The sequence below is a fragment of the Demequina sp. B12 genome (assembly GCF_028823635.1).
Taxonomy (GTDB): Bacteria; Actinomycetota; Actinomycetes; order Actinomycetales; family Demequinaceae; genus Demequina.
In genome coordinates this window covers 457,801-629,703 of sequence record NZ_JAPEHU010000002.1, presented here as the reverse complement: position 1 = coordinate 629,703, position 171,903 = coordinate 457,801, and the positions used below count along the sequence as shown (strand labels likewise).

Here is a 171,903-nt window from a genome sequence, read left to right as displayed (position 1 = left end):
GCGGGACACCATTTCACAGAAGGGCCGCCCCCACCAGGGCGGCCCTTCTGCATTTAGGGCACTATTGACTTTGACGAGCGCGAAACACGCTGCACGTCGATGAGGAGCACAGCACGATGGCTGACACATCTGAACAGGGACGTGACCGAGACGACAATCGCTCACGCGACGAGCGTGGCGAATCACCGCGTCGCTCCTACGGGAACCGTGACAGCCGCGACAGCCGCGGCACAGGCTCGCGGCAGTCCTCATCACGGGACGGACGCGCACGCTACGAGGACCGGCCCGGACGCAACTCTGGTAGCGGCAACGGTGCGCGCCGTGATGAGCGCAACTCAGAGCGTCCCCGGCGCGACGGCGGTCAACGCAGCGGTAGCTCCGCCGGGCGAGACGACCGTCCGAACAGCGGCTATCGTTCCGCCTCACGTGGCTCAACTTCTCGTCCCGGCAGTGGCTATGGTCGCGGCTCTGGCCAGGGCGGCTCCCGTGACGAGCGGGGCTCCGGCTTTGGGACCCGTGACAACCGCCGGTCCGAAGGCAACGGAGGGTACCGCTCGAACAGGAACAGCGACAGCGGTCAGGGGCGCTACGGGCGCCAAGACGATCGCGGCGACCGGGCTTTCCGGTCTGGCTCGTCCGGACAACGTCGTGAAGGTCAACGCGACTATGGTCGGGAGTCTGACCGGGGCCCACGCCAAGGTGGCGGACGTCGGGACGAATCACGCGCCTATGGCGACCGGCAGTTCAACGATCGTTCTCAAGGTGAGCGGCGCTCTGGAGCCCGCGGTCGGAGTGATGAACGCCGGCCAGGGCGTCCCGACGGTAGCGACCGTCGTTACTCCAAGGATGGTCCGGCCCGCGGAGACCGTCCTTATGGGGGCCCGCGCCGTGACAACAGCGACGGAGACCGCTCCTACGGTGGTCGCACCGGGGGGCCGCGTTCCTACGGCGGACGGTCCGGCGGTGAACGGTCGTCTGGCGGCAGGTCTCAGCGCGATTGGCGTGACAGTGATGACCGCCGTGGCGGCAGCCGTACCTACGGGGGACGCGACCAAGTCCGTCGTGATGACCGGCGCAGTGAGCGTGAGGATGGTTCTCGTCGCGGAGACCGGACGACTGTCCGGCCGGTCACGGACGTTCCCGACATTCCCGAAGAGATCTCTATCGGCCAGCTTGACCGTAGCGTACGGTCGCGACTACGCACCCTCAGTAAAGACAACGCAGAAGACGTGGGCCGTCACCTGGTGATGGCGGGTATGCTGCTCGATATCGACCCCGAACTGGCATACAAGCATGCGCAGGTTGCGGTCTCGCGGGCAGGACGCGTTGACGTCGTGCGCGAAGCAGGTGCCGTCGCGGCTTACGCGACAGGTCGCTATGCGGAAGCCCTCCGTGAGTTCAGGACGGTTCGGCGTCTCAACGGCTCGCATGAGCACCTGGCGTTGATGGCTGACTGCGAACGCGGCCTCGGTCGCCCGGAGCGAGCCATTGCACTCGCCCGTGAACCAGAGGCAGCAACGTTGCCTCCGCGACAGCGAGCTGAGCTGGACATCGTGGTAGCTGGCGCCCGTATGGACATGGGTAACGGCGATTCGGCGCTCGTGGGTCTTGGCCGCATCGTTGCGCCGGATTCGGAAGTTCAGCAGCAGGTCGACGCAGCGCGAGCTGCAGTGTTGCGGTCGCTTGGCCGTGACGAGGAAGCCGCAGCGATCGAGGCAACTCTGCCAGTGCCGGAGGCCCCTGAGGATCCTTGGGCAGATGACATTACTCTTTATGACACCGCCGAACTGCCCGATCCCGACGAGTTCGAGGAAGAGGACGACGCCGACTACGACGACGATCCTTCCGATGGTGCAACTGTTGCGTCCGCAGAAGACACGACCGTATCGGGTGAGGCAGAGCGCGAGGACCGCGCGTGACGTCTCTACTCGGGTCTGACAAGCCTTTGTTCACTGCGCACGACGCTGCCTTGGTCGATCTCGACGGCGTGGCGTATCGCGGTGCCCACGCGATTCCGTCGGCCCCGGCTGCGCTTCAGGCTGCTCGTGATGCAGGGATGGGCATTGTCTTCGTCACCAACAACGCCAGTCGCGAACCCAGCGCTGTCGCAGCACATCTCACTGAACTGGGGATGACCACAGCCGAGCATGAGGTACTCACCGCTGCGCAAGCGGTGTCGTTGATGGTGCGAGACGCTTTGCCTGCGGGCTCGCCTCTCTACGTTGTGGGGGGTCAAGGATTGCGGACCGCGCTGACGGACGTCGGCATGGTGCTCGTGGAATCGGCCCAGGACAACCCTGTGGCGGTCGTGCAGGGGTTCAATCCTGATGTGTCATGGAAGGAACTGGCAGAGGCTTCGTACGCGATCCGTCAAGGTGCCCAGTTCTTCGCTTCCAACATGGATCTCACGATTCCCAACGATCGAGGTGTCGCTCCGGGGAACGGCTCGCTGGTCAATGTCGTCATCACGGCGACTGGCGTGACACCCCCGAGCGCAGGGAAGCCTGCGCCAGCAATGTTCACCTTGGCTGCCCAGCAGGCAGGCGCGTCGAGTCCTATGGTGATCGGCGATCGTCTCGACACCGATCTCAAGGGCGCGCGTGCCGCGGGGTTCCCTGGGCTGCTTGTTCTCACCGGTGTGAACGACGGGCGTGACGCAGTGTTGGCCCCTCCGGACCAGCGTCCCGCATACATCGGCGCCACGATGGAGTGCCTCGCGCACCCGCATCCTCACCCCCGCAACATCGACGGCGTGTGGTGGGTCAACGAGGCTCAGGCCTCGGTGCAAGACGGTGACCTGACCGTCGACGGTGGCACGGAACTCGATCGAGTTCGTGCGGCTTGTGTCGCGGCATGGGCGAGTGCGGACGCTGGACAGCCGGTGCGGGTTGAGACGCTTCCCAACCTGGGCGTATCCTTCCAAGCATGAGCGAATTTCCTGAACAGCGCGAGCCCCTGGGGGAAGTCTCCTACCCGTCGGAGGTGCGTGAAGCACTGCGTGCGGTGACGGAACTTCCTTCCGATCTGGGTGAACAGGCAGACTTCTTCGACAAGATTCAGTCGTCGCTGTCGAATCGGCTGCGCGAGGAGCAGTAGGCCCTGAGCATCCGTCTCGATCGCGCACTTGCCATGCGTGGTTTGGCGCGGTCGCGCTCCCACGCACAACAACTCATCGACAGCGGCCTAGTGACGGTCGTCGGTGAGACGCGCCCAAAAGCATCGACACGTGTCGATGACGCCACGGTGATCGAGGTGGGAGAAGGCGCTGCGCACTACGTTTCCCGAGCGGCCCACAAACTTGTGGGCGCATTGGATGCGTGCTCACCCTTAGGGCTAGAAGTCGAGGGCCGCGACTGCCTTGATGCGGGGGCATCGACAGGAGGGTTCACCCAAGTTCTTCTCGACAGCGGCGCGCGCCACGTCACTGCGGTGGACGTGGGCCATAGCCAGCTCGCGTCGCAGATTGCGGATGACGCCCGCGTGACAGTGGTGGAGCGCACGAACGTCAAGGACCTGGACACGGGCTCACCCGGGGCGGGTGCGTCGCTTGTTGTCGCGGATCTGTCTTTCATTTCGCTAACGCATGTGGTCCCGGCGCTGGTGCGTACGGCGGCGCGCGATGCGGATTTTGTGTTGATGGTGAAGCCTCAGTTCGAGGTGGGGCGATCCAAGTTGTCCAGTCGGGGTGTGGTGACGTCTCATGCTGACCGCCAGGCTGCAGTTCTGGCAGTGGCGTCGTGCATGGAGGCGGCCGGTCTGACTCTTCACCAGGTGTCTCGTTCACCGCTGCCAGGGCCTGAGGGCAACGTGGAGTTCTTCGTGTGGGGCTCAGGAGCATGGCAGGCTAGTAACCGCACAGGACGGCCACAGTTGACCGGGGAAAGCCTGGTCTCGCGGATTTCGGAGGAGGTGACCCGTCCCTGATGAACCGGTCGGTTTTGGTGGTGACTAATCCCCACCGCCCAGAGATTGTCGAGGCCACGGCGGCGGTCGAGCGCGCCCTCGCTGAGGTAGGCATTCAGGTAGTGCACGACCCCGCGCAGGCTGGTTCGGCAGAAGCGGCGATCGTCTTGGGTGGAGACGGCACCATGCTTCATGCGGCGCACCTTACTTATGGGATGAACATTCCGCTGCTGGGGGTCAACCTTGGAAGGGTGGGGTTCCTCGCTGAACTGGATCGGGACGATGCCGCGGCTGCGGTTCGCCATCTCGCGACGGGGGAGTATGCCACCGAGGAGCGGGGGACTCTTGAGGTGAAGGTCACCCGAGCCGATGGCTCGGTGGAGTCCGGATGGGCTCTCAACGAGGTGACGGTTGAACGCGTGGAGCGGGTACGGACGCTTGAGGTGAGCCTCGCTGTCGATGACCGTCCGTTGTCGTCTTTTGGGTGCGACGGGATCGTGGTGTCGACGGCGACGGGCTCCACCGCACACGCATTCTCTGCTGGCGGGCCAGTGATGTGGCCCGACGTCGATGCCTTGTTGTTTGTGCCGTTGGCGGCTCATGCACTGTTCGCACGCCCCCTGGTGGTGGGACCGGACTCACGGTTCAGAGTTGAAGTGGTGCCCTCGTCTGACGCAGCCGCTCAGGTGGTTCTCGATGGTGCGCGCGCGATCGATGCGGGTCGTGGCTGCGTCATTGAGGTGGCGAAAGGCGAGCAGACCGTCACGCTCGCACGTCTGTCCGATGCGCCGTTCACTCAGCGCCTTGTCGACAAGTTCTCGTTGCCCACGGATGGTTGGCGAGGCGAGCGCGCCCGCCAAACACCCATCGGGAGGGAAATTGAGAGCCAGGAAACACGCAGTGCGTGGACGCCGTCAGAGTCGTCCCGGGACGAGTCATAGTGCTTCACGAACTGTCGATCGCTGACCTTGGTGTCATTGAGTCTGCCCGCATCGAGTTGGGCCCTGGCCTCACTTGTGTGACCGGTGAGACTGGCGCCGGTAAGACCATGGTGTTGACGGGTTTGGGGCTCATTCTGGGCGCGAAGAGCGTTCGGGCCACAGTGAGGGAAGGCGCTCGGGAGGCGTTGGCTGAAGCGGTGATGGATGTCCCGCAGGAGTCGGAGTCGGCTGCGCGCCTTGACGATGCCGGGGTTGTCGTGGACGACGACGGCACCGTGGTCGTGGCGCGTACGGTGGGTGCGGAGACTCGGTCACGGACCGTCGTTGGCGGCCGGACAGTTCCACAAGCATTGTTGGCGGAGGTTGCCGCAGAATTAGTGACTGTTCATGGGCAAAGTGACCAAGCCAGGTTGAGGTCTGGGGCGCGTCAGCGCGACACCCTCGATGAGTATGCGGGAGCTCCGCATTCGGGTGTGATGACGAAGTATGCGCACGCTTGGCAGGCGTGGAAGCAAGCGACTGCTGAGCTCGCCGTGATGGAAGAAGGCGCGCAGGCCGAGCGTGCTGAGGTCGCACGCTTGCGTGACGATGTGGCAGCGATCGATGAGATTAGTCCGCAGCCCGATGAAGACACTCGTATCGAGTCCCAGATTCGGGTGCTGGAGAATGCGGAGTCAGTGCGCCTCGGCGTTGCTGCGGCGCACGAGGCGCTCGCCGGCGATCAGGACTTCACCGCAGCTGTCGCATTGGAGAATGCACGGAAGTCGCTGAGCGAAGCTGCGATGCACGACGAGTCGCTGGCGGCTTTGGAGAAGCGCGTCGCGGACTTTGCGTATGGCGCGGCAGATGTGGCGACGGAGCTCTCGTCCTACTTGGATGGCATGGATGCGGAGAGCGCATCACTGAATGAGCTCCACGAGCGCCGCTCGGATCTTGCAAGCCTGATGCGCCGCATCGGAGTCATTGATGTTGCGGCGGTGGTGGAGTATGCCGAACGGGCACGTCCGCGAATCGCGCTGGATGACGACTGGGATGCGACCTTGGAATCCCGTCGGAAGGCTGTCGCCGAAACTCTTGAGGCGCTTGAGTCCGCGGCCGTGGAACTCCGTGAGTCACGCCTACGTGCGTCAGCAGAACTTGCGGCCGCCGTGCAGCGTGAGCTTGCTGAGCTCGCGATGCCCGACGCGCGTGTGGGCGTGGAAGTCGTGGCGGCTGAGCCTGCCGCGCACGGTGCCGACACCGTCACGTTCACGCTGGCCGCACATCCCGGGGCAGCGCATCGGCCGCTCGCAGAGGCTGCGTCCGGTGGTGAACTGTCACGCGTGATGCTCGCGCTCGAAGTCGCCCTCGCAGAGGCATCATCCGGGGACCGCTCCCGCACCTTCGTTTTCGACGAAGTTGATGCCGGCGTGGGCGGTCGTGCCGCGCTCGCTGTCGGCAACCGTCTGGCACAGCTCGCTCGGACCCATCAGGTGGTGGTGGTGACTCATCTGGCGCAAGTGGCGGCGTACGCCGACACGCATGTGGTCGTGGCGAAATCAACGGATGGCTCCGTCACCAAGGCACAGGTGCACGTCGTGGACGGCGAGGCTCGTGTGGAAGAGGTGGCGCGCCTGTTGTCGGGACAGGAGTCCTCGACTACTGCACTCGCCCACGCCCTTGAGCTGTTGGAGGGCTCCCGCGTGGCACGATGAGCCACATGAGTCGTTCCTCCACACATGCGGACGCGAACGACGGCTCTGTGACCGGGCCCGTGAGGATTGAACCGAGCCCCGTGGTCTTGGCGCGCCGCTTGCGCCGTGGCGACATTGCCGTCATCGATGTCCTGGATCTTGATCAGGGTGCCGCTGAAGCGCTTGCCGCGCGCAAGCCTGCCGCTGTGATCAACGTCAGTCCGTCGATCTCCGGTCGCTATCCCACCGGTGGGCCCCGGGTCCTCATCGAGGCGAACATTCCCTTGGTCGATGCTGTGGGTGCTGCGGTGCTCGACTTGAAGGAGGGTGGCACCGTCACAGTCGCCGGCGGCGATGTCTATTCGGGTGAGGACGTAGTCGCCTCTGGCAATGTGCTGGACGCGGACTCCATCACAGACGCCATGACGCAGTCTGCCGAGGGAATGCGTGTGCAGTTGCAGATGCTCACCGCGACGGCGATGGAGCAGATCGCCCGTGAAGGCGATGTCCTTCTTGAGGGTCAAGGACTGCCCCACACCGGCGTGGACCTGACCGGGCGCCATGTCGTGATCGTCGCGCCGGGTTTTCGGCATCGGTCTCAACTTCGTGACATCCACCGTTACATGAGAGATGTGCGTCCGGTGGTCATCGGTGTCGGTCATGGAGCTGACGCGGCTCGCGACCTTGGGCCTTCGGCAAGCATCATCGTGGGTGACATCGAAGGAGTTGACGAGGAGACTGTCCGGGCTGCGTCACACGTGGTGTTGCATGACCCTCACGGGTCCGATGCCGGCGTGATCCGGGCTGAGGCGCTGGGCGTCGATCACTCGTCGGTTGAGTCGACGTTGTCTGCTGCCGATGTTGCGATTCTGCTTGCCCATGCCGGGGGAGCGGAGGTTATCGTGACGGTGGGCGTCGAGTCCGAGCTGATGGATTTCTTGGAACGAAGCCCTGCGGAAGGTGCGGGGACTTTGCTGAGCCGGATGCGCGCCGGCGGAAGCCTCATCGATGCTTCCACGCTGGCTTTGGTGTACCGGCATCGGTATGGCGCCTGGACGTTGGTCACGCTTGTGGTCAGCGCCGCGCTGGCGCTGTGTGCCGCGATCTGGATCACCCCCGCGGGGCGCGCTTGGGCGGAAAGCGTGTGGAATGGTCTGACCGGCTGGATTGGCGGCGCGTGATGATCGATTTCAGGTATCACATCGTCTCTTTGGTTGCCGTGTTTTTCGCGTTGGCAGTCGGAATCGTGCTGGGGAACGGGCCGATGCGTGATGCACTCATCGGGGATCAAGCAGAGACCATCGCGTCGCTCGAGGACGAGACATCTCAGTTGCAGACGGAACTCGATGTGCAGGCCGACTCGGCGGCAGCTGGAGAGCAGTTTGCCGATGAAACCTCGACCCGTCTGTTGGCCGGCGCTTTGGGGGAGGTCTCGGTGGCGACGCTCGACGTGGGTACTCCTTCGACATCCGACTCTCAGGGAATCCGGGACCGTCTGGTGCAAGCAGGTGCGGCTCTGACCGCTCAGGTCGTGGTTGAACCGGCGTGGACCGACCCACAGCAAGTGGCGTTCCGAAACTCGTTGGCATCGACAGTTGCCTCACAGGTCGTGGGGTCAACTGACGACATGACGAGTACGACGGTGCTTGCTCACGCGCTTGCGCAGGCGCTGATGCCAGGTGTGGTGCCCGTGGGTGCTGAGGGGGATGACTACGCGGCCGATGCCGAGGAGCGTGCAGGGGCGCTGTTTGAGTTGCTGGTCGATGCAGAGCTGGTGTCGGGAACGGTGACGGCTCCTTCGAGTGCGGTGGCAATGATTGCGGGGCCCGCGGACGAGGAAGCCGGTGCGGACTCTGCCGTGTACGCCGAGATCGCTGGGGTGTTGGGTCTTTACGCAGACGGCATTGTTGCTTCTTCAGGTTTGGCCTCGAGCGGAGACCTGCCCACCGCGATTGCGAACTCGCCATCTGCCTCGCCCGTGGTGTCGACTGTCTCTACTGGTACTGGGTACTTTGGCCAGATCTCCTCGGCTCTTGCTTTGGCAGAGAACATTGGTGGATCCGTGGGACAGTACGCCGTCGGAGGCGAGTCGGCGTACGTGCCAACGCCTTAACGAATGTTGCGTGTTCGGCGTCACGGTGGCGCGGTCGGTGTTAGAGTTGAAGCCCGTGGAGCGATCTCGAATTTCAGCTAATACGGACCATGTCACCCGGCACATTTTTGTCACGGGAGGCGTTGTTTCTTCCCTTGGTAAGGGCCTCACCGCATCCTCATTGGGACGCCTGTTGCGTTCCCGTGGACTCCGCGTGACGATGCAGAAGCTCGACCCTTATCTCAACGTGGACCCGGGCACCATGAACCCGTTCCAGCACGGTGAAGTTTTCGTCACCGACGATGGCGCGGAAACAGACCTCGACATCGGCCACTATGAGCGTTTCCTGGACGTGAAGTTGTCGGCCAGTTCGAACGTGACGACCGGCCAGGTGTACTCGCAGGTGATCGCGAAGGAACGTCGTGGCGAGTACCTGGGCGACACCGTTCAGGTCATCCCGCACATCACTGATGAGATCAAGCGACGCATGCGCGAGCAGGCTGGCCCCGACTGTGATGTCATCATCACTGAGGTCGGCGGAACAGTAGGTGACATCGAGTCGCAGCCGTTCCTTGAGGCCGCACGCCAGGTGCGCCACGATGTGGGCCGCGACAACGTGTTCTTCCTTCACGTCTCGCTCGTGCCGTTCATCGGCCCGTCTGGTGAGCAGAAGACGAAGCCGACGCAGCACTCGGTGGCCGCGTTGCGATCGATCGGTATTCAGCCCGATGCCCTGGTGCTGCGCTCGGATCGTGACATTCCCGCTGGTGTGAAGGCCAAGGTGGCCTTGATGTGCGACGTCGAGAACGATGCCGTGGTTACCGCCAAGGACTCGCCCAGCATCTACGACATTCCCAAGGTGCTGCACTCCGAAGGCCTCGACGCCTACGTTGTGCGCCGTCTCGACCTTCCCTTCCACGATGTGAAGTGGGGGGCATGGAATGACGTTCTTGACCGCGTCCACCGCCCCGCACACCACGTTGAGGTGGCGCTCGTCGGCAAGTACATTGATCTGCCCGACGCCTACCTGTCCGTCTCGGAGGCCTTGCGTGCAGGCGGCTTCCACCACAGTGCCAAGGTGCACTTGCGCTGGGTTGCATCCGATCAGTGCCAAACGCCCGAGGGTGCCCAGGAAGCCCTGAGTGGTGTCGATGCCGTGTTGGTTCCTGGCGGTTTCGGGGTGCGTGGCGTGGACGGCAAGATTGGCGCGCTTCGCTGGGCCCGCGAGAACAAGGTGCCTACGCTTGGCATTTGCTTGGGTATGCAGACCATGGTGATGGAGTACGCCCGCAACGTCGTGGGCCTCGAGGGTGCTTCGAGTTCGGAGTTTGACCCGGAGACGCCCCACCCCGTGGTGGCAACGATGGAAGAACAGCAGGCGATTGTCTCGGGCGACGGTGACCTCGGTGGCACGATGCGCCTAGGCGAGTACCAGGCGGTTCTGAAGCCTGGTTCCGTTGCTGCTGAGACCTACGGCGCGTCCCAGGTGGGTGAGCGTCACCGCCACCGCTACGAAGTCAACAACAAGTACCGTGCACAGCTGGAAGAAGCCGGCTTGGTGGTATCAGGCGAGTCTCCTGACCGCGAGCTCGTGGAGTTTGTGGAGCTTCCTAAGGAGGTCCACCCGTACTACATCTCGACGCAGGCACACCCTGAGTTCCTGTCTCGTCCTACGAAGGCCCACCCCTTGTTCGCCGGTCTCATTGGCGCTGCGCTTGAGACGCAGCGAGCCACTGCTGAAGCAGGAGATGCTGGCGCGTCGTGAGTGAGTCGTTTGCGGTGGAGGACGTCCCTGCCAGCAGGGACGTGCTCCACCGCCACGAGCGTTTCCACGGCAAGGTGTGGGATGTCGTGTCCGACGAGATCGACCTGGGCGAAGCCGGTGTTGTCACACGTGATTACGTGCGTCACACCGGCGCTGTCGTCATCGTGGCATTGAACGATGCCGGTGAGGTCTACCTCGTGCGGCAGTACCGACACCCGGTTCAGGCCGAATGCTGGGAGCCGCCTGCGGGGCTCCTTGACGTCGCTGACGAAGACCCCGTCGATGCTGCGCGGCGCGAGCTTCACGAGGAGGCCGACCTCACTGCCCAGCGGTGGGACACGTTGGTGGACTACTACCCCTCCGGCGGCGGCGTCTCTGAAGCAGTTCGCGTGTACTTGGCTCGGGACCTCGGTGAGGTCCCCGAGCATGAGCGTCACGAACGTGAAGACGAAGAACGGGACATGATCGGCGCGTGGGTCCCACTCGACGACGCTGTAGCCGCAGTCATGGCAGGCAACGTCCATTCGTCGTCTGCCGTGGCAGGTCTCCTTGCAGCACAGATCGCGCGGCGCGATCACTTCGCCTCCGTGAGGCCGGCTGATGCGCCGTGGATGCGTCCAGAGGCAACACGCCTCGTACGTCGCGACTAGCCTTCTGCCACCTCAGGGGCGAAGCCCGCGGCACGTAGCGATGCCAGTACTTCTTCTTGATGGTTCGGACCGCGTGTTTCCACACTGATGTGCAGGATCACGCCGCTCACGGTCAGGCCCAGGTCATGGCGGGTGTGGAGCACCTCGATGACGTTAGCGCGCACGTTGGAGAGGATCGCTGACACCTGCGCAAGTTGGCCTGGACGGTCCGGGAGTGGAATGCGCATGGTCATGTAGCGTCCCGAGGCAACGAGTCCTAGCGCGATGATCCGCTGCATGAGCAGCGGGTCAATGTTGCCGCCAGACAGCACGATGCTTGTGGGACCGTGTGCTTCGACGAGTCCGCCCAAGACAGCCGCGATACCTGCGGCCCCCGCGGGTTCCACGACGAGCTTGGTCCGTTCCAAGACCGTCAACACCGCACGTGCAAGATCATCCTCGGAGACGGTCACAATGTCATCAACGAGGTCGCGCACCAGGGGATAGGTGACCTCGCCCGCTCGCGCGACGGCAATGCCATCGGCGATCGTGCTGTCCCGAGTAATCGACACCGGTTCTCCTGCCGCCAACGCAGCAGGGAATGCGGCCGACGCGGCGGCCTGCACCCCGATCACCCGAACCTGACGGCCATCGCGGGCGGCACGTTCTTTGACCGCAACCGCGATCCCGCTGATGAGTCCACCGCCGCCCAGCGGCACCACCACGGTGTCAAGATCCGGGACGTCGTCATAGATCTCCAGGCCGACAGTTCCTTGGCCAGAAATCACATCGGGGTGATCGAAGGGGTGGATCATGGTGGCGCCAGTGGCTGCGGCGTGCCGGTACGCGAGCGCGAGACACTCTTCCACTGTGGCGCCGTCGGTCACGACTGTGGCGCCGTAGCCTTTCGTCGCTAGCAACTTGGGCACCGGTGCACCGAGCGGCATGAAGATCGTGGCGTGAATGCCCAGCTCTTGGGCTGCGAACGCGACACCTTGAGCATGGTTTCCTGCCGATGCGGCGACCACACCATGCGCCCGCTCTTCCGCGGTGAGGCGGGATAGCCGGTAGGTTGCTCCGCGCAGTTTGAACGAGCCCGTGCGTTGAAGATTTTCCAACTTCATCGTGACAGGTGCGCCAAAAGTCGCGCTCACCATCGTGGCGTGGTCGAGCGGGGTCCGTTGCGCAATGCCGTCGAGAATCCGGGCAGCGTCTTCGATCGACGCCAGGGTAACGAGGGAGGGGGAAGAGTTCACCGGCGGTGTCACCTTCTTCACGGGAGTTGTGTGTGTTACCGATTGCGAATGAGGTAGTGGCTAGCAGCGTGTGCCGCAGCAAACACTCCAATCCCCACGAGGTGAAGCGCGACGACCGCCTCAGGCAAACCGGTGAAGTACTGGATGTACCCGATGAGCCCCTGAGCCGCAGTGACAACTGCGAGGACAAGCCACGCCTTGCGTACTTCATCGCGAGGCCCCACAGAGCGGTCACCACGGACCCGCCACACCAAGAGCGCGAACACGACGAGGAACGCCCACACAGCCACCGCGTGGGCACGTGCGATCAACGCAGGATCAAGCGCAAGCCGTTCCGTAGCCTCAATGTCGCCCGAGTGGGGGCCCGCCCCAGTGGTGAGAGCCCCGAGGACCAGAATCGCGGTCACGCAGAGGGCGAGGAGTCGTTGGTGCCAGATCACCGAGCGCCCCGCACGTCGAGGAGCGTTGCGGTACGTCAGGGCAAGCCACACGGAGAACCAGACCAGGATCGTTGACAACAGCAGGTGCGGAGCGACCACGAGCGGGTGAAGGTCGACGAGCACTGTGATGCCACCGACGACCGCTTGAACGATGACACCGATGCCCGGTACCAGTCCCCACCATTTGAGATCAGGGCGGTTGCGCCACACTGCGATTGCGACCCCCAGTGCCACGATGACGAGGACGAAGGTCAGCAGCCTGTTACCAAATTCGACCGCAGGGTGAAACCACTGTTCAGGGTGGAACTCCGGAGTGAAACGGCCTGGCTCGCATTGGGGCCACGTCGAGCAGCCCAACCCAGAGCCGGTCAGCCGGACAATGCCGCCAGTGACGATGATGCCTGCCTGCGCCACGATGTTGGCGAGGATGAAGCCACGGCCGTGTCTCGCGATCCATTCAAGGATGGCCAAGAACGCACGCTGAACGGTCGCGAAAAGTCTGCTGAACACGCCACCATCTTAGATTCGTCTGCGCAACACCTGGCACGGCGGCACGTCGGGTCATCAGCTGGCGCCTACACACGCTGCTGTCGGGAATTTTCGCAACCCACAACTTAGGCATACCTTGCTTGCCGGGAAGGAATTTGGCAACAACAATGTTGTCTACATAGCCACCCCAGCCCAGCATCTAAGGAGAGATCCATGACGACCGACACCACTCGTGACCGAGTGCTCGGCTTGATTGCCTCCGCGGGGCCGATCACCGCGTCGACCCTTGCTGACGAGCTGGGTGTGACGGCCGCGGGTGTGCGCCGACACTTGTCTGCGCTCATCGCTGACGGTCTGATCGAGGACCACGAACCCCCAGGCCAGCACGCGCGTGGACGCGGTCGGCCGGCCAAGTCCTACGTGGCGACGACCGAAGGCCAGCGATCGCTGACGTCGGCATACTCGACCGTTGCGGTCGATGCTGTCGCCTTCATGCGTGAGCACGGCAATCTCGACGCTTTCGTCGAAGCCAAGGCTGCAGAACTTGAAGGCCTTCTCGAAGGCGCTGTCCCCGCTGACGCGCCGATGGAGAAGCGTGTCGAGTTGATGGCGGCCGTGCTCGCAGAGCAGGGGTACGCTACTTCGGTTCGTCCGGGCCCAGGCGGATTCACCGTTCAGTTGTGTCAAGGCCATTGCCCGGTTCAGTCCATCGCTGAGGAAGCGCCCGAGTGGTGCGAGGCAGAAACTCGTGCGTTCTCACGCGTCCTCGATGTCCATGTCCAGCGCCTGTCAACTCTGGCAGGCGGAGCACACGTGTGCACCACGACCATCCCCGTCGCCCCGGCGGCACTGAAAGAAGGATGACCATGAGCACCCCCACCGACAATGCGCCCCAGGCGACCGATGAGGAGATCATCGCGTCAATTGGCGGCTACGAGTACGGCTGGCACGACTCTGATGAGGCCGGTGCCATCGCGCAGCGCGGCCTCAACGAAGACGTGGTTCGCAATATCTCGGCTCTCAAGAATGAGCCCGAGTGGATGCTGAACCTGCGTCTCAAGGGTTTGAAGATGTTCGACAAGAAGCCGTTGCCTCACTGGGGCTCGGACCTGTCCGGCATCGACTTCGACCGCATCAAGTACTTTGTGCGTTCAACTGAGAAGCAGGCGACTTCGTGGGAAGACCTGCCCGACGACATCAAGGCGACGTATGACCGACTCGGAATTCCCGAGGCGGAGAAGCAGCGCCTGGTTGCCGGTGTGGCCGCTCAGTACGAGTCTGAGGTCGTTTACCACCAGATCCGCGAGGACCTGGAGGAGCAGGGCGTGATCTTCGTCGACACTGACACCGGACTTCGGGAGTACCCCGAACTGTTCGAGCAGTACTTCGGCACAGTGATCCCGGTTGGCGACAACAAGTTCGCCGCCCTCAACACGTCCGTGTGGTCGGGCGGCTCCTTCGTTTACGTTCCCCCGGGCGTCCACGTTGAGATCCCGCTCCAGGCGTACTTCCGTATTAACACGGAGAACATGGGCCAGTTCGAGCGCACGCTGATCATCGCGGACGAAGGCTCCTACGTCCACTACGTCGAGGGATGTACCGCACCGATCTACTCCTCTGACTCGCTGCACTCCGCAGTCGTGGAGATCGTCGTCAAGAAGAACGCCCGCGTGCGATACACGACCATCCAGAACTGGTCCAACAACGTGTACAACCTCGTGACCAAGCGTGCCACCGCTGCTGAGGGCGCCACCATGGAGTGGGTCGACGGCAACATCGGCTCCAAGGTCACGATGAAGTACCCCGCGATCTACATGCTCGGTGAGCACGCTCGCGGAGAAACCCTGTCGATCGCCTTCGCAGGCGAGGGGCAGCACCAGGACGCCGGCGCCAAGATGGTGCACGCGGCCCCGAACACGTCGAGCTCGATCGTGTCGAAGTCCGTAGCCCGCGGCGGCGGTCGTACTTCCTACCGTGGCCTGGTTCAGGTCCTGGAAGGTGCCAAGAACTCGAAGTCGAACGTGCTGTGCGATGCGCTGCTCGTCGACCAGATTAGCCGGTCTGACACGTACCCCTATGTCGACGTCCGTGAGGACGACGTGCACATGGGGCACGAGGCTTCCGTCTCGAAGGTGTCCGAAGACCAGTTGTTCTACCTCATGTCCCGCGGTCTGGATGAGACCGAAGCCATGGCGATGATCGTCCGCGGCTTCGTCGAGCCGATCGCGCGCGAACTTCCTATGGAATACGCGCTCGAACTGAACCGCCTCATCGAACTGCAGATGGAAGGATCCGTCGGTTGACCGTCACTGACCACTCCCGAGCCACTGCCGACGCCGCGCACACGCACGGCCTTGGCACCCCCAGCCCCGACGCATCGCGTGCTGACCGTCCGACCTCTTTCGAGGTTGCCGACTTCACCGTCCCCACGGGACGCGAAGAAGAATGGCGATTCTCGGCACTGAAGGACATCAAGCCGATGCTCGCCGACGAAGCCGCCGATGGCCACCTTGAGTGGGATGTCCCGGCACTTCCCGCGGGTGTGACGTTGACTGATGTTGACGTGGCGACCGCGCGAGAGCGTTCTGTTCGTGCCCCTGGCGACCGCGCATCGGCCGTAGCCGTGGCGCACTCCGGCGGCGCGCGTGTCCTGTCCATCGCTCCGAACACCGTGGTCGATGAGCCCATCCAAATCACGGTGACCGGCACCGGTCAGGACGTGCGTGGACACCTCCTGGTCGAAGCAGGTGCGTCCTCCGAGGCGACTGTCATCATCGAGCGCAAGGGCTCCGCAACGTACTCGGAGTTTGTCTCCGTGGACCTCGCCGATAACGCAGGACTGAACCTGGTTCTCCTGCAGCTGTGGGACGAAGACGCCGTTCACGCTGGTGAAGTGGTCGCCCGTCTGGGCCGCGACTCACGCCTGCGCGGCTCGGTCGTCACCCTCGGCGGAAAGTCGGTGCGCCTCAACACCTCGGCAGCGTTCGCTGGCGAAGGCGCGCGCGTCGACCTGTTTGGCTTGTACTTCGCGGACTCAGGACAGCACCAGGAACACCAGTTGTTCGTCGACCACGCGGTGCCGCGCTGCACCTCGCGTGTGACGTACAAGGGTGCGCTTGCCGGCAAGACTGCTCGCACCGTGTGGATTGGTGATGTGCTGATCCGCAAGGAAGCAGAAGACACCGACACCTACGAGCTCAACCGCAACCTGGTGCTCACCGACGGCGCACGCGCCGACTCGGTGCCTAACCTCGAGATTGAGACGGGCGAGATCGCGGGTGCTGGTCACGCATCGGCCACCGGACGCTTCGATGAAGAGCAGATGTTCTACCTGCGTTCACGCGGCATCTCTGAAGACGAGGCGCGCAAGCTTGTGGTGCGTGGCTTCTTCGCGGACCTCGTCCAGGAGATCGGCGTGGCCAGCGTTGAGCAGTCGTTGATGAAGGCGATCGACCTCGAACTCGAGCACGTCAACGAGGAGCTCGCGGAGACGCAAGCGTGAGCGAGCAACTCGCCTGCATGGTGTCCGACCTCGAACCGGGGTCAGCGATGGATGTCGAGCTGACGCTCGCCTCCGGTTCTGACACGCCTGTCGCGGTCGTGCGCAGCGATGACGGCGACTTCTATGCGATCGGCGGTATGTGCACCCACGGTGAGGTACCGCTCGGCGAGGGAGACGTCGAAGGCTGCTTCGTTGAGTGCTGGGCCCACGGCTCACGCTTCGACGTACGCACCGGAGTGCCGGACGAGTTGCCTGCCGTGACGCCTGTCGCGACCTACCCCGTTCGTATCGACGGCGAGCGCGTGCTCGTAGACGTCGACAACCCCAAGTCTTAAGAAGAGTGAATCAAGGAGCATCATGAGCACCCTGGAAATCAAGAACCTCCACGCCTCCGTGGAGACCCCCGAGGGCACCAAGCAGATCCTCAAGGGCGTCAACCTGACCATCAACTCCGGCGAAACCCACGCCATCATGGGCCCCAATGGCTCCGGCAAGTCGACTCTCGCCTACGCAATCGCTGGTCACCCCAAGTACGACATCACCGAGGGCTCCGTGTTCCTCGACGGTGAAGACGTGCTCGAGATGAGCGTGGACGAGCGCGCCAAGGCTGGCCTGTTCCTGGCCATGCAGTACCCCGTCGAGGTACCGGGCGTGTCCGTGTCGAACTTCCTGCGTACCGCAAAGACCGCGATCGATGGCGAAGCACCCAAGCTCCGCACGTGGGTCAAGGACGTGAAGGGTTCCATGGACAACCTGCGCATGGACGCCTCGTTCGCAGAGCGCAACGTCAACGAAGGATTCTCGGGTGGTGAGAAGAAGCGCCACGAGATCCTCCAGATGGAACTGCTGTCGCCCAAGATCGCCGTTCTCGATGAGACGGACTCCGGCCTGGACGTCGACGCACTGCGCATCGTCTCCGAAGGAGTGAACCGCGTCAAGGAGAACACCGGCCTCGGCGTCATGCTCATCACCCACTACACGCGCATCCTGCGGTACATCAAGCCTGACTTCGTCCACGTGTTCGTGAACGGCCAGGTCGCGGAAGAGGGTGGCCCCGAGCTCGCAGAGCGACTCGAGGCAGAAGGCTACGACCGCTACCTGGTCGAGGCGTAAGGACCCCTTCCGAATGCTGCTTCCCGATCTTCGCGAGGACTTCCCGCTCCTGACCCGTACGGTCAGGAACGGGAAGCCCCTCGTGTACCTCGACTCCGGAGCGACAGCGCAAAAGCCGCGCGTCGTGTTGGACGCAGAACGCGAGTTTTACGAACAGCACAACGCGGCAGTTCAGCGCGGTGCGCACCTGTTAGCTGAGGAAGCGACTGAACTTTTTGAAGGGGCACGCGGTGACGTGGCGTCCCTCGTGGGGGCGCAGTCGCAGGAGATCGTGTGGGCCGAGAACGCGACAGCCGCTGTGAACTTGGTGGCAAGCGGCATCGGAAACGCTTCCGCGGGGATAGGCGGAGACGAGGCTGCCCGGTTCAAGATTGGCCCCGGAGACGAGATCTGCGTCACCGAGACCGAGCATCACGCGAACCTGGTGCCCTGGCAGGCCCTCGCGACACGAACTGGAGCCACCTTGCGGTGGATTCCGGTCGATGACCAGGGCCGGATGATTCTTGACGACCTCGATTCCCTCGTGAACGAGCGCACTCGAGTCTTGGCTTTCACCCATGTGTCGAATGTGACAGGCCTCATCAGTCCCGTTGGCGCACTCGTGGCCAGGGCCAAGGCTGTCGGGGCGTTGACCGTACTCGACGGTTGCCAGTCGGTTCCGCACCTGCCGGTCGACGTGAAGGCGCTCGACATCGACTTCATGGCGATGAGCGCCCACAAGATGCTCGGGCCTACCGGCATCGGTGCGTTGTACGGGCGCAAAGAACTGCTGGATGCTCTTCCTCCCAGCATCTTTGGGGGAGGTGCTGTCAAGGTGGTGACGATGGAAGAGACCAGCTGGCAAGAAGCGCCGATGCGCTTTGAAGCTGGCTCTCAGCCCGTTGCCCAGGCAGTAGGCATGGGCGCGGCTGCACGCTACCTGGCAGGTGTGGGCATGGATCGCGTTGAGGCGCATGAGCGGGAGATCGCGGCAGTCATGCGTGCCGGCGTTGCTGAGATCCCTGGGGTACGGCTCCTCGGGCCGGTCGGCAGCGCGGACGCCCGCGACGTGATCGGTGTTGCTTCTATTGCCGTCGACGGTGTTCACCCTCACGACGTAGGGCAGGTCCTCGACGACGCTGGCATCGCCGTGCGAGTGGGGCATCACTGTGCGCAACCGCTGCATCGAAAGTTCGGCGTCACAGGCTCGACGCGCGCAAGCGCCCACGTGTACACCACTAGGGAGGACGCGGAAGCGTTCGTCGCAGCTGTGGCCACTGTCCCCGCATTCTTTGGAGTGAACTGATGAGCAGTCTTGAACAGATGTACCAGCAGGTCATCATGGATCACGCCAAGCAGGCGCACGGCAAGGGTCTTGTTGACCTCAACCTCATTCAGGTGGGGGAGTCGCACCAGGTCAACACCACATGTGGTGACGAGATCAGGTTGCGGGTGGGGCTCGAGGACGACCGCGTGGAATCCGTGACCTGGGAAGGCCAGGGGTGTTCTATCTCGCAGGCCTCCGTGTCCGTTCTCCATGAACTAGTGGAGGGCACCACGTTGTCCGAGGCCGAGGCCACGATGGAAGCGTTCCGCGACCTGATGCAGGCCAAAGGCGAAGCGCTTGATGATGACCGAGAAGATCTCCTGGGCGACGCAACCGCGTTCGTCGGGGTGGGAAAGTACCCAGCGCGCATCAAGTGCGCCATGCTGGGGTGGATGGCGTTTAAGGACGCCATGATCCAGGCACGAAAGGACGAGGCATGACCGAGACAGCAACGCCGCCGAATGCGGCGGATGTTGAAGAGGCTCTGCGTGATGTGATTGACCCCGAGTTGGGCATCAACGTTGTGGACTTGGGGCTGGTGTACGGGGTCTCGCTGGACGAGAACCAGCACGCCGTCATTGACATGACGCTCACGTCTGCAGCGTGCCCGCTGACCGACGTGATTGAAGACCAGGCAGGCCAGGCTCTCGAAGGCCTGGTCAACGGCTACCGCATCAACTGGGTGTGGATGCCGCCGTGGGGTCCGGACAAGATCACCGACGACGGACGTGAACAACTGCGTGCTTTGGGCTTCAACGTCTAAGTTTCGCAAGCCAGCGCGTGAGCGCACCGATTGGTGACGCACTCAGAACCATGAGACAGGCCGTGCGGCCCCTTGCCAGACGGCGGGGGCGGCACGGCCTTTCCCATGCGCGTGGCCTGTCGTGTGCGCCTACAGAGCGATGGTTCCAGATGCCAGCGCCCACACGCCGGCGATCGCGCCGATGCTTGCGAGCACACACACGACCGCCTCGGCCGGTGTGAAGATCTTTCTCCCGCGCTGCTTGCGCGACCAGACATACACCAGGGACGCGGGGGCGTAGATGATGAGCGCCAGCAGTGCGTACTTGAGCCCCATGGCGTACACAAGATAGATCGCGTACACGGTCGCGACTGACGACGCTGCCACCGCCGTCGCCACCTTGCCTCCGTTGAGTGCGATCTTGAGGCCAAACCCTGCGGTCAGGAGGTACGGCAAGATGGCAAGTGCACTCGTGAGTTCAAGGGAGAAATCAAAGGCGCTTTCGGCGAAGAACGCCACCACGAGGAAGAGTTGCGTCACCAATGACGTCACCAGGAGTGCTCGGAAGGGCACCCGGTTCTTGTTGAGGTGAGACAACACCGCCGGCGCATCGCCGTGACGGGCTGTCATGTAGAGCGACTCGACGGCAAGCAAACACCAAGCGAGGTATGCGCCCAGCACCGAGATCAGCAGGCCGATGCCGATAACCCATGCGCCCCAGGCACCCACCGCTTCTTCTAAGACCCCGGCTACTGAAGGTTGGCGCATCGCTGCGAGGTCTTCGCGGGGGAGTACGCCGTAGCTCAGCATCGTCACTGCGACAAATATGGCGAGGACTGACAGGAAACCCCAGACTGTAGCTTTTCCGACGTCTTCACGCTTGCGTGCCCAGCGGGAGTACACGCTCGCGCCTTCGATTCCGATGAACACAAAGACAGTGACAAGCATCGTGCTGCGGACTTGGTCAGACAACGAACCCAGCGACCCGTCCTCTGCCCACAAGTTGTCCGTGAACGTCTCCCACGAGAACGCCCCCGACATGATGATCACGGCGAAGATCGCCAACGGCACCATCTTGGCGACGGTGGCGATTCCGTTGATGACAGTGGCGCGGGTGACGCCCTTCTGGATGATGAAGTGGAAGAGCCAGATGCCGGCTGTGCCGAGCAGGAGGGCAGCAAACGTGTCGCCATCCCCGAACACTGGAGCGACCGATCCCAGCGTGGACGACACCAGGACCCAGTAGGTGACGTTCGCTACGCACGCGCTCACCCAGTAGCCGAACGCAGAAAAGAATCCGATGTAGTCGCCGAACCCGGCCTGCGCGTAGGCGAAGATCCCGGAATCCAAGTCTGGTCGCGCGATGGCGAGCCGCTGAAACACGAATGCCAACGCCAACATACCGCCGCCCGCAATCGCCCAGGCAATGGCTGCCCCCGCCACTCCCGTCGACGAGGCGAAGGAGGCGGGAAGGGAGTAAACCCCGGCACCGACCATCGTTCCCACGACCATGGCCGTGAGAACAGGAACGCTCATGGTGGCGCGGCCACTGGAGGCAGGTACAGCAAACTCGTCAGCTGGGCCGTGATCGGGTGCGCTCATGCGTCCTCCCTCGAAGATGCGCCGTTCACGTCAGGCTAGTCCGCAGATGCGGACAAAGCGCGTTCAGAACGTGGTGCGGCGGCGGTTATTCGTTGTCGCGGGGACGCGGTGCAATGAGCAGCTCAAACGCGTCTTCCTTCGTCATGGAAGACGTTGACGTCGCGCTTGCAGCAGTGGCTTTCTCAGTGGCGTGTGTAGAGGAGCTGGCTGCGGAGGGCTTGGAGCGCTTTCTTTTGCTGAGGCGAGCGTCGCGTGCGCTCCTAGCCTCATGAGTGGCATCGAACTCTTCGCCGATTCCTCGTGCATGGATCGCTTGTCCGAGCTGGAGTGCGAAGCCCACGGTACGCGTGGTGGTGGGGAAGAGAACTGCACGCATGGATTTATCGAGTCCACGGGCCCGCGCGGCTTGGCGAGACTCCATGTAGATCTTCGCAACCTCAGGTAGCGCACGCAGCATGAGAGCGAACATGAGCCCCAGAGTCTCAGGCGGAAGAATGAAACGAATGGGGCGTGCGGCCGCGGCGACGAAGTCGAGCATGGCTGCCATCGATGTTGACGTCGTGACCGCAAGCGCAAGGGCCACAATCGTGATCAGGTCCGCACTGACCTCGGCTGCACGGAGATAGTCGCCGCGCCACAGGTACAAAGTTGAGGAGAGAAGACCCACGAGCGCGGTACCGATGAGGGTCCACAACGTGACACGTGCGGGAGGAACGGTGCTGGCGAGCAAGAGCAGTGCCGCGCACATGATTCCTATGGAGGTGACGACGTCGTTGCTGACGAGCACCACCACGGTAGTCACGACCAGGAGCAGTACCTTGAACCAGGCAGCAGCATGGTGGAGCGGGGTGTCCCGCCGTCGGTACAAACCCAGGGTGGAGATCACTGGGGTGCCTGCCTGGCGGTGCGTCCGAACATCAGGTCGCGGTAGCGCTGGATGGCCTCATGGGGGTGGCCGTCGAAGGCGATCTGACCGTCGTCGATGACGAGGGTGCGCTGTGCCCGTGATGCCGAGTCGAGATCGTGGGTTACTTCAATCAACTGCACTGGTAGGGAACGCAGCAGCGCGCCGACATGGGCGCGCCAGCGCAAGTCGAGCAACGTGGTGGGCTCGTCGGCGATCAGAACCGACGGTGTCACGGCGAGCACTCCGGCAAGTGCGAGCAACTGTCGTTGGCCACCGGAGAGCGCCGAGACTGACACGTCTGCGCGTTCGCCAAGTCCCATTTCTTCGAGGGCATCAAGTGCGGCGCGGGTGCGCTTGTTCTTGTCCTTGATCGAGCGGCGCAACGACAGCATGACGTCTTCGACGGCAGTGGGCATGATGAGCTGCGCTGAGGGGTCGGTGAAAAGGAATCCGACGCGCCGGCGCACTTCCGCACCGTGAGTCGCGACGTTCAGTCCTTCGACCTCAACGGAACCTTCCGTGGGCGGAATGAGGCCGTTGATGAGCCTCACCAATGTTGACTTGCCTCCGCCGTTTGCGCCCACGATGCTGATGTGACGTTCCGTCAGCGAAAGTGTTGTCGGCTGCAGGATCGTCACGCCCGTGTCGGGCGCGATGACAGAAGCCCCCTTGAACTCGATCATGCCTTAAGGCTATGCGGTCGCGGCCTCTTCCACGTCCACAGCGGTCTTCTGAACGGGGTTTGCAGGCATGAGTTGGGGATAAGCCCGGTGAATGATCGACGCCAAACTTGCGGCGATGACAACCTTGATGGCGTCTCCAATCATGAACGGCGACATTGCCACCGTCGCCTGCCCCAGGGTCAGTCCCGTGATCTGTGACAGCCAGGGGATGCCGACCGCGTAGACCACGGGAATCGACACGAGGCCGGCAATGATGAGCGCCGGCAACGAGAGTCTGATGCGTTTGCGCACCAGTACCGCCACGTAGCCGACCAGCCATGCGGCGGGGATGAAGCCGACGAGGAACCCGCCGGTGGGACCGGCCAGGATTGCCAGCCCAGCAGCATTGTTGGCATAGATCGGCAGACCTGCTGCGCCCACGACGACGTACAGCGTGACGGCGGCGGCGCCGCGCCAGGGGCCCAAGCACAGTCCCGCAAGGACGACTGCGAGCGTTTGCAGTGAGAATGGCACTCCGAACGCCAAGGTGACTTCCGGAACCAGAGTCGAGGCGGCGATGAACGCGGCGAACACCGCGATCAGCGCGATGTTGGGGCCGGAAAGGATGTGGCGCGAGCTCATGGGTTCTCCTTGCGATAATGGACCGGCGCTTACGCTACTGCGGTGTCCCTGGCAGTCGGGGGACAAGATGCGGTAGGCGCTCGTTCGTTGTAGAAATCCCACCAAGCGGCTGCCGCCAAGGAGAGCTTTTTAGTGATTAGCGCGCAAAATCTTGAGATGCGCATCGGCCCCCGTGTCTTGTTGCACCCCACGTCCTTCCACGTGAATGCAGGAGACCGCATCGGCCTGGTGGGACGCAACGGTGCTGGCAAGACCACGATGACGCGAATCCTCGCAGGCGAAGGACAGCCTTCAGGAGGGTCGGTGACCCATCGCGGTTCCGTGGGCTACCTGCCGCAGGATCCTCGCAGCGGCGACCTGAACAAGATGGCTCGGGACCGCATCCTTGGAGCGCGTGACTTGGCCGGTTTGGCGGCAAAGATGCGCGAGGCCGAGGAAGCCATGTCGAGTACCGACGAGAAGTTGTCGATCAAGGCGATGGAACGGTATCCCCGCCTCGAAGAACGATTCCGCGCTGCCGGGGGGTATGCGGCGGAGTCTGAGGCCTCCCAGATCGCGGCAAACCTTGGACTTGACTCCCGGATTCTGGGCCAGCCGTTGCACACGTTGTCCGGCGGTCAGCGGCGCCGCGTAGAACTGGCGCGGATTCTGTTCTCGAATGCGGAGACGTTGCTCCTTGACGAGCCGACCAACCACCTCGATGCGGATTCCATCATCTGGTTGCGGGACTTCCTCAAGGCATACTCTGGCGGATTGATCGTGATCAGTCACGACGTCGACCTGGTCCGTACTGTCGTGACGAAGGTGTTCTACCTGGACGCGAATCGCGGCGAGCTCGACCAGTACGCGATGGGCTGGGATCTTTATCTCCAGCAGCGTGAGGATGACGAGAAGCGTCGCCGCACCGAACGCCGCAATGCCGAGAAGAAGGCCTCTGCGCTCATGGCACAGGCAGAGAAGATGCGTGCCAAGGCATCGAAGGCGACAGCTGCGCAGCAGATGATCAAACGTGCGGAGAAACTCCTCAACGACACCGAAGGCGAACGGCAGATCGACAAGGTCGCAAGTCTGCGTTTCCCCACCCCAGCTCCGTGCGGCAAGACTCCGCTGCGCGGCTATGGGTTGTCCAAGAGTTACGGGTCGCTCGAAGTCTTCACAGACGTGGACTTGGCGATCGACCGTGGTTCACGTGTGGTGGTATTGGGCCTCAACGGCGCGGGAAAGACGACCCTTCTCAAGTTGCTGTCCGGCGTGGAGGACGCCGATACCGGTGAGGTGGAGCCTGGCCACGGACTGAAGCTGGGCTACTACGCCCAGGAGCACGACACTCTCGACATGGACGCCACCGTCGTCGAGAACTTGCGCCACGCGGCTCCTGACCTTGCCGATACGGAGGTCCGCAAGGTGTTGGGCTCTTTCCTATTCTCAGGGGACGACGCGGACAAGCCTGCGCGCGTGCTGTCCGGTGGAGAGAAGACACGTTTGGCGCTTGCAACACTGGTGGTGAGCCAAGCGAATGTGTTGCTCCTTGACGAGCCGACCAACAACCTCGACCCTGCCTCGCGTGCGGAGATCCTCAGCGCGCTCAGGACCTACGAGGGCGCAGTGGTGCTCGTGACCCACGATGAAGGTGCTGTCGACGCGCTTGAGCCCGAACGCGTGCTGTTGTTGCCCGACGCCGATGAGGACCTCTGGAACGACTCCTACCGAGACCTCATCACCTTGGCCTAGAGCGCGTCCTCAATCTCTTCGTCAGAGAGTGTGTGCCGGCGCTTCTTGCGCGGAACGGCTGTAGGAGTGGCGGTTGCGGTGCCCTCGCGGGCATCGCGGCGCAGCAGCAAGAACGCCCCAGCGGGCACTAGAACCGCGAAGATCCACCACTGCCAGGCATACGACAAGTGGGGGCCGAGCGACAGCTCGGGAAGAGGGACTGGCTCACCGGCTACGGTGTCGCGGCACCCTTCGGCATCGCACACCTCGCGAATCATGATGTAGCCGGGCATTGGTTGGCTGGAGGCGGGGGAGAGTTGTTCGGCACTGATGCGGGACACCGAGTCTTCCGCTGACTTGCCGTCGTCGTCTTCCCACGCCCGCACGATGCCCGTCACCGTGACGTGACCGGTGGGGTAGCTCGGTTGCGCGAAGGCCGACTGCGATTCAGGTTGAGGCACCCATCCTGTCGACACCAGCACGCTGTCGCCATCGGTCTTGTCGAGCCACGCCAAGTACTGCAGCGCGGGGGTGGAATCCACCGGACGGCCACGCAGCACGGTTGCTGAGTCCTGGGCAAAGATGCCCTCGACAATGACGGAACGCCACTCGGCGTCGGCAGGCAGTTCCGACGCCCCCGCCGGAACAACATCGGCCAGTGGCACGGGAGAGAGTTCTTGTGCCACGTCATAGGCGGCACGGGCATCGCGCTTCACCTCGTGGCGCTCGTACTGCCACATGCCGAGCATGACTGCGACAGCGCTCACGCTCAGCGCAATCACGACCGTCAACACGATCCGTGCGACCGGCAAACCTCGAAATGTCACGCCAGCGATGCTAGTACCGTGTCACCCATGACACGTCACGTCCTTGTTACTGGAGCCAACCGCGGCATCGGCCGCGCCATCGCCGAGTCCTTTGTGGCAGCCGGCTACACCGTCAGTTCGATTCACCGCAGTGGTGAGCTTCCGGAAGGTGTCGACGGTGCTATCGCAGACATCACGGATACCGATGCGGTGAATGCGGCCTTTGACGCGCTTGAAGAGCGTCACGGGCGCGTTGAAGTGCTCGTCGCCAACGCGGGCATCACCAAGGACGGACTACTGATGCGGATGTCGGACGAGGACTTCGAGACCGTCCTCAATGTCAACCTCACCGGCACGTTCCGCACCGTTCGCCGCGCCACCCAGTCCATGATGCGCCAGCGTTTCGGACGCATCATCCTGGTGGGTTCGGTGGTGGGTCTCCTGGGCAACCCCGGCCAGGTCAACTACTCATCGTCGAAGTCGGCCTTGGTGGGCATGGCGCGTTCCATTACTCGCGAGGTGGGGCAGCGTGGGATCACCGCCAACGTTATTGCCCCGGGATTCATTACGACCGACATGACCGAAGAGCTCGGAGAGGACCTCGTGAAGCAGTACGAGGCAAACATCCCTGCCAAGCGCTTTGGTTCTGCGGACGATGTTGCCGCAGCCGCGCTGTACCTTGCCTCCGACGCCGCCGGCTACGTGTCCGGCGCCGTGCTGCCTGTCGACGGCGGCCTCGGCATGGGTCACTAAAGCAGCGGCCACAGCACGCAAGAAGGGCCGATGGGTGACTCACCCATCGGCCCTTCTCACGTGAATGCGCGGACTACTTCTCTTCAGCGAGTTCTCTGTCCTCGTCGCCTTCAACGAAAGCGGGAGAAGCGACGGAGTTGTCTGCGCTACGCCAACGCGTAATGACCGCCATAAGGTGGTAGCAGATCAACGCCGCAGCCGTGCCCAGCACGATGCCTTCGAACTTCAGATCGCCCACTTCCCACGTGTAGTTGGCGGCGCCCACAATGAGCGCGATACCCACGGGCATGAGGTTGACAGGGTTACCGAAGTCCACGTTGCCCTGGCTCCAGATGCGCGCGCCCAGCACAGCGATCATGCCGAACAGCACCGTGGCGAGCCCACCGAGCACTCCAGCGGGCGTCGCGGCGATCAGTTCACCGAACTTGGGCGACAGGCTCAGCAGCAGTGCGAATCCCGCGGCGAACCAGTAGGCAGCGGTGGAGTAGACGCGCGTCGCGGCCATCACCCCAATGTTCTCGGCATACGTCGTCGTACCCGAACCGCCGCCGGCACCTGCCACAGCGGTAGCCAAGCCATCAGCAAGCAACGCGCGTCCAGTCAAGGGGTCCAGGTTGTCGCCCGTCATGGCTGCCACCGACTTCACGTGCCCGATGTTCTCGGCAATCAACACGAACAGCACCGGCAAGAACATGATGATCACCGAGGTGTCGAACTGTGGTGCAGTGAAGTCAGGGAGGCCCAGCCACGCTGCACTCTTCACCTTGTCAAGGTTGTACTCACCGTTGAACGCCGCGACAACGCAGCCGACAGCCGTACCCAGCAGAATCGATAGGCGTCCCAGAACGCCCTTGAACAGCACCGTGACGACAATCACTGCGAGTCCCGACACGAGCGCAGACGTCAGCGAGACTGACACCATGCCCCACGCCGCAGGGGCGAGGTTGAGGCCGATCAGCATCACAATCGCCCCCGTGACCACCGGCGGCATCGTGACTTCAATCCACCGCGTACCAGCGAAGTGGACCACGAGACCCACGATCGCCAGCATCAGCCCCACCATGACGAGGCCACCAAGCGCCACACCCATGGAGTGAGAGCCAGTAGCCGCCATGATGGGCGCCAAGAACGCAAAGCTCGAACCCAGGTAGGACGGCAAGCGGTTGCCCGTGATGATGAGGAACAGCACCGTACCGACCGCCGAGAAGAACAGCGTGGTCGACGGAGGGAAACCGGTGATGGTCGGCACCACAAAGGTGGAACCAAACATCGCCAGGACGTGTTGTGCACCAATACCGATAGTGCGCGGCCACGTGAGCCGCTCGCGAGGTGCCACCGCAGCATCGGGCGCAATGGTGCGACCGTCGCCATGAAGGCTCCAACTCATGAATGCCATCGTTTCTCCTTGGATGGTCCAGCAGTGTCTGCGTGGGGATTGCGCACAATCTATCTGCATCGCGCCATACACGCGTCCCGGCGTGCCGCAAGCGGTAGCGAGGACCGCTAGGCTTCCCGTCAGGAGGAAACGAATACATGGGAATCCTTGAAGGTAAGAACATCCTCGTCACCGGCGTCCTCACGGAAGGCTCGATCGCTTTTGACGTGGCACGCCTGTGCCAAGAACAGGGTGCAACCGTGGTGCTCACCGGTGTGGGCCGCACGCTGAAGATCACTCAGGCCATGGGTCGCCGCCTGCCGGTAGAAGCGCAGGTCGTGCCGCTCGACGTGACCGACCCCGAACAGTTGACGGGCCTGGCAGATGCCGTCCGTGAACACGTGCCCCACCTTGACGGCGTTGTGCACTCGATCGGCTTTGCTCCGCAGACCGTCATGGGCGGCAACTTCATGAGCGGGCAGTGGGACGACGTCTCCACAGCCATGCACATCTCTGCCTACTCGCTGAAAGCCCTTGCGGAAGCCGCACAGCCCTTGATGCCGAACGGCGGCTCGATCGTCGGACTCACGTTCGACGCCACCGTGGCGTGGCCCGTCTACGACTGGATGGGTGTGGCGAAGGCCGCCCTCGAGTCCACCAGCCGCTACCTGGCTCGTGACCTGGGCGCTCAGGGCATCCGTTGCAACATGGTGTCCGCAGGCCCCATCAAGACCACTGCAGCAAAGAACATTCCCGGGTTCGAGCAGATGGAAGGAACCTGGTCCGAGCGTGCGCCGCTGGGCTGGGACTCGTCAGCAACCGAACCAACCGCCAAGGCCGTGACCGCGCTCCTCAGCGACTGGTTCCCGGCCACCACCGGAGAAATGGTGCACGTCGATGGTGGCGTGCACGCGATGGGACAGTGACATGCCAACGTTGATTCTTGCTCGACACGCCAAAGCAGAACGCCCTGCCGGGCTACCGGACATGGACCGCCCATTGGCGATCATTGGCCGGAAGGCATCGCAGAAGCTCGGCACAGAGATTGCGGCAGCCGGTCTGAAGCCCTCGCTTGCTCTGGTGTCGCCCTCGAACCGCACGCAGCAGACATGGAACCTGATGGCAGGTTCGCTTGGTGACTGCGAAGTGCGTACCGTCGACGACCTCTACGAGACTCACGTCGAAGGGCTGCTCGAGGTACTGAACGAGATCGGCGACGAGGACACCGTCATCGCCGTCGGGCACGAACCCACCTGGTCGGCAGCGGCGGCCTACCTCGCCGCCGGCGGGTCTGACACGGATTCGCTGAAGTTTGTCGCTCACGGATTGCGGACAGCCACCGCTGCGGTCCTGACCTTCGAGGGCACGTGGGCAGAACTCGGTTCACGCACGGCGGTCTTGTCGCAGATCATCTCCGGTCGCGACGTCGAGTAAGACTTCACCGCACCCAGCGTGAACGTATGAAGGGGCCCACAGTCACACGACTGTGGGCCCCTTCATACGTCGTTGACGCGCTACTTCAGGTTTGCCGTTATGTGCGCAGGTGCCGCATCGATGATGGCAAGTGCCGCGTCAAGACGGGGCTCATTGAGCGCAACATCCGCCTGTTCCTGGACGACAGGCTTCGCATTGAATGCGATGCCAAGCCCCGCCGCCCCCATCATGTCAAGGTCATTGGCCCCGTCTCCCACCGCCACCGCATCGGCCGGCGCGATTCCAAGTTCCGCTGCGTACTCACGTAGCGCTACGGCTTTCGCAGCTCGGTCAATGATCGGTCCCCGGGTCCGTCCGGTGAGCACACCGTCGCGGACTTCAAGCCCGTTAGCCCGGAAATGCGTGATTCCCAGCCGGGCGGCCAGCGGCGCCACGATCTCCTCAAACCCGCCGGATACCAGTGCCGCAGTCCACCCGCGTTGCTGCAGGGTAGAGATGAGTGTTTCTGCGCCGGGGGTGAACTCCACCTCAGCGAGCACGTCCTCGAACACGGACTCCGGCACTCCCGCGAGGGTAGCGACACGTTGAGTCAGTGATTCACCAAAGTCGATCTCACCTCGCATGGCTGCCTCAGTGACGGCGGCAACCTCGGCTTCCGTCCCCGCTCGCGCGGCGATCATCTCGATGACTTCGGAGGTGATCAGCGTGGAATCGACGTCCAGAACGATCAGACGTCGCGTCATCCGGTCACCACCGTGCCCTTGGGAACGACGGTAATGCCGGACTCAGTCACGGTGAAGCCACGCTCCAGGTCGGACTGACGGTCGATGCCAACGCGGGCGCCTTCCTCGATCACTACGTTCTTGTCGAGAATCGCGCGGTGGACTTGGGCGTGGCGGTTCACGACAACGTCGTCCAACAAGACGGAGTCCGACACCGTCGACCACGAGTGCAGACGGACGCCAGGGGAAAGCACCGATCCTGTCACCGTCGCACCGGAGACAATGACGCCAGGCGAGACGATCGAGTCCGCTGCGTGACCAAGTCGACCTTCTTCCGAGTGAATGAACTTCGCCGGCGGTTCCGTGATGAGCCCTTGATGTAAGGGCCACTCGCGGTTGTACACATTGAAGATAGGTTCAACCGCGATGAGGTCCATGTGGGCGTCGTAGTAGCTGTCGAGGGTACCGACGTCGCGCCAGTAGTCGCGGTCGCGGTCAGCGGAACCGGGGACATCGTTGTCGAGGAAGTCGTAGAAACCGCAGGTGCCCTTGTCGACGAAGTGGGGAACGATGTCACCACCCATATCGTGCTTGGACGTTGCGGATTCGGCGTCCGCCTTCAGCGCTTCGAGGAACGGTTCAACAGAGGCGACGTAGTTGCCCATGCTGACCAGAACCTCGTCGGGGCTGTCGGGTAGACCCTCGACTTCAGAGGGCTTTTCGAGGAACGCCTTGATGAAGCCCGGACGTTCCTTGTCGACATCGATGATCCCGAACTGGTCCGCGAGTTCGATGGGCTGGCGGATTCCGGCGACAGAGAAGTCCGCGCCAGTGCGAATGTGGGCGTCGACCATCTGGGAGAAGTCCATGCGGTACACGTGGTCTGCTCCCACGATCACCACATAGTCAGGTTCTTCGTCCTCAATGATGTTGACGGTCTGGTAAATCGCGTCGGCGCTGCCGAGGTACCAGTGCTTGCCGCGACGTTGCTGAGCAGGCACAGGCGCAACATAGTTGCCGAGCAGTGGGGACATGCGCCACGTACGGGCGATGTGGCGGTCCATCGAGTGAGACTTGTACTGAGTGAGCACAACGACGTGCAGATAGTGCGAGTTGACCAAGTTCGACAACGCGAAGTCGACGAGCCGATAGGTGCCGCCGAACGGCACAGCGGGCTTGGCGCGAGACGCGGTGAGGGGCATCAGGCGCTTGCCCTCACCTCCGGCAAGGACGATGGCGAGTACTTTCGGAGCGGGCATATTCTCACCATAGTGGCCACATGCGGCGGATGGAATGCACGACACCAACCCTGGGGCGATAGCGTGTGTCATATGCGAGCTGACATCCTCACCCGTGAATACCCGCCGCACATCTACGGAGGCGCTGGCGTCCATGTGACGGAACTGGCCGCGGTGCTACGAGAACACATGGATGTAGTGGTCCGTGCCTTCGATGGTCCGCGCGATGAAACGGGCGTGACGGGCTACGACGCGCTTGGCGGCGGTGTCGGGGACGCGTCGCTTGATGTACTCGCGCACAACTTGCCTATGGCTCGTGACTGCGAAGGTGCCGACCTGGTGCACTCGCACACGTGGTACGCCAACATGGCAGGACATCTTGCGGCGACGCTGCACGGGATTCCGCACGTCATCAGTGCGCATTCGCTGGAGCCCATGCGGCCGTGGAAGGCGGAGCAACTCGGTGGTGGCTATCGCGTGTCCTCGTGGATCGAGAAAACCGCCTACGAAGCAGCCGATGCAATCATTGCGGTGTCAGGTGGCATGCGTGAGGACGTGCTGCGCTCGTACCCGGATGTGGACCCGGCCAAGGTCCATGTGATTCACAACGGGATTGACGTGGATGCGTGGGCGGCACCGTCAACGGAGCAGGAGCGGGCCGCCGCCAACGCGGTGGTGGAGCAGTGGGGGATTGATCCTGCACGACCTGCGATTGTTTTCGTGGGCCGTATTACCCGCCAAAAGGGCTTGCCCTACTTCCTGCGCGCGGTGGAAGAGCTGCCCGCCGACGTGCAGATCATCCTGTGCGCAGGTGCGCCCGACACCAAGGAGATCGCGGCAGAAGTGAGCGGTTTGGTCGAGCACTTGCAGACCAAGCGTGACGGCGTGGTCTGGATCGACAAGCATCTTCCCCGTCCAGAACTCGTAGCGGTGTTGGATGCGTGTACTGCTTTTGTGTGTCCCAGCGTTTACGAGCCTTTGGGCATTGTGAACCTCGAGGCGATGGCGGTGGGCCTGCCTGTGGTGGCTACCGCGACCGGTGGCATTCCCGAGGTGGTCGTGGATGGAGAGACCGGGATCCTGGTGCCCATCGACCAGGTGAAGGACGGTACCGGCACGCCGACAGATCCGGATGCTTTTGTCCGTGATCTTGCAGCGGCCTTGACCGACATGGTCTCCGACCTTGACCGCGCACGCCGGTGGGGTCAGGCGGGACGTGCTCGCGCAGCCGAGCATTTCTCGTGGCACACGATTGGTGAACGTACGGAACGCCTTTATCAGGAAATTCTCGGATAGGCTGAGCCACCATGACCGAGGTGCTGAAGTTCTCCGGCGTTCAGTTGCGTCGCGACGACAATCCGATCCTGCGCGATATCGACTGGACTGTAGACTCTCAGCAGCGTTGGGTAGTCCTTGGCCCCAACGGTGCAGGCAAGACGACACTCACTAACTTGGCCTCGGCGCGCATGCACCCATCCGAGGGAGAAGTACAGATCCTTGGTGAGGTGCTGGGCCGCACTGACACACAGGATCTCCGCACGCGCGTCGGTTTGACGTCCGCGGCGCTGGCCGACCGGATCCCAGACGATGAGACGGTCCGTGACGTCGTCATGACGGCTGCCTATGGCGTGACGGGTCGGTGGCGCGAAGAGTACGAGCGACTCGACGAGAGCCGTGCTGAGGACCTCCTTGCGGCGTTTGGCATGTTGGACTTTGCTGAGCGGCCGTTCTGGACGCTTTCCGAGGGTGAACGTAAACGAGTGCAGATTGCACGTGCGCTGATGACGGACCCTGAACTCTTGATTCTTGATGAGCCTGCCGCAGGTTTGGACCTAGGGGGACGTGAGGAACTGCTGGCGGCACTATCCGAACTTGCAGGTGACCGTCGCTCGCCCGCCATGGTGATGGTGACGCACCACGTAGAAGAGATCCCGTTGGACTTTACTCACGCACTGTTGTTGCGTGAGGGGCGCGTGGTCGCCGCAGGTCCGCTTCATTCCACGATTACGTCGGCGTCGCTATCTGAGGCGTATGGAATGCCGGTGGCGTTGCATGCACATCAAGGCAGGTGGACTGCCCGCAAGGCGTAGTCTCGCGTTCCTCCTGACGGCGCGCCCCGGGGCTCACGGAGGGCCTGGGGCTGGTGGTGGAGGCAGTCATCCTTGGGGTCGCGCAGGCTCATCCCTCAGGCCGATGCTTCGCATGCGCAGTGCCTGCTAGGTTTCCCATAGGAGGTGGTAACCATGGATTCACTGTGGTGGTTTGTCGCAGCGATAGTGCTGGGCATCGTTGAGATCTTCACTCTGGATCTAGTGTTCGCCATGCTTGCCGCGGGTGCGCTTGCCGGAGGTGCCGCCGCCCTGTTGGGAGCCCCGTTCTGGTTGAGCATGGTGATTGCTTGCCTCGTGGCGGGACTGATGCTGTTCACCTTGCGGCCGTGGCTTCTGAAGTCCATTCGTGCTCGCAGTGAACTAGTGGAGACAAACTCCGCTGCTTTGGTCGGCACGGAAGCGCGAACTCTCGATCGGGTTTCGGAGAACTCCGGTCGGATCAAGCTCGGCGGAGAAGTCTGGTCGGCACGAACCCGCGATGATGCGGAGCCGATCGATGAAGGACAGGACGTCACTGTCATCGATATCAAGGGCGCCACAGCGATTGTGGCGCCAGAAAGTAAGGGGGATTAGGCCATGACTCCAGTTCAGATAGTCATCATTGTCCTTGCCGTCGCTTTTGCGATCTTTGTGATCGTTGCGTTGGCCAAGGCTATTCAAATTGTGCCGCAGACGGAGGCTCGAGTAGTCGAGCGTCTTGGTCGCTATAACCGCACGATGGAAGCCGGCATGCACCTCCTGGTGCCGTTCATTGATCGTGTGCGTCAGTCCGTTGACATGCGCGAGCAGGTGGTGTCATTCCCGCCTCAGAGCGTCATCACGTCAGACAACCTGAACGTAGAGATTGATACGGTCATCTACTTCCAGGTGACGGATGCCAAGGCAGCGGTCTATGAGATCGCCAACTACATCGTGGGTATGCAGCAGTTGACGGTGACCACCATCCGTAACGTCATCGGAACGATGGACCTTGAGCAAACCCTGACCAGCCGTGATCAGATCAACGGTCAGTTGCGTACCGTGCTGGACGAGGCCACGGGCAAGTGGGGCATCCGTGTGGGCCGTGTTGAGCTCAAAGCCATTGACCCGCCCTTGTCTGTCAAGGACTCGATGGAAAAGCAGATGCGTGCCGAGCGTGACCGCCGTGCCGCGATCCTTACTGCTGAAGGTGTGAAGCAGTCGCAGATCTTGACGGCTGAGGGTGAGAAGCAGTCCGCCATTCTCAAGGCTGAAGGTGAAGCGCAGTCGGCGATCCTTAAGGCTGAGGGAGAGGCTCGCGCCATTCTTCAGGTCTTCGATGCCATCCACGAGGGCGATGCCGACTCGAAGTTGCTGGCCTACCAGTACCTCCAGGTTCTGCCCGAGATCGCGAAGACAGAGTCGAACAAGGTGTGGTTCGTCCCAACCGAGTTCACTGGCGCGCTGAAGTCGATCTCCGCGGCCTTCGGTCAAGAGGAAGAGTTGGAGCCTCTGACCAAGAACCCTGAACGCGGCGCGAACCGTTCCACGCGGATCACATCGGCATTGGCAGACCCGGCTGAGGCCTTGCGCCAGGCAAAGCAAGAGGTGCAGGACGCGACCTCGGACGCCACAGATGCAGGCACGCGTTCGGGACGTCCGTTTAACCCGGATGCGGAGAAGGGTCAGTAGACCGCTTTTCGTAGCCTCATAGGGAGGCGGCAGATCCTCGTTTCTGCCGCCTCCCTTTCTTTTTGCCGCGGGCGGGGTGACCGGGGCTTTCGGTCCTCCTCGCATCGGCCTGTCACAATCGAGGCGTGCTGATTGCTGACTCTGCTGATCCTCGCCTTGACGACTATCGCTCGCTCACTGATGTAGCGCTACGGCGCAGGCTTGAGCCCGAGCGAGGTCTGTATATGGCGGAAGGCGCCAAGGTGATTGAGCGGGCGTTGCGGGCAGGGCATCGACCGCGCTCGATTTTGGTGAGTGAACGCTGGCTTTCGGGTGTGAATGAGGTGTTGGCGCACACGGGCGCGACGGCCGACGTGCTCGTGGCGTCAGAAGAGTTGATGGAAACCATCACCGGGTATCAAGTGCACCGCGGAGCGCTGGCGGCGATGGAGCGGCCAGCACTGCCTCAGCTGCGCGATCTCGTTGCGGGCGCTCGCCGTGTGGTGGTGCTGGAGGGCATCGTGGACCACACGAATGTGGGAGCGATTTTCCGGTCTGCTGCGGGAATCGGCGCTGATGCGATCGTGGTGGCTCCTACCTGCGCGGACCCGTTGTATCGCCGCTCGGTCAAGGTCTCCATGGGCACGGTGTTTCAAGTGCCGTGGACCAGAGTGCAGGAATGGCCAGGGGCGTTGACCGACCTGAAGGACGAGGGTTTCACTGTTGCCGCTCTTGCCCTTGCCGATCACGCTGTTTCCTTAGATGACTTTGCTGCTGACAGGCATGAGCGTGTGGCGATTGTCATGGGGGCTGAAGGAGACGGGCTGTCTTCCAGTGCTGTGCAGGCGGCCGATGCTGTCGTGACGATCCCGATGGCGGGGGGAGTGGACTCGTTGAATGTGGCCGCAGCCTCTGCGGTGGCGTTGTGGGCGTTGAAGTAGGGCTACCCGTCATGTAGACGATGTCAGGCCCTCCTGCGATAATCGAACATATGTTCGAACGCGAGGTGACTCGCGGTGATCGCAGGAGAGTGGTGATGAAGGAACTGAACGCTCTGGGGTCCTTGGTCTCCACCGGCGCTGTTGCGTCAAGGAGAGACGAGCGTCTGAAGCGTGCCCGGGCGGCGCTTCACAGCGTAGAAGCACGAATGGGTGCAACCCGGTCTCCTGCAATCGCGGAGTCTCTGCCCTTGACTCCCGCTATCGCCGCGTTGCTGCCCAGTGGAGTGCGACCCGGCAGCGTGGTGAGAGTTGAGGGCTCCACCGCGCTGATGCTCGAAGTCGCGGTGGAAAATTCACGGCGGGGAGCGTGGACTGCCCTGATGGGAATGCCCACGGTGGGTGTCCTCGCGGCGGCCAGGAGAGGCATCGACTTATCGCGTGTGGCGCTGGTGCCACACCCCGGCATCCATGCCCCGCAAGCGGTGGGAGCTGCCATCGAGGGCATAGAGATGGTGCTAGTGGGAAGTGCCGTGGCGTTGTCTGACGCGGACCGTCGCAGACTCGCCGCGCGGGCAAAGGAACGGTCCGTCGTGATCGTGGCGGCTGGTCCGTGGGGTCAAGCCCAGGCCACGCTTCGAGTGGAGCATTCACAATGGAGAGGATTAGGGGACGGGCAAGGGCGTCTGCGAGAACGGTCGTTGACAGTCCTAGTGTCGACGAAGCATGACGCCCGTCCGCGGCGGGTGCAGGTCGTGTTGGAACACGATCATGCGTGGGGTTTGCGCAGTTCTCGCCAGGCGGTGAACGAGGAAGTCGCATGAGTCGCGCAAAGCCCAGCAGCGTGGTGGCGACGACTCGCCGGGCCGTGCTGTGGGTGCCGGACTGGCCTGTCGCCGCAGCGATGAAAGAAGCGGGTCTCAAGACGGATGCGCCAGCCGCGGTTCTTCACGGACGTGGACTTGTCGCGGTGTCTGCTGCTGCACGATCCGCTGGCGTGAGACGGGGGCAGACTCAACGTCTGGCCCAGCGGGCCTGCCCTGACATCGCGATCCTTCGTCACGACGAAGGGCGTGACTCCCGTGAGTTTGAGCCTGTCGCTGCTGCGGCAGAGCAGGTGGTGGCAGGTGTGGAGATATCCCGACCGGGGCTGCTGATGGTCCCAGCCGAGGGGGCAGCTCGCTTTCACGGTTCAGAAGAAGCCTTGGCAGAGGCACTCACGGGAGCTGTTGCGGAACTCAGCGGGTATGAGTGCGCGGTCGGTGCTGCAGACGGCATTCTCGCTGCGGTGATTGCCGCACGCAGCGTGAGCATCGTGCCCCCAGGGAAATCTGAGGAGTTTTTGCGGGGTCTGCCCATCCAGGATTTGGCTCTTGCTGCCATGGAACGACGGCAACGCGAATCCGTGGAGGGACTCGTGGACGTCCTCGTGAGGTTAGGCATCGTGACGCTAGGAGACTTCACCGCACTCCCTCGCGCAGACGTCGTTGCCCGGTTCGGCGCAGTGGGGAGGTGGGGGCACCTTGTCGCACGTGGGCATGACGTTCGCCCTCCCGTAGTCCGGCGTTCCTTGGACGACATCAGTGTGGGTTACCTGTGTGAAGAGCCAGCCGAACGAGTGGAGCAACTCACTCTGATCGCAGCTCAGGCCGCGAAGGAACTCGACGAGGCGCTCCTTGCCGCAGGGGTGAGATGCGGCAGAGTCCGGATCGAAGCAAGCACCGAGCGCGGCGACACTTTGGCCCGGGTGTGGCGCACCGATGTCGGCGTGCGGACGGGGGCATTCGCTCGACACATGACGGACCGCGTGCGATGGCAACTCGAGGGATGGCTGTCAGGGACCGCGCAAGGCCCCGAACCCGCACCCTTGACGTCCCTGAGCCTGACTGCGGAAGACGTCGTGTCGTTGGGCGATGAGCAGGCCTACCTGTGGGGAGGCACATCGGGGACCGATTCCCGAGCCCACCGCACCGTGGAAAGACTGCAGGCCCTCCTTGGAGTGGAGTCCGTGCTGTCCGTGGCAGAGCAGGGTGGCCGTTCTCCTCGGGATCGCGTTCTCGCACTGCCTTGGGGGCAAGAGACTCGTCAGGCGCGCCGCGTTGATCACCCCTGGCCAGGACAAATCCCGGACCCGCCGCCTGCGACTGTCCTCCCCTTTGCAGAACCCATGGAAGTGCTCGATGCCGGCGGTTCCCCCGTCGCGATCGACAGACGTCTGGGAATGAGCGCCTCGCCCACCTGGGTGCGCCTTCAAGCAGAGCCAGGGCAGGCTCGCCCCGCCGCAACCCGACGCCACCCGAGCGCTGGGAATGTGGGCTGGGAGCCTACCTGGGGTCAAGCGCGCCCTGTTGATGCCTGGGCAGGCCCATGGCCCATGGTGGAGAGGTGGTGGTCAGAAGACTCGTCGCGGCGGGCCTTTATGCAGATAGCCATGCGGAACGCCGACGGCAGCGCTGGCCCCGCTGTATTGGCGTGCTTCAGCGCTGGCCAATGGTGGCTGGAAGCTATCTATGACTGACCACGCTCGCTATGCCGAGCTGCATGCACACAGCGCCTTCAGCTTCCTGGATGGTGCCAGCCATCCTGAACAGATGGTCGCGGAGGCGGGACGCCTGGGACTCTCCGCGCTTGCTCTCACCGACCACGACGGCCTCTATGGTGCGGTGCGCTTCGCCAACGCGGCCAGAACCATCGGGCTGCCTACCGTCTTTGGAGCAGAGCTCCATCTGGCCGTGCCGAGTAGCGGGGGAGGCCCACCACTCCTGGAACCGTCAGCCGGAACCCCCGACCCGCAGAGCAGCCACCTGCTTGTCCTTGCACGTGGCGCCAGCGGCTATGCCAGGCTCTCCCACGCCATCGGCCTCGCGCATCTTGCGACAGGGGAGAAAGGTCTCGCGCAGTACAACATCGAGAACCTTGCGGACGACGGAAACGGAGAGCTCCTGGTCCTCACCGGCTGCCGCAAAGGCTCAGTCCGACGGGCGCTATCGGGTGCTGGCGTGCCTGGCGTGAACGCGCTCAGTGGAGCCGTCACACCACAGGGCTATGCCGCCGCCAAAGCAGAGATCGACCGGTTGGTAGCGCTCTTCGGTCGCGACAACGTCGCCATCGAACTCACCGACACGGGAGACCCTCACGACTCTGACCGCAACTCCGCGCTGTACGACCTGGCCTTTGATGCAGGCCTTCCCGCCGTGGCAACGACGAATGCTCACTACGCCACGCCACAGGAGGCAGACCTTGCTGGCGCGATGGCAGCTGTCCGGGCACGGTCATCACTGGACGATATGGATGGCTGGCTGTCAGGCGGAAGCGGGGCTCATCTCCGATCGGCAGCCGAGATGAGGCAACGGCACCGTCACCACCCGCAGGCTGTGGAGAACACGGTGATGCTTGCTCAGGAATCCGCCTTTGACCTCCACCTCGTCGCGCCCAACCTTCCCCCGTATCCGGTGCCTGAAGGGCACACCGAAGCCTCGTGGCTTCGCGAGCTAGTGCGCCGTGGAGCAAATGCCCGCTACGGCACGATCAACAATGAACGCGTTCCAGGGGCATGGAGACAGATCGAGCACGAACTCAATGTCATTGAGGCTTTGGACTTCCCCGGATACTTCCTGATTGTTCATGACATCGTGGACTTCTGCCGCAGAGAGGACATCCTGTGCCAGGGACGAGGCTCTGCCGCCAACTCTGCAGTGTGCTACGCGCTCGGCGTGACGGCCGTTGACGCCGTGACCCATGGACTTCTCTTTGAGCGTTTCTTGGCACCGGAACGCGACGGACCTCCCGATATCGACGTCGACATTGAGTCAGACCGCCGCGAAGAAGTGATCCAGTATGTGTTCAATCGCTTTGGGCGAATCAACGCTGCGATGGTCGCCAACGTCATTCAATACCGGCCTCGCTCTGCTGTCCGAGACGCGGCGAAGGCGCTGGGGTTCGACGTAGGACAGCAAGACGCCTGGTCCAAAAGCATCGACCGGTGGGGATCCTTGCGTGTTCCTCAAGAGAAGATGGAGGCATGGGCTGCACAACAACGTGACGCCATGTGGCCTGAACCGCCCCCGAGCCAGGACCTGGACCACATCCCGAATCAAGTATTGGACTTGGCCGACCGGCTGATGCAGCTGCCCCGACATCTGGGGATTCACCCCGGAGGCATGGTGCTGTGTGACCGTCCCGTCATTGATGTGTGTCCGGTCGAATGGGCCCGGATGCCGGGGCGCACCGTCCTCCAGTGGGATAAGGACGACTGTGCAGACGCAGGGCTGGTCAAGTTTGACCTTCTTGGGCTAGGGATGCTCTCGGCGCTCAAATATGCCTTTGGATTCGTCAGGGAGACACAGGACACAGACCTCGGTTTGCACTCCTTGCCGCAAGAGGATCCGGCAGTTTACGACCTCCTCTGTGCTGCCGACACGGTGGGGGTCTTTCAAGTCGAGTCCCGGGCCCAAATGGCGACGTTGCCGCGGCTACGGCCGCGAACCTTCTACGACATCGTCATCGAGGTGGCCCTCATCCGGCCAGGGCCGATTCAAGGCGGCTCGGTTCATCCCTACATCTCACGTAAACGTGGGCGTGAGCCAGTCACGTACCTCCACCCGTTGCTGGAGAAGTCCCTAGGAAAGACATTGGGCGTGCCGCTCTTTCAGGAGCAACTGATGCAGATGGCGATGGACTGTGCCGGGTTCGATGGGGCACTTGCCGACCAACTGCGGCGAGCCATGGGATCAAAACGTAGCCCTGAACGAATGGAAGCGCTGCGCGCACGCTTCATGGTGGGGGCTCACGAGCGTGGCATCGACGCTGCGGTGGCGACACAGATCTTCGACAAACTCAAAGCCTTCTCTGATTTTGGCTTCCCAGAGTCGCATTCTTACTCTTTCGCGTACTTGGTGTACGCCTCGAGTTGGTTGAAGGTGCACCAGCCGGCAGCTTTCTACGCGGGACTGCTCGCGGCACAGCCCATGGGCTTCTACAGCCCTCAGTCCCTGACCGCAGATGCTCGTCGTCATGGTCAAGTGGTACTCCGTCCCTGTGTGGCGCATTCCCGGGTGCTCGCTTGTGTCGAACGGTTGGATCGGCCCTTCGCTGAACCTTCAGACGTCCGCGTCGACTTTGCGCGGCTGAGTCGGGTCGACAGGTCCCTTGCGGTCCGGATGGGACTGGCCTCCATCAAGGGGCTCGGACGAGACGCAGCGCACGCCATCGTCAAGGCAAGGGAGCAGGGGCCGTTCTTGTCCATGACGGATATGGCGCGCCGCGTTCGTGTCCGGCCTGCGGGTGTCTCCGACTCGTGGGGATTAGCGCCCAGCAAAGGCCTGACAGTGGCTCAGTGGGAGGCCCTGGCCACAGCAGGCGCGCTTGAGTCGTTAGGGGTCACTCGGCGTGAAGGGCTGTGGGCCTCGGGTGCGCTGGGCAAGGAAGGTCCGGACACGTTGCCAGATGTGGTGCCTGGAACAGCGGCCCCCATGCTCCCCGGAATGAGCGAGGTGGAGGAAGCGATCGCAGACGTGTGGGCCTCAGGTGTGTCGGTCGGGAGTTATCCCACCGCTCATGTGCGTGAGGGACTGAAGGGTCAGGGAGTGATGACGGTGGCTCAGGTTCTCGCGCATGAGGCAGAACGGCGTGTGACGGTTGCCGGTGTTGTCACACATCGTCAGCGGCCCGGAACAGCGAAAGGCGTGACGTTCATCTCCTTGGAAGACGAGACAGGGTTTCTCAACGTGGTGTGCTCGAGGGGAGTGTGGAAGCGTTTCCAGGCGGTCGCTAGACGAAGCGCGGGGTTGGTCATCAGAGGTCGCATTGAGCGGGCAGACGGCGCCACGAACCTGGTGGCAGAGCATCTGGCGCCGCTGTCACTCGCAGTGCCTGCGAAGAGTCGAGACTTCCGATGAGACAGAGGCCAGAGGCGATTTCATTGGAGCCGAAAATGCGTGCTAGTATTGCCGTCGCGCTGAGGCGCTCGAAAGAGTAACTCAGGTCACCTCGTCCGGGTGGCGGAATTGGCAGACGCGCTAGCTTGAGGTGCTAGTGCCCGTTTAAGGGCGTGGGGGTTCAAGTCCCCCCTCGGACACCATGAGAAGGGCCGGAACGTAAGTTCCGGCCCTTCTGCTTTCTCTCCTCCGCACTGAGCAGCCTTGGGAATACCAGCGACGACGATCACGTTGCACCAGTCGTCCGAAGCAGTGAAGGCAAGATCAGTAAAGGAGTAGTTCCATGGGAACCCTTCTGTGGATTATCGCCGTCATCCTCGGTGTCATCGGAGTCATTCGACTGATTCAGAGGGACTTCCTTTGGGGAGCGATCCTCATTGTGGCCGCATTCCTTGTGGGTCCGGCGGGAGTCTCAATCTTCAATCCCTAATGCGCGTGGAGGGGGTGGTGTGCCGGTGCGACACCAGCACACCACCTTCGCCATGTGCACCCCGGGGAACGCGTCTGTGGACCCGCGGGACACTCCGAGCGGCGCAGCCCGGACTAGCCGTGCTTGCCACTGCGCGACTCCCGTTAGCCTGATGTCATGAGCCGCGACGTCGTACAGATCTGCCAGGACCTCATCCGCATCGACACCTCCAACTACGGTGACGAGCCCGGGCCAGGGGAGCGGGTTGCCGCAGACTATGTCGCGACCGTGCTCTCGGACCTGGGCCTCGATCCCGTTGTCCGTGAAGCGGCGCCGGGTCGAGCATCTGTTGTCGCCCGCTGGCGTGGCGCAGATCCTTCACGCGATGCCCTCGTGGTGCATGGCCACCTCGACGTGGTTCCTGCGTTCGCCGAGGACTGGTCGGTTGATCCCTTTGGCGCCGAAGTCAAGGACGGCATGCTGTACGGCCGTGGCGCTGTGGACATGAAGAACATGGACGCGATGATCCTGGCGGCGGTCGCGCAGATGATTGAGGCGGGGGCAACTCCGCCGCGCGACATCATCTTGGCGTTTTTCGCTGACGAAGAGCACGGCGGGCACCGCGGGGCCAAGTGGATGGTGGAGAACCACCCCGATGACTTTGCTGGCGCTACCGAGGCGATCAGCGAGGTGGGCGGCTTCAGCGCCTACGTCAACGGCCAGCGGGCCTACTTGGTGCAAACCGCGGAAAAGGGCATCCAGTGGTTGAAGCTCATCGCCACGGGGAAACAAGGCCACGGATCGCTCGTGCATACCGACAACGCTGTAGCGCACCTGGCGGGTGCGCTCGAGCGGATTGCTGCCCACCGCTGGGACGTCGACGTGACCCCTACGGTGGAGCAGCTATTGCGCGGGGTTGCCGAGCTCGAGGGTGTGGACTACGAGCCCACGGACGCATGCATCGGCCGCCTCGTGGAGGGGATGGGCGCCATGGCACCGATGATCGATGCTTCGATTCGCAACACCTCGAATCCGACCATGATGGACGCCGGATACAAGACCAACGTCGTTCCCGACACCGCCATTGGGTATGTCGACACGCGCTACCTGCCTGGACAACAAGAGCAGGTGCTACGCAAGATCGAGGAACTCGCCGGCACACATGTCAAGGTCGAGCCCTACATCACCGAGCGCAGCCTCGAAGCGCCATTCACAGTGCCGCTGGTAGACAAGATGATCCAGGCATTGGGTGTCGAGGACCCGGGTGCTCCGGTGCTGCCGTATTCGCTGATGGGTGGCACTGACAACAAGCATCTCGCTGCGCTCGGCATTACTGGCTACGGGTTTGCGCCATTGCTCCTGCCCCCTGAGTTGGACTTCCCATCGTTGTTCCACGGCATCGATGAGCGGATCCCTGTGGAGAGCCTTCACTTCGGTACCCGCGTCCTGGTGAACTTCCTGTCTGACTGCTAGGCGACGTCAGTGCGCTGAGGTCGAATCACCCGACGCCGGAGCCACACACGCCGACTCCCGCCAATCAAGATCTGAGAACGGGTCAACTCCCACCTGCCGTACTCAGCGTGCTCGGTGAGCATGGTGCGAGCATCGGCGCGGGTCATGCCCATGGGGATAGTGATCACGCGCCATTCGTAGCGTTTGGGGCGGCTTGCGCCACGGCGAGTGGGGGTGATCCTGTGCTGGGGCCGAACTTCGTGTGTCATGACACCTCCCATTGAACCGCTTTCACGGTTATCGTCGAGAACATGAGCGTTGATGCGCGAGAAGCACTGCGGCGGTTGACAGCGGCCTTGGAGACACATCTCGAGGCCATTGCGGAGCGCCGCGGGGACGAGGACGCTGCCGTTGACAATGCGTACGAAGTCGTGGCGAGTGCATTTGCGACGTATGAGGATGCTCTTGATCGCGAGTACGCGGAGACGTTGCCAATAGTGCTCGCCGATGACTTCGACAGCGATGTCCTGGATGGGCATGCGGTGGAGGACGAAGACGCCCTTGACGACGACCTTGACGACTTCGACTTGCAGTAAACCGCGTCGCGAAACGTGAAGGCACTCATCTCGTTACCGACGTTCGGGATAGCCGATGTGAGGGGCGGAGATCTCATCGAGCGCGGACCCGATGGCTTCCGGCAGGTGGTGGGTAGCGGCCCGAAGTGACGGCGCCAGCTGCGTGGCGGTTCGCGCGCCGACCACAGTCGAAGCAACCTCATCGCGTCCGAGGACCCAGGCGAGGGCAGTCTCCTGCATGCTCCAATCGAGTCCTTCTGCGGCTGTGGCGAGGGCTCGGGTAATGGCGGTGGAACGCTCGTCGAGGTACGGCTCAACGAAGCCTGCGAGATGTTCTGACGCCGCTCGGGAGTCCGCGGGAATCGAATCCAGGTATTTGCCGGTCAGCACGCCACGGCCAAGTGGCGACCAGCCAAGAAAGCCCATGCCTAGCGCCTCAGTCGCGGGCAATACCTCTCGTTCGACGCCACGTTGGAGCAGCGAGTACTCGCATTGGGTGGCGGCGATGGCGGGGCGTCCTGTGGCAAGTGTCGCGATGTGCGTCATCGCCCAGGCAGGGAAGTTCGACACGCCCACGTAGCGTGCGCGACCGGAGTTCGCCGCGATTTCCAAGGCGTGCAGAGTCTCTTCCAGCGGGGTGACCGAGTCGTACGCATGGACGAGCCACAGATCGACATGATCGGTGTGGAGACGCTTCAAGGACGCGTCGAGAGAGGCCAGCATGGTGTTGCGTGAAGAATCGATGACACCGCCGCGTGACGTTCTCCTGATGCCAGCCTTGGTGCAGATCTGAACTTCGCTGCGGTTCACGGTGCCGCCGAGCATCGCGCCGATGGTGGCTTCAGAACCGCCATCAGCGTACGAAGCCGCCGTATCGACAAGCGTGCCCCCAGCGTCGAGGAACAGGTCAAGTTGTGCGCCGGCTTCGTCAGCGTTGGTGTCGCGCGACCACGTCATGGTCCCGAGTGCGAGCCTCGAGACTTCGAGTCCGCTGTTGCCGATTCGCCTGCGTTCCATAGTCCGGAACGCTATCGCTCTGGCGGCACGTGTCAGTGGTGCGACTCGCGGGCGCTAGCCTTGCCGTCATGGGTTGGTGGGAAGCAGTCATCCTCGGACTTGTGCAGGGCATCACGGAGTTCCTGCCGATCTCTTCGAGCGCGCATATTCGAGTCATTGGGCCGTTGCTGCCTGGAGGTGAGGATCCGGGGGCCGCGTTCACCGCGATCATTCAGTTGGGTACGGAAGCGGCCGTGTTGCTGTACTTCCGCAAGGACATCGCGCGCATCATCACTGCTTGGGTACGAGCTTTGGCCGGCAAGGATGGGCCGAGCCGTGCTGAGCGCTTCGGTTCGAAGAACGCTGATGCCCGCATGGGTTGGTGGGTCATCCTCGGAACCTTGCCGATCGTGATTGCTGGGCTTGCCTTCCAGGACTACATCGAAGGCCACCTTCGCAACTTGTATTTGACCGCAATCGTGCTGGCGGTGTTCGGCATCGTCTTGGGTATTGCGGACAAGCTGGGACGCAAGGAACGCGAACTGACGAGCCTGCGGGGCAAGGATGCAGTCTTGCTTGGTCTCGCACAAGCCATGGCGCTCATCCCTGGTGTGTCCCGCTCCGGTGGCACGATCTCGATGGGCCTGTTGCTCGGACTCACCCGCGAGGCTGCGGCGCGCTACTCGTTCCTTCTTGCCATTCCCGCAGTCCTGGGCTCCGCTGGCTTGGAACTGGTCACGAATGCAGATGAGTTGACGCATGCCGGTGGCCCCGGAGTTGCCAATACGGTGATTGCCACCATCGTCGCCTTCGCTGTCGGCTATGTCGTGATCGTGTGGTTCCTGAAACTGATTACGCACCACACGTTCTGGCCGTTCGTCTGGTACCGCATCGGCTTGGCAATCCTCATTGTGGGGCTGCTTGCCGCGGGTACGATCCCTGCGCTGTAGTTCCCGAGCTGTGGGCCCCGGCACCACACCCGGGCCGGAGGACCGCTCCCTATTCGAAGTTCTTGGGGCCACCGCCGTCGCGGCGGCGCAGGAACCTTTCGAACTCTGCGGCGATCGCATCGCCTGATGCCTCCGGGAGGCTAGTTTCGTCCATCAGCGCTTCGAGTTGCTGCACGTGTTCGGCGATCTCCTCGTCCTCTTGGGCGAGTTCGTCTGCTCCACGAACCCAGGCATCGGCCTCATCAGGCAAGTCGCCAAGGTCGATGGTCGTGTCGAGCAGCCGTTCGAGTTGTACCAAGAGCGCGGCCGTTGCCTTGGGGCTTGGTGGGTGCGCGATGTAATGGGGAACTCCCACCCAGACACTCAGGACCGTGATGCCCCGCTGCTCAGCCTCGTGGCCCAAGACGCCCACGATTCCTGTGGGGCCTTCGTAGTCTGAGGCCTCAAGACCAAAGCGGGCGCGTGCCGATTCCTGTTCCGACGTGACAAAGGTAGGACGAGGCCGGGTGTGAGGCACATCGACTAGCAGTGCGCCACAGGTGACGAGGGTGCTGACGCCCAAGTTCTCGGCGTGGTCAAGGATCTCCTTGCAGAAGGTGCGCCACCGCATTGAAGGCTCGATGCCGCGCACAATGCTCACTGCCGGAGAGCCTTCAATGCTGGTCGTCGAAATGATGGTGCCGGGCCACGACATCACACGCTCGCCGTTGGCATCCCGCACGATCGAAGGGCGGGAAACCTGGAAGTCGTGATAGTCCTCGGGATCCAACGTGGCATGCACCGTGGCATCCCAGGTCGTAGCGAGGTGGTCGAGTGCAGTCGAGGCCGCACCTCCGGCATCATTCCAGCCCTCAAAGGCAGCGATCATGACAGAGTCGTCAGGGCCGAGTGCGGGGTTCAGATCGTCCGGGGTCATTCAGCCAGCCTAGACTTGTGTGCCGTGACTTCGCACCCTTCTGATCCGCAAGCCGTTCTGTGGGACATGGACGGAACTCTGATCGACTCGGAGCCGTACTGGATAGCGGCCGAAACCGAGCTCGCAGCCCGGTTTGGCGTGACCTGGACGCACGAGGATGGCCTCCAGATGGTGGGCAACCCCTTGCCGGTGTCGGCGCAGATTCTTCGTGACCGCGGAGTTGCGCTGAGCGACGACGAGATCATTGGCTATCTCATCATGCGGGTGCGTGCCCAGATCTCGTCGCACGTGCCGTGGCAGGCCGATGCGCGTGCACTTCTCGAGGCCTCCGTGGCTGCGGGCATTCCTAACGCGCTGGTGACGATGTCGTACACGCCACTGGCTGAGGCATTGACGGCGGCGGTTCCTGACGCGTTCGCGGTCGTGGTGACGGGGGACCGGGTGGAACGGGGCAAGCCGGACCCCGAGGCGTATCTCACGGCGGCGCGAGAGCTTGGCGTCGACATCGAACGCTGTGTGGCGATCGAGGACTCGCCAGCGGGGGTGCAATCCGCGTGGATGTCGGGCGCGGCGACGGTGGGCGTGCGGCGTCTGACGCCTTTGGTGGCGCGAGCGGGCTTGTCGCGAGTCCACAGCCTGGAGGGTTGGGATGCACAGACGCTCGCGCGGGTCAGCGCCGGTGAAGTGATTGACGAACTCGGCGACGCTCAGTAGCCCCGGACACTAGGCCTGAGGTCGAACTCCCAGCGCGACCTCGACAGCGTCGGGGTCGAGTTCCGGTGGCGTGCCGCCAAATGCGGGGCACAAGCTTTGGAAACTGCACCAGCCACAGAGTTTCGACTTCTGCGGACGGAAGACACCCGCCTTCGCTGCGCCGAGGATCTCATCCCACAACTCCCGAATCTCGTGTTCCACGAGGTCGAGGTCTCCTGACGTAGGGCGCAACACGAGAGTTCCGCCATCTTTGAGGAACAGCAGTTGTAGAAGCGCGGGGCGACGCCCACGCAGCCGTTCCACCAGCAGGGCGTAGAACTTCATCTGGAACTTCTCTTTGGCCCCGTACTGAGGGAGAGGGGTCTTGCCAGTCTTGTAATCGATGATTCTGATGGAACCGTCAGGGGCGACGTCGACCCGGTCGATGAATCCACGCAAGAGCGGTCCGTCGGGAAGTTGAAGTTCGACGAACTCCTCGCGGGCGTCGGGTTCGAGCCGTTGCGGGTTCTCCATCGTGAAGTAGGTGCGGAGTCGTTGGCGACCGTCGTCAAGCCAGGCGGACTCGTCGGCGGGACTGGCGTGCAAGTCTCCGAGCGCGGGTGTGCGCTTGAGCATGAGCCGCCACCGGGGCTCCAGCATCGCAAGGGCCGCTTGTTCGCTGCGTTCACGCGCAGGCTGGTCGTACAAGTCTTCGAGAACGGCGTGCACCAACGTGCCTAGGGTTGCCGCGGCGGACGGCGGCTCGGGAATCTTGTCGACAACGCGCAGTCGGTAGAGGTGGGGGCACTGGCGAAAGTCGCCTGCTCGTGATGGGGACAGAGCAGGGGCTCGGCGTGCAGCAGACATGAAACCCAGCGTAGGCGGTGGCTCCGACAGTGGAGGCGAACCCTCTACCGTTGTCACCATGACTTCGTCCCCGCAACGCAGCCCAGGCTGGAACTTCGGTCACCTCTTTGGTGCACGCCTGGTCCTCAGGCCGTCGACCCTCGTGATGGTGGTGGTGCTTGCCCTCATCTTCAGTACCGGAAGCGGTACCGAGCTCACGCGGAGAAGTTTCACTCTTGGGGTGATCTTCGCGGTTCTGCTATTCGTGTCGGTGTTTCTTCATGAGTTGGCCCACGCGGCGACAGCACGCGCGTTCGGCCGGCGAGTGGACGAAGTAGTGATCACGTTGTGGGGCGGGCACACGAGTTTTGACGGCGCAGGACTCACTCCGCGAGTGCAGGGACTCGTCGCCGCCGCTGGTCCCGTTGCGAACCTGGTCGTTGCCGGGCTTGCGTATGTACCGATCTGGCTGGGCTGGGTCAGTATGGACTTGCTCGACCGCCTCGCGGGAGATGTGTGGTTGTACGCCGCGCTCCAATGGGTGATCTGGGCGAACGTGCTGTTGGCGATCTTCAATGCACTCCCGGGTATCCCGATGGACGGGGGCCGGGTACTTGAATCGCTCGTGTGGGCTGGCACCGGATCGAGGTACACAGGGTTGCGTGTCGCGGCGTGGGGTGGCCGCGTGGTCGCGGTTGGTTTTGTGATCTACTCCCTCGGAGGACCGCTGCTCCAGGGCCGCGCGCCTTCGGCCTTTGAGGTGGTGTGGGCCGGGTTGATCTTCATGCTGCTGTGGCCCGCAGCGTCGCATGCGTTGCGCATGTCTCAGGTGTTGCAAGCCCGCGACAGCATGAGTGTTGCGGCGCTCATGCTGCCTGCAGTGGCAATGGAGCATCACCGGTCAGTTCGCGACGCGCTTGCGCTTGCGCAGAGCGCGGGCGCGGCCGAGGTGATTGTCGTCAATCCCACGGGGCAGGCGGCCGGTCATTTTCCTGTCAGTCTCGCATCGTCTGTTCCCGCTGAAGAACGGGACGCCACCACGCTGGTGTCCGTCACTATGCCCTTGCCGCAAGGTGCCACCATCAGTGTGGACGCCACCGGTAGCGATGTCACCCAGGCGCTCGAGCAGTGGTGGGGTAAGACTGATGTCGTGGTCGTGACCGATGCGGGAGGGTTTGCCGGCGTACTGCGGTTGACTGACGCGATGAAGGCCCTGCAATAGCGCGCCCTAGACTGGGGGCATGACTTCATCCCTCCCCACTGGCGCGGCAGAGCGTCGCGGTCCGCTGCGTGCGGGCGACCGTGTTCAACTCACCGATGCCAAGGGTCGCCACCACACGATCATTCTTGAACCGGGAAAGACGTTTCACACGCATCGGGGCCAGTTCAATCACGACGACATCATCGGTGGGCCGGAAGGCGCGGTGGTGACCAACACCGCGGGCTACGAGTACCTGGTCTTGCGTCCGCTCCTGAGCGACTACGTCATGTCGATGCCGCGTGGCGCCGCCGTGATCTACCCCAAGGACTCCGGACAGATCATCCAGATGGCGGACATCTACCCGGGTGCGCGCGTGGTGGAAGCCGGGGTGGGGTCGGGAGCCCTATCGATGTCGTTGTTGCGCGCCGTGGGCGATGGGGGACAACTCATCTCGATCGAGCGCCGTGAAGACTTCGCCGACATCGCGCGAGCCAACGTCGAGAACCAGTTTGGTGGTCCACACCCCGCGTGGCGTCTTGAGACTGGCGACTTCGCTGACCGTGTCGCAGACGTTGCAGAACCCGGCACTGTCGACCGCGTCATCCTGGACATGCTGGCACCGTGGGAGAACATCGACGCCGCAGCAGACGCGTTGACGCCCGGTGGTGTGTTCCTCGCCTATGTCGCGACCACCACACAGTTGTCGCGTACCGCTGAGGCGTTGCGCGATCACGGCGGCTATACAGAACCCCAGGCATGGGAGTCGATGGTGCGTACCTGGCACCTCGAGGGACTCGCGGTTCGCCCTGACCACCGCATGATCGGGCACACCGGTTTCTTGATCACTAGCCGCCGGATGGCACCTGGAGTTCAGGCTCCGGTGCGCAAACGCCGTCCGGCCAAGGGTGCATACCCCACAGATGGTGAGTGGACACCTGAGGACTTGGGCGAGCGCGCCGTGTCTGACAAGAAGATCCGGCGCGTCCGTCGCGACGTCACGACAGCACAGACACAGGGGGACCAGGACTAGTGGTAACCGAAGGTCAGGACCGAATCGCAGCTCTCCAGGCACGGAACGCTGAACTGCAACGACTCCTCGAAACCTCACGCGAAGCGCTCGGGGAGATGCGGATCAAACTCGCTGAAGCATCGGCCCCACCACACACCTTTGCCACCTTCGTTCAGCGGGTCGGCGAGCATGTGGACATTGTGAGCAGCGGACGCCGTATGCGCGTGGGGATCATGCCTGATCTAGATGTCGACCTGTCGCCTGGCGACGAGGTGCTCGTGAACCCCATGAGTGTGGTCGTGGGAGTCGCGGAACCTGAGCGCACCGGCCAGGGCGCGCTGGTACGCGAGGTGCTCGATAACGACCGTGTCTTGGTCGTGTCGCGCGGCGAAGACGAGCGGGTGGTGCGTCTCGTGGGAGGCGAGGCTCGTGAACGTCTCCACGAGGGTGACACGGTCATCATCGATCCCCGTTCGGGCTTTGCGACGGAACGCATCGACCGATCGGGTGTCGAAGCGCTCTTGCTGGAAGAAGTGCCTGACGCAGACTTTGCCTCGATCGGTGGTCTCAGCGGTCAGATCGAGCGCATTCGCGACGCTATTGAACTGCCGCTACGACACCCCGAGTTGTACCGCGAACACGCGTTGAACCCGCCTCGCGGACTGCTGCTCTATGGCCCTCCTGGCTGTGGCAAGACTTTGATCGCGAAGGCAGTCGCCCACTCCTTGGCAGATGCGGTGGGTGCGGACCGGTCGTACTTTCTGTCGGTGAAGGGCCCCGAGCTGCTCAACAAGTACGTGGGTGAGACCGAACGTTACATCCGCACCATCTTTGAGCGCGCGCGGGCGAAGGCGTCCTCCGGAGCCCCCGTTGTCGTCTTCTTTGACGAGATGGAAGCCTTGTTCCGTTCACGCGGTAGCGGCGTCAGCTCGGACATGGAAACCACCATCGTTCCGCAGCTCCTCACCGAACTTGATGGCGTCGAGCAGCTGGGGAACGTCATCGTGATTGGTGCCTCCAACCGCGAGGACATGATCGATCCTGCGATTCTGAGGCCCGGCCGGTTGGACGTGAAGATCGAGATCTCGCGCCCTGACGCCGCTAGCGCACGTGACATCTTCTCCAAGTACCTCACTTCGGAGCTGCCGCTGTCGACGAGTGCACTCGCAGCGTCCGGAGGAGACCCTGAGGCCGCTGTCAAGGAACTCGCCGACCATGCCGTGGGACGCCTCTACGCAGATCCTGACAACCGTCAGCACATGTCCGGCGCCTTGGTGCGCAACGTGGTTGATCGTGCCAAGACGCTCGCGATCAAGGAAGTGATTGCTGGTGGCGAACGTGGCATCACCGCTGAACATCTTGAGCGTGCCTGCGAACAGGAGTTGGCGGAGGCCCGCGCGGTTGCAGCAAGCACCCTGCGCGAAGGGTAACTCGTATGCGTATCGTCGGCATTGAGACCGAATACGGGATTGTGGATCCCGCGAACCCGCAGGCTAATCCGATTCTGATGTCCTCACGTCTTGTGGAGGCGTGCCGGCAGTGGGCAGGGGACAACACTGCTCGCTGGGACTACGGCGGAGAAGACCCGCTGCAGGACCAGCGAGGTTCCCGCCGTGAGCGGTCGCAAGCCCATCCGGACATGCTGACGGATGAATCAGAGTTCGATCGTGGGGCAGGGAAGGTCACGTTGCGTCGGCGTCGCGGGTCCTGGGAGGACCCCGCCCATCTCAACGCGGTACTTGCCAATGGTGCGCGTTTCTACGTCGACCATGCGCACCCGGAGTACTCGGGTCCGGAGGTGTCGAGCGCGCGGGATGCGGTGCTGTGGGACCGTGCTGGGGATGCGATCACGCTGGAGGCTGCCAGCCAGTACCGGGAGTCCGAGGGGCTCGACATCGCTCTCTATAAGAACAATGTTGACGGCAAGGGAGCGTCCTACGGCACCCATGAGAACTTTCTTGTGCGCCGCGATGTCAACTTCGACGACTTGATTCGGCGGCTCACACCGCACTTGGTGACGCGACAAGTCATGACGGGCGCGGGAAGAGTGGGACTGGGGCAGCGCGGTGAACACGAGGGCTTCCAGATCTCCCAGCGTGCCGACTATATGGAGGCGGAGGTCGGTCTCGAGACGACCTTGCGGCGTCCCATCATCAATACCCGAGACGAACCTCACGCGGATCGTGCCCAGTGGCGGCGTCTGCACGTGATCATCGGCGATGCCAACTGCTTCGAGATGCCGGTGTTGCTGAAGGTTGGAACCACCTCGTTGGTTCTTGCTGCGGTTGAGGCGCAGGACGAGCGCCTCGATGCGCTTGAACTGGCCGATGCCGTACCCGCCGTCCAAACGGTGTCACACGACGTTTCCTTGCGTGTGACGATTCCACTGGCAACAGGGGAGAACGCCACCGCGCTGGAGATCCAGCGGGCACTGCTGGGGATCTGCCGTGACTACGCTACCGACGCGGGCGATCACCTGGTGTTGGTGCATTGGGAACGAGTACTCGACGCGTTGGAACGCGACCCCATGAGTGCATCGAAAGATGTGGAATGGGTGGCGAAACTCGCGTTGCTGGGACGTCTTCGCGAACGTCATGCAACCGTCCACCCCGATGGAACTGCGGAGCCGCTTGCGTGGACAGACGCGCGGCTCGCGGCGTTGGACGTTCAATGGAGTCGGCTAGGTGACGGGTGGGCGCACAAACTCACCCAGGCAGGTCAGGTGACGCGTCTCACGGACGATGCGGAAGTGGCGGAAGCGATGAAGCGTGCGCCGCGCGACACGCGTGCTGCAGCGCGTGCACGGTTGATCGCGGCGCGTCCCGACATTGTGGACGCCGCCGGGTGGGCCTCGGTCGTGCTCGACCGGGACACTGAGCATGGAGAGCTCGAGGTCATCCACTTGGATGACCCGCATCGAGCGAGTCACCCCTTGATCGATGCCCTCGCGTCCCAGCGCGCATGAGTCGTGGCTAGACTGACGAACATGCCTCAGACACATTCCTCCAGCCACGGGTACGAGGACGAAACCCCGGAACCGGCTCCAGCCCCAGCCAAGGTCGAGAGTACGGACGCACTCGATAGTCTGCTGGACGAAATTGATGACTCTTTGCAGGTCAATGCTGAGCAGTTCGTGCGGTCGTTTGTGCAGAAGGGCGGGCAGTAGCCTCGTCCGCTTCGCCTGTGGGATTCGATGTTCCGCCGCCGCTGGAGGTTCCAGCCGAGCGTCGGATTTTTGGCTTGGAAACCGAGTTCGGGCTGCACCTTGATGCCCCGCGCGCGCGTGCCGTCACTCCCGAGGAAGTCGCGGGGCATCTCTTCCGCTCTGTTGTCGAGTGGGGACGGTCATCGAACGTGTTCCTGCCCAACGCCTCCCGTCTCTACATCGATGTGGGCGCGCACCCCGAGTATGCGACGGCAGAGTGTGACTCGCTGACCGATCTGATTGCCTCTGACAAGGCTGGTGAACGCATCGTCCACGATCTCATCGCGGATGGTGAACGGCGCCTCGCTGAGGCCGGGGTGGATGGCACGATCCACCTGTACAAGAACAACACGGACTCTCACGGGAACTCCTACGGGTGCCACGAGAACTACTTGGTGCGCCGTAGGGCGGACTTCCGCGCTTTCGCATCGGCTTTGCTGCCGTTCCTCGTGACGCGTCAGGTGGTGACTGGTGCCGGGTGCATTACCCGGACCCCACAAGGCGCGCACTTCAGTTTCTCTCCACGTGCTGACCACATGTGGGAGGGCCTCAGCTCGGCGACGACACGGTCGCGGCCCATGATCAACACTCGTGACGAGCCACACGCGACCGCAGAGCTGTATCGGCGCATGCACGTCATCGTGGGCGACTCCACGATGGCCGAGGCCACGACGTTGCTCAAGGTCGGCGCGACCGACCTGATGCTTCGGCTCATGGAAGCGCATGTGCGGCTGCCTGATCTGACCTTGGCGAACGAGATGCAGGCGATCCGTGCGGTCGCTCACGATCTTTCGGCGCAAGCGACCGTCGAGTTAGCAGACGGTCGGCACCTCACGGCCATTCAGATCCAACGCGAGTATCTGGCAGTGGTGCAGGCGAACGTGGGCGGCGTGATCGAGCCCACGGATGAGGTCGCTCGCATCCTTGATTTGTGGGAACGTGGCTTGCGCGCCGTCGAGACGCAGGACTACTCGCTGATCGATACGGAACTTGACTGGGCGATCAAGCTCCGGCTGCTGACGCGGTATCAGGAGCGTCTCCAGTGTTCGCTCGACGACCCACGCTTGGCCCGTCTTGAACTCGCCTTTCACGATGTGTCCCCCCAACGGGGGCTGTACTACAAGCTCGTGGAACAGGGACTCGTCCAGACAGTCGTTGACCCAGAGCGGATCACCACGGCGATGACAACGCCGCCGCAGACGACCCGTGCACGGTTGCGCGGGGCCTTCGTTGAGGCTGCAGTGAAAGCCCAGCAAGACTTCACAGTTGACTGGGTGCATCTGAAGCTGACAGGAGCACATCAGACCGTCCTGCTGAAGGATCCGTTCCGGAATATCGACCCTCGTGTCGAGGCCCTTGTGGAGGCTATCGAATCCTGACACGTAGGGATAGAATCGCTCATTCCACCCCTACGCGAAAGAGGACCACTCATGCGCGCTGTCGCCGCACTCGCCGCTTCTGTGGCGCTGGTTCTTGGTGCCTGCACGGGACCGCCAGCCGATGTCGACACGTCGCCCACCTTGAGTGGAGACATTGACCAGATCACGGTGGGGTCAAGCGATACCCAGGCGCCTTCGCTGACGTACGAGCAGGGCTTGGAGTACGACGAGGCGCAGACCCGGTTGCTGTGGGACGGCGAAGGGGAACGCCTGGTGTCTGGGCAGCCGTTGCTTCTTGACGTGTATGGCGAATCGCTTGACTCGGGCGATGTCGTGATCAACACTTTCGACGGCTCGCCTGAGGCGTATGTGCTGACTCCGGAGTCTGTCGGCCAAGCGCTGTACGACGTCCTCGTGGATGCCCGTGTGGGGGCACGAGTGTTGGCATTGGAGCCAGCGGAGTTGATCCCACAGACGGAGCAGGATCAGGAAGCAGAGGACGAGGCTTCTGAGGATGACGGCCATGACACGGTCACCGAGGCACCTCCTGTTGGCCTTGTGGTGGATGTGCGTTCTGAGCACGCTGTGGGCGAAGCGCAGGAACCTAAATCCAGCATGCCCGAAGTGGTCGTTGACGAATCCGGCGAGCCGCGTGTGGTGATTGCCGAGGACGCGGAACCAGTCGCGGATCTTCAAACCGCCACCTTGATACAGGGAATCGGGCCCCAGATCACGGCGACGTCGCGAGTCACGATGAACTACGCGATCTTCTATTACGAGGATGGCGAGACGGAAGGTACGAACGACGACGGCGAGAGCGAAACCGAATCCTGGTCCGCCGGTGATGTGTTCGACTCGACGTGGCCGGTGGAACGAGCCCCATACCTGCTGGACATGGAATCGGGAGCGGTGGTCTCCGGTATGACAGCAGGGTTGCTGGATCAAACCGAGGGCTCACGGGTAGAGCTACTCGTCCCGTCGTCAATGGGATACCCGTTGCGAGGGACGATGATCATGGTGATTGACATCTTGGATGTGTGGAACGCGGAGGACATGTGAGTACTGCAGTTCGGGTTATCCCTTGCCTGGATGTCGATGCTGGCCGCGTCGTCAAGGGTGTCAACTTTACGAACCTCCGTGACGCCGGCGACCCCGTAGAGCTCGCACAGGCGTATGGTGCGGAGGGAGCCGATGAGGTGACTTTCCTTGATGTCACCGCCTCTTCCGCCAATCGCGACACGACCTATGACGTCGTGCGGCGCACCGCAGATCAGGTTTTTGTGCCGTTGACCGTCGGAGGTGGCGTTCGCACGCCTGAGGATGTCGACCGGCTACTCCGGGCGGGGGCAGACAAGGTGGGAGTTAACACGGCAGCGATCGCGCGGCCGGAGTTGATTCGGGAGATCTCAGCACGTTTCGGTGCCCAGGTGTTGGTGCTGTCAGTGGACGCACGTCGCTGCCGCGATGGGGTGACCACTGCCTCGGGCTTTGAAGTCACGACCCATGGTGGGCGCCAGGGGACGGGTATCGATGCGGTCGAGTGGGCCACTCGCGGCCAGGAGCTCGGTGCCGGTGAGATCTTGTTGAACTCCATGGACGCGGACGGCACCACGGATGGCTTTGATCTGGAGATGCTGGGCCACGTGCGCGAGCAGGTTTCTATCCCGCTCATTGCTTCCGGCGGCGCCGGCAACGTCGAGCACTTCGTCGAGGCTGCACGGGCCGGAGCAGATGCGGTGTTGGCAGCAAGCGTGTTTCACTTTGGACACCTGAAGATCAGCGACGTCAAGAACTACATGCGCGAGTGCGGAATCGAGGTGCGGTGAGCAGCCCCAACGACGCGGCAGCAGACTATCGACTCACGGGGTCGTTTAACCGTAAAGCAGGACAACTGATCCGCCACGCGATGCGGACCGAGCGCCTGCGTTTCTCTTTGGCGATCCTCTTTGCTGCGATCTTCTCCATTTTGACCGTGGTGTTTGGAACCCTGTTGGGGGACATCACTGACGATGTTGTCATCCCCGCAGTCGCCGGCGACCCTATTCGAGGCGTGTGGGGAGACTTCACGCAGGACCCTGTGGCTGCGATCTGGATCGCGGGTGCGGTCTTTCTCGCGATCGGCGTGGTGAATGCCGTGCTCGTGGGCCTGCGTCGCGGTGTCCAAGGCATTGCTGTGGCGGGTGTCGCGGCACGCCACCGTCGGGTAGTGGCCGATGCACTCGCCAGCCTTCCGCTGGGATGGCACCGGTCAAATCCCTCCGGGCGGCTACTATCCGCGATGTCGTCGGATTCGGAGTCAGCGACGAACACGCTGCATCCCTTCGCGTTTACCGTGGGGTCGTTCGTGATGATGTTCGCGGCGGGCTGGTCAATGTGGCGTATGGATCCGTGGCTTGCAGTGACAGGGCTGGCGGTCGTGCCGGTGATCTTTGCGATCAACTTGGCGTACGAGAAGATCATCACCCCACGCTGGGATCTTGGTCAGTCGCGTCGCGCGGACGTCTCGACGATCGCCCACGAAAGCTTTGAGGGTGGCACTGTCGTGAAGGCTCTCGGTGCCGAGAAGATCGAGAGCGATCGATTTAGGGACGCCGTCCTTGGTTTGCGCGATGCCGACATCCGCGTGGGGAAGACCTCTGCATGGTTTGAACCCATGATGGATGTGGTAGTTCCGCTGGGTTCGGTCGCACTGATGATTGTGGGAGCCATCCGTGCCGACGCCGGCTATGTGTCCGTAGGAAACGTGGTGTCCGCGATCTACTTGGTGACTCTCATGGCCGTCCCCATTCGTGGACTTGGCTGGGTATTGGGCCAGATGCCGCAGGCGTTGGTGGCGTTTCGCCGAGTGGGGGAGATCGCGCAGGCTGCCACTGAGATCGATGAGCCGGGATCCGTCGAAGTGGAGCGTGCTGGGGCAGGTGCGTTGGCATTCTCTGGCGCCGACATTGGTGCTGACGACGGCGACGGCAACCTCGCAACGATCCTGACCGATGTCTCCCTTGAGCTGCGACCTGGAACGGTCACGGCGCTGGTGGGTGCCACGGGCTCCGGCAAGTCGACTGTCGCGCTTGCGGCGACACGTCTTGCACGCCCTACTCAGGGTGCGATCACATTGGACGATACGGATCTGGAGGTCATTGCGAGCCTTGGCGACCACGTGGCCTTGGTGCCGCAAACGGCATTTGTGTTCGCCGGAAGTGTGCGTGAGAACGTGACCTTGGGCGAGGACTATTCGGATGAGCAGGTCTGGAAGGCCCTCGACCAGGCGAACGTCGTGGACGTGGTGGAACGTCTCGCGAAGGACGGCAAATCGGGCTTGGACGCGACCCTTGCGGAGCGAGGAATGAACCTCTCCGGAGGCCAGCGCCAACGACTCGCGTTGGCTCGCGCGCTGGTGCGCCAGCCGCGCGTTCTGGTGCTTGACGACGCGACGAGTGCCGTTGACCCACGCGTCGAGCAGGAGATCCTTCGTGGACTGAGCGCCGACGGCCAGGGGCCCACAGTGTTGATCATTGCGTACCGTCTCGCGTCGATTCAGCTCGCGGATCATGTGGTGCATGTGGACTCGGGCCGTGTTGTCGATGCTGGCACGCATGACGATTTGGTGGCTCGTGACGCCGGCTATCGCGAGCTGGTGCTCGCGTACGAGGAAGACTCGAAGCGACAGAAGGAACAGGAAGCGGGGTACATCGGATGACGGCATCACCCGTGGATATCACTACCGTCCGTGGCCTGCTCAAGCGCGGCTTCCAAGTGAGCCCGGAGATGAAGGCGGGACTCTGGATTACGTTGACTCTTGCGGCTCTCGCCGCGTCGGGGCGTGCCGCTGTGCCGTTCCTGACCCAGCGTGTGACGGACTTGGGTCTGCTCGCACCTGGGGGTGTCAACGTCGATCTCGTCGTCAAGTACGCGGCAGCGGGTGCGGTGGTGCTGCTCATTACTTCACTGCTTGCCTGGCGGGTCCGCGTGCGGATGGTTGAAGCCTCTGAGAAGGGCCTGGCGACGCTGCGATTGCGGGCGTTCGACAAAGTTCACGAACTGTCGGTGCTCACCCAGAATGAAGAGCAACGTGGCCGCTACGTTTCCCGAGTCACGGGCGACGTGGAGACCATGCGTGACCTGATGCAGTGGACCGGCGCGGCGATGATTGTCGCCGCGTTGGAGTCGGTCGTCGTGTATGCCGTGATGGTCGCCTACTCCTGGCAGGTGTCGCTGGTGGTCCTGCTGGCGTTCTTGCCGATGGTGGGCTCGCTCTTGTGGATTCAGCCCCGTGTGCAGAAGGCCTTCCGCCATGTGCGGGAGCAGATGGCTGACCTGTTGGGACGTACCTCTGAGCAGATCGTCGGAGTGTCGACGATCCGTGCCTATGGAGTGCAGCAGCGGATGCGTGACCAGCTCAACGAGGAGAACGACGACATTCTCCGAGCCGAGCGCAAGGCATCGATTCTCGCCTCAGTGAACTTTTCGTCGACTGTGGTGGGCCAGTCACTTGCTACCGGACTGGCGTTGGTCACCGGAACGGTGATGGCTATCAACGGGATGATGTCTGTGGGCACCGTGGTGGCGATGGCGTTCTTGGTCTACCAGTTCTCAGGGCCCCTGATGTGGATCATCGAGATGCTAGCGGAGATGCAGCGCGCGATCGTTGGCTGGCGCCGTGTCTTGGAGTTGGTGGATCAGGAAGTCACCGTCGTGGACCCGGGTGAGGATGGCACCGCCATTCCTCACGGCCATGGTGATTTGGACATCGACAATGTGCGCCTGACATACCCCGGAGGCCCGGAGGTCCTGAAGGGGATCGACCTCAAAGTGCCGTCGGGGAAACGCATCGCGTTGGTCGGTGCGACCGGTTCAGGTAAGACGTCGCTCGCTCGTCTCATGTCTCGTTTCTTCGACCCCTCGGAGGGCGAAGTGCGTGTCGGTGGGGTGGACTTGAAAGCCGTTCCAGCGGATTCGCTGCGCCGCTCGATTGCAGTTGTCCCGCAAGAGGGCTTCCTGTTTGATGGCACGATTTTGTCGAACCTTGCCTATGCATTGCCTCACCTGAGCTCCGAAGACTTGGCTCAGCGGTCGTTGTCCGCGTTTGAGTCGCTTGGACTCGAGGGGTGGCTTGAGGCCATGCCTGAGGGGATTGATTCTCCCGTCGGTCCTCGCGGTGAACTGCTGAGTGCTGGTGAACGCCAGCTGGTGTCGATCGCGCGAGCGTACTTGCGTGATCCGGACTTGCTGATTCTGGATGAGGCGACAAGTGCTGTTGACCCTGCAACGGAGGTCCGCATTTCCCGTGCCTTGGAGGGGCTGATGCAGGGTCGGACCGCAGTGGTGATTGCCCACCGTTTGTCTACGGCGGAGCGCGCTGATCTTGTGGCCGTGATGGAGCAGGGCGAACTGATCGAGGTTGGATCTCACCGAGACCTTGTCGCAGCAGGCGGGACATACGCTGCTCTCTATGGAGCGTGGGTTTCGCAAACCCGCGAGTAGGTTCCTGGCAGGGGACGCGAGCGGCCTCACCGCAGTGACGACCCCGGGCTAGGCACGTGGAAGGATAGGCGCCATGCCTTTGGAGCCGAGCATTGCAGATCGCTTGAAGCGCACGCCTGATGGTTTGGTGTGCGCGGTCGTGCAGGAACACGCCACCGGAGATGTCCTCATGGTGGCCTGGATGAACGACGAAGCGCTTCACCTGACGTTGACGACGGGCCGTGCCGTGTACTGGTCGCGGTCTCGCCAAGAGTTGTGGCGTAAGGGCGACACCTCCGGTCATGTCCAGCATGTTCACGCCGTGAGCCTTGACTGTGACGGTGACGCATTGCTGTTGTCGGTGACACAGCAGGGACCGGCATGTCACACAGGAACGCACAGCTGTTTCGAGGCGGGCGGCTCGCTCGACGTGACGTTGGCGGAAGCTCAGTGAATATGGAAGCAGTGTCGGTGGAGTGGGGCGCTACGTGGCCTGCGCTCGAACGGTTCATTGAGATTGGAGCGTCGCGACGGGTCGTCCCCGTGGTGCGCCGCTTGCTTGCGGACGGGCTCACGCCGGTTGCTGTGTACCGGGCCCTGGCTGATGAGCGTCCGGGAACTTTCATCCTGGAGTCGGCAGATCCGGATGGCTCACGAGGACGCTTTTCCTTCGTCGGTGTGAACTCGCGAGCCACGCTCTCGGTACGGGGTGACGACGCGACGTGGGCAGGGGATGTCCCCGTCGGGCTTTCCGACGGAGCGCCGCTGGACGCGATTCGCAATGTGTTGACGGAACTGCACTCGGAGCCCATCCCTGGTTTGCCACCGCTGACGGGTGGAATGGTGGGCGTGCTCGGGTGGGACATCATCCGCCAATGGGAGCCAACCCTGCCTGCAAAGGCGCCACGTGAGGTGGACGTTCCCGATGTCATGCTGATGCTCGCCACGGACATCGCCGCGATTGATCATCACGATGGATCAGTGTGGCTGATGGCGAACGCGGTGAATGCCAACGCCGAGGCGACCGGTATTGAAGGCGCGTATGCCGACGCTGTTGAGCGCTTGGACCGTATGGAGTCTGCGTTGCTCTCCGCACCTGCGGGCGCCATCTCCGTGCTCGCTGAGGACGGGGACGAGCCTGTGGTGCGCCAGCGCAGTGCGCCAGGGGAGTACGAGGCTGCGGTTCGCTTCGCCAAGGAAGCCATCAGGGATGGAGAGGTTTTCCAGATGGTGCCCTCTCAGCGTTTCGATGTCGACTGCCCTGCGCGCCCTCTGGATGTCTACCGGGTCTTGCGCACTCTTAACCCGTCGCCTTACATGTATTACTTTCAACTTCGAGACGACGAGGGGCGCGACTTCGCCGTGGTGGGCGCAAGCCCAGAGTCTCTCGCCGCGGTGAAGGACCGCAAGGTCTCTACTTTCCCTATCGCTGGCTCGCGCCCGCGAGGCGAAACCCCAGGCGAGGACCGTGCCCTCGAAGAGGAACTCCTCGCGGACCCCAAGGAGATCGCCGAGCACGTCATGCTGGTTGATCTCGCACGTAATGATCTGGTGAAAGTGTGCGCACCCACATCCGTTGAAGTGCTGGAGTTCATGAAGGTGAACCGTTACAGCCACATCATGCACATTTGTTCGACCGTTGTGGGGGAACTCGAAGAGAGCTACGGCCCGCTTGATGTGTTGACGGCGACTTTCCCTGCGGGAACGTTGTCCGGTGCACCTAAGCCGCGCGCGATTGCGTTGATCGACGAAATCGAGCCCACTCGCCGTGCCTATTACGGAGGTGCCGTCGGCTACTTCGACTTCGCGGGGAACATGGACATGGCCATCACGATTCGTACGGCGCTGATCGAGGACGGCACTGCACACGTGCAAGCGGGTGCAGGTGTCGTTGCTGACTCCGTGCCCGCCAACGAAGACCAAGAGACGAAGGACAAGGCCGCGGCCATGATCCGCGCGATTCGCACTGCTGCGAGGCTTGTACCTGCGGAGTCTGACTAGACTGGCGCAGGCCAGAAAGAAACACGAGGAGTATTCATGTCGAGCATTGAGATCGCCCCGGAAGATCTCCCTGAGGTTGCGCACACGAACCACGGCCGGACGACGGCTGCCTGGGTCACGAATGTGGGCCTCATTATCGCCGCCCTGCTGGTGTCGTTCGGCATCGCGATCCCCGTGTGGGCGCTGGTGTGGGTTGGTGTAGGCATCGCCGTCGTGGCGTTGGTGGCGGGCGCTGCGTTGCGCGCGCTCGGTCACGGCCAGCCCCTGGAGTAGTAGGTCTCACCTGTAGTGTTCACTTTCACCAGGGCTTGAGGTCAAAGGCAAGCCCGTTCAAAGGAGAAAACGCATGTCAGATTTCCAGCAGCCTCCCGCAGGTCCTCCAGGCGGAGCGATGCCTCCTTACGGCACCACCCCGCCCCCTCCCGGAGGGTTCAACGGCGGTAATGAGTCGAAGAACAACTTGGGTACCTGGGCATTGGTGCTCGGGATCCTAGGCATCGTGTGTTGCGGTATTTTCACGGCGATCCCCGCGATCATCGTCGGTAAGAAGTCGCAGGAAGCGGAGTCACAGGGCCTGGCAACAAACGGCCAGTTGGGCAAGATCGGTGTGATCCTTGGTTGGGTCGGCGTCGGCCTGTTTGCGTTGAGCCTGATCCTGAATGGAGTGCTCCTAGCAACAGGAGCAATTTCGCTCGACACCTACGGATTCTAGAAGTGTCGGCTTGGGCCGATGCTGCGACGCCCGGGACGTCCCGTTCCCGGGTGCGGCGCCTCATGGCGCCCGCCGCAGCATCGGCCCTTGCTATGGGCGCGACCGCCTACAACGCATGGGGCGACCCGTATGCGCCGGGGCACTTCCCTGGATGTATGTGGCTTGCGTTGACAGGGATGTGGTGCCCTGGCTGCGGTGGTCTACGGGCCACCCACGAACTCGCCCATGGGGATGTGTGGGCGGCACTCGCTTTGAATCCTGTCGTCGTCGTGGTGATCTTGCCCTTGCTTGCGACGCTCATCGTGTTGTGGTGGGTCGCCGCGTGGCGGGGGACCGCTTTGCCGCGTATTCCGCTGTGGCTCGCGGTGGGACTGCCCGTCCTTCTGGCAGTGTTTTGGGTTCTTCGCAACATCCCGGTGTTGCAACCGTTCCTTGCGCCGTGACTGACGACGCCGCCGCCATTGTCTTGCGGTCGTCTCGTGGTGGTGTCAGCCGCATGCGGTAGTTTTCTGGGCGAACAGATGCGTGATGCATCACGAGGACAACAAGAGGGGGACCTCGATGTCAGACCTGCCACCGCCACCGCCGGGATCGCAGCAGCCTGAACCCGAATCTCGGGGGACCGACGACGAATCGCCTTATCGCGGGCTCGACTCGGACGGCTCCGGCACCACTGGGCCACCTCCACCGCCGTCGCCTGGTGCATATCCTCCGCCGTTGGCAGCGCCCCCGACGCCCCCATCGCAAGCCTGGCCGCCGCACCCCCAGCCTTTGCCTCCACAGCCGATGGCTCCTGGAGCACCCCAGCCAGCGTTCCCGCCAGCCGCCACGCCTTCGTCTCCCGTCAACTCGGGCAAGGCCGTGGCATCCATGGTGACCGGAATCGTCTCGTTGTTCCTGTGTTACTGGTTCCTCATGCTCCCCGCGGGAGTGACAGCGGTCATCCTTGGCGTGCTTGCGCTCAAGGAGACGGACGGCATCTACCGATCAGGACGTGGAATGGCGATCGCGGGGTTGGTGACCGGAGGTTTCGCCACGCTCGGCGCGTTGGTGTCTGTCGTGTGGACAGTGTTCAGCTACGGCACCATGCTCTACTCCGTGTAAGCGACAACGATGCGTGAACCACACTCTCGCCGCGCGTTGCGGGGGGTAGCGCTGGTGCGCGGCTTGGTCGCCGACGCCCGAGCCTGGCCGTGGGTGGTGGCGTCTTCCGTTGTCGTCGGCGGTGCGGTGGTGGTCGCCAGAAATCCGTACGAGCCAGGCGGGGGAGTGGCGTCATGTCAGTTCCTGGCGATGACCGGATGGTGGTGTCCCGGGTGTGGGGGTACTCGCGCGGTCTACTCCATGGCTCATGGTGATGTGAGCGCTGCCTGGGATATGAACCCGCTCGTCGTGGCAGCGGTGCCGGTGCTAGCGGCACTGTGGTGGAGGTGGTGGCGTTGGACACGCGGCTACCCCTCGCGCCCGTGGGGAGTCAAGCCGTGGCATGGCGTGGTGTTGGCCCTGACGTTGGCGCTCTTCTTTGTGTTGCGCAATGTGCCGCCCTTCGCGCCATTCCTTGCTCCGTGAGACCTCCGGGCACTCCCTACGTGCGTTCGCCGAGACAGTGCTTGCTCAGCTGAGGGAGCGGTCTGGGAGGCCGCCACTCGGCGCTACCATGGTGGCCATGGGAGAGGCAACAGTATGAGCGTGCTCGACAGCATCATTGCAGGTGTCCGGGAGGACCTCGCTGTGCGTGAGGCGGCAACGCCCATGGACCAGTTGAAGGAGCGGGCTTCACGGCTCCCCGGTGCCATTGATGCCCGGCAAATGTTGGCTCGCGACGAAGTCGCTGTCATCGCTGAGGTCAAGCGTTCGAGCCCCTCGAAGGGCTCGCTTGCCTCGATCACCGACCCAGCGCTGCTCGCCACGGAGTATGAAGCCGGCGGCGCATCCGTCATTTCGGTCCTGACCGAAGAGCGCCGCTTTGGAGGCTCCCTGGACGACCTCGACGCGGTCCGTTCCAAGGTGGAGATTCCCATTCTGCGCAAGGACTTCATCGTTACTCCCTATCAAGTCTGGGAAGCGCGGGCACACGGCGCTGATGTGGTGCTTCTCATCGTTGCGGCGTTGGACCAGATGGCACTTGAAAGCCTGATCGAGCGAGTGCACTCCCTCGGGATGTGCGCCCTTGTCGAAGTGCATGACGAGGAAGAAGTTAAGCGGGCGGCCGATGCGGGAGCGCGCGTGATCGGCGTCAACGCAAGGAACCTCAAGACCCTCGAAGTGGACCGGCACACCTTCCAGCGTGTGGCGCCCATCATTCCTGAAGGAATCGTGCGAGTCGCAGAGTCCGGCATTCGTGACGGTCATGACGTCGTTGAGTACGCCCGGATGGGTGCGGATGCGGTTCTCGTGGGGGAAGCCCTGGTGAAGCACAAGGACCCCCGCCACGCTGTTGCTGAGATGGTTGCCGCGGGTGCACACCCCGCACTCCGGGCGGTGCGCCCGTGACAGAGTCCCTTCAGTCAGCGCCCGGGCCTTTCTTTGGAGAGTTTGGCGGCCAGTTTGTACCAGAGGCCCTCATGGCAGCGCTGGATGAACTCACGGACGCATATGAGAAGGCGCGGATCGATCCGTCCTTCACTGAGGAACTTGTACGCCTGGCCCGGGACTACACGGGACGGCCGTCCATCATCACTGACGTGCCCCGGTTCGCCAAGCACGCTGGTGGTGCACGGGTTCTCCTCAAGCGTGAGGATCTCAATCACACTGGATCGCACAAGATCAACAACGTGCTGGGTCAAGCACTCCTGACCAAGCGCATCGGCAAGACTCGCGTCATCGCGGAGACGGGCGCCGGCCAGCATGGCGTTGCCACGGCGACCGCCGCTGCTTTGATGGACCTCGAGTGCGTGATCTATATGGGCGAGGAAGACACCGAGCGCCAGGCGCTCAATGTCGCTCGCATGCGCTTGCTCGGGGCTGAAGTGATTCCCGTGGCGACCGGTACCCGTACTCTTCGTGACGCGATCAACGAAGCCTTCCGGGACTGGGTGGCCAATGTTGACCACACGAACTACGTCTTTGGGACTGCAGCAGGTCCGCACCCATTCCCCGCGATGGTTCGCGACTTCCAGCGGATCATCTCCGTAGAGTCCCGTGCGCAGATGCTTGACTTGGGTGGCCTGCCCGACGCGGTGGTGGCATGTATTGGAGGCGGCTCCAACGCAATCGGCTCCTTCGACGCGTTCTTAGACGACACTGACGTGCGTTTGATCGGTTGTGAAGCTGCAGGTGATGGCGTCGAAACTGGACGGCACGCCGCAACGCTGACGGGCGGACGCCCCGGCATCCTCCATGGCTCGCGCTCCTTCATCCTGCAGGACGAGGAAGGCCAGACGCTTCCCTCCCACTCCATTTCCGCAGGCCTGGACTACCCGGGCGTGGGTCCTGAACACACGTGGCTTGCAAGCATCGGCCGCGCTGAATACTGGCCGGTGACCGATGCCGACGCTATGGACGCCTTCCGCCTGTTGACTCGTACCGAGGGAATCATGCCGGCTATCGAGTCGTCCCACGCACTGGCCGGAGCAATCCGTCTGGGCAATGAGCTTGGTCCCGATGCCACAGTTCTGGTGACATTGTCAGGTCGTGGAGACAAGGACGTGGAGCAGGCCGCGCGATGGTTCGACATGCTGCCTAAGGAGGACGCATGAGCGCCCTGACGGACCGCCTGGCGGAGGTGCGCGCCGAAGGCCGCGCTGCATTGATCGGCTATCTGCCGGTCGGCTATCCCACGGTCGAAGCCTCGGTCGAGGCGATGCGTGTTCTGGTTGATGCGGGTTGCGACATTGTTGAGGTGGGGCCGCCATATTCGGATCCCGTTCTGGACGGTCCTGTCATCCAGCACGCCGCCGCGATTGCGCTTGAGGGCGGGGTCAAGGTCGACGACGCATTCACCGCTGTCGAGGCAGTCGCGCAAGCGGGTGCGGTACCAGTGGTGATGTCGTACTGCAACCTGATGATCCAGCGTGGCTATGAGCGCTTTGCCCAGGAACTCAAGGCTGCCGGTGGAGCCGGCGTCATTACGCCTGACTTGACCCCGGATACGGGCCAAGATTGGATCGCTGCTGCGCGAGCCGAGGACGTCGACACGATCTTCCTGGCGGCGCCGTCGACCACTCGCGAGCGAATGCACCTCACCGTCGGAGCTTCGCGCGGCTTTGTGTACGCGACCTCATTGATGGGCGTGACCGGCGAGCGTGCGTCAGTGGGTTCAGCTGCCGAACGCGTGGTAGTGGAGGCGCGAGCCGCGGGTGCTGAGTTCGTCTGCGTGGGCCTGGGTGTGTCGACGGGTGTTCAGGCAGCAGACGTGGCTGCCTACGCCGACGGTGTGATCGTCGGGTCAGCCTTCGTGAAGGCGCTCGGCGACCATGGCGATATGGAAGCTCTGAGGATCAAGGTTCAAGAACTTGCCGCAGGAGTGCGAGGACAGTCATGATTCCAGCCTCCATCCCCAGTCCTCCGGTGGAGTGGTCGAGTTTCGCGCTTGGGCCGCTCACGATCCACACGTACGCGTTGTGCATCATGCTGGGGATCTTTGTCGCGCTATGGCTCACCACCAAGCGATGGGTAGAGCGCGGTGGTGACGCCGATGCCGTTGCCGACATCGCGATCTGGGCGATTCCTTTTGGCATTGTTGGCGGCCGGCTGTACCACGTGATCTCCACCCCCGGCCCGTACTTCGGCGCCAACGGGAACCCGTGGGACGCCTTCAAGATTTGGGAAGGTGGACTGGGAATCTGGGGCGCTGTTGCCCTCGGAGCCTTGGGCGCCTTCATCGGCGCACGTCGCAGCGGAGTTTCGTTCTCCGCCTTCGCAGACTCCGCCGCACCCGCAGTGCTGATCGCGCAGGCGATCGGACGTTTGGGCAACTACTTCAACCAAGAGCTCTTTGGTGGTCCGACCGACCTGCCATGGGCGCTCGAGATTGATCCGGCTTTCCGACCCGAAGGCTTTGAGCAGTACACCACCTTCCACCCGACCTTCTTGTATGAGTTGTTGTGGAACCTCGTTGGAGCGTTCCTCATCATCTGGTTGGACCGCAAGTACAACTTGCGTGGCGGTCGAGTGTTCTGGCTCTACGTGATCGTCTACGTCTCTGGACGTCTCTGGATTGAGACAGTCCGCATCGATACCGCTGTGCACATTCTTGGCGTACGCGTCAACGTGTGGGTGTCGCTCGCTGTGCTCACGCTTGCTGTCGTGATGTTCGTCATGCTGGGACGCCTCCAGCGTGGGCGAGCTATAGCGACCATGCCAAGGAGTCAGCTCGCGGCCGTCGCCGGGGTAGAGGACGCTGAGTCTGTCGCGCACCACGGTGCTGCGGCAGACGAGAGTGACCTCGGAAACCGTGGCGAAGCAGGCCTGGACCAGGTCAGTGACCAGGCCCCATCCGCCGATTCTCCGGCCGATGATGCGGAAGAGACGCCCCGGCAGGAAAACACCTAGCCGATTCTTTACCTACGCCTGGTTCGCGGTAGGCTTAACACCCGTGTGTTCACCGGGTCGACGGCGCCCCGCAACCAACGATTGCCCGGCTCATTCCCGGGAAAAGCAAGGACGGTGTGATGGCTGCGCTCACTGGCGCTTCCCAGCCCGCGCAAGGGCTGTATAACCCCGCGTACGAGCACGATGCGTGTGGTGTCGCTTTTGTAGCGACCCTACGAGGCACGCCTGGTCGCGACATTGTCGAGGCTGGGCTGACGGCTCTGAAGAACTTGGAGCACCGCGGCGCGGTTGGTGCAGAGACGGAGACAGGCGACGGCGCGGGCATCCTGACTCAGGTGCCGGACGCCTTCCTTCGTGCTGTCGTCGACTTTGACCTTCCCGAGAAGGGCGAGTACGCCGTCGGCATCGCCTTCTTGACTCCGGGTTCCGAGTCGACTGAGGTTTCAGCCTTTGAGAGTGCGGCCGCCCTTGAGGGCGTGACGGTCCTGGGTTGGCGCGATGTTCCAGCCGTTGGCGATCCGCTCGGACCGTCGGCACGTGAGGCGATGCCAACCTTCCGTCAGGTGTTCGTCGCCGTCGACGGACTGTCGGGCATTGCGCTTGACCGCCGTGTCTACCGGGTCCGTAAGCGTGCAGAGAACAATGGTGGTCCGTTCTTTGCCTCCCTGTCGAGCCGAACGCTCACCTACAAGGGGATGCTCACGACCTATCAGTTGGAGCAGGTGTTTCCTGATCTGACCCATGAGCTGTATGCGTCTGAGCTTGCGCTCGTACACTCGCGCTTCTCGACCAACACTTTCCCGTCCTGGCCACTCGCACAGCCGCTGCGCGGAATCGCGCACAACGGTGAGATCAACACCGTGCAGGGCAACCGCAACTGGATGACCGCACGCGAAGGCACCCTGCGCTCCGAGGTACTCGGGGAAGTCGCGGACCTGATGCCAGTGTGTTCCGCCTCGGCCTCCGACACCGCCTCTTTCGATGAGGTTTTGGAGCTCCTGCACCTCGCCGGCCGGTCGCTGCCGCATGCCGTGCTCATGATGATGCCTGAGGCCTGGCAGAACAACTCCGAGATGGACCCCGCACGGCGGTCCTTCTACGAGTACCACTCGGCGCTCATGGAACCGTGGGACGGTCCCGCTGCCCTTCACTTCACCGACGGCACGGTGATCGGTGCCACGCTCGACCGCAACGGTCTCCGTCCAGGTCGTTTCTGGGTGACGGATGAAGGCTTGGTGGTGGCCGGATCGGAAGCCGGTCTCCTTGACATCGATCCCGCCAAGGTCGTCCGCAAGGGACGCCTGCAGCCAGGCCGCATGTTCCTGGTAGACACCGCTGCTGGGCGCATCATTGAAGACGAAGAAATTAAGACCCGTCTTGCTTCGGAACACCCCTACGAGCAGTGGGTGCGCGACAACGCCGTGCGCTTGTCTGAGGTCCCGGATCGAGAGCACATTGTGCACTCACAGGCGTCGGTCAAGCGTCGTCAGCGCGCCTTTGGTTACACGGAAGAGGAGCTGAAGAAGCTTCTGACCCCGATGGCCCTCAACGGTGCAGAGCCGATCGGTGCGATGGGCTCCGACACCCCCATTGCGGTGTTGTCGGATCGCCCCCGTTTGCTGTTCGACTACTTCACACAGATGTTCGCGCAGGTCACGAACCCGCCGCTGGATGCCATCCGTGAAGAGATCGTGACCGCCATCGGCGGCGCGATCGGTCCCGAGCCAAACCTGCTGGACACCACGGCGGAACACGCTCGCAAGATCATGTTGGAGTTCCCCGTCATCGACAACGATGAACTGGCGAAGATCCTCCACATCGATGCTGACCCGCGCCTGAAGGGCGTCTTCTCAGCGCGCAAGATCCGTGGTCTCTACCGCGTTCAAGACGGCGAAGAGGGGCTGCAGCGCCGCCTCGATGACATCTTTGACGAGGTCGATCAGGCCATCAAGGAAGGCGTCTCATTCATCGTCCTGTCCGACCGCGACGGCAACCAGGACTTTGCACCGATCCCGTCGCTCCTGCTGACATCGGCCGTGCACCATCACTTGGTGCGCAACCACTCTCGCACTCGGGCATCGCTTGTCGTGGAGGCCGGAGATGTGCGTGAAGTTCACCACGTCGCTCTTCTCGTGGGCTATGGTTGCGCCGCAGTGAACCCGTACCTGGCTATGGAGACCATCGAGGACCTGGCAGCTCGTGGTTTCCTGGGCGACATGGCTTCAGAGAAGGCCGTCAAGAACTTCATCAAGGCACTCGGCAAGGGTGTGCTGAAGATCATGTCGAAGATGGGTATCTCGACGATTCAGTCGTACCGCGGCGCCCAGGTTTTCGAAGCCATCGGGTTGTCCCGTGAGTTCGTCGACCGTCACTTCGTCGGCACCCCCAGCCAGGTCGATGGCGTGGGCCTGGACGTCATCGCTCGTGAGGTTGCGCTGCGCCATGCCGATGCGTACCCCGCGTCAGGTGAGTTGCCTGCGCACCGCCGCCTGAACACCGGTGGTGAGTATCAGTGGCGACGTGACGGTGAAGAGCACTTGTTCGACCCTGAGACGATCTTCAAACTTCAGCACGCTACCCGCGAGCGGAAGTACGACGTCTTCCGGCAGTACACCGACCGCGTGGACAACCAGGCGAAGCGCCTGATGACCTTGCGTGGCCTGTTCGAGTTCGCGTCTGACCGTGAGCCGGTTGCCTTGGATGAGGTCGAGCCCATTTCCGAGATCGTCAAGCGTTTCTCGACCGGTGCAATGTCCTATGGGTCGATCTCCGAAGAAGCGCACGAGACACTGGCCATCGCGATGAACCGACTCGGCGGTAAGTCGAATACCGGTGAAGGTGGCGAGTCCGTGGAGCGCCTGTACGATCCCGAGCGTCGTTCGGCGATCAAGCAGGTGGCATCCGGCCGCTTTGGCGTGACGAGCGAGTACCTCGTGAACTCTGATGACATCCAGATCAAGCTGGCGCAGGGCGCCAAGCCTGGTGAGGGTGGTCAGCTCCCGGGCTCCAAGGTCTACCCCTGGGTCGCGGAGACACGACACTCCACTCCTGGTGTGGGGCTGATTTCCCCGCCGCCTCACCACGACATTTACTCGATCGAGGATCTCAAGCAACTGATCCACGATCTCAAGAACGCCAACCCGCAAGCTCGTATTCACACCAAGCTGGTGTCGGAAATCGGCGTTGGCACGATCGCTGCAGGCGTGGCGAAGTGCAAGTCGGACGTGGTCCTCATCTCCGGCCAGGACGGCGGAACTGGGGCAAGTCCTCTCAACTCCCTCAAGCACGCGGGTGCGCCGTGGGAGATTGGGTTGGCCGATACCCAGCAGACCCTGGTGCTGAACGACTTGCGTGACCGCGTCGTGGTTCAGGTCGACGGACAGATGAAGACGGGACGTGACGTCGTCATCGGCGCACTGCTCGGAGCAGAAGAGTTCGGCTTCGCGACCGCGCCGTTGGTGGTCGAGGGCTGCATCATGATGCGCGTATGCCACCTGAACACCTGCCCGGTGGGTGTCGCTACGCAGAACCCAGAGTTGCGAGAGCGCTTCACCGGCAAGGCCGAGCACGTCGTGAACTTCTTCGAGTTCATCGCCGAGCAGGTACGTGAACTGCTCGCGCAGCTCGGATTCCGTTCGATCGCTGAGGCCGTCGGGCACGTCGAGGCGCTCGACACTCGAGAAGCAATCGATCACTGGAAGGCCAAGGGGCTGGACTTGACGCCAGTCCTGGCGCGTCCCGAACCGGGACGAGCGTTGAGCAACGCCACAGTGCAGGACCACTCGTTGGACGTGGCGCTTGACCAGGAGCTCATTGCCGCTGCGTCACCCGCCTTGGAGCGTGGGGAAGCAGTGCAGATCGATATGCCGATCCGCAACGTGAACCGCACGGTCGGCACCATGCTGGGTTACGAAGTCACGCGCCGCTATCGCGGTGCAGGCCTGGAAGACGACACGATCTCCGTCAACTTCCAGGGCTCCGCAGGTCAGTCCTTTGGTGCGTTTGTGCCGCGAGGCATCACGTTGCGCTTGCAGGGCGACGCGAACGACTACGTGGGCAAGGGACTTTCCGGAGGACGCATCGTCGTCCGGCCCGCCCGCGAAGCGATGCTGGACGACTCCAAGGACGTCATTGCCGGCAACGTTATTGGTTACGGTGCGACCTCAGGCGAGATCTTCCTTCGTGGCCAGGTAGGCGAACGCTTCTTGGTGCGCAACTCCGGCGCCACCGCAGTGGTGGCAGGAGTGGGAGACCACGCACTGGAGTACATGACGGGCGGCACGGCGCTGATTCTGGGCCGCACGGGCCGCAACCTCGGTGCTGGTATGTCTGGTGGTACCGCGTACATCCTTGATTTGAAGGTAGAACGTGTGAACGCCGATGCGCTGGCGGCGGGGGAACTCACCCTCAGCCCGCTGGACGCTGAAGACGAGACCATCGTGCGCACCCTGTTGGAACGGCATGTCGCAGAGACGGAATCCCCGCGGGGCAAGGAACTTCTTGCCAAGTGGGATGAGAACAAGGACCGCTTCACGCGCGTGCTACCGGCACAGTACGCACGCGTGCGTGAGGCACTCGCAGAGCTTGAAGCAACAGGAGGCGATCTGCGCGCTCCGGGTGCTTGGGCCGAATTCCTGGAGGTAACCGGTGGCTGACCCCCAAGGCTTCCTGAAGTACCGTGAGCGTGAGGTTCCTCAGAACCGCCCCGTCCCGATCCGACTCCTTGACTGGAAGGACGTGAAGGACGAGCTCACGAAGGACGAACCGACGTTGCGTCGACAGGCGACACGTTGCATGGACTGCGGAGTTCCGTTCTGTCACCAAGGTTGCCCCTTGGGCAACATCATTCCCGAGTGGAATGACCTGGTGCGTCAGGGACAGTGGGAGGACGCAATCGAGCGTCTCCACGCTACGAACAACTTCCCGGACTTCACCGGACGCATCTGCCCGGCTCCTTGCGAAACGTCCTGCGTGTTGGGTATCAACCAGCCTGCGGTCACGATCAAGAGCATCGAAGCAGAGATCATCGACAAGGCGTTCAAGGAAGGCTATGTCGAGCCTCACATTCCGCAGCGTCAGACCGGCAAGACCATTGCGGTGGTCGGATCCGGTCCCGCAGGTTTGGCAGCGGCGCAACAGCTCACGCGCGCAGGCCACACGGTCCGTGTCTACGAGAAGGATGACCGCATCGGCGGTTTGATGCGGTACGGAGTTCCGGACTTCAAGCTTGAGAAGATTCACATCGATCGGCGGATCGAGCAGATGGAGGCCGAGGGCACGCGCTTCCGCACTGACGTCGAGATCGGCAAGGACGTCACGTGGGACGACTTGCGTGCCCGCTACGACGCCGTGCTTGTCGCCACTGGTGCGCCCCTGCCGCGTGAACTGCCCCTGCCGGGCCGTGCGTTGGGTGGAGTTCACTTCGCGATGGAGTACCTCCACCAGGGCAACCAAGCTGCAGCCGGTGACGCCGTCGAGGACCAGATTCATGCCGAGGGCAAACACGTCATCGTGATCGGTGGCGGCGACACTGGCTCCGACTGCATCGGCACCGCGCTCCGTCAGAAGGCCGCATCGGTGACGACCCTCGCGATCGGCAAAAAACCGCCAGTTTCTAGGCCAGACCATGACCCTTGGCCTACGGATCCCCGGGTATTCGAAGTATCGTCGAGTCATGAAGAAGGTGGCACCCGCCAGTTCCTCGCGTCGACCGTCGAGTTCATCGGCAACGACGCAGGGAACGTCACGGCATTGCGTGTCGCTGAGACTCAGTACAACGCCGATGGTTCACGGACTCCGATGGCCGGCACCGAGCGGGACATTCCCGCGGATCTGGTGCTGATTGCTATGGGCTTCACGGGACCAGAGACGGAAAGTTTGACAACACAGGGCGGCGTTGCCGTCACCGACCGCGGGCGCATTGAGCGCGCGGACGACTTCCACACCTCTGCGGATGGCGTGTTTGTGGCCGGCGATGCCGGGCGCGGCGCGTCCCTCGTGGTGTGGGCCATCGCGGAGGGCCGTGCGGCCGCCGCTGCGATCGATGAGTACCTGACCGGTAGCACCGAGCTGCCGGCACCTGTGACAGCCAGCACGGTTGCGCTCCGTGCGTAGAGAGATCTGAGGAAAACGAGAGATGTCGCGTAAAGCAAAGATTGTCTGCACGATCGGCCCGGCAACGGCGCCCCTGGAGCGCATGCGTGAGTTGGTGAATGCGGGCATGGACGTCGCTCGTATCAACCGATCGCACGGCAGCACTGAAGAGCACGAGGCGGTGTACAACAACGTTCGTCAGGCAGCTGAGGAGTCGGGTCGCAACGTGGCCGTCCTGGTTGACCTGCAGGGCCCCAAGATCCGTCTGGAGAAGTTCGCCAACGGACCACACGAGCTCGCTATCGGTGATGTCTTCACGATCACCACTCGTGACGTGGAAGGCACCAAGGACATCTGTGGCACGACCTTCAAGGGCCTGCCAGGCGACTGCTCGCCTGGCGACACGCTCCTCATCGACGATGGCAAGGTCCGGCTCGAGGTGACCGACGTCACCGAGACCGATGTCATCACCAAGTGCGTCGTGCCCGGCCCGGTGTCGAACAACAAGGGCATCAACTTGCCTGGCGTTTCGGTGTCTGTTCCCGCGCTGTCCGAGAAGGACGAGGACGACCTGCGTTGGGGCCTGAAGATTGGTGCAGACTTCATCGCGTTGTCGTTCGTGCGCAATGCCGCCGACTACGAAGACGTCGCTCGCATCATGGCCGAGGAGGGCATTACGGTTCCCGTCGTTGCCAAGGTGGAGAAGCCGCAGGCCGTCGACAACCTTGAAGAGATCGTCGACGCCTTCGACGGCATCATGGTCGCTCGTGGTGACCTTGGTGTGGAGCTTCCGCTCGAAGAGGTTCCGCTGGTCCAGAAGCGCGCCATCGAACTGTGCCGTGCGAACGCCAAGCCCGTGATCGTCGCTACGCAGGTGCTTGAGTCGATGACTCACTCGCCGGTTCCTACCCGTGCGGAAACGTCGGACTGCGCCAACGCGATCCTTGATGGCACCGATGCTGTGATGCTCTCCGGTGAGACCTCGGTGGGTGACTTCCCGATCGTTACTGTCGAGACGATGGCTCGCATCGTGCGCAACACGGAAGAGAAGGGGTACAGCCGTATCGCACCCTTCTTGACGACGCCCAAGACTCGCGGTGGCGCGGTGACCCACGCTGCGGCTGAGATCGCTGATGCGCTCGACATCAAGTACATCGTGACGTTTACCCAGTCCGGCGACTCTGCCGTGCGTATGGCTCGCCTGCGCCCGAGCGTCCCGATGCTGGCCTTCACCCCCGAGCCCAAGACGCAGAAGCGTCTCGCGCTGAGCTGGGGCGTGGATGCTGAGTTGGTGGACCGCGTTGAGACTACTGACGAGATGGTGAACCTCGTTGACGGCTATCTGAAGGAGTCCGGCAAGGCTGTCGACGGCGATTACGTCGTGGTCGTGTCGGGTACTCCCGTCGGAACTGCTGGAACGACGAACTCGATCTTCGTCCACAAGGTCGGTCAGGTTCGCGGATAAGTTCCGTTCATACCTGCGGCGCGGGCTCCTCACCTCACGGTGCGGGGCCCGCGCTTTTTGTTGTCTGAAGGCCCCACAAGCCTGGGTGGTCCATATCGCGGGTCACGCTGGGGTTGATGAACTGCAGCGCCGAGTACAGGGAATATGAGGCCATGGCGGGGCTTGTTGCCGCATCTGGGCAGGCCGCATAGAGACCCGTGAGTACGTGGGACCTGCCGTGCAGGAAGAGCGTGCGGTTAAGACTCCTGCGTACCGAGCGTGGTCCAGTCGCGGGGACCCAAGACTGGCGCCGTGCGCTGGTAGGTCTCGCGGAACAGGGGAGAGGAGATCAGGAAGTCGGCGGTGGCAACGTTGCTCGCCATGGGAATGTTCCACACGCAGCCTAGCCTCAGCAGGGCTTTGACATCGGGGTCGTGAGGCTGAGCCTCGAGCGGGTCCCAGAAGAACACGAGCAAATCGATCTTGCCCTCTGCGATTCGAGCACCGATCTGTTGGTCACCCCCGATGGGCCCCGACAGGAATCGTGTCACAGGAAGGTCAAGTACGTCCTCAAGCATGGACCCTGTGGTCCCGGTCGCGTAGAGGTGGTGGCGAGACAAGGAGCCCTTGTTGAACTTTGCCCACTCAAGAAGCTCTGACTTCTTGTTGTCGTGGGCGACGAGCGCGATATGTTTCGCGGCTGCAGGGGTACGTTCGGCATCAACCATGTCTACGTCCTCCAAGGGGGGTAGGCGTTACGGGCGTGACGAGGCGCTTTGCGCATCGTCACGCCCGATTCGTGCCCCGAGTGGGATTCGAACCCACACTGGTACGGGTTTGAGCCGTATGCCTCTGCCAGTTGGGCTATCGGGGCCCTAGGAGACTAGGCTAGCGCCTGTGACGAACGTTGATGACACACCTCAGGAAAAAGCACCCGCAGAAGTGCCTGCGACGAAGAAGCGTCGGGCCGTTGTTGCGGAGGATGAAGCGCTCATCCGCATGGACATCGTAGAGACCCTCCGTGAGGGTGGATACGACGTGGTAGGCGAGGGGGCTAACGGTGAAGAAGGCGTCGCGCTCGCCAAGGAACACAAGCCTGACGTTGTCGTCATGGATATCAAGATGCCTGTCATGGATGGAATTACCGCAGCTGAGCAGATTGCGGCAGAGCGCGTGGCTCCCGTGGTGCTGCTGACGGCTTTCTCCCAGACGGAGTTGGTCGAGCGCGCACGTGACGCTGGTGCCATGGCATACGTGGTGAAGCCGTTTACTCCCGCAGACTTGTTGCCCGCAGTGGAGATTGCCGCGTCGCGCTTCGCGGAGATTCGCGCGCTCGAGTCGGAAATCGCCGACATCAACGAGCGGATGGAGACCCGTAAGAAGGTGGAGCGCGCGAAGGGCCTTCTGATGGAGAAGATGAAGCTCAACGAGCCTGAGTCTTTCCGCTGGATCCAGAAGACGTCCATGGACCGCCGCTTGACGATGCGCGAGGTCGCCGAGGCCGTGATTGAGCAGATGTCAGGGAAGTAAACCTCCCTCGTTTTTCGAGTTTTCTCGTCGGGCAGTCACGGTGAACGTGGCTGCCCGACTTGCGTTCTCGGGTCCGCGTTGCCCGGGCGCAGGTCACGGAATCGTGACGTTGTTGTACTTTCCGCGAAATCTATTTTCGGTAGCGTGAACATATTGCCGCCAGGGACCGTCCTTGGGGCAATGGGCTGACGGAGGCTCGCCTCGGTCAGTGTGGAGGGAACACACAATGGCACGATGGAACACCATCGCACGCGGTGGCGCCGTACTGGCAGCCGCGTCGATCGCCCTGGCCGCCTGCTCATCGGATGGCAGCGAGTCGGAAGGCACCACTTCCGCAGGCTCCGAAGGCGGGTCAACTGACGCTCTCAAGATCGGTACGGTCTTGCCTTTGACAGGCTCACTCGCGTTCTTGGGGCCTCCTGAGGTCGCTGGCGTCAATCTCGCGGTACAGGAGATCAACGAAGCTGGCGGAGTCCTCGGAAACCCCGTTGAGGCGATCCACGAGGACTCCTCGGACACCCAGCAGGCCAACATTGCACCGCAGTCTGCAGCGGACCTCATCTCTGACGGGGTTTCGGCGATTATTGGTGCGGCCTCGTCTGCAGTCACGCTGAACTTTGTGGACGATGTTGCCGCGGCTCAGGTGGTCCAGGTATCTCCGGCCAACACTGCGACTTCGCTGTCCGGCTACGACCCCTACTTCTTCCGTACTGCGCCGCCGGACTCCGTGCAGGGCAACGCGCTCGCCAACCTGATTCTCGACGATGGGCACGAAAACGTCGGCATCCTCGTGTTCAACGAAGACTATGGAACGGGATTGCGCGACGTCATCCAGGCGACAATCGAAGAAGCTGGTGGCACCATCACGTATGGAAACCCGGGTGAAGAGTTTGACCCGGCGGCTACCAACTTCTCAGCAGAAGTTGAAGCCGTCATGGCGACCGACTTCGATGCTCTCGTCCTGATCGCGTTCGACCAGACCAAGCAGATCATTCCTGAACTGCTTGCGGCTGACTTGGACCCCGCCAACCTCTACATGACGGATGGCAACACGGCGGACTACTCCGGTGACTTCGATCCGGGCGCAATCGAAGGTGCACAGGGCACTATTCCGGGCGCCAACGCATCGGATGAGTTCAAGGAACGCCTCAACGGTGTCGCGGACGAGGCGCTCGACTCGTATGCCTACGGCCCTGAGTCGTACGACGCAGCGATGCTGATCGCACTCGCCGCAGTACATGCGGGTGCTACCGATGGTCCTTCGATCCAGGGCTCGATGGCCGCTGTTTCGGGAGCAACCGACGGTACCGAGTGCTCCGGCTTTGCCGAGTGCGCGGAACTGCTTGAGGCAGGCGAAGAGATCAACTACCAGCCTGTCTCGGGAGTGGGACCGTTCAATGAGCAGAACGACCCCTCCGCCGCTTACGTAGGCGTGTACTCCTACGACGGCGACAACGTTCAGAACTGGGTGTCTGAAGTGTTTGGTGAGGTTCCTACCTCCTGATAGTCACCACGTTCCAGTAGAGAGGGCCTCGGCGCTAGCCGGGGCCCTCTTTGCGTGCGCAGACTTGGAGCTGGGGACCTTCATCGAGACGACACCGGCCGAGTGATGGCGGTCTCCGGCAGACGAGCGCAACACGCAGGCCCACCCCGTGGCCGGCGGCCCTCAGGTGTGACGACACGAGTGCACGGACGCCCCGATGCGGCTGGACGCGCAGACGACCTTCCGGCGATCACCCGGGTGGAACGCATCGCTCACTGTAGGGAGGCGTCTAGCGCCTTGGACCGGGGATGCGAGGGGAGGTGCGCTTCGGGGGAGGAGACGCACAAAGAGAGGGCCCCAGCACACTGCTGGGGCCCTCTCTCTATGCGTCAGGCGGGTTGTTATGCTCCCAAAGTTCCGAGGTAAAGCTCGATCACCTTGGGGTCCTTGAGAAGCTCCTGGCCTGATGCCGTGTAGGCAGTCGTGCCCTGGTCGAGGACGTATCCGCGATCACAGATCTGCAGACAACGTCGGGCGTTCTGCTCCACCATGATCACCGTGACACCTGTACGGTTGATTTCCCTCGTACGCACGAAGGTCTCATCCTGGCGGTCCGGAGATAGGCCAGCGGACGGCTCGTCAAGGAGCAGGACCTTGGGGTCCATCATGAGGGCACGCGCCATCGCCACCATTTGGCGTTCGCCGCCAGACAGTGAACCCGCGCGCTGATCTCGCCTGTCCACGAGTTTGGGGAAGAGTTCACCGATGCGCTCCCATTGTGCTTTGAAGGCCTTGGGGCGCTGGTAGGTGCCCATCTCGAGGTTCTCCAGCACAGTCAACGAGGGGAACACGTTGTTGGTCTGAGGAACGAACCCGATGCCACGCTTGACCAGCTCATCGGCTCGCATGTTAGTGATGTCCTCGTCACCCAAGGTGACGGAACCCGAGCGGATCGGCACCAAGCCGAACAAGGCCTTGAGGAAGGTGGACTTGCCGGCGCCATTGGGGCCAATGATGCCGATGAGTTCGCCTTCTTGGACCCTCATCGAGCAGCCGTTGAGGATGTCGATGCCCGGCAGATAGCCGGCGTAAAGGTCGTCGGCGTCGACGATGACGGGTGCGTCGGTCATGAGGGGTCCTCCTCGGAGAGGTCGCTGTCGTGATGCGCACCGAGGTATGCATCTTGTACCGCAGGATTGGCCATCACCGTCTGAGGCGGCCCCTCAGCGATGATGCGTCCCTCTGCCATGACAACAACCCAGTCGGAGATCCTCCGCACCATGTGCATGTCGTGCTCGACAAACAAGATGGTCTTGCCTTCGTTCTTGAGCTCAACGACGTGGTCGAGCAGAGACTCGGTGAGCGCTGGGTTTACTCCTGCCATGGGCTCATCAAGCATGATCATCTCGGGGTCCGACATCAGGGCGCGGGCCATCTCGAGTAGCTTTCGTTGCCCGCCAGAGAGCGACCCGGCGTAGTCGTCCTTCTTCTCATACAGTTTGAAGCGGTGAAGGAGAACATGAGCTTTCTCTGTGATCTCTTGTTCACGGGCCTTCCAAAGCCCGGGCACAAGCGCCTTGAAGAAGTTCTCGCCGCCCTGTTCAGCTGCTCCCAGTCGCATGTTCTCCATGACGGTCATGCGATTGAGGGCTTTGGTGAGCTGGAAGGTACGTACCTTCCCTGCGCGAGCGATCTTCGCCGGAGACGTTCCCACGAGGGAGTGGCCATTGAACTGCCACTCGCCGCGTTGGGGCCTATCGAACCCGGTGAGGAGGTTGAAGAACGTGGACTTTCCGGCACCGTTCGGTCCAATCAACGCGGTAATAGCGTTGCGTTGCACCTCGAAGTGCTCAACGTCCACCGCGGTCAAACCGCCAAAGTGACGGTGCACGTGATCCGCGATCACGATGGGGTCCTGCTTGGCAGCCCCTGGTTCGTGCGCGACCTCTGCGAAAACCTCAGTCATTGAAAGCCAACTCCCTCTTGTTTCCGAGTACTCCTTGTGGCCGGAACACCACGAGCACCATCAGCGTGATTCCCACAAGCACCAGTGAGAACGGTTCGATCTCGACTGGCGAGAGCACGCTCGACGGAATGAAGGTGGACGCAAGACCCTTGATGACAACGAGCGACATCCAGAAGAGCATCGAACCCAGCACCGGGCCGAATACTGTTGCGGCGCCACCGAGGAGCAGGATGGTCCAGAGCCAGAATGTTGTGGGACGTCCCATGGAGTCCGGTTGGACCGAGGCTCCAAGTGACCACAGCACACCGCCAATGGCGCCAATCACACCGCCCAGGACGAGGGCCTGCATCTTGTAGGAGTACACGTTCTTGCCGAGTGCGCGGACCGCGTCCTCGTCCTCACGGATGCCCTTCAGCACACGGCCCCAAGGGCTGCGCGCCAACTGCCAAAACAGGAGCGCAAACAATGCCACGGCGGACCAGGCCACGATATGTAGCCACCAACTCGACGACAGCGAACCGTGGTTGGTCCAGAAGAGGATCGTGATGTTCTCGTTGGGCAACGGGCTCAGCTCTTCGAAGGTGAACTTGAAGTCGGAGCCTCGGATTCCGGTGGATCCGCCCGTGAGCCCTTGGAGAGAGTTGGACCGACCAAGGTAGCGGACGAGTTCTGCGGCGGAAATGGTGGCGATGGCGAGGTAGTCGCCGCGTAACTTGAGCGTCGGCCATCCCAAGAGCAGGCCAAAGACAGTGGCCGCCGCGATTGCGACGATCAAAGCAAGCCAGATGGGTGCACCGCGTGACGTGGAGATGGCATAGCCATACATGCCGAGCAGCATGAAGCCTGCGTGGCCCATGTTGAGGAGCCCCGTCAGTCCAAAGTGGAAGTTCAGGCCAATGGCGGCTAGAGCAAAAGCGGCGGTCGCGGGAGCGAACACTGCTGTGGTCGCGTCGAGCAAAATATCCATGATCAACCCACCCTCTCGGCTCGTCCGAGGATGCCTTGCGGCCTCACGAGCAGCACCAGGATCAGAATCGCGAGTGCGACGGCGTACTTGAGGTCGGTGCCAATCCACAGCGTCGACATTTCGACAGCGACTCCGATGACCAGGGAACCGACCAAGGCGCCAAACGCTTGGCCCAGGCCGCCTAGAGTCACGGCAGCAAACATCAACAGCAGGAGGCGTGCTCCTACGTCAAATGCGGCAGCGTTGTCGTACAGAGCGAGGAGAATGCCTCCCACCGCTGCAAGCCCAGTGGCCATGATCCATACGAGCCGGACGACTTTTTCTACACGGATTCCTGACGCCGATGCGAGTGCCGGGTTGTCGGACACCGCTCGGGTGGCCCTGCCGGTGCGAGTCTTGAGAAGGAAGTAGCCCACACCGCCCAGGCAGACCAGTGCGATCAGGACGGACCAAATGGTGGTTTGTCCGATCGAGAAGAGGCCGAGGTCCAGCCTTGTGTCGATCGAGGTCGTGAGGCGCTTGCGCTCTGCCCCGAACCACCACTGGATGAAGTTCAGCATCGCCAGGGATAGTCCGATTGACACGATCATCTGTTGGACGATCGACACGCGGCGTCGACGCAATGGCGACCACAGATACCGGTCCTGCAACCAGCCTGTGCCTGCACTGATGGCAATTGCGGCGAGAGCCGAGGGTAGGAGTGGCCATCCGATGGAGAACTCCACGGGCAAGAACGGCAACGAGACCTCTTGCTTGGAAGCAAAGAAAAATGTCAACAACGCGCCCAACGAGACTTGCTCTCCGTGGGCAAAGTTGCTGAGTCCCGTTGTTCCGTAGATCAGCGATAGGCCAACGGAGGCCAGTGCTAGCAAGAGTCCAAAAACGATGCCGTTGATGAACTGCTGGACATAGCGGTTATCGCCGACGCCAGAGCTTTCGGTATCTGCGGTGGCATGAACAGTGGTGGTGTCCTGCGTCAGTGCGGATGGTGCTTCATTGGACAGCGCTGCTGAATGTGCGACAACGGTGTCGGTGGTGCTGGCGATCGCGGGAGAACCGGATGCGCCAAGGGCAATGAATGCTGCCACTGCAATGACGAGGACGATCAGCGCGCGCAACATCACGCGCCGGTCGATTCTCTTCGTCAAGGCCCCTCCCAGGGTTTGTGTTGACGCACAACCTAATCGCGAGATGTTTCCGTCATGTAGCGCGGCGAGGTCGAATCGCGCACGTCAGTCGCGCCGATGCGACTGTTGCTCCCGATTCGTCCGAAACGGTCACGGAGTACGTGGCCGTAGTCCGCCCCAGGTGGAGCGGTTGTGCGGTTCCACTCACCATGCCCGCGGTCACGGAACGATGGTGGGTGATGTTGAGATCAACGCCGATTGCCACTGCACCGGCGCCAGCATGGTGCTGTGCGCCGATGGAACCCAGTGTCTCGGCAAGCGCGGCGGACGCTCCGCCGTGCAGAAAACCGTAGGGCTGTACGTTCCCTTGGACGGGCATCGTCCCTACGACGCGATCAGACGACGCCTCGGTGATCTCAATCCCCAGGCGAGTCATCAAAGTCTCCTTGCCACCACTGTGTGGCGAGGCCGCGTCGATGTCGGTCATAGGAGATAGGTTGTCACAGTGAGCGACAACAGCCGACCAACACTCTTGCTGATCGACGGACTTTCTATGGCATTCCGGGCTTTTTTCGGGCTGCCGGTGGAGAACTTCGCAACAGACACGGGTACTCCCACGAATGCGGTCTATGGGTTCAGCACCATGCTGGCGACCTTGATGAAGGAGAACTCTCCGACACACGTGGCAGTAGCCTTCGACCTTCCCGGAGGCACGTTCCGGACCGAGCAGCTGCCTTCGTACAAGGGAACGCGTGACGCGACGCCCCCGGAGTTCGAACCTCAGGTTCCTCTCATTCGTGAGGTGCTGGATGCCCTGCGCATCACCGCTGTGGACAAAGAGCGCTATGAAGCAGATGACCTCCTCGCTACGTATGCGCGTATGGGCCGTGAGGCCGGAATGCGCGTGCTGGTGGTGTCCGGAGACCGCGACACCATCCAGTTGGTGACAGAGGATGTCACCTTGCTGTACCCCCGCAAGGGTGTGTCTGACCTGGTGTACTTCACTCCCGACTCAGTGCAGGAAAAGTATGGGGTCGCGCCCCACCAGTACCCCGAACTTGCCGCACTAGTGGGGGAGTCAAGCGACAATCTTCCGGGTGTGCCTGGCGTCGGCCCCAAGACCGCCGCGAAGTGGATCAATGCTTATGGGGGCCTCACCGAGATCCTCGATCAGGCAGAGGACGTGCCGGGGAAAGCGGGGCAGAGCCTCCGCGATCACCTCGAGCAAGTCCGCCTTAACCGCAAGCTCAACCATTTGCTGACGGACCTTGAGGTCGCCGTGCCTTTGGCAGAGCTGGAGTACCAGGGAGCCGATGCGGCTGCCGTCCATCAGGTCTGCGACACCTTGCAGTTCCGCACCCTGCGGGACCGGCTGCTACCGCTGGCCACTTCTGATGCCGCCGAGGAGGCTCCACAAGAACCGGAAGAGGTTCTGGTGACAGTCGAGGGTGCAGTCGAGGCCGTCACGCAACTCAAGGGTCCTGTGTGGCTCCACGTTGAAGGCAAGACGGGAGTCGATGCTGACGCGTGGGCGCTGGGCGTGTGCGTAGGAGACCAGGCGTGGGGCATCGACCTCACGGGTCTGAGCACTGACCAAGACGCCGCGTTATCTCGATGGCTGGCAGACCCCAATGTGGCAGTCACGACACACTCTGCCAAGGATGCATGGCACTCGCTGAGGGCCAGGGGCTTCACGCTCGAAGGCATCGTCGGGGACACGCAGATTGGGGCATTCCTGGTCAATGCAGATCAACGTGGATTTGACTTGGACTCAGTGCTTCAGCGCTTCCTCGGCATGCAAAGCGGGCCAGCGACAACTGGCGGGGAACTCGACCTGGGGCTCGGGACTTCCGCGGCGCAGGCAGCCGGCCAGCGAGCCGCGCATATTGCGACCCTTGCCGGTGAACTTGATGCCGAAGTCGAACGGCGCGGGATGACCGCGGTCTACGAGGAACTCGAGATTCCCCTGATCCGCGTGCTTGCCCACATGGAGCACGCGGGGATCGCCGTCGACCAGGCGGTGATGGCGGAACTCGCTGGCCACGCACGCGGGCGAGCTGACGCCGCCGCTCAGGAGGCATACGCCGCAATCGACGGTACTGAAGTAAACCTGGGCTCGCCGAAGCAACTTCAAGAGGTGTTGTTCGAGCGACTCGGGATGCCCAAGACCAAGAAGATCAAGACTGGATACTCAACCGATGCGTCTTCGCTCGCGGACCTTCAAGCGAAGAACCCGCATCCGTTCCTCGAGGCGCTTTTGGCGTACCGTGACTCGACAAAGCTTGGGCAGATCATCGAGACCTTGTCGAGCGCGATTCGTGTCGACGGACGCATCCACACCACCTTCAGCCAGACCGTCGCCTCAACGGGCCGCCTCAGTTCGCGCGACCCGAACCTCCAGAACATCCCCATTCGCACCGAAGAGGGACACCGTATTCGCGAAGCGTTTGTCGTCGGTGAGGAGTATTCGACCCTGCTGACCGCGGACTACAGCCAGATCGAGATGCGCATCATGGCCCACCTCAGCGGTGATGAGGGCTTGATCGAAGCTTTCCGTGGGGGAGAGGACCTCCACCGCTTTGTGGGTGCCAGGGTCTTTGGCGTGGAGCCTTCGGAGGTCACACCTGAAATGCGGTCCAAGGTGAAGGCCATGAGCTATGGCCTCGCGTACGGGCTGTCGTCCTTCGGACTCGCCCGCCAGTTGTCGCTACCGGTCGGTGAAGCCCAACGGTTGATGGACGACTACTTCGCGCGCTTCGGTGGAGTGCGTGACTACCTCCACCAGGTCGTCGAACGTGCGCGCCAAGATGGTTACACCGAGACCATCATGGGGCGGCGCCGCTACTTCCCGGACTTGACGTCAACAAACCGTCAGCGACGTGATATAGCGGAACGTGCCGCGCTGAACGCACCGATCCAGGGAAGCGCCGCCGACCTCATTAAAAAGGCGATGTTGGGCGTTGACCAGGCGATTCGGGACCAAAGTCTGCGCTCTAGGCAACTACTCCAGGTGCATGATGAACTTGTCGTAGAGGTTGCAGATGGCGAACGTGAAGCCGTTGAGCAGATTCTGCGTGAACAGATGCACGCCGCGGGTGATCTGTCCGTACCACTCGATGTCAATGTCGGCGAGGGGCCGGACTGGCGCGCCGCCGGACACTAGGGTGGAAACATGCGAATCGGAATTCTGACTGGCGGGGGAGACTGCCCCGGACTGAATGCGGCCATCCGCGCTGTAGTGAAGCGCGGTACCTCGGAACACGGCTGCTCGATCGTGGGTTTCCGCAACGGATGGCAAGGCGTGATCGACGGTGACGCAGTCCCCATGACACGTGATGACGTCAGCGGCATCTTGGTCCACGGTGGAACCATGCTCGGGACGGCGCGTTGCCACCCACACAAGGTGCCGGGTGGCATGGAAGCGGTGAAAGACACCTTCGACAATGAGAAGCTTGACGGCTTCATCTGCATCGGTGGTGACGGCACGCTGAAGGCTGCTGGCAAGGTGTCGAAGGAACTCGGCGTTCCCGTGATCGGTATCCCCAAGACCATCGACAACGACGTGGTCGGCACAGACGCCGCAATCGGCTTTGACACTGCTGTTTCCGTTGCAACGGAAGCCGTGGACCGCTTGCACTCCACCGCGGAGTCGCACAACCGTGTGATGGTGGTGGAACTCATGGGCCGTCACAGTGGCTGGATTGCTGTCACGGCTGGTATTGCGGGTGGCGCCGACATCATTCTGGCTCCGGAAGAGCCCTTCGATATCGAGAAGATCGCCAAGCGAATCAAGCACCGTCACCGCTACAAGAACTTCTCGATCATCGCCGTCGCGGAGGGTGCCATTCCGGCAGAGGGCTCGGAGTGGAGCGGCCACGACACTCTCGACGAGAAGGGCAACCCGATCGCAGGGTCGATCGGCCACGAAGTCACGAAGGCCATTGAGTCTGCCACTGGCTTCCCCACGAGACTGACCGTGCTTGGCTACGTCCAGCGTGGCGGTGTTCCCACCGCGGCAGACCGCCTCTTGGGTACGCGCATGGGCGTCGCTGCGATCGACGGAATCGTCCGCGGCGAGAGCCACAAGTTCACCGCACTGCAAGGCGGGAACATCGTGTTGGAACCTTTTGAGACGATGATGGGCAAGACCAAGTGGGTTCCTGAGGAACTTCTGAAGGCTGCGCGCACGCTGTAATCGCACCTTCGACGTATTGGCGGGGCCTTTCGCTGTGAGGAAAGGCCCCGTTAATGCTGTCACCTTCTTTGTGGTGCGTCAGGTTGTATCGTGAGGCCAGTAGCGGGTACTATGTCCGGTGGCCATGTGCGCCTTGTGCGCTTGTGGTGCAGTTCAACAATCAAAGTCCAATTCCACTGTCCATCGGAGCTACTCCTTAATGTCCGTATCCACCCCCGAGTCCACCCCTATCGCCGTCAACGACATCGGCTCCGCTGAGGATTTCCTCGCAGCCGTCGACGCGACTATCAAGAACTTTGACGACGGCGACCTCGTTGAGGGCACCATCGTCAAGGTCGACCGTGACGAGGTCCTCCTCGACATCGGCTACAAGACCGAAGGTGTGATCCCTTCGCGTGAACTGTCGATCCGTCACGACGCCAACCCTGATGAGGTTGTCGAAGTTGGCGACACCATCGAAGCCCTCGTTCTCCAGAAGGAGGACAAGGAAGGTCGACTGATCCTGTCGAAGAAGCGTGCTCAGTACGAGCGTGCGTGGGGCTCGATCGAGAAGGTCAAGGAAGAAGACGGTGTTGTCACCGGCTCCGTGATCGAGGTCGTCAAGGGTGGTCTGATCGTTGACATCGGTCTGCGTGGCTTCCTGCCTGCATCGCTGGTGGAAATGCGTCGCGTTCGCGACCTCGCGCCTTACATCGGTCAGCAGATCGAAGCGAAGATCATTGAACTCGACAAGAACCGCAACAACGTGGTGCTGTCGCGTCGTGCCTTCCTCGAGCAGACGCAGTCGGAGGTCCGCTCGACCTTCCTGACCGCCTTGCAGCCCGGCCAGGTCCGCAAGGGCACTGTGTCGTCGATCGTCAACTTCGGTGCCTTCGTGGACCTGGGCGGCGTCGACGGTCTTGTCCACGTTTCCGAACTGTCGTGGAAGCACATCGACCACCCCAACGAGGTTGTGTCCGTGGGTCAGGAAGTCGAGGTCGAGGTTCTCGACATCGACATGGACCGCGAGCGCGTTTCGCTGTCGCTCAAGGCAACCCAGGAAGACCCGTGGGCTGTGTACGCACGTACCCACGCCATCGGCCAAATTGTGCCCGGCAAGGTCACCAAGCTCGTTCCGTTCGGTGCGTTCGTTCGCGTCTACGACGGCATCGAGGGTCTCGTCCACATCTCCGAGTTGGCTGTGCGCCACGTTGAGCTGCCCGAGCAGGTTGTTCAGGCCGATGAAGAGGTCTTCGTCAAGATCATCGACATCGACTTGGAGCGTCGTCGCATCTCGCTGTCGATCAAGCAGGCCAACGAAGGTGTCGACCCCGAGGGCGAAGACTTCGATCCCGCTCTGTACGGTATGACTGCCGAGTACGACGAGCAGGGCAACTACAAGTACCCCGAGGGCTTCGACCCCGAGACCCAGGAATGGCGCGATGGCTTCGACGAGCAGCGCGAAGCCTGGGAAGCGGAGTACGCCAAGGCTCACGAGCGCTGGGAAGCCCACAAGAAGTTCGTCGCCAAGCAGGACGAGCAGGCCGCCGAAGCCGAGACCGCGGAGCCCGCAGCGCGCCGCCGTGCAGGCAAGTCGGAAGGTGCTTCGTACTCGTCGCACGACGAATCGACTGACGCTGGAACGCTTGCCTCGGATGAGCGTCTCGCCGCTCTGCGCGAGAAGCTGACCGGCAACTAAGCCACAGCATCACAGAAGGCCCCGACCATTGCGGTCGGGGCCTTCTGCGTGTCCGGGCGGCTTCGGGCCCGACCGTGCGGCGAGATCCGTCACCGCGAAGCCTGGAGCAAAGTTGCTTGTGACTCGCGCACAGTGGGAGACTCTGGCCATGTTGCGCATCGGATTGACAGGGGGAATCGCGGCGGGCAAGTCCACCGCGTCAACACGTTTTGGTGAGCTCGGTGCGTTGGTGGTGGACCATGACGTGCTCGCCCGTGAAGCAGTGGCTCCCGGCTCTGCGGCGCTTGTCGATATTGTGCGTGAGTTTGGCGACAAGATGGTGGTCAATGGAGCCCTCGACCGGGCGGCGCTTGCGGACATCGTTTTTGGCAACGACGACGCGCGCAGGAAACTGAACTCAATCGTCCATCCATATGTCTTCGCGATGGGTCAAGCTGCTGACAAGCGGGCTCGGGCTGCAGGGGAGAAGGTCGTCGTGCACGACATTCCGCTCTTGGTGGAGAGCGGCCAGGATGCCCAGTTCTCGCTTGTCGTGACCGTCGCTGCACCGCCGGAACTGCGGCTATCTCGACTTGTCGAAGGCCGGGGACTGTCGCTGGAAGAAGCGCGAGGCAGAATTGCTTCCCAGGCCACCGACAGTGAGCGTGCTGCAATTGCCGATGTAGTGCTGGACGGGGCAGGAAACGCTGAGGATCTTCGCGGCCAGGTGGATCGCTTCTGGGCGGAGCACGTACCTCAGTCATAACCGGGTGTCGTAGGTGCCGCGTACGGTAGTGCCATGAGTTTTGACATCCGCCGTTCCGATGCGCCGTTCAAGGTGGAGTCCGAGTATCAGCCGTCTGGTGACCAGCCCAAAGCCATTGATGAACTTGCCCGGCGTATACAAGCCGGTGAGGAAGACGTGGTTCTCCTCGGCGCTACCGGTACGGGTAAGTCCGCAACAACAGCGTGGTTGATCGAGAGGCTTCAACGCCCCACTCTGGTGATGGCGCACAACAAGACGCTGGCTGCGCAGTTGGCCACCGAGTTTCGAGAGCTCCTTCCGCACAACGCGGTGGAGTACTTCGTGTCCTACTACGACTACTACCAGCCTGAGGCCTACGTCCCTCAGACGGACACCTTCATTGAAAAAGATTCATCTATCAATGAGGAGGTGGAACGACTGCGCTACTCCGCCACCAACTCCTTGCTGACCCGCCGGGACGTCGTGGTCGTGTCATCCGTGTCGTGCATCTATGGCCTAGGAACCCCTGAGGAGTACATCCAAGGAATGGTGTCGCTTCAAGTGGGCGATGTCATTGACCGTGACGCGCTCCTCCGTGAGTTCGTGCAGATGCAATATGCGCGCAACGACCTCGCCTTCACCCGAGGAACGTTTCGGGTGCGCGGTGACACCGTCGAGATCATCCCGGTGTACGAAGAGCTCGCGATTCGTATCGAGTTCTTCGGCGACGAGATTGATGCCCTCTACACGTTGCACCCCCTGACGGGGCAGGTCGTCGAGCAACGTACTCACGCCCACGTGTTCCCCGCATCTCACTATGTCGCCAGTCAGGACAGGATGCATGCTGCCATCCGTACGATCGAGACGGAACTCGCGGAACGGCTCGAGGAACTCGAGAAGCAGAACAAGCTTCTTGAAGCCCAGCGCCTCAAGATGCGCACCACTTTTGACCTCGAAATGATGCAGTCAGTTGGAACGTGCTCAGGCATCGAAAACTACTCCCGTCACATCGAGCAGCGAGCAGAGGGAACGCCGCCGCACACCTTGCTGGACTATTTCCCCGATGACTTCCTGCTCGTCCTCGATGAATCCCACGTCACAGTGCCTCAAATCGGTGCGATGTTTGAAGGAGACCGCTCCCGCAAACGCACGCTCGTAGAGCACGGTTTCCGGCTTCCCTCCGCACTGGACAACCGTCCGCTCACGTGGGGCGAGTTCCTCAATCGCACGGGCCAAACGGTGTACCTCTCGGCCACTCCCGGCCAATACGAACTGGATGCGGCTGACGGAGTGGTGGAGCAGATCATTCGCCCGACGGGACTAGTCGACCCCAAGATCGTGGTCAAGCCAACTGAAGGCCAGATCGACGATCTGCTTGAACAGATTCGGGCCCGGGTGGAACGGGATGAGCGGACACTCGTCACAACGCTCACGAAGAAGATGGCGGAGGATCTGACCGAGTTCCTGTCTGACAGGGGAGTGCAGGTGGAATACCTCCACTCGGATGTCGACACGCTTCGGCGTGTCGAACTGCTCCGTGAACTCCGGCTCGGTCGGTTCGATGTGTTGGTGGGTATCAACCTTCTCCGTGAGGGACTTGACCTACCTGAAGTCTCGCTCGTGTCCATTCTGGATGCGGATAAGGAGGGCTTCCTTCGTTCCGGCACGTCGCTGATTCAGACGATTGGCCGTGCCGCTCGTAACGTCTCCGGTGAGGTTCACATGTATGCGGACCGGGTCACGGACTCCATGTCCCTCGCCATCGAAGAGACCAACCGCCGTCGGGAGATCCAGATCACGTACAACACCGACAACGGAATCGACCCGACACCACTGCGAAAGCGCATCGGCGACATCACCGAGATGTTGGCTCGTGAAGAAGCCGACACACAGGAGACGCTCGCCAAGGCTCATGAGAAGACCCAAACGCAGGGATCGGGCGCGGAGAGCAGCAAGACGCCGTTCGCGGGCCGCCCCGCTGAAGAGTTGTCACAGTTGATTGAGGATCTCAGTGCCCAAATGCGCGAGGCCGCTTCGGAGCTGCAGTTCGAACTGGCAGCACGTCTACGAGATGAAATCGGCGATCTGAAGAAGGAACTACGCCAGATGCTCGGTGGCTTGTGACTTGGCACCTAGGATGTTCCAGTGACTGACGCGAGCGTGTGGGCAGTGACCATTGCGGTCATCGTTGCCCTCTTCATCTTTGATTTTGCGGTGGTGATCCGCCGTCCCCACGAGCCGACATTCAAGGAGTCAGTGGGGTGGTCGCTGTTCTATATCGGCCTCGCCGTGATCTTCGGCTTCGTTCTGCATCTGTGGCACGCAGACTTCCCCACGATGGAGTACTTCGCGGGCTACATCACGGAGAAGTCACTTTCGGTTGACAACTTGTTTGTCTTCCTTGTGATCATGACGCGCTTCGCGGTGCCGCCTAGGTACCGGTCTCGGGTCCTCCTGGTGGGAATCGCGGTGGCCCTGGTGCTGCGCGGAATCTTCATTGCTGCTGGTGCGGCGGCACTCGACGCGTTCTCGGCGCTCTTCTACGTGTTTGGGGCCTTCCTCATCTACACCGCGTGGGGCTTGGCCAAGGAGAGTTCCGAGGAGTCGACGAACCAGGAGTACGAGGAAGGTCGAATGGTCCGACTCGTGCGCAGGCTTTACCCCGTCACCGATGGATATCGTGAAGGACGAGTCATGGTGCGTGAGGCCGGCAAGCGCATGGTGACGCCCATGCTTCTGGTCATGGTGGCCATCGGATCGACAGACGTGTTGTTCGCCTTGGACTCAATTCCCGCGATCTTTGGCCTCACCCAGGACCCCTTCATCGTGTTTACGGCGAATGCATTCGCGCTCTTGGGTCTGCGTCAGCTGTACTTCCTCGTGCAAGGCCTGCTGCAGCGGCTCGTGTACCTTCACTATGGCCTGGCCGCGATCCTGGCCTTTATCGGTGTGAAGCTCGTTCTCCACGCCCTGCATGAGAACAACCTGCCGTTCGTCAACGGTGGTGAGGGCATTCATGTTCCGGAGGTCTCCACTGCGCTCTCTCTGAGCGTCATCTGCACGATCTTGGTCATTTCGACGGTCGCCAGTTTGATCGCGACGCGAGGTAAGGACGAACTCAAAACAGAGCTTGAGAACGATGTGCAGGGCGACGCCCTCGACATCTCGCAGGAGCCTGACCCCGGCAAGGGCTGAGTTCGGCATCTGTATAGACGTCGCGAGGGGTGCGACTGCGTTTCACGCAGTCGCACCCCTCGCGCAATTGTCGGACGATGGTGGCGAGTTCGGCGTCCGCTACTGGGTCACCTGCGGCGCAGCCCATACAGCCGGCCATTCGCGGATGCGGTAGGAGTCGATCAGGCCGTGACGGCTGAAGGGGTCTGACGCGATCATCGATTCCACTTCTGCCTGAGTTTCTGCCTGCGCGATCAGGAGGGCACCTGCGGGGCCGTCATCCGTGAACCGTCCGTATGCGGGCATCTTGTTATCCGCGGCGAGGCTCGCGAGGTAGGCGCGGTGCTCAGGGCGGTGCGCGTCGCGCCCAGCAGCGTTGTCGTCGTAAACGTACTCAATCATCCATGTAGTCATGGGCCTAGTGTTCCAGGCCTTTTCCCGAGCGCGAGAGGAACAGGTCCCGCACTCCACCGATCACCGCGACACGCGCAGTCGAACATGCGTTCGAACGCCGGGGCGCGTAGCATGTCTGTGTGAATGACCGACTTTTTGTCCGTGGTGCCCGTGAACATAATCTCAAGGGCGTGGATCTCGACCTTCCTCGAGATGCGTTGATCGTCTTTTCGGGTCTGAGTGGCTCGGGAAAGTCGTCGTTGGCATTCGACACCATCTTCGCCGAGGGGCAGCGGCGCTATGTGGAGTCCTTGAGCGCATATGCTCGCCAGTTCCTGGGGCAGATGGACAAGCCGGACGTCGACTTCATCGAGGGGCTCTCGCCGGCCGTCTCTATTGACCAGAAGTCCACGAACAGGAACCCGCGATCAACGGTGGGGACGATCACCGAGGTCTACGACTACCTGCGACTTCTGTTTGCGCGCGTGGGCACGCCTCATTGCCCCAAGTGTGGCGAACTCATTCAGGCTCAGACACCTCAGCAGATTGTCGACTCCGCACTTGGGCTGCCGGAGGGAACGCGCTACCAAGTACTGGCGCCCGTGGTGAGGGGACGCAAGGGCGAATACGTGGATCTGTTTGAGGAACTCCAACAACAGGGGTTTGCTCGTGCCCGAGTAGACGGCGAGGTTGTGCAACTCACGGAACCTCCCACGCTTGAAAAGAACATCAAGCACCACATTGAAGTGGTGGTGGACCGCCTTGTCTCAAGGGATGGAGTTCGGCAGCGGTTGACCGACTCCGTCGAGACTGCGCTGCGGATCGCTGAAGGTTTGGTCATCATTGAGCCCGTCGACAGCGAAGAACCCGCCCGACGCTACAGCGAAAAGCGGGCATGCCCGAATGACCACCCCCTGACTCTTGAGGAGATCGAACCGCGAACGTTCTCCTTCAACGCCCCTTACGGTGCGTGCCCTGAGTGCACAGGCATCGGCGTCCGGCTTGAGGTCGATCCGGGACTGGTGATTCCCGATCCCGAGCTGAGCCTCAACGGGGGAGCGATCCATCCTTGGAGTAACACCTCGTCCGAGTACTACGGCCGTATGCTCAAGTCCCTGGCCGCAGATTTGGGATTCTCCATGGATGCGCCGTGGAACACTCTTCCGGAGAAGGTCCAGGAAGCGTTGCTCGTGGGCAAGGACTATGAAGTCCATGTCTCCTTCCGCAACCGGTTTGGTCGCGAACGCCAGTACACGACCGGTTTCGAGGGGGTCCTGTCATGGATCGAGCGCCTGCACGGTCAGACTGAGTCCGACTGGTCACGCGAAAAGTACGAGGCCTATATGCGAGAGGTTCCATGCCACAAATGTGGCGGAACCCGGCTCAAGCCTGAAGTACTGGCCGTCAGCATCGGCGGTAAGTCCATCGCCGAGGTGTGTGAACTGTCCATTGCGCAGGCGCGGACTTTTCTGCAGCAGGCGGAGCTTGACGAGCGCGGGCGCCAGATCGCGGTCCAAGTATTGAAGGAGATCGATGCACGGCTGGGCTTCCTGCTCGATGTGGGACTCGACTACCTGACTCTTGCCCGTGCTGCAGGAACACTGTCCGGAGGCGAGGCCCAACGCATCAGGCTCGCGACCCAGATCGGTAGTGGACTCGTGGGGGTCCTGTATGTCCTCGACGAGCCCAGCATCGGCTTGCACCAGCGCGACAATCGGCGCCTGATTGACACCCTGACGCGCTTGCGCGACTTGGGCAACACGCTCATCGTGGTGGAGCACGACGAAGACACCATTCGGGCCGCAGACTGGGTCGTCGACATCGGCCCAGGGGCTGGCGAGCATGGTGGCGAGGTGGTGCACTCAGGCAACGTCGATGCGTTGCTGGCGAATGACCGCTCGCTGACCGGAGCCTACGTTGCAGGCCGCCGCTCGATTGAGGTGCCGGCGAGCCGTCGCGAGACCACGCGGGCTCGGGAAATCACGGTGGTAGGGGCAAAGGAGAACAATCTCCAAGACATCGATGTGACCTTCCCCTTGGGCGTGTTGACGTCGGTGACAGGCGTCTCTGGCTCGGGCAAGTCGACACTGGTCAACTCGATCTTGTACACCGCGCTCGCAAATCAACTCAACCGGGCTCGGCAGGTGCCGGGCCGGCACACCCGGATCCTTGGCGTGGACCAACTGGACAAGATCGTCCACGTTGACCAAGGGCCCATTGGGCGGACCCCGCGATCCAACCCGGCAACATATACAGGGGTATGGGACAAGATCCGCAAACTCTTCGCGGACACGAACGAAGCCAAGGTCCGCGGCTACGGTCCGGGACGTTTCTCCTTCAACGTCAAGGGCGGTCGTTGCGAGTCGTGCTCTGGTGATGGCACCTTGCGTATTGAGATGAACTTCCTGCCCGACGTGTACGTGCCATGCGAAGTATGCAAGGGGGCGCGGTACAACCGCGAGACGCTTGAAGTTCACTTCAAAGGCAAGAACGTTGCTGAAGTACTCGACATGCCTATCGTGGAGGCTGCAGAGTTCTTCGAGGCCATTCCGGCGATTTCCCGGCACCTGAAAACACTTGTCGAGGTGGGGTTGGGGTACGTGCGACTTGGCCAGCCTGCGCCCACATTGTCCGGTGGAGAGGCGCAACGTGTGAAGCTTGCATCTGAACTCCAGCGCCGGTCGACGGGCAAGACTATCTATGTGCTTGACGAGCCCACCACCGGCTTGCACTTCGAGGACGTGCGGAAGCTCCTCGCGGTGCTACAGGGGCTAGTCGACAAGGGCAATAGCGTCATCGTGATCGAACACAACCTCGATGTCATCAAGTCATCGGATTGGGTGATCGACATGGGGCCTGAAGGTGGCTCTGGCGGTGGCATGGTGGTGGCGGAAGGCTCGCCTGAAGACGTCGCGGCCCACCCGGACAGCCATACCGGACGCTTCCTCAAAGAGCTCTTGGGAGAGCTTGAGGTTGCTTCATGACCACCGGGGCGGTGGTGACGCGTCGCGACTGTAAGACTGCGCTGTGACTGACCCAGCGAGCTACCGCCCCGCGCCCGGCACTATTCCAGCCAAGCCGGGGGTGTACCGCTTCCGTGACCCGCACGGACGAGTCGTCTACGTAGGCAAGGCCAAGAGTCTGCGTGCGCGCCTTGCCAACTACTTCCAAGATCTGTCGCAACTACACCCGCGCACTCGCATGATGGTGACCACGGCCGCCTCCGTGGAATGGACTGTGGTGCGTTCGGAAGCCGAGGCGTTGATCCTTGAACACACGTGGATCAAGGAGTACGACCCCCGATTCAATGTGGTGTTCAAGGATGACAAGTCCTATCCGTATCTCGCGGTGTCGATGAATGAAAAGTTTCCGCGGATTCAGGTCATGCGTGGCGAGCGCCGCAAAGGAGTCCGCTACTTCGGGCCGTACGCGAAGGCCTGGGCGATCCGAGAAACGGTGGATACGTTGCTCACTGCCATGCCGATGCGGTCGTGTGCGCCGGCAGTCTTCCGCAAAGCTGAGCGACAAGGCAGGCCCTGCCTGTTGGGATACATCGACAAGTGCGCGGCACCGTGTGTGGGGAAGATTTCCGAGCAAGATCACCGCGCTCTTGCCGAAGATGTCTGCGACGTGCTGAGTGGGCACGCCAAGCCACTGATGCGGTCACTCACCGAATCGATGACGGCCGCAGCGGAGCGAGAGGACTTTGAGGCTGCTGCGCGTGCCCGGGACCGTATTCGTGCGCTCAACGCCGTACTGGACCGCAACGCAGTAGTGCTCGACGCCGGCAGCGATGTCGACATCTTCAGTCTGGTCGACGACGAGATGGAGGCCGCAGCGCACGTCTTTCACGTTCGCGACGGTCGGATCACGGGCGAGCGTGGCTGGGTCGTCGACAAGCCAGAGCCGCTTGACCCTGCCTCCATGGTGTTGCAGCTTGTCCAGGAGGCGTATGGCGCGGTGGCTCCGGAAGAGATTCCGCCAGAAATCTTGGTCCCGGTGATGCCGGCGGCGGCTGATGCACTACGTGACGTGTTGTCGGGGCAGAGGTCCGGACGTGTCAGTGTGCGAGTGCCGCAGCGTGGAAAGAAGGCTGAACTGGCGCTTACCGGGCACTCCAACGCGGAGCAGGTGTTGAAACAGCATCGTCTGAAGCGTTCCTCCGATTTGACGACACGCTCAGCGGCGCTCCAGGAGTTGCAGGAACACTTGGGGCTACAGCAAGCTCCGCTGCGAATCGAGTGCTACGACATCTCTCACACCCAAGGCACCAATCAGGTTGGCTCGATGGTGGTGTTTGAGGATGCGCTTCCGCGGAAGAAGGAGTACCGACAGTTCGGCATCGCGGATGCCGTTGACGACACGGCAGCGATGGATGAGGTGTTGCGGCGTCGGTTCACGCGGTACTTGGAAGAGTCGGAACTTCCTCCAGAAGAACGTGAGAGCGCCAAGTTTGCGTATCCGCCGCAGCTCGTCGTGGTCGATGGCGGGCTTCCTCAGGTCAACGCTGCCAAGGCGGTGCTCGACCGGATGGGAATCACGGACGTCGAGTTGGTCGGCCTAGCCAAGCGGCTGGAAGAGGTATGGATCCCCGGTGATCCGTTCCCTGTGATTCTTCCGCGCGGATCGGAGGCGCTCTATTTGCTTCAACGTGTTCGCGATGAGGCGCACCGCTTCGCCATCAAGCACCACCGCCGCAAACGCGCCAAAGCGATGACGGCCTCTGACCTCGACACTCTTCCTGGCATCGGCCCTGCGCGCGCCAAATCCCTCCTCCGTCACTTTGGTTCTGTCGCGCGGCTTAAGGAAGCTTCGGTGGAGCAGATCGCGCTGGTACCTGGGGTGGGGCATCACACCGCACATGTCGTGCATGAGGCGTTGCATGGTTCCGGTGGCATCCTAGAGTCATGACGGATTCCTTCCCGCCGACGTACCCCTCCGGCATACCCCGGGTGAACTTGCATTCGGGAGACGGGGGAGAGGTGTTGGTACTCACCGGTATGTCCGGGGCTGGACGTACCAGAGCCGCAGGTGTGCTGGGAGACCTGGGCTGGTACGTCGTCGACAACTTGCCGCCCCACATGCTCGGCGAGTTGGTGACAACGCTCATGGTGCGGGGTGACGCTCAGCGTCTCGCTGCTGTGGTGGATGCTCGTGGAGGTCCGTTCTTTGGGGACCTCGAGTCTGTGGTGGACGACCTCGAGGTTCGTGGTACGTCCGTGAGGCTTGTGTTCCTCGACGCTGACGATGCGACGTTGGTGCGTCGCTTTGAAGAGGCACGGCGACCCCACCCGTTGCAAGGCGAAGGGACCTTGCTTGAGGGGATTCATCGGGAGCGCGAGATCGTCCAACCGTTGCGTGAGGACGCCGACTTTGTGGTCGACACATCGCGGCTGAGCGTTCACGACTTGCGTCAGATCATTGGCAACCGGCTCGCTGACCGGACGCCCGAACTGCACGTCAACGTGATGTCTTTTGGTTTCAAGAACGGCATTCCCACCGACGCAGATTTCGTGGCCGATGTGCGGTTCCTACCCAACCCCCATTGGGATCCCGCGCTGCGTGACCTCACGGGGCTTGACGATGCTGTGAAACAAGCTGTGTTCGCGGACCCAGGGGCGGAGGCCTTTGTGTCGTCGTACGCGACGCTGATTTCGGATGTCCTGCAGCAGTACCGCGCCCATGATCGTGTGTCCGTGACAGTCGCGATCGGGTGTACGGGCGGCAAACATCGTTCGGTGGCCGTGGCCGAAGCCTTGGGGCTACGGTTGACTGACGCTGGTCACGCAGTCCGCGTGACGCACCGGGATCGGCCCCAGGTATGACGGCCGCGATCGTCGCGTTGGGAGGCGGGCACGGACTCTACAACTCGCTTACGGCCCTCAGGGAGTTGACTTCGGATCTCACCGCGATCGTGACGGTTGCTGATGATGGTGGCTCATCGGGTCGCTTGAGGTCCGAGATGGGCATTGTTCCGCCTGGAGATCTCCGCATGGCGTTGAGCGCATTGTGTGCTGACTCGGAGTGGGGCCGCACCTGGCGTGATGTGCTGCAGTGGCGTTTCACTACCGATGGCCCACTCGACGGGCATGCAGTGGGCAACCTGCTCATTGCTGCATTGTGGGATCGCGACGGCGACGTGGTGGGCGGTCTCGACTTGGTGGCATCGCTCCTCCAAGCGCAAGGGCGGGTGCTACCACTTGCAGACGAGCCGCTGACCGTGCGTGCGGTCATCGACGGCCCCGAGGGGCGTAAGGAGATCCAGGGGCAGGCGGCGGTCGCTACCACCGCTGGCACTGTCGTGTCGCTCTCACTTGAACCCGCGCAACCGCACGTCCCGGACGAGACACTGGCCGCGATCAGCGCGGCAGACGTCATCGTGTTGGGTCCCGGCAGTTGGCACACCAGTGTGATGACGCACTTTGCGGTGGCGCCAGTGGCCGATGCTCTGGTCGCCAATGCGCACAAGTGCATCCTGGTGTTGAACGTGGGGGATAGCGACCGGGAGATGGAAGGCCTAGGAAGGGCCGATGAGGTGCGTGCGCTGCGTGACGCTGCCCCCGACTTCCAACCCGCCGTAGCGTTGGTAGAAAGCGCCCACGGCGATGACCTTGACTTGAGGTCGGAGCTCGACACGTGGGGAGTGGCGTTGCGCGTCGCACCGCTCACCGCTGGCGACGAGGTGTTCGCGCACGACCCTGCGGCTTTGCGGCGTGTTTTCGCGCGAATCATTGCGGAATGGGAGCTCGGGGTCCGCGGGCCCAGCTCGACGATGGCAGGATAACCCCATGGCTTTGACGGCACAGGTGAAGGATGAGTTGGCGCGGCTAGCGGTCGAAAAGACCTCGGCTCGCAAGGCAGAAGTGGCGACCATGTTGAGGTTCGCCGGTGGACTTCACATCGTGAGTGGCCGAATCGTCATCGAGGCAGAGTTGGATACCGCTGCTGCAGCGCGACGCCTTCGCGGCTTCGTGCACGAGGTTTATGGCTTGGCGAGCGAAGTCATTGTCGTATCTGGCGGCGGCCTGCGAAAAGGCAACCGCTACGTCGTCCGCGTCGTGAAGGAGGGGGAATCTCTCGCTCGCCAGACGGGACTGCTGGATCATCGTGGTCGTCCCGTGCGCGGCCTTCCTCCCCAGGTGGTGGGGGGAGCGGTCGGCGACACCGTGGCGGCATGGCGTGGCGCTTTCTTGGCGCACGGCTCCCTGACCGAGCCAGGACGCTCATCCGCGCTTGAAGTCACCTCACCCGGCCCTGAAGCTGCGCTCGCTCTGGTGGGTGCGGCTCGCCGGCTGGGGATTACTGCAAAGTCGCGAGAGGTGCGCGGGGTTGACCGCGTGGTGATCCGTGACGGAGAAGCCATCTCGGAGTTGCTGACCCGGTTGGGTGCCCACGACTCTGTCCTTCAGTGGGAAGAGAAGCGCACTCGTCGAGAGGTTCGTGGCACAGCAAACCGGCTCGCCAACTTTGACGATGCGAACCTGCGCCGGAGCGCCCAGGCGGCCGTCGCGGCAAGCGCACGCGTCCAACGAGCTTTCGAGATTCTCGGTGAGGAAGTGCCCGAGCATCTGAGCGAAGCCGGCAGCTTGCGACTTGCACATCGCGATGCATCGCTCGAGGAACTAGGCAAGATGGCAACACCCCCTCTCACCAAGGATGCAATCGCGGGCCGTATTCGACGTTTGCTTGCCACCGCGGACAAGCGTGCCGGCGAGCTCGGCATACCAGATACTGAAGCCGGGATCTCCCAGGAGATTTTGGACATGGACTAACCTTCACCAGGACTTTCGTCGTGTGGCGACTTGGTCCATCGGTGTAGGGTGACAGTAGTGCCTCAAGGAAACGCGAGGCCTTCAAGGCGCACGTCGAGGTGCGCAACATTCCACACACAACCGCGCCGACGTTGGTCGGCGCAAGCCGAGGAGAATTACTGTGACCATTAAGGTCGGAATCAACGGCTTCGGCCGCATCGGACGCAACTACTTCCGCGCGATTCTCGCTTCCGGCGCGGACATCGAGGTTGTCGGCATCAACGACCTCACCGACAACGCCACCCTCGCGCACCTCCTCAAGTACGACTCCATCCTGGGTCGCCTGGACGGCGAGGTTTCGCACACCGAAGACACCATCACTGTTGGTGGCAAGACCTTCGCAGCTTCCGCTGAGCGCGACCCCGCGAACCTCAAGTGGGCAGACCTGGGCGCTGACATCGTCATCGAGTCCACCGGTTTCTTCGTGGACGCCACCAAGGCCAAGGCTCACATCGACGCTGGTGCTAAGAAGGTCATCATCTCCGCTCCCGCGAAGAACGAAGACGCTACCTTCGTCATGGGTGTGAACCACGAGGACTACGACCCCGCGAACCACCACATCATCTCGAACGCTTCGTGCACCACCAACTGCCTCGCACCTCTCGCCAAGGCACTTGATGAGGGCATCGGCATCGAGAAGGGTCTGATGACCACGGTCCACGCGTACACCGCTGACCAGAACCTGCAGGACGCTCCTCACAAGGACCTGCGTCGTGCACGCGCCGCTGCACTGAACATCGTTCCTACCTCGACCGGTGCTGCCAAGGCTGTTGCCCTGGTTCTCCCGCAGCTCAAGGGCAAGCTGGACGGCTACGCACTCCGCGTTCCCACCCCGACCGGTTCGGCAACCGACCTGACCTTCACCGCATCGCGTGAGACCTCCGTTGAGGAGATCAACGAGATCGTCAAGAAGGCAGCCGACGGCCGCTTCCTCGAGTACACCGAAGACCCGATCGTCTCGAAGGACATCGAGACCCACCCGGCTTCGTCGATCTTCGACGCTGGCCTCACCAAGGTGATCGGCGACCAGGTCAAGGTTGTGTCCTGGTACGACAACGAGTGGGGCTACTCGAACCGCCTCGTGGACCTCACCGTCTTCGTTGGCGAGAAGCTCTAAGCCTCGCAAGATTCAGATCGTGGTAACGCCCGCGCACGCGCTGCGTGTGCGGGCGTTGCCATGTGACCAGCAGTGTGTAAGGAGACCCTCATGAAGACCATTGACAGCCTGGGAGACCTCACGGGCAAGAAGGTGCTGGTTCGCTCAGACCTCAACGTCCCGCTTGATGGCACCACGATTACGGACGACGGCCGCGTACGCGCGTCGGTTCCTACCATTCAGAAGCTTCTTGACGCCGGCGCCGCCGTGATCGTCACCGCCCACCTGGGCCGCCCCGGTGGCGAGCCCAAGCCCGAGTATTCGCTGGCACCCGCCGCAGCACGTCTCGCTGAGGTGCTGGGCCGCCCTGTGACCCTGGCTAAGGACCTCGTTGGCGATTCTGCCAAGGAGACCGTTGCGGCCTTGGAGTCGGGCCAGGTCGCGATGCTGGAGAACGTGCGTTACGACAAGCGCGAGACCTCCAAGGTCGACGAGGAGCGCGCAGAGCTTGCCAAGGAGCTTGCGGCTTTCGCCGACGTGTTCGTCTCGGACGGCTTCGGTGTTGTGCACCGCAAGCAGGCCTCGGTGTACGACGTGGCTCAGATTCTTCCGGCTGCCGCCGGTCTCCTTGTCCAGAAGGAGGTGGAGTCGCTGTCGCGCGCCACCACCAACCCCGAGCGCCCCTACGCCGTTGTGCTGGGTGGTTCGAAGGTGTCGGACAAGCTCGGAGTGATCGGTAACCTCCTCACCAAGGCTGACCGCCTGCTGATCGGTGGCGGAATGGTGTTCACTTTCCTTGCTGCCAAGGGTTACTCGGTGGGCTCGTCGCTGCTTGAGCAAGACCAGATCGATACCGTCAAGGGCTACTTGGCTACGGCTGAAGAGAACGGTGTGGAGATTGTTCTCCCCACTGACATCGAGGTTGCGGACAAGTTCGCTGCGGACGCAGAACACAAGACTGTCGCTGCTGACGCGATCCCCGAGGGATGGATGGGACTGGACATCGGCCCCGAGTCCGCTGCTCTGTTTGCTTCGAAGATCGCAGACGCCAAGACGATCGTGTGGAACGGCCCCATGGGTGTGTTCGAGTTCGAGGCGTTCGAAGGCGGCACGCGTGGGGTCGCGCAGGCCATGATCGACGCAGATGGTTTCTCCGTCGTGGGCGGTGGAGACTCTGCCGCGGCAGTCCGTCGTCTGGGTTACGACGAGGGCGGCTTCAGCCACATTTCCACGGGCGGCGGCGCGTCGCTCGAACTGCTTGAGGGCAAGGTCCTTCCGGGCCTGGCCGTACTGGAGGACTAAACCATGGCACGTACCCCGCTTATTGCTGGCAACTGGAAGATGAACCTCGACCACCTCGAGGCGACTCACACCGCACAGAAGCTCGCGTGGCTGCTGCGCGACGCCAAGCACGACTTCGACGATGTTGAGGTTGCCGTCCTGGTCCCGTTCACGTCGATTCGCTCCGTGCAGACCCTCGTGGACGCTGACCAGCTTCAGCTGAAGTACGGTGCGCAGGACATCTCGCAGCACGTCTCCGGTGCTTACACCGGTGAGGTTTCCGGCACGATGCTGAGCAAGCTGGGCTGCGACTACGTTGCAGTTGGTCACTCGGAGCGTCGCCAGTACCACGGCGAGACCGACGAGGTTGTGGCAGCGAAGACGGTTGCCGCCTTCGACAACGGCATCGTGCCGATCGTCTGCGTGGGCGAAGGCCTCGACATCCGCAAGGAAGGCACTCACGTCGAGTACACCCTCGCGCAGGTGGACGGCGCGCTGAACGGTCTCCCGGCTGAGCGTGCGAAGGACGTTGTCATCGCGTACGAACCCGTCTGGGCCATCGGTACCGGTGAAGTGGCAACTCCCGCTGACGCGCAGGAAGTCTGTGCAGCTATCCGCGGTCGTCTTGCAGAGCTGTACGACGCTGAACTCGCCGATGGTGTCCGCGTGTTGTACGGCGGTTCCGTGAAGTCGAGCTCGATTGCTCAGCTCATGGCGGAGCCAGACGTCGACGGTGGTTTGGTGGGTGGCGCAAGCCTCGATCCCGAGGAGTTCTCGAAGATCGCACGCTTCCGTTCGCACCAGGTTGGCGCATAAGCGACATTTCATTCAGGGCGGGCATCAGGTGCGCGTAAGTCGCGTATCCTGGTGTCCGTCCTGAACGCGTTTGAGGAGAACTGTGGATATTCTTGAGACCGCGCTGTGGGTGCTACTGGTACTCACGAGCCTGATCATCATTGGCCTGGTGCTGATCCACCGTGGACGCGGCGGCGGTATCACCGACATGTTCGGTGGTGGGTTCGCTTCCGGTGTCCAGTCCTCCGCGGTTGGTGAACGAAACTTGACCCGTATCACCTGGATTGTCTCCGGCGTATGGGTGAGTTGCATCGTGCTCCTAGGACTGATTTCCAGGTTCGCAATTTAATAGCTGTAGGAGGGGAACATGGCAGGCGGCAATGCCATTCGAGGGTCGCGCGTAGGCGCTGGCCCACTTGGGGAGGCTGAGCGCGGCGAGTCTGCGCCGCGTCAGGTCGTGCAGTATTTCTGTGCTCGGGGCCACGTCACGTCCCCGTCTTTCGCCTTGGGAGATGAGAACGACACTCCAGAGATTCCGATGGAGTGGGACTGCCCCAAGTGCGGCCTTCCCGCCGGGCTTGACCAGCAGAACCCCCCGGAGCCTATGCGCACCGAACCGTACAAGACCCACCTTGCTTATGTGAAGGAGCGGCGTACGGATGAGGAAGGCGAAGAGCTGCTGAACGAGGCTTTGTCCACCTTGCGTGCTCGACGCGGCACTGTTGTGACCGCGGACTGAGTTCCTCGACTTCTGTCAAGAACGGGCCTGCTTCCTCTGTTGAGAGGAAGCAGGCCCGTTCTTGTGTTCAGGTGGATCCTTGGCGAACGGCATCGTCGAGTCTTGCATTCCGCACGCGTTGACCGTTCCTCTGATGAAGTCTGGAAGGATGGAACCACAAACGTGACAACGATGGAGGAAACGTGAAGATTGACATTACCTACTGTGTCCCGTGCGGTTACCTTGAGCGCGCTATCGATGCTCAGCGGACCTTGCTGTCGACTTTTGGTGGCGCGCTCGAGTCTGTGGCTCTGGTGACGGGGGACAAGGGAGTGTTCACGATTGCTGCTGACGGCGTCGAGATCTATTCGAAGCCCGCTGACTTCGACATCACTCAGGTCGTGGAAGCCGTGAAGGCGAAGCTGCAGTAGCGTACGTTGCTCGAAGGGAGGTCGCACCGTCAGGTGCGGCCTCCCTAAATCTTTGTGGCAGCAGGAGCGTCGAGCAGCCACAAGGTACGTTCGGTACCGTCGACCGCACCGCCAGGAACGCCGTTGCGTCGCAGGCTGTCGGCGACTGCATCCGCCTTTCCCTCGCCGGCTGCCACAACCCAGACCTCACGCGCACGGTTGATGCTGGGAAGGCCAAGGGTGACGCGGGACGGAGGCGGCTTGGGGGAGTTGTGCACCGCGTGTGTCTCGCTATCGGAGTCCCGGAAAACCGGGTGTCCGGGGAACAATGACGCCACGTGGGCATCCGGTCCCAGCCCGAGCAGGAGCACGTCCCAGGCGGGCGTGCCCTGCGCGTCAATGGTTGCAGCGTAGGCCGCGGCGGCCTCTTCGGCGGTAGCGAAGTCGTCCGACGACCCCATCCTGTGGATGTTGTCTTCGGGGAGGGGGAGTGTGTGCAGGAGCGCCTGCTGGGCCTGCCCCTCATTGCGATCGGCGTGCCCGGTGGGAACGAACCGTTCATCGCCCCACCACACATGTACCGAGGTCCAGTCAACTGCAGAAGCCAGGCCGGACACAGCAGCGTCGGCGAGTACAGCGATCCCTACGGTTCCACCGGTGAGGACGATGTCTGCGCGCCCCCGCGTGGCGAGGGCGTCACCGATCTGAAGAAGCAGCCGTGCTGCGGTGGCTTCGGACAGTGCAGTGGGATCGGAGTACACAACGACCTGGCGCATGAAACTGAACTTTCTCTACTTGCTGCTGGTGAGTGCGTACTGTGCGAGTGCCTCGCCGTACACAGGGTCGTCATCGAGGCGACGCAGCTCTTCTGCAAGGCAGTCACCCAAGGTGCGTGGCGGAAGTGCGAGTGCGTGGTCTGGCTGCCCCGGTTGCGCGAGGATCGCGTTGAGCGCATCTGGGCGTGAGATGGAGATCTCGCCCGAGTCTGTCTCCAAGATGATCGAGAGCAAGCCAGTCGCGTCGGCGTCGTAAGTAGCTTCGTACTCGCAACCCAAGTTCTTTGTTAGCCACGACCCCAGCAACAGGATCGAGGGGCTTCCTACGTCGCCGTGAAGGCGCGCCTTAGAAACTCGCTGGTCGTTGACCTGCTCAAGGGCAGACGCGAGCAGTGCGCGCCATCGCGTCAGTCGCGTCCAGGCGAGGTCCGTGTCCCCAGGTTGATAGTGCGCTGCGAGGCTTCGCAGGACGGCACCCGGTTCGACTGCGTCCTTGGTATCGGTGATGCGGCGGGAAGCCATCCGACCGATACCGGTGCCACTGGCATTCGCAGGAACCTCTCCGGGCCACCAGGCCACGATGGGAACATCCGGCAGAAGAAGCGGGATCACGAGGGTATCGGCGTGCTCCGCTTGCACGGTCGAAGGGTGGAGCACGACCACCTCAGAGGCGCCCGCGTCTCCGCCTACTCGTAGTTCGGCGTCGAGGCAGTCGTCGGCACCATCGTGTGGTGCGATGACGATGATGCGGCAGGGGTGCTCGCGCGAGGCCACGTTAGCCGTGGAGATCACGTCTTCGACGTCGGTGCCCGTTGCGTCGATGACGAGTGTCATCACGCGACCAAGGGTGATGACACCAAAGTCCTTACGCGCCTGTACCAGACGCTTGTTGATCTCTGACGTGGTGGTCTGGGGAAGAGTGATAATCACGGGCGCCTCCAGGTACGTCCATCCTTGGCCATCATGGCGTCAGCACTGGCAGGACCCCAGGTGCCGGAGCGGTAAGCCTCCGGCTGTCCCTGGGTGCCCCAGTGTTCGATGACGGGATCGAGGAGCTTCCAGGACAGAGCAACTTCCTCCTGGCGGGGGAAGAGCGGGGGGTCGCCCAACAACACGTCGAGGATGAGGCGTTCGTAGGCTTCGGGCGACGACTCGGTAAAGGCGTTGCCGTACCCAAAGTCCATCGTGACGTCGCGCACTTCCATCTGCGATCCAGGAACCTTGGACCCGAACCGCAAGGTCACGCCTTCATCGGGCTGGACTCGAATCACGAGCGCATTGTTTCCTGCGTCTGCGCCTTCCACTTCCTGGAAGTAGGGCGAGGGCGCCTTCTTGAAGACCAGCGCGATCTCAGTCACCCGTCGTCCCAGGCGCTTGCCTGCACGCAGGTAGAACGGCGTTCCGGCCCAACGACGGTTGGGCACATCGAGGCGAATGGCGGCGTACGTTTCGGTAATGGAGTCCGTGGGAATACCGTCTTCGTCCAAGTACCCGCCAACCTGTTCGCCGCCGCGCCAACCCGAGGCGTACTGGCCACGAGCAGTGTTGGCGTTCAGGTCCGCGGGGACCCGGGCCGCCCGGAGAACTTTCTCCTTCTCATCGCGCAAGTCGTTGGCGTCGAACGTCGCGGGTTCTTCCATTGCGGTCAATGCGAACAGTTGGAGGAGGTGGTTCTGGATGACGTCGCGTGCCTGTCCGATGCCGTCGTAGTACCCGGCACGGGATCCAATTCCGATGTCCTCGGCCATGGTGATCTGGACGTGGTCCACGTATTGGGAGTTCCAGATGGGCTCAAAGAGCTGGTTCGCGAAGCGCAGCGCCAGGAGATTCTGAACGGTTTCTTTGCCCAGGTAGTGGTCGATGCGGAACACCGAGTCTGGGGGGAAGACCTCCGATACCACGGCGTCGAGTTCGTTGGCGGTCTTGAGGTCCTGACCAAAGGGCTTCTCGATGACGACACGGCGCCATGCTCCGTCTTTGCTGTCAGACAACCCTGAGGTGCGCAACTGAGTCAGTACCTGAGGGAATGCCGACGGCGGAATGGAGAGGTAGAACGCATGGTTGCCACCGGTGCCGCGCTTGGCATCGAGTTCCTCGACGGTCTCGCGCAAGCGTCGGAAGGAATCGGGGTCGTCGAAGGTGCCCTGAACGAACCGAATCCCCTCGGAGAGCTGCTGCCAGGTTTCCTCGCGGAACGGCGTGCGGGCGTGCTTCTTGACGGACTCGTAAACCACCTGCTCGAAGTCTTGCCTGTCCCACTCGCGCCTTGCGAAGCCTGTCAGCGCGAACGCGGGCGGCAACAGGCCGCGGTTAGCAAGGTCGTAGACCGCAGGCATGAGCTTCTTGCGGGCAAGGTCACCCGTGACGCCGAACATCACCAGGCCGCATGAGCCTGCAATGCGGGGGAGCCGGCGGTCACGGGGGTCGCTCAAAGGATTGGCCACTTGTAGTGCCTTCCGTCAGTGTCGGGGACGACGGGTGAGTTACTTCACCGCGTTCAGGGACTCACGCGCCTTGTCGGCGACGTTCTGAGCGGTGAAGCCGTACTTCTCGAACAGCAGGTTGGCGTCTGCGGATGCGCCGTAGTGCTCGATCGAGATGATGCGGCCAGCGTCGCCGGCAAGGTCATACCAGGACTGGGCGATGCCAGCCTCGATCACGACGCGAGCCTTCACCTCGGAAGGAAGAACAGCGGAGCGGTACTCGTCATCCTGCTCGTTGAACCATTCGCGGCAAGGCATGGAGATCACTCGTGCCTTGATGCCGTCCTGCGCGAGCAGTTCCTGAGCGGCGAGGGCGTACTGGACCTCGGAGCCGGTACCGACCAGCAGCACATCGGGCGTGCCGTCGACGTCAGACAGGACGTAACCTCCGCGCAGCACGCCTTCTGCAGACGCGACGGTGGAGCGGTCGAAGGTAGGCACACCCTGGCGGGTCAAGATGATGCCCGCGGGACGGTCGTGACGTTCGAGGATTCCGCGCCATGCCTGAGCGGTCTCGTTGGCATCTGCGGGACGAACCACGTCCAAGCCGGGAATGGCGCGCAGCGCTGCAAGGTGCTCGATGGGCTGGTGGGTAGGTCCGTCCTCGCCAAGACCGATCGAGTCGTGGGTCCACACGAAGGTTGAGGGAATCTGCATGAGTGCCGCGAGGCGTACCGCGGGACGCATGTAGTCAGCAAACTGCAGGAACGTACCACCGTAGACGCGAGTCTGTCCGTGGAGCGTGATGCCGTTGAGGATCGCGCCCATGGCGTGCTCGCGAATACCAAAGTGAAGCGTGCGGCCGTAGATGTTGCCGCTGAACGCGTCGGTGGAACGGCGCTCGGGAAGGAACGAAGGCTCGCCCTTCATCGTCGTGTTGTTCGAACCTGCAAGGTCCGCAGAGCCACCCCAAAGTTCGGGCAGCGTTGCAGCCAAAGAGTTCAGCACTGCTCCGGATGCTGCGCGCGTGGCGACAGCGGCTCCGGGCTCGAACACGGGCAGGGACTCTTGCCACCCGGCGGGCAGCTCGCGCGAACGCAGCCGCTGAAGAAGCGCTGCGCGCTCGGGGTTTTCCGCCTCCCAGCGGCTGAAGTCGGCATTCCATTCAGAGTGGGCCTGCTGGCCGCGCGTACGGGCCTGCAGTGCGTGGTCAAGCACCTGGGGGTCAACGTCGAAGGACTTCTCGGGGTCGAAGCCGAGGGCTTCCTTGAGGCCCTTGAGCTCGTCGGCGCCCAGCTTGGAACCGTGGATTCCACCCGTGTCCTGCTTGTTGGGGGACGGCCATCCAATGATGGTCGAAAGCGCGATGAAGGAGGGCTTGGAGGTCTCCGCCTTCGCTGCGTCGATGGCGGCAGCGAGCGCGTCGATGTCCTCGACGTACTCCTGTCCGGCCTGCTTCCAGGCAACGTGGTGGGTGTCCCAGCCGTAGGCTGCGTAACGCGCGATGACATCTTCAGTGAAGGCAACGTCGGTGTCGTCTTCGATCGAGATGTTGTTGTCGTCCCAAATGACGATGAGGTTGCCAAGTTCCTGGGTGCCGGCAAGCGACGACGCCTCAGCCGAGACGCCTTCTTGGAGGTCACCGTCGGAGGCGATCACATAGACGAAGTGATCGAAGGGGCTGGTGCCGGGGGCGGCTTCAGGGTCAAACAGGCCTCGCTCGCGACGGGCTCCCATCGCCATACCGACGGCAGTCGCGACGCCCTGACCCAGCGGCCCGGTGGTGGTCTCGACACCATCGGTGTGGCCGTATTCGGGGTGTCCGGGGGTGCGCGAACCCCAGGTTCGCAGCGCCTTGATGTCGTCGAGGTCCAGGTCGTAGCCGGAGGCGAACAGTTGGAGGTACAGCGTGAGGGACGAGTGGCCTGCCGACAGCACGAAGCGGTCGCGCCCCATCCAGGACGAGTCAGAGGGGTCGTGACGCATCACGTTCTGGAAAAGCAAGTAGGCAGCAGGTGCGAGCGAGATCGCAGTGCCGGGGTGGCCGTTGCCGACCTTTTCGACAGCGTCGGCGGCGAGCACACGGAGGGTGTCGACGGCGCGGTGGTCAGCGTCATTCCAGTTGACGGTCACAGATTTCTCCCCAGAATTGTGTGGTGATGTCGGGGCCAGCCTACCGGTCCAGAGTTTCCTTCTGACACCTCGGCAGGCCCGGCGCGCGACGCCCGGCGAGGTGCTGGCGACCACGGTGGGACTGCGTGCGCTGCCGCCCAGGTAGCATTGTGGTCATGTCGACGGCTAGTCCCGCGCGTCCTGACGCCCCCGTAACCCCTCCCTCACCATGGGCGGCCGCACGTGCGCGCGCCGGCGCTTTTGTGGCGCTGACGAAGCCTCGCATCATTGAGCTACTTCTGGTCACCACGATCCCGACGATGATTCTCGCGGCGGACGGGTGGCCTTCGGGATGGCTGGTCCTCACCACGCTCGTGGGCGGCGCCTTGTCCGCCGGGTCGGCGAACACCTTCAATATGTACATCGACCGCGACATTGACGCGATCATGAAGCGGACCAAGGGTCGCCCCTTGGTGACCGGAGCCGTCACCGGGCGCGAAGCGCTCGTGTTCGGGTGGACGCTCGCAGTGGTGTCGACGTTGTGGTTCTGGTTTGTCGTGGGCTCTCCGCTCGCGGCGGTGCTCTCGGTACTCGCCATTCTCGGGTACGCCGTGGGCTACACCATGATCCTCAAGCGTCGTACTGCCCAGAACATCGTCTGGGGCGGTATGGCGGGGTGCATGCCTGTCCTGATTGGCTGGGCAGCGGTCACGCAGAGCATCTCGTGGGCGCCTGTGTTGCTGTTCGGAGTGATCTTCTTCTGGACTCCGCCTCACTACTGGCCGCTATCAATGAAGTTCCGCCGGGACTACGCCAACGCTGATGTGCCGATGCTCCCTGTCGTCGCGACGACGCGCCGTGTAGCGGTGGAGATGGTCGCATATGCGGTCGCGATGGTGGCGTGCAGTCTGTTGCTGGTTCCCGTTGCCGGCATGACGTGGGTGTACGCAGGAGTGGCCCTGGGTGCGGGTGTGTGGTTTACGGTCGGTTGCGTCCGCCTGTACAACCGGGCTCAACGCGAGGAAAAGAAGCTGCGTGAGATGCGCTTGTTCCATGATTCGATCACGTACCTCACGGTCGTGTTTGCGGCTGTGCTGGTGGATCCGTTTCTTCCGGACTCTTTGACGGTGGGGTTGTTCTGAGCGATCTAGCCGACCAACGCGAGGGCTATCTTGCCCATATCGCGGTCGAGCGCGGGCTCAGCAAAAACACGTTGGCGGCGTATCGCCGAGACATGCGGCGCTATGAGGACTTCCTGCGCCAACGCGACGTGGACTCGTTGGCCCGTGTCGTCAGAAGCGACGTCGAGGAGTTTGCCCAGGAGTTGTCCGCTGGCACTCCTGAGCGTGCCGCGTTGGCGCCCGCCTCGGCAAGCAGAACCGTCGTTGCCGTCCGTGGATGGCATCGCTTTGCTCTCGCAGAGGGGTGGACTACTGATGACCCGTCGCGCCTCGTGAAGCCGCGTGCGGTGCCACAGCGCCTTCCCAAAGCTCTGTCGACGGCGCAGGTTGAAGCGATCCTGGAGGTCGCATCGGTCGGAGATGGCGCTGCGGCGCTTCGCGACCGCGCGCTCCTGGAAGTGGTCTATGCGACAGGTGCTCGTATCTCGGAGGCGATCGGCCTTGATGTCGATGACCTCGCACTTGAGGCAGGAGCGGAAGCTGTCGTTTTGCGAGGAAAGGGCAACAAGGAGCGTGTAGTGCCCATTGGTGGATACGCGGTTGAGGCGCTCGACGCGTATGTGGTCCGCGCGCGTAGTCCGCTTGCCCAGGCCGGGCGTGGCACATCGGCCCTGTTCTTGAACGCTAGGGGAGGACGCCTGTCGCGTCAGAGCGCCTGGACGATCCTGCGGGCGGCGGCAGAACGTGCGGGGATCCCGGACGTTTCGCCACACACCTTGCGCCATTCGTTCGCTACGCACCTGTTGACCGGTGGCGCGGATGTCCGTGTGGTGCAGGAACTCCTGGGTCATGCGTCTGTCACGACCACTCAGATCTATACCGCCGTCACGCAGGACACCTTGCGTGAGGTTTACACCACGTTCCACCCGCGTGCCCTCAGTTGAGCGAGCCGATGCGACGGTAAGGTGAACGCGTGACTGACTTCCCCGTGCCCGAGCCCCTTTCCGGCCACGGCCCTGCGCGTGTGGTGGCCTTGTGTAACCAGAAGGGTGGTGTGGGCAAGACGACGACCTCCGTGAATCTTGCTGCGTCACTCGCGGAGTATGGGCGCAAAGTTCTGGTCGTCGACTTCGACCCGCAGGGCGCTGCCTCAGCCGGGCTGGGGATCAACCCCAATGAAGCAGATCTCACTGTCTATGACTTGCTCATGAAGACGTCGTTTGATCCCCGCGACGCGATCCGTTCCACTGGGGTCGACAACTTGCACCTGTTGCCGGCGAACATCGACTTGTCGGCCGCAGAGGTGCAGCTGGTCGGTGAAGTGGCGCGTGAGTCCACGTTGGACCGGGCGCTTCGTGGCCTCGAAGATGACTATGACGTCATCCTGATTGACTGCCAGCCGTCGTTGGGACTGTTGACGGTCAATGCTTTGGTCGCAGCGCACGGCGTCGTGATCCCGCTTGCGTGCGAGTACTTTGCGATGCGCGGTGTTGCTCTGCTTATTGACACCATCACCAAGGTCCAGGACCGGCTTAACCCGCGCCTGACCGTCGACGCCATCATTCCCACGATGTATGACGGACGCACGCTGCACTCGCAGGAGGTCGTGGAGAGCGTGCGTGGCGCGTTCGGCGACCAGGTCACGCAAACGATGATTCACCGTACGGTGAAGTTCCCGGATGCCTCCGTCGCGGCGGAACCCATTACGACCTTCGCTCCGCAGCATGCGGGCGCAGAGGCGTACCGCGAACTGGCGCGCGAACTGATTTCGCGCGGGGCCGTCGCCTAAGTGCGGTGACCACCGACGCGCTGACCGCGGACGGTGAGCCTCGTGGGTTCGAGGTTCACCTCGATAACTTCACCGGCCCGTTCGACCTGTTGCTGTCACTGATTTCCAAGCATGAGATGGAGATCACTGAGGTGGCGCTCGCACGGGTCACGGACGAGTTCCTGGCGACCATTGCCGCGCATGAAGCGGAGTGGGACTTGTCCCAGGCATCCGAGTTCCTGGTGGTGGCGGCGACTTTGCTGGACCTGAAGGCGGCGCGGCTGCTGCCTCAGGGTGAGGTAGACGACATTGAGGATCTTGAGCTTCTCGAAGCCAGGGACCTGCTCTTTGCGCGGCTCCTGCAGTACCGAGCCTTCAAGCAGATGGCCGGCACGTTTGCACAGGCGCTCGCTCAACCTCGACGCGTGCCGCGAGACGTTCCACTAGAACCACAGTTCGCGATGCTTCTTCCGGAACTGGTGTGGCACGTGACGCCGGAACAACTGGCGCGGTTGGCGGCCCACGCATTGCAACCCAAGGCAGAGTCGTTCGGAGTCAACGTCGACCACCTCCACGCTCCGGCCGTCAGTGTTCGGGAGCAGGCGGCTTTGGTGACTTCCCGTTTGCAGCGTGACTCAGCGATGACGTTTCGCGCGCTGGTCGCGGACGCCGGTCACGTCAATGTGGTCGTGGCGAGGTTCCTCGCATTACTTGAGTTGTTCCGGCAGGCTGTCATCGCATTCGATCAAGTACGCTCGCTTGGCGAACTCACGATTCGTTGGACCGGCGGCGAGGACGGAGTCGAGGTGTCCGACGAGTTTGATGAAGATGCAGACTCCAGGCAATCAGCTTCAGTGGAAGGGGCGTCTCACGGATGACTGACGCACACGTGCACGGTGCAATCGAAGCGATCCTGATGGTCGTGGACGAGCCTGTTCCGGCCGCGGACATCGCCGTAGCGCTCGACGTTCCGGAACAAGAGATCGTCACTGCGCTTCACGCTTTGCGTGATGAGTACGCCAATCCAGAGAATCCGCGTGGCTTTGAGTTGCGTGAAGTCGAAGGTCGTTGGCGTGTGTACTCCTCGCGCCTGTTCGCCGACGCAGTCGGTGCCTTTGTTGTCGAGGGGCAGTCTGCGCGGTTGTCGCAGGCGGCGTTGGAGACGCTTGCGGTCGTGGCGTACCGTCAGCCGGTGACCCGTGGACAGGTGTCACAGGTGCGTGGGGTTAACGTTGACTCAGTGATGAAGACGTTGAGTGCGCGTGGACTCGTGACGGAAGTGGGCGAAGTCGGCGGTGCCGTGCAATACGGCACGAGCACGGAGTTCCTTGAGCGTATGGGTCTCGCCAGCCTTGAAGAGTTGCCGCCCTTGGCACCGTACCTTCCTGAACTGGCCGATGTAGATGGAGAAAATGACCGATGAGCCTTGAAGTACACCGCCCCGAAGGGGTGCGGCTTCAGAAGGTGCTCGCGTCAGCGGGCGTGGGATCTCGCCGCAAGTGTGAGGTCCTCATCGAGCGCGGTCTCGTGAAGGTCGATGGCCAGATCGTCGACCAGCTGGGGGTGCGCGTCAACCCCGACGAGGTGGTCATTGAGGTGAAGGGCAAGCGCATCTGTGTCGATGACAGCGCCATCACCGTCGTGCTGAACAAGCCCAAGGGCGTCGTCTCATCGATGCACGATGAGCAGGGGCGCCCTGACTTGCGCCAGTTTGTGAAGGAGTACGACGTTCGGCTCTTCCACGTGGGCCGCTTGGACGCGGAAACGACGGGTGTCTTGCTGCTGACGAATGACGGCGACCTCGCGAACCGTCTCGCGCATCCGACCCACGGCGTTTCGAAGACATACGTCGCGAAAGTGACGGGACGCGTCGCTAAGTCCATCGGAACCGTCCTGCGTGCCGGAGTCGACTTGGATGACGGTCCAGTCCGGGTAGCGTCGTGCCAGGTGCTCGATGTGGCCAAGGACCACTCGTTGGTAGAAGTGGTGCTGCACGAAGGCCGCAATCGCATCGTGCGCCGCATGTTCGACAAGGTCGGCCATCCAGTGGAGGAACTGGTGCGCACGCAGTTTGGGCCGATTCCTTTGGGGACCCTTGCTCCGGGCGTGGCGCGTCAGTTGAACCGTGAGGAGATGGGCGCGCTCATGAACGAGGCTGGACTCTGAGGCCTGCGTCTAGTCGCGGACTGGTAGAGCAACGCCGATAGCATGGGTGCCATGGCGATGAGAGCAATCCGCGGCGCAATCACGTTGGACCAGGACGAACGGGAACACCTGTATTCGCGTACCAAGGAGTTGGTCACGGGAATCATGGAGGCAAACTCCCTGTCGACCGACGATGTGGTCTCCGTCATTTTCACGTGTACTCCTGACATTGTCAGCGACTTTCCTGCAGCTGCCGCACGAGAGTTGGGGTTCGGCGCAGTACCGCTGATGTGTGCTCAAGAGATGGCAGTTCCGGGCGCTCTGCCACTGGTGGTGCGGGTCATGATGCACGCGGAACTGGACACCCCACGGGACCAGATTCAGCACATCTACTTGCGGGGTGCGGCGCAGCTTCGCCGTGATCTGGCTCAATGAGCGAGTCAGCAACGCCGCGCGTCCACATCGTGGGCGCTGGTCTGATCGGTGCGTCTGTAGGAATCGGTCTGTCTGCGGACGGCTGGGCGGTCACCATTGAGGACGTTAACGACGAGTCCGCGCGAGTAGCGCGTGCGATTGGCGCCGGGGGAGTGTTGGGGGATGAGTCCCCCGAACTGGTGGTGGTCGCCGCACCTCCGTCCGTGGCTCCTGCTGTGGTGCAGCAGGCGCTGCGCGCGTGGGCCGATGCTGTCGTCACGGATGTGGCGAGCGTGAAGCAGCCCATCGCGGACGCGGCAACCGCGGTCGATGCCTCGCGTTACGTAGGCTCGCATCCCATGGCAGGCCGAGAGATCTCTGGAGCGACGGCGGCGCAAGGAGATCTGTTCAAGGCTCGTCCGTGGGTGGTGTGCCCGGGTCAAGCGAGCGAGCACGCCGTCAGCCTGGTGACACGGGTGGCGCGTACTCTCCAAGGAGACGTCGTCGTCATGGATGCGGCCGCGCATGATGCCGCTGTTGCCCGGGTGTCGCACGCGCCACAGGTGGCAGCGTCGGCTGTTGCCGCGGCGTTGGGGCCGCTCCGTCACGATGATGTCGCGCTTGCAGGGCAAGGACTACGGGATGTCACGCGTATAGCCGCGTCGCATCCTGCGATGTGGGCCGACATCGCGCGCCTGAATCGCGAGTCTCTTGAAGTCACGCTTGACCACATCATTGGCGACTTGGAGGACGTGCGAGAGGCCGATGACATCGGAGAGGCGCTCACGGACCTGATGGAGCGGGGGCGTCTTGAAGTGGCGCGGATCCCCGGCAAGCACGGCGGGCCGACTCGCGATTGGGTGCCCATTACAGTTATCGTTCCTGACGAGCCGGGCCAATTGCTGAAACTCCTGTCCGACGCTGCCGCCGTGGGCGTCAACGTTGAGGACATCACCATTGAGCACTCGCCTCGTCAGCCAGTGGGTTTGACTACCCTTCATGTTCTTCCGGAGCGCGCGCAGGATCTGCTGCGGGCTCTGACCAGCCATCAGTGGGAGATTGCTTCGCCATGACCGGAATCGTTGTTGCAATTGACGGCCCAGCGGGCACCGGAAAGTCAACCGTGTCGCGCGAAGTTGCCCGGCGTTTGGGCCTCGCGTACTTCGATACTGGTGCGACCTACCGGGTTGCCACGTTGACGTGCCTTCGTGAAGGCGTGAACTTCGACGAGTTGTCCGATGTGGCGGCGATGGTCGCCACGATGAACGTAGAACTTATCCTGGACCCCCAGAATCCTCATGTCGCGCTCGACGGCGAAGATGTGAGCCGGCTCATTCGGACGGACACCGTCGCGTTGTCGGTGTCGAAGGTTGCGACCAACCTCGAAGCGCGTCCGATTCTTCAGCAGATTCAACGTGATGTGATCGCCCGTGAGGTGGAGGGCGGCTTTTCGAAGGGGGCCGGAGTCTGCGCTGAGGGGCGCGATGTCACCACAGTGATTGCGCCTGAGGCCGATGTTCGCGTGCTCCTCACTGCAGATGAGGACGTCCGTGTGGCGCGCCGTGCGGGCGAAGGCGCAGACGCCGCGACGGTTCGTGAGGCTGTGCTGGGACGTGACAAGAAGGACTCGACGGTGGTGAGTTTCCATGAGGCCGCGGAGGGTGTGGTCACCGTTGACACCACCCACCTCACCATTGAAGAAGCTGTTCAGGCCGTTCTTGACTTGGCCGAAGCGGCACGCCAGAAGGGTTCCGAAGGCTCGTGACATCACCACGCCTCCCCAGCCGGTGGGGGCCTCGATGGTCGCGTTGGGTGGGACGCGCTCTCGCCCGTGGCCTCTGGAACACGGATGTCCGTGGGCGCGAGAATGTGCCGCGCCATGGACCGGTCATTGTGGTGGCGAACCATGTTGGGCTAGTGGACGGCCCAGTTCTTCACGGGGTTGTGCCACGTGGCTCGTACTTCCTCATCGGCTCCCACATGTACAAGGGAGTGTTGGGCGCTCTCTTGACGGGAGCGCAGCAAATCAAAGTCTCGGGAAATGGGCGCGAGGCTCTGGCCCAGGGGCTCGGAGTTCTGCGTCGCGGCGACCTGGTGGGCGTTTTCCCGGAAGGGACCCGGGGCGCAGGCCGCGCCGATGCCGTGCATGGGGGAGCAGCCTGGTTGGCAGTCCAGTCGGGGGCAGTCATCGTGCCCACCGCACTCGTGGGGACTCGGCGCACGGGCGAACCCGTCAGCGTGTGGCCGGCTGCCCGCCGGAAGTTCGTGGTGGAGTTCGGACAGCCGATCACCCTCGCCCTCTCGGATGATCTCAAAGGCCGCAAACGCCAAGAGGCTGCGCAGGCTCAACTCGCTGAAGCGCTACGCAAGCGCGTAGAGTCGACCCTCGCTACTACTGATCTAGAACTGCCGGACGATGACGGCGACCGCAAACGCGAGGAGACCTCATGAGTGACGAGCAGGAATACTACGGAGTCGAGGACGCCCCTCCGGTGGTCGAGGTGCACTCCGACCCCGAAGAAAGCCTCGATGAAGTGAGAGAAGCCGCCCTGCGGGCGGGCCTGGAAGCCTATGACCTCACGGATGAGGACTTGGCGACCCTCGCTGGTGTTGCACCGGAGACGGAACCCGAACTCCCCACTTTGGCCATCATCGGCCGCCCGAATGTCGGGAAGTCCACGCTGGTCAACCGCATCATCGGTAAGCGCGTTGCTGTCGTAGAGGACACTCCGGGCGTGACGCGTGACCGTGTCTCGTACCGTGCCGAGTGGGCAGGCCACGACTTCATGCTCATGGACACCGGGGGCTGGGAAGCCAAGGTCGAAGGCCTCGACCTTTCTGTTGCCCAGCAGGCTGAAGTAGCGATCGACATGGCTGACGCCATTGCTTTTGTCGTGGACGTCACGGTGGGCGCCACGGCATCTGACGAGCACGTGATGCGGCTCCTACGGGCAGCCAAGAAGCCGGTCGTGCTGGTCGCCAACAAGTCCGACGGCCCGCAAGCTGAGCTCGAAGCCGCAGCACTCTGGAACCTGGGCCTAGGGGAGCCGTACCCCGTCTCCGCCCTCCACGGGCGCGGCATGGGTGACATGCTCGACGCTGCTGTGGCGGCTCTCCCGAAGGAAATGCCTCACCGGGAGATCGATCCCGACGCCCCGCGACGCATCGCCTTGGTTGGTCGCCCCAACGTGGGCAAGAGTTCCCTGTTGAACCAGCTCGCGGGGGAGAACCGCGTCGTCGTCAACGAGGTCGCCGGTACGACCCGTGACCCCGTCGACGAGATCGTCGAGATCGGTGACCGGCGTTGGACGCTCGTCGACACAGCAGGCATTCGTCGACGTGTGCACCAGACCAAGGGTGCAGACTTCTACGCATCCTTGCGTACGGCTGCCGCGATCGACCGCGCCGAAGTAGCGCTCGTGCTCTTGGATGGCTCCACGCCCCTCACTGAGCAGGACACCAGAGTTATCACTCAAGTGGTCGAGTCCGGCCGTGCATTGGTGCTGGTTTTCAACAAGTGGGACCTGGTCGGCGAGGACGAGCGATTCCTCTTGGAGCGGTCCATCGAGAAGGACCTCGTGCAACTGACATGGGCCCCGCGCGTCAATGTGTCGGCGCGGACGGGATGGCACACCAACCGTTTGGTTCCCGCTATTGACCGTGCGCTGGGATCGTGGGATCAGCGCATTTCGACTGGCCGACTCAACTCGTTCCTTGGTGAGTTTGTGGCCGAGTTCCCGCACCCCGTGCGCTCCGGCAAGCAGCCCAAGATCCTCTTCGCGACGCAAGCGTCGAACCGTCCGCCGCGCTTCGTGATCTTCGCCTCGGGATTCTTGGAGCCGACCTACCGTCGCTTCATTGAGCGCCGACTACGTGAGACCTTCGGGTTTGAAGGCACACCGATTCAGGTGTCGGTTCGCGTTCGGGAGAAGCGCAAGCGTCGGTAGGGGTGGCTAGGCTCCTGGCTAAGTACCGGCGCGCCCGTCGTGCGCCAGTTCGATCAGTCGTGCCAGGACGTCATGATCAACGGCACCAAGCTTCTTGACGTACACGCATCCCACGCCTTCCGTGTGGGGTCCTAAAGCGTCGAGCAGTGGTCCCGCGGCCGGGTGGTCCTTGAGTCCGTAGAGCGAGATTGAGGGCCGACGCGGCGAGAAACCGACTCGTGGCATTGTTCCTGTGCGTCCGGATGGGTACGCATATCGATACTCGCCGAAACCGACGATACTTGGTCCCCACATGGTGGCTTCCTGTCCCGTCACTGTCTCCATGAGCGCACGGAGATCCAGTGCGTCCTGGCGTCGCTGCGCGGGCACAACTGCCGCGAGGAAGTCGTCGACTGAGGCGTCAGTCGGTTGTGTGACAGCCATCCTGAGACTCCTTTGTCGTGGAAGTAAACGCAAGTGGACCTCGTCACAGAGACGTTTCTGTGGCTAGTCGTGCGCACTATTGTCAACAATATGCTTGACGTGACAACTCTGCGACTCGCGCTTGGCGTGGTCTCTGTTGTCGTGCTTGGGCTTTTCTATCTTGCCGTCTTCAGGCCTACTCGCTCGCCATTTGCAATGTGGTGGTCGATTGCGCTGTTGAGCACGTCGGCGAGTTCCCTTCTGTTTCTCTTGAATGGTTCCGTGGTCCAAGGTATTGCGAACCCCCTGGGTTCCATCGTGTCCGTCATTGGGGCGGTGTCGGTGTGGTTCGCAACGCGCAGACTCCGTGGTTTGCGGCCCCTGCCGGTGGTGCTGTGGTCGGCGTGCGGTGCGGTGGGTATTGTCGCTCTTCTCGAGGACCCTGCCCATAACGTGTGGGCCGGGAACGGCTTGTTGCTGTGGGTCATGGCGGTGGCTTTCTGTTTGGCGGCGTGGGACTTGTGGCAGGCATGGCGTGCACGTCGTGGAGTCTTTGATTCGCTGCATGACGGTGAGGCGCGAATGGCGCTGCTCGTGGCGTCGTTGGCGGCATCTCTTCTTGCCGTTTTCTATGTTCTCCGGTGGGCGTTGTTTGCTTTCACGGGGCAAGGTTCCGACATTTTTCACACGCTGGCGGGAACGGGAAGCACCACACTCGTGTTGCTGGTGTCGCTGGTGGCTGTCACGTTCTCGGTGGCATCGTTGGGATACGACGAGCAGACTCAGGAACTACGGCGCAGAATCGCACGGGATGAACTCACCGGGTTGCTTTCGAGGGCGGCATTTCTCGAGGGAGCACAGAAGATCCTCAAGCAGGGATCGAACCAAGACGGTGGGACGGCGCTCGTGATCGCGGATCTCGACTACTTCAAGCGCATCAACGACACCTATGGTCACGCCACGGGTGATGGTGTCTTGGAAGCCTTCGGCACAGCGGTCGAGGAGTCTGTCACGCACGGTGAGATCGCGGGAAGGCTGGGGGGTGAGGAGTTCGGAATCGTGTTGCGACATGGAACGCGAGCCGAGATCACCGAGCGGCTTGAAGCAGTGAGCGAACGGTTCACGCTGTTGTGCGATGAGCGTGGCGTGCCACTGTCAACGGTGAGTTATGGCGCAACGTTCATGCGCCGTGACCTCACCCTTTCCCAGCTCTTGGGACGCGCCGACGAAGCGATGTACTCCGCGAAGGAGAACGGCCGCGATCAAGTCGTGGTCGACGTGTACGACGACTGAGCTTCGTGACGCGTCAGTGAAGGGTTCCGGCGTTGGTTTTCAGTTCGTGATCTCCACGGACGACAACGGCGAGCGCGGCTGAGATCGCTGCGACCTGTTGATCAAGCGGAACCCAGGGGCGCACTGCCGGGGAGGTCGTCTGGTCATTCGCAGGCTCATCGAGCGGCACGTGGATGAACCCGGACGCCACGTGGGTGCCGCGCAGCGCGTGCTGAAGGCTGTAGAAGATCTGATTGCAGACATACGTGCCTGCGGTGTACGAGACTGAGGCTGCCACGCCGCACTCGTTGATAGCAGCCACCATGGCCTTGATCGGCAGCGTGGTGAAGTACGCGGTGGGGGCATCCGCAACGATGTCGGCATCAATGGGTTGTGCGCCGGCGTTGTCAGGGATGCGGGCGTCCATGGTGTTGATCGCCACTTTCTCAGGGGTGATCCCGGGCCGCCCTTCCGCCAAGCCAAGAGCAATCACCACGTCCGGCTGGTGCTGGACTAGTGCCTCCGCGAGTCGTTGAGGTGCCGCGGTGAACTCGACGGGCAGGCGTTCAGCAACCACGGTCGCGTCGCCACGCCAGGAGTGTGCGACGCTGCGTGCAATCTCCCATGAGGGGTTGCGCTCAGCACCCGCGAAGGGCTCGAATCCGGTGAGGAGGACGGTGGTCACGTCACCATCGTAGGAGACACACGGCAAGGGGCCGGCCCCGACTCAGAGTCAGGACCGGCCCGTGGTGAGAGCCGGTGGCTACGCCTTGCGGGACTCTTCGAGTTCGCGCAGTCCGCGGCGTAGGACCTTGCCTACGTTTGTCTTGGGAAGTTCATCGATGAACTCGATGTGGCGAGGACGTTTGTAGCCGGTGAGGCGCTCCTTCAGGAACGCCTTGAGGTCGGCCTCGGTCAGGGAGTCGTCACGGCGGACCACGAACAACTTAGGTACTTCGCCCGCATGCTCGTCGGCGACGGGGATTGCGCCAGCTTCGACGACGCCGGGGTGAAGCATCGCTGCATCCTCGATGTCCCCGGGGTAGACGTTGAACCCGGAAACCACAATGATCTCCTTCTTGCGATCGACGATGCGCAAATAGCCTTCGTCGTCGATCGTGGCGACATCTCCTGTGAGCAGCCAGCCGTCATCGGTGATGACCGCAGCAGTCTCGTCAGCCTTGTTCCAGTACCCGGCCATGACCTGCGGGCCTCGCACCGCGAGCTCTCCGGGCTGTCCCAGCGGGACTTCCTTGCCGTCGTCGTCAAGTACCTTGACATCCGTCGACGGCAGGGGCACGCCAATGGTGCCAATGCGCGGAGGAAGGTGAGTGGGGTTCACCGAGACGACGGGGGAGGCCTCGGTGAGTCCGTAGCCTTCGATGATGTCGGAGTCCGTCATCTCACGCCAACGCTTCCCCACGGCCGAACGCAGCGCCATTCCGCCTGCGACGGAAATCCTGATGTTCGAAAGATCGACCTTGGCGAAGGCCGGGTTCTCCATCAACGCGCCCGCAAGAGTGCTGACGAGTACGAGAACGTGGGGCTTGGACGCGTCGATGGTCTTGATGAAGCCGGGAATGTCGCGTGGGTTGGTAATGAGGACGTTGTGTCCGCCGTATCGGAAGAAGCCGATGCAGTTCACGGTCAATGCGAACACGTGATAGAGCGGCAGTGCAGCGATGACGGAGGCTTCGCCTTCGTCGAGAACCGCACGGATCTGTCCGATGAACTGTTCCTGGTTGCACAGCAGGTTGGAGTGGGTGAGGACTGCGGCTTTGGTGCCTCCAGTGGTTCCTCCCGTGTACTGGAGGAAGGCCACATCGCCGGGCGTGATGGTGGGCGGCGCGAAGGACTCTGCGTCTCCGGTCAGCAACGCTCGGTAGGGCAAGGCCTGCGGAATCGAGTACGCAGGGACCATCTTCTTGAGGTGCTTGGCGGCAAGGTTGATGATGGTGCGCTTGGGCTGTGGCAGAAGGTCGCCAGCCTCCGTGATGATCACGTGGTCGATCGGGTGGTCGACGAGGACGCGCTCGAGTTTGTCGGCAAAGTTCGCCATCACCACGATCGCCCGCGGTTGCGCGTCTTCGACGACCTTGCTGAGTTCATCCGCGGTGTACAACGGATTGGCGTTGACAACGATCAAACCGGCACGGAGGGCACCGAACAGCGCCACTGGATACTGCAGCAGGTTCGGCATTTGGAGAACGACGCGGTCGCCCTTGCGGAGACCCAAGGTCTGCGTGAAGTACGCAGCGACTTTGGTGGCATACGCATCGACCTCGGTAAAGCTCAGCGAGCCTCCGAGGTTGGAGAATGCTGTCTTATCGCCGTAGCGCTGTGCGGCATGCGCCACCATCTCGCCCAGGCTGGACTCCTCAGGAACGTCAATGGCGTGTGGAACGCCAGGGGGATAGAAAGCGAACCAAGGGCGGTCCGCTCCCGCGACCGGGTCGTGGTCGCGTACCTCGAATGCCGGGACGCCAGGCTGAGGATTCGTCATCATCATCTCCATTGATGTGTGGGGGACTGGGGGACAGGACGCAAGGAGTGTTGAAGGAACTTTAGTGGGTTCAGCGATCCGTCAGGGACACGTCGCTGGGTGTGGTGTGTTCCATCAGTGCCTCGGTCACCGTCATCAGGAGATGAGGCTTGCTTCCGTCTTTCGATGTGACCGCAGCATGCACACCTTGATCATCAGCAGAGGCCTGGAACCCCACTGAGGAGGGGAGGAATACCGGCTTCACGAAGTCGACGTTGACGGTGTGCCGGGACGGAATGCGGCCTTCAAGTGCCGCGAGCGCGCGTGCGTGGGTCCACATGCCGTGGATGATGGGCCGGGGGAACCCGAAGCTCTTTGCGGCAATGGTGTGGGTGTGGATGGGGTTGGGGTCTCCTGATACTCGCCTGTAGTCACGTCCGAGTGTTGCGGGTAGACGCCAGGTGGCGTGTGGAGTGTGGGGGACGAAGGGCGTTTTGGAGATCTCGACGGGGTCCCCGGGCGTCGTCACTCCAGAGGCCAGGTATGTACTGGTGCCTTCCCACACCATCTGGTCATCAACGCTGATGGCGCCGTTGAGGTCGACGAGCGTGCCGCGCTTGTGGGCGCGCAGGTTGTTCGCGTGGACGGTGACAGCGAGGGGATCTGTGATGTGTACTTCGTGGTGGAGCGTCATGGAGTTGCTGACGTGGATGGCCCCCATGAGTCGCACACTTGCAGCTGGGTCGCCTAGGAGGTGGACGTGCAGTGGGAACGTCAGGACGTGCAGCCACGTCGCTGGCACGGTGTCGCGCAGGGTGAAGCCACAGACGCGTGCATAGTCTGCGAGCCGTGCAGAGTCCTGCCGGAGGTGGGGGACGGTCACAGCGTCCTTGGGCAGTGCTGCTTGGGTGCGTCGCGATGGCATCAGTGCGCGCGCAAACCCAGCGCCCATCGAGGGCATCTGGTCCAGCGTGAGCGTTGTCATTAGGCGCCTACGAGGTTCTGGCCACAGACGCGGATGACTTGGCCTGTCACGGCGGACGATGCTGGGTCCAGCAAATAGGCGATGGTCTCGGCGACGTCGACGGGCTTGCCGCCTTGATTGAGCGAGTTTGAGCGGCGGAAGATCTCGCGCTGCACGAACGGGATGCGGCCGGTCATCTCTGTCTCAATGAATCCGGGGGCGACTGCATTGACGGTGATATCGCGGTCGGACAGATCGGGTGCCATGGCAATGACTAGTCCGGCGACGCCTGCCTTGGAGGCCGCATAGTTGGTTTGGCCCTTGTTGCCGGCCAGTCCCGACGTCGAGGCGATGCCCACGAGCCGCCCGCCGTCCTCGAGTCCGCCTTCGGTGGTGGGGTCCAAGAGCACCTGGTTGATGCGCATTTGCGCGGCAAGGTTGACGTCCAGGACTGACTGCCAGCGTGCACTGTCCGTGTTGACCAGCATCTTGTCCCTGGTGATGCCGGCGTTGTGCACTACCCCGTACAGCGAGAGACCGCGTTGGGCGACCAATGCCGCCAAGTGGCTGCCAGCATCGGCGCCCGTAATGTCGAGTTGGATGGCGATGCCACCTACTTCGTTGGTGACTGCTGCGAGGGCTTCGCCCGCGGCGGGAATGTCCACGGCGATGACGGTGGCGCCGTCCCGTGCAAGCGTGCGGGCGATGGCGGCGCCGATGCCACGGGCAGCGCCCGTCACAATGATCGCTTTACCGTCCAGCGGGGAGGGCGTGGTGGCGGTAGCGGGCGCTTGGTGATGTCCTACGCTCCACGTTTGACCGTCGACGAATGCCGAGCGTCCCTGCAGGGTGAATGCGAGGGTGGAGGCGAGGTCGTCAGCGGTGGTGGCGGTGCTGACGTGCAGCAGCGTTGAGGTGGCACCACCGCGAAGTTCCTTGGCGATGGTGCGGTTGATTCCGTCGAGCCCGCGCAGAACGGCCCGCGCTTCCCAGGTCTCTGCGTCTCGATTTGCGACCAGTACGATGCGCCCGGATTTTTCTATGCCTTTCACGGCGGGTCGCAGGACGGCCCGGAGTTCCTCGAGCTGCTCGATTCGCGCAAGGTGGGTGGCGTCGACGACCAGTGCACCAATGGGTGCCCCGTATCCCGGTGTGGGCTCTTCTCCGCCGTCCGTGACGGGATGCTCGCTGGAGCGCCCCAGGAGGCGGAGGGTCTGTGCGGCGAGAGTTCCGCCGCCGATGGAGGCCAAGACAAGAGCGCCTTGCGGCCAGGTGCGTCCCCGGCGTAGTCGCGGCGGGTCTTTGAGTCCTGCCTTCTTCGCGATGGCACGACCAGGTGTGGACGTGAATGCCTTCTCTAGTGCGCTCATCACACGGCCTCCAGAACTGCGACGACTCCTTGGCCACCTGCCGCGCACATCGAGATGAGACCGCGGGTGCCGGGGCCCCTGGCATGGAGGAGCTTCGCGAGCGTGGGCACGATGCGGGCTCCGGTCGCTGCGAAGGGGTGGCCGGTCGCCAATGACGATCCGGTGACGTTGAGACGGTCACGATCGATGGTGCCGAGTGCGCTGTCGAGTCCGAGGCTGCGGCAGTAGTCGTCGTCTGCCCACGCCTTGAGGGTGGCGAGCACGGTGGAGGCGAAGGCCTCGTGGATCTCGACGAGGTCGAAGTCGCTGACCGTGAGTCCTTGGCGAGCCAGGAGGCGGCCCGTGGCGGCTACCGGTCCGAGGAGGAGATCTGCCCCACCTGGATGGTCGACTGCGGACACTTCTGCATCCACGATGCGGGCCAGAACCGGCAGGTGGTGGTCGCGTGCCCACTCTTCGCTGGCAAGCAATACGGTCGCAGCACCGTCCGACAACGCTGTGGAGTTGCCCGCCGTCATGGTGCCGTTCGGTCCGCCGAACACCGCCGGGAGTTTTGCCAGCTTCTCGACGGAGGTATCCGCACGCATGATGGTGTCCGTTGTCACTCCCAGGTACGGCGTGACAAGGTCGTCGAAGAAGCCGTCGTTCCACGCCTGCGCGAGATTGTGGTGCGATGCAACGGCGAGCGCGTCTTGTTCGGAGCGCTCAATGGCCCAGGCTTCGGATGTCTTCGCTTGATGTTGGCCCATCGACATTCCGGTACGCGGTTCGGCGACGCTCGGTGCCTTGGGGGACAGGTGGCGCGGCCTCACTTTCGTGAATGGCTTGACTCGCTGGCCCAGTGAGCGTGCGGCGCTTGCCTCCAGCAGGACGCGGCGCATGGGGTCGGACAAGGTGATGGGCGCATCGGAAGTAGTGTCCGTGCCGCCGGAGATCCCCACATCAATTTGGCCCAACGCGATCTTGTTGGCGATGTAGATGGTGGCTTCGAGGCCGGTGCCGCAGGCTTGTTGCAGGTCGCACGCGGGGGTGTCGGGCGCCAGGGTGGTGCTCAGCACTGCTTCCCGCGTGAGGTTGAAGTCGGCAGGGTCCTTAAGAACGGCGCCTGCGGCAACTTCACCCATGCGCATGCCACTCAGACCGAACCGAGCGATCAGTCCGTCGAGCGCTGCCGTGAGCATGTCGTGGTTAGACGCGTGGGCGTAGGGACCGCCACTCTTGGTGAACGGGATACGGTTCCCGCCGATCACCACTGCGTTGTGGGTCATAGTGCCTCCATCGTTGGAAGAGAACTCGGGGACTGGCTCGAGTACGTACGTGATACTCACGGTAGCAGATACTGAAAGTATCGGCTATATTCGGGATATGGCCATCGACGGCAGGAACTCACGCTGGGATGAGCACCGCACCACACGACGTGCGGAGCTGGTCTCTCACACGCTACGAGCAATCCGCGTGCACGGCCCCGGCGTGGGCATGGATGAGATCGCCGCCCGGGCGGGAACATCCAAGACGGTGCTCTACCGCCACTTTGGCGACCGCGCCGGGCTATACGACGCCGTCGTTGACTCAGTTCACCAGTACATTCGCGACGGGGTGCTCCAGGCACTCGAAGACAGCAGCCCTCAGGACATGGTCCATTTCACGACCACGCTGGCGAACGCCTACCTCTCGCTCGTGGAACGCGACCGCGACATCTATCTCTTTGTGATGAGCGGCGCCGGGGGCACCACCCCCAACACCGCCGCGGGCAGAGTCCCCGTCACTATCGCCTCTGCCGTGACCGATCTCCTCCACGAACGTGTCCCCGACATCACCGCCAGCAGGGCACAGACCTGGGGATACGGACTCGTGGGGTTCATCCAAGCCGCGGTGGACTCATGGATGGACAGCGACCCACGCCCGCCGCGGGAAGAAGTCGTCGGTCACATCTGCGCCATGTTCAGCCCTGCACTCGCAGGTGCCGTCGTGGTATCCGCGCCCCATTCACCGGAGCGATGACCGTCCGGCCCAGTTCCCCGACAACCGAAGGATCGACAATGACGTTGACACCTGAAGCCCCTCACGTTCCGGCAACGGAAAGCCTGACGACATTGGGCGCAGACCTGCGCACCCATCTGGACGGCCAGTACCACCCTCAACGGTCCGTGGGGCGCGCTACCTTCCCTACGGAGGGCATGCACCGCGCCCCCGAGATGGGCGTCGTCGAGGCGCGGGAGTGGACGCTGAATCGCTTGCTCGAGCTCGAACGGCACGGGTTCGGACACGCAGGAGTTCCGGATGGTGCCAACACCGTCCAGGACCCCCTCACCGCTGTCATGGCGTTCGAGATGTTGGCGCACGCGGACTTGTCCGTCACGATCAAGTCCGGCGTGCAGTTTGGGTTGTTTGGCGGAGCCGTCACGAACCTGGGAACCGCATGGCATCACGAGCAGTTCCTTCCCGCCATCACCAACCTGACACTGTTGGGCGGCTTCGCGATGACCGAACTGGGTCATGGCTCCGATGTGGCGAGCGTGGAGACCACGATTACCTACGTGCCGGAAACGGACGAGTATGAGATCCACTCGCCGACCCCCACGGCAACCAAGGCGTACATCGGCAACGCTGCGACGCATGGAACTATGGCGGCGGTGTTTGGGCAACTGATCGTAGATGGAACTGGTCACGGGGTCCACACCGTATTGGTCCCTCTCCGGGACGACAACGGCAGGGATCTCCCGGGAGTCACTACCGGCGACCACGGACACAAAGGTGGCCTGCTAGGCGTCGACAACGGGACGATTCGGTTCGATCACGTTCGAGTGCCCCGCGCGATGCTGCTCAACCGCTACGGCGGCGTCAACGCCGACGGCACCTATGAGTCGCCCATCGACAACCCCAACCGGCGCTTCTTCACGATGCTCGGCACGCTCGTACGAGGACGTGTATGCGTGGGCGGGGGCGCAGGTGTTGCCGCCCGGCGCGCCCTGTCGATCGCCACCCGGCATGCATTGAACCGCCGTCAGTTCCCGGCCGCCGGAAGAGACGGCGGAGTGCTGCTGCTTGACTACTTGACGCACCAACGCAGACTGCTGCCACGCATTGCGCAGTCCTACGCCTTGGGCTTCGCCCAAAACGAACTGATCCGAGACTTGGTCAAGGTTCAAGGCGAAGAGCCCAGTACCGAAGAAGACCAGCGCAACCTCGAAACCCGCGCTGCTGGCATGAAGGCAGTGACCACGTGGTTCGCGAACGACGCGGTCCAGGAGGCGAGAGAGGCGTGTGGCGGCGCAGGCTACATGAGCGAAAACCACATCGTGGAGATCCGGCGCGACATTGACATCTTCGCCACCTTCGAGGGCGACAACACTGTCTTGATGCAGCTCGTCACCAAGGCCCTGCTGACCGACTATCGCAAGGAATGGTCAGACCTGGACCGCACAGGCGTTGTTCAAGCGACCGCGCGTGTCGCGGGCGAACAGGTGGCAGAGGCAACCGCCGTCAATATTGCCCTGGACCGGTTGGCGTCCGCGGTACGCAGGCGTCCCGAAGAGACCACGCTGGTGGACCGACGTTGGCATGCCTTGATGTTTGAGGACCGGGCGCGGCATTCGCTCGAATCCCTTGCTCGGCGCATGAGGGCTGTGGGCAAGACCAAGGACGACCAGTTCGAGGCCTTCAATGCTCTGGGTGAGCATGTGCAGTTTGTGGCGCGAGCGCACATGGACCGCTTGGTGCTGCAGTCGTTCGTTGATGCGCTGGACGCGGTGGAGCCCGGAGAGACCCGCGAGGTGTTGGAACGGGTGTGCTCGCTGTACGCGTTGACGTCTATCTATGAGCAGCGTGCGTGGTTCATGGAGCATAACCGCATCAGTTCCGGCCGCTCCAAGGCCCTCGAGGGGCAGATTGATGCGCTGTGCCGTGAGTTGCGCCCACATGCGTTGTCGCTGGTGGAGGGGCTAGGAGTTCCCGCTTCATGGCTGGGCGCGCCCCTTGTGGCCCCGGAGAAGTAGTCAGGACCCTTCCAGTCGCGGCGTCACGACCGGGGCCTAGTGGCGCGGCGGTGGCCATTCGTGGAAGGAGAGGTAGCGGACCGCGTCCCTTGCGATGACGCGCGCTCCACGGTTAGCGCTGATGGTGGAGGCTTGTGGCCCGTACCCGGCAAGGAAGATCCCCGGAACGCTGGGCGTGTGTCCATCGATCACGCGGACACCGCGGGTAGCACTGATTCCCAGGGGCTCGAGAAGCGCAAGTTCGGCGTCGAATCCCATGGCCCACATCACGGCGTCGAGGGCTTGGAAGGTGCCGTCTTGCTGCACCGTACCGTCGGAGACCAGGGCGGTGAACATGGGTGTACGGGTGAGGTGCCCGCGCTCCTTGAGCCTGCGCAGTGGGGGAGTGAGCGGCATCCCGGTCGTGGACACGATGCTGGGGAGTGGGCGCCCTGCTTGAGCGGCCTGGTCCTGAAGTGCAACTGCTTTGCGCCCGAGCTCTTCCCGCAAGAAAGTGTCCCGGTCGAGGAACGCCACTGGGTGACGTGTGTACCAGTGAAGGGATTTGGCGACGTCTGCGAGTTCACGAAGAAACCCCAGGGCCGAAGCGCCAGCTCCTACTACTGCGACGTTGAGGCCTCGGAAGTAGTCGGGGCCGGGATATTCGGGGGTCGTGAACTGGGCGCCTGCGAAAGTCGAGTCCCTCCACTGCGCTGGCTGCCGGGGAGCGCCCCAGGTTCCTACCGCGGCAATCACCACGGTGGCATTGATGCGGTGGCGCTCACCGTGGGCGGTGTAGGTGGCTACATAGCTATCGCCGTCCGTGCGGACCTCCTCGACGTTGACGGGCCGATGCACGTCCAGGCCAAAGTGCGCCTCGTACGTGGCGTAGCGCTCACGCACCACGTCGCTTGCCGGGGGCTGGGTGGGTGCGCCGCTGAACGTCACTCCAGCATCGGCCATTCCTGGGAGGTCAGCGAGGGCGTGCGCGTCGCCGAAGCGCAGCGTGGGCCAGCGGTACTGCCAAGCCCCGCCTGCGGTGGGGCCGCGGTCCACGACGAGGAAGTCACGTCCTGGCTGTAGGCCCTGCTTCACGAGGTGATAGCCCACGGATAGGCCCGCTTGCCCCGCGCCGACCACGAGGATGGGGATCGACGACGGGAGCGTGAGCGAAGAGTCCTGCATGGACACATTCGTACGCGCACTCAAGTCGCTATGGCAATCTCCGCGCGTGCGGACGGACCGCAAACGTTCCGGTGACGGGTGCTGCGAGCGGGGAGGGGCGGAGATAGACGCAGAGGTGGAACAGCCCCACAAGCGCCAGGCCGCACCCGGCGATGATCGCGAGGGTGCCTGCGATCGCCGCGGTTCCCCTTGCCGGATCAAGGAAGGGGTAGGGGACCCATCCGTCTCGTGATGCTCGCATGATGAGGTAGGACGCCCACAATGCGGGGACGACCAGGACGGTCCACCAGGTGCGGACGGGCAGGCGGCGGCGTTGACCAAACATGATCCAGTCGGCCAGCAAGATGACGGCTGCACCGCCGTGAAGGATGGCGTTGGCCCACGGCACCTTGGGTGTGGTGTGGGCGGCGAGCAGCAGCCAGTACACCACGCCAGCGATGGTGAGGTAGGTGAGCGCATTGACGCGGAGCAGGTCGATCCACCACCGGTGGGGATGAGGGTGAAGTGCAGCGGCGAGCAGTGCGATGACGCCCGCGAGCGCGGCTAGCGGCGTGAAGTAGCCGGGGAGTTGGTCCCAGGAGAAGGTTCCGAAGGTGAGGTCTGCCCAGGCCTGGACTGCGAGGCCGGCCGTGATGGTCAAGGCGCTCACGAGTCGGGTGGTCCGAATCCAAGCTTCGTTGCTCATGCCCTCAGAGTTTACGCCCGCTTTACCGATGCAATGCACATTCAAGGGCGCGGGCGTGTTGGTGCTTTATGTACCTTTTGCGCTCCTGTGTTCGGTCACAACGTGTTTTCGCGGCACAATGGTCAGGCACACCGCGCATCAAACGAAGCCTCGGATTCGCCACGCATGTGGGCGAACATTGCGTGGGGAGGACCCCAAGTTTCCGGCGGGGCCAGGATGGCCCTGCACCCGAGGAGGACACATGACCGACGTCACCATCCGCACTACGACGGCAGGCTCACTGCCACGTTCACCCGAGCTGGTGGACGCGACCGCAGCGCTCTCCATCGCCGAGGACGGCTTCACCTTGGAGCGCACCGAGGAATACAACGCGCTTTCCCGCGCCGCGGTCTCGTCCTTGGTCAAGCGACAGGTGGACCTAGGCATCACCGATGTGGGCGACGGCGAGTATGGCAAGGCCATGACCGCATCACACGACTTTGGCGCATGGTGGTCGTACTCGTTCCAACGCACCGCAGGCCTGGCGCTCCCTAGCCCTGACGCCCCCATGCCCGAGCCCGTCCGATCGGAACCAGGCAAGGTGCGCCTCACCTCGATGAACGACCGACGCGACTGGGTGGCCTTCGCCGAGGCGTACGGCGACCCCACCTCGGGCGTACTCCTGGGAGAACCGCCGTTCTGGCCCATGACTGTGGGAGACCTGTCCTACCGAGGACAAGAGCACATCGCTGCCGACACCGCCAACCTGCGCGCTGCGCTGGACGAACACGGATTGAGCAACGGCTTCCTGACGTCCCTGGCACCCGGCTCTGCCGCACGCATCGGCAATGCCCACTACGGCTCCGAAGAAGAGCACATCTGGGCATGGGCCGATGTCATGCGTGAGGAGTACCGCGCGGTGGTCGACGCAGGCCTCACCGTCCAGTTGGACGACCCCTCGCTCGCAGAAAGCTGGGACCAGATCAACCCGGAGCCGAGCGTCGCCGACTACCGCGCCTTCCTGCGCACCCGCGTAGACGCCATCAACCACGCAATCGAAGGCCTGCCTCGTGAACAGGTTCGCCTCCACATCTGCTGGGGCTCCTGGCACGGCCCTCACACCACCGACCTTGAACTGCGCCACATCGTGGACCTCCTGATGGAAATCAACGCAGGCGAGTTCTCCTTCGAAGCGGCAAACGTGCGCCACGAACACGAATGGAAGGTGTGGCGCGACGTTGCGCTCCCCGATGGCGCCGTCCTGGTTCCTGGCGTTGTCAGCCACGCCACCAACGTGGTGGAGCACCCCGAGCTCGTCGCTGACCGCATCGAACGTTTCGCCAGCATCGTGGGCCCCGACCGCGTGATCGCGTCAACCGACTGCGGTCTTGGTGGGCGCGTGCACTCCCAGATCGCGTGGGCCAAGATCGCCTCGCTCGGTGAGGGCGCACGCCTCGCCGCCGCACGCATCGGCGGCTAAACCCCGAGTTCTGCTACACGGGCGCTCATCATGGACAATGGTGGGCGCCCGTGTGGCGTGAATCATCTGAACACGAACCTTTGAGGAGAGACGCGTGAGCGTTGTCGACCCGCCCATTGCTGAAAAGCACGCGTTGTGGGAGGACGCTCTAGCGCTACCCAGCGGAGCCTTCCTGATGTCGTTCGGGCTCTTCTTGCTCGAAAGCATCGAGGGTGTCTCCGGAGGTTTGGCCGGTGTGGCGATCCTGGGCAGCTACTGGACTGGGATCTCGTTCGGCATCATCTACTTCCTGGTCAACGCGCCGTTCTATTGGCTCGCTGCCAAACGCATGGGCTGGAAGTTCACCATCAAGACGCTCATCACCGTCACGCTGGTCTCAGTGTTCACCGCCGTCCACGGCCTGTACATGGAAGTGGATTCCGTGAACCCGCTGTACGGCGCGATTTTTGCGGGACTGTGCATTGGTGTGGGCATGATCATGATCTTCCGCCACGGGTCCTCTGCTGGTGGATTCGGCATCCTGGCCGCCTACTGCCAGGAACGCTACGGAATCCGTGCCGGATACGTGCAAGGAGCACTCGACCTGGTCGTTGTCCTCGCGTCGCTGACGCTTGTGTCGTTGCCTATCCTGTTGTGTTCCATCGTGGGTGCCGTGCTCCTCAACCTGGTCCTCGCCATCAACCACCGGCCTGGGCGCTACTTCGGCTAAAACTGACCGGCCCTCTTTTTTTGAGACGGGGAATAGGGGACCGTAGCCCAAGGTTGTCCCGGTTGCCCAGAAGCGCGCAAATCTGCTTGTAGCCGCGTTTCTCCAGTTGACAACTCTGTGCGCCAACGATGCCGATCAGCGCAGACACGCCCTTCACCATCGTTGAAACGAGACATCTGTGACCACGGTCTCTTCCGCAGTCCCCACGCACGCACGCCACACACGGCTCGCACTCCTGGCACTCGCCCTGGGTGGTTTTGGCATCGGCACCACCGAATTTGTTGCCATGGGGCTCTTGCCCGACCTGGCGCGCGACCTGCTGCCCGACCTGTGGGCAACCAACCAAGAAGAAGCGCTCGGACAAGCCGGCTGGGTCATTTCCGCATACGCGGCAGGCGTTGTGGTGGGCGCACCCACCATTGCCGCCTCCGTGGCCCGGTTCCCGCGCAAACTAGTGCTGCTGGTCCTCGCCGCAGCGTTCACCGTGGGCACCGTGGCATCGGCCCTAGCCCCCACGTTTGAATCCGTTGTCGCCGCCCGCTTCCTGGCTGGCCTGCCACACGGCGCATACTTTGGCATCGCAGCGCTCGTGGCGGCATCGCTCATGGGGCCAGGCAAACGCGGGCAAGCCGTGGCAATGGTGATGGCTGGGCTCACCGTCGCCAACGTGGTGGGCGTGCCCGCCGTCACGTTCCTGGGACAGCAAACCAACTGGCGCATCGCGTACCTGGTCGTGGCCGCACTGTTCGCCGCCGCGACGCTGAGCATCTGGGCTTTTGTACCCAAGCAAGCGGGGGATAGGACCGCCACGGTGCGGCGAGAACTCGATGCGTTCCGCAAACCCGCCGTCTGGTTCGCGCTGGCCACCGGAGCCATTGGGTTCGGTGGGTTCTTCGCGGTCTACTCATATGTCTCACCGCTCGCGACCGGCGTGACCGGCACCAGCGAAGGGTTTGTGCCGTTCGCCCTCATGACGCTGGGAGTGGGCATGACCGCAGGAAACTTCGTTGGCGGGAGGCTCGCGGACCGCAGCGCGCTCGACGCCATCTTCCAACTCTTTGGCGCCTTCGCGGTGTCCCTACTGATCCTCATTGTGGGAGCAGGGCAGCCCTGGAGCCTGCTGCTAGGACTCTTCCTGGTGGGAGCATCCGCCGCAGCCTTGTCGCCAGCGATCCAGACCCGGCTCATGGACGTTGCCGGAGACAGCCAAACCATGGCAGCCGCGCTGAACCACTCTGCGCTCAACATTGGTAACGCCCTAGGTGCAGTGCTGGGCGGCGCCGTCATCGCCGCCGGGTTTGGGTTCCTGGCACCCACCTGGGTGGGGCTGCTGCTGTGCGTGCCGGGAGCGCTCTTTGCGCTTGCCGGGGCGTGGACCACGCGCCGCGTGCGCCAGGACGATGCTGTGGAGGATGGCGCTGTTGTTGGTGCTGGTGGTGTTGAGGCCGACGGGGAGTTGGAAGTCGCCTGCGTTCCCGGGCGGCCCTAAAGAAAGTTGGGTTCGAGGTGCCCAAAGTGTCATTCGCACCACCCCAACCTGTGTAGACTGTTTCCCGGTCCAAACGAGCGGATGAAAGTCCACTCACCAGGGCCAACGGGCTGTGGCGCAGCTTGGTAGCGCACTTGACTGGGGGTCAAGGGGTCGCAGGTTCAAATCCTGTCAGCCCGACCACAAGATGTCCCCGGACATCGATGACAGAGGCTCTCCCTTCGGGAGGGCCTTTTGTCGTTTCTTGGGCCGGTAGACGCGGGGTTCGTCGAGTTCGTGTCCCGCGAGGATCTCACCCGAACCTGGTCGACGACGAGTGTGTGGCGAGCGGCTCAGCCAATCCCGAGCGAGGCTCGCGCGTCCTTCAGCAACAACGCGAGCATCATCGGGTCGTGGGGGAGTTCTAGGAACTCGGGGATGACGTTCCTGTAGAAGTCTTTGGCTGCGGTGTCCTTGCAGTGCACGGTGATCGCGCGGGCGCCCACATCGCTTGAGGCAGCGATTGAGCGACGGATCGCGTCGAGCAGTAGCGCTCGGCCAAGGCGTTTTCCCGTGTGACGTTCGTCAACGGCAAGGCGGGCCAGGACGATGACGGGCACGGGGTGGCGACCACCACCAGAAGTCATGCGTGTCGTGGCTTCGGAGGGTGCCACGGAACCCATGGCGATTGCGTAGTATGCGACGACGTCGTCGCTGTCCTTTGGCGTGACGACCGCAACTCGGGTGTGCCCGCCTTTATGGGATCCACGCGCATGCTTCTGCAGCCAGATGGTGAGTTCCTCGCTCGCGCAGCGAAAGGACGTGACATCGTGTGCGTTCGAGAGGTGGACTGGGCTGAGGTAGTCGCTCAACGGTTAGTCTCGCGTGTCAGCGATTGGAGAACGGCGACGGCTCGGTGGCGAGGGCCTGGAGCCCGGGCAAGGCGCGTGCCGGCTCATCGAGTTGAGCCAGGAACGAGTCGTAGTCCTCGTCGGTGAGGCGAAACGTCCAGCGCTCGGCGAGGACCTCGTCAGCGGCCCTCTTCGCGGCCTGGAGCACGAAGGTTGATAGGTCCTGCTCGGAAGCGCGTGCGGCCTCGCGCAGTCGGTCCTTTGCCTCAGCGGTGATTCGCATCTGCAGGTGCTCGTCACGAGTGGGTGTAGCCATGTTGTCCTCCAAAGACTCGAGTTCAACTGTAGAGACATTGTCATGACCACGTCAATACGTTGTTACTACGGCTGCGTGAACAACAGTCCAGTTAGTTAGGAGCGGAGCAACCCCGCAACAACCGTATCGAGTCCGAATCGAAACTGCCGGTCCGGGTCGGTGGCTGCTTGATAGAACGCACCAGCGGCCTGGCCAACCCGAGACGCGAGCGGAAACTCTCGCTCGCCCATGGCGTCTCCAAGCGCAGCCGCATTGGCTTGCCACCATCCCAGTTCGGTCTGGCCGGAGCGACGCTCCGATGCGACAGGTGGCCGGCTCGTCTGACGCATGACGCATCGGCCCAGCGGCTGCATTGGCCGATGCTATCTCGGCAAGCAGGCCCCTACCGCCGCGTCGAAACCGTCACCGTGAACTTGTTGTTGCGCGCCACCTGGCGGGTGGGTCCCACCAAGCGTTCAAGCATCGGCCGGTACTTCAACCCAGAGTTCCACACGCACAACAGCTCACCGCCGGGGCGCAGGACCCTGGCAACGTCGGCGAACATGCGCGGCGCGATCAGGTCAGTCACGGCAGCAGCCGAGTGGAACGGTGGGTTCAACGCGATGAACGACGCACTCGCGTCAGCCCGGGCGCCCAGCATGTCGTCACGCGCCACCGCCACACGGTCCTGCACACCGTTCGCGCGCATCGTCTCTTGCGCGGAAGCGACGGCAATGGCTGACTGATCACAGGAGTACACGTGCGCGCCGGAGTACCGCTGAGCCATCCAGGCACCCACCACTCCGGTGCCGCAGGCCAGATCGATCAGGGGATCGCTTAGCGTTCCTCCGGCCGGCGTATCGGGCAGGTTCTCCAGGAGCAGCCTGGTCCCAATGTCTAGCCGTGCGCCCGCGAAAGCACCTCCATACGCACGCACCTCAAGTCCTTCAACCTGTGCGGCAGCGGGAACGGGATCGCCGCCGTCCTGAGGGCCACGCGCCATGAGCACTCGGGACTTCTGACGGGCATGGCTCACATCCAGCTGCCCAAAATGCTCTCGTAGCACCGTGTTCATAGAGAGCGACATGTGTTTGAGCCGCCCGCCCGCGACCACCACCACACCAGGGTGAGCGTGTGCCGCGATGAGCCCGGCGATGTCACGCAAACTATCCAAGGAGCGGGGGAGCCGGAGTAGGACCACCCGTGCCCCGGACACCAGTTCAGCGCTGAGGGGGAGTGAACGATAGTGCCCGGTCAGGCCCACGCGAGCGGCGTTGGCATCGAGCGCCCGTTCGCCGGTGATGGCATCAATATGCGTGCGGATCTCGGTTCCGCCAGCCTGCGCCGCTCCCAAGGTGAGGGCGCCATAAGCGTCGTTGATGACCACAACCTCGCCAGGGCCGGCGCCTGCGCGGAGCTCCGCGGACTCGTCCAGAATCAACCTGTCAGCGGCGTCCGCCGCCACAAGCCCAGGCGCCTCAACATCGGGCCAGCGCCGCAGTTCTTCAAAGATCCCGTTCACCATGAAATCCTAGCCGCGCGCGGCCAGGGGAGTCCGCGCTGCCCGCCACTGGCCGGTCTGGAATGATGAGGCCATGCCTGAGCAAAGCGGCCACCAGGGCCGAGTTCGCCTCCCCTTGCCCGGCGCGCGAGTAGTGGTGCGCTACCTGATCCCTTCAGGCGAAGCGACTGATGCTCTGGGTGAGTTGCTCAGCCGTGACGAGCAGGAGGTCGTGGTGGACGGCGTGCGCGGAGTTGAGCGTATCGCCATCAGTCAGATTGTCGCCGCAAAAGAAGTTCCACCGCGCCCAGAACGACCCCAACGCCGGTCATGATGCCCTCCGGCGCGGACCCCGCGGCAGTGATCCCCTCGATGGTGGACCAGATGCGGCGAACGGACTCGAGCCCACACCTGAGCATCATTGGTGAGGGGAGTCTGCCGTCCGTCTTTGCTGTCACGGAGTTGGCCACGGCATCCATTGCGGCAGCGGGAGCGGCAGTCAGTAGCCTCGTTTCGCTCACCACTGGCTCAAGGCCGGCAGTGACGGTGGACCGCCGTCTCGCGTCTGCATGGTTCTCGTCTTCGCTACGTCCGGTGGGCTGGAGTGTTCCGCCAAGTTGGGATCCACTCGCCGGGGACTACCAAGCTGCCGATGGCTGGATCCGACTCCACACGAACGCCCCCGAACACAAGCGAGCAGCATTGGCCGCCTTGGGCGTCGTGCCAGAAAGAGAGCGCGTCGCTCAGGCAGTAGCACGGTGGCAGGCTGCCGAACTGGAACAAGCTGTTATCGACGCTGGCGGCTGTGCTGCCACTATGCAGACGGCGCAGGAGTGGGGCTCGAGCGAGCAGGGCCGTGCCGTGGCGCAGGAGCTGCTGATTGCTTGGCAAGAGACAGGACGTGCGGCGAGGTCGTGGCAGCCTGATGCCACGCGCCCCTTGCAGGGTGTCCGTGTCCTGGATATGACTCGTGTCCTTGCCGGTCCGGTGGCGACCAGGCTTCTGGCCATGCTGGGGGCGAACGTGTTGCGCATCGACCCGCCGTGGTGGGATGAGCCGGGCCTTGTCCCCGAGGTGCTCTGGGGCAAACACACCGCCCGCCTTGATCTTCGAGAGCCCCACACCCGCCAGAAGGTGCTTGAACTCCTCACGAGTGCGGACGTCCTTGTTCACGGCTACAGGCCTGGCGCCCTCGATGGCCTTGGCCTTGGCCTTGGCGCAGAGGCTCGTCGTGACGCAGCACCTGGGCTGATCGAAGTATCGCTTGACGCCTACGGGTGGTCTGGTCCGTGGGCTGGGAGGCGTGGTTTCGACAGCCTGGTGCAGATGAGTACGGGGATCGCCGATGCTGGCATGCGGCTGGGGGACGCAGACCGGCCCACGCCGCTTCCGGTGCAGGCACTTGATCACGCCACGGGCTATCTCATGGCCGCTGCCGCCATCGAAGCCCTGACGGAAAGGCAACGTTCGGGCCGCGTACACAGCGCCCAACTCTCCCTTGCCCGCACCGCCCACCTGCTCACAAGCATCGGCCCACAGCCTTTTGGGGAGCCGATGCGCGACCTGGGTAAGCAGGACATCGCTGCGGAGGTGGAGCGCACCAGTTGGGGTCCGGCGCGCAGGCTCCGATCGCCGCTGACGATTGACGGCGTTGACATTCACGCGGATGTGCCCGCACGCGCACTGGGTAGCGACCCCGCCTCCTGGTAGGCACGGGCGGAGTCGCCACCGAGCGACGGTGGTCGGTACTGGCCTAGGCAGGCTTGACGGCGCGAATGATTGCGGAGTGCATCTGGTCAGCGACGGCGTGAGTGAACTGGACGGAGGCGTCCTCGAAGCCTGCTGACGCGAGCCCATCAAGGTACTCGGCCTCGGAAAGCGCACCGGCAATACAGCCCACGTGCGTGCCCCGCTCGGCACGGTCGGCCGCTGTCAAGTGGTCTTCCGCGACCACGTCGGAGATCCCGATGCGTCCGCCCGGCGCAAGAACACGGAACATTTCGTCAAGGACTTGTTGCTTGTTGTCGGACAGGTTGATGACGCAGTTGGAGATGACCACGTCCACCGCGGCGTCGGGGAGTGGGACGTCTTCAATGGTCCCCTTCAAGAACTGCACGTTGGTGGTGCCTGCTTCCGCAGCGTTGGCGCGGGCGAGTTCAAGCATCTCGTCGGTCATGTCCACGCCGTAGGCGAACCCGGTCTCGCCCACGCGCTTGGCGGACAGCAGCACGTCGATCCCGCCGCCGGATCCCAGGTCTAGCACGCGCTCGCCGGCACGGAGTTCAGCGACAGCGGTGGGGTTGCCGCACCCCAAGCTTGCGGCCACTGCCTGGACGGGCAAGGACTGCGCAGAGTCGGAGTCATACAGAGCCGCACCAAACCGGGTCGACGCTTCGTGGGCGCTGAGGCCGGTCGTTGCGGCGCCTGAACTGCAGCAGGACTCTTCGTCCGCGAGGAGGTTCTGATTCTTCACGCCCGCTTGGACCTCTTGCGCTGCACGTGCATAGCGTTCGCGAACCTGGTCTCGCAAGTCGTTGGACAGCGGTCCAGTGGAGGATGAGGGTGTCATGGCTGACCTTTCCTAGGTAAATGAGGACGCAATATTGATACTTGTCGATATATCGACATCTGTCAATATATGGCCGGCAAGCCCATACCCCTAGGGGTATACTGATGATATGGCTACCACCGAACTGACTCTGGACAACATCGAAGACACCATCCGCGACAACGACATCGTGGTGGTGGATTTCTGGGCCGAATGGTGCGGCCCTTGCCGCATGTTTGGACCCGTCTTTGAGGCTGCATCCCAGGACAACACGGACATCATCTTCGGCAAGGTCGACACGGAGGCCCAGCAGCAACTGGCGGGAAGCTTTGGCATCACATCGATTCCGACGCTCATGGCATTCCGCGAAGGGGTGTTGGTCTTCAACCAGCCCGGCGCTATGCCAGCACCACAGTTTTCCCAGCTCCTGGAAGCGATCAAGGGCCTCGACATGAAGGAAGTCCACGCCAAGGTCGCCCAGGCACAAGCAGAGCCGAGCGCTGGAAACTAACGACTCCTCAGCCATTGTGGCCGGCACCTAGACTTGGGGACCATGGCCTCCGAACCTCATGACCGCCTCATCCATGTCAGCGCCGTGGTGATTCGCAATGCTCAAGGACTGGTGTTGACGGTGCGTAAGCGTGGAACGCAACGGTTCATGCTCCCAGGCGGCAAGCCGGAGGCGGGGGAGAGCCCGCGCCAGACAGCGGTTCGAGAAGTTGCCGAGGAACTCGGTGTGGTTCTCGAAGAAAGAAACCTCACGGATGTGGGCGTGTTCACCGCCCCCGCAGCTAACGAGGACGGCTTCCGCGTCCACGCGCACGTGTACAGCCACGACACAGTTCTGGTTGACGCTCCGGCTGCAGAGATCGAAGAGTTGCGATGGCTCGACGTGTCCGGAACCAGCCTGCCGCAGGACCTGGCCCCGCTGCTCGAACATCACGTGATCCCCGCTCTAGCCACGCGCTAGAACCACACTCGACCTAGCGTGTGACTGGCGCTCAGTCCAGGAAGATATCCGGAAACATTGCGGAGTCCGGGGTACCCGGAACCGCCGCATACTGGCTGAAGTCAGTGACACCGCATGCCTCCAACACGTCCTCCACGATGACGCTGCGACCCGCATAGGTTCCCGGGCATGCCAGCACTTCGAAGGCCGCATCCGCGTAGATCTGGGGCGTCCGGCTCAGTCGCATGACTTTGTCTCCGCCCAACAGGTTGCTCACTGCTGCAGTGGCGATGGTGGTGCGGGGCCACAAGGTCGTGGCGCTCAATCCGCGGTCACCGAACTCGGCAGCAAGTCCCAAGGTCACCATCGTCATGCCGAACTTCGCGACCGTGTACGCCGTGTGTGCACCCAACCACTGGGGAGTGGGGTTCAGCGGAGGTGACAGCGACAGCACCCGCGGCTGACGCTGCTCAAGCAGGTGCGGCATGGCGGCCCGTGACAACATGAACGTGCCGCGCACATTGATGTCCTGCATCAGGTCATAGCGCTTGGGTGTCAGCGCCTGCGTAGGCGACAGGTCAATCGCACTGGCGTTGTTCACCACCACATCAATGCGTCCAAAGCGTTCCATCGCCTGCGCGACCGCACGCTCAATGTCCTCGTCTACCCGCACGTCTCCCACCACGCTGTGCGCGTGGCCGCCCGCCGCGACCACAGCATCGGCTGCCTCCTGCAAGGTCCCCGGCAACACAGGATGGGGCTTGTCTGTCTTGGCAAGCATGACGATGTTCGCCCCAGCCTGCGCCAAACGCACCGCAATAGCCAGACCGATGCCGCGCGTACCTCCGGACATCAGGACAGTAGTGCCGGGCTCAAGTGAGGGAGTTCGACGTTCACTCATGTGTCAGCCCTCCCTGCCGGCCGAGGCGCGGGTGGCACGTTCCGTGAAGGCTGCAATCCGAGCACGGGCGTCGGCGGTGTCGTATGCCTGTCCGATGCGCCTGGCCTCCTGGTCAAGACTCTCGCGGAACGAACGCTCGGGCGCGGCACGCACGAGGCGCTTGGCACCACCAAGTGCTGCCGTGGCGCTCGTCGCCCAGACTTGAGCAACTTCATGGGCGCGCATCACCGGATCCGGCACCACCTCCTGCACCAGCCCCCATTCCAGAGCCTTGGTGGCATCGGCTTGAACCCCGGCGACGAGCATCGCGAGCGCCCGCCGTTCACCCACGGCGCGCGTCAGCAAGGTACTCACACCCAAATCCGGGGTGAGGCCCACATCTGCGTATTTGCCGGCGACCATTACTGTTGACGCGGCCACCACATAGTCCGCGGCCAACATCAGCCCCACGCCGCCGCCTGCAACGGCGCCATGCACGGCAGCCACCACCGGAACTTCTGACTCCACGAGTGCCGCAATACCTTCGTGGATGACGTGCGCGCCACGCGTCACGTCAGTTCCCCTCACACCTGCGCCGGCCATTGCCACCACATCGCCGCCCGCACAGAACGCCGGACCTTCGCCGCGCAAGACAATCGCCTTCGTGGTCGCATCGCTGGTGAGTTCCACACATACGTCGCGATACGCGGCCCCCATCGCAAAGTCGAAGGCGTTGAGCCTGCCGGGGCGGTTGAAGATCACGTGAGCGATGCCAGACTCGTGGCGCTCGACTTGGATAGGTTCTGACATGGCACTCCTCATGAATCGCCGTTGATCCTTTGCGTCCCAGTTCAGGCGCAGGGCCTGTGCAGTCATCCTCGCATCATGACGAGCCCGTTGGCTCGGTGTCTTCAGCTTCCGTAACGATGCGGTTCACCATGCCGCTGAAGATCAGTCCGTGAAATGGCAGCATCGCAAGCCAGTACAGCCGGCCCGACAGGCCCCGCGGGAAGAACACCGCCCGCTGCCAATACGTGGTTTCGCCGTCCTCAGGTCGCGTACCCATCTCAAGCCACGCTTGTCCCGGTACACGCATTTCCGCCCGTAGTCGCAACAGATCAGGCGCATCCGCCACCTCAACCCGCCAGACGTCGACCGCATCGCCCACCTTGACCGACGCGTGCGTACGCCTGCCACGTTGCAGCCCAACCCCGCCTGCCACACGATCCATGACGCCTCGCGTGGCCCACAGGACCGATGCCGAGTACCACCCGGTCTTGCCGCCCACCTGGGCGATGACATTCCACACTGCAGTGGGCGCAGCAGTAGTGGTGCGGGAGCGAGAGTCCACAAAGACAGTGCGTCCCGTCCACTCTGGGTCGCTAGGCATCGGGTCACTGGGGACCCCCGGGACACTCGAATCGACCCAACTGGTCTCCACCTGGTCAACTTCGATACGCCCCAACGCCAAACGCACCGACTCCTCGTATCCGGTCAGCCCGTCCGCGGGCGGAGGGATCAAGCCGTCGATCCGGTGGTCCTTCATCACACATGAATGCAAAAGAGACTCCACCAAAGGGCGCGCAATCTGGCGGGGGACTGGAGTCACCAGTCCCACCCAATGCGACGCAAGCTTGGGAGTCAGCACCGGCAACGCGGTGATGCCGCGTTGGGGCAAGCCCGCGACCGACGCATAGCCGTTCATCATGTCCGAGTACCGCAACACATCAGGACCACCGATGTCGTACGTGTCATTCACCGGCACCGGGAGCCGCGCCGAAGCAAGCAAGTAGTAGATAACGTCCCGCACAGCAATCGGCTGAATCGAGTTGCGCACCCACTTGGGTGCAGGCATGTATGGCAACACCTCCGTGAGGTGCCGCACCATCTCGAAAGACGCGGATCCGGCACCGATCACCACCCCCGCTTGCAGCACCAGCGTGGGGCTCGCCGATGCTAGGAGAATGTCCGCCACCTCCTGGCGGGAAGCCAGGTGGTCGGACAACTCCACACCATCGGGGTGCAGGCCGCTCAAGTAGATCACCTGACGCACCCCAGCATCGGCAGCCTTCCTAGCGACGTTCAATGCGATCGCGCGGTCCTTGCGCCCATAGTCACGTCCACCAGTCATGGAATGCACCAGGTAGAACACCGTATCTACGCCTGCGGTGGCCTGGGCCATCGCCTCGGGATCGCTCGCATCGCCCTCGACAACCTCAAGGTCACCGGCCCAGGGCAACGCTTCCACCCGGCGCCGCGACCGCGACAGCACTCTCACCCGGTATCCGGCCGCAATCAGGCGTGGCACCAAACGACCGCCAATGTAGCCCGTCGCACCCAGGAGCAACACCAGCGGCGCATCGGCCCCTTCCTGGACCACAGCACGCAGGTCGTCCTCTGTGCCCAACGGCCCACTCAATCCGGCGGTCACATGTGGATCACGAGGGGAGTCCATCAGAACCTCCTAGGAGTCCGGCGGGAACGCTGCCTGATACGTCGTTGTGTCAGGTAACACCAGGTATCGGCCGCACTATTCCGGCGCCACCACTAAGGTGTCCACCAGCACCAACGAAGGCGCTCACCCAAAGGAACCCAGATGGAACCCACCCCGTCTCCACCACGCAACGTTGTGCTGTGCTTCGACGGCACCTCCGCGGAACCAGAAGTCAGTTACACCAACGTCGCGCGCCTGTTCAGCATGCTCGAGCACTCCGAGCGCCAGCTGACTTACTACGATCCGGGCGTCGGCACCTTGGGATCAAGCGCCGCCTTGACGCGGCTGGGGAGCCGGCTCACGCAGATCGCGGGAGTCCTTGGCGGCCACGGTATCCGCCAGAACATCGCCGAGGCCTACCTCTATCTGTCGCACCACTACCAGCCAGGCGACCGGATCTACCTGTTCGGACTCTCCCGCGGCGCATACACCGCACGCGCCCTCAGCGGCCTGCTTCACACACTTGGGCTACTACGGCCTGGCGCTGACAACCTGGTGCCCTACGCACTCAAGCTCTACACTCGCAACCCACCGCAGTCAGCGACCAATGAAGACAGCACTGCGTACTGGACCGCAGTGGAACGGTTCCGCACCATGTTCTCTCAACCACAGTTCCCACCGCCGCACAGCGACCAAGTCCACTTCATGGGCCTGTGGGACACCGTGAAGTCACTTGGACCCTTGAACGTCAAGGAACGCTTCACAGAGGTCCGCTGGCCGTACACCTCCACCATCACAAACGTCGCCCACGCACGCCACGCACTCGCACTTGACGAATGCCGGCGAGTGTTTGCACCGCTGAGGTTCTCGTCACGGCTTACTGCGCACGACGGAGACTTCCAAGAGATGTGGTTCCGCGGAGTCCACAGCGACATTGGCGGAGGGCGCAACGGCGAAGACGGGTACCGACTGCCCGACATACCCCTTGCCTGGATACTCCAAGAAGCCCACGCTCAAGGACTACACATCAACCAACCCGAGTGCGAAAGGCTCCTTGGCATAGGCCCCACCGACCCCATCCCGTCATTCTGGGCCGAGTGTGAGTTCACACCCAACCACTGGGCGTGGGCACTGATCGGCGGCGCCAAGAAAAGAAAAGAGCGAGTGGGTGACCTACGCCACCCACTCGCTCAATCCACGCCTCACATGCCGCAGAACGCTACGTCCATGTAGGCACGTGTGACGTCACAGCATTAGTTCCGCTTAGTGCGCGGCTTGCGGAAAGGCTTCGAGTCACCGTCACGGCGATCGAAACCACGGTCGCCGCGGTCGCCGCGGTCGCCCCGGTCATTGCGCGAGCCATATCCACGGTCGCCGCGATCGTCGCGTGATCCGTAACCACGGTCGTCTCGCTGACCCTTGCGGTAAGGCTTACCCGACGACGGCCCACGCTTGCCACGCCCACCAGGACCCTTGTCAAGCTGCAGTTCGATCAGCTGGCCACTAATACGCGTACGCGCCAGCTTGTCGAGAGAGTCCTTGGGCAGCTCTGCGGGCAGCTCCACCAGCGAGAAGTCTGCCTTGATCACAATGCGACCAAAGTCAGAACGCTGCAGACCGCCCTCGTTCGCCAACGCACCCACAATCTGACGGGGTTCCACCTTCTGACGGCGGCCCACCGAGATCCGGTAGGTCACGCGGCCACCAGCAGGAGCGCCGCGTTCTCCACGGTCACGGTCGCTGCCACGTTCCTTGCGCTCAGCGAAGCCCACAGTCGGCTTGTCGTCCTGCGGGTCAAGCAGCAGGGGAGTATCCCCCTGAGCCACCACCGCAAGGGCGGCCGCGACATCGGCTTCCGGCACATCGTGGTGCTCAACGTAATGGGCAATGATGTCGCGGAAGCGATCAATGCGGGCACGCTGTTCCAACGCGGCAGTGATCGAGTCGTCAAAACGAGTCAAACGCGTAGCGTTCACGTCATCGGCACTCGGAAGCGCCATCGGCGTGACCGGCTGCTTGGTGGTTTTCTCGATCGACTTCAAACGGCCACGCTCACGTGGCGTGACAAAGCTGATCGCGTCACCCGTACGACCAGCGCGGCCCGTGCGGCCCACGCGGTGAACGTAGGACTCGTTGTCAATAGGAAGGTCATAGTTGACGACGTGGCTGATGCGCTCGACATCCAGACCGCGAGCAGCAACATCAGTCGCAACCACGATGTCGAGCTTGCCGTCGCGCAACTGCGAGATCACACGCTCACGCTGCGCCTGCGCCACGTCACCGTTGATGGCTGCTGCCGCATAACCGCGCGCACGCAACTTCTCTGCAACAGTCTCCGTCTCGTTCTTCGTGCGCGTGAAGATGATCATCGCGGCGAAGTTCTCGACCTCAAGAATGCGAGTGAGCGCGTCCATCTTCTGCTGGTAGGCAACCACCAAGTAGCGCTGAGCAATGTTCGCGGACGTAGCCGTCTGACGCTTCACTGTCACTTCCTGCGGCGACCGCAGGTACTTCTGAGAAAGACGACGGATGGACGCGGGCATTGTCGCGGAGAACAGCGCGACCTGCTTGTCTTCAGGCGTCGAGGCAAGAATGGTCTCAACGTCTTCCGCAAAGCCCATCTTGAGCATCTCGTCGGCCTCATCCAGAACCAAGTGCGTCAGTTCGGACAAGTCCAAGGTGCCACGGTCAAGGTGGTCCATGATGCGGCCAGGCGTACCGACCACAATGTCGACGCCGCGACGCAGCGCAGACAACTGCACCCCATATCCCTGGCCACCGTAGACCGGCAGAATGTGGACGCCCTTGCGGTGGCCCGCATACTCCTCGAAAGCTTCACACACCTGCAAAGCGAGCTCACGGGTCGGAGCCAAGACCAATGCCTGGGGCTTCTTGCGGCCCGGGGTGATCTGGTCCAGTACCGGCAATGCGAACGCAGCGGTCTTACCGGTTCCGGTCTGCGCCAAACCGATCACATCATTGCCGCCCAGCAGCAGGGGAATGGTCTGCGCTTGGATAGCGGACGGGGTCTCATAGCCGATGGCCTTCACGGCCTTCAGAATCGTGTCTGACAACCCAAGGTCAGCAAACGTGATGGTCGGGTTCGCCTCGGTGCTGGCGTCAGCAGTTTCACTCACAGTGTTAACACTCTCATTGTCAGGACGTTCATGCCGCGCGGATCGCGGGATGACAGCCCAAGTTGTGCCTAGCCAGGCAGGCACACGCCAGCCGGAAGAGGCTTAGTCCTCGTTGTCGGATTCGGCTTCTTCCGGGGCACCAAGACCGGCTTCCTCGAAGAGGTTGGGCACAGTCGCGATCGTTTCCGGCTTCTGCGGAGCACTAAAGCTCCCGACAGAAGTGGCGACATACTCCAGATGCCACCATTCAGGCCGTGAACCACCGGGACGCGCCCAGGTGGGATGTACCCAACCATACTCTGCTCCGTTGAGTGCCAGCCACGTCGCGGACGCCAAGTCCATGTCGACGGCCATGCCCCAGCCGTGGTTGGAGGTGCCGGGAACGGCTGCCGTGCCCGGCTTGCGGGCGTAGGTGGTGACCTGCGACGCGTACGTGCGGTAGCTATCGGTCATGGAGAAATGCTGGCCGGTCTCTTCGTAATACGCCTTGTCGGCGCGTTCGAGAGCTGCAGCAGCATCGCACTGCAGATAGTGGCCGGAAGCGAAGTCCAGCTCGCACAGGCTGTCAGAGGACACCGCACCATTGGAGCCACTGACGCCAGACGGGCGACCGGTCCAGCCATTGGAGTTCGCAGCGACCGCGGCCTCGTTAGCGCTAGACCACGCGGCGAGCGCTTCGTTGTACTCGGCTTTGTAAGCATCCGTAGCGGCTTCGTTCTCCGCTTCGATCTTCTCGTTCTGAGCATCGACCCACGCAGTGTGGGAGTCACGGACCGCGACCACGGCAGCTTCGAAGGCAGCCTCAGCCTCCGCGACAGCGGCCGCTTGCGCATCGACGGATTCTGCGTCGGTGGTGTCGTAGGCAGTGGCGAGCACGGCTTGCAGGCGCTGGTGAGCGGACGTGGCTTCGTCGAGCGTATCCGCGTTGTCGACGGTCTCTTCCAACTGCGGGAGGAGTTCGTCGACGATGTCATTGATTGTCGCCAAGCCGTCTTGTGCTACTTCAAGCGCATCGAGCTGAGATTCGTGCTTTGCCTGGACCGTGGCGGTAGCCAGGTGCTCCGTGCGTTCGGCGATCTGTTGAGCTTGAAGGTCGAGTTCCGCCGCGGCAGCTTCGAGGCGCTCTTTTGCGTCGCGTGCCTCGTCTGCGTCGTCGAGAGCCCCCTCGATAGCTTTCTCCAAGGTTTCCGTGTCGATGACGGTCTCAGTCTGGACCGAGTTCGCTGTGGCATTCTCAACGTCGTTACTCAGCAGGACCGAGTCGTGCGTCGTCGTCACTTCCGGTTCTGCCGATGCTTCGGGCTCGGGTGATTCTTCCGTGTCTTCCACGACCACCAGCGGGGTCGAAGTAGAGATGCCGATGGACGCCGATGCGTCGGCGGTCACCGCGTCGAGCTCGCCTGCGGCTGCTGCGACCGGTTCGGCGTCGGAGAAGTCTTGCGCGTCGGCCGTCGCTGCGTCGGCTTCAGCAAGGCTCTCTTCGAGAATGCGTTGGCGTTCCTCGAGCTCGACAGCGGCAGCACGTGCTTGCCCTACCGCAACGTGGCGGTCCACAGCGAACGCGCCGTGCGCACCGAGGAACCCGGTGGAGAAACTGGCCAACGCAAAGATAGCGAGGAAGCGGGGATGAAAGTAGCGGGAAGAAAACTTCATAAGTGTGCGGGGAGGGGGTTGGGGGGTGAGGAGGCACGCGGCAACGCCCCTTCAGCGGCGTGTGCATGCGATGGGCGACCGTGTCGCCTGTCGTGAGCGCGCATCTTCGCCGCGCTTGGGTAGCATCTGGGTCACGATTCTATAACGAAGGTCGCAGGTCGCCAGAAGGACCCCTGCCTAAAGGCCTAAGATGCCGCACCCCGACCGACATCACCCCTGGTTCGCGCCGATCGCACGATCCGGTATGACATCTGTCACACCATGTTCCCCGGGCACGTCGGTGACACCAGTGCTAGCGTCAAAAGCGCACGTCGATCAGACACTCAACACGCAGGATGCCGGGGGATTTACATGTCCACAGCCACTAGCACCTCCCGCACCTCCCGAGGTGCAACAGCCGCACTAGTCGCCTTGACCGCAGCCTCGTGCCTGCAAGTCGTAGACCCCACTGCGAACTCGATCGCGGTGATTGATGCTGCGGTCGACTTGGACATGGGGGGTGCGGAGCGAGCGTTCGCATCATCTGTGGGGACGCTGGCACTTGCAGCCTTCATCTTGACGGCAGGCTCACTTGGCGATCGCCTTGGACGCCGCAAAGTCATGCTTGCGGGTTTGGTGGTTGCCGCTGTGGGCGGGGTGTTGACAGCCGTTGCACCCGTGACACCCATCTTCATGTTGGGACGTGCGATCACGGGCATGGGCATTGCCGCGGCCTTCGGGTTGTCTTTTGCTCTTCTCAGGTCAGTGCTGCCCGACAACCTTCCTAAAGCCGTAGCATTCTGGCTCGCTGGACAGACGGCCGCAGCACTTGTGCTTGGCGTCCTGGCCGGATACCTGGCAGGTATTTCCTGGCGAGCCGGCTACCTCCTGCTGCCGATCGTTGCGGTGATCGCATTCCTCATGTGCATGCGAGGCCTACCGGAAGCGAAGGCTGACGAGACCGGCCCATTCGACTTCGTGGGGTTGATCGCTATCGCAGTCGCGATGGTCGGCATCATCTACGGACTCTCCAACGCAGCCAGCTATGGCTGGGGTGCGGGTCAAGTATTGATTCCCCTCGGTGTTGGCCTGCTCAGCATGGCTGGTTTCATCTGGTGGGAAGCACGCATTCAGTTCCCGGCTTTCCCTGTTCGACTCTTCCGTGACCCTGAGTTGGCGGGCTCCGTGGCAACTGGATTCTCTTTCAACATGTGGCAAGCCGTGGTCACCATCATGTTGTCGATGCTGTGGCAGTACGTGACGCTGTGGGGCGGCCTCCAGGTTTCTCTCGCACTCATGCCTCTGAGTCTCGCCATGGTCGTGGGGGCGACAGTTGCGGGCCGCTTGCTAGCCAAGGGTGTACCCGCTTCAAGAAACCTCATGGTGGGCCACCTGCTGCTCATCGTGACACTTCTGGTGTTCGCCTTGACGAATGAGAATTCGCCTTACGTCTTCTTCCTCGTCCTCATGCTTGTCGGAGGCTTTGCCCGCATGCTCAATGAGGCCACGATGGGGCAGTTCTTTGTCGCGAAGCCACCTGCAGCGCTGACCGGTGCGATGGCATCGTCAAAGACTGCGATCGGACAACTCAGCTTTGCGCTCGGAACAGCACTGTCAACCACGTTCCTCTTCAGTCAGTACGGCCGCGGCATCGCGGAAGCGTTCGCCGCAGCAAACGTCCAGCCCGAGCAGCAGGGCACTTATACCGGCATGATCACCACGTACATCTCCGGTGGTGACATGTCCCAGTACGACGCATCGACTGTCTCCACCGTGGTGGGCGAAGCAAGCGGCGCCTTCATGAATGCCTTCGACGGCACAATGCTCATCTTTGCCGGAATCCTGGTCCTTCTGTGGATGATCTCGACTTTCTTCTTCGCCAAGGCGTCGCGAATGCGCAAGGCCGGAACCATGGTCGACGGACCTTTGACCTCATCCGGTGTTCCCGTTGCGCTTGCAGCGCCAGAGAGCGCAAGCGCGGAGGGTGACGCCGAATCACCCGGCACCACTCCCACCCCCGACCGCTAAGCCGCAGTCCCACTCACATCAGCCACGAACAAAGGACAGACCATGTCAACACCCGACCTGATCTTGGTAGGCGGCACTGTGCTGACCGTCGACGAGAATGACTCGACCGCCGAGGCTGTAGCGGTCACTGATGGCAGGATCACCGCCGTTGGCACGACGTCCGATGTTCGGGCCCTGGCATCGGACAAGACCGAAGTGATCGAGCTCGATGGCTCGACAGTGGTGCCAGGTTTCATTGACGCGCACAGCCACGTCTCTATGGGGGCTCCATACATCCGTCACGCCGCGCTCCATACGCCGCCGGTGGGGGACACGCGGACAGTCGATCACATCATCGCCAAGCTGCACGCCAACCTTGCGAAGAACCAGACTCCGCCTGGGGAGTACCTCGTCGGTTGGGCCTACTACCCGGATGAGATGGACGACGGCGGTGAACTCACCGCGGCGCTTCTGGACGCGGAGTTCCCTGACCATAAGGTGGTGGTGGCCCACATCTCAGGGCACGGCGGCGTCGCCAACACCGCAGCACTTGAGCAGGCGGGATACACCGATGGATGTCCCAACCCCGAGGGCGGATCCATTGTGCGTTACCCCGGCACATCGAAGCCTAACGGTGTGCTGTGGGAGACAGCCTGGATGCCGCTCGTCTTGGACTTCTTGACCACCGACGATGACGCCCTCCTGTCGATGCTGCAGGAGTATGCCCGATGGGGAATCACGACGGTGCAGGATGGAGCTGCCAGCGTTGAGCAGATCGAGGCCGTCCGTGCGCTCGCCGAACGCATGCAACTACCTGTCGACGTACGTTCGTTGGTGCTGTTCACCGAACTCGAAGATGCTCTTGCCAAGGGCCTCGTGAACACGTCGGTGAATGGACACACCGTCCAGGGCGTGAAACTCATCCTCGACGGCTCACCTCAGGGGAAGACTGCGAACGTCACGGAGGAGTACCTCGAGGGGGGTCCCGGCGGTGAGACTCATTGGCACGGCATCGCGTTCGTCAACCAGGAAGACACCTCCCGGGTTGTGGCCGCTGCCTACAGCCATGGCCTTCAGGTGTTCGCGCATTGCAATGGTGACGCCGCTATCGACCAACTTCTCACGGCACACCGAGCCGCGGTCGCGCAGGGGATCACCCCCACGCCGCGAACCATCCCCATCCACTCGCAGGTCATGCGCTTGGATCAGCTCGACGACTACGTTGCTGAAGGCTTCGAGCCTTCGATGTTCACGATTCACACCTGGCTGTTTGGCGACACGCACATTCGCAACTTCGGTGAGGCTCGTGCATTCGGTATCTCGCCCATGCGGGCGGCTATCGACAAAGGCTTGAAGCCCACCAACCACTCCGATTACCCCATCACGCCGTTGAACCCTCTGCAGTTGCTGTGGACGTCCGTCGTGCGTCGGTCCACAGGCGGCGTAGTCCTGGGTCAAGAGCAGTCCATCACGGCCGCAGAAGGACTGCGTGCGCTGACCTGGAACGCCGCGTACGAGCACCGGTGCGAGGACGACTTGGGCTCAATTGAGGTGGGCAAGGTCGCTGACCTGGTGGTGCTTGAGTCTAATCCGCTGGAAGTAGAGCCGGACGCGATTCGAAACGTCTCGATTTTGCGCACCGTGAAGCGTGGCCGCACGGTTTACTTGAGCGAGTAGGAGCCTTGGCGGAAAGGTAAGCGCCTGTGGGATGGTGGCTCTTATGGAGCCCCGCCGTGATCCGCACTCGCACCTCCCACCCGCGCTCAGTCACCACCGGAACCCGGGGGATGCGTGGGTGTACAACGCGGACGGCGAACGCTTCTGGGGCCGGTTTGGGGCTGCAGGTCTGTTGGCGGTGCATCCACGCAAGGGCGTGCTCCTTCAACACCGTGCGCAGTGGAGCCACCACGGCGGCACCTGGGGCATCCCGGGCGGCGCGCTTCACGAAGATGAAGCACCGCTAGCCGGGGCGCTCCGCGAAGCACAGGAAGAAGCGGGCATTGCTCCTCGTGACGTTCGCCCGCGTACGAGTTCACAGCTCGACAAAGAAGTATGGACCTACACAACCGTGATCGCTGACGCCAGCGACACCCTTGAGCCACGAATGATGGATGCCGAAAGCATCCAGTTGAGGTGGACACCTGTTGATGAGGTTGGCTTGATGCCCCTGCATCCCGCTTTTGCTCGGAGTTGGCCGGGGCTCGTGGAAGCAGTGCGGACGCGCCCCCGAATCATCGTGGACCTCGCCAACGTCATGGGGTCGGTTCCAGACGGGTGGTGGCGTGACCGTGCGGCGGCCGCGTCGCGGTGGATTGCCCAAATCACCGATGCCGTCCCTCACGGAGTAGCGGCCGAGGACCTGACGCTCACGGGCCACCGCTGGTTCCCACAATGGACCGCCGTGGTGGAGGGGAAGGCCAGGCAGACGGCTGGGACTGACCAGGTCGAGGTCGTCGCAGCGCCTTCTTCGGGGGACGATGCTGTGGTCCAGCAGGCGGCTGAGTCCACGGCGCGTGGCGAGCGATGCTGGGTGGTGACGAGCGATCGAGAACTCCAGGGGCGGGCGCGCGATGCTGGAGCAAGCGCGCTGTCTGCCGGCTGGCTCCTGAAGGTGCTTGGCACGCCCTCGTCACCACCGCTCCACGGCTAGTGGAGCAGGTCGCGCAAGAATGCTGCGACATCGTCCATCTCTTGCTCGCTCACGCTGTGGCCAAGCCCACGGTACGACCGTTCCTGGAGTGCACTATGGGTGGCAAGCCACCTTTGGGTGCGTTCAACAGCCGCAGGCCAAATGACGGGATCCGCATCTCCGCGGCCCCAGAACACTGGCGTCTGACGATCTGCAAGGGAAGGATCGTCGGACTCGCCCTCGGCGGTGATGAAGCCGGCCAGCACCACAGCCCCAGGAACCCGCTCCGGACGCGTGCGGAGAAGCTCGGTGGCCATGAGTCCGCCTTGTGAAAAGCCCACCGGGATGATGGGACCGTCACCCGCAACATCGTCGATCCATGCCCACAACGCCTTGGTGGCGTCGTCGACCGGGGCCTGAGCAGGCTCATCAGGCAAAGTCAACGGAAACCAGGCGGCTCCGCCTTGCCCCAACGGCAGGGGAGCGCGCGGCGATGCCCACCGGAGGTGACGCGGCAGCCAGGAGGAGAGCCCGGTGAGATCGTGCTCATGGGATCCGTAGCCGTGAAGAAGCAGCACCGTGGGAAGAGCGGAATCCGTGTTCTCGAACTGGGAAGAAAAAACGCCGACAGGAATGTCCATGGCGCCAGTATGCCTGCCATGTTTGACTGGAACGGCGCGCCGGAGCGTCCGGTGAGCATCTCAGCCCCCGGGAGAAGCACCATGGCAATCACGAGTACCGCGTCGACTTCATGGCAGGGTGGCCTTGCCGATGGTTCAGGCCACACCTCGCTAGGATCTGGCGTCGTCAGTTTTGACGTCGATTGGAAAGCCCGTTCGGAGGGGTCAGACTCGACGACCACCCCAGAGGAGCTCCTTGCGGCTGCGCACGCGTCCTGCTACTCGATGGCGTTGTCTCACGAACTGGGACAGCACGGCACGCCGCCGGAGAGCGTCCACGTGACAGCCGCTGTGGAGTTCCAACCCGGCGAGGGTGTGCTGCGCTCAGTGCTGACCGTTGAAGCAACAGTCCCAGGACTGGATCAGGAACTGTTCGGACGATTCGCGGAAGATGCCAAGACCAACTGCCCTGTGTCGAAGGCCCTCGCGGGTATCGAGCTCGTACTCGCCAGTGCCACTTTGAGTTAGAGCGACCAGTGGGTGAACTCGCCACCCACCACCGTGGCAGCCACGGCCATGTCCATGAGCTCTTCCGGAGTGCAGGCGAGTGGGTTGTCCTCGAGCGCGATGAGGTCGGCGGGGTCGCCCGGCTGGAGGGATCTCCCGTCGACGCTCGCAGCGAGCGCCTCCGCACGGGTCAACGCTTCTGTCTGATTCCATGGTTCGCGGTCGTCAGCGCTGCGGTGGACTGCAGCGGCAATCGCGCGCCAGGGGTCGAGCGGAGCCACCGGAGCATCGGAACCCAGCACAATCTGCGCACCTGCCGCACGCAATGAGGCGAACGGGAAGCACCGGTCGGCGCGGTCATGCCAATGCTTCGCAGTCGCGTCACGGTCATCCCAGAGGTGCGCAGGCTGGACCGATGCGGTGACACCGCTCTCACGGAAGCGGGCTAGGTCGGTGTGCGCTACAAGTTGGGCATGCTCAACTGAGCCCTGGGCGCCTGTGTCCCGAAACGCGTCCAGCGCGTGGGTCACGGCCGCGTCGCCGAGGGCGTGGACCGCTACTGAGAAGCCGGCGTCCGTCGCACGTGAAAGGTATTGAGCGGTGTCGTCAGCGGAGATCGTGAGGTCTCCATGGTGGGAAGTGCCGGGGTACGGCTCATGGCAGTACGCGGTGCGTGTGTTCAGCGAGCCATCGGTGATGAGTTTCAATGGCCCGATGCTGAGGAGCCCATTGGTGCCTTCGATGGTTGCGCCCGTTCTCAGGCCTGCCGCAATTCGTGCATCGAACTCCTGTGGGTAGAAACCCGAACGCACCCGAAACGCGTGCAATCCGTGGCTGATCCGGTGAGCCCACCCGTCGAGGTTTTGGGCCATCTCCAGATCGACGATGCCCACAATGCCCTTGGAAGCAGCATCGGCCGCCGCTGAGGAGAAGGCAACGTCTTCGTCGCCCGGTGCCTCCCGGTCAAGGCGCATTTGCAATGCGAAGGCTTCATGTTCGCGCACCAGGCCTGCTGTCGAGAGTTGGAAGCGGCGCTGTGCGGCAGAGTTCACCCAGCACGCATGCATGTCGCCGGACAGCAGTACGACCGGCCGTTCAGGTGCGACCGCGTCAAGAACCTCTGCATTCGCGTGGTCGTCCCACAACGAGTCGCGAAATCCGAATCCAATGAGAGGCTCGCTGTGGTTGTACTCAGCCACAAGCCGCGCCGCGACGATCTGGGCGGCTGCATGCGCACTCGTCGCCTGGGAGACATCAAGGCGGCGTCTCACGATCGCCCACTGGGTGAAGTGAACATGCTTGTCCCACAGGCCGGGCATCACCCACCGTCCATCAAGATCGAGACGTTCCAGACCGGAGGTGTCGCTGCCAGGTGCCTGCAACACCCCGTCACGAATGACGAGTGCGGTGGGGGCATCGGCGCCGACAACTCGCACATTGTCCAAGTACCACGAGGTCACTGAGGGGGCTCCGTCCTAGGCGCGTGCAAGGAAGACGTCAGGATATCCGCCTGCCGCTAGCATCGGGCCATGGCAGCATCATCGGGACCCGCAGGTCGGCCGCTCAGGCCCACTCAGGCCTTCTTTGCCGGCATGGCCGATGTGGTCAAAGCCGTCGCCCTATGGCGCACGCACGCCACGGTGATGGCGCGCGGCATGGTGCCCGCGGTGATCGTCGCATGCGCTATGACGGTTGTCGTGGTCGGGATGGCATTCGCAGCTCCGTCGATGGCACGGTGGCTTGCAGACCTCACGGGGGCAACGGGGTGGCTACTGACCGTCATTGCGGTGGCATTCGCGTTGGCGATTGTGGGGGCTACCTTTGTCGCGGCAGTGGTGACCTTCACCGCAGTCACCCTCATGGTGGGTCAACCGTTCTACGAGCGTCTCAGCAGAGACATCGACACCTTGCCTCCCACGGTCGGAGCCGGTGAGGAGCCGCTTCTGACGGCTACGTTGCGCGGCATTGGCGAGGCGCTCAGACTGTTGCTCCTCACGGTACCTGTGGGGCTCGCGGGCCTCATCGTCAGCATGATTCCGGTGGTGGGCTCTGCTGCCGCATTCGTGGCATCAGCGCTGGTGGGAGGGTGGATGTTGGCGTTGGAGTTGACCACTTACCCGTGGGCAAGGCGGGGAGCAGTGACGCTGCGCGCAAGGCGGGCTGCACTGCGGCCCATGCGTCCCCGCGCTTGGGGGTACGGCACCGGTGCATTCTTGGTGATGCTGATTCCGTTCGCCGGGATCGTCATGTTCCCGACTATGGTGGCGGGCGCTACGAGACTGGTGGCGGCTGGTCCGTCCACGGATACGAGGCCCGTCGTAACGCGTTGAGGACGGCTTGCACACCGGGTTCCTGACGCGATGCCGCGCGCACCGCTGCAAACACCGTCCTCCGGTCCTCTGTCTGGCCCGGAATGACTCTCACCTGGCGGGGCGCACCCTGGAGCATGAGCGCCGGGATGAACGCCACCGCGTGCCCCGCCTCGATCAACGCGAGTTGAGCTTGAAGGTCTGCTGTCTCGAACCGGACGTCCGGCTCGAATCCGGCGACCCGGCACGCCTGCTCTGCGTAATGACGTGACGCAGTGCCGTGCGGCTCCATTACCCATGGGAGCTTGGCGCAGGCCGTCACGGTCGCTTCCTGACGCTCATTGCTGAGGCACAACGCGATTCTGTCCTGCACCAGCGTGTGGCGTACCAGGCCGGAATAGTGCGGTGCAGAGTGGTGGGGGTACTCCTCAGCTACCACCAGGTCATACTCGCGGGCCCACGTGTCTTGTAACGCTTGGGCAGGCTCTACTTGAGTGACCTCGACACGGAGGGCGGGGGCGTTCTCCGCAAGTTCATCGAGAACTGTGGGCAGCAGCGCGAGCGCAGCCGACTGAAAGATGGCGATTCGCACGGTGCCGTGGGTATCGGACCGGGTGGCGTCCACTCGCGCGTGAGCCACCTCAATCGAGTCGAGCACTGCGGCGGCGGACTGGACAAGCGCCGTCCCTGCCGCAGTCAGCAAGAGGACCCTTCCCGCGCGGCGCGTCAGGGGCGTCCCGGCCTCCCGCTGCAGTGCTGCTAACTGCTGGGATACCGCCGATGGTGTGTAGCCCAGGGCATCGGCTGTCGCTGTGATGGTCCCGCGCGCAGAGAACTCCAGCAGCGTGCGCAAGTGGACGGGATCGAACATCTCCCCATCATGAAGCAAGACTTCATGAATTGCTATAAATAGTGTCGCTGGTGCTGGATTGAGACCCAGGCGCACACTTATGCCATGAGCACAGATGCTGCGCCGTCGCGCATTCCTCACACCGCCAACGGTGAGCTGTCGACTGGAGATTCCCGCCTCGTGCAGGCCGCCCTGGCACGCGCGGAACGGTGGACGCGGGACGCGCGCCACACCCCAGTGCCGGTGGCGTCTCGACTCATGAACCACCTCCTGGCTCAAGACGGAGGACTACGGTTCCTCACTGAACTTCTTGACGGCCTGTTCCGGCCGGAGGATCTGCGTATTGCGGCCGAGTCGCTAGTCCGCGCACAACAGTCCGTGCCCAGCGCCGCGACCCCACCATTGCGTTGGTCCGTCGCGGCAGGGGCCGTTGCAGCACGCGTGGCCCCCACCTTGACGGCACGCGGCGCGCGGTTCATTGTCCAGGCACTGATGGGGCATCTGGTGGTCGATGTACGTCCCCGTCAACTGAGCAAGGCCCTGCGGTCGATCCGTCGCGACGGCACCCGGGTCAATCTCAACCTGCTCGGTGAGGCTGTTCTGGGACGTCGTGAGGCAGCGAAGCGTGTCGAGACCACGCGGACTCTTATTCGCCATCCAGACGTCGACTACGTATCGATCAAGGTCTCTGCCGCTGTTGCGCCTCACTCCCGTTGGGCTTTTGCCGAGGCAGTCGACGACATCGTGGAGGCATTGGCGCCGTTGTATCGGGACGCCGTCGATCACGGTGGCGTCTTCGTCAACCTGGATATGGAGGAGTACCACGACCTCGATCTCACGGTCGCGGTGTTCACCCGACTCATGGATGACCCACAGTTCCGTGGGCTCAGTGCTGGGCTGGTGCTTCAGGCATACCTGCCTGACTCGCTGCAGGCGCTGACGGAGCTTCAGACTTACTCGCAACGTCGAAGCAGCGCTGGGGGAGCGCCACTCAAGGTGCGGATCGTGAAGGGCGCCAACCTTTCGATGGAACGTGTTCACGCAGAACTCCACGGGTGGCGGCAAGCGCCGTGGGATTCCAAGGCGCAATCCGATGCTCACTACAAGCGGCTGATCAATCAAGCGTTGAGTGCCGACACCGCCAGCTCGCTACGTGTGGGGGTTGCTGGACACAACCTGTTCGACATTGCGTGGGCGTTCGAACTTGCACTGTCGCGAGGCCTGACAGACAGCATGGATGTCGAGATGTTGTTGGGGATGGCGCCGGGTGCCGTGGCTGCCGTGAGCGAGGATGCGGGGCCCGTCCGCTTGTACACACCGGCGGTGAACCCGCACGACTTCGACGTGGCCTTGGCATACCTGGCGAGGCGCCTTGAAGAGGTCGCCAGCCCAGGGAATTACCTGGCAGATGCCGCGCGGGCAGGTTCGCACAGGGAGGCCTTGGATGCACAACGGGAGGCATTCCTCGAGTCGGTCGCGGTGATGACGGATCCGCCCAGTCGCACGCGCGGCAGGGAGGTGACGTCCGTGGAGCCGTGGGACCTCGGCAATACCTTTGCGAACGCAGCGGACACAGACCCGTCGGTCTGGGAGCAACGCGAGGCGATGCGGAGCGTGCTCGACCGCGCACGGACATCAATGGCCGGGGTCGATACCCTCGCGGCGGCGCATGTCGCTGAGAGCTCGGCATTGGACCAGGTGGTGGGGCGTGTACAGACGGCGGGCAAGGTGTGGTCCCAGTCGTCGCCTCAAACCAGGGCGGAAGTGTTGAGCCGTATGGCCGATGCCCTGGAACGCAACCGAGCCAGGCTTGTAGAAGTTATGGTCAGTGAAGCAGGAAAGACCCCTGACCAAGCCGATCCCGAGGTGTCGGAAGCGGTTGACTTTGCGCGGTACTACGCGGCTAGCGCGTTGTCACTCAGCGATGGTGTGGGTGCAATTGCACAGTCGCACGCCGTGACGTTGGTGACCCCGCCTTGGAACTTTCCTGTGGCGATTCCCGCCGGGTCCACCATGGCGGCAGTCGCGGCCGGTAGCGCAGTATTGCTCAAGCCGGCGCCTGAGGCCGGACGTTGTGGCGCCGTGCTGTGGGAGGTTCTTCAGGAGGCGAATCCACCTCAGTCAGTCATCCAACTACTATCGCTTGACACCGATGTGCTCGGATCAGACCTCATCGGCGACGAGCGCATCGAGCAGGTCATCCTGACCGGCGCCTACGAGACCGCGCAGCATTTCCTCAACCATCGACCCACGCTCGATGTACGCGCAGAGACCTCCGGAAAGAACGCTCTCGTCATCACGCCTCATGCGGATCTCGACGTCGCAGTCGCGGACCTCGTCGCCTCCGCGTTCGGGCATGCGGGGCAGAAGTGTTCCGCAGCTTCGCTCGCCGTGCTTGTAGGTTCCGTTGGCAGGTCAGACCGCTTCCGCAATCAACTGATCGATGCAGTCACGTCCTTGAAGGTGGGGGAGGCCTGGGATCCCACCACGGATATGGGGCCAGTCATTGTCCCGCCGCAGGGGAAGCTCGCACGTGCGTTGACATCGCTTGAAGACGGCGAGAGCTGGTGGGTCGAGCCTCAGAGGGTGACCGACACACTGTGGACGCCTGGTGTGCGGGCAGGCGTGCAGCCAGGATCGTTCTTCCATCTCACCGAATGCTTCGGACCGATTCTGGGACTTATCTGTGTTGAGACTTTCGACGAAGCACTACAAGTGGTCAACGCGGTCGACTACGGACTTACCGCAGGCCTGCACTCGCTGGACCCCAAAGAGATGGCGCTGTGGGTGGATACCGTCCAGGCCGGCAACGTTTACGTCAACCGCACCACGACAGGTGCAATTGTGCAGCGCCAGCCATTCGGGGGCTGGAAGCGATCCGTCGTGGGACCCACGGTCAAGGCAGGCGGTCCTCACTACGTGGGCTCGCTCGCACGGTGGGCAGCAGACCACGACGCTACCAGCGTGTCCGCGGAGGTAACTCCGGTCGCGACGTTGCTCGAGCCGGCAATCGAGCAAGCCGGCTCCATCGTGACGGACGCTGACCGAGATCGTCTTCTGCGCTCATTCGCTGCGGACCAGCGCGCATGGCAGGAACAGTTTGGTCGCGGGCACGACCCCAGCGGACTTCGCTCAGAGGTCAACGTGTACAGGTACCGGGCTCTGCCCGCCACGATCAGGTGGGACGGGGCATCGCATACCGATGTGCTCCGCACCATTGGAGCCTCGATTCGCGCTACAGGGCAGGCAACACTGTCCATCCCGCCCACAGTGTCCAGCGCAGCGCTCGAGGCACTATCCGCCGCAGTCGACATCCACAGGGAGCCTGCCGAGGCGGCTGTACGCCGGGCACGAACGGTAGGTCGAGTTCGAGTCGTCGGCACAGTGGAGCCGGAACTCCGCGGCCACGCCGACCTTGCGGTGTACTCGTCAGCTGCCACCATCAACGCGGAGCGCGAACTGCTCCCGTTCCTGCGTGAGCAGTCGGTTTCGGTGTGCGCTCATCGGTACGGCACTCCGTTTGCGCCAGCGCTAGCTCTCAAAGCAGCACTGATACAAGGTGCGGTCGACTCGCAGAACTAGCACCCGAGTTCACTCTTTCCGTCACCGGCGCCCGCTAGTGTGTGGCTCAGTTCATCGGGACACACCTGGAGAGGCACACATATGAGCCAGTGGCGGGAACGACGACTTGACGTCGTGGGATCGATCGTTGGCGTGCTGTTCGTGACGGCATCGCTGACACCATCATTGCTCCCTCGCCCCGCGTGGGGTCAGGGGCTCGTCGCAGGACTTGCCTTTGCCTTGGGCTACGGGCTTGGGGTGCTCACGTGGCGCCTGATCCGCCTTCTGTCATACGGCCGATTGAAGTGGGACGCCTCGGCCCCTGCGTGGCTTGTGACGGTGGGAACGGGCGCGCTGTTTGTCGCGCTGTCACCTCTCGCGGTGCGTTGGCAGAACGACATCCGCGAAGCTGTGGGGATCGCTCCGATGGATGGCTTGCATTGGCTGGGCATCGTGCTCGGTGGTTCTCTGGGTGTGTGGCTGGGCTTCGCCATCGGCAGGGGAGTACGGCGTCTTCACAACTTCCTGCGCAAGGGTGTCGTCGCCTTGCTGACCAAGGTGTCACGGCGAGACCACGGTCCACGACCCGTGGCGGTCTCGCTCACGGCGGGCGCCACCAGCGTGGTCGGTGTTCTCCTCGTTCTGGGGGTCGGCACCACCATCCTGTCGCTGTTGCTCACATCGTTGTATGGCGCACGAAACGACCACTACGACCCTGCCTTCGCGCAACCCACCACTGAGCTGCGTTCTGGAAGTTCGAGCAGTGCGGTGTCGTGGGAGTCCGTAGGCCAGGCGGGCGCCAAGATTGTCGGAGGTGGCCCGTCGGTCGAGGAGCTCTCCGCGATTACGGGTACCGAAGCTACCGAACCCATCCGCATCTACGTGGGGATGGACTCGGCCCCCACGTTGGCCGAAAGGGCCCAACTCGCCGTCGAGGAACTTGAACGTACCGGGGCTGCCGACAGGGCGCAGCTTCTTGTCGCGGGAACCACGGGGTCCGGCTGGCTCGACCCGGCAGCGATCGATGGTTTTGAGTACCTGCACGCTGGAGATACGGCGCTTGTCACCCTCCAATACGGTGCGACGCCCAGCCCAGTGTCGGCGTTGCTGACGCCGGACCTCGCACCTGAAGGAACATCCGCTCTCTTTGATGCTGTGTACGAGTGGTGGTCGGCACTTCCCGATGACTCCCGCCCACAACTCACCGTCTATGGGCTCAGCTTGGGTTCGTACGGCATGAATGCCGCCTTCGACTCCGAACAAGAACTCCTCGACAAGACCAACGGCGCGGTTCTCGCGGGGACGCCAAGTTTCACGTCACTGTGGTCGACACTTCAGGACCGCAGGGACGAGGGCTCTCCCTACGCGCTCCCAGTATTGGACCAAGGCGAACACGTACGGTGGACTGATCGCTGGGGCGGGCTAGAAGAACCCAGCTCTCAGTGGGACGGCACCAAGGTTGCGTACCTTCAACACGGCAACGACCCCATTGTCTGGATTGGGCCGTCCGTAATCTGGTCTGAACCTGCGTGGTTGCAGCCGGGTCAACGCTCAGACCAAGTCAGCGACGACATGTTCTGGATCCCCGGGGTCACAGCCTTCCAAGGCATCATCGACCTCATCCTGAGCCAAGGAGTTCCCGAGGATCAGGGCCACAAGTACGGGAACCTTGCACTCGATTCCTTGCACGTAGTCACTGGCGACGCGGACCTCGACGAAGACGCGCTGGAGCGCGTGCGTACCGTCATCGCCACCTACGACACCTTCAACCCCCTCGCAAACTAGCTCTGACGGCGGTCCGATGCGCGTGCATCGGACCGCTTCCAGGCATAGCCTGGAGATCAGGACCACGGGGGTCCGCGCGAACGGTAAGGAGAGGGTGATGACCGAGCAACACTCCACCGAGACTCGGCGGTACAAGTTCGACCAGATCCGCGCCAAGGAGTTGGCACGCGGCGCGTCAGAGGATGAAGCAACCCGGATCGCGTCGGAGACCGTCGACAAGGTGTTAGCCCAGGAAGCAAAGGACAAGTAGACTCCCCTGCGTGAGTGATCCCTCCGCATCTGGTGCCACCAAGGTCCCGTCGGCGGCGATTTGGACGCTCCCCAACGTCATTTCGTTTGTTCGCATCCTGCTGATCGGGGTGTTCGGGGGGTTCTTCTTCGCTGCGCAGGATGTTGGGGCGATCATCGTGCTCGCCCTTGCTGGCATCAGCGATTTCCTCGACGGATACCTTGCACGCCGCTGGAACCAAGTCACCAAACTTGGCCGTCTCCTCGACCCAGCCGCCGACCGTCTCCTGACCATCGTCGTAGTCTTCGGTCTCGCCGTGCGAGACATCATTCCGTGGTGGCTAGTCATCGTCCTGATGGCCCGGGACGCCATGGTCGGCAGCGCATTGCTCTACGGGCGCGTGCGCAAGACCCCAAGTCCGCACGTGACCTTCGTGGGCAAGAGCGCCACATTCGCGCTCTACGTGTTCCTTCCGCTGGCCTACATCAGTTTCGACAGGTGGGACTGGTTGCACGTGGTGGCGATCGTGGGCGCATGTGGAGCTGCGGTCTTGTATTGGGTAAGCGGCGTGGGATACGTGCGTGACATTCACGAACGCGCCTCACGGCGTAACGCCCTCCAGCAGGCCACCACGCCTAAGATGGATACCAACGACCACAACAGTAGGGAGGCGTCATGACCTACGACGAAAGCCCAGTTGAACGCACCATGTCCCTGGATGCGCAACTGCCTGTCGACGAATCAGCACCCACTCGCATGTCCGCGCAGGACGATGCAGCTGTGGCCGCATTGGACGAAGCCTGTGCACTTCTGATCGTGCACCACGGCCCCAACCAGGGAGCACGCTTCCTGCTTGATGTTGACGTGACGACCGCCGGACGTTCGGTGAAGGGTGACATCTTCCTTGACGACGTCACCGTGTCACGCGAGCACGTGCAGTTCATTCGGGATGGCAAGGACTTCTACGTTCGCGATGCGGGCTCCTTGAACGGCACGTACGTGAACCGGGAACTGGTGTCTGAAGCCAAGCTCAACGCTGGTGACGAAGTGCAGATTGGCAAGTACCGCATGACCTTCCACCCCGGCTCGGTAGCCTGAATCGATGGCTGCGCTGAGCGCCGTCCCCCTTCCCGAACCGGCCGGGACTACTCCGGCTGCGTCCGTGTCGGGGACCTGGCCTCACGCGCTTTCCCACGACGCGCATTTGCGCGTCAGCGACGTGCTTGCGCAAGTTTCCCAGGAGTTCCCTGCACTCACCTCTTCGAAGCTTCGCTTTCTGGACTCCAATGGCCTCGTCACCCCGGTAAGAACTCCATCTGGATACCGCCAGTACTCGCCCGCGGACGTTGAGCGCCTGAGGTTCGTCTTGCGTCAGCAGCGGGATCACTACCGCCCCCTGTCAGTCATTGCCGACTACCTCGCGCAACTTGACGCGGGGCTGTTGCACGAACCCGTCTCGCTTCACGAAGTGACACACCGGGAACCCCTGCTTGCGACATCGGAACTTGCTTCCAATGCCTCGGCTTCTCTGGAGTTGGTAGACGAACTCACCGCGGCAGCGATCATTGCTCAAACCTCGCCCGGCCGTTATGAGCGTTCCGCGGTGGAGATCGTCGTCGCAGCGCAGGCATACGTTGACGCGGGCGGCGACCTTCGAGCGCTGAAGAACCTGGTGCGCGCCGCGCAGCGCGAAGCGCACGAGGCACGCGAGCTCTCCCGGCCCGCGCGTACCAAGGGCAATGACGCTGAGGCCGATGCTCAAGTGCGACAACGGTCCGATGCGGCAATTGCGATGTTCAGCGCTTGGGTACACGCGGAAGTCGACCGATAACAATGAGGACACGGCTATCCCCAGCGCCGCGTGGTGCGTTGACCAGGGTGGCCCTGATCTCTAGTTTGGTCACAGTTAGTTGATGAGGAGGGGATGATGGCTCAGACCGGTGGTCACGATATGAGTGCACTGCAGGACCAGGGTGTTCTGTTTGACGACGGCCTAGCTCACCTCGACAAGAACGCGGGATATCGCGGACCGACCGCTTGCAAGGCGGCCGGCATCACGTACCGCCAACTCGACTACTGGGCTCGGACCGGCTTGGTTGAACCGACCGTGCGCGGCGCCACAGGTTCCGGAACGCAACGCCTGTATGGCTTCCGAGACATTCTGGTGTTGCGAGTAGTGAAGCGGCTGCTCGACTCCGGTGTATCGCTCCAACAGATCCGTGCAGCCGTCGACACCCTGCGAGAGCGTGGGGTTGAAGACCTGTCCCGAATCACGCTGATGTCTGATGGCGCCTCGGTGTACGAGTGCACCTCAGATGATGAGGTCATCGACCTGGTCCAGGGTGGACAGGGTGTCTTTGGAATCGCCCTGGGCAAGGTGTGGCGCGAGCTTGAGGGATCGCTGTCCGCACTGCCCGCAGACAAGGGCGACGGCGTGGTTGAGCCGGAATCCAACCATATGGACGAGCTCGCGCAGCGTCGTGCCAAGCGCACCCACGCGTCTTAAGTCCTTCAAGTTCCCACCGGTGAGTGCGGTCAGGTCTGCACAAGCCTGGCAGGATTAACTTCACCGTCGAAGGGAAAACCGTTGTTCTCTAAGGTTCTTGTTGCCAACCGTGCCGAAATCGCTGTGCGCGCTTTCCGCGCGGCTTACGAGTTGGGTGCACGCACAGTCGCCGTCTTCCCGTACGAAGACCGCATGTCAGAACACCGTGTCAAGGCCGATGAGGCTTACCAGATCGGCGACGAGGGCCACCCGGTCAAGGCATACCTCGACATCGACGAGATGGTCCGTGTGGCCCGGCACGCAGGTGCTGACGCCATCTACCCCGGCTATGGCTTCCTGTCAGAGAACGTGGAGCTCGCACAGCGGTGCGCGGATGAAGGTCTCACCTTCGTGGGCCCGCCCCCAGAGGTGCTCGCCCAAGCAGGTGACAAGGTAGCCGCCCTCAAAGCGGCACGTGAGGCAGGCGTTCCGGTCCTCGACTCGTCGGAACCTTCCAAGGACCCTGCGGAACTCATTGAAGCGGCTGACCGCATCGGCTTCCCGGTGTTTGTGAAGGCTGTCGCCGGTGGCGGTGGACGAGGAATGCGCCGTGTCGAATCCAGGGAGGCTCTCCCTGAAGCCCTCGCCGCAGCGATGCGGGAGGCAGAGAACGCGTTCGGTGACTCCACGGTGTTCTTGGAGCAGGCGGTTCTGGGCCCACGCCACATCGAGGTCCAGATCCTGGCTGACGCACACGGCAACGTGGTGCACCTGTTCGAGCGTGATTGCTCGGTTCAGCGGCGTCACCAGAAGGTCATCGAGATCGCACCGGCGCCTGCGCTCGACCCAGCCATCCGTGAGGCGCTGTGTGCTGACGCGGTGAAGTTCGCGCAGTCGCTGGGTTATGTGAACGCCGGAACGGTGGAGTTCCTGGTCGCCACCGAGGGCGAACGCGCCGGCGAGCACGTGTTCATCGAGATGAACCCCCGTATTCAGGTGGAACACACGGTGACGGAAGAAGTCACCGACATCGACATCGTCAGCGCACAGATGCGCATTGCGGCGGGGGAGAGCCTGCCCGAGATCGGGATTCACCAAGAGGACATCCGTACCAACGGATACGCGGTCCAAACCCGTATCACCACAGAAGACCCCACCAACGGTTTTATCCCGGACACAGGACGCATCGTCGCGTATCGCTCACCCGGTGGTGCAGGCGTACGCCTCGATGGCGCGACCGGCATGGCCGGAAATACTGTCACAGGCCACTTTGACTCCATGCTGGTCAAGCTGACGTGCCGCGGCCACGACTTCGAGGCTGCCGTGCGTCGCGCTGCACGCGCATTGGCGGAGTTCCGCATTCGCGGTGTGACCAACAACATCCGCTTCCTTCGGGCAGTCCTGGCAGACGAAGCCTTCCAAGCCGGGGGAGTCACGACCGGCTTCATTGACGAGCGTCCATACCTGCTGGAAGTGCCGGAGAGCGCCGAACGGTCGACCAAACTGCTGAACTTCTTGGGCCACACCACGGTGAATCGTCCTCACGGCGAGCCGTCCAGGGCACTGCTGACCCCCCGCACCAAACTGCCGCAGATCGATCTCAACGCACCCATCCCTGACGGCACACGCCAACAGCTACTCGAACTCGGCCCGGAAGGTTTCGCATCGGCCCTCCGTCAGGACCGTCGCCTGCGCCTCACGGACACGACCATGCGCGATGCGCACCAGTCGCTGTTGGCGACACGTGTACGCACCTACGACCTTCTGGGCGCCGCAGGGCACACCGCACGCATGGCCCCCGAGTTGTTCTCGCTGGAATGCTGGGGTGGCGCCACCTACGACGTCGCGATGCGGTTCCTGTCGGAGGACCCGTGGCAGCGCCTCGCCAACCTTCGTGAAGCAGTTCCCAACATCGCATTGCAGATGCTGCTGCGTGGACGCAACACCGTGGGCTACACGCCGTACCCGGACGAAGTCGCGCATGCCTTTGTTGAGGAAGCCACGGAGGTCGGCATTGACATCTTCCGCATCTTCGACGCCCTCAACGACGTCGACCAGATGCGTCCTGCGATCGAAGCCGTGCGGGCCACCGGCACGTCAGTCGCCGAGGCGACGATCTGCTACACGGGCAACATGGTGTCACCGGATGAAGACATCTACACGCTCGACTACTACCTACGGCTGGCAGAGCAGTTGGTCGACGCTGGCGCACACATCCTGGCAATCAAGGACATGGCAGGCCTGCTGCGTCCCGCCTCGGGCTTCATGCTCGTCGATGCGTTGCGGTCTCGCTTTGACCTTCCCGTCCACCTCCACACCCATGACACCACCGGCGGTCAGGTCGCCACATTGCTTGCTGCCGCAGAAGCCGGTGTAGACGCGGTAGACGTCGCTAACGCGGCGATGGCCGGCACGACCTCGCAGCCGCCCATGGCTGCTCTGATCGCTGCGATGGAGTACACCGCTCGCGACACCGCGATTCCGTTGTCCGCCGCACAGGACTTGGAGCCGTACTGGGAGGCCGTCCGCAAACTGTACGGACCGTACGAGTCGGGACTATCGGCGCCTACTGGCCGCGTGTACCGCCACGAAATTCCCGGCGGACAACTGTCCAACCTTCGCCAGCAGGCGATCTCCTTGGGCTTGGCAGACAAGTTCGAACAGATCGAAGACACCTACGCGGCAGCCGATGCGATGCTGGGTCGACTCGTGAAGGTCACGCCCTCATCCAAGGTGGTGGGCGACCTTGCACTCAACCTGGTGGCCAATGGCACCGACCCGGCAGACTTCGAGGCGAACCCTCAGGAGTACGACCTGCCTGATTCGGTCATTGGGTTCCTCCAGGGAGACTTGGGTGTCCCTCCCGCCGGTTGGCCTGAGCCGTTCCGCACCAAGGCCCTTCAGGGCCGCGCAGCAGCCCCTGCACGTAAGGAACTGAGCGACGAGGACAAGGCCGCGCTGACACAGGCCGGACCGGAACGCCAACGTGCTCTGAACCATCTCTTGTTCCCTGGCCCGGCCCGCGAGTTCGATGCCGCCGTTGAACAGTACGGCGACATTTCTGTGGTCGACACCTTCCACTATCTCTATGGATTGACGGTCGGCAGTGGGGAAGAAGCCATGGTCGAACTGGGGGAGGGCGTCCAGGTACTGGTCTCCCTAGAGGCCTTGGGCGAACCCGACGACCACGGCGAACGCACGGCAATGTTCAATTACAACGGGCAGCTGCGACCAGTCCAGATCCGTGACGAGTCAGCCAAGGTCGACGTGGTGGAGCGAGAGAAGGCCGATGCGACTGTCGAGGGACACGTCGCCGCACCATTCTCTGGTTCCGTTTCTGCGGCCGTCGAGGAAGGCGCTCAGGTCGAGGCCGGACAGACGGTTGCAGTGATCGAGGCGATGAAGATGGAGTCTGCGATCACGGCGCCCATCTCAGGCACTGTTGCCCGTGTGGTGGTGTCGGGCGCTGAGGCGCTGTCGGGCAAAGACCTGATCTTGGTGATCGAACCGTAAGACACTC

Annotated in this window: 159 protein-coding genes and 3 tRNA genes; 115 read left to right on the top strand and 47 right to left on the bottom strand. The window is 62.8% G+C overall.

The genetic code is table 11. The features are described from left to right. The first annotated feature begins 116 nt into the window (after positions 1–116). The 10 genes from ON058_RS07485 to ON058_RS07440 are packed head-to-tail and all read left to right on the top strand — an operon-like array spanning position 117 to position 11,024. Positions 117–1,919 carry a hypothetical protein gene (locus ON058_RS07485; RefSeq protein ID WP_274668398.1) on the top strand — a complete coding sequence of 601 codons (1,803 nt, stop codon included), beginning with the start codon at positions 117–119 and terminating at the stop codon, positions 1,917–1,919. Next, positions 1,916–2,929, top strand: a complete 1,014-nt coding sequence (locus ON058_RS07480) for an HAD-IIA family hydrolase (protein WP_274668397.1) — start codon at positions 1,916–1,918, stop codon at positions 2,927–2,929. Before ON058_RS07485 ends, ON058_RS07480 begins: the two co-directional genes overlap by 4 nt. Then, entirely contained in the window at positions 2,926–3,096 is a 171-nt protein-coding gene (locus ON058_RS07475) for a hypothetical protein (protein WP_274668396.1), read from the top strand. Before ON058_RS07480 ends, ON058_RS07475 begins: the two co-directional genes overlap by 4 nt. Before the next feature lie 3 nt (positions 3,097–3,099). Beyond that, positions 3,100–3,924: a TlyA family RNA methyltransferase gene (locus ON058_RS07470; RefSeq protein WP_342453010.1), complete on the top strand. Its 825-nt coding sequence runs from the start codon at positions 3,100–3,102 to the stop codon at positions 3,922–3,924. Continuing rightward, positions 3,924–4,844: an NAD kinase gene (locus tag ON058_RS07465; protein WP_274668395.1), complete on the top strand. Its 921-nt coding sequence runs from the start codon at positions 3,924–3,926 to the stop codon at positions 4,842–4,844. The genes ON058_RS07470 and ON058_RS07465 overlap by 1 nt, the downstream gene beginning before the upstream one ends. After that, positions 4,808–6,538: a DNA repair protein RecN gene (gene recN / locus ON058_RS07460; RefSeq protein WP_274668394.1), complete on the top strand. Its 1,731-nt coding sequence runs from the start codon at positions 4,808–4,810 to the stop codon at positions 6,536–6,538. The genes ON058_RS07465 and recN overlap by 37 nt, the downstream gene beginning before the upstream one ends. A 5-nt stretch (positions 6,539–6,543) precedes the next feature. Further along, on the top strand, positions 6,544–7,698 hold the full coding sequence (steA, locus tag ON058_RS07455; protein WP_274668393.1) for a putative cytokinetic ring protein SteA: 1,155 nt from the start codon (positions 6,544–6,546) through the stop codon (positions 7,696–7,698). Further along, positions 7,698–8,630 (top strand): copper transporter, encoded by a 933-nt coding sequence (locus tag ON058_RS07450; protein WP_274668392.1) that lies wholly within the window; start codon positions 7,698–7,700, stop codon positions 8,628–8,630. Before steA ends, ON058_RS07450 begins: the two co-directional genes overlap by 1 nt. Positions 8,631–8,685: 55 nt before the next feature. Beyond that, positions 8,686–10,374, top strand: coding sequence for a CTP synthase (locus ON058_RS07445; protein ID WP_274668391.1), 1,689 nt, complete (start codon positions 8,686–8,688; stop codon positions 10,372–10,374). Then, on the top strand, positions 10,371–11,024 hold the full coding sequence (locus ON058_RS07440; protein WP_274668390.1) for an NUDIX domain-containing protein: 654 nt from the start codon (positions 10,371–10,373) through the stop codon (positions 11,022–11,024). The genes ON058_RS07445 and ON058_RS07440 overlap by 4 nt, the downstream gene beginning before the upstream one ends. Here ON058_RS07440 and ilvA read toward each other — a convergent pair. Continuing rightward, complete coding sequence (gene ilvA, locus ON058_RS07435) at positions 11,021–12,280, bottom strand: threonine ammonia-lyase (RefSeq protein ID WP_274668389.1); 1,260 nt, start codon at positions 12,278–12,280, stop codon at positions 11,021–11,023. The genes ON058_RS07440 and ilvA overlap by 4 nt on opposite strands. Positions 12,281–12,294: 14 nt before the next feature. Beyond that, entirely contained in the window at positions 12,295–13,209 is a 915-nt protein-coding gene (locus ON058_RS07430; protein WP_274668388.1) for a heme A synthase, read from the bottom strand. A 192-nt stretch (positions 13,210–13,401) separates the two neighbouring features. On the opposite strand from ON058_RS07430, the gene ON058_RS07425 reads away from it, so the two are divergent. From ON058_RS07425 to ON058_RS07390, 8 genes are read left to right on the top strand one after another with little or no spacing between them, the layout of a single operon-like run. Further along, positions 13,402–14,052: a metalloregulator ArsR/SmtB family transcription factor gene (locus tag ON058_RS07425; RefSeq protein ID WP_274668387.1), complete on the top strand. Its 651-nt coding sequence runs from the start codon at positions 13,402–13,404 to the stop codon at positions 14,050–14,052. Positions 14,053–14,054: 2 nt separating this feature from the next. Continuing rightward, complete coding sequence (sufB, locus tag ON058_RS07420) at positions 14,055–15,491, top strand: Fe-S cluster assembly protein SufB (protein WP_274668386.1); 1,437 nt, start codon at positions 14,055–14,057, stop codon at positions 15,489–15,491. Further along, a complete protein-coding gene (gene sufD, locus ON058_RS07415; RefSeq protein WP_274668385.1) occupies positions 15,488–16,690 on the top strand; it encodes a Fe-S cluster assembly protein SufD in 1,203 nt (400 codons plus the stop codon). Before sufB ends, sufD begins: the two co-directional genes overlap by 4 nt. Further along, complete coding sequence (locus tag ON058_RS07410; RefSeq protein ID WP_274668384.1) at positions 16,687–17,025, top strand: non-heme iron oxygenase ferredoxin subunit; 339 nt, start codon at positions 16,687–16,689, stop codon at positions 17,023–17,025. Before sufD ends, ON058_RS07410 begins: the two co-directional genes overlap by 4 nt. Positions 17,026–17,047: 22 nt before the next feature. Continuing rightward, entirely contained in the window at positions 17,048–17,803 is a 756-nt protein-coding gene (gene sufC / locus ON058_RS07405; protein WP_274668383.1) for a Fe-S cluster assembly ATPase SufC, read from the top strand. 13 nt (positions 17,804–17,816) lie between these two features. Beyond that, on the top strand, positions 17,817–19,088 hold the full coding sequence (locus tag ON058_RS07400; RefSeq protein WP_274668382.1) for an aminotransferase class V-fold PLP-dependent enzyme: 1,272 nt from the start codon (positions 17,817–17,819) through the stop codon (positions 19,086–19,088). After that, the gene (gene sufU, locus ON058_RS07395) at positions 19,088–19,549 is read left to right on the top strand and encodes a Fe-S cluster assembly sulfur transfer protein SufU (protein ID WP_274668381.1); all 462 of its coding nucleotides are present in this window, start codon (positions 19,088–19,090) and stop codon (positions 19,547–19,549) included. Before ON058_RS07400 ends, sufU begins: the two co-directional genes overlap by 1 nt. Then, entirely contained in the window at positions 19,546–19,872 is a 327-nt protein-coding gene (locus ON058_RS07390; RefSeq protein WP_274668380.1) for a metal-sulfur cluster assembly factor, read from the top strand. The genes sufU and ON058_RS07390 overlap by 4 nt, the downstream gene beginning before the upstream one ends. A gap of 129 nt (positions 19,873–20,001) precedes the next feature. Here the strand turns inward: ON058_RS07390 and ON058_RS07385 are convergent, their stop codons facing one another. The 4 genes from ON058_RS07385 to ON058_RS07370 form a co-directional block, all read right to left on the bottom strand. Further along, positions 20,002–21,453, bottom strand: a complete 1,452-nt coding sequence (locus tag ON058_RS07385) for a basic amino acid/polyamine antiporter (protein WP_274668379.1) — start codon at positions 21,451–21,453, stop codon at positions 20,002–20,004. A gap of 85 nt (positions 21,454–21,538) precedes the next feature. After that, the gene (locus ON058_RS07380; protein ID WP_274668378.1) at positions 21,539–22,339 is read right to left on the bottom strand and encodes an energy-coupling factor transporter transmembrane component T; all 801 of its coding nucleotides are present in this window, start codon (positions 22,337–22,339) and stop codon (positions 21,539–21,541) included. Next, positions 22,336–23,043: an energy-coupling factor ABC transporter ATP-binding protein gene (locus ON058_RS07375; RefSeq protein WP_274668377.1), complete on the bottom strand. Its 708-nt coding sequence runs from the start codon at positions 23,041–23,043 to the stop codon at positions 22,336–22,338. The genes ON058_RS07380 and ON058_RS07375 overlap by 4 nt, the downstream gene beginning before the upstream one ends. 9 nt (positions 23,044–23,052) lie before the next feature. Next, entirely contained in the window at positions 23,053–23,664 is a 612-nt protein-coding gene (locus tag ON058_RS07370; RefSeq protein WP_274668376.1) for a biotin transporter BioY, read from the bottom strand. Positions 23,665–23,796: 132 nt separating this feature from the next. On the opposite strand from ON058_RS07370, the gene abc-f reads away from it, so the two are divergent. Then, positions 23,797–25,395, top strand: coding sequence for a ribosomal protection-like ABC-F family protein (gene abc-f, locus ON058_RS07365; protein WP_274668375.1), 1,599 nt, complete (start codon positions 23,797–23,799; stop codon positions 25,393–25,395). Here the strand turns inward: abc-f and ON058_RS07360 are convergent. Beyond that, positions 25,392–26,201 (bottom strand): SURF1 family protein, encoded by an 810-nt coding sequence (locus ON058_RS07360; RefSeq protein WP_274668374.1) that lies wholly within the window; start codon positions 26,199–26,201, stop codon positions 25,392–25,394. The genes abc-f and ON058_RS07360 overlap by 4 nt on opposite strands. Positions 26,202–26,228: 27 nt before the next feature. On the opposite strand from ON058_RS07360, the gene fabG reads away from it, so the two are divergent. Next, entirely contained in the window at positions 26,229–26,933 is a 705-nt protein-coding gene (gene fabG / locus ON058_RS07355) for a 3-oxoacyl-ACP reductase FabG (protein WP_274668373.1), read from the top strand. Between the two features lie 73 nt (positions 26,934–27,006). Here fabG and ON058_RS07350 read toward each other — a convergent pair whose 3' ends face one another. Next, the gene (locus ON058_RS07350; protein ID WP_274668372.1) at positions 27,007–28,329 is read right to left on the bottom strand and encodes a uracil-xanthine permease family protein; all 1,323 of its coding nucleotides are present in this window, start codon (positions 28,327–28,329) and stop codon (positions 27,007–27,009) included. 137 nt (positions 28,330–28,466) lie between these two features. Between ON058_RS07350 and fabI the strand changes: the two genes are divergently transcribed. Continuing rightward, positions 28,467–29,234, top strand: a complete 768-nt coding sequence (gene fabI, locus ON058_RS07345) for an enoyl-ACP reductase FabI (RefSeq protein ID WP_274668371.1) — start codon at positions 28,467–28,469, stop codon at positions 29,232–29,234. 1 nt (position 29,235) lies between these two features. Beyond that, positions 29,236–29,742 (top strand): histidine phosphatase family protein, encoded by a 507-nt coding sequence (locus tag ON058_RS07340; protein ID WP_274668370.1) that lies wholly within the window; start codon positions 29,236–29,238, stop codon positions 29,740–29,742. Between the two features lie 80 nt (positions 29,743–29,822). Here the strand turns inward: ON058_RS07340 and serB are convergent, their stop codons facing one another. Next, positions 29,823–30,485 (bottom strand): phosphoserine phosphatase SerB, encoded by a 663-nt coding sequence (gene serB, locus ON058_RS07335; RefSeq protein ID WP_274668369.1) that lies wholly within the window; start codon positions 30,483–30,485, stop codon positions 29,823–29,825. Continuing rightward, positions 30,482–31,723: a glucose-1-phosphate adenylyltransferase gene (locus ON058_RS07330; RefSeq protein ID WP_274668368.1), complete on the bottom strand. Its 1,242-nt coding sequence runs from the start codon at positions 31,721–31,723 to the stop codon at positions 30,482–30,484. Before ON058_RS07330 ends, serB begins: the two co-directional genes overlap by 4 nt. A 72-nt stretch (positions 31,724–31,795) precedes the next feature. Here ON058_RS07330 and glgA point away from each other — a divergent pair, with 72 nt between their 5' ends. From glgA to ON058_RS07275, 11 genes are all read left to right on the top strand, one after another. Further along, positions 31,796–32,998, top strand: a complete 1,203-nt coding sequence (gene glgA / locus ON058_RS07325) for a glycogen synthase (protein ID WP_274668367.1) — start codon at positions 31,796–31,798, stop codon at positions 32,996–32,998. An 11-nt stretch (positions 32,999–33,009) separates the two neighbouring features. Then, entirely contained in the window at positions 33,010–33,792 is a 783-nt protein-coding gene (locus ON058_RS07320; protein ID WP_274668366.1) for an ABC transporter ATP-binding protein, read from the top strand. A gap of 153 nt (positions 33,793–33,945) precedes the next feature. Further along, positions 33,946–34,386, top strand: a complete 441-nt coding sequence (locus ON058_RS07315) for an NfeD family protein (protein ID WP_274668365.1) — start codon at positions 33,946–33,948, stop codon at positions 34,384–34,386. Positions 34,387–34,389: 3 nt separating this feature from the next. After that, a complete protein-coding gene (locus ON058_RS07310; protein ID WP_274668364.1) occupies positions 34,390–35,463 on the top strand; it encodes an SPFH domain-containing protein in 1,074 nt (357 codons plus the stop codon). 125 nt (positions 35,464–35,588) lie between these two features. Beyond that, entirely contained in the window at positions 35,589–36,383 is a 795-nt protein-coding gene (locus ON058_RS07305; RefSeq protein ID WP_274668363.1) for an RNA methyltransferase, read from the top strand. Between the two features lie 95 nt (positions 36,384–36,478). After that, positions 36,479–37,204: a hypothetical protein gene (locus ON058_RS07300; protein ID WP_274668362.1), complete on the top strand. Its 726-nt coding sequence runs from the start codon at positions 36,479–36,481 to the stop codon at positions 37,202–37,204. After that, positions 37,201–38,898, top strand: coding sequence for a DNA polymerase Y family protein (locus tag ON058_RS07295; protein ID WP_274668361.1), 1,698 nt, complete (start codon positions 37,201–37,203; stop codon positions 38,896–38,898). The genes ON058_RS07300 and ON058_RS07295 overlap by 4 nt, the downstream gene beginning before the upstream one ends. Next, positions 38,891–42,277, top strand: coding sequence for an error-prone DNA polymerase (locus ON058_RS07290; RefSeq protein WP_274668360.1), 3,387 nt, complete (start codon positions 38,891–38,893; stop codon positions 42,275–42,277). The genes ON058_RS07295 and ON058_RS07290 overlap by 8 nt, the downstream gene beginning before the upstream one ends. 93 nt (positions 42,278–42,370) lie before the next feature. Beyond that, positions 42,371–42,459: transfer RNA gene (locus tag ON058_RS07285), tRNA-Leu, on the top strand. A gap of 140 nt (positions 42,460–42,599) precedes the next feature. Continuing rightward, on the top strand, positions 42,600–42,746 hold the full coding sequence (locus ON058_RS07280) for a GPGG-motif small membrane protein (protein WP_274668359.1): 147 nt from the start codon (positions 42,600–42,602) through the stop codon (positions 42,744–42,746). A 156-nt stretch (positions 42,747–42,902) separates the two neighbouring features. Beyond that, entirely contained in the window at positions 42,903–44,198 is a 1,296-nt protein-coding gene (locus tag ON058_RS07275) for a M20/M25/M40 family metallo-hydrolase (protein WP_274668358.1), read from the top strand. Here ON058_RS07275 and ON058_RS07270 read toward each other — a convergent pair. After that, positions 44,195–44,446: a DUF5703 family protein gene (locus ON058_RS07270; RefSeq protein WP_274668357.1), complete on the bottom strand. Its 252-nt coding sequence runs from the start codon at positions 44,444–44,446 to the stop codon at positions 44,195–44,197. The genes ON058_RS07275 and ON058_RS07270 overlap by 4 nt on opposite strands. A gap of 42 nt (positions 44,447–44,488) precedes the next feature. Between ON058_RS07270 and ON058_RS07265 the strand changes: the two genes are divergently transcribed. Continuing rightward, on the top strand, positions 44,489–44,773 hold the full coding sequence (locus ON058_RS07265) for a primosomal protein (protein WP_274668356.1): 285 nt from the start codon (positions 44,489–44,491) through the stop codon (positions 44,771–44,773). 33 nt (positions 44,774–44,806) lie between these two features. Here ON058_RS07265 and ON058_RS07260 read toward each other — a convergent pair whose 3' ends face one another. Then, positions 44,807–45,769: an aldo/keto reductase gene (locus tag ON058_RS07260; protein ID WP_274668355.1), complete on the bottom strand. Its 963-nt coding sequence runs from the start codon at positions 45,767–45,769 to the stop codon at positions 44,807–44,809. Between the two features lie 68 nt (positions 45,770–45,837). Here ON058_RS07260 and ON058_RS07255 point away from each other — a divergent pair, with 68 nt between their 5' ends. Next, positions 45,838–46,698, top strand: a complete 861-nt coding sequence (locus tag ON058_RS07255) for an undecaprenyl-diphosphate phosphatase (RefSeq protein ID WP_274668354.1) — start codon at positions 45,838–45,840, stop codon at positions 46,696–46,698. A gap of 49 nt (positions 46,699–46,747) precedes the next feature. On the opposite strand, the gene ON058_RS07250 is transcribed toward ON058_RS07255, so the two are convergent. Next, positions 46,748–47,614 carry a PAC2 family protein gene (locus ON058_RS07250; RefSeq protein WP_274668353.1) on the bottom strand — a complete coding sequence of 289 codons (867 nt, stop codon included), beginning with the start codon at positions 47,612–47,614 and terminating at the stop codon, positions 46,748–46,750. A gap of 24 nt (positions 47,615–47,638) precedes the next feature. Between ON058_RS07250 and ON058_RS07245 the strand changes: the two genes are divergently transcribed. Further along, positions 47,639–48,328, top strand: coding sequence for an HAD family phosphatase (locus ON058_RS07245; protein WP_274668352.1), 690 nt, complete (start codon positions 47,639–47,641; stop codon positions 48,326–48,328). Positions 48,329–48,337: 9 nt separating this feature from the next. On the opposite strand, the gene ON058_RS07240 is transcribed toward ON058_RS07245, so the two are convergent. Beyond that, positions 48,338–49,174 carry a PD-(D/E)XK nuclease family protein gene (locus ON058_RS07240; RefSeq protein WP_274668351.1) on the bottom strand — a complete coding sequence of 279 codons (837 nt, stop codon included), beginning with the start codon at positions 49,172–49,174 and terminating at the stop codon, positions 48,338–48,340. A 58-nt stretch (positions 49,175–49,232) separates the two neighbouring features. Here ON058_RS07240 and ON058_RS07235 point away from each other — a divergent pair, with 58 nt between their 5' ends. From ON058_RS07235 to pyk, 24 genes are all read left to right on the top strand, one after another. After that, positions 49,233–50,375: a site-2 protease family protein gene (locus ON058_RS07235; RefSeq protein ID WP_274668350.1), complete on the top strand. Its 1,143-nt coding sequence runs from the start codon at positions 49,233–49,235 to the stop codon at positions 50,373–50,375. Positions 50,376–50,394: 19 nt separating this feature from the next. After that, positions 50,395–51,384, top strand: a complete 990-nt coding sequence (locus ON058_RS07230) for a tRNA (adenine-N1)-methyltransferase (RefSeq protein WP_274668349.1) — start codon at positions 50,395–50,397, stop codon at positions 51,382–51,384. Next, on the top strand, positions 51,384–52,793 hold the full coding sequence (gene arc, locus ON058_RS07225; RefSeq protein ID WP_274668348.1) for a proteasome ATPase: 1,410 nt from the start codon (positions 51,384–51,386) through the stop codon (positions 52,791–52,793). The genes ON058_RS07230 and arc overlap by 1 nt, the downstream gene beginning before the upstream one ends. Before the next feature lie 5 nt (positions 52,794–52,798). Further along, on the top strand, positions 52,799–54,328 hold the full coding sequence (dop, locus tag ON058_RS07220; protein ID WP_274668347.1) for a depupylase/deamidase Dop: 1,530 nt from the start codon (positions 52,799–52,801) through the stop codon (positions 54,326–54,328). A 21-nt stretch (positions 54,329–54,349) separates the two neighbouring features. Next, the gene (locus tag ON058_RS07215; protein WP_274668346.1) at positions 54,350–54,529 is read left to right on the top strand and encodes a ubiquitin-like protein Pup; all 180 of its coding nucleotides are present in this window, start codon (positions 54,350–54,352) and stop codon (positions 54,527–54,529) included. Between the two features lie 17 nt (positions 54,530–54,546). Next, on the top strand, positions 54,547–55,947 hold the full coding sequence (gene pafA, locus ON058_RS07210; RefSeq protein ID WP_274668345.1) for a Pup--protein ligase: 1,401 nt from the start codon (positions 54,547–54,549) through the stop codon (positions 55,945–55,947). 51 nt (positions 55,948–55,998) lie between these two features. Beyond that, on the top strand, positions 55,999–57,006 hold the full coding sequence (locus tag ON058_RS07205; protein WP_274668344.1) for an FKBP-type peptidyl-prolyl cis-trans isomerase: 1,008 nt from the start codon (positions 55,999–56,001) through the stop codon (positions 57,004–57,006). After that, positions 57,003–57,773, top strand: coding sequence for an imidazole glycerol phosphate synthase subunit HisF (gene hisF / locus ON058_RS07200; protein WP_274668343.1), 771 nt, complete (start codon positions 57,003–57,005; stop codon positions 57,771–57,773). The genes ON058_RS07205 and hisF overlap by 4 nt, the downstream gene beginning before the upstream one ends. Continuing rightward, a complete protein-coding gene (locus tag ON058_RS07195) occupies positions 57,770–59,644 on the top strand; it encodes an ABC transporter ATP-binding protein (RefSeq protein WP_274668342.1) in 1,875 nt (624 codons plus the stop codon). The genes hisF and ON058_RS07195 overlap by 4 nt, the downstream gene beginning before the upstream one ends. Further along, complete coding sequence (locus tag ON058_RS07190; protein ID WP_274668341.1) at positions 59,641–61,428, top strand: ABC transporter ATP-binding protein; 1,788 nt, start codon at positions 59,641–59,643, stop codon at positions 61,426–61,428. Before ON058_RS07195 ends, ON058_RS07190 begins: the two co-directional genes overlap by 4 nt. A 73-nt stretch (positions 61,429–61,501) precedes the next feature. Continuing rightward, on the top strand, positions 61,502–61,861 hold the full coding sequence (gene hisI, locus ON058_RS07185) for a phosphoribosyl-AMP cyclohydrolase (RefSeq protein ID WP_274668340.1): 360 nt from the start codon (positions 61,502–61,504) through the stop codon (positions 61,859–61,861). A 2-nt stretch (positions 61,862–61,863) separates the two neighbouring features. After that, the gene (locus ON058_RS07180; protein ID WP_274668423.1) at positions 61,864–63,408 is read left to right on the top strand and encodes an anthranilate synthase component I; all 1,545 of its coding nucleotides are present in this window, start codon (positions 61,864–61,866) and stop codon (positions 63,406–63,408) included. A 36-nt stretch (positions 63,409–63,444) separates the two neighbouring features. Further along, a complete protein-coding gene (locus tag ON058_RS07175; protein WP_274668339.1) occupies positions 63,445–63,681 on the top strand; it encodes an HGxxPAAW family protein in 237 nt (78 codons plus the stop codon). Between the two features lie 73 nt (positions 63,682–63,754). Further along, positions 63,755–64,120 (top strand): DUF4190 domain-containing protein, encoded by a 366-nt coding sequence (locus ON058_RS07170; RefSeq protein WP_274668338.1) that lies wholly within the window; start codon positions 63,755–63,757, stop codon positions 64,118–64,120. Between the two features lie 2 nt (positions 64,121–64,122). Beyond that, positions 64,123–64,563: a DUF2752 domain-containing protein gene (locus ON058_RS07165; RefSeq protein ID WP_274668337.1), complete on the top strand. Its 441-nt coding sequence runs from the start codon at positions 64,123–64,125 to the stop codon at positions 64,561–64,563. A gap of 343 nt (positions 64,564–64,906) precedes the next feature. Next, positions 64,907–65,224: a DUF4190 domain-containing protein gene (locus ON058_RS07160; protein WP_274668336.1), complete on the top strand. Its 318-nt coding sequence runs from the start codon at positions 64,907–64,909 to the stop codon at positions 65,222–65,224. Positions 65,225–65,233: 9 nt separating this feature from the next. Next, the gene (locus ON058_RS07155; protein ID WP_274668335.1) at positions 65,234–65,689 is read left to right on the top strand and encodes a DUF2752 domain-containing protein; all 456 of its coding nucleotides are present in this window, start codon (positions 65,234–65,236) and stop codon (positions 65,687–65,689) included. 114 nt (positions 65,690–65,803) lie between these two features. Further along, on the top strand, positions 65,804–66,613 hold the full coding sequence (gene trpC / locus ON058_RS07150; protein ID WP_274668334.1) for an indole-3-glycerol phosphate synthase TrpC: 810 nt from the start codon (positions 65,804–65,806) through the stop codon (positions 66,611–66,613). After that, positions 66,610–67,818, top strand: coding sequence for a tryptophan synthase subunit beta (trpB, locus tag ON058_RS07145; RefSeq protein WP_274668333.1), 1,209 nt, complete (start codon positions 66,610–66,612; stop codon positions 67,816–67,818). The genes trpC and trpB overlap by 4 nt, the downstream gene beginning before the upstream one ends. Next, a complete protein-coding gene (gene trpA / locus ON058_RS07140; protein ID WP_274668332.1) occupies positions 67,815–68,603 on the top strand; it encodes a tryptophan synthase subunit alpha in 789 nt (262 codons plus the stop codon). Before trpB ends, trpA begins: the two co-directional genes overlap by 4 nt. Further along, positions 68,600–69,613 (top strand): prolipoprotein diacylglyceryl transferase, encoded by a 1,014-nt coding sequence (lgt, locus tag ON058_RS07135; RefSeq protein ID WP_274668331.1) that lies wholly within the window; start codon positions 68,600–68,602, stop codon positions 69,611–69,613. The genes trpA and lgt overlap by 4 nt, the downstream gene beginning before the upstream one ends. Before the next feature lie 119 nt (positions 69,614–69,732). Next, positions 69,733–74,268 (top strand): glutamate synthase large subunit, encoded by a 4,536-nt coding sequence (gltB, locus tag ON058_RS07130; protein ID WP_274668330.1) that lies wholly within the window; start codon positions 69,733–69,735, stop codon positions 74,266–74,268. Further along, positions 74,261–75,727 carry a glutamate synthase subunit beta gene (locus ON058_RS07125; RefSeq protein WP_274668329.1) on the top strand — a complete coding sequence of 489 codons (1,467 nt, stop codon included), beginning with the start codon at positions 74,261–74,263 and terminating at the stop codon, positions 75,725–75,727. The genes gltB and ON058_RS07125 overlap by 8 nt, the downstream gene beginning before the upstream one ends. A gap of 22 nt (positions 75,728–75,749) precedes the next feature. Then, on the top strand, positions 75,750–77,171 hold the full coding sequence (gene pyk / locus ON058_RS07120; RefSeq protein ID WP_274668328.1) for a pyruvate kinase: 1,422 nt from the start codon (positions 75,750–75,752) through the stop codon (positions 77,169–77,171). A 236-nt stretch (positions 77,172–77,407) separates the two neighbouring features. Here the strand turns inward: pyk and ON058_RS07115 are convergent, their stop codons facing one another. Beyond that, positions 77,408–77,878 (bottom strand): methylglyoxal synthase, encoded by a 471-nt coding sequence (locus tag ON058_RS07115; RefSeq protein ID WP_274668327.1) that lies wholly within the window; start codon positions 77,876–77,878, stop codon positions 77,408–77,410. Between the two features lie 72 nt (positions 77,879–77,950). Next, a tRNA-Leu gene (locus ON058_RS07110) sits at positions 77,951–78,024 on the bottom strand. A gap of 68 nt (positions 78,025–78,092) precedes the next feature. Between ON058_RS07110 and ON058_RS07105 the strand changes: the two genes are divergently transcribed. Next, positions 78,093–78,680, top strand: a complete 588-nt coding sequence (locus ON058_RS07105) for an ANTAR domain-containing response regulator (protein WP_274668422.1) — start codon at positions 78,093–78,095, stop codon at positions 78,678–78,680. A gap of 226 nt (positions 78,681–78,906) precedes the next feature. Beyond that, positions 78,907–80,184, top strand: a complete 1,278-nt coding sequence (locus ON058_RS07100; RefSeq protein ID WP_274668326.1) for an ABC transporter substrate-binding protein — start codon at positions 78,907–78,909, stop codon at positions 80,182–80,184. Between the two features lie 380 nt (positions 80,185–80,564). Here ON058_RS07100 and ON058_RS07095 read toward each other — a convergent pair whose 3' ends face one another. The 5 genes from ON058_RS07095 to ON058_RS07075 are packed head-to-tail and all read right to left on the bottom strand — an operon-like array spanning position 80,565 to position 84,710. Further along, the gene (locus ON058_RS07095) at positions 80,565–81,293 is read right to left on the bottom strand and encodes an ABC transporter ATP-binding protein (RefSeq protein ID WP_274668325.1); all 729 of its coding nucleotides are present in this window, start codon (positions 81,291–81,293) and stop codon (positions 80,565–80,567) included. Beyond that, positions 81,290–82,129 carry an ABC transporter ATP-binding protein gene (locus ON058_RS07090; protein ID WP_274668324.1) on the bottom strand — a complete coding sequence of 280 codons (840 nt, stop codon included), beginning with the start codon at positions 82,127–82,129 and terminating at the stop codon, positions 81,290–81,292. Before ON058_RS07090 ends, ON058_RS07095 begins: the two co-directional genes overlap by 4 nt. Next, the gene (locus ON058_RS07085) at positions 82,122–83,096 is read right to left on the bottom strand and encodes a branched-chain amino acid ABC transporter permease (RefSeq protein ID WP_274668323.1); all 975 of its coding nucleotides are present in this window, start codon (positions 83,094–83,096) and stop codon (positions 82,122–82,124) included. The genes ON058_RS07090 and ON058_RS07085 overlap by 8 nt, the downstream gene beginning before the upstream one ends. Before the next feature lie 2 nt (positions 83,097–83,098). Beyond that, entirely contained in the window at positions 83,099–84,244 is a 1,146-nt protein-coding gene (locus ON058_RS07080) for a branched-chain amino acid ABC transporter permease (protein WP_274668322.1), read from the bottom strand. 52 nt (positions 84,245–84,296) lie between these two features. After that, positions 84,297–84,710 carry a PaaI family thioesterase gene (locus ON058_RS07075; RefSeq protein ID WP_274668321.1) on the bottom strand — a complete coding sequence of 138 codons (414 nt, stop codon included), beginning with the start codon at positions 84,708–84,710 and terminating at the stop codon, positions 84,297–84,299. Positions 84,711–84,728: 18 nt separating this feature from the next. Between ON058_RS07075 and polA the strand changes: the two genes are divergently transcribed. From polA to ON058_RS07045, 6 genes are all read left to right on the top strand, one after another. Beyond that, positions 84,729–87,386 carry a DNA polymerase I gene (polA, locus tag ON058_RS07070; RefSeq protein WP_274668320.1) on the top strand — a complete coding sequence of 886 codons (2,658 nt, stop codon included), beginning with the start codon at positions 84,729–84,731 and terminating at the stop codon, positions 87,384–87,386. A gap of 9 nt (positions 87,387–87,395) precedes the next feature. After that, entirely contained in the window at positions 87,396–88,418 is a 1,023-nt protein-coding gene (locus ON058_RS07065; RefSeq protein WP_274668319.1) for a 6-phosphofructokinase, read from the top strand. Positions 88,419–88,617: 199 nt separating this feature from the next. Continuing rightward, complete coding sequence (gene rpsA / locus ON058_RS07060; protein ID WP_274668318.1) at positions 88,618–90,096, top strand: 30S ribosomal protein S1; 1,479 nt, start codon at positions 88,618–88,620, stop codon at positions 90,094–90,096. A 148-nt stretch (positions 90,097–90,244) separates the two neighbouring features. Continuing rightward, positions 90,245–90,841, top strand: coding sequence for a dephospho-CoA kinase (coaE, locus tag ON058_RS07055; protein WP_274668317.1), 597 nt, complete (start codon positions 90,245–90,247; stop codon positions 90,839–90,841). Between the two features lie 33 nt (positions 90,842–90,874). Then, complete coding sequence (uvrB, locus tag ON058_RS07050; protein WP_274668316.1) at positions 90,875–92,944, top strand: excinuclease ABC subunit UvrB; 2,070 nt, start codon at positions 90,875–90,877, stop codon at positions 92,942–92,944. A 21-nt stretch (positions 92,945–92,965) separates the two neighbouring features. Next, positions 92,966–94,015 (top strand): TerC family protein, encoded by a 1,050-nt coding sequence (locus ON058_RS07045; RefSeq protein ID WP_274668315.1) that lies wholly within the window; start codon positions 92,966–92,968, stop codon positions 94,013–94,015. A 99-nt stretch (positions 94,016–94,114) separates the two neighbouring features. On the opposite strand, the gene ON058_RS07040 is transcribed toward ON058_RS07045, so the two are convergent. Continuing rightward, the gene (locus ON058_RS07040; protein WP_274668314.1) at positions 94,115–94,408 is read right to left on the bottom strand and encodes a YciI family protein; all 294 of its coding nucleotides are present in this window, start codon (positions 94,406–94,408) and stop codon (positions 94,115–94,117) included. Positions 94,409–94,527: 119 nt separating this feature from the next. Between ON058_RS07040 and uvrA the strand changes: the two genes are divergently transcribed. The 11 genes from uvrA (at position 94,528) to ON058_RS06985 (ending at position 106,519) form a co-directional block, all read left to right on the top strand. Next, complete coding sequence (uvrA, locus tag ON058_RS07035; protein WP_274668313.1) at positions 94,528–97,371, top strand: excinuclease ABC subunit UvrA; 2,844 nt, start codon at positions 94,528–94,530, stop codon at positions 97,369–97,371. A gap of 43 nt (positions 97,372–97,414) precedes the next feature. Next, a complete protein-coding gene (uvrC, locus tag ON058_RS07030) occupies positions 97,415–99,298 on the top strand; it encodes an excinuclease ABC subunit UvrC (RefSeq protein WP_274668312.1) in 1,884 nt (627 codons plus the stop codon). Continuing rightward, positions 99,295–100,212: an RNase adapter RapZ gene (rapZ, locus tag ON058_RS07025; RefSeq protein WP_274668311.1), complete on the top strand. Its 918-nt coding sequence runs from the start codon at positions 99,295–99,297 to the stop codon at positions 100,210–100,212. Before uvrC ends, rapZ begins: the two co-directional genes overlap by 4 nt. Further along, on the top strand, positions 100,209–101,171 hold the full coding sequence (gene yvcK, locus ON058_RS07020; RefSeq protein ID WP_274668310.1) for a uridine diphosphate-N-acetylglucosamine-binding protein YvcK: 963 nt from the start codon (positions 100,209–100,211) through the stop codon (positions 101,169–101,171). Before rapZ ends, yvcK begins: the two co-directional genes overlap by 4 nt. 4 nt (positions 101,172–101,175) lie before the next feature. After that, entirely contained in the window at positions 101,176–102,159 is a 984-nt protein-coding gene (gene whiA / locus ON058_RS07015; protein WP_274668309.1) for a DNA-binding protein WhiA, read from the top strand. Positions 102,160–102,319: 160 nt separating this feature from the next. Next, a complete protein-coding gene (gap, locus tag ON058_RS07010; RefSeq protein ID WP_274668308.1) occupies positions 102,320–103,315 on the top strand; it encodes a type I glyceraldehyde-3-phosphate dehydrogenase in 996 nt (331 codons plus the stop codon). A gap of 90 nt (positions 103,316–103,405) precedes the next feature. Further along, on the top strand, positions 103,406–104,596 hold the full coding sequence (gene pgk, locus ON058_RS07005; protein ID WP_274668307.1) for a phosphoglycerate kinase: 1,191 nt from the start codon (positions 103,406–103,408) through the stop codon (positions 104,594–104,596). A gap of 3 nt (positions 104,597–104,599) precedes the next feature. After that, positions 104,600–105,391: a triose-phosphate isomerase gene (tpiA, locus tag ON058_RS07000; protein ID WP_274668306.1), complete on the top strand. Its 792-nt coding sequence runs from the start codon at positions 104,600–104,602 to the stop codon at positions 105,389–105,391. Positions 105,392–105,473: 82 nt separating this feature from the next. Beyond that, positions 105,474–105,719, top strand: a complete 246-nt coding sequence (gene secG / locus ON058_RS06995; RefSeq protein ID WP_274668305.1) for a preprotein translocase subunit SecG — start codon at positions 105,474–105,476, stop codon at positions 105,717–105,719. Positions 105,720–105,737: 18 nt separating this feature from the next. Beyond that, entirely contained in the window at positions 105,738–106,109 is a 372-nt protein-coding gene (locus ON058_RS06990; protein ID WP_274668304.1) for an RNA polymerase-binding protein RbpA, read from the top strand. Positions 106,110–106,291: 182 nt separating this feature from the next. Then, positions 106,292–106,519 (top strand): Rdx family protein, encoded by a 228-nt coding sequence (locus ON058_RS06985; protein WP_274668303.1) that lies wholly within the window; start codon positions 106,292–106,294, stop codon positions 106,517–106,519. 44 nt (positions 106,520–106,563) lie between these two features. Here ON058_RS06985 and pgl read toward each other — a convergent pair whose 3' ends face one another. From pgl to tkt, 4 genes are read right to left on the bottom strand one after another with little or no spacing between them, the layout of a single operon-like run. Next, the gene (gene pgl / locus ON058_RS06980) at positions 106,564–107,274 is read right to left on the bottom strand and encodes a 6-phosphogluconolactonase (protein WP_274668302.1); all 711 of its coding nucleotides are present in this window, start codon (positions 107,272–107,274) and stop codon (positions 106,564–106,566) included. Between the two features lie 15 nt (positions 107,275–107,289). Then, on the bottom strand, positions 107,290–108,204 hold the full coding sequence (locus ON058_RS06975; protein WP_274668301.1) for a glucose-6-phosphate dehydrogenase assembly protein OpcA: 915 nt from the start codon (positions 108,202–108,204) through the stop codon (positions 107,290–107,292). After that, on the bottom strand, positions 108,201–109,706 hold the full coding sequence (gene zwf / locus ON058_RS06970; protein ID WP_274668300.1) for a glucose-6-phosphate dehydrogenase: 1,506 nt from the start codon (positions 109,704–109,706) through the stop codon (positions 108,201–108,203). The genes ON058_RS06975 and zwf overlap by 4 nt, the downstream gene beginning before the upstream one ends. A 51-nt stretch (positions 109,707–109,757) precedes the next feature. After that, the gene (gene tkt, locus ON058_RS06965; protein WP_274668299.1) at positions 109,758–111,830 is read right to left on the bottom strand and encodes a transketolase; all 2,073 of its coding nucleotides are present in this window, start codon (positions 111,828–111,830) and stop codon (positions 109,758–109,760) included. Between the two features lie 155 nt (positions 111,831–111,985). Here tkt and ON058_RS06960 point away from each other — a divergent pair, with 155 nt between their 5' ends. The 11 genes from ON058_RS06960 to der are packed head-to-tail and all read left to right on the top strand — an operon-like array spanning position 111,986 to position 121,204. After that, positions 111,986–112,951 carry a heme o synthase gene (locus ON058_RS06960; RefSeq protein ID WP_274668298.1) on the top strand — a complete coding sequence of 322 codons (966 nt, stop codon included), beginning with the start codon at positions 111,986–111,988 and terminating at the stop codon, positions 112,949–112,951. Beyond that, entirely contained in the window at positions 112,948–113,874 is a 927-nt protein-coding gene (xerD, locus tag ON058_RS06955; RefSeq protein ID WP_274668421.1) for a site-specific tyrosine recombinase XerD, read from the top strand. The genes ON058_RS06960 and xerD overlap by 4 nt, the downstream gene beginning before the upstream one ends. A 29-nt stretch (positions 113,875–113,903) precedes the next feature. Continuing rightward, positions 113,904–114,719, top strand: coding sequence for a ParA family protein (locus ON058_RS06950; protein WP_274668297.1), 816 nt, complete (start codon positions 113,904–113,906; stop codon positions 114,717–114,719). A gap of 5 nt (positions 114,720–114,724) precedes the next feature. After that, positions 114,725–115,576 carry a ScpA family protein gene (locus tag ON058_RS06945; protein WP_274668296.1) on the top strand — a complete coding sequence of 284 codons (852 nt, stop codon included), beginning with the start codon at positions 114,725–114,727 and terminating at the stop codon, positions 115,574–115,576. Beyond that, positions 115,573–116,121, top strand: a complete 549-nt coding sequence (gene scpB / locus ON058_RS06940; RefSeq protein WP_274668295.1) for an SMC-Scp complex subunit ScpB — start codon at positions 115,573–115,575, stop codon at positions 116,119–116,121. The genes ON058_RS06945 and scpB overlap by 4 nt, the downstream gene beginning before the upstream one ends. Beyond that, entirely contained in the window at positions 116,118–116,864 is a 747-nt protein-coding gene (locus ON058_RS06935; protein ID WP_274668294.1) for a pseudouridine synthase, read from the top strand. Before scpB ends, ON058_RS06935 begins: the two co-directional genes overlap by 4 nt. 51 nt (positions 116,865–116,915) lie before the next feature. Next, complete coding sequence (gene aroH, locus ON058_RS06930; protein WP_274668293.1) at positions 116,916–117,278, top strand: chorismate mutase; 363 nt, start codon at positions 116,916–116,918, stop codon at positions 117,276–117,278. Next, the gene (locus tag ON058_RS06925) at positions 117,275–118,330 is read left to right on the top strand and encodes a prephenate dehydrogenase (protein WP_274668292.1); all 1,056 of its coding nucleotides are present in this window, start codon (positions 117,275–117,277) and stop codon (positions 118,328–118,330) included. Before aroH ends, ON058_RS06925 begins: the two co-directional genes overlap by 4 nt. Then, positions 118,327–119,022: a (d)CMP kinase gene (gene cmk / locus ON058_RS06920; RefSeq protein WP_274668291.1), complete on the top strand. Its 696-nt coding sequence runs from the start codon at positions 118,327–118,329 to the stop codon at positions 119,020–119,022. Before ON058_RS06925 ends, cmk begins: the two co-directional genes overlap by 4 nt. Continuing rightward, the gene (locus tag ON058_RS06915; protein ID WP_342453004.1) at positions 119,019–119,708 is read left to right on the top strand and encodes a lysophospholipid acyltransferase family protein; all 690 of its coding nucleotides are present in this window, start codon (positions 119,019–119,021) and stop codon (positions 119,706–119,708) included. The genes cmk and ON058_RS06915 overlap by 4 nt, the downstream gene beginning before the upstream one ends. Next, complete coding sequence (der, locus tag ON058_RS06910) at positions 119,705–121,204, top strand: ribosome biogenesis GTPase Der (protein ID WP_274668289.1); 1,500 nt, start codon at positions 119,705–119,707, stop codon at positions 121,202–121,204. The genes ON058_RS06915 and der overlap by 4 nt, the downstream gene beginning before the upstream one ends. An 18-nt stretch (positions 121,205–121,222) precedes the next feature. On the opposite strand, the gene ON058_RS06905 is transcribed toward der, so the two are convergent. Next, positions 121,223–121,627 (bottom strand): DUF1801 domain-containing protein, encoded by a 405-nt coding sequence (locus tag ON058_RS06905; RefSeq protein WP_274668288.1) that lies wholly within the window; start codon positions 121,625–121,627, stop codon positions 121,223–121,225. A 90-nt stretch (positions 121,628–121,717) separates the two neighbouring features. On the opposite strand from ON058_RS06905, the gene ON058_RS06900 reads away from it, so the two are divergent. After that, positions 121,718–122,899, top strand: a complete 1,182-nt coding sequence (locus tag ON058_RS06900; RefSeq protein WP_274668287.1) for a diguanylate cyclase — start codon at positions 121,718–121,720, stop codon at positions 122,897–122,899. Between the two features lie 13 nt (positions 122,900–122,912). Here ON058_RS06900 and pcp read toward each other — a convergent pair whose 3' ends face one another. The 5 genes from pcp to ON058_RS06875 all read right to left on the bottom strand — a co-directional run bounded on the left by pcp (position 122,913) and on the right by ON058_RS06875 (position 128,962). Beyond that, entirely contained in the window at positions 122,913–123,563 is a 651-nt protein-coding gene (gene pcp, locus ON058_RS06895; protein WP_274668286.1) for a pyroglutamyl-peptidase I, read from the bottom strand. Positions 123,564–123,641: 78 nt separating this feature from the next. After that, the gene (locus ON058_RS06890) at positions 123,642–125,381 is read right to left on the bottom strand and encodes an AMP-binding protein (protein WP_274668285.1); all 1,740 of its coding nucleotides are present in this window, start codon (positions 125,379–125,381) and stop codon (positions 123,642–123,644) included. Between the two features lie 70 nt (positions 125,382–125,451). After that, a complete protein-coding gene (locus tag ON058_RS06885) occupies positions 125,452–126,345 on the bottom strand; it encodes a MaoC/PaaZ C-terminal domain-containing protein (protein ID WP_274668284.1) in 894 nt (297 codons plus the stop codon). After that, the gene (locus ON058_RS06880; RefSeq protein ID WP_274668283.1) at positions 126,345–127,694 is read right to left on the bottom strand and encodes a 3-oxoacyl-ACP reductase; all 1,350 of its coding nucleotides are present in this window, start codon (positions 127,692–127,694) and stop codon (positions 126,345–126,347) included. Before ON058_RS06880 ends, ON058_RS06885 begins: the two co-directional genes overlap by 1 nt. Beyond that, the gene (locus ON058_RS06875) at positions 127,694–128,962 is read right to left on the bottom strand and encodes an acetyl-CoA C-acetyltransferase (RefSeq protein WP_274668282.1); all 1,269 of its coding nucleotides are present in this window, start codon (positions 128,960–128,962) and stop codon (positions 127,694–127,696) included. The genes ON058_RS06880 and ON058_RS06875 overlap by 1 nt, the downstream gene beginning before the upstream one ends. Positions 128,963–129,059: 97 nt before the next feature. Between ON058_RS06875 and ON058_RS06870 the strand changes: the two genes are divergently transcribed. Both ON058_RS06870 and ON058_RS06865 read left to right on the top strand, forming a co-directional pair. Then, complete coding sequence (locus ON058_RS06870) at positions 129,060–129,695, top strand: TetR/AcrR family transcriptional regulator (RefSeq protein ID WP_274668281.1); 636 nt, start codon at positions 129,060–129,062, stop codon at positions 129,693–129,695. A 38-nt stretch (positions 129,696–129,733) separates the two neighbouring features. Continuing rightward, positions 129,734–131,689 (top strand): acyl-CoA dehydrogenase, encoded by a 1,956-nt coding sequence (locus tag ON058_RS06865; RefSeq protein ID WP_274668280.1) that lies wholly within the window; start codon positions 129,734–129,736, stop codon positions 131,687–131,689. A 36-nt stretch (positions 131,690–131,725) separates the two neighbouring features. Here ON058_RS06865 and ON058_RS06860 read toward each other — a convergent pair whose 3' ends face one another. Together ON058_RS06860 and ON058_RS06855 are read right to left on the bottom strand one after the other, a co-directional pair. Continuing rightward, the gene (locus tag ON058_RS06860) at positions 131,726–132,853 is read right to left on the bottom strand and encodes an NAD(P)/FAD-dependent oxidoreductase (protein ID WP_274668279.1); all 1,128 of its coding nucleotides are present in this window, start codon (positions 132,851–132,853) and stop codon (positions 131,726–131,728) included. 28 nt (positions 132,854–132,881) lie between these two features. Further along, positions 132,882–133,538: a Pr6Pr family membrane protein gene (locus tag ON058_RS06855; protein ID WP_274668278.1), complete on the bottom strand. Its 657-nt coding sequence runs from the start codon at positions 133,536–133,538 to the stop codon at positions 132,882–132,884. A gap of 241 nt (positions 133,539–133,779) precedes the next feature. Between ON058_RS06855 and ON058_RS06850 the strand changes: the two genes are divergently transcribed. The 4 genes from ON058_RS06850 to ON058_RS06835 all read left to right on the top strand — a co-directional run bounded on the left by ON058_RS06850 (position 133,780) and on the right by ON058_RS06835 (position 137,378). Further along, positions 133,780–134,997 carry a cobalamin-independent methionine synthase II family protein gene (locus ON058_RS06850; RefSeq protein WP_274668277.1) on the top strand — a complete coding sequence of 406 codons (1,218 nt, stop codon included), beginning with the start codon at positions 133,780–133,782 and terminating at the stop codon, positions 134,995–134,997. A 94-nt stretch (positions 134,998–135,091) separates the two neighbouring features. Next, entirely contained in the window at positions 135,092–135,706 is a 615-nt protein-coding gene (locus ON058_RS06845; RefSeq protein WP_274668276.1) for a YitT family protein, read from the top strand. A gap of 178 nt (positions 135,707–135,884) precedes the next feature. Next, on the top strand, positions 135,885–137,195 hold the full coding sequence (locus tag ON058_RS06840; protein ID WP_274668275.1) for an MFS transporter: 1,311 nt from the start codon (positions 135,885–135,887) through the stop codon (positions 137,193–137,195). A 106-nt stretch (positions 137,196–137,301) separates the two neighbouring features. Then, a tRNA-Pro gene (locus ON058_RS06835) sits at positions 137,302–137,378 on the top strand. Positions 137,379–137,527: 149 nt separating this feature from the next. On the opposite strand, the gene ON058_RS06830 is transcribed toward ON058_RS06835, so the two are convergent. The 4 genes from ON058_RS06830 to ON058_RS06815 form a co-directional block, all read right to left on the bottom strand. Then, complete coding sequence (locus ON058_RS06830; RefSeq protein ID WP_274668274.1) at positions 137,528–138,046, bottom strand: GNAT family N-acetyltransferase; 519 nt, start codon at positions 138,044–138,046, stop codon at positions 137,528–137,530. Positions 138,047–138,062: 16 nt separating this feature from the next. After that, on the bottom strand, positions 138,063–138,341 hold the full coding sequence (locus ON058_RS06825) for a DUF1778 domain-containing protein (protein WP_274668273.1): 279 nt from the start codon (positions 138,339–138,341) through the stop codon (positions 138,063–138,065). A gap of 95 nt (positions 138,342–138,436) precedes the next feature. Beyond that, complete coding sequence (locus tag ON058_RS06820; RefSeq protein ID WP_274668272.1) at positions 138,437–138,694, bottom strand: TetR/AcrR family transcriptional regulator C-terminal domain-containing protein; 258 nt, start codon at positions 138,692–138,694, stop codon at positions 138,437–138,439. A 29-nt stretch (positions 138,695–138,723) separates the two neighbouring features. Further along, positions 138,724–139,845, bottom strand: coding sequence for a class I SAM-dependent methyltransferase (locus ON058_RS06815; protein WP_274668271.1), 1,122 nt, complete (start codon positions 139,843–139,845; stop codon positions 138,724–138,726). A gap of 70 nt (positions 139,846–139,915) precedes the next feature. On the opposite strand from ON058_RS06815, the gene ON058_RS06810 reads away from it, so the two are divergent. Together ON058_RS06810 and ON058_RS06805 are read left to right on the top strand one after the other, a co-directional pair. Beyond that, positions 139,916–140,155: a hypothetical protein gene (locus ON058_RS06810; protein WP_274668270.1), complete on the top strand. Its 240-nt coding sequence runs from the start codon at positions 139,916–139,918 to the stop codon at positions 140,153–140,155. After that, positions 140,152–141,531: a CoA transferase gene (locus tag ON058_RS06805; RefSeq protein ID WP_274668269.1), complete on the top strand. Its 1,380-nt coding sequence runs from the start codon at positions 140,152–140,154 to the stop codon at positions 141,529–141,531. The genes ON058_RS06810 and ON058_RS06805 overlap by 4 nt, the downstream gene beginning before the upstream one ends. 43 nt (positions 141,532–141,574) lie before the next feature. Here ON058_RS06805 and arsM read toward each other — a convergent pair whose 3' ends face one another. Then, a complete protein-coding gene (gene arsM, locus ON058_RS06800; protein WP_274668268.1) occupies positions 141,575–142,390 on the bottom strand; it encodes an arsenite methyltransferase in 816 nt (271 codons plus the stop codon). Positions 142,391–142,499: 109 nt separating this feature from the next. Here arsM and trxA point away from each other — a divergent pair, with 109 nt between their 5' ends. Both trxA and ON058_RS06790 read left to right on the top strand, forming a co-directional pair. Next, positions 142,500–142,880 carry a thioredoxin gene (trxA, locus tag ON058_RS06795; protein ID WP_274668267.1) on the top strand — a complete coding sequence of 127 codons (381 nt, stop codon included), beginning with the start codon at positions 142,500–142,502 and terminating at the stop codon, positions 142,878–142,880. 42 nt (positions 142,881–142,922) lie between these two features. Continuing rightward, positions 142,923–143,339 carry an NUDIX domain-containing protein gene (locus ON058_RS06790; protein ID WP_274668266.1) on the top strand — a complete coding sequence of 139 codons (417 nt, stop codon included), beginning with the start codon at positions 142,923–142,925 and terminating at the stop codon, positions 143,337–143,339. A gap of 31 nt (positions 143,340–143,370) precedes the next feature. Here the strand turns inward: ON058_RS06790 and ON058_RS06785 are convergent, their stop codons facing one another. The 3 genes from ON058_RS06785 to ON058_RS06775 form a co-directional block, all read right to left on the bottom strand. Next, on the bottom strand, positions 143,371–144,219 hold the full coding sequence (locus tag ON058_RS06785) for an SDR family oxidoreductase (protein WP_274668265.1): 849 nt from the start codon (positions 144,217–144,219) through the stop codon (positions 143,371–143,373). Between the two features lie 3 nt (positions 144,220–144,222). Beyond that, entirely contained in the window at positions 144,223–145,008 is a 786-nt protein-coding gene (locus ON058_RS06780) for an enoyl-CoA hydratase/isomerase family protein (protein ID WP_274668264.1), read from the bottom strand. Between the two features lie 73 nt (positions 145,009–145,081). Continuing rightward, positions 145,082–146,653 (bottom strand): SDR family oxidoreductase, encoded by a 1,572-nt coding sequence (locus ON058_RS06775; RefSeq protein ID WP_274668263.1) that lies wholly within the window; start codon positions 146,651–146,653, stop codon positions 145,082–145,084. Between the two features lie 141 nt (positions 146,654–146,794). Between ON058_RS06775 and ON058_RS06770 the strand changes: the two genes are divergently transcribed. Continuing rightward, positions 146,795–147,865 carry a DUF2235 domain-containing protein gene (locus ON058_RS06770; RefSeq protein ID WP_274668262.1) on the top strand — a complete coding sequence of 357 codons (1,071 nt, stop codon included), beginning with the start codon at positions 146,795–146,797 and terminating at the stop codon, positions 147,863–147,865. A gap of 20 nt (positions 147,866–147,885) precedes the next feature. Here ON058_RS06770 and ON058_RS06765 read toward each other — a convergent pair whose 3' ends face one another. Further along, positions 147,886–149,769, bottom strand: coding sequence for a DEAD/DEAH box helicase (locus ON058_RS06765; RefSeq protein WP_274668261.1), 1,884 nt, complete (start codon positions 149,767–149,769; stop codon positions 147,886–147,888). Positions 149,770–149,871: 102 nt separating this feature from the next. Next, complete coding sequence (locus tag ON058_RS06760) at positions 149,872–151,422, bottom strand: M15 family metallopeptidase (protein WP_274668260.1); 1,551 nt, start codon at positions 151,420–151,422, stop codon at positions 149,872–149,874. 411 nt (positions 151,423–151,833) lie between these two features. Between ON058_RS06760 and ON058_RS06755 the strand changes: the two genes are divergently transcribed. From ON058_RS06755 to ON058_RS06745, 3 genes are read left to right on the top strand one after another with little or no spacing between them, the layout of a single operon-like run. Continuing rightward, complete coding sequence (locus ON058_RS06755) at positions 151,834–153,429, top strand: MFS transporter (protein WP_274668259.1); 1,596 nt, start codon at positions 151,834–151,836, stop codon at positions 153,427–153,429. A gap of 42 nt (positions 153,430–153,471) precedes the next feature. Then, positions 153,472–155,085, top strand: coding sequence for an amidohydrolase (locus ON058_RS06750; RefSeq protein ID WP_274668258.1), 1,614 nt, complete (start codon positions 153,472–153,474; stop codon positions 155,083–155,085). A 43-nt stretch (positions 155,086–155,128) separates the two neighbouring features. Further along, positions 155,129–156,058, top strand: coding sequence for an NUDIX domain-containing protein (locus ON058_RS06745; protein ID WP_274668257.1), 930 nt, complete (start codon positions 155,129–155,131; stop codon positions 156,056–156,058). Here the strand turns inward: ON058_RS06745 and ON058_RS06740 are convergent. Beyond that, complete coding sequence (locus ON058_RS06740) at positions 156,055–156,678, bottom strand: alpha/beta hydrolase (RefSeq protein WP_274668256.1); 624 nt, start codon at positions 156,676–156,678, stop codon at positions 156,055–156,057. The two genes, ON058_RS06745 and ON058_RS06740, sit on opposite strands and share 4 nt — an antisense overlap. Positions 156,679–156,759: 81 nt before the next feature. Between ON058_RS06740 and ON058_RS06735 the strand changes: the two genes are divergently transcribed. Then, positions 156,760–157,185 carry an OsmC family peroxiredoxin gene (locus ON058_RS06735; RefSeq protein ID WP_274668255.1) on the top strand — a complete coding sequence of 142 codons (426 nt, stop codon included), beginning with the start codon at positions 156,760–156,762 and terminating at the stop codon, positions 157,183–157,185. On the opposite strand, the gene ON058_RS06730 is transcribed toward ON058_RS06735, so the two are convergent. Further along, the gene (locus tag ON058_RS06730) at positions 157,182–158,624 is read right to left on the bottom strand and encodes an amidohydrolase (protein WP_274668254.1); all 1,443 of its coding nucleotides are present in this window, start codon (positions 158,622–158,624) and stop codon (positions 157,182–157,184) included. The two genes, ON058_RS06735 and ON058_RS06730, sit on opposite strands and share 4 nt — an antisense overlap. Before the next feature lie 69 nt (positions 158,625–158,693). On the opposite strand from ON058_RS06730, the gene ON058_RS06725 reads away from it, so the two are divergent. Continuing rightward, a complete protein-coding gene (locus tag ON058_RS06725; protein ID WP_274668253.1) occupies positions 158,694–159,494 on the top strand; it encodes an EI24 domain-containing protein in 801 nt (266 codons plus the stop codon). On the opposite strand, the gene ON058_RS06720 is transcribed toward ON058_RS06725, so the two are convergent. Then, positions 159,436–160,344 (bottom strand): LysR family transcriptional regulator, encoded by a 909-nt coding sequence (locus tag ON058_RS06720; protein WP_274668252.1) that lies wholly within the window; start codon positions 160,342–160,344, stop codon positions 159,436–159,438. The two genes, ON058_RS06725 and ON058_RS06720, sit on opposite strands and share 59 nt — an antisense overlap. Positions 160,345–160,428: 84 nt before the next feature. On the opposite strand from ON058_RS06720, the gene ON058_RS06715 reads away from it, so the two are divergent. From ON058_RS06715 to ON058_RS06680, 8 genes are all read left to right on the top strand, one after another. Then, on the top strand, positions 160,429–163,905 hold the full coding sequence (locus ON058_RS06715; protein ID WP_274668251.1) for a bifunctional proline dehydrogenase/L-glutamate gamma-semialdehyde dehydrogenase: 3,477 nt from the start codon (positions 160,429–160,431) through the stop codon (positions 163,903–163,905). Positions 163,906–163,986: 81 nt separating this feature from the next. After that, on the top strand, positions 163,987–165,669 hold the full coding sequence (locus ON058_RS06710; RefSeq protein WP_274668250.1) for an alpha/beta-hydrolase family protein: 1,683 nt from the start codon (positions 163,987–163,989) through the stop codon (positions 165,667–165,669). Positions 165,670–165,766: 97 nt separating this feature from the next. Further along, on the top strand, positions 165,767–165,919 hold the full coding sequence (locus tag ON058_RS06705) for a hypothetical protein (protein ID WP_274668249.1): 153 nt from the start codon (positions 165,767–165,769) through the stop codon (positions 165,917–165,919). A gap of 10 nt (positions 165,920–165,929) precedes the next feature. Next, the gene (locus ON058_RS06700) at positions 165,930–166,577 is read left to right on the top strand and encodes a CDP-alcohol phosphatidyltransferase family protein (RefSeq protein ID WP_274668248.1); all 648 of its coding nucleotides are present in this window, start codon (positions 165,930–165,932) and stop codon (positions 166,575–166,577) included. A gap of 29 nt (positions 166,578–166,606) precedes the next feature. Next, the gene (locus ON058_RS06695; protein ID WP_274668420.1) at positions 166,607–166,996 is read left to right on the top strand and encodes an FHA domain-containing protein; all 390 of its coding nucleotides are present in this window, start codon (positions 166,607–166,609) and stop codon (positions 166,994–166,996) included. A gap of 4 nt (positions 166,997–167,000) precedes the next feature. Continuing rightward, a complete protein-coding gene (locus tag ON058_RS06690; protein WP_274668247.1) occupies positions 167,001–167,729 on the top strand; it encodes a MerR family transcriptional regulator in 729 nt (242 codons plus the stop codon). A gap of 120 nt (positions 167,730–167,849) precedes the next feature. Next, entirely contained in the window at positions 167,850–168,404 is a 555-nt protein-coding gene (locus ON058_RS06685; protein WP_342453002.1) for a MerR family transcriptional regulator, read from the top strand. An 81-nt stretch (positions 168,405–168,485) separates the two neighbouring features. Beyond that, positions 168,486–171,896 carry a pyruvate carboxylase gene (locus ON058_RS06680; RefSeq protein WP_274668245.1) on the top strand — a complete coding sequence of 1,137 codons (3,411 nt, stop codon included), beginning with the start codon at positions 168,486–168,488 and terminating at the stop codon, positions 171,894–171,896. Positions 171,897–171,903 lie beyond the last annotated feature (7 nt).

Coding starts and splice junctions, on each gene's coding strand:
- ON058_RS06935 (WP_274668294.1), top strand. CDS start 116,118: ATGAGCCTTGAAGTACACCGCCCCGAAGGGGTGCGGCTTCAGAAGGTG.
- ON058_RS07275 (WP_274668358.1), top strand. CDS start 42,903: ATGAGCCGCGACGTCGTACAGATCTGCCAGGACCTCATCCGCATCGAC.
- ON058_RS06750 (WP_274668258.1), top strand. CDS start 153,472: ATGTCAACACCCGACCTGATCTTGGTAGGCGGCACTGTGCTGACCGTC.
- ON058_RS06790 (WP_274668266.1), top strand. CDS start 142,923: ATGGCCTCCGAACCTCATGACCGCCTCATCCATGTCAGCGCCGTGGTG.
- ON058_RS07260 (WP_274668355.1), bottom strand. CDS start 45,769: ATGGAACGCAGGCGAATCGGCAACAGCGGACTCGAAGTCTCGAGGCTC.
- ON058_RS07320 (WP_274668366.1), top strand. CDS start 33,010: ATGACCGAGGTGCTGAAGTTCTCCGGCGTTCAGTTGCGTCGCGACGAC.
- ON058_RS06855 (WP_274668278.1), bottom strand. CDS start 133,538: ATGAGCAACGAAGCTTGGATTCGGACCACCCGACTCGTGAGCGCCTTG.
- ON058_RS07450 (WP_274668392.1), top strand. CDS start 7,698: ATGATCGATTTCAGGTATCACATCGTCTCTTTGGTTGCCGTGTTTTTC.
- ON058_RS07250 (WP_274668353.1), bottom strand. CDS start 47,614: ATGACCCCGGACGATCTGAACCCCGCACTCGGCCCTGACGACTCTGTC.
- ON058_RS07370 (WP_274668376.1), bottom strand. CDS start 23,664: ATGAGCTCGCGCCACATCCTTTCCGGCCCCAACATCGCGCTGATCGCG.
- gltB (WP_274668330.1), top strand. CDS start 69,733: ATGGCTGCGCTCACTGGCGCTTCCCAGCCCGCGCAAGGGCTGTATAAC.
- ON058_RS06735 (WP_274668255.1), top strand. CDS start 156,760: ATGGCAATCACGAGTACCGCGTCGACTTCATGGCAGGGTGGCCTTGCC.
- ON058_RS06715 (WP_274668251.1), top strand. CDS start 160,429: ATGAGCACAGATGCTGCGCCGTCGCGCATTCCTCACACCGCCAACGGT.
- pgk (WP_274668307.1), top strand. CDS start 103,406: ATGAAGACCATTGACAGCCTGGGAGACCTCACGGGCAAGAAGGTGCTG.
- ON058_RS06720 (WP_274668252.1), bottom strand. CDS start 160,344: ATGTTCGATCCCGTCCACTTGCGCACGCTGCTGGAGTTCTCTGCGCGC.
- ON058_RS07280 (WP_274668359.1), top strand. CDS start 42,600: ATGGGAACCCTTCTGTGGATTATCGCCGTCATCCTCGGTGTCATCGGA.
- trpA (WP_274668332.1), top strand. CDS start 67,815: ATGAGCGCCCTGACGGACCGCCTGGCGGAGGTGCGCGCCGAAGGCCGC.
- ON058_RS07160 (WP_274668336.1), top strand. CDS start 64,907: ATGGCTCCTGGAGCACCCCAGCCAGCGTTCCCGCCAGCCGCCACGCCT.
- ON058_RS06810 (WP_274668270.1), top strand. CDS start 139,916: ATGCCTGAGCAAAGCGGCCACCAGGGCCGAGTTCGCCTCCCCTTGCCC.
- arsM (WP_274668268.1), bottom strand. CDS start 142,390: ATGACACCCTCATCCTCCACTGGACCGCTGTCCAACGACTTGCGAGAC.
- fabG (WP_274668373.1), top strand. CDS start 26,229: ATGACACGTCACGTCCTTGTTACTGGAGCCAACCGCGGCATCGGCCGC.
- steA (WP_274668393.1), top strand. CDS start 6,544: ATGAGTCGTTCCTCCACACATGCGGACGCGAACGACGGCTCTGTGACC.
- whiA (WP_274668309.1), top strand. CDS start 101,176: ATGGCTTTGACGGCACAGGTGAAGGATGAGTTGGCGCGGCTAGCGGTC.
- tpiA (WP_274668306.1), top strand. CDS start 104,600: ATGGCACGTACCCCGCTTATTGCTGGCAACTGGAAGATGAACCTCGAC.
- serB (WP_274668369.1), bottom strand. CDS start 30,485: ATGACGCGACGTCTGATCGTTCTGGACGTCGATTCCACGCTGATCACC.
- ON058_RS07255 (WP_274668354.1), top strand. CDS start 45,838: ATGGGTTGGTGGGAAGCAGTCATCCTCGGACTTGTGCAGGGCATCACG.
- ON058_RS06890 (WP_274668285.1), bottom strand. CDS start 125,381: ATGACGAATCCTCAGCCTGGCGTCCCGGCATTCGAGGTACGCGACCAC.
- ON058_RS07300 (WP_274668362.1), top strand. CDS start 36,479: ATGAAGGAACTGAACGCTCTGGGGTCCTTGGTCTCCACCGGCGCTGTT.
- ON058_RS07400 (WP_274668382.1), top strand. CDS start 17,817: ATGCTGCTTCCCGATCTTCGCGAGGACTTCCCGCTCCTGACCCGTACG.
- scpB (WP_274668295.1), top strand. CDS start 115,573: ATGACTGACGCACACGTGCACGGTGCAATCGAAGCGATCCTGATGGTC.
- ON058_RS07350 (WP_274668372.1), bottom strand. CDS start 28,329: ATGGCATTCATGAGTTGGAGCCTTCATGGCGACGGTCGCACCATTGCG.
- ON058_RS07485 (WP_274668398.1), top strand. CDS start 117: ATGGCTGACACATCTGAACAGGGACGTGACCGAGACGACAATCGCTCA.
- der (WP_274668289.1), top strand. CDS start 119,705: ATGAGTGACGAGCAGGAATACTACGGAGTCGAGGACGCCCCTCCGGTG.
- sufC (WP_274668383.1), top strand. CDS start 17,048: ATGAGCACCCTGGAAATCAAGAACCTCCACGCCTCCGTGGAGACCCCC.
- ON058_RS07315 (WP_274668365.1), top strand. CDS start 33,946: ATGGATTCACTGTGGTGGTTTGTCGCAGCGATAGTGCTGGGCATCGTT.
- ON058_RS06990 (WP_274668304.1), top strand. CDS start 105,738: ATGGCAGGCGGCAATGCCATTCGAGGGTCGCGCGTAGGCGCTGGCCCA.
- ON058_RS07475 (WP_274668396.1), top strand. CDS start 2,926: ATGAGCGAATTTCCTGAACAGCGCGAGCCCCTGGGGGAAGTCTCCTAC.
- ON058_RS07270 (WP_274668357.1), bottom strand. CDS start 44,446: ATGACACACGAAGTTCGGCCCCAGCACAGGATCACCCCCACTCGCCGT.
- pgl (WP_274668302.1), bottom strand. CDS start 107,274: ATGCGCCAGGTCGTTGTGTACTCCGATCCCACTGCACTGTCCGAAGCC.
- ON058_RS07075 (WP_274668321.1), bottom strand. CDS start 84,710: ATGACCGACATCGACGCGGCCTCGCCACACAGTGGTGGCAAGGAGACT.
- ON058_RS06900 (WP_274668287.1), top strand. CDS start 121,718: ATGCTTGACGTGACAACTCTGCGACTCGCGCTTGGCGTGGTCTCTGTT.
- ON058_RS06725 (WP_274668253.1), top strand. CDS start 158,694: ATGGCAGCATCATCGGGACCCGCAGGTCGGCCGCTCAGGCCCACTCAG.
- aroH (WP_274668293.1), top strand. CDS start 116,916: ATGGCGATGAGAGCAATCCGCGGCGCAATCACGTTGGACCAGGACGAA.
- ON058_RS07085 (WP_274668323.1), bottom strand. CDS start 83,096: ATGGATATTTTGCTCGACGCGACCACAGCAGTGTTCGCTCCCGCGACC.
- ON058_RS06875 (WP_274668282.1), bottom strand. CDS start 128,962: ATGACCCACAACGCAGTGGTGATCGGCGGGAACCGTATCCCGTTCACC.
- ON058_RS06785 (WP_274668265.1), bottom strand. CDS start 144,219: ATGAGTGAACGTCGAACTCCCTCACTTGAGCCCGGCACTACTGTCCTG.
- ON058_RS07170 (WP_274668338.1), top strand. CDS start 63,755: ATGTCAGATTTCCAGCAGCCTCCCGCAGGTCCTCCAGGCGGAGCGATG.
- ON058_RS07095 (WP_274668325.1), bottom strand. CDS start 81,293: ATGACCGACGCACCCGTCATCGTCGACGCCGACGACCTTTACGCCGGC.
- rpsA (WP_274668318.1), top strand. CDS start 88,618: ATGTCCGTATCCACCCCCGAGTCCACCCCTATCGCCGTCAACGACATC.
- ON058_RS07295 (WP_274668361.1), top strand. CDS start 37,201: ATGAGTCGCGCAAAGCCCAGCAGCGTGGTGGCGACGACTCGCCGGGCC.
- ON058_RS07240 (WP_274668351.1), bottom strand. CDS start 49,174: ATGTCTGCTGCACGCCGAGCCCCTGCTCTGTCCCCATCACGAGCAGGC.
- ON058_RS07235 (WP_274668350.1), top strand. CDS start 49,233: ATGACTTCGTCCCCGCAACGCAGCCCAGGCTGGAACTTCGGTCACCTC.
- ON058_RS06780 (WP_274668264.1), bottom strand. CDS start 145,008: ATGTCAGAACCTATCCAAGTCGAGCGCCACGAGTCTGGCATCGCTCAC.
- ON058_RS06685 (WP_342453002.1), top strand. CDS start 167,850: ATGAGTGCACTGCAGGACCAGGGTGTTCTGTTTGACGACGGCCTAGCT.
- ON058_RS06770 (WP_274668262.1), top strand. CDS start 146,795: ATGGAACCCACCCCGTCTCCACCACGCAACGTTGTGCTGTGCTTCGAC.
- ON058_RS06905 (WP_274668288.1), bottom strand. CDS start 121,627: ATGGCTGTCACACAACCGACTGACGCCTCAGTCGACGACTTCCTCGCG.
- ON058_RS07205 (WP_274668344.1), top strand. CDS start 55,999: ATGCGCGCTGTCGCCGCACTCGCCGCTTCTGTGGCGCTGGTTCTTGGT.
- ON058_RS07390 (WP_274668380.1), top strand. CDS start 19,546: ATGACCGAGACAGCAACGCCGCCGAATGCGGCGGATGTTGAAGAGGCT.
- ON058_RS06760 (WP_274668260.1), bottom strand. CDS start 151,422: ATGAAGTTTTCTTCCCGCTACTTTCATCCCCGCTTCCTCGCTATCTTT.
- trxA (WP_274668267.1), top strand. CDS start 142,500: ATGGCTACCACCGAACTGACTCTGGACAACATCGAAGACACCATCCGC.
- ON058_RS07465 (WP_274668395.1), top strand. CDS start 3,924: ATGAACCGGTCGGTTTTGGTGGTGACTAATCCCCACCGCCCAGAGATT.
- ON058_RS06815 (WP_274668271.1), bottom strand. CDS start 139,845: ATGGTGAACGGGATCTTTGAAGAACTGCGGCGCTGGCCCGATGTTGAG.
- ON058_RS07100 (WP_274668326.1), top strand. CDS start 78,907: ATGGCACGATGGAACACCATCGCACGCGGTGGCGCCGTACTGGCAGCC.
- ON058_RS06710 (WP_274668250.1), top strand. CDS start 163,987: ATGAGCCAGTGGCGGGAACGACGACTTGACGTCGTGGGATCGATCGTT.
- ON058_RS07340 (WP_274668370.1), top strand. CDS start 29,236: ATGCCAACGTTGATTCTTGCTCGACACGCCAAAGCAGAACGCCCTGCC.
- glgA (WP_274668367.1), top strand. CDS start 31,796: ATGCGAGCTGACATCCTCACCCGTGAATACCCGCCGCACATCTACGGA.
- coaE (WP_274668317.1), top strand. CDS start 90,245: ATGTTGCGCATCGGATTGACAGGGGGAATCGCGGCGGGCAAGTCCACC.
- ON058_RS07065 (WP_274668319.1), top strand. CDS start 87,396: ATGCGAATCGGAATTCTGACTGGCGGGGGAGACTGCCCCGGACTGAAT.
- ON058_RS06820 (WP_274668272.1), bottom strand. CDS start 138,694: ATGCAGCCGCTGGGCCGATGCGTCATGCGTCAGACGAGCCGGCCACCT.
- ON058_RS06740 (WP_274668256.1), bottom strand. CDS start 156,678: ATGGACATTCCTGTCGGCGTTTTTTCTTCCCAGTTCGAGAACACGGAT.
- trpC (WP_274668334.1), top strand. CDS start 65,804: ATGAGCGTGCTCGACAGCATCATTGCAGGTGTCCGGGAGGACCTCGCT.
- dop (WP_274668347.1), top strand. CDS start 52,799: ATGCGTATCGTCGGCATTGAGACCGAATACGGGATTGTGGATCCCGCG.
- cmk (WP_274668291.1), top strand. CDS start 118,327: ATGACCGGAATCGTTGTTGCAATTGACGGCCCAGCGGGCACCGGAAAG.
- ON058_RS07290 (WP_274668360.1), top strand. CDS start 38,891: ATGACTGACCACGCTCGCTATGCCGAGCTGCATGCACACAGCGCCTTC.
- ON058_RS06695 (WP_274668420.1), top strand. CDS start 166,607: ATGTCCCTGGATGCGCAACTGCCTGTCGACGAATCAGCACCCACTCGC.
- ON058_RS07190 (WP_274668341.1), top strand. CDS start 59,641: ATGACGGCATCACCCGTGGATATCACTACCGTCCGTGGCCTGCTCAAG.
- ON058_RS06925 (WP_274668292.1), top strand. CDS start 117,275: ATGAGCGAGTCAGCAACGCCGCGCGTCCACATCGTGGGCGCTGGTCTG.
- hisI (WP_274668340.1), top strand. CDS start 61,502: ATGCCTTTGGAGCCGAGCATTGCAGATCGCTTGAAGCGCACGCCTGAT.
- ON058_RS06745 (WP_274668257.1), top strand. CDS start 155,129: ATGGAGCCCCGCCGTGATCCGCACTCGCACCTCCCACCCGCGCTCAGT.
- ON058_RS07180 (WP_274668423.1), top strand. CDS start 61,864: ATGGAAGCAGTGTCGGTGGAGTGGGGCGCTACGTGGCCTGCGCTCGAA.
- ON058_RS06775 (WP_274668263.1), bottom strand. CDS start 146,653: ATGGACTCCCCTCGTGATCCACATGTGACCGCCGGATTGAGTGGGCCG.
- ON058_RS07310 (WP_274668364.1), top strand. CDS start 34,390: ATGACTCCAGTTCAGATAGTCATCATTGTCCTTGCCGTCGCTTTTGCG.
- uvrB (WP_274668316.1), top strand. CDS start 90,875: ATGAGTTTTGACATCCGCCGTTCCGATGCGCCGTTCAAGGTGGAGTCC.
- ON058_RS07040 (WP_274668314.1), bottom strand. CDS start 94,408: ATGACTACATGGATGATTGAGTACGTTTACGACGACAACGCTGCTGGG.
- ON058_RS06870 (WP_274668281.1), top strand. CDS start 129,060: ATGGCCATCGACGGCAGGAACTCACGCTGGGATGAGCACCGCACCACA.
- ON058_RS07385 (WP_274668379.1), bottom strand. CDS start 21,453: ATGAGCGCACCCGATCACGGCCCAGCTGACGAGTTTGCTGTACCTGCC.
- ON058_RS06885 (WP_274668284.1), bottom strand. CDS start 126,345: ATGACAACGCTCACGCTGGACCAGATGCCCTCGATGGGCGCTGGGTTT.
- ON058_RS07230 (WP_274668349.1), top strand. CDS start 50,395: ATGACTTCATCCCTCCCCACTGGCGCGGCAGAGCGTCGCGGTCCGCTG.
- sufU (WP_274668381.1), top strand. CDS start 19,088: ATGAGCAGTCTTGAACAGATGTACCAGCAGGTCATCATGGATCACGCC.
- yvcK (WP_274668310.1), top strand. CDS start 100,209: ATGACGGCCGCGATCGTCGCGTTGGGAGGCGGGCACGGACTCTACAAC.
- pyk (WP_274668328.1), top strand. CDS start 75,750: ATGTCGCGTAAAGCAAAGATTGTCTGCACGATCGGCCCGGCAACGGCG.
- ON058_RS07090 (WP_274668324.1), bottom strand. CDS start 82,129: ATGACTGAGGTTTTCGCAGAGGTCGCGCACGAACCAGGGGCTGCCAAG.
- ON058_RS07175 (WP_274668339.1), top strand. CDS start 63,445: ATGTCGAGCATTGAGATCGCCCCGGAAGATCTCCCTGAGGTTGCGCAC.
- ON058_RS06705 (WP_274668249.1), top strand. CDS start 165,767: ATGACCGAGCAACACTCCACCGAGACTCGGCGGTACAAGTTCGACCAG.
- ON058_RS06880 (WP_274668283.1), bottom strand. CDS start 127,694: ATGAGCGCACTAGAGAAGGCATTCACGTCCACACCTGGTCGTGCCATC.
- ON058_RS06805 (WP_274668269.1), top strand. CDS start 140,152: ATGATGCCCTCCGGCGCGGACCCCGCGGCAGTGATCCCCTCGATGGTG.
- ON058_RS06825 (WP_274668273.1), bottom strand. CDS start 138,341: ATGGCTACACCCACTCGTGACGAGCACCTGCAGATGCGAATCACCGCT.
- ON058_RS07375 (WP_274668377.1), bottom strand. CDS start 23,043: ATGATCGAGTTCAAGGGGGCTTCTGTCATCGCGCCCGACACGGGCGTG.
- rapZ (WP_274668311.1), top strand. CDS start 99,295: ATGACGGATTCCTTCCCGCCGACGTACCCCTCCGGCATACCCCGGGTG.
- ON058_RS07155 (WP_274668335.1), top strand. CDS start 65,234: ATGCGTGAACCACACTCTCGCCGCGCGTTGCGGGGGGTAGCGCTGGTG.
- ON058_RS06690 (WP_274668247.1), top strand. CDS start 167,001: ATGGCTGCGCTGAGCGCCGTCCCCCTTCCCGAACCGGCCGGGACTACT.
- ON058_RS07265 (WP_274668356.1), top strand. CDS start 44,489: ATGAGCGTTGATGCGCGAGAAGCACTGCGGCGGTTGACAGCGGCCTTG.
- ON058_RS06860 (WP_274668279.1), bottom strand. CDS start 132,853: ATGCAGGACTCTTCGCTCACGCTCCCGTCGTCGATCCCCATCCTCGTG.
- ON058_RS07425 (WP_274668387.1), top strand. CDS start 13,402: ATGACGACCGACACCACTCGTGACCGAGTGCTCGGCTTGATTGCCTCC.
- lgt (WP_274668331.1), top strand. CDS start 68,600: ATGATTCCAGCCTCCATCCCCAGTCCTCCGGTGGAGTGGTCGAGTTTC.
- ON058_RS06865 (WP_274668280.1), top strand. CDS start 129,734: ATGACGTTGACACCTGAAGCCCCTCACGTTCCGGCAACGGAAAGCCTG.
- fabI (WP_274668371.1), top strand. CDS start 28,467: ATGGGAATCCTTGAAGGTAAGAACATCCTCGTCACCGGCGTCCTCACG.
- sufB (WP_274668386.1), top strand. CDS start 14,055: ATGAGCACCCCCACCGACAATGCGCCCCAGGCGACCGATGAGGAGATC.
- ON058_RS07215 (WP_274668346.1), top strand. CDS start 54,350: ATGCCTCAGACACATTCCTCCAGCCACGGGTACGAGGACGAAACCCCG.
- ON058_RS07330 (WP_274668368.1), bottom strand. CDS start 31,723: ATGCCCGCTCCGAAAGTACTCGCCATCGTCCTTGCCGGAGGTGAGGGC.
- ON058_RS06960 (WP_274668298.1), top strand. CDS start 111,986: ATGTCGACGGCTAGTCCCGCGCGTCCTGACGCCCCCGTAACCCCTCCC.
- ON058_RS07115 (WP_274668327.1), bottom strand. CDS start 77,878: ATGGTTGATGCCGAACGTACCCCTGCAGCCGCGAAACATATCGCGCTC.
- ON058_RS06850 (WP_274668277.1), top strand. CDS start 133,780: ATGACCGACGTCACCATCCGCACTACGACGGCAGGCTCACTGCCACGT.